Below are 230,686 nucleotides of genomic sequence, written 5' to 3' on the forward strand. Positions count from 1 at the left end.
TCTACTATGCAAAATTTGATATGGCAAAGTATAACGGTTACACATACGATAATGCAAGCGAGAGCGGTTTTGACATTATCTACAATCCAAGCATAGTTAAAAACTTACAGCTTCGTCTTCGTGCAAACTATGCAAACGACTTCAATGTAAATGCAGCAGGTGCAACTACAAGTTGGGATGAATATAGATTTATCGCTAACTATAATTTTTAAGGGAAAGTTTAATGGTAAATAATCTGAATGTACAAAAAAAGCTGGCACTTATAGCAATATCAACATTAATATCGGTGTTGGTTTTGAGTGCTTTGCTTCTTTTTAATGAAAAAGAGACCATGCTTGATGAAAAAAAGGCAAAGCTGGCAAATGTGGTTGAACTTAGTTATAGTTTAGTCGATGCAGAATACAAAGCTTTTAAATCAGGTCTTATTGATGAAACAACAGCAAAGCAAAATGCTATCAATGCTATAAAAAAACTAAGATACAACGGCACCGATTATATTTGGATAAATGATGATACGCTGCCTTATCCAAAAATGATAATGCACCCGACTGCTCCGGCTCTTGATGGGAAAGTCTTAGATGCCGACAAGTTTAACTGTGCTACACATCTTCAATATGGAATTAATAACAACGATATAATAGCAACTGACGGTAAGAAAAATCTTTTTCAATCTTTTGTTGAAGTCACAAATAAATCTAATTCAGGTTTTGTAACATACAATTGGACAAAACCGCTTGCAAACGGAGGAGTAACTACAGAAACTTACCCTAAGCTTTCGTATGTTAAAAAATTTAGCGAGTGGGGATTTGTAATAGGAAGCGGTGTCTATATAGATGATATTGAAGTACAATTTTATAAAAATGTAATGCATGCAGCTCTTTATATTTTAGTGATTATTGTTCTGCTCTCACTCCTTTTTATTACTGTTATGAATGATATTGTCCACAAAATAAACGGCTTTAAAGAGGGATTGCTCTCATTTTTTGCCTATTTAAGCAGAGAATCATCACAAGCAAATCTTATAAAAATAGATTCTCGTGATGAATTTGGAGATATGGCAAAACTGATTAATCTAAATATTGAAAAGACGCAAAGAGGGGTTGAAGAAGATAGAAGATTAATAGATGAAACCATAGCTGTTTTAGGTGAATTTGAGCAAGGTGATTTATGTCAAAGACTTGAGTTAAATGTTTCAAATCCTGCTTTAATGCAATTAAAAACCGTACTTAATAATATGGCTTCCAATCTTGAAAAAAATATAAGCAATGTGCTTATAATTTTAGAAGAGTATTCTAGTTATAACTATATGGGTAAAGTCGATGAGAATGGATTAAAAGAGCATATATTAAAACTGGCAACGGGTGTTAATACGCTTGGAGATGCCATAACACATATGCTTTTTGAGACGACTACCAACGGTCTTACTTTGGATGAGAGTTCGGATCTTTTACTCTCTCATGTTGACAAACTTCATAAAAGCTCCATAGATTCGGCACACTCCCTAGAAGAGACATCCGCTGCAATGCAAGAAGTAAGCATTTCAATTGATTCTATTTCACAAAAAACACAAGAAGTGGTTGTACAATCTTCAGAGATTAAAGCAGTCATAGGAATTATAAGTGACATAGCAGAACAGACAAATCTTTTAGCGCTCAATGCTGCCATAGAAGCTGCAAGAGCAGGCGAGCATGGAAGAGGATTTGCCGTTGTTGCGGATGAAGTAAGGAAACTTGCAGAACGAACTCAGAAGAGTTTAGGGGAGATAAATGCAAGCGCAAATCTACTGACACAATCAATAGACGAGATAGGCGATGCGATGTCTAAGCAAAACCATAACATTTCATATATGAGCCAAACGATTGCGGCAATAAGCGAGACTGTTCTTGGCAATACGACAATAGCCAATGAAACATATGATGTATCCTATGGCATTGATAAGATGGCAAAAGAGCTTATCGCCGATACAAGTGATAAAATATTTATCGGTAAAAATGAGTGTAGAAGCAGATTTGATTATCCAAAAACTAGTAATAATAAAAATTATATGCGGAAACAATCCGTATAAAAAGCTTGATTTATATTACGCACTTTTTTATAAAAGTGCGTAAATGTTAAGTTGTCGGCAAAGAGAATTTTTGAGTAACCAACTCTCCCTCATTATTGAAAAAAAGATAGTAAAGTTGATTTTTTTTAACACTTAAACCTGTCAAATATCTAAGTGCCAAATTTGCTTGAAGAGAGGCAATATGCATAACAATCGGAGCAGCAATTCCTGCAGGGGTTTGCAGAATGATTTTAAATGCATCTTTAAACGATGAGTGTTCAAAAAAACAGACCTGACCGTGAAACGCCTCTACGCTTCCATATATCCAAGGCAGATTTTTACTTTTGCAGTATTCATCTATCTCTGCGCGGGTAGGGAGGTTATCGGTCGCATCTATAATCAAATCAACGGTTATATTTTTTTTAGCAAACTCCTCAAAATCACACTCGTGAGAGACTGCTTTTACAAAAGGGCATCTCTGCTCAATCAGCAGTGCATTTAAAGTAGCTTTGTTTTTGCCCTCGTCTCCCACTTTAAAAGCGATTTGTCGGTGGATATTGTGGGTTGAAACTTCATCAAAATCAATCAGATGAATTTCGCCTATACCGCTGGCTCCAAGAGCAAAGGCAAGTGAACTGCCAAGTCCGCCTGCACCTATTATGGCTATTTTTTTGTTTTGAAGCAGGTTTTGAGTCTCTTCTCCCCAAAGCTGTATTTGACGATGAAAGTAGTTTATCATTGCAAGGTTCTTTTATGTATCATCTCTTTAAAACCCCAAGATTTTCTTGCTCGTATGATATCTGAGTGGCTCATATCTACAATCATAAGTTCCTCTTTATTGCCGAGATGTTCCAAGAGTTCACCGTTTGGAGAGGCTAAGAGTGAATCTCCGTAAAAACTCCAGCTGCACTCTTTATCTGCATATTCACCGATTCTGTTTGCTCTTAAAATATAGCAGTTGTGGGTAAATGCACGGGAGAGTATAAGCGCTTTCCATCTCTCATATGAATCAAAAGTCGATACGCTCGGAACTAAAATACAATCAACGCTCTTAGCAGATATTTGAGTAAACATCTCGTCAAAATGGAGTTCAAATCCGCTCATAATAGCAAATTTAAAACCGTCTACTTTGAACATTAGAGGCGCTTCGATTGCTTTTTGTTCATTTGCAAAAAATTTCTCTTCGTTCCAGTGCGGATAATTTATAAGAAGCTGCTGTTGATAGTAAGAGCAAGAAGTAGGAGAAAATTTTGCGATAGTTTTATAAATTTTGCCTTTTTTTACAATTACAAGAGGTGCTACAATTGTCATTTTGTAGCTATTTGCCAACTCTTTTAAAACTTTTATCTGATGATCTGCCTGCTCTTGTATCATACTCGCAGAGAGGGTTTGCAGCTCTTTAAAAAATGGATTTAGCGTATACTCTCCTAAAAGCAAAACTTTTACACCCTGTTTGTTTGCAATTCTGATATAGTTGTAGAGTTTTGTCGAACTCATTCCCTGTGAGCTGAGTTGAAGTACGGCCGCTCTCATTATTTGCCTTTTATCTCTGTAATTTTTATCTGTGCATCTTCTAGTATCTTTTGCGCTTTGCTAAGTTCGCTCATTCCCGTCTCATATGCTTTTACACTCTCATTTAGCGTGATTTCCGGATTCATCAGGGTTTCTAAAACTTTTTTTGCACTTTCCAGTTTTGATTCAAAGCCTTCGGCTTTTTCAGTAAAACTCTCAGTTTTTTTAGCCATTTAAAATATCCTTCACATAATTCTCAAATTTATCAACTTCAACCAAAAAAGCGTCATGTCCGTAATCGCTGTCTATATCGATGTATGTATGATTTTTGTTACCGATTTTAGTAAGCGTATCGCTTATCTCTTTCATTTCAATATTTTTAAAGAGTAAATCATTGCTAAAGCTCATTAGGTGCAACTCGCTGCTTACTTTTTGCAGAGCCTCGCTTAGTGAATCAAATCCGCGTGATAAATCATAAATATTTATAGCTTTTGTAATGTAGAGATAAGAGAGCGGGTCAAACCATTTTGTAAAGTTGTAACCGTTATACTCCAAAAACAGCTCCACTTGAAACTTGCCGAATAGCTCATAAAGTCCGTCCGTATTTTTGTACTCTCTGCCAAACTTGCTCTGCATTGACTCGGGTGATAAAAAGCTTATATATCCCGCCATTCGACCTACTGCCATACCTGAGAGCCCGTTTTGTTTAATTGTTTCACTCTCATAATAGCCCTCTTTAAAATCCGGGTCTTTTAGGATTGCTTCTTGCGATATTTTATTAAAAGCGATTGCCCAAGGCTGTGTTGCATGAGTCGTTGCCATAGAGATTATTTTTGATGCAAAATTCGGGTATGAAATGGCAAACTGAAGTGCTTGCATACCGCCCATTGAACCGCCGATAATCGCATATACATTATGTATGCCGAGTTTGTCAAAAAGAATTTTTTGAGCTTTTACCATATCTTTTACGGTAATGACGGGAAATTTGTAGCGATAAGGATTGTGATGCGGATATTGCGGGCTCATAGGACCCGTTGAACCAAAACAGCTGCCTATTACATTTGTACAGATTACAAAATATTTGTCCGTGTCCACCGCTTTGCCTGAACCGATAAAACTATCCCACCAACCGGCTTTTTTGTCATTTTCATATATTCCAGCGCAGTGATGAGAGCCTGTGAGTGCGTGGCAGATGACGATGACATTACTCTTCTCATCGTTAAGCTCGCCGTATGTCTCATAAGTTATATCATAAGGCTCTAAAATACGCCCGCTTTCTAAATAGAGCGGGTTTGTAAAATGCTCGGTATATGTTTTTAGGTTCAGTGACAACTTTTAGACTCTTTTTTAAAAATAGTATTGCAATTTTAGCGAAAATGGCTTAAGGACACCTCTAACTATTTGTTGTTTTTTATAACTTCCATCCGCTCATAATCTCCAATGCTTTATCATACTCCAACTCTTCTATCTCTTTCTTCCACTCTGCCAACTCGCTTGTATCTACAATTGCGGTTAAGTTTTTAAAAAGAGAATCTATTTTTTTAGATTCTAGTATATCGGATTTTGAAATTGTCTCTTTTGTATCGTAAAAGAGTTTTTTTAGTTCCTCATCATTTAGCTTCTCAAATAAAGTATCGCTCTCTTCATCCAAAACAACCTCTTTAAGTTTCTCTTGCGTATTCTCTAGCGCAACTTTTAATTTTTCTATGTCGCTCTTGGTTATCTCTTGCTTTAATTTGTATTTTGTATCTATATTTTGACAAATCTCATAGAGCAGATTTGCTCTTAGGTTACCGCTTAAGCCTTTAAGCGTATGAACAAGAGAAGGAGCGGTGTCGTTATTGTCCGATATAAGCGTTGTTATATCTTTAAATTTACTTCCGATTTCTTGCGAGAAATTTTTTAAAAGTTTATTTATTAACTCTTTTGAGCTGAAAATTTTCTCCAAATACTCCATATCAAGAATACCGTCTACCGTTTTTAGTGTTGATGGTGTATATTGGATTGTAAAATCAACTTGGCAAAATTTTGCAACCGTTTTATAAAGCTCGTTCATATCTATGGGTTTTCCTAAATGGTCATTCATACCTGCGTCCATAGCTTTTTGTTTATCCTCTATCATAGCCGCCGCCGTAAGCGCTATGATAGGTATCTCTTTATCACTCTCTCTAATGATTTTTGTCGCTTCATAGCCGCTCATAATCGGCATCTGCAGATCCATAAGAATCAGGTTATAGTGAGAAGGATTTGCAAAGTACTTCTCAACCGCCTCTTGCCCGTTATTTGCCATATCTACCTCTATGGATACACGGTTTAACATCATTGATGCAACTTCTTGATTTATTTGATTGTCTTCAACGAGTAGTACTTTTATGCCGTTAAAATTTGGAAGTTTTTCTCTCTCTTGTGGTATAGTTATATTAAAAGCAGCTCTATCCCAAGATGCTACTTCAAATTCCAGTTCAAAACTAAATGTCGTTCCTACGCCCACTTGGCTCTGCGCTCTTAATACGCCACCCATTGCTTCTATAATTCTTTTAGATATAGTAAGCCCAAGTCCAGTTCCGCCATATTTTCTTGTGGTTGATGTATCAGCTTGAGTAAATGGAGTAAATAGTTTTTTTAGCTGTTCTTCGCTGATACCTATTCCGCTATCCTTTACGATAAAGGAGATAATTGCTTTTTTTTCATTAAGCTTCTCTTTTAGCTCAATATCAAGTGATACGCCTCCGCTATGGGTGAATTTTATCGCATTGCTTATGAGGTTGGAGAGAACTTGAGTAATTCTAAGTTTATCGCCTATAATTACGGAGGGCGCATTATCTTTTAATTCACAATGCGTATTAAGAGATTTTTTTCTAGCACTCTCTAAAAACATAAATTTAAGCTGCTCCATAACATCTTCTATTTTAAAACTTTTGTGTTCCAATTCAAGTTTTCCCGCTTCTATCTTAGAATAATCAAGTATATCGTTTATGATTCCTAGAAGCATCTTTGAAGAGCTGTTTACCTTAAGGAGGAGATTTTTTTGTTTATCGTCAAGTTTTGTATCAAAGAGCAGTTCACTTAAACCTATAATGGCATTCATCGGAGTTCTTATCTCATGGCTCATATTTGCTAAAAATTGGCTCTTTGTCTTGTTGGCAAGTTCGGCTTTCTCTTTTGCCTCTTTGATAGCAATCTCTGCCTCTTTTAGTCCTGTTTGGTCAAACATATAGCCTCGTATAGAGGTTAGATTGTTTTTTTCATCTCTCATGAGGTGTGAAAAGTCATAAAACCATCTATAACTACCGTCTTTTAATCTTAATCTATAAGATTGCTCAAAGTTGTCTATTTTGTTTTCTATATAATAAGTAACTTCTTTAGAGATTCTCTCTATATCCTCAGGATGAATAAGATCTGCATATAAAAATGAGTCACTTTGCATCTCACCCCTTGAATAACCCAGAATATTTAAACAGTTTGACGATATATATTTTATAGGCCAATTTTGCGACGGATCCCACTCTACGGTCATAACAGGACCGCTTGAGAAGAGTTTTCTCTCCTCCTCAAGAGCGTTTAGTACCATTTTTTTCTCTGTAATATCCCTAAATACGACTATAGCTCCTCCGTCGTTTGTCGGGGATACCGTTAAATTGACAGCAAAAAATGAGCCGTCTTTTCTTATAAAATAGTCTTCAATCTCTTTAATTTGTCTATCTTGCATGATTAGATAGATAGGGCACTCTTTATGTGAGTAGAGTGAGTTATCCGGTTTATGATGATGAAAAAGGTCATGTTGATGTGTGCTTAAAATTTCCTCTTTTGTAAAACCGAGTAAATCAATAGCACTTTGATTTACAAAAGTGCACATTCCGTCTTTGTCGACGCCGTAAACTCCATCACCTATAGCGTCTATCATAGTGGCTCGCTGCATAATGGATTCACGCTCTTTTTGTGCTATTTTTGACTCTGTTTCTTGAAATTGTTTATAAGATTTTATGATATAGACAATATTTCCTAAAATGAGAAAAATAAAAATAACGCTAAAGACAAAAAGGATAAATATAACTTCTCTTTCTAACTCATTTTCATGTTTTTCTACGGTAGAGAGCAGCTCTTTTATTTTTTGTTGCAGCAGCATATATTTTTGTAGCGAGACTGCATCGGTCTCTTTTGCTTCGGCTGTTCTTTTTTCAAGTGAAATTGATGTGGCGATGACGGCATTTTTAAAAAAATCTATATAAATCTCTTTTAGCTCCTCTGTCGCAAAACCGTGAGTATTTAAAAGATTAAGAGTGTATAGAGCTTTTTTTGATGAGATTGCCGCCTCCGCCAAGTAGTCATCATTCCCGATATGAGCGCTTCTATAGAGGTTTGACGCAACCAAAACTATCTCTTTGTCAAACTGATTTACATAATTTCTATGCAGTAAAATATCTCTGTTTCCCTCATGTATAAAATCATAAGTTATAAACATAGCGATAAAAGAGATAATTAAGACAAATAGATTTGAGATTACGATTTTTTTACTTAGAGATATTTTCATCATCGTACTCTTATAAAAAGATTTTCTTCAACACTGTTTTGTCCGTACTCTTCAAGCATCCAATAGACAAATTTCTCCGCTTCTTTATTTGTCTTTAAAAAAACCAAGTTTAGTTCTCTTCTTATCGGATAGCTTTGATTTTTGATATTCTCTTTGGACGGCTTGACATTTTCAAGTGCTAAAATTTTTATAGGCAGACCGTGTTCCACAATAGCATTAGCAGACCCCGCAGATATGTAGCCGATGCTATTTGGAATTCCGCCGACCCAAACCATCATGTCGTTATTTGCTCCGGCTTCCCACGCCGAGGCATCTATCATCTTTGACTTGTCGCTGTTTTTTGGATTTTGAGGGTGAAAAAGACCGGTATATTTTTCAAAAACAGCTAGCGTTCCGCGGTCTAGCCTTTTTGAAAGCAGATGAATTTTCTCATTTTTGCCGTTAAATTTTTTCCAGTTTTTGACTTCTCCAGTGTAAATCTCTATTAAATCTTTTTTTGATATATTTTGAAGAGGATTGTCGCTGTTTACTAGAAAGGCTAAAGTGTCATAGCCGATTGTTACATGGGAGAGAAGGTTTTTTTCTTGCGGGGTTAAATCTCTGCTGACCATACCGATTTCTATCTTACCAGATAGAAGAGAGTCAACCGCATTTTGGCTACCGCCGCCGGATATGTTTAGTTTTATACCGCTCTCTTCTTTGTATTTTTGAGCAACTTGTTCAATAATAGGCTGTATAGTAGTGGCACCGACGCAGTTTAGTACCGTCTCACCAAATAAGAGACTAAAAGGCAGTAAAAAAACTAAAAAATATCTCATTTTTTATCCAATATATTTGTTTCTAACTACAAGTATTTTAAAATGTAATCACTTTATAATCGCTTTGAAGAGCATTTGTAAGCATCTCTCCCGTATGAGTTAGTTCAACTCCAAGTGCGCTTAATTGCTCCGACACACCGTAATCATCGCTGCAAACAACGCAAACATTAAACTTCACACCTGTTTGCATAACTGTTTTTACTCTCTCTTGAAGCTCTTCATTTTCGGCTAAAAGCTTAGCCGATGGTCCCCAAATCATGATAGTAGCCTCATCCCAGTAACCACGAGGAAGCATCACCGAACCGTATAAAAGTATAAGTTTTTTTGCTACCTCTTCATCGGCGCTTGACCATACTATAAGAAGTTTATTTTTCATTTTATGCCTCCAACGCTTGTTTCATATCGGCTATTAAATCTCTAATACTCTCTAATCCGCATGAGATGCGAATAAGACCTGACGGTACGCCGCAAGCTTTTAGCTCTTCATCGCTTAATTGCTGATGTGTAGTTGAAGCCGGATGAGTGATGATAGACTTGGAGTCGCCTATATTGACTACCAAAGAGTAGAGCTTTGCAGCATTTACTATTTTTGTCGCCTCTGCCAAAGTTGCAACTTCAAAGCTAAGAAGTCCGCTGCACGCACCGCCATCAAAATATTTTTGAGCATTTTTATAGTTTGCGTTGCTCTTTAATCCGGGATAGTTTACTTTTTTAACTTTTGGATGAGCTTCTAAAAACTCTGCAAGTGCGAGTGCGTTTTTGGAGTGTTCACGCATACGAAGAGAGAGAGTTTCCATCCCTTGGATAAATAGCCATGAATTAAACGGAGATAAAACGGCACCCAAATCTCTAGCAAGTGATAGTCTTGCTCTAAGAGTGTAGGGCGGTAGGTTTGTATCGACATATATAAGTCCGTGATAAGATGCATCGGGTTTGTTGAAATGCTCATAGCGTGGATTTGCGCGAAGCTTTTCAACCAAACCTTTTCTCTCGACTAAAATTCCTCCGATTGCAAGACCTTGACCTGTCGTGTATTTGCTTGCGCTATGAACTGTGATATCGGCTCCATGCTCAAACGGACGACACAAAATAGGAGTTGCAACAGTGTTGTCTACTACTGTAAGGATGCCGTATTTGTCGGCGATTTTAGTAATTGTCTCAATGTCTGCTACATCAATGCTTGGATTTGTAAGGGATTCAAAAAAGATAACTTTTGTTTTATCGTCTATGAGAGCTTCAAGTGATGCCATGTCATGAACATCAAAGTATCTTGCCTCAATGCCAAATCTCTTAAGTGTGTGAGTGTTTAGAGTCAAGCTTCCGCCGTAGAGCTGTTTTGCACAAACTATATTGTCACCCGCTTCGGCAGCATTTACGATAGCAAAAAAGATAGCGCTCATTCCGCTTGAAGTTGCAAGCGCAGCCTCACCGCCCTCAAGCATTGCAAATCTTTTTTCAAAAACATCCGTAGTCGGATTATTAAGACGAGTGTAGATATTTCCCAACTCTTTAAGCGAGAAGAGATCTGCGGCATGCTGTACATCGCGAAATTCATAAGCCGTTGTTTGATAAATAGGTACAACCATTGTCCCTTGCGAATCTTTTGTGTAGCCTGCATGAAGTGCTATCGTTTGTAAATCCATCTTTTGTTGCCTTTTTTAGTAATATTTTATCAAAAGATAACTAAAATTATTTTGTTAGACCTTTTGCCCACTCTTGCATGATTTGATGAATCTCCTCTCTTGGAGCTTCCATAAACTCTATCACAAACTTATCTTCAAATTCACAAATACCGATGCTTCTAGGTCGAACGGCTAAAACTTTCGTATTTGGAATTGAAGGTCCAAAGCAAAAAATTATATTTCTAGCATCCAGTATCCCATCCGCAATCTCGCCGTTTAACGCTTTTGTATGTGCGTAATGGTCAAAAAGAGCTATAAACTTTGCTACGGGATGTTTCTCAATTTTATCTTTAAAGTATGCAGCTACTTCATCCATACTTGAGACTCTCATCTCATCTTTTAACAGCTCTAGGCTGTAAATCGGGTATCTATCCATAAAAATTATTTTTTTCATTTTTTTCCTTTATATAATAAAATTAACTCTATTCCCCAATACAAATCTCTTTTTTTCTTATATGCACTATCGTTTGATAAGTTACGATAGATACTATAATAGTTACTACCGCCACCATTATATATGAAAAAATTAGCAAAGACATCTCTTTACTCTGGTTATACATAAGCATAGCGCTAATCGCCATTGCCGCAACAGGAAACACAAATGCCCACCAAGATATAAAAAACTTTATTTTTATAAAATTTTTGTACATAAATGCAACTAAAATCGTAAAAAACAGGGCTAAATTAAAAAGCATAAGAGCAAAAGTGTCAATTACTCCAAACATTTTAAAATATGCTATAAAACCGACAGCCGGAGGGGCAATCAGTATAAAAAAAGTAGGCATAAATTTAACAGCTATTTGGTTATGAAATATAATTCTATTTAAAATAATAGCGAATAAAATTATCCAAAAAAACATTCCGACGCTAAAAAAGTACATAAGCAGACCCAAATTTGCAAAGCCTACACCGCCGATGGGCACTAAAACATTGCCAACTATGGGTATAAACCACGCCGGATTTGAGTGGTCTAGCTGTTGATTTTGATTTATCCAAAAAGAGATAGTGTGCATTGTTAAGTAGAAGTGCAGGGCAGTTCCAAGATACCAAAATATTGCACTTACAAATGTAAAATTTTCTTTGTAAATGATAGAGAGCATTAGCATAGATATAGATACGGCGGCAAAAAAGTTGATTCTCACGGGATGTAAAAACTCATTCTTAACCGCCGTTTTGTACTTTGAAAACTTTCTTATGTAAACGGATGAAACAACGATAAAGACAATCGTAGTAACATACATAAGTACTTCGCCTATTATGGAGGGAAAATTAAGCCAAATAGCGGCTTTTTGATATGTAATCGTAAGCCCGCTCAAACCCATAACAACCGCATACATCATAATAGGAAAAAATTTAAGTCTGCTTTTTTCTTCCGCAATTTCCATATCAGCCTCTTATTATTAATAGTTATAATTTTTATAAATTTTACTATTTTCTATAATAAAAGTCAATAATTTTTATAATGAAAATCAATAATATACAGATTCTATTTGTATGGTACAATTTTAAAAATAAGATCGGAGGAGAAATTATGAAACCTATTCGTTTATTTGTAGCCGCTTTGATGGCAAGCAGCATTATACATGCAGGTGATATTGACGGGAATGCGGTGTTAGGCGGTGCACTCGGTGCTGCAGCAGGTTCGGCGGTAGGTTCTGCCGTCGGCGGAAGAGAAGGTGCAATTATAGGTGCAGGCGCCGGCGGTGTCGTTGGAGCGGCTATTGCAAGCGAAAGAACGCCAAGAAGAGATGATCGTGGAAGAGTCATCGAAAGAGAAAGAATTATTGTGCGAGATAGAGGTGATGATCCTAATGTACATTATGATCAGGGAAAACATAAGGGATATTACAAAAAGAAACATAAAAAGAAATATAAATATGAGCATGATCATGACCGCGACTATTATCGTGACTACGACCGTAATCGTGAACGATATTATGAACATGACCGCTCTCGCGGAAGAGATTGGTAAAATAATTTAACTTTGCGAACAAACTATAGATTGCTTCGTCGCTTAGCTCCTCGCAATGACGGTTATTGAGATTACCGCGCTTGTCATTACGAGCGAAGCGCGGTAATCTAATTTATATGTGGTAGTTTGGTGCTTCTTGCGTTATGATAACATCGTGAACATGACTCTCTTTTAGTCCCGCACTCGTTATCTCGACAAACTCTGCTTTATCCCAAAATGTAGGTATATCTTTGCTTCCGCAGTAACCCATAGATGAACGAAGTCCGCCCATCATTTGATGTACTATGCCGGCTATGCTTCCTCTAAAAGGCACACGACCCTCAATTCCCTCAGGTACAAGCTTATCTGCCGCCGTTCCTTCTTGGAAATATCTATCGTTTGACCCTTTTTGCATAGCACCGATACTTCCCATACCGCGGTATGATTTGTACTGGCGGCCTTGAAACATTATAGTCTCACCCGGTGATTCTTCAGTCCCTGCTAAAAGTGAACCTGCCATAATACAGCTTGCCCCTACTGCTAAAGCTTTTGCTATATCGCCAGAGTATTTAATCCCGCCGTCTGCTATAACAGGAACGCCATGTTTGCGTGCAGCATCAGCACACTCGGCAATAGCAGATATTTGAGGCACGCCGACACCGGCAACGATGCGTGTCGTACAAATAGAACCCGGTCCGATTCCTACTTTTACGCCGTCCGCACCGGCTTCAATAAGTGCTAGAGCTGCTTCAGCCGTTGCTATATTTCCTGCAATTACATCTACCGTTAAAGTTTTTTTAATCTCTTTAATCGTATCTATAATTCCTTTTGAGTGACCGTGCGCAGAGTCAAGAACCAAAACATCACAGCCTGCATCAACCAAAGCTTTTGCTCGGTCTAGTTGCCCGACACCGATAGCCGCACCTACTATAAGTCTGCCGAAATCATCTTTGTTTGAGTTTGGATACTCTATACGTTTTTTGATATCTTTTATCGTTACAAGACCTTTTAAAAATCCTTCATCATCTATAATAGGAAGTTTTTCAATCTTGTTTTTGTGCATAATGTCTGCTGCTTCGTCTAACGAAATCCCGCTTTTTGCAGTGATGAGAGGCATCTTTGTCATAACTTCATCCGCGCGTTTATTCATATCTTTTTGAAATCTCATGTCGCGATTTGTAAGAATTCCTAAAAGTTTATTGTGTGAATCTATTACGGGAACACCTGAGATTTTAAACTCATTCATAAGCTCGCTTGCGTCAGCCAATGTAGCTTCAGGGTAGACATAAATAGGATCTATGATTATACCGCTTTCGCTTTTTTTAACTTTTTTAACTTGTTTGCATTGAGTTTCGATATCCATGTTTTTATGGATAATCCCGACTCCTCCAAGTCTTGCCATAGCAATAGCGGCTTGATACTCCGTAACCGTATCCATTGCAGCAGAGACCATAGGGATTTTTAGTGAAATATTACGTGTTAATTTACTCTCAAGAGAGACCTCTTTAGGCAATACTTCAGAGTATTGAGGTACAAGCAGAACATCTTCAAATGTTAGGGCGCGTTTACGAATTTTCATGATAATCCTTTTAAGGGTAAAAGTTATAAATTCTTTGGATTATAGCCTTTTTGTGGTTAAAAAGAGGTAAAGCAATTTTTAATAGAGCTTTCTTTAAGAGATTAAGTAATAAAATCGAAATAGAAAAAGTGTATAATAGAGCAAAAATTGATATTAATTAGGGCTGTAAAATGGAATCAAGAGTACTGTTTGTATCCATAGAAATACCGATAATCATAACTAAAAATGATTTGGAAAAAGAGTTTCCGGGGCTTATTTTAACAACAATAGAAAAGTCGCTAGTAGGAGAGATTGCAAATGATAAGTTTATATTTACCACTTCCTTTGGAGTTATCACATTTTGCAATTTCAGTCATGATGAGATAAAGTCGTTTTTACAGAGACTTAAAATCAAAGAGGCGCCACACTATCAAACCGCACTTGTAAATCAAGACTACCCTATGATTATAGATGCTCTTTACGAAAAACCGCTTATAGATACTCACACCATAAAGTACAATAAATTTAACAAATCCGTAGCCTCCATAATTTCTCTTGCACTCTCTCAAAGCGTCGGACTTGAGATAAGAGAAAAATCACTTGAAAATAAGATGCAAGAGAGCAAAAAACTATACGAAAAGATAGAAAATATCAAAGCAAACGATAGAAAAAATCTTATGAGTTTTGCCGGTAGTATAGCAAAAGAGAGATTTGAGATACTTAGTCAGCTCTATTTGTTAGATAAGCCTGACATCGTTTGGGATGATATAGAACTTGAGTCGCTTTACAATCAACTTGCACTTCAACTTGAACTAAAGTCAAGATTTGAAGTCATAGAGTATAAAATATCGTTTTTAAAAGAGTCTGTAGAGTTTATAACGGATAGAGTAAACCAAAAGTCGAGTGAATTTTTGGAGTGGATTATCATCTGCTTAATCGTAATAGAGATACTTTTTTCAACTTATGAGTACATTATTAAGCCGAATTTTTAATTTTCATTTATTTTTCCGATAGCGCATGAGATGAAGCTTTTGGCTTTAAGTCCGCTCTTTGTAAATGTTCCTAACTCTTCGTCTTCAACGGGATAGCCGAGAGATCTTATTTTTTTGCGAAAACTGACCTCTGCTTCTTCGTCTTTTATCTCAAGTATGATAACTCTAGGCTCTTGCATCAAATTAACAGCAACCTCGCCAAATTCATCTTTTAAAGACTCTTTGATGGTATTTGCACATCCGCCGCATTTTACATTGAGTACTTTGAAACTTTTTTGCATAGTTGACCTTTTTTATAGTATCCGTCTATTTTTGATAATTGATAGCTCTCTCCAAACTAAGCGCTCCGTCAAAAAGTGTCTGCTCTTCGTACGCATTTGCTATTAACTGAAGTCCTATCGGCATACCTTCAGAGCTTTTTGAAACAGGTACAGAGATAGCAGGAAGTCCGGCAAGGTTTACGCTGATGGTGTAGAGGTCGCTTAAGTACATCTCCATCGGAGTTGATAGTTCTCCAAATTTGTTTGCGGTTGTCGGTGCAACTGGAGATAGTATCAAGTCTACATTTTCAAATATTTTTGAGTATTGGTCTTTAATGATGTGTCTAGTTTTTTGCGCTTTTACATAGTAAGCTTCATAGTATCCGCTTGAGAGTACAAAATTTCCAAGTAAAATACGGCGTTTTACTTCATCACCGAAACCTTGACTTCTTGTTTGAATGAAAGTGTCGTTTAGGTCTTTACCCGTAACTCTGTTTCCATAGCGTATGCCGTCATATCTTGCCAAGTTTGTCGTAGCTTCGGCAGTTGCCGTTATGTAGTAAGCCGAGATATCATACTTTGCGTCCATTAACTCAGCTTCTACTATCTCATGTCCGGCACTCTTTAGCGCATCTACTGCCAGTTCGTAAGCTTTTTTTACGTCTTCGCTTGCATTTTCTATATGCTTTGGAAGTACGGCAATTTTGAGTTTTCTTGAAGCGTCTAGTTTGTCGCTTACCTTGTCATCTCTGGCAGCACTTGTTGAATCTTTGTGGTCGTGTCCGCTGATAATGTCATACAAAATTGCCGCATCTTCTACGGTTTGCGTCATCGGTCCAATTTGGTCAAGTGATGAAGCGTAAGCTCCCAAACCGTAACGGCTAACTCTACCGTAAGTCGGTTTCATTCCGACAATTCCGCAAAAAGAAGCGGGCTGACGGATACTTCCGCCCGTGTCGCTCCCAAGTGCAGCAATGGCAAGACCAGCCGCAACTGCCGCCGCACTTCCGCCTGAACTTCCACCCGGAACGCAATCTTTGTTGTGGGGATTTAGAGTTTTGCCGTAAAAGCTTGACTCAGTCGTACTTCCCATAGCAAATTCGTCCATATTTGTTCTGCCAAACGGGCTGAGTCCGCTAGCTAACATTTTTTCTATAACAGTAGCATTGTAGGGAGCTATATAGCCTTGAAGTATGTTTGAAGCAGATGTTACCGACCAATCTTTTACCTGAATATTATCTTTTATAGCGATAGGCACACCCTCACCCATATTGTTAACATCTATATAAGCGTTTAAATCCGCGTTTGCTTCTATTTTTGCTTTTAACTCATTTTTAAAGTTTGCTAATTCATCTTTTGATAATTTTAATGCTTCTTTTAATGTAATCACTAGATTTCCTTTTGTTTTTTTACTGCTTTTACTGAAACTATTCCAACGGCAATGATGATAAATATCACAGCTACGGTAACTGCGATAAATGTAAAAGATACAGGTTCGGCAAAATTAGGCATCTAATACCTTTGAACATCTCTGGCAAGTTGACTCTTCATCTGCTGATTGGTACTTCCAACATCTTGGACATTTTGCGTCAGTTGCTTTTTGGATTACAAAAATGTCTCCATCAACCTCAAATTTTCCAAGTTCTTCAACTACATCCGCATGAGATATGCCTGAAACTACAAACCAATCTTCAGCGGCGGTTTTATCCATTTTAGCTATTTTGTCAGACTCCGTAATTATAACAAGCTCTAAAGTATTTTTTATAATTTTCTCTTTTTTAAGTCCGTCAACTATTTCAAAAAACTTCTCTCTTGCACTGTTCATATACGCAGCATCAAAAGTTGACTCAACCGACTCTATGCTCTCATGTACAAAGTCAAAAATATCTTCTCTCTCGCCTTTGATGATTGTAGGGAGATGCTCTACAATCTCATCTGCCGTGTATGTCAAAATCGGAGCGATTAGAGTCAGAAGCGATTTTGTCATAATAGCCATTGCGCTCTGGCTTGAGTTTCTTCTTTGGTCGTTTATCGCGTCACAGTAGAGGCTGTCTTTTGTGATGTCGATGTAGATACCGCTTAGTTCGTTTACTATAAAGTTGTTTAACATACTCATACCGTTAACGAAGTTGTAGTTGCTAAATGATTTATAAACATTGTCAAATACGGTTTTTGCTTCGCTAAGTATCCATTTGTCAAGCTCACCCATCTCATTGTAAGGAGTGATGGCTTTTAGGTCGTTTATATTTGCTAACATAATTCTAAAAGTGTTTCTTAGTTTACGGTAGTTTTCGGCACTCTGTTTTAGAATGTTTTGAGAGATTTTAAGATCTCCTTGATAGTCGCTTGACGCAACCCAAAGACGAAGAATTTCACTGCCGTACTCTTTTAAAACTGCATCAGGTGCGACGACATTGCCCTTTGACTTAGACATTTTCTCACCCTTTTCATCAACCGTGAAACCGTGAGTAAGAACCATTTTGTACGGTGCTTTGTGTTCAACTGCTGCACTTAAAAACATAGAAGACTGAAACCATCCGCGGTGCTGATCGCTTCCTTCAAGATATAAGTCTGCTTGATACTCTCCTGCATCATAATTGCGAGATTTTAAAACGCTATACCAAGTTGAACCGCTGTCAAACCACACATCAAGTATGTCCGTTACTTTTTCAAGCTCATCGGCTTTATATCCAGACCCTGGATACAAAAGCTCTTCTGTTGACATTGAGTACCACGCATCACTTCCGTGCATCTCAAAAATCATAGCGACAAAATTTAAGACTTTCTCATCAAGCAGAACTTCGCCGGTTGCTTTTACTCTGAAAAATGCTATCGGAACCCCCCAGTCTCTTTGTCTTGAGATACACCAGTCAGGGCGGTTTTCAACCATAGAACGAAGTCTGTTTTTACCGCTCTCTGGAAAGAAGAGAGTTTTTTCAACTTCACTAAGGGCTATCTCTCTTAGTGTTTTATCTTCACCTTTTGGAGTTCCGTCAACTGAGATAAACCACTGTTTTGTCGCTCTAAATATAAGAGGAGTGTGGCTTCTCCAACAGTGTGGATAGGAGTGTGTAAATTTACTTACTTTTAGTACGCTCTCACCCATCATCTCGATTAACTCATCGTTAGATTTAAAGATGTGGCGACCGACAAAGTTCTCACCGTTTGGAATTAGTCCTAAACCTACAACGCTCTCATCAAAGCATCCTGTTTCATCTACCGGCATAATAACTTCCAAATCATAAACAAGTCCGATACGGTAGTCATCCTCACCGTGCCCAGGAGCCGTATGTACACATCCGGTTCCGCTGTCCATAAGAACATGCTCTCCCAAAACGATGCGGGAAGTTCTGCCGTTTAGCGGGTTTAGGGCTAAAAGATTTTCAAACTCTTTAGCGTGAAAACTCTTTACGATCTCTCCGCTTAAAATATTTTGCTCTTTTAAAGAGTCCAAAAGCTCTTTTGCAACGATATATCCTGTTGTGGTAAGCACATACTCTTCATTTGGATTGATGGATATTCCCGTATTTGCAGGAATCGTCCAAGGTGTCGTTGTCCAGATAACAAGAGCCGCTCTATCCGTTATAGCGAGTTTTAATTTTGCATCATCGCTTAGTTCAAAAGCTACAAAAATAGAGTGTGACTCTTTATTTTCATACTCTACTTCTGCTTCGGCAAGAGCGGTTCTCTCAGCCCATGACCAAAATACGGGTTTGCTTCTCTCGATTAGAAGTCCCTTTTTAGCGACATTGCAAAGCGTACGGTAGATGTTTGCTTCAAAGTTAAAGTCCATAGTAACATAAGGATTTTCCCAATCGGCTACAATACCCAGCTTTTTAAACTCATCTCTTTGGATATCTACAAATTCAGCTGCATGAGCACGGCAAAGCTCTCTGATTTTTGCCGTCTCAAGCAGTTCTTTTTTCTGCTTTCCGCCGAGTTTCTTCTCAACTTGTTGTTCAATCGGCAGACCGTGGCAGTCCCAGCCCGGAGTAAAACGGACGGATTTACCGCTAAAATAGTTATGTTTTATAATGATATCTTTTAAAATTTTATTTAAGGCATGTCCGATGTGCGTGTGACCGTTTGCGTATGGAGGACCGTCATGAAGCGTAAAACTAGGCGCGCCTTTGCGATTACTCTTCATCTTCTCATATATTTTTTTCTCATCCCAAGAAGAGTATCGCTTAGGTTCGTTGTTTATGAGATTGCCTCTCATTTCAAATTTTGTAGTAGGTAAAAGCAGCGTGTCTTTGTAATCCATATGTATCCCAAATTGTATAAAATTTTTGCATTATATCCCTTAAGGGTTTAAAAGCTACTTTAAGGGCACATCTAAAAATCCTTAAATAGTGTTATAATAAGCAAAAATTATTTTTATTAAAGGCTATTTAGGATATGAAACTTCATCTTTTATTGATTGGCAATAAATTTATATATAACTCTCCTTTAAGAGAGTATGTAATAAGAAAAATTGAGCAAAAAACCGATTTTATAGATTCTATAACTTTCTTTAAAGAGAGTGACAATTCGTTGTTTTTATATTTAGAAAAAGAGCTTCATTTATCAAACAAGCATATTATAGTAACTACAAAACAGCACTTCTCTACCATAGGAAAACTAATCTGTACGGTTACAAGTGATAACCAAATCTTAAAAGATGATATGCTTATACCATCAAACAGCTCAGTATTTGAGAATAGAAGTTATCTTTTAGAGTATAAAGATTCCATCACAAATGTTTTACATGTAGATGAGATGGAGATGTTCCCTGAAATATTGCTAAGTTTTGAAGACTCTAAAGCTACACTGCACCTTTTTGAAGAGGATAGAGAGAGTGCAGTTGCCATGCTTACTCCGATTGCACAAATGTATGATGTAAAACTTGATATCGTAAATCTTGTCGATGGATGGTTAAGAGTTGACATAAGAAGCAAAAAGTATGGAAACATATCTAAGTTTATAACATCTACAAAGCAGCTATTGCCGAAAAAAATTATAGCAGCGTCAAATGTGGTAAGTTATATTATAGACAGATTATCTACATATAATAAAAAAATTGCTTTTGCAGAGAGCTGCACAGGTGGGCTTTTAACTTACTATTTTACAAGAAATAACGGTTCTTCAAAAATACTGGAGGGTTCGTTGGTAACTTACTCAAATACTCTAAAAGAGAATTGGCTTGGAGTAAATGCTGCTACGATTGAGAAGTACGGTGCGGTAAGCAGTGAAGTTGTTCAAGAAATGAGCGAGGGCGCTATGAATGTCAGCAGTGCGGATTATGCCATATCTATCAGCGGAGTTGCAGGCGAGGGCGGAGGAACTGAACATAAACCGGTAGGCACTGTTTACATAGGGGTAAGAAGTAAGAATGAGCATAAGGAAATTCGTTTAAATCTTAACGGAGATAGAAATTATATTCAACATCAAAGTGTACTTTTTGCCGTTAAAATGCTGCTTTTGATGGATAAAGAGATGTTTTTATAAATTTGTCCTATTTTGTCTTGACAATTAAAACCTATTTGCCTATAATTTCGTCCTCTAAACAAATAGAGGGTATGTCTTGTTAGCTCAGCCGGTAGAGCATCTCACTTTTAATGAGGTGGCCGATGGTTCGAATCCATCACAGGACACCAGTTTTTTATATGCGCGGTGGTAGTTCAGTTGGTTAGAATACCTGCCTGTCACGCAGGGGGTCGCGGGTTCGAGTCCCGTCCACCGCGCCACTTTTAGTTGATTTAAAAATGGGCGTTTAGCTCAGTTGGTAGAGCGCTACCCTTACAAGGTAGATGTCACAAGTTCGAGTCTTGTAATGCCCACCATTTTTTTGTCAAAACCTTTTGTTTAATGAAAGTGACCCTTTCGTCTAGTGGCCAAGGACACTATCACTTCATGGTAGGGACAGAGGTTCAAATCCTTTAGGGGTCGCCATAAATTGGTGTTATAAATGTAAAAATGGGCGTTTAGCTCAGTTGGTAGAGCGCTACCCTTACAAGGTAGATGTCACAAGTTCGAGTCTTGTAATGCCCACCATTTTTGTTTTATATGCACAAAGCTTTTGACTCACATACTTAAAGTATGCTTCGCCAAAACCTTAGCACATCTAAAATCAAAAACAAGTTTTTTGATAAATATTTCAATTAACAACTTCTTTTATATGCGCGGTGGTAGTTCAGTTGGTTAGAATACCTGCCTGTCACGCAGGGGGTCGCGGGTTCGAGTCCCGTCCACCGCGCCACTACATTTTTTAAATCCATAAAACATCCATTTTTTAAATCTTAAAAATCTTTTTTATAATTATTGTGCATTTTCTATTATTTTCTGCCTTTCTCTCGCATTTATGCGAGTAGCTTTAGGGGGTTATAAAAAGCTTTTTGTTCCTCGTCCGTCATACATATCTTTATATCTAAAAGTTATTAGGTTTTGCATAATGGCAAAAAGAATCATAAAGTTAATAAAACTGCTTCCCCCGTAACTAAACATGGGCAGCGGAACTCCAACGACGGGGGCGTATCCTATGGTCATAGAGACATTTACGCCCATATAGATAAAAATCATAAAGGATATTGAAATAGTTACGACTTTTATATAGTAATCATCGTTATAAATACTTAAGCTCATAAGGTGCAAAATAAGCATAATATATACGAATATGATTCCAAAAGCTCCTAAAAATCCGGTTCTCTCAACAAGAAAAGCAAAAATAAAATCACTCGTGGCGATAGGAAGAAATCTCATTTGTGTTTGTGTCGCATCCTCTTTTGATTTGCCTGTAAATCCGCCTGAACCGATTGCAATTATTGACTGTTGAACATGATAAGAGGGTTTTTCGCTAATAAAATCTTGAATTCTTGTTCTTTGATAATCGTGGAGTAAAAATTCATATGCTATCGGAGAAAAGAGTAAAACCGAACCGATAATGACTGCCCATATTTTCCAGTAAACACCGATAAAAAAAAGTACCCCGAAACCGATAAGAAGAAGAACTACCGCCGTACCTAAATCAGGCTCTTTTGCTATTAAAATAAACGGTAAGAGTATATAAAAACTGATTTTAAGAAACTCTTTTATTCTATAACCTTGCATTGGCGGAGGGCTTTTATTTATCAGGTATGCAAGCATTAAAATAAGAGCCGGTTTTACAAATTCCGAGGGTTGAATCGTGGCGTTTATAAAAGGGATATCTATCCATCTTTGTGCGCCTAATCTGGCATGACCAAAAAATTCAACTGCAAAAAGCAGTGCTACGCTTGTCCAGTAAATAAACGGAATAAGCCAGTTCATTCTTCGAATCGGGAGTAAAAAAATGGCTAAAAAAGTTAAAGCCGCAACTCCTACATAAGCTAGCTGTTTTTGAGCCAAGGCAGGTACAGCCTCGCTTATGAGCCAATTTGATGTAAGAACGAGAGGAATGATTAAAATAATAGAAAGGAAATCAAATTGTGCTAAAATACGTTTATCAATTCTCCACAAATTTGAAACTCCCTAAAAATTTAGAAATTGTATCATAAAGGTTAGAAATATGAATAAGATAGAAAGTTATATTTGTGATGATGCCCAGCGTCTTGATACATTTTTAGCAACACAAATCGGGCAAAGCCGCTCACAGATTGCACAACTGATTAAAAAAGAGTGTGTATATGTTGATGGAAAAATAGTTTCTCGCAGCGGAGTTAAACTAAAAGAGAACCAGATAGTCAAAGTCGAATTTCCTCCTGCAGAGACAAAACCGGCACTTGATATTGAATTTAACGTTGAGATACTTTATGAAGATGATGATGTTTTGGTCATAAATAAGCCAAGCGGACTTACGGTTCATCCTGCTCCAAGTGTAAAAGAGGCGACTCTGGTTGATTGGTTAAAGCACAAGGGAATCAGACTCTCTACTATAAGCGGTGAAGAGAGACACGGGATTGTTCATAGACTAGATAAAGGTACAAGCGGTAGTATGATAATAGCAAAAAACAATGAAGCGCATGAGTTTTTGTCTACACAGCTTCAAGATAAAAGCATGGGAAGATACTATTTGGCAGTTGTAAACCCGCCTCTTAAAGATGATTTGACGCAGATAGAATGTCCGATTGCCAGAAGTACGCATAATAGGCTTAAAATGGCATGTTTAGAACACGGCAAATATGCTAAGACGCTCTTTAAAACATTGGCATCGTCAAATGATGAGAAAAATCAGCTTTTAGCTTGTAAACTTTTTACAGGAAGAACACATCAAATCCGTGTTCATTTGGAGAGTATAAATCGTCATATCATCGGTGATCATATTTATGCCCAAAACCCTAAACTTGAGAATGCGGAACGAATTTTGCTACATGCGTACATGATATATTTTATTCATCCGACGAGTAAAGAGAAACTCTCGTTTGTGGCACTTCCCGATAGACAAATGATGGATTATTTAGATAAAAAATTTGATATGGAGCAGATAAATGAAGTTATTGACCCTAGTTACATTGTGCACGGCTTCGCTACTAATTCTTAGTGGCTGTAGTGTAAAACCGACACCGAAAAAAGATTCGACTATTGATGCATCGCTGCCTACCGTAGTTCTTACCAGAAACGGAACTATTGCAGATATGAATTCAATAGCTCTTGAATGGGAGCCTATAGACGATAAAAGAGTAGAGGGAGTTTATATCTATAAGGTTGAGCTAGATAAGAAAAACAGCGGTACAGACGAGTATTACGATACTGTAATCAGCCGTTTCTCTACTCACTATTTAGATACAAAAATAGAACCCGGTACAAGATACGGTTACTATTTTAAAACATATAGTGCTAGCGCTGAATCAAAAAAGAGTCAAATGACTACAATAACTTCACTTGCGCCTATGGAATCAGTATCGTGGATTCACGGTGCTCAGAATATGCCAAAAAGTGCAAAAATAATATGGCGTCCGCATATAAATGAAAAAGTAAAAGCATATGTACTTCAAAGAAGAACTTTGCAAGAGAGCGAGTGGGGCGATATTGCAACGGTTAACGGTAGACTTAACGCAGAATATATTGATAAAAATTTAAAAGATAATTTTACATATAAATATCGTGTTCGTGCATTAACATATGACGGTATGCTCTCAAAACCGAGTCAAGAAGTTACCGTTGTAACAAAAGAGTTGCCTGTTGAAGTAACACAGATATCGGCTTCAACAAATTTACCAAAAATGATAAAAGTTAACTGGCAGAGCGTTGAAGCCAAAGATTTTTTACTGTATAGAGTATATAGATCTCATAGTATTGACAGCGGATATGAAATGGTTGCCGATACGACAAAAAATTCATATGTAGATACTATTGATGAAGACGGCAAAGAGTATTTTTATAGAGTAAGCGTTTTTGATAAAGATAAATTAGAGAGTGTCAATAAAAATTATTCAGCACTCGGCAGAACATTGGTAAAACCGATTTCTCCTTCACTCAGTGAAGCAAGATTTGCTGATGGCAGAGTAAAACTCTCTTGGACTAACTCTGATCCTAGAGCAAAAAGTTATATAGTTCAAAAAGAGTATAAAAAAGGCTTCTTTGAGACAAAAATAGAAGATTTTGAAAATTTAACCTCTCTTGAATTTAGCGATTCAAACGTTGTTGCAGGAGGGACTTACTACTATAAGATATTTTCTGTTGATTCAAACGGTATAAAATCAAAACCGAGTGCAGAAGCTCTTATAAAAATAGAAGAGGGTGCAGCAGTTAAAAAGACGGCGCCTGTTAAAACAGAAAGAAGATTACAGCAATCTGTTCCCGCTCCTGCTACAGAGGTAGTTGATGAACCGGCAGTAAATGTAATTGTTCCGATAAAAGATTTTAATTAAAACGAGAATGAATGCCACACCTACACATAGCAGAGTTTAAAGAGATAGAGTTTCCATCACAAAATGATGGAGTCTCGTTTAATTTTATAGCGGAAAATGTAAACCAAAAGGAAGAGAAATTAATTTCCGTTACTGTTGATGAAGATGAGTTTTTTTTGTTGGTTAAAGATGAAGAGGGAAAAAAGCTGCTCAAAAGTGATAAGCTCACAAGACCTGCTTCCATCTACAATGTTCATAAAGCGCTTTTGTCGTATGCAAAAGCGTCCGATATGACTATACTCTCATCTAATGTCGTACAAAATCAAAAAAATATTCATCTTCAAGAAGTTAAAGCACTCAAAGACATAAATTATTTTGCAACAAACTTTCCTAAAGATAGAGAAGTTAGAATTGAAGTAGGTTTCGGTTCCGGAAGACATCTGCTTCATCAAGCATTAAACAATCCTGACATCCTTTTTATAGGTATAGAGATTCACTTTCCATCAATTGAGCAGGTTTTAAAACAGATAACTATTCAAAATCTTGATAATTTGCTTATTTTAAACTATGATGCAAGGCTTTTTATGGAGCTTGTCCCATCAAATATAGTTGGAAAAGTTTATGTTCATTTTCCGGTTCCATGGGATAAAAAACCGCATAGAAGAGTAATATCTACTACATTTTTAGAAGAAGCTAAACGAATTTTAAAAGTCGGCGGAACGCTGGAGCTTAGAACAGATAGCGAGAACTATTATGCTTACTCTTATGAGACATTTATAGCTTTTAATAAAACTACGCTTCACATCAACAAAAACAAAGATATTGCCGTTACAAGCAAGTATGAAGATAGATGGAAAAAAATGGAGAAAAATATTTATGATTTGACTATGATAAATGATGAAGAGTCTCCTGCGTTAAATTTAGACGGAGATTTTTCTTTTTTAGAAGTTAAACGCTCCAATGAGGAACTCTTAAAGCTTTATAAAGAGATAAAAAGATTTGATGGCGGATTTGTTAATTTTGAGAGAGCCTACACTTTAAAAGACGGGATTATGTTTCGTATGTCTATGGGCAGTTTTGATAGACCTGAGCACCTTTATGTCATCGTAAAGAGAGATAATATATTTTATTATCCTGCCTTACCGCTAAAATCAAAAAGCAATCTTAGTGCACATCAACTCTTAAGCAGGGCTCTTTATGAATAAGGTTATAATTGCTAAAGAGCTCTCTTTATCGTATTCAAACAATGAAACTATTATAAATAAGGCAAATTTTTCCATAAGTTCAGGCAGTTTTGTATTTATTACAGGAGCAAGCGGAAGCGGAAAATCAACACTTTTAAAATCTCTTTTTGGAGCATTAAAGCCTAAGCAGGGTTCTCTTGTAGTCGGCGGTGTGGAACTTAACGGTGTTTCGCGTTCAAAACTAAATTTATTAAGAAGACATATCGGAATCGTTTTTCAAGATTATAAACTCATAAAAGAGTGGACGATTGATAAAAACATTATGCTCCCGCTTCTTATTAACGGATATGTAAAGAGCGTTGCAAACGCTCAAGTGGATAAACTTTTAAAACACGTAAGATTAAATCATCAGTCCGGTAAATATCCGCTTGAACTCAGCGGCGGGGAGCAGCAAAGAGTGGCAATGGCTAGAGCCCTTTCCCATAATCCTATCTTAATTTTGGCAGACGAACCTACAGGTAATCTTGATGACTACTCATCGCAACTTATTTGGAATTTGCTTGAGGGTGCCAATAGTCAGTTAAAAACTACGGTTATAGTAGTAACGCATCATATTCCAAAAACTATAACTACGGATTATAAGCATTTTCATATTGAGTATGGGAGCATTAATGAAATCCGTTAAAAATCATCTCTCTCTTGTAATTGCGCTTTTGAGCATAATATTTTCAATGCAAGTCTTTCTTATAGTTGATCGTTCAATTGAAGCGTATAAGGTAAATCTTGCGAGCAGTTATTCTATTATAGCAGTTAGTAAAAAACAGATAAATAGCACTGATATTTTAAAGATAAATAAAATAATTTCACATGTACAAGAGTTATCGCCCGATTCTGTTATAAAAAGATTAAGCAGTGATATGAAAAATACAAATGTAGAGCTTTTAAAACTTACTTTACCGAAATTTTATAAGCTTACTCTTGCATATTATCCGACTCCGCAAGAAATTAAAGAGTTAAAAAGCAATTTATTTGAGAATAATTCAATAACAAAAGTAGAGGATTTTTCTCATACGCATGACACGACATATAAACTTCTGCTTTTATTTAAAAATGTTGTTTCGCTTTTTGCTCTTGTTGTAGTAGTGGTTACTGTTTTACTTATATTTAAAGAGCTTAGAATTTGGCAATACAAGCATAACGAGAGAATGACAATTATGGGACTTTTCGGTGCAGCCTTGTGGCTTCGTTCGGCAGTACTATTTAGACTTGCAATCGTTGATGCGCTTGTTGCAAGTTTTTTGGCTTTTGGAACCTTTTTATACCTCTCATTGCATCCTTGGGTAAAGGAACAGTTCGACAGCATAGGAATCAATATAGTTATCTTTAATCCTGTAGATGATTTTTTAGCAATTCTTGGAGTTGCTATATCTATCTCAATTATTTTAGCAACTCTAATAGTTTTAGGACATAAAGAAGAGGCATGAGTCGTTTACTGATAATATTTATATTGGCAAATTTTATTTTAGAAGCTAAAACAAGCGTTGATACTAAAATAGAAAAAACAAGTTCTGAGATTAGTTCTATCTCTAAAAGTCATGAAGATATAAATAAAAAAATGGATGAAACGGCAAAGGCAATTATATTTCAAGAAGAAGAGATCCAAAAACAACAAGGATATCTTAAAAAGTTAAAAGATGAACTTCAAGATAAAGAGAGTAGTTATGAAGAGAATGCTAAGGAGTTAAAAGGGCTAAAGAGTTCTCAAGATAAACTCAAATCAGATGGAAGCAAATTAGAAGAAGAGTTGGTTTTTACGATAGCTCAAAGTGTCTCTTTATCCATAATACTCGAAGCGGAGTATAGTGCTAACGAGGAGTCGCTTATCGAGTATGAAGTTCTTGAACTTATGCTCAAAGATGCCAAAAGTAAAATAAAAGGGTTAAATGAAAGTTTTCATAATAACTCTAAAAATATAGATATCCTAAATCAACAAGTAAGCTCCCTAGAAGTTGCGATAACAACTATCGATACAAAAAGAAAAGAGATTACCAAAACCCAAGAGGCAAACAAAGAGTCACTAAAAAATTTAAAAATTGCAAAAGATTCATATAAAAAAGAGCTTCAGGATATTTTAGGCAAGCAAGATTTGTTAAAGAAAACTTTGGCACAGTTAAATATTATTAAGGTAGACGAGATTAATAAAGCCAAGGAAGAGTCCGAAAGAGCACAAGCTTTTAGTGCTAAAGATAAAGTTTCAGACGACAATTTGCCTAAAGTAAAATCTGTCGGAAGCAGTTATCAAGCCGTAAAAACAAAAGAGTATAGCGGTGAAAAAACAATAGCACCGTTTGAGTCATATAAGATTACAAAAGCATACGGCAATTATACCGACCCGATTTACGGTATAAAAGTTTTTAATGAATCAATATCTTTAAAACCTACCGAAAAGGATGCAAAAGTAAAAACAGTCTTTAACGGTAAAGTAATATATGCCGATAAAACTCCGGTGTTGGATAATATAGTAATTGTCGAGCATGATGACGGTTTGCATACGATTTATGCAAATTTATCTCAAATTGCGCCTGATATAAGCAAGGGTAAAAGGGTAAAAAAAGGGTATACGATAGGTCGTGTCAATGATGAGTTAATCTTTGAAGTTACACAAAAATCTTTTCATATAAATCCTGTTAGATTGTTTCAGTAAATTTATTTTATTTTTTGAACTGTTTTAAAATTATTTTCGTTATAATTTATTCAAGGTTTGTCACAACTTGATTATCAAGGAAAAAACTATGGATACCAAAAGAGATTTTGATAATAATAGAAATAATTTGATGTATTATAATCAGATGCTCAGGGAGAGCGAAATCAAAAAAAATTCTAAGAGAAGGCACGATATCGCTTCAACTTCTTTTAGCTCCCAAGAAGTTGAGTTTAGTAACTATCTTTTAGCACCAAACGGCTATGAAGGCATTTTTTACACTATCTATTTTTTAACGATACCTTATGCCGTGGGTACCGTATTTCTGTTTTTCTTTATAGCCGATGCCAGTTACGGTAATTTTAAACTTTTAGATATGAGTTCATTTTTGATTGTCTGGTTAATGGGATATGAAATTGTTGCGACTTTACTGTTAATAGCCATTTTTTTATCATTTTTAAGACATGACGATAAATCTAAAAAAAAGCATAGACATCATAATCACCGTTAATTTTTGATATAATTTCAAAAAATTTTTTAGGTATGTAAAAATGAACTTTATTCAAACTCGCGGATGCGATAAAAACAAGCCCCAAAGCGTTACATTTTCAGAAGCTATTCTAAGTCCGATTGCCTCTTTTGGCGGTCTTTATATACCGGAGAGTTTACCGGTATTGGGTGAGGAGTTTTTAAACAAACATTTAAACTCTTCATATAAAGAGCTGGCTTCGGATATGTTAGGTCGTTTTGAGATTGATATTGAAAAAGGCGTAATAGATGAAGCGCTTGCTCTCTATGACAAGTTTGACAACCCATCAAATCCGGTACCTGTTGTAAAAGTAAAAGAGAATCTTTATGTAAGTGAACTCTATCACGGACCAACTCGCGCATTTAAAGATATGGCGCTTCAACCTTTTGGTGTTGTACTCTCTTCAATCGCACAAAAAAGAAACGAACACTATCTTATTTTAGCTGCAACAAGCGGTGATACCGGTCCGGCTGCGCTTGAGACTTTTAAAAATCGTGCGAATGTTCAAGTGGCATGTCTCTATCCCGATGGCGGAACAAGCGATGTTCAAAGACTTCAGATGGTTACGGAAGATGCAAAAAACTTAAAAGTTATCGGTATAAACGGTGTTTTTGATGATGCTCAAAATGCGCTAAAAAGACTTTTAGCTTCAAATGAATTTAAATCAGCATTAAAAGAAAAAAATATACTGCTCTCAGCTGCAAACTCTGTAAATTTTGGACGAATTATTTTTCAGATTATCTATCATATTCATAGTTATTTAGAGCTTGTTCGTCAAGATGCGGTAGCTATGGGAGAAAAAGTTTACTTAAATGTTCCAAGTGGTAATTTCGGAAATGCTCTTGGTGCTTACTATGCTTGGAAAATGGGACTGCCGGTTGAAAAAATTATTATTTCGTCAAATGAGAATAATGTTTTAACAAAGCTTATAAAAACTGGAAAATATGATTTAAGGGATTCTCATGTTGTGAGTACAACTTCGCCGGCAATGGATATTTTAAAATCCTCAAATGTCGAGAGAGTTCTTTATGATATGTTCGGGTATGAGAGAACTAGAGAGCTGATGGAGAGTTTAGAGAGTAAAAACTTTTATGAACTGAGTGCAGATGAGTTGGCACAACTTCAAAATAGTTTTGATGCTGATTTTTGTAACGGTGATGAGGGCAAAAAATATATTAAAGATACATTTTACAGCCACGGTTATTTGATGGATCCGCATACTGCTACATGTATGAAATCTTATGAAACTTGTTCAGATTCAGCGATAAAAACTATCGCATATTCGACTGCTGAGTGGACAAAATTTTCTCCTGTAATTGCAAATGCGTTAACAGGCGAAGTTGATGCACAGGATATAAAAGCTTTGGTTGCTATATCTAAAGAAGCGAAACTTGAAATCCCTGCTATGATAAAAGAGCTATTTTCTAAAGAGATAGTTCAAAAAAGTGTTATAGAAAAAGAAGATATAGAAAAAGAGATATTGAAGTTTTTATAAAAACTAGAGCTTATTTTTATATGCAACTTTCAATAGAGACTCTTTGTAAAAAAAATAGAGATGGTTTTGATGAGTTTTATGCCATTTATTCCATCTCTTTTCCTCTGAGTGAGCAGAAATCAAAAGAAGAACTTTTGAAAATGTTACATTCTCCTTGCTACACGATTTTTATCTCAAAAAACAATAATAAAACTACCGGCTTTTGTATCATTTTTCACTCTTTGCAGACTTCATTTTACCTTTTAGAGTATATGGCAGTCGATACAACCAAAAGAAGTTCAGGTATAGGTTCAAAGCTCTTTTCTTATGCCACTAGCCAAATATTTAGTAAAAACGGTATTAAACCTTTGCTTATTGAGATAGACTCATCTGAAGAAAAAAGTGATGAACATGCAATAAGAGAAAAAAGAGAGCAATTTTATAAAAAACTAGGATGCAGAAAAATTAACCCGTTTGATTATATTTTAGCAATAAAAAATGACAAAACAGCACCGCCTATGAAACTTTTAGTGTACCATACCAAGATGCAAAATGTTTTAAAACCGCAACTTCAAGAGTGGTTGGAAGATATCTATACGCTTGTTTACGGATGCGCTAGAGATGATGAACGCATAGATAAAATGCTTTATCATCTACCGCAAACTTTAAATTTTGAAGCTTATTAAAGTTCAGTCGCTCTTTTATAAGCTTTTTCGATAGCATTTATACATGAAGCTCTGACACTTCCATTCTCAAGAGCTCCATATCCCGCAGCGGTTGTTCCTCCGGGGCTCATTACGGCATCTTTTAGAAGTGCAGGGTGAATATCTTGTATAAGTTCGCCAAAGCCGCCAAAAAGACCGCGCATAGTCGCCATTGCATCGGCTCTTTTCATTCCTTGCTTAACAGCCCCGTCAGCCAGTGCCTCGGCGATAAGCGCTAAGTAGGCAGGCCCGCTTCCGGCAAGCGCCGTTGCGATATCAAGCTCTTTTTCGCTGCTCAGCCAAAGTGTCGTGCCTATTGTTCCCAGCAGCTCCTCTGCTTCACTCTTAAACGCCTCATCTCCGGTAAGCGTAGTCATAGATCTGCCCACACTTGCGGCCAAGTTTGGCATACATCTAACAACCGCATGCGGGTTTAGATACTGTTTTAATTTTTGCACCGCCGTTCCCGCAAGGACAGAGTAAATAACTCCTGCTCTTCCTTTTATTTTAGCGGCAACATCTTCAACATTTGCAGGCTTAACGCACAAAATAACTGCTTTACCTTCAATATTAAATCCATCTAATAGTGCTTTTTCTACTCTAGCGCCGAGTTCGTTTTCAAATTTATTAAGCTGTTCAAAACTTCTACCTACAACTTCGATTTTATAACTATTTTTTAAACCCTTAGCTATGCTAAGCGCCATATTTCCGTTTCCGATAAAAGTGATAGTTTTCATAAAGTACCTTAATTTTTTTTATGATAGTATAACATTTAACTGCCAACTTTTAGTGATTTAGGCATTGACTATACCTTTTTTTTAAAAACTCTAAACTCATCTTTCATTTTTTATATAATTAGATTTTTGGTAAACTATCGGTCTTAAAGGGTTAAAATGAGATACATTATAGATATGATAGATGATATGCGTGAGAATATACATAACTCCGAAGACTATACACTTTTGGCTATGCTTTTAAAAGAAGACGATTCAAAAAACTTTCAAAATGCAGGTGAAAAAGTTATTACATCTTTATACATTGACCATGACGCTAGAGAGTTACGACTAGGGTTTTTAGATGAAAATGTTACGACAAAAAATTTACTTAATTCGGTAAACTCTTTAGAAATGCAAGCTATGATGTATGAAGTAGTGCTAAAAATCTCAAATGAGCATACTCTTATGCCTATTATTGGGTTTGGTGAAAATCATGAACAAAAACAGTATATTTTTTTTGTGACGACCTGATTTGTATCAATTATACTTAAATATAATAGTTCTATTAAATTGTTCCAAAGCTGCCCAAAAATACACATAGCAAATTTTACTCTTTCTCAAGAGCTTCTAGAGCTTTTTTAGATTGAGACTTCTGCCACCCAGCCGAGTCATTATTATACGAACTCTGTTGAATATTAGAACAACCATTAACAATTAGCGTAAACAAAATAATCGTGCTGATATATATAATTTTCATATAGAACCTTACAAAAAGAGAGTTTTATGGACTATTTTACAATTAAAGTATATAAATCTCTATAAAATTTGATTGAGATAAGGTTTAAAATATATGACTGCCACTTTGTGGTAGTATAACATCATCAAAATAAATATTAATATATAGGGTAAAAAATGGAACAATTTTTAGCGGAGGCAAAGCATTCAAGCAGGGTTATGGGTACTATAAGCGGAGCAGAGAAAAATAGAATTTTAAGAGAGATGGCTAACTCTCTAAGAGCAAACAGTATGGATTTGCTTGAAGCCAATGCTCTTGATATGTTAGATGCAGATAAAAACTCTCTAAGCTCGGCTCTAAAAGATAGATTGCTTTTAGATGAGAAACGTATTAACGCTATGGCTGTGGCGGTTGAGGAGATAGCGGCACTTAAAGAGCCTGTCGGGCGCGTACTTGATGGTTGGGTGACGGAAGACGGGCTAAAAATCGAAAAAGTATCTATTCCTATCGGCGTTATAGGTATTATTTATGAATCTCGACCGAATGTTACAAGCGATACTGCCGCACTCTGTTTTAAAAGTTCAAATGTCTGTGTTTTAAAGGGGGGAAAAGAGGCTGAAAATTCAAATAGAGCCATAGCAAAAATACTCCAAAGTGTTTTAGAAAAAAACAATCTGCCAAAATCTTTAATCTCTCTAATTCCCGACTCTTCAAGAGAGGGAGTCGCAAAACTAATCAAGATGGATAAATATGTTGACTTGATTATTCCTCGCGGCGGAGAGGGGCTTATAAAGTATGTATGTGACAATGCAACGGTGAGTGTCGTTAAGCACGATAAAGGGCAGTGCCATACTTACATAGATAAAGACGCGAAACTTGATGATGCGATTAAAATTGCCATAAATGCAAAAGTGCAAAGACCGGGTGTTTGTAATGCAATGGAGACACTTTTGGTTGATAGCGCAATAGCAAAAAATGCACTCCCTCTTTTAAAAGCGGAATTTGATAAAGCACATACGGAGTTAAAAGGATGCATAAATACTCAAGCGATAATTGATGTAACGCTTGCTACCGAGAAGGATTATGACACCGAGTATCTGGCAAATATTTTAAATATAAGAGTAGTTGAGGGCGTAGAGGGCGCAATAGAGCATATAGTTAGATTTGGTTCGGGTCACTCAGAAGCGATTATTACCCAAAATATAACTTCGGCAGAGATGTTCTTAAATGCGATTGATGCGGCAGCCGTTTATGTAAATGCTTCAACTCGTTTTACCGACGGCGGAGCTTTTGGTTTCGGTGCAGAGGTCGGAATAAGCACAAATAAACTTCATGCCCGCGGACCGATGGGAATAGAGGGTTTGACTACTTATAAGTTTAAAATCTACGGAAGCGGACAAATTAGATAAAATAAGATGATTGTTGATACAAATCAACATCATCAATCTCTATATTAAATATAATTTAGTTACATAAATTAAAAGGAGTTTAAATGTCACTTATCCCTGTAGAGGCATCTAAGATAGATGTTGCCGGTGCAACCGTTGATTTTTTTAAATTAGAAAAAGATGGGCAAAGTACTTATTACTTTGACACGTCAAAATGCGGACCGCCGGAGCCAATGGTAAATGCGGTAAGCGGTTTAAAACTTATAAAGGGAACAGACGATAAACTGGTTATGATTAACCATAAAACTCCCGGTGGATTGTTTGCTAAATTGCAAGATGATATCTCGTATGAGATACAAGAGACACAAGAAGGCTTGGTAAAAGTAATTTTTTCAAGTAATAATTCTTCGTCTGCAGATACAAATCTTCAAAATATTAAACATTAGTAATTAAATGTTCTCTATTTCGCAAGATTTTGCACCACCGTTTAAACTCATCTCCCCATATTTTATCGCGGGGAGCATATTTTACTTCTTATCGGTTCTTTTTCTATTCTCTTTTTCCGTAGAAAATATCTCTGTATTAGATCAAAAGACACTAAGTTTTGTTCATCTCTTTTTACTTGGTTTTGTAATGATGACGATTTTTGGTGCGATGGCACAGTTGGTACCGGTTGTTTTAGAAGTAGGGCATTTCGGTGTTGAACTGTTTTATGCGATTTGGCCGCTTCTTGCCGTCGGAACAATGCTGATGGTATTAGGATTTTATAGCTATCCGATGCTGCTTCCCTTTGGCGGAGTAGTTGTTTTGATTGCTATGATGATATTTGTCATGGAGATATTTTTAACTATAAAAAAGGTTAAAAAGCTAAACCTTGTGATGAGCAGTATGCTTAGTGCAAATATATTTCTATTTTTTGGAATTATTTTTGGTCTTGTTATGGCACTCGGATATGCAGGGATGATAGATATAAATATAAATTCTTTGCTAAGAAGTCATGTCTTTTTGGTTATTGTCGGATATATAACAGTCACAATTATGGGGCTATCCGTTGTTTTGCTTCCTATGTTTGGACTCTCTCACGGTTTTTCTATGAAGCCCTTAGAGAGAGCTTTAAAGATTGTTTCTTTGGCGGTTTTACTGGTGGTACTTTCATCATTTATCGAGTTTAAACCTTTAGAGTATACCGGTTATATACTCGCTTCAGTCGGACTTTTTATATATTTTTATTTTATAAAAATCATATATAAAACAAGAGCTAGAAAAGAGATAGATATTTATGCAAAATCTCTTATTTTTTCATATTTTTCTTTGATAGCTTCACTGATTTTAGGACTTATGTATTTAGTTGTCGGTTATGAACCGCTGCTTTTAACTTCTGCTTGGATGATGTTTTTTGGCTTTTTCTCTTTTATTATAACTGGACATATTTATAAAATCATTCCGTTTCTTGTCTGGTTTGAGAGATTCTCCCCGCTTGTCGGAAAGCAAAAAGTTCCAATGCTGGCAGATATGCTGCCAAAAAAAAGCTCATCGGCGCAGTTTCTTTTTTGTGCCGTCGGTACCGTGATTATAGCTATTGCTATATTGTTGCAAAATGATATTTTTATAAAAGCAGGTGCTTCATTTTTGCTTATGGGTGCCTTGGCTTTTGTAAGAAATGTTTTTTATATGATAAATTATAAATAAAGGAGTTATAAAATGTACACAAAAGAGGAGCTATTTTTAGCTATTTCGACTGTAATAGACCCTGAGGTTGGTTTTAATCTTGTAGAGATGGGACTTATCTATGATGCATCATGTGATGATGAAGGAAATGCGTATGTAAAAATGACGCTTTCAACAAAAGCATGCCCTATGCATCAGCTGATTCAACAGTGGGTAAAAGAGGCTGTGAAAAAGATGGCAGGAATCAAGGAAGTAACAATTGATTTGGTATGGGAGCCGGAGTGGAATATCACCATGGCTGATGAGCATGTTAAAAAAGCACTAAACAGAGCTTAGCTCTTAGCTTGATACTCTTTTATTGCTTCACAAACTTGAGTTAGAGATCTTTTATATTTTTTCAAGTTGTTTATATACTCCATATCCGCAGGGTGGGCAATACTATCTTTTAAGTCAATAGCAATTTGGTGTAGGTTATCTGCACCGATATTTGCTGTTACTCCTGATATGTCTAGTAACATTTTATCTGCGCCGATACTATCTCCGCTATTTATCAGATCTTTAAGTCTATCTGCAGAGTCGGAGTATTTTGATATAAAATCATTTAGTATTTCAAGGTAAAAACTTTTATCATCTCCGCATATCTCCAATCCTTTATTGCTGTTAAATTCTGCAGTGATGTGAGACTCCATAGAATTATTTTTAACTTCATCCCCGCTTGTATAGATGTAAATAATATCGTAAAGATTATCCATCTTTAGGGGTTTTTCAAGATGTCCTTCCATTCCTGCATTTAACATATTTCTAATATCATCCGATGCCGTATCTCCGCTAAGAGCAACTACCGGTATATGGTCATACTTTGGATTTTTCCGAATAATTTTTGTAGCCTCAAAACCATCAATTATGGGCATATGGGCATCCATCAGTATTACTGAAAAATTAACATCTTTTTCTAAAATGTCTAATGCTTCTTGACCGTCATTTGCAATAGTTATATTTATACCGGAGTCTGATAGTAGAGAAGTTATTACTTTTTGATTTATTATATTATCTTCGGCAATTAAAATTTTTACATTTTTAAATGCTGTAAAATCATCTTTTGAGATTTTACCGTGAGGAAGAAGTTTGCGTTTTTTTCTATCTATTGTTTTGGTGATACTTACTTCTTCTAAAGGTTTAATCTCCTCTTTTACTTCTAATCTTTTATATTCAACTTTTTCAACAGTTTGAGCCTTGGATTCTTGTTTATCGCGAAACTCGATAAATTTCTTATTTTGTAATATTTTAAAAATAATATACAACACAATTAGAGTCAGAGCAACAGTTCCACCGATTAATTCTAAATAATTCATTTGTGTATCCTCTCATTTTTTTCTTTATCATACACTAATAAAAATTAAATTAATGTATAATATAATAAAAATATTATAGGCTTTGTATGCAAGATATTCCACATATTCCAGTTCTTTATAGGGAAGTTTTAGAAATTTTCAGTGATATAAAAAGCGGAGTTATTATCGACTGTACTATGGGATATGGCGGACACTCTTCGATGGTTCTTGAGGCAAATCCGTATATAAAACTAATTGCAATAGACCAAGATCAGAGTGCAATAGATTTTTCCACCAAAAGACTTGAACCTTATAAAGATAGAGTAGTTATTAAAAAAGGTCGTTTTTCGTCAGTGATTAAAGATATGTTAAAAGAGTATGACATTAAAGAGATTAAAGGTATTTTAGCCGATATCGGTGTTTCATCTCTTCAGCTTGATCAAAAAGATAGAGGCTTTTCTTTCTCAAGCGATAACCTTGATATGAGAATGGATAAAGAGGCTGCTCTTAGTGCGGCAACTGTAGTAAATGAGTATAGCACGCAGGAGTTAGAGAGAATACTTTTAGAATACGGCGAACTTAGAAACTATAAAAAAATAGCATCTTTTATCGTAAATAACCGCCCTTTTTCTTCCGCAAAAGAGTTAAGCGAAGCTACAAAACATTTGATGCCGATTGGTAAAAAAATTCATCCTTCAACACTTCTTATGCAGGCAATCAGGATAGAGGTAAATAATGAGCTTGGCGAGTTAGAGTCACTTTTAGATACAATAGAAGAGGCGAAGTTTCCAAATGCAAAAGTGGCTATTATCTCTTTTCATTCGTTAGAAGATAGAATCGTAAAAGATAGATTTAACAAGTGGAGAGAGAGCTGTATATGTCCGCAGGAGGCTATGAGATGTATATGCGGGGGTAATCATTCATACGGCAGAGTTTTAACAAAAAAACCTATAACGGCAAAAGAGGATGAGTTGAAACAAAATCCAAGAAGCAGAAGTGCTAAGATGAGAGTGTTTGAAACGGATAGCGGTAATGAGTGAAAAAATAGAGCTGTCGGAAAAGGTAAATATAACAATTACGAGTGAAAAAACAGAGTTGCTAAGTGAAGTTGATTTAATAATTACGAGTGAAAAAACAGAGCTGCTTAACGAAGTAAATTTAGTTTTAAACCCAAAAGAGAGTTTAGATTTAAATTATCTTATATATATTTTGCTTAGTATCATTTTTGTTTTGGTTGTGTTATTTCCAAAGATATATATTCAGCAGCAAATCTATTTTATGAGTAGAGATGTATCAAGATTAAAAGGGGAGTATGATACGCTAAAAGAGGAAAACAGGCTTATAAGAAGTTCGGTTGAATCTATACGATTTAAAAACCAAGTACTTGATACGCTTTTTTAAAAAGGATATTGAAATATCAGAAAAATATAAGGTGAGCTAAAGTATAATTCCGACCTGCAAACAGTGGGTTCTTAGCTCAGTTGGTTAGAGCCCCCCGCTCATAACGGGGTGGTCGAGTGTTCGAGTCACTCAGAACCCACCACTTACAAACTTCCTAAAATACGAACTTTCAAAGACTTCGCCAATTCTAATATCAAGTGCAATTTTCACCTAAAATTAACTAGCTAACTTTTTACTCATTTCACTGAAAAATACTTCATATGGAGTTTTATATCCAAGCACTTTTCTAGGTCTATGGTTAAGTCTATTCTGAATCATAAATTTAGTGTATAATGCAATTTACACATATCATAAAAAAGAGGGTATTGCTATGAAAAAATTAATTTTGCTAACAGCTTTTCCAATTTTAATCTTTGCATCATCTGCACAAGATATTGTTTCAAAAGTCTGTTCTGAATGTCACGGTTCAAAAATGAATGAAAGTTGTATGGGCGTATCTAAACTTCCAAATAGTTTATCGCAGCCGGAAATATTAGCTGCTTTAAAAGGTTATAAAGAAGGAAAAAGAAGCGAGTATAGTATGGGTAGTACAATGACTGAAAAAGTGTCAAATTTTAGCGATAGCGAACTTGAAGAATTATCAAAATATATACCGACTTTAAAATAAACTTGAATTTTAGTAAATAATTTACTAAATGTATTAAAAAACAGTTCTTAATTCTAAAACTTAGTTGTATTTAAATTTTCCGTATATTCTAATATGTTATTATACATTTTTAATTTTTTGAACGAGTGAAAATACATAAGAATGTATAAAAAGATGTAAAGGAGAATGGATGGGTAGAGCGTTTGAATATAGAAAAGCATCAAAATTAAAAAGATGGGGGGCAATGTCGACATTGTTTCCTAAATTGGGAAAAATAATTACTATGGCAGCAAAAGAGGGTGGGACGGACCCCGATATGAATGCCAAACTCCGTACGGCAATTCTTAATGCAAAAGCTGAAAATATGCCAAAAGACAATATTGAAGCGGCTATCAAAAGAGCAACTTCTAAAGATACGGCAAGTATGTTAGAGGTGAATTTTGAAGGAAAAGCTCCGCATGGAGTTCAAATTTTTATAGAGTGTATGACTGATAACAATACAAGAACCGTCGCAAATGTAAAAAATATACTTACTAAACATGGCGGAGAGATGCTTACAAAAGGTTCGTTAGAGTTTATGTTTGACAGAAAAGCGCTTTTTGAATTTCCGTTAAAGAGTGGTATGAATTTAGAAGAACTTGAATTGGAACTTATCGATGCAGGACTAGAAGAGATAGAATCTGAAGACGGTGTTGTTATGGTAACGGCGGATTTTACAAGTTTTGGTACGATTAACAGTGCTTTAGAAAATATGGGAATCGAAATTACAAAAGCTAACTTAGAAAGAATGCCAAATTCTCCTATTTCAATTACAGAACAGCAGCAAGCAGATATAGATAAGATTTTAAATAAGCTTGAAGATGATGAGGATGTTCAAAAAGTATTTACCAATATAGCATAACGGCAAACATATTTTTTAAACATACTAACTGATGTTACGTACTTTTAGTGCGTAAGGTCAAATACTAATAAACATAAGAAAGATAGAGTAAGTTTTACTCTACTACTTTCTTCCGTGAACTGCATTTCCCATATCCCACATAGGCAAGAAAATACCAAGAGCAAGTAAAAGAACCATAGAAGCAAGAATAAGCAACATAATAGGTTCAATCGCCTCTGCGAGCCCCTCAATAATTGCATCAAATCTCATTTTGTAGTACTCGGCAACTTTGCCTACCATGGTATCTAGTGTACCGCTATCCTCACCTGCACTAATCATTTGAATAATCATATTTTCAAATAGCCCCGTCTCTTGTAAGCCCTCATGTAAAGATGAACCTTTTTCAACAGCCATTCTTACAGAAGAGAGTCTCATTTTTAGGGGAAGACTATCTATCATCGAGATTGAAGTATCAAGTGCCTCTGCAATCGGAATTCCTGCTTTAATAAGCTCAGAAAATACAAGTGTAAAACGACTAAGTGTAGCAAACATAATAATATTTTTAATAAGATATGTTTTTAATAAAACTTGATGCCATCCATATCTAATGTCTTTATAGTTATTTATCAGATACTTAAAGATTGAAAATGATATAACTAAAACAGCGAGTACATACAATCCGTAATTATTAAATAGATGCTCTAATTTTAATAAAATTTGTGTTGGCAATGGCAGCTCAGCATGAAGTTCTTCAAAAATTGTCTTAAATTGAGGAACAACATAAGATATTAGAACAGTAAAAGCAATAGCCATAGCTATCATAACATTTCTCGGATATGCCATTGCTTTTTTAAACTTAACAACATTTGCACGAATTTCTTCAAGCATATCGGCAAGAGAGTAGAGCGCATCATCCAAATTACCGGTTTTTTCACCGAGTTGCACCATTGCAATTGCTAAATTGCCTAATTCAAAACGGAAATTTTCCATAGATTTTGAGAGGGAGTGTCCAGAGTTAATATCTTCTGCCAGTTTGCCAAAAACTAGTTTTAAATTTTCATCAGTAGTAGATTTTGCAATTTCGTTTAGCGAATCATAAATTGAAATACCGGCATTCGTCATAACGGCTAGCTGTCTAATAGAAGCTATAAGAGCATCCGGTTTTATCTTTCTTTTTTTAACATTGCTAAGCAAATCTACTTTAAATCTCCTCCACCTTGCCTCTAGCGGTTCTTCTCCCTCCGCAATTTTAATTATTATTCCCGAATGTTTTAGTTTCATAAGCTCATTGGCTTGTTTTCTATCATCGGCATATATCCCAACTTCTTCTTTTTTACCTTTAGAAAGTATAGTTGCTATAAAGTATTTCATTATTTTGCCACCCTTAAAATTTCTTCTAAACTTGTAATGCCGGCAAGAGCTTTGCTGATACCGTTTTCAAAGATTCCTACAAATCCATCTTCAATCGCCTGAGCATGTAGAGCTTGAACCGATGCATTTTTTGCAATTAGAGATGATATTTTTTCATTTACAACTAAAACTTCACAAATCATCTCTCTGCCCATATATCCGGTCTCATTACACTCTTTGCATCCTTTCCCAATATAAAATTTACTATCCTGAGGAACTAAATGTTTTAGCTCTTCAAGTGAAGAAATAGAAATTTTTTCCTCCGTTTTGCAATGTAAGCAAATCTTTCTAACAAGTCTTTGAGCTTGTATAGCAACTAAAGAACCGCTAATAAGATATGGAGCGACCCCCATATCTACCATACGAGTAACGGCGCTAATTGAGTCGTTTGTATGTAGCGTCGATATTACTAAGTGACCAGTTAGTGCGGCCTTTACTGCTATTTCCAGCGTTTCTGAATCACGAATTTCACCGATCATTATTTTATCAGGATCTTGTCTTAAAATAGATCTAAGTGCAGCAGCAAAAGTTAATCCGACTTTCGGATTTACTTGTACTTGTTGAATAAGATTCATTCTATATTCTACAGGATCTTCAACCGTAATAACCTTGTCTTCAACATTTCTAAGTTCATTTAAAGCACCGTAGAGCGTTGTTGTTTTACCGCTTCCAGTAGGACCGGTAACTAGTATGATACCGTAAGGAGTTTTAAGCGCCTTTAAAAATTTTTGATAACTCACGCTATCCATTCCAGCATCTTCAAGTTTAACAAGCGCTTTTTGTTTATCAAGCACCCTCATAACGACAGATTCGCCGTATAAGATCGGAAGCGTAGATATACGAAAATCAAACTCTTTAGAACCGACCAATGTCGAAAAACGCCCATCTTGAGGCTTTCTTTTCTCGGCGATATCAAGATTTGCAAGAAGTTTAAGCCTAGAAGCAAGCGGGGGATAAATATCTTTTTCAAAGATGAATATCTCAATAAGTTTTCCGTCAATACGAGTTCGAACAACACAATTTTTCTCTGTCGGTTCGATGTGAACATCGCTAGCACGGGCTTTAATGCAGGCATTTAAAATAACATCAATTAAAAGCAGGATAGAAGAAGCTTCTTGTTGTTCTTCTATTGAATTGATAGAGTTTAGCTCATCTCTGATTTTTTTTACTAAACCTTTTACGCTATCTTTTAGTTCTACTTTAAATAGATATGATTCAATCTGTTTTTTTGTTGCTACTGCTATTTTTATCGGTTTTTTTGGAAAAAGCCTTTGTACGGACTCTTGGGCTTCAATGTTTAGCGGATCGCAAAAAGCTACGGTAATACTTAACTCATCTTCAGATATTGGCAGGGCATTATATTTTTTTAGTTGAACAAGCGATACTTTTTCCGTAAGTCTATAGTCCATATCTATCGAATCTAAGTCAAGGAATGGAACATTTTGTTTTTGAGCTAATTTTAAGAGTACATCTTTTTCTTGGATATAGTCATAATTATTAATTATAGATAAATCATATTCACCGCTTTGTATTTTATCGACAATGAAGCGCACAAGTCTGTCCATTGTCATAAATCCGGATATGGTTATATCTCTTAGAATTAGATTTGTATCAAGACCTTTAGCAATTAATCTATCAACTTGACTCTTCATTATAGAGCCGTTTGCTAGTAAATCCGATGTTATCCTATCCATAATGTTTCCTACCAGTAAACATGTTTTTTAATGCTTACCGAATTATAAAATTCTTCGATAATCATTTTATCAATTTTATCATCTTTTATAAGATAAAGTTTATATTTTAGTTTATTATCGTTTTTATCTTCAAAAATATAGAAATCTTTTCGCTCCCCTTTTTTAAGCTTAGAATAGAGATCAAAAACTTTTGATAAAACATAATCCGTAGTCGGAAAATTTAAGGAGGATATATCATAATTATCCATTAGGGCGTGATATAGAAGTTTTTTTTGCATAAGTATAATAGAAAAATATGAAGCATTTGAGCGTGCTTCTTGTGAAAATTTCAACGTCGTAATCGGTACGGATAAACGATCTATGTGATCAACATTTAAACAGGAGAATGCATATAAAGATACATACTCTTCATCCTTTGAATAAGCAATAAAATTTTTAAAACCAAGTTCGCAGACATTTTCATACTCTTTTTTTTGGTAAAAATCAAGCATCTCCTGCTTTATATCTGCATATAAACTGATTGCAATTAGCGCTGCTAATAATATTTTCATTTAAATTTTCCTAATTGAATCTCATCAAGTAACTGTTTTGCTTGCGAAGATTGTGAATGACTGATATACTTTTTAAGAGTTTCTACTGCCATATCTTTTTTGTTCATTTTTACAAGTGATTTTGAAAATATAATCCAACTCTCTTCCATATTATTATTTATTTCATTTGTTGTTAAAGCATAATTGTAAGCTTTTTCGTATTCACCTAATTGATAATATCTTTTAGCGACAAAAAGGCTCAAGGCAGGGTTGTGATTGACATTAAATCTTTTTATAACGTCTTTAATATCATCTTCATCATTATTTTTTCTTTTTATATCAATACTATTTTTATTATCCGCTTTTGATACGGGTTCTAAACGTTCTTCTACTATTGTTGGCGGTGCAGGTACTACTACTTCTCGCTTATTTTGCGGCTGCACGGAAGTTTTTTTTACCTCTTGCACTACAACAGGTACTACTTCTTCTTGTTTTTTCTGAGCTTCTTGAATACTTTTTTTTACCTCTTTAGGTGGAGGTGTTTGTGACTTTATATTATTTATAAAATTCAGTGATGGAGAAAGTACAACTTTTTCTTCTGCTTTTTCTTCCGTTGGCGTAGTTTTGATATCTTCTTTAACAGCAGGTTCCTGCTTTGCTACTGTTTGTTGAGGTGTTGCAATATTCTTAGCAGCAGAATCTTGAGACGCTGCTAAAACATCATCTTTTTTAGCCATATCATTTTGAGGTGTTGGCTTTTCGATTTGTGGTACGGATTTTACAGTGCTTTCTTGTGTAATCAGTTGCTGTTGCGGCTGATGTTCAATTTTAGAATCAAAATCGTATAAAACAAAAAAAGCGATAGAAGCTGTAACAACTAGTGTACTTGCAGATATAGCAATATATGGTATTAATAACTTCTGTTTGTATTTTTTATGCCTAGTCTCTAAATCATAAATATCAAGCATTGATTAATCCTGTGTGAATTGCGGACATCTCTATAATTGTAGTTGAAATTTCGCTTCCTTTTATTTTGATTGGATTGTTTTCTTCGTAGTGCATATATATATCAAATAGTGAATACAGCAACTTGTTTGTGTTTCTGTAGTTCCCGTTTGTCAGTTTATGAATTAGATTTACTGATTTTTGAGTAAACATATTTGCGGTATCCAAGCAGTTTGCCTTCATCAGTTTTTTTTGAATATATATTTTTAGCTCTGAAGTTGAAGCATTGTCTAGTTTTATGCTTTCCCAAATTCTAGTTTGAAAATGTTCTTTTGCAATCAAGTCTTCTTTTTCTGTTTTATGAAGAGCAATTACAAATTTCACCTTTCTCGTATCTGAAAGGAGTCTAATCTTTTCCATCATTGTGGTAGAGTAGAGTTGTGCTTCATCCAAAAGTATAAGTGGAGTTGCCATCTCACCAAGTTCCGTATTTTCTACTACTTTCATAAATTGCGTAAAATTCAACTCACTATCGTATTTCATATTGTATAAATCTTGAGCGAGTGTTTTGAAAAATTCACTTTCGTCCAATATGGGTGTTTTATATAAATAAGCTTTTTGGGTAGATATAAGAGTCTGGTGCAATTTTGATAAAAACATGCTCTTACCCGTACCCGGCTTACCGTACAAGAGTATCATCTTTAGCGGCTTTTCAATCGAATTTTTCAAAGATTGATAGATGCTAGATACTCTTTCAAGCTGTATGTAATCATTAGCGTTTACGGTATCTAAAAAAACATCCCTTGAGTTTTCATAGATACTCGGTTTCAATTTTCCTCTTTTTTGCTATCTGTAGTAATCATAATCGCATCTTTAGCATTAAGCATAACTTTTTCAGAAAGACCTTGATAACCTAAATCTGATAAAGATAGGTCTTTTTTGTCTTTTCTAATAATGTGCGGTTCTATTACAATAACAAGCTCTTGAGTAATTTTTTGTTTATTCTCATATTTAAACAGATAGTTTAAAATAGGGATATCACCTAAAATAGGAACTTTATTTTTGTTTATATTATTACTTGTGTTAATTAATCCGCCTAAAATAATACGGTTTCCGTCTTTTACGGTTACAACAGACGATAGTTGGCGACGGCGAAGGTCAGGCGGCATAGTTCTATCTGCAGCTGCAACACTAGAAACATCTGATGTCGTTTCAGACAAAGAAGGGTTTATTTTTAGCGTAATGGTATTATCACCTGAAATTTCAGGAGTAATATCTAAAAGAACACCGGCAAAAACCGACTGAAGATCTTCACTTGTACTTTGCGTTCCGCTTGTTCCGGTTGCCAAAGTTTGTGTACTTATTATTTTATAAAAGTACTCCGTACCGGCAGTAATAAGCGCCGGTTGATTGTTTAATGTCAAAACTTTTGGATTTGAGATTGAAGTTACATCTCCTTGAGTTTTAAGAAATTTTATAACTTCGTTTAATTTCCCGCTAGCGCTCAGCTTTATAAGGTGAGAGTTTTCAGCAGCTCCGCCGCCCGCGATTGCCGTCGTAATCTTATCATCTTTAAATTCTGATACATTTTTATGAAACAGCTTATCAATACTCATATCTATATCTTGAAGTTTATATAGCTGAGACCAATCAACACCGGTAGTTTTACCGTCACTAAGAGTTACAGAGAGCAGTTGAACATCTATTAAAACTTGAAGTTGTACTTTGTCTTGAAGTTTTTTAAGATATTGTTCAAATCTCTCCATCTGTTTAACTGTTGCCGTAACAGTGATAATACCGGCATTTTTATTTATTATCGGAGCTTGTGCTTTGTATACATCTTGCGGTCTGTTTAAAACTTCTTGAAATTCCAAATCTAGCTGATGCCAAAATGCTACTTCATCTTTGCTGTCTATTTTCATGCCTGATTTACCTGCGGCTCCTCCGCCAAGCTCTTGAGAAGCAGTTGTAGTCGTTGTCGTTCCTGTTGTAGAAGTTGTTTTACCGGCTCCTTCTGAGGAGAGTGTTATGTTTGTCTTGGATTCACTTTTTCTTTGCGAAAGAATATAGTCAACATTAAACATTCTAGTTTCAAGATATGAGATTTTTAAAATGTTGTTTTCAAGAGTGTATGCAAGATTATTCTCTTTTAAGATAAGGTGAAAAACTTCATCTACAGTTAAGTTGTTTAGATTTGTTTTATTCAAATTACTGTTTAAGAACTCTTGAGCATCCGGATCGGTAACGATAATACTAAATTGACACACATCACTAAGTTGTTCTATGAAATCTATTATTTTAGTGTTTTTCGTTGAGCTAATGCTAAATAGTTCATAAGAACAATCGGCCGCAAAAGTATTGCTTGAAAGTAGAAACGCTAAAAGCGTTGAGTACATTGTTGTTTTTATAAGTTTCATGAATCTGCCCTACTTATTTTTGAATTTTAGAGTTGGTGTTTTACTATATGTTGATAAGATAAGCTCTTTATCACCTTTTTTTAGAGTTACGGTAGTTTTACTAATGTCAACTATCGTGTAACTGCTAACTTTATCACTTATTTTATACCAATTGCCGTCAATCATAGCCGAAGAATTAATGATTGTATTTAAGCTTAACTCATCTTTTTTGGTACCGCTTTTATCAGACTTGGAGGTATTGGAGTCGACACAAACCGGTTTTAAAGCGGGAGCTGCAATTTGCGGTGTAGCAGCAACCGCTCCCTCTTTTTTGTCGGCTCTACTCTTTTGCAAGAAAATAAAAGGATCCTCAATATTTAAAATCTCCACGCCTTTTCTCGGCGGTTTAATTGCTTCTATTTGTTGATCAACCCACTCCAGCTCACTAACAGCCAAGAGAGTAGTGCTTAGAAAAAGTGCAACCAGCGTTATTAATGTTGTTTTCATCGGTAAGTAATCCCCCAAACTGAAATGTTAATATCACTGTTTAGCGCATTTTGTGCTTTTATACTAAAGTCATGTATATCAACAACTAATTCACTCTGTTCCAGAGAGTTTATAAACTTAACGGTATCTAAATAATTACCTTTGACTTCAAGAGAAATATCTAAAACATGACCAAAAGCAGAGCTGTTATTCTCCGAATAGCTATTTGCAAAGTTAATTATATGAATATCGTGTTTTTTTGCATTTATGGATATAGAGTTAAGATATGCTCCCCATGCTTTTTCATCATAGATAAGTGAAGATATCGTTTCTATTTTGTTCTTTATATAGCTGTTTTTATTTTTTTGAACTACCAATTCAGCCTCAAAAGCCTTAATCTCTTGATCTAGTTTAGCCACTTTTGCTTCAGTGTTTACATTTAAGTAAATTTTATCTTCATTTATCTTTGCAGTAATATCGGTAACTTTTTTTCTTGCGTCGTTAAACTCGTTAAGAGACAAGTTATAAAACGGATAAGCTGCAGCAAAGAGAACTGCAGCCACCATGACATATATCATATAAATATCTTTTTGAGATTTTTCCTTAAAAAAATTATCGATTTTATGTAAGGTATTTTCTATCATCAGTTTGAAATTCATAATAGATTCACTTTCAACTCACCAAGGTATAGTTTCGTTTTCTCTTCATATGATATATCATCTATAGAGAAATGAAACTTTCCTTCATAAGTTTTTGTAAGATATTTAATCATATCTGTGATTTTTTTATCATCAGATGATGCCAATTTTAGACTCAACTCTTTCTTTGTACCACTTTTATTTGTCTTTTCTGCATATAAAGCTGATTCCAACTTTACATTGAATTTATTTAAATCTTTTGTAAGCATATGTATAAGATCTGCTTTCATCGGATAGTTAACTTTAACATCATGAATTTTTATAAGTGTATTTTTCTTTTCAACATACTCTTGTTCTTCATGTGCTACTAATTTTGAAACTCTATCTTTGTCTGCTTCTTTGCTTTTTAAGGTAGCTTCTCTTACTATTTTAGTGTTATGAAGAGTTCCATACTCATCTTCGAGAAGCTTGTATTGCAGTGATTGAGCATATGTAAGTGTCCAATAAGAAACCGGGTATGCAAAAGCAAGCACAAGTGAAGCAACGGCAAGTAAGATGGCACGACCGCTCTCTCTCTTCGCAAATTCAGGTGGACGGTGATAAGTCGTAAAGTTACAATCATAACCGTCTTTTTCTAAAATAGTAGCATAGACGTGCATAAGAGAATGAAGATGATCGATATGATTCTCTTTGTTTTCAAATCCGTAATCAAAATCGAAACTTCTGCTTCTGATGCTTAGCTCTACTTCCGCCATTTCATCTAGTTTAGTTGTGGTATGAAGTTGAGAATCTATAAATATACAATCTATCTTATCTATATTTAAAGCTCTTTTTACATATGTCAAAATATCATTGATATTTGCAAATATCTCTTTGTAGAGCTTGATTATGTGTGTTTTATAGTTGCTATCGGTAGTTTTTAAATCTTCGCGCGATAGAAAATTGATAAAATCTTCATATTCGACCATCTCACCGTATATTTCACAAAATCTCTCATGCATTTGCGGGAATGAATAATTTATAGACTTAGTATATATGAAGTTTTTTTCATTATAAATAGTAATAAAAGTGTCATTTTCCTGAAAATAGATGAAACAGTGAACACCGCTTTCTACTAAAATCTCTTTTGCGTAAAGTGATTTAAAAAGTAACGGCGAAGGTATGATGTAATCAATATATTTAACTTTTTCAATTGCATTTTTAAAAGTATCATCAACCGTTAAAGGATCAATTATAAATATATGAAAATTTCTGTTGTCTTCATCGAATTTATTGAAAGTTTCAACAAATTGCATCTGATACATTATGGCCTGATCAAGTCCAAGTTCTTCATATGCTTTATTGTAAATAGCATCATATAAATCATCTTCTGGAATATTTTTACTTATAGCAATATAGCTATTTATAAAACTTTTTGTATTCAGATAAGAGATTACATACTGCTCTTTAGAGTAGATTGGGGATGTTGTTTCATTTAAAAAATTTGAAACCGCATTTACATATGTGTTCTTGTATGGATTGATAGAAAGCACACTGGAGAAAGAGTGTTGTTCTTTTTTACTCATTTTTCATAATCCTATCTAAAATGAATTTTGGACATAAAACAAAATTCATCATTTTTGTAAAACTCAACCCTGTAAACTTTGTCGTGAGTATCAATTGCGTATCTTTTGTCGAAATCTTTAAGCTTTAAGCTTATACCGCTTTCGTCAATAGAATCTTTTGCTTTAAACCCAATTACATTTACACGATAACCATCTCGCTTAACAATATTAAAATCGTCATTTACAACAATATCTGAAGTTTTATTTAAAGAAACTTTATTTCCGTCAATAATAACATCAAATTTGTTTTGACTTTCACACAACTCTACCAATTCAAAGTATTGCGGAGTAAGTGAAGTGATTTTTTGGTTACCTACGTAAACAACAAAATTTTCACCCTCTTTAACAACGCTTCCCAGCGGATTAGAGAACTTAAATATATTACCCTTTGATTTTATCGGAATAAAGCTTAAAGATTTTTTTATATCAGTTAAATCGATAGATATATTGTCATTAATGGTTAAATTACCGTAATTTTTTAGTAATGCATCTATATTTTCTTCGGTTAAATCAAATTTTCTTGAAAAAGATATATTCATTATATTCATAAATTCTTCAATTGCCAAAAGATGATAAAATACTTTTTGAGATAAGGAGGGCAGATTTTTACTGCTCTCTATTGCAAAAGCCGGTTTATTGTTAGTAACGGCAAAATATGTAAGCGAGAGTTGCATCGCTTCATCATCAAATTTAGTATTAGTATTTTTTACATCGAAAGTATGATGCTCTTTGATTAGTTTTTTATTTATTCCATCTTTAACATTAAGAGCAATTTTGCTTAAATCACCAAACGGTTGGCTTTTGTTTAAGTCACATTGATCAATTACACATGTTTGACCCCAAGCATTTGCATTAAAAATACTTCCTTTATCTGTTTTTCTATAAAATCCGTTTCCGTCATGCAGATTTAAAACTAAAGATACATTTTTTTGGAGAATTATTTTTTTGACCTCTTGGATAACCTCTTTATCTTTATCCTTATCCTCAATAATAGAGAATTTTCTATTCATATCTCCATGAATACCTCTGGCATTTTTTTGGATACTCTCTTGATTTAGGTTCGGTACTATCCAGACATTTTTTGAATTTATCTTATAATGAGTTGCCAAAATTGAAGCGGAAAAGTACCCACCCGGTTCATCTCCGTGGATACCTCCAATAACAAGAAGTGTCGTATTTGAGTCACTGTTTTGTTTTTTAATTAATTGAACATCTGCATACAAAGAGATAAAAGAGATGCTCACTATAAAAAAAATTTTTATTAAAATCCGGTTCACAAAAAATACTTTTTATTTTTCTGTAAGAATACGAATCTTGTTACTTTTATCAAGTTCTACGATAAGTGTTTTATCGCCTTCAAATTTAAAGGTATCAGATTTATAAAACTCTTTAAAGTTAATTTGATAAATATTTGAAGTGTTAGGGTAGGGGAAAATATTTATATTATTAAAAACGATACTTTTTCTCTCATTCTTTTGAAAGATTCTAGCTTTATAGCTCTTAAAATCTTTGAAGTTCATCCCGTCATCTTTTACAAATTCATTTGAATAGAAGCTGAGATATCCGTTGATATCATCATATATCCAGTTATATCTCCATGCATATAGTTGTGCCAGTATAGTTGCTAATGCCTTTTTTGATACATCCTGCTTTACTTTTGTATCATTTATAATAAGTATAGTTTTTGAAATATCAATATTTCTATCCAAGCACTCGATACTTGAGTTATTAATCGCTATGCATCCTCTTGTAAAATCATCTCTTGATTGATTGGTTGGAAGTCCGTGGATCCATATACCATCGCCGTCTCTGCCTCTGTAAGAGTCATAAAGATTTGGATAAGATGTTACAAATGCCAAGGGACCGTAAAACGAATCTAGCTTAGTATTTTTAGAGAGTTTTTTAGTTATTTGATAAATTCCGATTGGAGTTTTTAAATCTCCCTCTTTTATTTTATCGCCTTTGTGTTTTCCGGTAAAAGCATCGTATGCTTTTTTATGTTTAAAGTCCTTATTTTTATCAAGCGAGTAGAGATCAAGCTTTGATTTTGACTTATCGCATGTAAGAATATTTGAATATGCTTCAATATAACCAAAAGTCGTATCTTTATTTTTTAAGATATCGTTCCAATACTCCTCTTTTGCCAACTCTTTGTCCATCTGCTTTTCAATATCTGCAATCCCGTTAATCCTATAGTTTGTGAGAATATTATCTGCAAAAATATTTGTTAAAATAAGTAGTAGTAGTATATATTTCATGAAGTGTAACCTATCTCTTGTAAATATGATTTATCTTTGCTCCATCCTTTTTTTACAACAACTTGTAAATCAAGATAGACTTTTTTACTGCTTAGAGCTTCTATCTTCTCTCTGGAGTATTTCCCTATTCTTTTAATCGCTTCGCCGCCGCGACCGATGATAATACCTTTTTGGGAATCTTTTTCTACAATGATAGTTGCTATAATTTTATCTATATTTTTCTCTTCATATATTTTATCAATAATAACATCAGATTCGTAAGGTATCTCATCACTTACATTTTGAAATATGCCTTCTCTTATAAATCCGGCATATATATCACGAACAAGTTCACTTGTTAAATCCTCGGGATCATAAAGAAACGGGGACTCTGGTAAAAGTTTTGATATCGTCTCGAGCAGATCTTTATGACCGACTTTTTTAGGTACCGCCATTGGAATAAGTGCTTCAAAGCCGTCTGAAAATTGATTGTACTGCGCTATTTTTTTAAAAAGTTTTTCTTGCGATACCTGATCTATTTTACTTAAAACTATTATGTGTTTAATTTTTGAACCGTTTAGTTTTAAAAATTTTTCATAGTTTTCAACGCTATCCGTAACGGGAGCCAAATAAACTATCAAATCACAATCACCCATAGCTTTAAGCGCTTCATCAAGCATAAATTGATTTAAAACTTTTTCTCTCTCATGCAATCCCGGAGTGTCGACAAAAATAATTTGAGTATTATCATGCATCACTATTGCATTTGATCTTTTTCTTGTTGCATTGGCTTTTTGGCTTACCATTGCGATATTTTCACCTAAGAGTGAATTCATAAGTGTACTTTTTCCTGCATTTGGACGGCCTATCAATGATACGAAGCCTGCTTTAGTCATATTTTTTTCCTATAAGATATATCTTGAGAGGTCATTGTTCTCAACAACAACATCAAGTTTTTCATGTACTAGCTCTGCGGTGACGACAAACTCTCTGTCCTTGTACTCATCCGCATTAAAACTTACATCTTCTAAAACTTTTTCAATTACGGTATGAAGTCTTCTGGCACCTATATCTTCCGTAATTTCATTTGCTCTATGAGTTAATTTTGCAATTGCTTTGATTGCTTCATCTTCAAATATCAGCTTCATTCCCTCTGTGCTTAAAAGGGCTTCATATTGATTTAGCAAAGAATTTTTTGTTTGAGTAAGTATTTTATATAGTGTATCTTCCGTTAAAGATTCAAGTTCAACTCTTAGCGGAAATCTGCCTTGAAGTTCGGGAATCAAATCGCTTGGTTTACATAAGTGAAATGCGCCTGCTGCAATAAAGAGAATATGGTCAGTATTTATAACGCCGTATTTTGTACTCACGCTGCTGCCCTCAACGATAGGAAGCAAGTCGCGCTGCACTCCCTCTTTGCTTGGGTCGTTTCTACCTTGAGATTTTTCGCTTATAGCGATTTTATCAATCTCGTCGAGAAAAATTATTCCGCCGTTCTCGGCTCGTCTTAATGCTTCGGCATGGATGTTTGTAGAGTCAAGAAGTTTTGCGCCGGCTTCAGTTCTTAAGATGGATTTTGCATCCCTCACCGTTACATCTTTTTTGTTATCCTCTTTGCTCATTTGAGAAAATACTTTAGAGAAAGATTCCTGAACTTTTGCCATTTCGGGAGGAAGATTTGTGTCGTTAAACTCTACATGTATCTTTTGTACTTCAAGCTGTATGATTTTATCGTCCATCTCACCTGAGAGAACTCTATCTTCCATCGCTTTTAAAAGTCTTTGATAATCATCTTTTTTAGATTCACTTGCACTCTCAGGAAGAGGCGGGAGAAGTTTTTCAACTATTTTGTTTAAGACATAGTTTTCTATTTTTTCTCTATTTTCTTCCTCTTTTTCAGCCTTGACTATAGTAATGGAAGCAACGACTAAATCTCTAATCATAGATTCGACATCACGACCGACAAAACCGACTTCAGTGTATTTGCTTGCTTCAACTTTGATAAAAGGAACTTTCATCATTTTTGCAAGTCTTCTTGAAATCTCTGTTTTACCGACGCCCGTTGAGCCTATCATAAGTATGTTTTTTGGTGTTATGTCGTTTTGAAGTTCTTGACTTAACTGCATTCTTCTGTATCTTGTTCTAAGAGCAAGAGCAATGGTCTTTTTGGCATTGTGTTGTGAAATAACATATTTGTCTAAGTACTCAACAATCTCTTTTGGCGTTAAATTCACTTACTGTCTCCATCTAATGTAAGAGTTTTGATGTTATGGTTGGTATATATACATAAATCGGCCGCTATGTGTAAACTCTCTTTTACAAGTTCTACTTCATCCAAAGAGGCATGTTTTTTTAGAGCGCGTGCCGCTGATATAGCAAAATTCCCGCCACTTCCTATTGAAGCAATTTCTCCGTCCTCGGGTTCAACCACATCGCCGTTTCCGGTAAGTATGAAAATATGCTCATTGTTTAAAACAATCATCATAGCTTCAAGACGGCGAAGCACTTTGTCTTTTCTCCAAGCTTTGGAAAATTCAACAACAGATTTTAAAATATCGCCTTTTTTTGCTACTAAAAAATCTTCAAACATATCAAAAAGGTTAAATGCATCTGCCGTACTTCCGGCAAAGCCGGCTAAAATTTTGCCGTTATAAAGCGTTCGAATCTTTGTGGCATTTCCTTTTAAAACGCTATTTCCAAAAGTGACTTGCCCGTCACCGCCGATTACAGCCTTATTTTTGCCTTTGTATGCGAGTATAGTAGTAGCGTCAAACATTATTCGCCTACAACATCCACATGTAAAACGGCATGAATTCCGTGACCTAGTTTTAGGTCTAGTTTATGTTCACCGACGCTCTTGATAGAGAGTTTGTCCGTAATATGCTTTTTGTCAATTTCAGTGTTATATTGCTCTAGCAGTGCATGAGCAACTTCATCTTTTGTTATCGAGCCGAATAAATGACCGTTTTGACCGAGTTTTTTTCTTATCAAGATTTTAGCTTTATCGAGTTTTGTTGCCAACTCTTTTAGAGATGCTATCTCTTTAGCCAAGTTCTCTGCCGCGATTCTCTCTTCTTCTTTATGCTGTGCTAAAATCTCAGTCGTTGCATGTTTAGCGAAACCTTTTGCAATGAGGAAATTTTGACCGTAACCATCTTTTACCTCTTTAACTTCGCCTGCTTTACCTAATGTTTTTACATCTTTAATTAATAATACTTTCATAAATATTTCCTTATCTTTCTATTTTTCCGCCATAGGAGACTATACCGTAAGATAAATTTCCGATTTTTGCATACCCCATATCTCGAAGGATTCTAGCACAGTGTGCACTGCGGCTTCCGACATGGCAATAAACAATTATATTTTCATCTTTTTTAAGTTTTGCATCCTCAAGTGCTGCAAAAAAACTGCTTGTCGGAACAAGTTTATCGGCACCTTTGATGTGACCCATCTGCCACTCCATATGCTCGCGGACATCTACAAGTTTAAAGTTGACCATACCTAGTTCTCTTGCTTCAAGAAGAGAGATCAGCTCATCGCTGTCTAGTTCTTTTTGATTTAGCAATATTTGTGCCTCATCTTTTGTTAAACCGCGAGAATGTGTATGAACTACCTCCTCGATGCCCATTTGCGCTTTTTTATTTGCTGCATACTCAGGAGTACAGTAAATCCCGCAATGACACACTCCCTCCTCGGGAATCTCTTTTTCGATTGCCGGTTTACATGGGCAGATTCTATCGTCAACGCTTTTTGGTTTGTTGTCTACAACTTCAACCATAAAACATGGGCAAAATCGTTTACCGTACATCATCTTGTTTCTGGCAAGACCCATCTGTACGCCTTCGTTTACCTCTGCTTGAGGATTATAAACCCAGCCAAACTGCTTATTTACTTTGTCTGTAAACTCTACTGTTTTTTGCATCTCCGCCTGAAACTCAGGCGAGTTGATATCTATCTTGATAATGCTCATGATACCTTCCTTTTAAGCGTTACTATTTTCTAGCTTTTCCCGCAATGATAAATCTTAGAGCATTGAGTTTGATGAAACCTTGAGCATCTTTTTGGTTATAGACTTCATCTTTTTCAAATGTACAGTATTCAGGATTGAAGAGTGTTTTTTTAGACTCTCTTCCGACTACGCTAACATTTCCTTTGTAGAGTTTAAGTCTAACACTGCCCTCTACATGCTCTTGTGTTTTATCTATTGCCGCTTGAAGCATCTCTCTCTCAGGGCTAAACCAGTATCCTTGATAGATGAGTTTTGCATATTTTGGCATAATCTCGTCTTTTGCATGTGCCGCTTCACGATCTAGTGTGATAGACTCAATCGCACGATGAGCTTTAATCATAATCGTTCCGCCCGGAGTTTCATAACATCCGCGGCTTTTCATACCGACATATCTGTTTTCAACGATATCGGCTCTTCCGATGCCGTGCTTGTTGCCGTATGTGTTGAGCGTTTCAAGAATTGTTGCGGGACTCATTGCTTCACCGTTTATAGCAATCGGGTCGCCGTTTTTGTACTCTATGGTGATGTATTCTGGAGCATCGGGAGCATTTTCTGGTGAAGTTGTCCAAAGCCACATAGACTCTTCAGGCTCTGCATTTGGATTTTCTAAATGAAGCCCTTCGTAAGAGATATGAAGAAGATTTGCATCCATAGAATATGGAGAAACTTTCGGGTTGCCGTTTTCGTCCATATGTTTTTGAGAGATTTCAATGCCATGCTCTTTTGCGTATTCTAGAAGCGACTCTCTTGAGTTTAAATCCCACTCTCTCCAAGGAGCTATTACAGTGATATCCGGATTGAGTGCTAAATATCCGAGTTCAAATCTTACTTGATCGTTTCCTTTGCCTGTTGCTCCGTGACTTACCGCATCTGCACCGACTTTTTTTGCTATTTCTATCTGTTTTTTTGCGATAAGCGGTCTTGCTATCGAAGTTCCAAGGAGGTACTCGCCCTCATAAATAGCGTTTGCGCGAAACATAGGAAATACATAATCTCTAACAAACTCTTCTTTGATATCTAAAATAAAAATATTTTCAGGTTTAATTCCCATTGCCAAAGCTTTTACTCTTGCAGGTTCTACCTCTTCGCCTTGCCCAAGATCGGCAGTAAAAGTTACAACTTCTGCATTATAAACATCTTGTAGCCATTTTAATATAATACTTGTATCAAGTCCGCCTGAATATGCTAAAACTACTTTTTTAACTTCTCTTTTCATAATAAAAATCCTCTTAAGCAAAATAATTGCGGCGATTCTACTATAAAATAGATTAAAAAGCGGTTAGTGAGATGATTTGACGGAGACTAAAAAGATTAAAAAATAGATTCAAAGGGTATTTAATTACCCTTTAGAATCAAATAGAATTCCCGTTACTTCTTGCATTTTTGGTAAGAAGTCGGCAGCTTGTTCTGCAGGAAATCTTCTTATCATTTTACTTGTCTCAGACTCTATAACTGAAACATAAAAAATATCCTGCTGATCTACGCCAAATTTTATATTTGTACTCATAGGAGCCAATGCCTTGTTTAGCTGTTCCACTAAATCTTGAACTTGCTCTTTAGAATCTATTTTAACTGAACCGCTTGTATTCTCTTTTTGCATCTCTTTAACCAAATCAACCTGCTTTGGCTGCTGAACCTGACTTTGAGCCTGCTCCGCTTGCGCTGATCTCATTTGAGTTTGTTGTTGCTTTGCAACATTTGCTATGCCATCCATGACTAACTCCTTTTGTAAAGAATATTATAATTAAACACCAAATCGACATAAGAAAAAATAACTTTAATAAAAAAGTAAATTTTTTACATTATTTTTATGATAACCTTGCATTTATGAATGAATATATAAATTTAATAAAATCAGAGCCTGTTTTTAGACGATTATCTGCCGTGCAGCTCATTGCGTATTTCGGTGCATGGTTTAGCAATATAGCTATCTATACGCTCCTTTTAGAGATGAAAGTTAGTGCTGAAGTGGTGGCATTTACTGCGATGCTTCATTTTCTCTCAGGCATCATCCAAGCACCTTTTTCAGGTTCTATCATAGACAACATGAAACCGAAAAAACTTATGCTGATTTTAATCACATTTGAGATATTTGCAACACTTTTTCTTATTTTTGTAAATGATATTTCCGATTTATGGCTTTTATATACTCTTATATTTATAAAAATGGCGGCTGCTAGTTTTTACTTTACGACCGAGATGTCGCTTTTGCCAAAACTTCTTAGCGGAGAGAAACTACAAAAAGCAAATGAGCTTCACTCGATAATATGGTCATTTTCATATACTTTAGGGATGGCACTTAGCGGATTTGTTGTTTTTTGGTTTGGAATAAAGGCCGCATTTATCCTTGATGCATCTATGTTTGTTATAGGTTTTTGGCTGCTTTATAGTTTAGATATAAAAGTGGATTTTATCAAAAGCCAAGAGAGTTTATTTCAGATGATGGGTGATACATTTAAGTATCTTAAAAAAACTCCGCATGCTATTCATTTGATGTTGATGCATGCTTTTGTGGGTCTTACGGCATTTGATGCTCTGGTTGCTTTAATGGTAGACAGATATTACGCTTCAATCATCGCAACATCGCTTGCACTTGGGCTTTTGCATGCTTCAAGGGCTGTTGGATTGGTTATCGGACCTATAATTATCGGCAAGTTTATTAATAACAAAAGATTGGTATATATTTTTATCTCTCAGGCATTAGCTATCTGGTTATGGGCTGTTTTGATGAGAGATTTTTATTTGTCGATATTTGCAAGTGTCATTGTGGGGCTTTTTACGACAACGCTCTGGTCATATACATATACGCTTCTTCAAAAAAATATTGATGCAAAATACTACGGCAGAATAGTGGCATATAACGATATGCTGTTTTTAAGCTCGGCTGCGTTTGTATCTTTTATGATTGGTTTTTTTGCTACCAATAATTACTCATTAGAGTTTATAACATTTTTGATAGGTTTAGGATTTGTTGTCGGCGGAGTCTATTTTCGTTGGATAATAAAAACGCAAACTATTCAAGATATAAAAAGCTGAGGTTGCTAGGAAAATATAGATTGCTTCGTCGTAAACTCCTCGCAATGACGGTTATTGTGGTGCGGCAATTTAATTATTAATGCAAAACCGCAAGAAGTCTTCTGCCTCGAAAGAGGCAAGCTTTAGTGCCACAGCGGCTAGCGTAGTTAAATGGGCTTTGCTCATTTAGCGTGTAAAAATAAGGAGAGATAAATGGCAGCAGGGATTTTTTTACTTTTAGACGATATCGCGATGTTAGCGGATGATGTTGCGGTTGCGAGTAAAGTTGCTACTCAAAAAACTGCAGCTATTTTAGGAGATGATTTAGCCGTAAATGCACAGAAAGCTACGGGATTTGACCAATCACGAGAGTTGGCGGTTATTTGGGCTATAACAAAAGGTTCACTAAAAAACAAGGCTATCATCTTGCCCATAGCATTTGTTTTAACGGCAATAGCTCCTAGTTTAATTACATTAATTCTTATCTTGGGTGCTCTGTTTCTTCTTTATGAGGGAGTTGAAAAGATAGAAGAGTATCTTTTTTATAAAAAGCATGAAGAGAAAAATGAAGAGTTGCTTCATTCAACTAAAGATACTATTTTAGAGATAGAAGAACAGAAGATAAAGTCAGCGATATTAACAGACTTTATACTCTCTATTGAGATAGTGGTTATCGCACTTTCTTCCGTTGCAACTCAACCTTTTACGGTTCAAGCTTCATCTACCGTAATCGTTTCACTAATAGCTACTTTTGGCGTTTACGGTTTTGTTGCTATGATTGTAAGGATGGATAATGTTGGTTTTTATTTGATAGAAAAAGGGCATGAAAAAAGCGGTAGTTTTCTCATAGATGCCATGCCGAAATTGATAAAAACTTTGGCATTAGTCGGAACATTTGCTATGATTTTAGTAGGCGGCGGCATACTTGCTCACAAAGTAGAGTTTTTTCATTATTACTTTATAGAGAGTGTTCCTGCAATTGTTAATGAACTGCTTATCGGTTTAGTCATGGGAGCTGTTGTATTGTTAGTTGTAAAGGTGGTTAAAAGATGATTTATAATTCGACGATAGGCGATATTGACCTAAGTAAAGTGGTTCGCCTCTATCCGGCTGCGGTTGTAGAGGTAGATGGAGATGTTGTTCAGATGAGTTTGGAGTGGGCAGATATGAATGCTCAAAGAGTAATGATAACGGCTTTTGTTTTAGTTTTTGATTTTACACAGCCCAGTGAGAAAGTGCGAGATAAAAAAGAGATCTATTTTAAGACGAAAGATGAGCTGTTTAAGGCGATGCAAGAGGTAGCACAATTTTTTCAAAACTAATTTCAAACGATACACGCAAAGTATTTTCTATTGCAATTCCCTCTGCACTTAAACATTTAGTAGACATTCTTCAGATACTAATCGATATGTTAATGGTCGGGACGGTGAGTATCTCGGCTCTTGCCGCAGTGGGTATGAGTATGCAGTTTATGATGATAATCAATGTGCTGATGACACTCTATGTTGTGGGCGGAAATGCTCTTATATCGAGATTTATCGGGCAGGGGAGGAAAAAAAGAGCTTCTGCGCTTTTGTATTCGCTTGGGATTTTTGCCGCTGTTTTATCGGTTTTTGTCACAATCGGCGGCTACTTTGGAAGCGAATATATCTACACTATGATGGGTGCACAGGCTGATGTTGTAGAGCAGGGTTCACTTTATTTTAAGATAATTTCACTCGGAATCGTAGTTATATTTATAGATACGCTTCTCTATAACGCACTCTCTGCCGCAGGAGATACAAAAAATTCACTCTATATCAAACTCGTATCATCGGCAATCAACGCTTTTTTAAATTATCTCTTTATTTTTGGTCACTTTGGTTTTGATGCTATGGGTATAGAAGGTGCAGCGTATGCGACGGTCATATCTTACTGTTTTAATGTCGTGGCGTACTATATACTTCTAAAAAAACCGCACTCTAAGCTAAATATTATCCCCATAATCAGAATCAAGGATTTGGTAAGAGCTTGGCATGTAGGGTGGAGTGCGGCACTTGATAGAGGAGTCTCAAGTGTTTCATTTCTCTTTTTTGTAGCAATAATAGCCGCATACGGAACAGCCGAACTTGCCGGCTATCAAGTGGGGCTTCGCATAGAGGGCATCGCTTTTATGCCCGGTTTTGGTTTTGCGATAGCCGCAACGGCGCTTGTGGGGCAGAGTTTGGGTGCAAAAGATAAAGAGAGAGCTTACAATATGGGCGTAATAAGCGGGCGAATCGCTTATATATTTATGGGAAGCGTGGGATTTGTTCTTATCCTTTTTCCTGAGTTTTTGGTAGGTTTTTTTACCAAAGATAAAGCGACGATTGCAGTTGCTTCATACTATCTTATACTTGTTGGACTCTCTCAAATACCGCTGGCAATAATGTTTGTCTATTCTGGTGCATTAAGAGGAGCAGGGGCTACAAAAACCACGCTTAAAGTCAATATTGTTTCATTATGGATTTTTAGAGTTATCCCATCTTACATAGCTTATAAAATGGGATATGGGATTATCGCTATTTTTGTCATAATGAACATAGAGACGCTTATAAAAGGTCTTATCTATGTTTACATCTATAAAAAAAGAGTTTGGTTAGATACTAAGGTTTAGTTTAATTTTTTGGACACATATAGATTGCTTCATCGCAAGCTCTTCGCAATGACGGTTATCGCAAGCTCTTTGCAGTGACGGTCATTGCGAGCCTATGAAAGAGGCGTGGCAATCTAATCTTAATTCAATTATATAATCTCATTTTGCTCTTCATCCAACTTATGAAAAACAATGCCCCTATTTTCTATCTTCATAATTTTGTCAAAATATGGAAGGATTCTATCGTCGTGCGTAACGGTGATGATGGCGACATTTTGCTCTATTGCGATTTTTTTAAGCATTTTTATAACGCTTATTGATCTCTGTGCATCAAGTGCGGCTGTCGGCTCATCCGCCAAGATAATCTCCGGATTGTTAGCTAATGCTCTTGCGATGGCAACCCTTTGGTTTTGTCCGCCTGAGAGCTGCGATGACATACTGTAGGCTTTGTCCGAAATTTCAAGATACTCTAAAAGCTCCATCGCTTTTTGTTTTGCCGCTTTTTCGCTTACTCCGTTTGTTTGCGGAAGAAGCGTTATATTTTCCATGATATTTAAAAAAGGTATAAGATAGTGAGATTGAAAGATAAAACCTATCTTTTCTCTACGGATACGGCGAGTGTCTTTTGCCGTCCATTTGTTATCGTAAACTTTCTCTTCGCCTAACCAGATCTCTCCGCTTGTAGGCTCTTGTACACATCCTATCATCATTAAAAGAGTAGTTTTACCCGCACCGCTTGGAGCGATAAGGGCTACAAGTTCGCCTTTTTTTATCTCAAATGAGGCATTTTCAATTACTTTTACGAGACTTTCATTTTTTCCAAAATTTTTAACCAGATTTTGAACTCTTATTGCACTCTCTTTACTCATCTCATCCTCCGATTGCCGCTGCGGGATCAGCGCTTATAACTTTTTTAACACCTACAAAAGAGGCTAAAATGGACGCGATGACAATTATGCCAAAGAGCATCCAAGCATCCGGAATCTCAAGTACGACTCGTTTTGGAAATTTGTCATAAGTTAAATGTGAAAAGATGTTTCCAAAGATAAAAGCAAAAACACCAAGAACCAGAGTTTCTTTTACAATCATTGAGACTATAAGGCTGTTTGGCAACCCCATCAGTTTCATAATGGAGATCTCTTTCATCTTCTCCAGCGTCATAGTGTAGATGATAAGCGCGATAATTATTGTTGAAACAACAACTAAAATAACAGTAAAAAGACCTATCTGTTTAGCAGATTTCTCAACTACATTTTTTGTAAGTATCTCTTTTTGCTGCTCTTTGGTATATACGCTTTTGTGCTGCCATTTTCTAATATTGCGTGCTACTTCATCTATATCGTAACCGCTTTTTACTCTTGCAACGATAGTATTGACCATATGAGATTCAGAGTTTTTCACCCCTCTTGCTTCATTGTTTTGTATCTCTTTGTTTGAGTACGAAAATTGCAGATCTTGTGCGTCTTTTAGGCTTATGAAGACTAGAGGATCACCGCTGTTTGACACTGTATTATGTGTGATGCCTACAACCGTGTAAAAATTTCGCCCAAGTTTGATTTTGTCGTCTAACCCAAAGCCTGTTTTGTCTGTTACAACAATTTCATAATGGTCACTTTTTAAATCCCGTCCGGCTATTATCCTTTTAGGATTTATCGGATTTATAGAGCCGAAAACATCGTATCCGACTGCAACAACACGAATAGGTTTCTCATAATGAGGAAGTTGGATATTTTGAAATGTTATAGCTTCGCTTTTATCTATGCCGTTCATTACATAAATGATGTTTTTAAAATCTTCATAAACTCTTGAAGATTCTGCAAAAGGTCCCATTGTGTTTTCTTGAACTATCCATAAATCTGCATTTATATCATCTAGTAAAACTTCAGCTTCAAGCATCAAACCGCGATAAACTCCAATCATGATGAGAACAATCCCAAGCAGCATTCCAACACCCATAGCCGTAACTATAAACTTGCCTAGAGTATGCTCGATATCTCTTTTTGCTAAATTTATCATCTAAATATCTTCATTCCATCGCTAAGAGGTTTGTTATTTATCGCAGGCATGAGCAACTCTGTATTTGCATCCAAGCCTGAAGCAACGGCTGCTTCTTCATCGTTTTGAGCCAAGATAGAGACAGTAATAAAATTGGCAGTTGTGTCATTTGCTGCCCAAACGCCTTTCTTACCCTCTTTTGTAACAACAAGGTTAAGAGGAATTTTTAAAACATTTTTATAGTTTGCTACTTCAATGTTAACTTCGGCTTGCTCGTTTATGTAAAATTGATTTGGAATAACATCAAAACCGATATTTACTTCTCTTTCTAGTGTTACGGCATTGCTCATGGCAACTACTCTTTGGAGAGTCCCAGCGATTTTTAAATCTGCTTGTGATCTAAGTTTTATAGTTGCTTTTTGCATAACTTTTACCTGATTTGCAAGTCTCTCGTCAATGTTTGCTTTAACCCATAGTGTTTTTGGGTCTACTATTTTAAAAATCACGGCTGAGGGCAGTACATACTGATTTTTCTCTGCTTCTTTTGCTATAACATAACCGTCAATCGGTGAGTAGATTTTTAGTCTGTCTAATTTAGCGCCTATGGCTTCTATGCTCTTTTGCAGTCGTGACTCTTCAGATTTTGCAGATGCTATTTTTGATTTTGAAGAGTTAATCTGTGCATTGATATTTTGCAAATCGCTTTTTGCTTTGTCATACTCTGCAAGGGATACAAACTTTTGCTCTAATAGTTTTTCATAACGGTTGTAAGTGGCTTGTGAAAGTACCTTTTGAGCCTCCAAACTTTCTAAGTTATCTTTTGCCGATGCGGCTTCATGAGAGGCTTTTTTTAGAGATAATTTTGCTTCATCAAGAAGCATAGGCGTATCAACAGGGTCTATACTAAGAAGAAGATCTCCTTTTTTTACCCACATCCCCTCGTCAAATAAAATCTCTTCTATCTTTCCGCCGCTTTGTGCCGTAATGGCATATATATTTTTTGCATCTACATTTCCTATACCGCGGATAGTTACATTTAAATCTCCGCTTGAGGGTTTAGTTACGGCGAATGTTGATTTTACGACATATACTTTGTTATAAAATATAACTCCGCCAAGCGCGATAAAAAGTGCAATTATTGTATATTTTAGCCATCTGTTCATTTCGTTTCTCCTTGTAGATACTCTAATCTATTTATGATTTTGTTTACGGCAAATTTTGCCTCTAGCAAGCCTAGTTCAGCTTGTAAATTTGTGGAAGTCGCATCTAAAATCTCAATGTAAGTAGACACTCCCTCTTTATATCTTGCTTCAACTACTTCTTTGGTAGCTTTTGAAGATTCTATCAAAGCCTCTTTTGCTTTAACGGTGTGTTTGTATCTATCCAAATCAATTATCAAACTTTGGGCTTCTTCTTCCAAGAGGAGTTTTTTTGAGTTGTATGCTTCTTTTGTTATCTCTTTTGATATACGGGCTTGTTCGGTTTGCGCCGAGATTCTTCCGCCGCTGTAAATCGGAACCTTAACACTGACTCCGACTAGTGATGTATCGTATTGGTTTATCGAATTTTGATGAGTGAATGAAGCTACCGCGTCAATGGAGCCGTAATTTTGCGCTTTTGTCGCATCATATACCAAGCCGTCTCTCTCTATCTCTTCTTTAAAGCTTTTTAGTAAAAAGTTTTTTGCGAGCATATCTTCAAGAAGAGATTTTTCATTTTGTATGTTTTGTGAAGCCGTGTTATCCACAAGCGCCGTGTCAAAATCAACTTTCTCTCCCATGTATAATGAAAGTGTCAACAGTGCTTTGTTTAAATCTGCTTTTGTTACTGCAAGGGCATCTTCGGCTACATAAAGTGCGCTTAATATACTTGTTGCATCCGCTTTGGTTTTTAATCCCTCTTTTACTAACGCTTCGGCTTGTTTGTAAAGTTCATTTTTTGTTTGCAAATCTTTTTGCCTAACCTCTAACGCTTTAGTTTGAAGAAGAGCCAAATTGTACTGATTTTTTACATTGTAAATCAGAATAGCCTTTGCATCGTCCAAAGAGAGATTGGCGATATTTTCATTTTTTTCATAAGCTTTTATGGTTGAAGTAGTTTTTGAAAAATCATATATTTTTTGATTGATTTGGGCATCTACTTGCCAATTATCATGGGTTATAGTCTTAAACTCGCCATTTTGCGGCAGGGCAAAAGTGTTGTGCGGATTGTATTGTGCACCGACATTTATCTGAGGCATATAGTCGGCTTTTGCAACATCCACTAAAGATTTGCTTTGTGCAACGCCCAAGGAGAGCTTTTTGATATCCGGATGGTTTTTGAGTGTTTTATCGATACACTCATCAACTGTAAGCGCCTCGGAACTTAGTACAAAAACAAAAATATATAAAAATATAGACTTCATCACATTAAAATCCTTTGTTTAAACAGAATAGATATTGTATAGAAAATTTGTGTAATTAATGTGGAGAAAGTGTGGCAATTTTAATTTTTAAGATTAAGATGGGTACAATCTTGTAAACGATAAAAAACAATTGAGTAAAATATAATGAATCTTCCAAGTCAAACCAAACGAAATACGCTGAGTTTAACTATAATCATATTGGTTTTATCATGGGTCGGTATATATCTTCTTTTAGAACAACAACTAAAAAAATCAATTCATGAAGAGTTTCAAAGAATATCAAACGGTACGGAAAATCTCTTTAAAATAAATGTTGAAAATAATAAAATAGAGCTAGGTTTTAAACTAGATAGAATAGTCGCGGCAGAGGGTTTGGCAAAAGCTATTGCAGAGAGTGATTATGAGCAGATAAATTTTATAGTTACTCCATATTATGAAAATTTGAAACTTACTCAAAAGGCAGTAAATATTCTCACTTTTCGTTCAATTGACGGTGTGACGCTTTTTCGTGCGCATAAACCGGAATATTTTGGGGACAAGTTAAATGAAAAAAGAGCATTAATACTAGATACGAACTCTCTTCATCGCTCATTTTGCGGCTTTGAAGTGGGTAACCTTGAGATGACATTCCGCATTACAAAACCGATTTTTTACAATAATATGTATGTCGGAAATGTTGAACTCGGAATCAGCCCTACAAATTTTTTACAAGAACTAGGTTCAATTTTTAAAACAGATATCGGTATTGCTGTGGATAAATCACAGCTTGCCGTTTTACTTGATAAAACAGCTACAAAAATAGATGATAAACTTATGCTTATAAGAGGTAATGAAAATTTAAAAAACTATTTTTTACAAAAAGATGACGCAGACCAAATCTCTTATAAAGTTGATATGAATATTCCTCTGCAAAATCACCTCTCTCAAACAATGGGCTATTTGGTTGTAGGCTTTGATATATCGAGTATTGTAAAAAAAGATACCGAGTTTATGCATCGTCTCTTTTTTATAATTGCAGTTATGATGCTGATTTTGGTTGTTGTGCTGCAGCAGGCTTTTAGTAAGATATTGAAATACTTCTCAAAACAGGTTTATATAGATCATCTAACTGGTTTGTTAAACAGACATGCGTTAAATGATGCTCTTTTTTCTAAGCAAAGCAAGGTACTTATTTTAAGCAATATCAAAGAGTTTAGTCTTTTAAATGAGCTTTATGGGGTGGATGCAGGGAATGAAATTCTCATAAATGTAGCAGAGATTTTTAGAAATTTTGCAGATGAAAATGGGTTTGATGCGTATAGAATCTCATCTGATGAGTTTGTACTCTTAAAAAAAGAAGATAGTTTTGATGAAGAGGGTTATTATAGGGTTGTGGAGAAGATTCAAAGCAAGATAAATTCGCTTAAAATATTGCTTCACGGTGTAGATGAAGCTATAGGCGTAGAGATATATTCAGGAATCGCATTTGACCACGCTCACTCTCTTGAAGATGCCCAAATGGCAATTAAAAAGGCAAAAAAAGAGTCTCTCTCTTGTATGACTTACTCAAAAAAAGTAGATACAAAAGAGCAGTCTCAAACGGTTATGAAGGTTAAGAGAACTATTAAGTATGCGCTTGAGCATAAAAATGTCCTCCCGTTTTTTCAGCCCATAACAGACAGAGGCGGAAAAATAGTTAAGTATGAAGCCTTGATGAGAATGGTTGAGTTTGACGGCGGCGAGAAGAGGGTTTTATATCCAAATGAGTTCTTAAGTATCGCTATGAATAGCGGCTTGTATATAAAAATGGCAAAAGATTTGTTAGAGGAGAGTTTGGCTTTTTTTGCAAAGAGAGAGGAAAAAGTTTCCGTAAACTTTTTACCGAATGATTTTTTCAACCAATCAATTATGGATGCGTTGATGAGCGGTATTGAGATGTTTGATTCGCCGGCTAGAATAGTAGTTGAGATAACCGAACAAGAGGGTGTAGAAAATTTTGGAAGATTGCTTAGAGTTGTCAAAAAACTAAGAGCGATGGGTGTTTTAATCGCAATAGACGATTTCGGCAGCGGATATGCAAACTATGTACACATTCTAGAAATCAAACCGGATTATCTAAAAATCGACGGTTCTCTTGTTAGAAATATTTTAACGGATACAAACTCAAAAATTTTAGTAAAAAGTATCATTCGATTTGCGCAAGAGTTAAATATCACTACCGTTGCCGAATATGTCGAAAACGAAGAGATATTTGAACTGCTTAAAGAGTACGGAGTGGATGAGTTCCAAGGCTACTATTTCGGTCGTCCGGTTGATTTGATAAATAAAAATTAACTTTTAACTTCATTCTAGCGAACTGTTGGTAAAAATTTAAAAAAGTTTTGGTTGAAGTAATTTAATAAGTTTAAGATAAAATTTCGGCATGAATTTAGAACAATATAAAAAAGCAGTAGAGCTTTTAAACCTCTACTCATATCATTACTATGTCTTGGATAATCCTATAACAACCGATGAGGTATACGACAAGCTCTATCACGAAGTTTTGGAGTATGAAGAGAGTCACGAAGACGATATTTTAGCCTTTTCTCCTACGCAAAGAGTCGGCGATATTATCTCGGAAGGGTTTTCAAAAGCCTCACATCTTAGCCGTATGTGGAGTTTAGAAGATGTTTTTGACAGTGAGGGCTTAGAAAAGTGGCTTACTAAAACATACAAATTAGATAAACATATAACATTTTACTGTGAGCCTAAGTATGACGGAGCAAGCTTAAACCTTATATATGAAAACGGTGAACTAACTCAAGCCATCACTCGCGGAGACGGGGTCGAGGGAGAGCTGATTACCCAAAATGTAAAGACTATCCGCTCAATTCCGCTCACAATAGCGCACAAAGATAAAATCGAAATTCGCGGCGAAGTCGTAATATATAAAGATGAATTTGCCAAAATAAATAAAGACCGAGTTTTAAGAGGCGAAGCAGTTTTTGCAAACCCGAGAAATGCTTCCGCAGGAAGTTTGCGTCAACTTGATTCTGCAATTACGGCTTCAAGAAATCTGGTTTTTTTACCTTACGGGGTCGGAGAAAACACTTTAGAGCATAAACTTTTAAGCCAAAAGATGGAGTATATCTACTCCCTTGGTTTTAAAAAGCCTCCGCTTCGCGGTGTATGCAAGGATTTTACAGAGATTGAAGCTATATATGAAGTTATGAAGAGAGATAGAGACAGCTACCCTATGATGCTTGACGGGATGGTGGTAAAAGTAGATGAAATCGCCTCACAGATAGATATGGGTTATACCGTTAAAAACCCCCGTTTCTCTGTTGCGTATAAATTTCCTGCAGTTGAGAAGATTACGACTATAAAAAAGATAATCCTTCAAGTAGGCAGAACGGGCGTGGTTACTCCGGTTGCTATTGTCGAACCGACAAACATCGACGGAGTCGTAGTTGAGAGAGCAACGCTTCATAATTTTGACGAGATTGATAGAAAAGATATCCGACTAAAAGATAAAGTGATAATACTTAGAAGCGGTGATGTCATACCGAAAATCATAAAAGTTTTAACTCACGAGAGAGACTCAAGTGAAGTTAAAGTGCAAAGACCTAAAAACTGTCCGGTTTGCCAAAGCGAGCTTTTAGATGAGGGTGTACTCTTAAAGTGTCAAAATCTTACATGTGAAGCAAGGGTTATAAACTCCATCATCTATTTTGCTTCAAAACCTTGTTTAAATATCGACGGTCTGGGCAATAAGATAGTTGAAGCGCTCTTTGATGCAGGCGTCGTAAAAAGTGTTCTTGATTTATTTGATTTAACTTTAGAAAAACTTTTAGCGCTAGAGGGTTTTAAAGAGAAAAAATCACAAAATCTGCTTGATTCACTTGAAAATGCAAAAGGGTGTGAATATTGGCGATTTATAAACTCCTTAGGGATTGAACATATAGGTGAAGTTGCATCTAAAACACTTAGTGCGCGTTTTGGAAGCGGTTTTATAGATGCCGCAAAAGATGAGATAATTGCGTTAGAGGGTTTTGGAGAGGAGATGGCGGAGTCCGTTTTGGAGTTTGTCAGAGTAAACAGAGATACGATTTTAAAACTGCAAAATATTTTGCGCCCGCTAGAACCAAAGCAAAGAGAAGAGGCAAGGGAAAATCCTTTTAAAGGTAAAAGCGTGGTGCTCACGGGAAGTATGAGCGAGTCAAGAGATGTTATAAAAGAGATGTTAGAGAGTTTGGGTGCAAAAGTTGTAAGTTCAGTTTCTAAAAAAACTGATTTTGTCATTTACGGCGAAGATGCGGGAAGTAAGTATGACAAAGCCATGAGTTTGGGTGTGGCGTGTTTAAGCGAAGAGGAGATGAGAGATGTTGCAAAGATTGGATAATTACCTAGTTGACGAGGGTTTGGCTACTAGCAGAAATAAAGCTCAAACTCTCATAAAAGATGGATTTGTTAGCGTAAACGGCGAGCAGATAATTAAGAGTTCTTTTGTCATAAAAGAGAGTGACAGAGTTGTCGTAAACGAGCATAAAGAGTTTGTATCTCGCGCGGCTTTTAAACTGAGCAGCTTTTTAGATGAGTTAGGGCTTGACCTAAAGGGCAGGGTGGCACTAGACATCGGCTCTTCAACAGGCGGTTTTACGCAGGTTTTACTTGAGAGCGGCGTAAAAGAGGTAAGTGCGGTTGATGTAGGGCGAGAACAACTGCATATAAGCTTAAAAAACGATGAGAGAGTCCACTCATACGAAGAGTGCGATATAAGAGATTTTAAGAGTGATAAAGAGTTTGACATAGTAGTAAGCGATGTGGCTTTTATATCGCTGCTGAATATTTTGGATGCCGTAGAAAGACTTTCAAAAAAAACTATAATTTTGCTTTTTAAACCGCAGTTTGAAGTAGGACGAGAAGCAAAAAGAGATAAAAATGGTGTGGTTACGGATGAAAAAGCCATCTTGCATGCTATGATAAAATTTGAAGATGCATGTGCTTTGTTAGGATGGAAGCTAGTTCTAAAATCCGCTTCAAAACTAACAGGCAAAGAGGGCAATCTGGAGTACTGCTACTGCTTTGAGAAGTAAAACAGGACATGACATCAAAGCAGGTTATGTAAGGATAAGATTATGATGCCTTTTAATTATCTGGGATTTGTTTTTAAACATTTCGGCTCACTTATATATCCTAAAGAAGTTTTGGAAGAACTCTGTATATTTTTAAAACCTTTTTCTCATCAAGAATCTGTTTTGGATGTCGGAGCAGGGACGGGTGTGCTTAGCGAATTTGCTTATAAATGCAATAATAAATTAAAATATGTAGCCGTAGATCCGGCAGAGGGCATGCTTAAATTTGCTTTACCTTTTATAGAAACATATGTTGCAAGTGCAGAAAAACTTCCTTTTAAAGATGATAGTTTTGATGTCGTGCTTATGGGAGAATCACTGCATCACTTTTATAATCCGAGTATTGCATTTCAAGAAGTAAAACGGGTTTTAAAAAAAGATGGAAAACTTTTTATTTATGATTTTGATGTGAGTACATTTCAAGGAAAAAGTATCTGTATGATGGAAAAACTCTTTGGGGAGCCTGCCCATTTTTATAAACCGAGTACATTAAAAGAGATACTTGAAGAACATGGCTTTTGCGTACATATCGTTAATCATAAGTGGCGATACACAGTGAGTGCTTCCCTATCTTGACTAACTTATCGTATTGTGATAATATGCTAATATGATAAAATCTTTTAAATGCAAGTATACGGAAGGACTTTTTGACGGTAAATATCAGAAGAAATTTTCTGTATCCGTTAATAATGTCGGAAAAAGAAAACTAGATATGTTAGAAGCCTCTTGCAGCCAAGAGGATTTAAAAGTTCCACCCTCTAATTGTTTTGAATACTTAAAAGGTAATTTGAAAGATTTTTGTAGCATTAGGATAAATGAGCAGTTTAGACTTATTTTTAGATTTGAAAATTCTAATGCCTATGATGTATATATTGATGATTATCACAAATAAAGGAGAATATAATGCAAGTAATTAGACCTAGTACTCATCCCGGTATTATTTTAAGAGAGGAGTTCGTTCTGCCGTTAAATCTAACTCAAGCCCAGTTGTCGCATGACTTAAATGTCGGTATTAAAACACTAAGTGAACTCTATAATGAAAAAAGAGGCATAACATCTTTGATGGCTCTAAAACTCTCAGAGTATTTCGGCACAACCCCGCAGTTTTGGTTAAATCTACAAAATAATTATGATTTATACAAAACTTATGAGAAAGAGAAAGAAAATATCCAAAGTATTGCTCATAGAGTTGCATAGATAAGGTAATAAAATGAGATTAAGCGAATTTGAAATTGAGACTATTAAAAAACATTTTAAATCTTTTTTTCCGCATGCCAAGCTTTATCTTTTTGGAAGTAGAGTAGATGAGAGTAAAAAGGGCGGAGATATAGACCTCTACATCGAAACTAAGAGTAATGAGTATAGTTATGCTAAACTTTTGGAGTTTAATTCATCTATTCAAAAAGATATAGGTGAGCAAAAAATAGATATAGTCGTAAATAAAATAGATAAAAATTTAGACAAACTCATATATCAAAATGCTAAAAAAACAGGAGTTTTTCTTGGATGAAGTAGAGTTGAAAATTAAAAGTGCTATTGATGAAGAGGAGAAACATTTTAAGAGATTTTTCAGTGCTTGTGAAAAATTAAAAACAAGTTTTCCTTTTAATGAAAAAACCTTAGAGGATGAAGAGAAAGTTGAACATCTTGATCAGATGACATGGAGATTTATAAAGATTCAAGATAGCATGGGTAGAAGGCTTATTCCTTATGTGGTGGAGTATAATTTTGACACGATTGACGGTTTGACTTTTAGAGACATGCTAAATAAACTTGAAAAACTAGAACTTTTAAATTCGCAAGAGTGGAATATTTTTAGAGTGCTTAGAAATGATATAACTCATGTTTATCCGGATGATGATAAGCTATTGGAGACTTTAAACGAGGTTTATTTAAAAAAAGATCTTTTGTATACAATTTATAAAAATTTGAGAAATTCAATATGAAAAACAGCACATCTATCGCAATCGGCGGTTTTGACGGAATGCATATCGGGCATCAGAGACTCTTTGGCGCATTAGATAAAAGCGGTACCATCGTTGTTATAGAGACTGGGTATGCAAATCTGACTCCAAAAAAAGAGCGCCAGAGGTTTTCGCACTATCCTATCGTCTATCTTGAGTTAGATTCTATTCGCCATTTAAGCGGAGAGGAATTTATACTTTTTTTAAAAGAGAAGTTCCCAAAACTAAAAAAAATAGTTGTCGGCTATGATTTTCACTTTGGAAAAAACAGAAAATACTCATTCAATGATTTAAAAAATCTTTTTGACGGAGAGGTTGTTGTTATAGATGAGGTGTCGCTTCACGGGGACTCTGTTCACTCTCATAAGATTAGGGCAAAGCTTCAAATCGGAGATATTAAAGGAGCCAACGCTTTTTTAGGGCATAATTACACTATTAGAGGAAATGTCGTCTCAGGTCAGGGAATAGGCAAAAAAGAGTTGGTTGCGACTATAAATATAGAAGCGGAAGATTTTTTGATGCCAAAAGAGGGTGTTTATGCAACGCTGACAAGAATTGACGATGAAGAGCATTTTCATCCGTCAGTCTCTTTTGTAGGTCATAGAGTGACTACGGATGGGAGTTTTGCGTTAGAGAGTCACATACTTGACGGTGAAGTTTTTTGTAAAGAGAGAGCTAGTATAAGTTTTGTCTCATTTATTAGAGAAAATCAAAAATTCGACTCAATCGCAGAGCTGAAAAAAGCGATAAAAAAAGATATATTAACCGCTTCAAAGGAGCTAAAATTTTTACAGATATAAAAGAGTTAGATAGAGAATATCTACAAAGCACGCAAGATATAAATTTTAAATTTTATCAAAACGAGAGAGATTTCGTAGTTGATGAAGTACCAAAGGAAGAGTTCTTAGGCAGGGGAAACTACCTGATTTTAAAGGTGCAAAAAGTTGAGCTTACGACTTGGGATATGATAGCCGTATTTGCAGAGTTGCTTGATGTTCCTGCCCAAAAGATAGGCTACGCAGGACTTAAAGATAAACATGCTACTACAACGCAGTATATCTCCGTAGAGTCAAAATATGAGCACGCGCTTAAGAATTTTCAACATAAGCAGATAAAAATTTTAGAGAAAATCAGACATTCGCACTCCATAAGAATGGGCGATTTAGCCGGAAACAGATTTAGTATAAACCTTTATGATGTCGATGTAATGGATGCGGGCAAAATAGAAAAAGTTGCCAGAAAAATAGCAAAAACGGGACTTCCAAACTACTTTGGATATCAGAGATTCGGACAAGATGCTTCTAGTATAGATCAAGCAAAAGAGATGATAAAAGGCGAGCTTTTTATCGAAGATGCAAAATTAAAGAGCTTTTTGATTTCTGTTTATCAGAGTTACTACTTTAATGAGTGGCTAAGAGAGAGGGTTATTTTGAGCAGAGAAAAAAATTCTTCTGAGTTTTTACTTTTAAGCGGTGATGTTTATGCAGCAAAAGACGCTAAACTCTCAACTTTAAAGTTGATTCCGACTAAAGAGTTTGCATCTAAAAAATTAGTACCGACTGGGCTTCTATGCGGTAGAGATACCTTTCGTGCAAAATATGATGCAAGAGAGATAGAAGAGAAGTATGATGATGAGTTTTTACAGGAGAAGGGGTATAGAAGAGAGGCTCTTATATACCCTAGCGACATTGATTGTAAGTTTGTTAAAAAAGAGACAATGTTAAATCTCTCTTTTACGCTTCCAAAAGGCTCTTATGCAACCGTATTTTTAGAAAGCATTGCAGGGAAAAACTATAGCGCAAAAGATGTAAAACAGGAAAAAAGCAGAAAAAATAGATAAAAAACTTTTTTTATTATAAAAGTTTAATCCAATTTTTACTATAATTGCGCAATTTATTTGAGACAGGGAGTACACCTATGGGTGAATTGTTCACATTTTTCGGTCTAATTTCTCACGAAAAGACTTTTATCTATATGACACACATGTTATTAGCTGCAGGTATCGCTTTAATGCTTGTTAAGATGGCTATGTCAAACTTGAAAATAGTTCCAACCGGAGCTCAAAATGTAATGGAAGCATATATTTCCGGTGTTCTTAAAATGGGAACGGATGTTATGGGGCAGGAAGCTGCTCGTCGTTATCTTCCTCTTGTCGCTACTATCGGTCTTTTTGTCGGTATCGCTAACTTAATCGGTGTTATCCCGGGGTTTGAAGCTCCTACTGCATTTTTAGAGTTTGCATTTACACTGGCTCTTTCAGTATTTATCTACTATAACTATGAGGGTATCCGTCGTCAAGGTGTAGTTAAGTACTTCAAACACTTTTTAGGACCTGTTTGGTGGTTATACTGGTTAATGTTCCCAATCGAGATAGTTTCTCACTTCTCTCGTTTAGTATCACTTAGCTTCCGTCTTTTTGGAAATGTTAAGGGTGACGATATGTTCTTGATGGTTATCTTGATGCTTGCTCCTTGGTTGCTTCCAATGATACCGTATGCATTATTAACATTTATGGCATTCTTACAAGCGTTTATATTTATGATGCTTACTTATGTTTACCTTGGTAGTGCAATAACTGTTGAAGAGCATCACTAAATAGTGATATTAATGCAAAAAGATAGATTCGAGAGGATTATAAGCTTTTTGCTTGGAGCATCATGGGCGATTGTCGTCTTTGGTGCTCTTATAACTTTCCAACTCTTCTTTTTTTTAGGTCTTTCCCTTGCTCTTTTTATCACAATAATCTTTATAGTTATCTCATTTTTTTTGATTTTAGCACTTGATGCTTTTAGAGTAAACAGAGAAAAGCTATATGAATCAAAAAAACAGACAGAGCTGCTAGAAAAAATCTACTCCAAACATACAAAATAGTTTTTATGAAAAAACAGTTTTCACTTCTCTTAACCATTGTTGCCGTAGTTTTATATTTTTTATCTCAAAGTGATATCCCTTTAGAAAAAGAAGATAATGTAAAACGAGATGAAAAGTATTATCAAACTAAAATGTGCAATGAGTTTGGTGGTAAGACGGAGTATATCTTATTTGATAAAACTAGAGTTGATTGTTTAACGGACGAATATGCCATTGAAGTTGATTTTGCCAAAAAGTGGGCAGAAGGAATCGGTCAATCGCTTTACTATGCAGAGATAACAAAGAAAAAACCTGCTATTGCGCTTATCGTAGGCGATGGCGATGAAAAATATCTAAATAGAGTTAAAACAGTTGCAGATAAATTTGATATAAAAATTATTGTTTTAGATAAGTAACTCCCCCACCTAACAACCTCTAACTGCCATGAAAAACTCCATATAGGTAAATCAAACACTAATCAAACACTCCTGCTTTATACTTTCGCCATAATTATTAGACCGCTATTACAATAAAAAAGGAAGTATATTATGAAGACTATGAGTATCAAAAAAAGGTTATTTCTGATTGTGGTTATTCCTGTAGCTATTATTTTAAGTTTTTCTATAAACGAAGTGTATTCAAGTATTCATGTCAAAGAGTCTCTATTTTTAGTAAAAGAGCGCATTTTAGAGGTTGAAGCAATTGCAGAATGTGTTCATTTCCTACAAATAGAAAGAGGTCAAAGTATAGGATTTCTTATTAATAAAGATAAAAAAAATAGAGATGCTTTAGAACAGACAAGAGTGAAGCTAAATAGTTCTATAGAGAAAATGAAAAAAATTTATGCCATAACAAACGGAGATAATTCTTGTTTAAATAGCCTTAGCGAGCTTACTCAAATAAGAGCATCTATTGATTCACTTTCTTTGGCTATATCTGATGTAGGAACATACTATACAAAAATTATTTTCTCATCCATTGATATCGTGAGTGCTATTCCTTTGACAATAGAGGATAGAGACGGCAGAAATATTATACAGGCATATTCACATCTTATTTCGGTAAAAGAGCAGCTTGGACAAATAAGAGCAAATCTTAATGAAGTATTTAGCAAAAACAGGCTCTCTTTTGATGCAATAATAAACCTTGGAGGGAGTATAAAAACAAAGGATGTAAACATTCGCAAATTTAAAATATCTGCTTCAAATGATTTGAAAAATATTTTTGAAACTCTCTATAATGGAGAAATAGTAGAGAAAGTAGATGCTATGATAGAAACGGCACTCACAAAAGACAAAGATGGGAATTTTAACATTGATGCAACCCTTTGGTTTGTAAATGCAACCGCTGCCATAGATCTTTTAAGAGAGGTAGAGATTAAGATTTTTGAACAGATATACAAAGATATTGATACAAAGATAGAACGCGCTTCACTTACTATTACGCTTTTATCTGTAGGTTTAAGTGTTGGAATTATAATTTTTGTATTATTTATATTATATTTTATTAAACTTTCTATAACAAAACCTATTGAAGAGTTTAAATCGACACTTTTAGATATAGGAAAGAATAAAAACTTAACCATAAAAGCAGACGAAAACGCTCCGCTGGAACTCTCTCAAATGGCAAACGGTTTTAATGCTCTTATAAAAACATTAAAAGAGCTTATAGAGACTTCAAAGCAGAGTTCAAGCGAAAACGCTTCCATCTCACATGAACTCTCTACAACGGCTATGGGAGTAGGAGAGAATGTCGAGAAGTCTGTTGTGGTGATAGATGAAGCTACCAAAAAAGCAAGCGAGATTAAAGATGAGATTCAAAGAGCAATTTATGAGGCGCAAAACAGTAAAAAAGATATCATCAGAGCAAATGAAAATCTAAATCGTGCTAGAGACGAAATAGTTAATCTTGCTGCTAAAGTTCAAAGCAGCGCACAGCTTGAAGTGGAGCTTTCACAAAGAATGCAAACACTCTCACATGATGCAAATGAGGTTAAGAGTGTTCTTGAAATTATCTCAGACATCGCAGACCAGACAAACCTGCTTGCACTTAACGCCGCAATCGAAGCAGCAAGAGCAGGCGAACACGGAAGAGGATTTGCAGTTGTTGCAGATGAAGTGCGTAAACTTGCGGAGAGAACTCAAAGAAGTCTTACGGAGATAAACGCAACCATAAATGTAATAGTCCAATCTATCGTAGATGTAAGCGGACAGATGAGTTCTAACTCAGATGATATTCAAGAGCTGGCAGATAGTGCCGCAGATGTTGAAGAGAAGATAAACGAGAGCGTATCGATAGTAAATGAAGCAGTTCGTGCAAGCGATAGAACGGTAAGCGACTTTGAAAAGACGGGAAGAAATGTAGAGTCCATAGTATCTCAGGTTTCTCAAATCAATGAAATATCTTCAAAAAATGCAAGAAATGTTGAAGAAATTGCAGCGGCAGCCGATCATCTAAACTCTATGACTGATGAACTGCATGCAAAGCTTGAGATTTTTAGGACATAAAAGTACTTATAAAGTAAGTATAAATAAATCAAACACTAATCAAACACTATTGTTTTATACTTCGCTTTTATTATTTTTTAATCAAAAGTTTTTCATGATAGATATTAAAAAATAGAAATAGAATATGTGATTATTGAGATTGGAAAAAATCATTTGAAAAATGAAATATTGGAATTTTTTGATGCAAATACAAAGCAGATAGAAGCACTTGTTTTTACTATAGAGATAAGGGATGCTTATACGCAGGGGCACTCTAAACGAGTGGCTCGGTATGCTGCACATCTTGCAAAATGGATGCAGATGGATGAGTATTTTATAAAAGCTATTTATGTGGTTGGAATGCTGCATGACTTGGGTAAGATAGGAATTCCCGATGAAATTTTACTAAAACCGAGTGCACTCACTGAGATAGAGTACAATCTTATCAAACTCCACAGTACGCTCTCGGAGAGAATTATCCAAAAACTAGAACTTTTCCCAGAGCTTCTCTTAGCAGTGCGCCATCACCATGAAAATTTTAACGGAAGCGGGTATCCTGATGGTTTGATAGAAGAAAATATCCCTTTGATGTCAAGGATGATTTGCATAGTGGATGTCTTTGATGCACTTACTACAAGAAGAGTTTATAGGGATTTGATGTCTATGGAGATGGCTATGGAGGTTATGGAAGAGGAGTTTAAAAAAGGGAAGTTTGACCCTAAGATTTATGCAATTTTTAAAAAAAACATCTCTAAAGTCGGAGTTTTGGATTTGGGTCATCTTTTGGAGTTTAACTACCCTGAGCTTGAGGAGAGACGCAACACTTTTTACTTTAAAAATCCTATTACAAACCTGCTGAACAAAACAGCACTATTGACCTTTTTAAGCAAGGGTGCAAACAAAAATGAGTCTGCATTTTTAGCAGAGATAAATATTAGCGGTTTTAGTGAATACAACAGAACATACGGACTATGCAGAGGAGATGAGCTGCTTAAAAAAATCGGAAATTTATTGACTAGAAAATTTGGAAATTCTCAAGAGTTTGAAATGCCGCTAAAGCACAAAATCTATATTTTTCATGGATATGCAGATAAGTTTTATCTTTTAGAATTTGGTTTTAGAGATGCTTACCTTAAGGCTAGATTGGACAAAGTTATTAAAAAAGCGCAGGAGGAGATAAATACTCCGCTTTACTACAAAGTGTTGCTTCATGGTGAAAAAATTCCTAGCAATATCCATAATAAAGTGGGTTATCTCCTATGAAACGCATCTTTAACTGTGCCATAACCAATCAAATTGAACTTCTATATGCAAAAACGAGTTTGAAAAATTTTTTAAAAAGCTACACTACGCCGGATACCCATTTTTTGGAGTTTGCAGTTATGGAGCTTGGTACAAATCTTATCAAGTATGCAAATGGAGGAGAGTTATGGTTTTTGCTTATTAATGAGAAACTTGCACTCGCTTCCGTTGATTTTGGAGTCGGTGCAGACGACATAGATACGATTGTGCAAAGAGGTTACTCTTCATCGGCTCAGGAGTCTTTGGGACTTGGTCTTTTCTCTTTGGTTTCTCATAAATCCTATGTTTTTGAGATAGCATCTTTTTCTAAAAAAAACAGTACCTCCATGGCGGGAAGCATTTTTGTGTTATATGAAAAACCCCACGATAAGAGCTCTTTTTGTTCTATGAGCCTCCCTCTTTACGATACGAGACACAATGGAGATTTTATCGTACAAAAGGGGAAGTATGTTTTTTTCGGAGACATTGCAGGACATGGCAAAAAGGCATTTTTGAGTGCATCTGAGATTATCAAACAGTTCTTTGAGAGTTCGATTGTCGAGGGTTATATTGACGACTATTTTCAAAAATTGCACTGCTTTATCATTGAAAATTCACTTCGCAGTTTTGTCGGAGCTTTAGTAGAGTTAAACCAAAACTTCTGGAAGATTTACGGTGTGGGAAATATATCTTTGGTAGTGAAACAAAAAGAGAGTTGTAGACTCAACTCATTTTCACAAGGGATAGTGGGAGAGACTTTTAACAATGTCTCCTCTTTTGAGTTTTTCAAAGAGGAATGCTCCATGGTTATCCTTATGACGGATGGAATAGATGCAAAAAAAGCTATAGAGATAGTACAAAAATTCGGCAATCTCTCAAAAGAGTCTTTAGCGATTGCGATAACCCATTTTGCAGGCATGCATGATGATAAAACGGTTGCTATATTTATTTAAACAGGAGAATGAAAATGAATCAAAAAATAAAAGAACAGTTACAAGATCTCATCAAAGTACACTCATCGGAGCTGATTGAAGAGTGGGTTAAGTTTTTTAGCGAGAGTGAAAAAGAGGTGCAAAGCCGCTACTACGATGACTTTTTAGGTTTTTTTGAGGAGTGTGTAGAAGAAAATTTAGATGTTAAAAGTGAATCGGCTCAAACAATGTCAATGTTTTTAGGTAAGTTATATGAGATACTCGGTGATGACTACTTTTTTAACTTTCAAGAGTCCGTATATACTTGCTATATGAAGTTTCCTCTCTTCGCTGTTTTAGATAAAAGAGATGAGTTTCATTATGAGATTGCAAAAATGCTTACGGCATTTTTCGAGTCAATGACTTCAAAGATGATTATAAAATTGCTGCATAAAAATCAGGAGCTTGTGCGTTCAACTAACTCTGAGCTTGAGGAGAGAGAAGCTCCCATGAGTGAGATATCCGAGGGTGTTTTAATGGTTACTCTTGTGGGAACGCTTGATTCAAACCGTATCTTAAAGATTATTGATAAGGTTTTAAAAAATTTAGAAAATGTAAATATTACGGATGTTATCATTGAGATAAATTCTATCTTTGATATCAACAGCGAAATAGCACAGCAGATTGTCAAGCTAAACAACGCCATCCATTTTATGGGTTCTCGCTCTTATATAAGTGGTGTAAATGCAAATATTGCCAAAAATCTCACTCATCTTGGGATTTCTTTGGGTGATGTAAAAACATACAGAACTACAAAGGAGGCTATAAAGAGCATTCAACTTTCTAAAAGGGTTGAGGCAAATGCTTGATTTTATAGCTGCAGGAGCGCTCTTTGATGCCTCTACAAAAAAGATATCGGAATCGACGCAAACTTTTAACTCTCTTTTTACAAAAGAGGTATCTCTAGATGAACTTCTAGCAAATCTTGAGATAGAAGCAACTTCTGATGATCTTCCATATGCGCAGTGGATGATGATTGGGGATGAGAACTATTTTTTTACTATAAGATTTTTGCAAAGTACGATAGCCGTGATTTTGTATCGTGATCCGCTTATCGAAGAGCTCTATGTAACACTGAAAAACGAATCTCTTTATGATTCTTTAACGGAAGGGCTGCATAAAAACCATGGAGAAGCGCGCATTTGTAATGAGTTAAAGCTCTATACAAGATACTCCGAAAATGCGTTTTGTGTTTTGATTTACGATATAGATTTTTTTAAAAAAGTAAATGATACTTACGGTCATTTGGCAGGTGATTTTATACTCAAAGAACTCTCTTTGAGAATTAAAACTATTTTAAGAGATACGGATGTGTTTGTTCGTTTCGGAGGAGAAGAGTTTTTGATACTTCTTCCTATGACAAAGATAGCAGGTGCTATGGTCATAGCAAAAAGGATTTTGAGTGTTGCTGCATCAGAACCATTTCTTTTTCAAAACTACAAAATAGATGTCACCATAAGCATAGGGATAACATCTCCACTTAAAAGCGACACTATAGCAACATTGATAGCAAGAGCAGATCAAGCGCTTTACAAAGCAAAAACAAACGGTCGCAATAGGATTGAGTATCTCTAGTGCAGATTTCAAAAACATAATTTTTTAATATTAAAGGAGACCTTTTTAACAATGTTCCATATTGACTTTAATAGAAAAATCTTTTGGGTTATTGCTATTCTTGTAGTTTTTTCCAATACTCTTCTTACTTACACAATGTATAAAAAAAATCAAGAAACGATTGAAGTTATGGCATTATCAAAAGCAGATAATCTTAAAAACTATTTTATTTCCATGAGAAATATATATCATCATCAATTTTTAAATAGCGGTCTAGATTTAAATGATACAACTATCGGATTCTTGCCTGCTCATGCTTCTACCCTTATAAGTGACAAGTTTGTTGAACTCTCCCGAGATGGAACAGCAATTAGAAATGTAACAGATAGAGCTAGAAACGAAAAAAACAAAGCAGATAAGTTTGAACTTGAAGCGATTGAATATTTTAAAAATAACCCACAAAAAATTATGCTTATGAAAAAAATAGAACAAAACGGAAGAAATTTTTTTAACTTTACCTCACCGCTCATTATAGAACCTTACTGTATCTTATGCCACGGGAAAAAAGAGGATACTTTGCCATCTATCCAAAAGATGTATGATAATGCTTATGACTATAAAGTAGGTGATATCCGCGGTGTTACAAGTGTAAAAATCCCTTCAGAAGAATTAACAAATGAAAGTATGCAAAGTTTTTATAGTATTGCGATTTTTAGCTGGATTACCACACTTTTTTTGCTAATCATTATCTACTATGCCATCAGAAAGCTTACTATTAAAGATGTTGAGCAGAAGATGCTCCTTCAAAGTGAAGTAAAGATAAAAACAGCCAATCTTGAAGAACAAAAAAATGAGTTAAAAATTGCCAACACAAAACAGCAATATCTACTCTCATTACTTAGAACTGTTGCCGATTGCAATCAGATTCTTATAACTGCAAAAAACATCAACGAACTCATACAAAATACAACCATATCTATGTACTCAAATACTTCATTTGCAAGTATTAAAATCTCAATTTTTGAAGATGGTAAACAGCGAGTAAAAAGCTCTGTAGGACTTGATGAGGAGATGGAGGTGCTGCCGCTAGAAGAGGATGTTTTTAAAAATAATCATAATCTATTTTTAAAAAGTTTTGACGACTCTATGCCGCAAGAGTGTTTGAAAAAAGTAAAAAGACACAACATTACAGAAGTGTATGCTCTTCCGCTTAGAAAAGAACACTATGCCAAAAAGGCTCTTGGAGCTATGGTAATATATTCTATTAAAGAAAATGGTTTCTCTATGGAAGAGAGAGATATGATAAATGAACTTGCTGGTGATATTGGTTTTGCAATCAACTCTTTGTATCAAAAAGATGCAATCAATCAGCTCTCCTATTATGATCAACTGACAAACCTTCCAAATCAAAATCTTTTTGAGCAGCATTTAAATCAAGCCTTTTTAAAAAGTAGTGCAAGTTTAAAATATGGTGCCGTTTTATTGTTGGATTTTGATGATTTTAAAAATGTAAATGATCTTATGGGCAAAGATATAGGTGATGAAGTTTTAAAAGAGATGGCAAACAGGCTTGTATCTAAAATAGATAAGACATCTATGATCTCAAGATTTGGAGGAGATAGATTTTTAATTTTAGTTGAAGATCTCTCAAGCGAGGAAAAAGAGTCTGCAATTATCTTAAAGCATATTGCACAAAAAATAGTAGCACTGGCAAAAGAGCCTTTTATCTTAGATAGCAAAACTTTTCATCTAACATGTAGCATAGGAATCGCTCTCTTTTTTGATCATAAAACTTCATTAAAGACAATTTTAAATCAAGTAGAACATGCTATGAGAGTTGCAAAAGAGAGTGGAAAAAATCTTATAAAATTCTATGATCAAGCACTTCAGGATATGACAAATTCAAGGTCTTTGATGTTACAGAATCTTAAAGAGGCGGTTTTAGAACATCAATTTGTTCTTTACTATCAAAAACAAGTTGATAGCAATGCAAATGTTATAGGTGTTGAAGCGCTTATAAGATGGCAACACCCTAACTTAGGATTTGTATCTCCAAGTGAGTTTATCCCTGTTGCAGAAGAGAATGATATTATAAAAGAGATTGGTGCTTATGTGCTAAATGAAGCTACAAATCTCATCGTAAAGTGGGCTAATGATGAGGTTAAAAAAGAGTGGAAAATCTCGGTAAATATCAGTCCAAAGCAGTTTAGAGATGAAAACTTTGTGGACAATATTAAAAATTTAATAATCTCAAAAAATATAGATTCAAAGAAGCTAAGAGTTGAGCTAACTGAGAGTGTTGCGATAGATAATCAAGAGAGTGTCATGCAAAAAATTAATGAATTAAATCGATTTGGTATTTCTATCTCGATTGATGATTTTGGAACTGGATATTCAAGTTTAAGATACCTTAAGCATCTGCATATTGATGAACTCAAAATAGATCAATCATTTGTCTTGGGATTAGGTAAGAACTCTTCAGACAAAACCATCATAAAAACTATTCTTACAATGGGAGAAGAGTTTGGTTTTGAGGTTATTGCAGAGGGCGTTGAGACAAAAGAGCAGTTTGAGGAGCTTAAAAATCTTGGGTGTAACTATTTTCAAGGATATCTGTTTGCTAAGCCTTGTCCCGAAAATGAGCTGTAAATCCAACTGTTGTATCAAACACTTCAAAGCTACAATTTTGTTTTATAACTATAAAATTTGAAGCTTAAAAAATATTGTAGTCATGGAAGAGAATAGCAGTTTACTTTTTGAGCTTTTAGATAAAATGGTAGAAGAGATAAATATGCAGATGTCGTTAAAAAAATGATAGTGACATTGCAAAATATATAAAATTTAAAACAGAAGGAATATCGCATTGGATTATTTAATACTTATCCTGCCTCTCTCTTTGTTGCCGGTTTTTTATTATAGAGATCTTTATAAAAAAGAGAAAAATCAGAGGCTAAATATTGCAAAAGATCTCGATATCTTAAGTAAACAACAAATCTTTTTTATAAAAAAAATGATTCATGAGATGAAAACGCCCCTAAGTGCCATAGAGTTACATCTTTCTATAATGGCAAAAGAGCATTGCTGTACAAAAAGTGTTGCCATGATAAAAAGTTCTACGCGTACGCTAGCAACGATTTATGATGATATTGCCTTTCATGCTGGAAAAGAGAAGATTTGTTATCCGGCGGAGTGGATAGAGCTGGAGGAGTTTGTTGCCGATAGAGTGCTTTACTTTGATGCGATGGCAACTATTAAAAATATTTTTTTAGATTTTCATGTGGAGAGTGATTTTTATATCTGCATGAGCAGAGTAGAGCTTCAAAGACTCATCGACAATACGCTCTCAAATGCCATAAAATACTCAAAAAAATCATCTGAAATAGTAGAAATTATCATCACAAATGATAATGAAGAGTTAAATCTTATCTTTAGAGATAAGGGTATCGGGATGAGTGAGGCAGAGGTTCAAAACCTTTTTAAAGAGTACTATAGAGTGAGCAACAATATTCAAGGACTCGGTCTTGGAATGAGCATCATCAAAGAGATTTGTGACGACTATGGTATTTCTATAAAGATTCAAAGTATTAAAAAAGAGGGAACTACTTTTATCTATAAGATTCCAAAAGAGATTGTTAAAAGAGAAGTGAAAAACAGAGGTGTAGTATGAAAGTTCTTCTTTTAGAAGATGATTTTAGCACCAACGCTGCCATAGTGCATGAGCTTGAAGCATTCGGGTTTATAGTTGATTCATGTTTGGATGGGGAGTGTGCTATGGATATGGTTCACCAAAAGCAGCACGATCTCTATGTGCTTGATATCAATGTTCCTAATTTTGACGGTTATGAAGTTTTAGAGTTTATTATAGAGAGATATCCAAATGCTCTGACTATTATGATCTCAACTCATATAGAGATTGAATATCTTAAAAAGGCTTTCATACTTGGAAGTAACGATTTTTTAAAAAAACCCTTTGAGATAGAGGAGCTTCTGCTTCGCATAAGAAATATCATGCGGCTGGCAAATCCTCAAGGAAATAAAGAAGTGATTGATTTGTCGCAAGGGTATACCTACTCGCTTCTTACCGGTGAGCTTCTTTATTATGATTTGTGCGTTAAACTGACAAAAAAAGAGTCTCTTTTGCTGCGTCTTTTGGTTCAAAATTTGGGTAATATCGTAAGTTTTGAGAATATAAAAAATTATGTTTGGGATAACGAGGAGGAGGTCTCTTTGATTACAGTTCGTTACTGGATTTGTGCGCTTATAAAAAAGTTAAAGAACGGGATGATTGTTAATGTGAGAGGCGATGGATACCGTTTAAGAAAATTATCACACTAATAAAGATTGGTAGCAAACAACCTGATTGCGACCGCCGCCTTTTGCTCTGTAGAGTGCTTTATCCGCGTTGTCTATAATTGATTGTGCACTATCTTGGTCTGTGCAGGTTGCTATACCAAAACTTGCTGTTTTTTTGCCTGCCGTAGTAAAATGAGACTCTTCAATTTTGCTTCTTAAATGTTCAGCCAAAGAGAGTGCTCCGTTTTGATCCGTTTGCGGGCAGACAATTATAAACTCTTCACCGCCCCATCTACCTACATAGTCGGTGTCTCTAATACTCTCTTTGAGAATATCTGCAAACTCTTTTAAAATCGAATCACCGACAAGATGACCGTGCGTGTCGTTGACAAGTTTGAAATAGTCTATATCGATTAAAATCACTGAACATGTATGGTCGTATCTCTTTTTCTTTTTAAGTTCAGTGTCAAGTATTTCATCGATTTTTACTCTATTGAAAACATTTGTAAGTCTATCCGTAATGTAAAGAGCATCTAGCTCTTTTTTTGCATCGGATAGCTCTTCATGGCTTTTATGAAGTTTATTAATAAATATATTTATTGATTTGACTATTTGACCAAGTTCATCATAAGAAACTATGCAGAGTCTCTTTTCAAAATCAACATCTCCTCTAGCTATCTCTTTTGAATCATCGACTATTCTTTTTATCTTATATTTTATATCTCTGTAAACTAAAAATATAATTAGAGTAGATATAAAAAACCATATAGAAAATATGAAGTTTCCGTTAAATAAGATAAAATTTGTATTACAGTAGAGAGAGTTGAAATTTTTTTCAATATCATTTTTTATTTGTAATTTTAAACTTTTAAATAAGCCGTCAATTTCATTATAATTTTGAACTAAAACTTTTGTATCATTTTCAATATTTGTATAGCATTGATTATTTTGTATTATTTTAGCAGAGACCTCTTTTACTGTTTGATAGTAGTTGTTAAAGGCGGTTATACTCTCTTTTATCTCTTTTTTATAGCTGCTGTCTATATATATGTTTAAATTTTCTCTTATTTTATCGGCATTTTTATTAGAATCATCTATCCATTCTACCTCTTTTGCAGATACTGCACTATTCATTTCGTTAACAATTTTTTCTAATAATAAAATATTATTAAATGAAATTTCTTGCAGCGGCATCAACTCATTGTTAACACTGTTTACGGATTGTTTCATCTCTAACATATTTAAAAATATAAAGATATAAAAAGGCAGGACTAAAATTAGACCAAACAGGGGAGCTAATAAAAATTTTTTAAGAATAGATAGAGAGTGGTAGCGAAAAACTATATTTCTAATAGTTTTTTTAATTTTCTTCATAGATAATTTTCCACTCATTTCTTAAGTCATTCTTATCTATATAAGCGATGGTGTTTGGAACTTGAAGTTTTTTTACAAGATCTTGCCAATCTAATCTTTTTGATATCGGTTTTCTGCCCGTAAAGACAAGTCTAGCCCAGTAGCTATTGTATTGGGATTCGCTTTTGGACAAAATATGATTGCAAAATTCATTATGTAGATTTTTATCATCCGATAAAATGGGTTCTACTTTTATGCTCTCAATTTTGTCTATTTTTGCCAGATAGATATATTGAATTATCTCTTTTGGGATATTGTTTAGTTGAGAATTTTTATTTGTTACGACTACTATTTGCGCATTTAAGAGGTGCATACCAAGCAGTAGTGAGAAAATGATTTTCATGCGCCAAACCCTCTCAAAATATAAAATCCAAAGCAAATGAGAAGACATTTAACTCTTGCGGCTTTTGCAGGGTGCTTAAGTGATAGCTTCCGTAGTCACCTTTTGGAACAACATGCTCATATTGAAATTTTATGTCAAAATGTTCATTTATATAATATTTCATCCCGATTGTTTCTGATGATTGTGCCAAATTTTGGGCACGAAGCAGAGCATCTAAGGCATATACGCCGGTATTTGCTTCGTAAGTTGCTACATCCATTTTACTTTTTGCGTATGTTGCAAAAGGAATTAGTTTATCAAAACTATATCCCAAAGTAGCGGAATAGCCGTGGACATTTGCAAAAAAACTAGGGATTTTTCTATGTCCGCATTCACCGGAAAATATAATATTGTTATAATCTAAAAAAAGTCCAAATCCCAAGTATTCAGATTTTTTGTCTTTAAATTCATACTTATCTGCCAACTCGTTTAATCCGTATGCACGCAAACCCCCAAAGAGTTGGTCTAGTGATAGGCTTGATGCGGTTATATCGGCATTTAGATATGTAACTCTTGCCTGCAGGGCAGTCGTGCCGAATGTCAAGTTTACTGCATATAAATCATTAACTTCTACATTTGCTTTTTGATTTAGTGAATGGATGGGAACCGTTAGATTTTCTTTTCCGTAGTTTGCCTGAAGTGTATAAAAATATTTATCTATGATGTTTGAATAGATTGCTTCGATACCGTTGTACGATGAGAAAGGAACTTGACCGTAAACTTCTACACTCTCTCTTATCATAAGGTTTGAGTAGCCTACATTCAGATTGTCTGAATTTTTATAATAAGGCGTTCTAATTCTGCCGACTTTAACGATAATGTTTTCGCCTGAATCATACTTCAGGTATCCCCAATCGATTTTTGCTTTTATTTCGTCGTTATAGTCGTTGTTTACTATGCCTTGAAGCAGCAGGGAAAATTTTTCATTGATGTTTAGCGTAGTCTGCAGACCGATTAAAGTATCGGTTTTAAAACTTAAATTACCTGATGAGCCATCTTTTTGAAAGATGTCTTTTCTATATATATAATTGCTATTATCGTTATATACACCGCCGATTGTTCCAAAAGTTTTTATATCAAACTCATTTGAATAAGCAGGTAAAGTCGACAATAAAAAAATAGTAATTTTATGTAAAATATTTTTGATTTTCATGGTCAATTATTATACAGCAAAACATGACTTTTGTATTATTTTTAATTATGTTTATGAAAGTTAAAAGCATAATTGGGTAAAATCTACTGTAATTTTATATTTTTTAAGGAACATTATGTTTGAAGTAGTTATCGGTCTGGAAGTTCATGTTCAATTAAACACAAAAACTAAACTCTTTTGCTCGTGCCCGACGAGTTTTAATCATAAACAAAATACAAATACATGCCCGACTTGTTTAGCACTGCCCGGGGCACTTCCTGTACTGAACAAAGAGGTGCTTCATAAGTCCGTAATGCTTGGAACCGCGATTGAGGCAACTATAAATCAAACATCATATTTTGATAGAAAAAGCTACTTTTATCCGGATAGTCCTTCGGCTTATCAGATTACTCAGCTTTACACGCCGGTAGTCGAGCACGGAAAACTACGCATAGACTTTGAGGACGCTACGCATAAAACTATTCGTATCAACCGTGCTCATATAGAAGCGGATGCCGGAAAAAACATACATGACGGTCCTATCTCTAAAGTTGACTTAAATCGTGCAGGAACACCGCTTTTAGAGATTGTAAGCGAACCTGATATGAGAAGTGCACAAGAGGCTATCCTTTATCTTAAAAAACTTCACTCAATTATACGCTACATTGATATCGGTGATGCAAATATGCAAGAGGGATCTTTCCGCGTCGATGTGAATGTCTCTATCCGTCCAAAGGGCGACGAGAAGCTCTATACTCGTGTAGAGATAAAAAATATTAACAGTTTTAGATTTATCCAAAAAGCCATAGAGCTTGAAGTTGAGAGACAGATTGAGGCTTGGGAAGACGGTGTTTACGATAAAGAGATAGTTCAAGAGACAAGACTTTTTGACCAAACTAAGCAAGAAACCCGCTCTATGCGTGGAAAAGAGGAAGCGGCGGATTATCGTTATTTTCCTGAACCTGACTTGTTAAAAGCAGTCGTAACGGATGAGATGATGCAGGAATTTTCAAAAATTCCTGAACTTCCTGATGAGAAGATGGCTCGTTTTGTAAAAGATTACGGCATGAGCGAATATAACGCGATGGTTGTTACTTCATCGGTTGAAATGGCGCACTTTTTTGAGGCTATGATGGAAGAGGGCATCAGTGCTAAAAATGCTCTTACATGGCTTACGGTTGAGTTGCAGGGCAGATTTAAAGGGGATGTAAATATTACAAATTCTCCCGTAGATGCCAAAACAATCGGATTTTTAGTAAAAAGAATCGAGGACGGCACTATAAGCGGAAAAGCGGCTAAAGAGGTTCTTGATTATCTGATGGATAAGGGTGGAGATGTAGATAGCGCAATCAATACGCTAGGGCTTAAACAAGTAAGCGACAGCGGAGCATTAGAGGCAATCTGCGATGCCGTCATTGCTGCAAACGGCGATAAAGTTGCAGAGTATAAAAGCGGAAAAGATAAGCTTTTCGGTTTCTTTGTCGGTCAAGTTATGAAAGAGTCTAAGGGTAGTGCTAACCCACAAACAGTAAATGACATTTTAAAAGAAAAGCTGGGGTAGATGAATTTTTTTACTCGCTGGGTTGTTGATTTTGCATATTTTTTAAACACATCGGAAGCTTATCAGCATAAAAAGCGATTTGTTTATGATATCTTAGAAAACGATAAATATCAATACAAAAGATATTTTGATATTTTTATGATAACGCTTATCTTTTTAAGCGTTGCAATTTTGATAGCTGAAGTTAAATCTGAGATGAATATATATCTAAAAATTTTAAATGTATATATTATCTCTTTCATTTTTTTTATCGAGTATTTGCTTCGGTTTTGGATAAGCAGCAGTGTTAGCGAAATTATTATAAATAAAAGCGAACATGCTACGGCACTTGGTAGGGAGTTTTATCTTTATCGAGCGTTAATAAACGCTATGAAAACAAAACTTATTTTTGTTTTTTCCTTTAAAGCAATAATAGATTTGCTTGCTATTTTACCTTTCTTCCATGAGCTGAGACTGCTTCGTCTATTTGTTCTTTTTAGAGTTTTTAAGTTATTTAGATACACAAAGAGCTTTCAAACTTTTACTTCGGTGCTTTCTACAAAAAAATTTGAATTTTTTATTTTATTGATGTTTTCATCAATAGTTATTTTTGTCTCATCGGTACTCATTTATGTAATGGAGGCGCATAATCCAAAATCACCGATAAATACACTTTTTGATGCCGTTTATTGGTCGGTAGTTACAATAGCAACTGTGGGATACGGCGATATCGTACCCGTGACGATGGAGGGTAGAACGGTTGCTATTTTTGTTATTATCGCAGGTGTTTCGCTTTTGGCTTTTACAACCTCAATCGTCGTCTCTGCTTTTACGGAAAAGCTAGATGAGATAAGAGAGATAAAAACGATTGACAATATTAGAAAACTTAAGCACTTTTATCTTATATGCGGATATCAGAATGTGGCTCAAGAGGTAGTTAAGAAATTAAAAGATTCAAAGATAAGCATTATCGTTTTAGATGAAGATATACATAGAATAGAGAACGCAAAAAAAGATGGACTTATTGCAGTAAATTATGATCCGGGAGATATAGAGAGCTATAAAAAGCTAGGTATTGATATAAATGTGCAAGTTAAGTCAATATTGTGTCTTAGAGAGAGTGATATAGAAAATGTATATACAACCTTAACGGTTAGATCAATAAGTAAAGATGTAAATATCATATCGCTGCTTATGGATGATGCAAATAGAAATAAACTTAAATTCGCCGGTGCAAATGAGATACTCTATCCAAAAGGTATAGTAGGAATGATCTCTAAAGAGTTGATAGGAAGACCTGTGGCTTTTGAAGTTATACATGCACTTAGAAATGATTACTACGGCGTAGATGTCGAAGAGATTTTAGTGGATGACAGAATGAGTCAAAATATACTATATGTAAGTGAGTTAAACAATTCCAAATTTAGAGTTATTTTGCTTGGAATATATAAAAAAGATACTAAAAGATTCTTTTTTAATCCGCTTGAGAGCACTCTTCTTGAGAGTGGGGATTATCTTCTGGCTATAGGAAATTCTGCTTTTATGAGAGAGTTTGAAAAACATTTACATAAGAAGATTAGAAAATGAAAAATAGAGCCGCTTTGATTTTCGGATATAACGATTATGCTTTGGAGATTGCTAAAAATGTTACATATGAGTATGAGAATGTTTACCTGTATAGTTTAAATAGTGAGCAAGATATTTTAAGAAACAGGTCTTGTTTTGAAGTAAAAAGTTTCGATTTAAGCGATAAGTGGGATGATTTGAATGAAAATATCGATATTGAAAATTCTATAGCATTTTGCGTTTTAGAAGATAGTGCAGAGAATATTTTTTTAACAATTTCGCTGAGGTCTTCATTTGTCAATCTAAATATCATAGCCCTCTCAAACAACAAGCAAACGGCAAACAAATTACAAATGGCGGGTGCAAACAAGGTTATACCTCTTGTTCAAACGACGGCAGAGATGATTTCAGAGATGTTGCAAAAACCTATTGTTAAAGATGTTTTTCATAAAATTTTATTTGAAAGCGGTGCGTTAAAAATTGCTCAAGTTAAGGTAAATGAGAGTAATTGTTATATAGGCAACTCTGTCTCGGACATAGATTGGAGTAAAAGATACGGCATCGTGGTTTTAGCAATCGTAAATGAAGATATGAGTAGCGAATTTATATATTCATCCAAAGTAAAGCATCATATAGTAAGTAAAGATGATATGTATATAGTTGTCGGATATGAGACGGATATAAAAGAGTTTGAAAAAATGACTGGGAGTACATGTGACTAAAGTAGGAGTAATCGGAGCCGGTAAATGGGGTTTGGCTTTGGCTTTTGCATTAAGCCAAAAATGTGAAGTTTATATAACTTCAAGAACGCCTAGAGATATAAAAAATTTTGTCTCTCTTGATGATATCTTAAAGTTAGAGTATTTGATTATTACCATTCCTGCGCAGGAAATATCTTTATGGCTTGAAGAAAATTTCAGATTTACGAATCAAAAAATTTTAGTAGCATCAAAAGGGATAGAAGCGACAACCGGAAAGTTTTTAAATGAGATATATGCTTCGTATATTCCTGATGAAAATATAGCATTTCTCTCAGGTCCGTCGTTTGCGGCAGAAGTTATGAAATCCCTGCCGACTGCACTAGTCGTTAATTCTAAAAATGAAGAGTTAAGCACTGAGTTTGCCTCATTTTTCCCCTCTTTTATAAAAACATATATATCAACCGATGTTGTAGGCGCGGAAGTTGCGGGGGCTTATAAAAATGTTATAGCTATTGCCGCAGGTATTTGTGAGGGTTTGGGTCTTGGTAAAAATGCCGCAGCTTCACTTATATCAAGAGGTTTAGTTGAGATGCAGAGATTTGGCAAAGTATACGGTGCAAAAGATGAGAGTTTTATAGGACTTAGCGGAGCAGGGGATCTCTTTTTAACCGCATCATCGACTATGAGCAGAAATTTTCGCGTCGGTTTGGGTATCGCAGAGGGGAAATCAAAAGAGCAAATAGTAAAAGAGATTGGAGAGGTTGCCGAGGGTATAGGAACTACTTACGCACTCTATGAAATTGCAAAGCAAAAAGAGTTGTATCTTCCCATTGCAAGAGAAGTATACAATATGCTAGAGGGGCTTGACCCGCGTGTAAGCTTAAGCAATTTTCTTGCAAATTGATAGCCAAAAAGCCGGCTATCGTAGTTTTAAAAAGATTTTTCTTCTATTATATATTCAGCAATTAGTTTAAGTTCGTCTTGTGTTACTTTACCCTTTTGTGAGGGCATAACGCCAAATAATTTTACGGTGTCTTTTGGAAACAGCATTTTATCTTCACTAGGACTGATTGCATAATCAATTATATATTTTATTTTGTCTTCTTTATTTTCATAGCTCTCTCTAGCTTTTCTAGTTATTGCCCAATAAGGCGGTGCTTTCATGTTTTTTAACTTCTCTGCAGATACTACCCCCATTAAATGGCATTCCCCGCACTTTTTAACAGCTAACTCTTCTGCATCCGTAGAGGCAAACAGCACTGTAAAAGAAGCAGCTAGCAGAGACAGACTTACTAATTTTTTCATGATAACACCTTTTTTTATAAAATAAGATAATCAAAATTATAACATATGTTTATTGCAATTGTATGAGTGTAAAAATTATAATTTAAGATTTTTTCATGGTTTTATTGCACCTTTTTAGCTAGAATTGCATCAAAAAAATAAGGCTTATAATGATAGTTCATATAGTTATGTTTAGGTTTAAGGATGAAAACAGAGGCGCAAATATTGAAGAAACTAAAAAGAGATTGAATTCTTTGGTTGATTTGGTTCCAACTCTAAAATCAATGGAGGTCGGCGTGAACTTTACGGTTGCAGATAGAGCGTTTGACCTCTCTTTATACTCTACATTTGATACAAAAGAGGATTTGGATGCTTACGCTATTCATCCTGAGCATTTAAAGGTTGTTGAATTTATAAAATCAGTAACTGCCGAGTCAAAAGTAGTTGATTATATTTTGTAGCAGATAAGGCTTTTGCATATCATAATTTTGATATGCAAAAAGGTACGCCGTTATGAGATTTTTATCTGGCAAACTCTACGGCTCTGCTCTCGCGAATAACATTGACTTTGATTTCACCCGGATATTGAACTTTATCTTCTATCTCTTTGGCTATCTCTTTTGCCATTAAAATGGCTTCATCATCGTTTATAAGTGATGCATTGACAATAACTCTTACTTCTCGTCCTGCATTAATAGCATAAGCTTGTTTAACGCCGATATGTTGTGATGCTATCTCTTCTATCTCCGTTACTCTTTTTAAGAAGCTCTCTAAAACTTCTCTTCTGGCTCCCGGTCTTGCCGCAGAGAGAGCGTCAGCGGCACAAACTGCGCCACACTCTATGGAGTTAATCTCTTCATAGCCGTGATGAGCGTAAATAGCATTTAAAACTATGCTATGCTCGTTATAGCGATTGCAAATAGCCGCACCTAAATCTACATGATTGCCTTCGCTGTCATGAGTAACCGCTTTGCCTATATCATGCAGTAGTCCGGCTCTTTTTGCAAGTCTAACATCTCCGCCCATTTCAGCAGTCATAATTCCGGCTAAATGAGCAACTTCAAGAGTATGAGCAAGAGCATTTTGTCCATAACTCGCACGATAACGAAGCTTGCCGATAAGCTTGATAAGTTCAGGATGCATAACACCTACATCTAAATCGGCTACTATCTCTTCACCCTCATTTAGCGTATTTGCTTCAAATTCATCACAAACTTTATTATAAATCTCTTCAATGCGAGCCGGTTGAATACGACCGTCTTCTATAAGCAACTCTATTGTTTTTGTTGCAATTGCACGCCTATAGAGATTAAAGCTGCTTACAAGAATCACATTCGGCGTATCGTCTATAATAATATCTACGCCCAAAAGAGTCTCAAGAGTTTTGATATTTCTGCCCTCTTTGCCGATTATGCGACCTTTTAGCTCATCATCGGAAAGATTTATAATATTTGTCAGTCTCTCGGCTGCAAATTCACCGGCATACCTGCTTGTGGCTTGAGCTAAAATATAATTTGCTCTTTTTTTAGCTTCATTTTTAGCTTCATTTTCATATTTTCTGACAATGTGAGCTATCTGCGCACGAGATTTCTCTTCTACTTTTTCCAGTAAAACAACTTTTGCTTCATCTTTCGTCATACCTGCACAATACTCAATTGCATTAAGTGCTTCGTCTATTTTCTCTTCATATCTCTTCTTAAGTGAGCTTAGAGACTTTTCATTTCTTTTTAAATCAACTTGTCTAGCTTTTAAAGTAGCAACTTCATCTTGAAGTTTTTTCTCTTCATTTTGTTTATAACGCTTAAAGCTTTGCTCTTTTCTCATAATATCATCTTCTCTTTGCAGAAGATCTATTCTAGCTTTTTCTTTTGCACTTTCATATAGTTTTGTAGCTTCTAACTCTATCTCTTGAGATTTGATATTAGCTTTATATAAAAGCAACTGTGCTTCATTTTCAATAGCACCTGCTTGAGCTTTGGCTTTTTCGACATAAATATCAAAATTAGCACTAGTTATTTTTTTAGAGATGAAAAATCCAATAAGTCCACTAACGACGGCTGCTGAGCCGCCGATTAGTACCTCATTTAGCATTTTACTTCCTCTTTATAGCCATATTTTTGTTTTGCACTTTAATATGCGGTGTGATAATTAAATCGCATGTGATGTCATAATCATCACAAATAAATTTTTTTGTAAAACAAAATTCTGATTGTATAAAAATTGTGTATGGTCTCTTTTTAAACTTTGCAAAGAAACGATCATACATCCCTTTTCCAAAACCAACTCTTTGTAAATTTCCATCTACACCGACTATCGGTACTATGGCTATATCTATTTTTTTAATTTTTCTTAAACTGTTTCCCGCTTCATAAATACCAAACTTTTTTTTCTTAAGCGGTAACCTAAATGGTACCATCTTAAAACTTTCGCCTTCCATAAACGGTACGAAAATATCATATTTTTTTCTGAGTATTTTAATCGGTTTTGCCGTATCTGCTTCAAAAGGCAAGGATGTATAAAAAAGTATCTTCTTATTTTTAAATTTTTTAAGTTCTCTAAGTAATAAAGAGCTTATTTTTGCATTTTTGTATATACGATTATGTTTTGGACTATTTTTAATTTTATCTAGACAATTTTGTCTAAAAATTGTTTTTGTAAGAGGCATATAAAATCTTTATGGTTATAATTTTGTTTATTTTACTCAAAAAACAGAAAACAAGGCAGGCAAATGTTTAAAAAATATATTTTACTTATATCGATATTATCGGCGATTTTATTTCAAGGTTGTTCAAATAACAAAGAAAAATCTAGCAGTAGCGCAAATGAGATGCTCTCTGGTCCCGAATATGTATTAACGGGTCTTGATAAAAAAGAGTATGTCGTAAAAAAAAGCGCCCAAGGCTTTGTTTTAGAAGGTGCAAAAGATAAAGTAGTTATTTTTGACATATTTGCAACTTGGTGTCCGCCTTGTCGTACAGCGGCTTCTCACTTAACTTCTCTTCAAGAGAAATATAAAGATAAACTTATAATTATCGGGATTACTATTGAAGATAAGGTAGAGAATGCAAAATTAGAAGAGTTTGCACAAAAGTATAAAGCAAAATATATTTTAGTAAATTCGGATCAGAACCGCCGTCTAAGCGATGCAATCGTAAAAGAGTTGAAACTAGGTGAGAGATATCCTATCCCTACTATGGCAATGTATAAAAACGGAACTCTCATAAATCATTATGTCGGTGCAACGCAAGAAGAGTTTGTAGACAGTGATATTAAAAACGCTTTGGGCAAATAGATGTTTGGATTTATAAAAAAATCGCTTAGTAAAACCGTAGAGGCTATAAAAGCGGTAGTTCCAAAAAAACAGCTATCATTTTCTAAAAGCGAGATTGAAGATATTTTACTCGAAGCCGATGTTGAGTATGAGTTAGTAGAGATTATTTTAAATGAGATTTATCAAAGCAAGGTTACTCGTGATATTCTTAGACCAAAACTGCTCGCTACGCTTGCGCATACAACTTACAAGGAACCGGAATTTACACCTCCGTTTGTTGAGTTGATTGTTGGAGTAAACGGTGCCGGAAAGACAACGACCATATCTAAACTTGCGCTAAAATATAAGAATGATGGTAAAAAAGTTATGCTTGGTGCAGGAGACACTTTTCGTGCCGCTGCCATAGAGCAACTTACTCTTTGGGCAAAAAAATTAGATATTCCCATAGTGGCTTCAAAGCAGGGTCACGATAGCTCGGCTGTTGCCTATGACACCATAGATTCTGCCAAGTCAAAAGGATTTGATAATGTCATTATTGATACTGCAGGAAGACTTCACACGCAAACAAATCTGGCAAATGAGCTAAAAAAAATCAACCGTATTTGCGATAAAGCTCATAACGGTGCACCTCATAGAACCATTCTTATTATTGACGGAACACAAGGAAACTCGGCGATTGCTCAAGCAAAAGCATTTCATGAGATGATAGGTATTGACGGGATTATTATTACAAAACTTGACGGCACTGCAAAAGGCGGAAGCATCTTTAGTATCGCTTATGCTCTTGGACTTCCTATTCTCTTTGTCGGAACAGGCGAAAAACCAGAAAATTTAACTCCGTTTGATAAGTATGAGTTTGTTGACGGTCTGCTTGATGCTATATTTGAAGAAGAGCATTAAGGTCACCTTTGCCATCGCTTTTGGGTACTGCTCATTTTAGTGCGTGACATTAAGTAAAATATGACAATTTGTCATATTTTACTATCTACAACACTATATTATATATAATCACTCAAATCCTTTTAAGAGGTTAAAAATATGTCCAAAAAAAAGATTCTTTTTGAGTGCCAACACTGCGGATTAACAACTCCTAGATGGATGGGTAAGTGTACAAATTGCGGAGCTTGGGACTCTTTTGTTGAGTTAAATGAGCATCAGCAGGAAGTTGCAAAACAGACAAAATCAACTTCAGGCTCATCTACAAAAGCACAAAGCATTAATGATATAAAAGAGGAAGAGATTTTTAGGTTTAGTTCCGGAAATATAGAGTTAGATATGGTGCTTGGCGGCGGAGTGGTTCCCGGTTCACTGACTCTGATCGGCGGAAGTCCGGGTGTAGGAAAATCAACTCTGCTTTTAAAAGTAGGCGGCGATATAGCTTCTAGCGGACAGAATGTTCTTTATGTAAGCGGCGAGGAGTCAAGCGGACAGATAAAACTTCGTGCAAATAGGCTAAAATCAAATCAAGATTCGCTTTATCTGCTTAGCGAAATAAGATTGGAGCAGGTTATTATTGAACTTGAACATCGTGCTTATGATTTTTTAATTATAGACTCAATCCAAACTATGTATTCTGAAAATATCTCATCGGCTCCCGGTTCCGTAACCCAAGTAAGACAGATTACATTTGAACTTATGAGAATTGCAAAAGAGAGAAACATTGCTATTTTCATTATAGGACATATCACAAAAGAGGGTTCAATCGCGGGTCCAAGGGTTTTGGAACATATGGTAGATACGGTTCTCTATTTTGAGGGCGATTCTTCGCAAGAGCTTAGAATACTTAGAGGTTTTAAAAATCGTTTCGGACCTACTAGTGAAATAGGTGTTTTTGAGATGAGAAGTGACGGTTTGGTATCTGCAACGGATGTTGCATCGAGATTTTTTAACCGCAACTCAGAACAATCAGGCTCGGCTTTGACTGTTATTATGGAAGGCTCTCGTCCAATAATACTTGAGGTTCAGGCACTTGTCTCAGAATCTCATACGGCAAATTCAAAAAGACAAGCTACAGGATTTGATACAAATAGACTTAATATGCTCTTGGCACTCTTAGAGAGAAAACTTGAAATTCCTTTATCCGGATATGATGTATTTATTAATATTACCGGAGGAATTAAAATAAGTGAAACATCTGCCGATTTAGCAGTTCTAGCGGCTATTATAAGTAGTTTTCGCAATCGTGCCATATCAAAACAGACTATTTTTATAGGTGAAGTTTCGCTGGTGGGAGATGTAAGGGAAGTTTTTGGAATGGATGCAAGGCTTAAAGAGGCTAGTATGCAAAATATTTCAAAAGCGCTTGTTTCAAAAAAACCGTTAGAAAAATCGGCTATTAAAATATTTGTAGTAGACGAAGTTACAAAACTTTTAGAGTGGTACTGATTTTTGAGATATTTAAATCTCTTTTATCGTATTAATAGTATAATCGCCCTATTTAAATATTTTTAAAGGAAACTGATAGATGGATGCCAAAGTAAGAAGTGAAGAGAAATTTGTTAAATTATCAATAGCGTATGAAGGAAAAGAGGAAGGTGAATTGGTCTGCTCTACGATTGATAAAATTGTTTCTAAGTATGATATAAAACCTGAAATGTATACTTGCAATCTATCCAATAAAAAAGATGTAGTCGTCATCGAGTATCATGATGATGTTGAACGCGAAGCGGGTGATATATTTGAAGAGATTATAAAAACTTTAAATATAACTATTTGTGATTGATTATTACAAAATAGTACTTATTAAATTTTGATATATTAATAAACCAAAATCAAGGAAGAATTATGTCTGAGAAAGAGACTAAAGAAGAAGCTGGTACAGAAAAGAAAAAATCCGGTAATACATTGATGTTAGTTATCATTGTTGTTTTATTGCTAATCATCATCGGTGGTGGATTGGTCGCATTTCTCTTATTGCATGGAGATGAAAAAGATGCTGCGGCACATGGTGCGGCTCCTCAGGCTCACGAAAAAGCTGCACCCGCACCTGCACCGGCGGCACATGCACCTGCACCGGCAAAAGCTAAAGGTGATGGAGATGAAATTGCTTCAAGAAAGTTAAGTGAAATTGGAGTTTTATATCCATTGGACACTTTTACCGTCAATTTAAAAAGTGATTCAGGGCGTCGTTATCTTAAGGCTACCGTTTCATTAGAATTAAAAGGTCCTGAGTTAAGTGTAGAGCTTGATAAAAAAACGGCAGTTATAAGAGATAGAATTATTAGAATTTTGACATCTAAGACATTAGAAGAGATTTCTTCTGCCAAAGGCAAACAAAAAGTAACTGAACAAATCGTTGAAGTTTTAAACTCTATGCTTGCTGATGGAAGTGTAAAAGGTATCTATTTTACAGAGTTTGTTATACAGTAGATGATTGGTATAGATCTTATAAAAACATCTCGTATGAGTCGCTTTATGGAGCGATTCGGAGATAAAGCCCTTTATAGATTTTTATCTAAAGATGAAGTGTCACTCGTTAAAAACTACAAAACAGCTTCCGGATTTTGGGCGGCAAAAGAGGCTTGTTCAAAAGCTCTTGGTGTCGGTATCGGTTCAGAGTGCAGCTTTCATGATATAGTTATATACAAAACAAAAAGCGGCGCACCGAAACTAAAATTATCAGAGAAGCTTTTAAATAACTTTAATATTTTAGATTTAAGCATCTCTATTACCCATGACGGCGAGTATGCGATAGCAGTAGTAGCTATAGAATCAGCCCCCGCCGACAAAATCCAACAACTCTAACTTGTCCATCTCTTTTAAAGAGTAAGTTGCCCAATTTCCTTGTTTGACTATCTCCATATTTACGGCTGCTGCCATTACCTTGCCTGTTAAACCCAACTCTTCTAAAAGATGCTCAAGGGTAATATTCTCGTTAAACTCTTTTGTTTCGCCGTTAATTATAAGTTTCATTCTTTCTCTTTTTATAAGTTTAAAATCTTGATTAAAGTTAGGTTGTTAATTATACAAATCCTCACTCTCGTTTATCTGTGAATCATCGTAAGGATCCATATGTATAAGAACGTGTACTTTTTTTTCTTTAAAAAGTTGTTTTAACTTTGCTTCTAACTTATCTGAAATCAGATGCGCGTCATATAGCGATATGCTGACATTAAAAACAATATGTACGGATATAAAAATATGCGAGCCTGACTCTCTTGTTTGTAGATGATGATAGTTTGTCGTCTCTTTTTGACTCTCAATAACATCCGTAATTTTTTTAATGTCACTTTCACAGAGTGCGGCATCAAGAAGCATCAGAATACCCTCTTTAATAATAGGTATTGCCGAGTAGATCATATATATGCCGATACCAATACCAAGAATTGAATCAATTAAATCTTCACCGGTTAATGAAACAAGACCAAGTGCTAAAAGAACCGCACCGTTTGAAAAGATATCGGTTTTATAGTGGAGCGCATCAGCTTTAATGACCATATTACCTGTTTTTTTAGCAACTTTGTTTAGGAACAGAACCAGTATAGATGTTATTAATATAGAAGCTAACATTACAAAAATAGATACACCCATAAATTCCATCTCTCGCGGATGGGCTATTTTTATAAGTGCTTCATAAAGTATAAAAAGTGCCGAGAGCGATATTATAGTGCCTTCTATAACCGCTGCTAGAGGTTCTATCTTACTTCTTCCATGGTGAAATTTATCATCAGGATCTTTTTCAGAATTATGCAGCGCAAAGTAGTTAAAAAGAGAGACTGTTAAATCGAGCAAGGAGTCTATGGCTGATGCTAAAACAGCGATAGAACCGCTTAAAATACCAACAGTCATTTTCATAATAACAAGCAGTGTAGCTACGGATGTAGATATTACGGTCGCTTTTTTTTCTAATCTCATTTTTAGTCCTGTATGTTTTAAGGTACAATTATAGTAAAATTAATATTAAAATTATAGATTATGGTAATTATGATGAATAGGGCGGTTGTGTAAATGAATTTACAAGAGTTGAGAAATCAAAGAGAGAAGTGGATGAGATGGAAAAATATAGCTCCGCTTAGAGAGGCACTTGATAGTTTACAAGACGGTTCTTGGGAAGTGAAACTCGGTGATGCCGTTACAATTAGCGGTGAGATTAATGACCCTTTATATGTAGAGAGTGTAGCTAGAATGATGATGCCTTGGAGAAAAGGTCCGTTTGAGCTTTTTGACACGTATATAGACTCCGAATGGAGAAGCAATATAAAATACAACCTTTTGCGAAAACATTTTAATTTAAAAGATAAAAGAGTTGCCGATATAGGATGTAACAACGGATACTATCTTTTTAGGATGCAAGAAGATTCTCCTAAATCCCTTGTCGGTTTTGATCCGTCGCCCTTATATAAAACACAATTTGATTTTATAAATCATTTTGTAAAGAGCGATATTGTTTATGAACTTTTGGGTGTTGAGCATTTGGAATTTTATGAGGAAAAGTTTGATACCATCTTTTGTTTGGGTGTTCTTTATCATAGAAGTGATCCCATCGGAATGTTAAAATCTCTTTATAAGGGGCTTGACAATGAGGGTGAAGTAATATTGGACACTTTTTATATTGATAGTGATGATGAGATGTGTTTGTGTCCCGAGTCGTCATACTCCAAGATACCCAATATCTATTTTGTACCGACTATAAAAGCTTTGAGAAATTGGTGTTTAAGAGCGGGGTTTGATAGTTTTGAGGTTTTAGAAACTTCTACTACGGATAGTAATGAGCAAAGAAAAACTTCTTGGATTGAGGGGCAGTCGCTAGAGGATTTTTTAGATAAAAACGACAATACTAAAACGGTTGAAGGTTATCCGGCACCTGCTAGAGTATATGTAAAATTGATTAAGGATAAGAGATAATGGGTAATGCAGAAGATCTTTTTGAAGATGATGAAGGGTTAGATATAGATGGATATAAAAACAAAGATGATGTTATATTAAAAACGCATGAGAGAATAAATCAAGATTTATGCGGAGAGATAGAGAAACTAGAAACAGGGTATATAGAATTAAAATTGGTAACAAATCATGACATGATTGCCGATTCTAAAAATCTGATACACGGCGGATTTATTTTCAGTGCCGCCGATTATGCCGCTATGGCTGCCGTTAATGAAAAAAATGTTGTTTTAGTGGCAAGTGACTGTCAGTTTTTATCACCAGTAAAATTTGGCGATATAGTAAACTTTGTCGCTAAAGTCCGTCATAAAGAGGGTAGAAAAAGAAATGTGCATGTAACGGGACATGTATTAGAGATAAAAGTTTTTGAGGGCGAGTTTAAAACTGTCGTAACTGATAGACATGTTTTAAAGTTAAGGTTGACCGATACGGAAGATGACGATGAATAGGTAATCATTAAAGATTTCCTATCCAATAATCACTATACTGTTGCTCCTGTCTGATAGTCGTAGTTCCTCCGTGCCCCGGATATATAGTTTTATCGTATGGAATTTTCTTAAATTGTTCAAGAGACTCTCTCATCTGCTTTGGAGAAGAGTATGGAAAATCTGTGCGCCCGATAGAGCGTTCAAAAATGAAATCACCGCTAAACATCGCATCTTCAATTTCTATCGTTGAACATCCGGGAGTGTGTCCGGGAAAGTGAGTAAATTTAACTTTAACTCCTCCAAAATCAAGCTCTTGATTGGGTTCCACTTCTACATCAGGTTTTGACGGCGGTAAATCTGGCATCCATGAGCTGCTTGAGAGTAACATTGTGTCCTCTTTTGGGGTGTAGAGCGGAATTTTTAGTTTCTCTTGTAATTCGGCATTGCTCCAAACATGGTCAAAATGACCGTGTGTATTTAAAATTGCAACCGGATTTTTAACATTATCCATAACCCATTTTGTAGCACCCATTCCCGGATCTATTATAAAATCTTTTCCATTAACCGTTACTATGTAGCAGTTTGTTTGATATTCACCCATAGGTTTTACTTTTATATTCATATGTAATGCTCTTTTTCGCAAAATTATAACATTGGTTACCAAAATTTGATATAATAATTTTTCTTATGCCCTTGGGCACTTCGAAGTTTCTCAAAGGTTTATGATGAAAAAGTATGAGCAAATAACAGAGTATTTGTGCTATTTTTTAAATGATGAAGTTCGCAAAACAGGATTGGGTAATGTTGTGCTTGGTCTGAGCGGCGGGATAGATTCTGCCGTTGTAGCCGTGCTCGCTCATAGAGTGTTTAAAGATAATCTCTTGTGCGTAAAAATGCCCTCACACTACTCTTCGCAAAATTCTCTTGATGATGCCGATGAGCTTTGTCGTGATTTTGGATTAAATGTCATCACGGCTTCAATTGAACCTATGCTAAGAGCTTATGAAGAGTTAAATCCCGATATGGATAATCTTAGACGCGGAAATATCTCTGCACGGCTTAGAATGGCTACTATTTTTGACATTTCGGCAAAACAGAGAGCTTTGGTTTTGGGTACCAGCAATAAAAGTGAATTGATGCTCGGTTACGGAACGCTTTACGGAGATTTGGCGAGTGCGTTAAACCCGATAGGCGATTTGTATAAGAGTGAAATTTATGAGTTGGCGGAGTATTTGGGTGTCTCAAAAGCTATTATAAAAAAAGCTCCTTCTGCCGATTTGTGGCATGGACAGAGCGATGAGGCTGATTTGGGGTATAGTTATGCCCGACTTGATGAAGCGCTTAAGCTTTATGTTGAAGAGAGACTCACTAAAGAAGATATAATTAAAAGAGGATGTGATAAAGATATGCTGGAAATGATTATAGAGCGGATTTTTCGCAATCAGTTTAAGAGAAAAATGCCGCTTATCGCAAAACTGACCTCAAGAACTATAAACCACGATTTTAACTATCCAAGAGATATAACACTATAAGGAGCAAGGGATGAAAATTGCATTTTGTAAATATGAAAGCAGCAGAGAGGCACACTCAAATGTTAGTGATGTTTTAGACGGTGAAGAGATAAATCAGGTAGCGGAGCTAGAAGAGGAGTTTGCCGCATATATCGGTGCAGATTATGCACAAGCTACTTCACATGGAACATCGGCGCTTCATTTGGCTATGTTAGCGCTTGATTTAAAACGCGGTGATAAAGTAGTTTGTTCCGTAAATGCACATCCGAATGTTCCCGAAGTCGTCCGCCACTTTGACGCAGAGCCTGTTTTTATAGATATAGATTCGCAAACTTACAATATAAATCTTGATAAACTAGAGGCATATCTGGAAGATAACAAGGCTAAAAAACTAAAAGCCGTTATTGTTACGCATATAGCAGGACAGTGTGTTGACTTGGATAGACTTTATAGAATGGCGACCATTTATGATGTAAAAATCGTAGAAGATGCGAGCGAAGCATTAGGGGCTACATACAAAGGTGACAAAATAGGCTCGACAGGAGCGGATATAACATGTTTTAACTTTTCGTCTCATCTGAAAAAAGATGTTTGTAACGGCGGTATGATTGTTTCAAACTCACAAGAGATTATGGAGCGTGCAAAACTTTTAAGTTCTCACGGAATGAAGAGAGACGAGGATTCTTTGGAGTACATATATGATGTAGTCGATATAGGGTTTGATTATTCGATGAGTCAGTTGGATGCGGCGTACATAAGAGCGCAAATTAAAGAGCAGGATAACAATCTTGTAAGAGTAAAAGAGATAGCTGAGATGTATAACAAAGCTCTTGCAGGAGTAAATCATATAACTATACCTAAGCCGATTAGCGATGAACATCCTTACTCTCTTTATATTATAAAAGTAGATAAAAATAGAGACTCTTTTGCACTGGAGCTAAAAAAACATGGTGTTGAGGTCGGAGTTCACTATATACCTCTTCACTTTTTATCGTACTATAAACACAAATATTCGCTAAAAGTAAATAATTTTCCGGTTGCGCTTACAACTTATCAGCAGGTAATGTCGCTTCCGATTTATCCTAGAATGCAAGATAAAGAAGTGCAGTATGTTATAGATAAAATCAAATCCGTAGCATCGACTAGGGTATAAGTTTATGTTAGATAATCTGCCGCTTTATGCGGCTAGCTTCAGTGCCAAAGCGGCTAGCGTAGCATTGACGGACTTGTTCGTTAATGCGTAAGATGGTAGTCTTTTGGGTTGAAGAGTATTTCTACAACCCAAATTTCGTTCAAAAAATTATCTCTCTTTTGCTTCTGCCTCTTAGTTTTATTTACTGTTTTATTATGTATATGCGATTTAAAAGCAAAAAACCGCAGGATTTCGGCGTTGATATCATCAGCATCGGAAATCTTAGTGTCGGAGGAAGCGGTAAAACGCCGCTTGTAACCGCTCTTGCATCAAGATATGAAAATGCGGCGGTAGTTCTTCGCGGATACGGACGAGAGAGCCGCGGACTTTTTGTGGTAAGTGACGGAGAAAAAATATTAATCGATGTAAGTACTAGCGGTGATGAGGCTATGATATACGCAAAAAAAGTGCCAAATGCCATAGTTATAGTAAGCGAAGATAGAAAAAAAGGTATTATAAAAGCCAAAGAGATGGGTGCAAAAATTATATTTTTAGATGACGCCTACTCAAAGCACGATATAAAAAAGCTTGACATTCTCATAGATGTACAAAGTAAAAATTCATCTTGTCTGCCATCAGGAGCTTTTAGGGAGAGACTTTGGAAAGAAAAAGAGGCTGTTGTCGTAAAAGAGGGGATTGATTTTAAAAGAGTAGTTGAACTTAAAAATAAAAGTGATAAAATGTCGCTTGTAACTGCCATAGCAAGACCGCAGCGCCTTGATGGTTATTTGCCTCAAGTTGTGAGTAAAAATTACTTTGAGGACCATCACTCGTTTACAAAAGATGAGATTTCCAAGATTATTCAAAGAGACAAGGCAAGCTCAATTTTGGTTACTTACAAAGATTTTGTAAAATTAGAGCAGTTTGATTTACCGCTTTCACTACTTGATTTACATGTGGAAGTTAATGAAAATATTTTTAAAATAATAGATAATTATAGAGGAAACAGTAATGCAAAAAAAGATTGAAACAGTTCAAACGCTTCTTGAAGCTCTGCCGTTTATAAAAGAGTTCAGAGGTGAAACGATAGTCATAAAATACGGCGGTTCGGCACAAGAGTCACCGCAGTTAAAAGAGAAGTTTGCCGAAGATATTCTGCTTATGTATCTTGTAGGCATTAAGCCGGTTATCGTTCACGGCGGAGGCAGACAGATAAACGAGATGTTAGATGCTCTAAAAATTGATACTAAATTTATAGACGGTCAGAGAGTCACTTCAAAAGAGGTTATGAGAATTGTCGAGATGGTACTTAGCGGAGAGATAAACAAAGAGATAGTATCACTCTTGAACTCTCATGGCGCAAAAGCGATAGGCATCAGCGGAAAAGATGCTCATTTTATCTCTGCAAAATCCAAAGACTTCGCAAAATGGGGACTTACGGGAAATATTACGGATGTAAAAGCTGAAGTTATCTCAAATTTGATAGCTGAAAAATTTATCCCTGTTATCGCACCAATTGCAGCAGGTTCAGAGATGGGACATCCGGGATTTAACATAAATGCGGATTTATGTGCTTCGTATGTTGCAAAAGCGATAGGTGCGAACAAAATCATATTTTTAACGGATACAGCCGGAGTTTTAAACAACAACAAAGAGCTCTTTAGCACGCTTACAAAAGCTGAAGTTGAAGCACTTAAGGCTGATGGAACTATCCACGGCGGAATGGTACCAAAAGTCGATGCTTGCCTTGAAGCAATCGAGGGCGGCGTGCAAAAAGCTCACATCATAGACGGCAGAATAGAACACTCGATGCTGCTAGAGCTTTTCACATCGGCAGGTATAGGAACGCAGATAGTTGTATAAATCTATATTTAGTTCTTTCTAGCCGTTTTATAAAAGAGTTTCTCGCTTGATAGCTCCTTTGGCATAGGTGTATCATTTAGAATATTTTCACCCAATATTTTTGCCAAGTATGGAGCGAGAACAAAACCTCTTGAGCCCAGAGCGTTGATGATGTAGAGATTAGGATAGTACTCTAACAGGTTCGGCGGGATTTTTGTGCCGTTTTTGATTGAGGGATATTTTTTTAAGCTCTCATTAAAGTTTACAACTTTGCCTATTACTGGAAAATAGCTCTTTATCGTCGCTCTTGCACCTCTGTAAATTTTTACGACTTCTAAATTTTCTAGTTTTATCAGCTCGTCTGCTTCCCTTAGGAGAGTTTCGATTTGTCCCTGCTCGCTATTTACATAAAAAGCACACTTGTCACACGAGGTAATGCACTCCATTTTTGCGGTGTCGTGTCTCTCTTTTGTGGCACCGATAGCAACCGTGCCGTCACTTTTGTTTGTTGAGATAGAGATGGATTTGTGTATGTTAAACGGCACTTTCGTTGTTGTTTTTACATCTATTTTAACCCCAAAAATCGGAGATATCTCTATGTATGGAGTTTGAACTAACGGTTTTATAACACCTTGAGCCAGTATGACGGTTTTTGCTTTGAAGTTTTCAAAAATATAAAATCCATCTTCAAAGATTAATTCGCTTACATCTTCTTTATAAAAATCACACTTTTCTATGAGTTTTTTGCAAATCTCATTTGGATTTAAAATAGCTGCATTTTCGTAAAAATACCCATCAATTTGGGTAAAGTTTTGCGATATCTCTTGCAGCTCTTTTGTATTTAGATATCTGCTTTTTATACTGTTAGATTGAAGTTTTTCACTCTCAAAGTTATTATTTGCAACTCTTAAAACACCTCTTTTGTTGAGCGCTTGGGGTGCAAACTCTTCATAAAATTTAAGGCTATACATAAGGGCGCTGTTTACAAAACTGTTATAGGGATTCTCTTTTCCCGGAAGCGGAGATAAAAACGCACCTGCAGCTCCGCTGCCGCCGCCGGCAATGCCCTCTTTATCTATAACAGCAATTTTTTTACCATTTTTTTGCAAGTAGTGGGCAATATTGCATCCGGCACTTCCGGCTCCGATAATTAAAAAGTCATATATTTTCATTTTGGAATTATAGAAAAATGTGACTTAATGTCAGGCGTTAAGACATTATTAGATTAGTGATGTTATAATCGCGTCATTATTAAAACTATAGGATATGAGATGTACGGACTATTTGAAGACGAAGACGATATATTTATGGGCTCGCCAAAGAGTAAATTAATGGATGTAATATTTAATGCAAATAACGACAGAGTAAGAGCCGAATTGCAAAATTTTATCGACAGAACGGCTGCTATGGAGCTTATGATGACAGAAAAATTCGGTGAAAATGTAGACAGAGATATTCAAAGATTTATGCTTTCAAGTAGAGATGAAGTTGATGAACATTCAAAAAGTCTCTATATCGAACTAATGGGTACTATACTTTCACAGAGCGAATAGTTGAAAATTTTTTTGCGACTGTTTCTTTTTTTAGCATTTAGTTTTAGTTTCATATTTGCAAGTGATGTAACAGAAACTAAGGAAATATTACTAAAAAAAGATGAGCAAAAGAAAATTCTTGTAAAATACGCAAATAAAGAGAAGTTATTTCAGTTTAGATGGACACTTTATAAAAACGGCGGACTTGTTGTTTTTAGGTCTTATGATAAGATAGTTGCCCAGAGTATGCTCTATTTAAGACATGAAAATCAAAGTTTTAGAGTAGAGTTGAAGACAAAAGGTGCAACTTTTCATAACGCACCGTATATATTGGTTAAATTTAAAGAGTTTAAAGAAGATTCAAAACAGGCTCTATTTGAGATTTTTTTGTTTGATGAAAAAGAGCAAATATACTTAGAAGAGTTAAAGAAATAAATTTCTTGCAATAAAACGAAGTTTTCTGCCTCAAAAGAGGCAGACTTTAGTGCCAAAGCGGCTAGCGTAGCAAAATGGGCTTTGCTCATTTTGCGTGTAAAAAGAGAGAATATGCAAAGAGTTGAGAGAGAGATTGAGAGATTAATTAAAGAGATAAATTATGATGAAGTAACTCGTCTTTTTGAGATGCTTCAAGGCGGAAAAAGGCTTCGCGCAAAACTAATTTTAAAGATAGCTCACTCTAGCGAAAAAGCTCCTCTGCTTGCTGCAATCGTTGAGCTTATTCACGGAGCAAGTCTGCTTCATGATGATGTAATAGATGAAGCTACGCTTAGACGCGGAGTGGCTTCGGTAAATGCAACGGATGGAAGCAAAACAGCCGTAATGCTTGGAGATATACTCTACTCAAAAGCATTTACGGAACTCGTTTCGTTTGAGAGAGATATCGCAAAAATAGTCGCATCTTCCGTTACCGCTCTTAGTAAGGGTGAAATGATGGATGTTAAGATGGCAGATGAGTTTAACGGTGATGAAGAGAAATATCTTGATATGTTGTACCTTAAAACTGCTACTTTAATTGAAGCGGCCGCAGAGTCTGCCGCTATTTTAGCAGGTAAAGATTCTGCATCCCATGCGTTATATGGAAAAAATCTCGGTCTCTCTTTTCAAATAATAGATGATATTTTAGATATCACAGCCGATGCGGCAACTCTTGGAAAGCCTGCTATGAACGATTTTGTAGAGGGTAAATGTACACTGCCTTACATCTATCTTTACAAAGTTTTAAATGACGATGATAAAAAAAAGTTAGTCAGCTTACATGCAAAAATGTTGGATGAGCAGGATGCTCTTTGGATTAAACAAAAAATGCAAGAGCATAAAACCATTGAAAAATCTTTTGAGTTGGCACAAAAACTCTCAAATGAGGCTATGAGCGTAATGAAAGATGATACCGAGCTGGTAAATATTTTACAAACTATGATAAAAAGAAGTTATTAATGCACTATTTAAACATAAGCTTTTCACATAAAAACTCAACTCTGGAAGTCAGAGAAAAGCTCTCTTACAAAGATGACGATGCTCTAAGGGCATGTCTTGCAAAATTAAACTCCGGTGAAGCAATCAACGAGTCCGTTTTAATATCTACATGCAATCGCATGGAGGTGCTTTGCAGCTGCAGCGATATAGCTCTGGCAACACAGCATATTTTTGAGATGCTAGCAGCAAGATCCGGAATCTCAATAGAAGAGCTTGAAGGAAGGGCGGACATATATGATGACAGCAGCGCAATCCATCACCTCTTTAGTGTTGCATCATCACTCGATTCAATGGTTATTGGTGAGACGCAAATTGCAGGACAATTAAGAGATGCTTTTAGATTTTCATATGACAATGGATTTTGTGGTCAAAAATTGGCTCGCGCAATGCACAATGCTTTTAAATGTGCCGCAAAAGTTAGAAATGCAACGGATATATCTTCAAAACCGGTCTCCATCGCCAGTGTTGCGGTTGCAAAACTAAAATCGGTTTTAGATAGCGTAGAGGGTAAAAAAGCGTTAGTTATAGGCGTAGGAGAGATGTCTGAGATAACGGCTAAACATCTTGCATCAAACGGTGCCGATGTTTATATCATGAACAGGACAAAATATAAAGCCCAAAAATTAGCCGATGAGTGCGGGGTAAAAGTTTTAGATTTTAGCGAGTTGCCAAATGCAGTTAATGAGTTTGAGATTCTTTTTACCGCAACTTCAGCACCAGAGCCTATAGTTACGGACGAGATTATAAAACAGTGTGATTTTGAGAGATATTGGTTTGATTTGGCACTCCCAAGAGATATAAACTATCATAAAGGTGAGAAGATAAATCTCTATGTAATTGATGATTTGAAAAATATCGTAGATGAAAATATGAGCTTGCGTGAAGACGGTGCAAGAAAAGCTCACGGTATTATCGGACGAAGTACGGTAGAATTTTTTGAATGGCTGGATACTCTAAATATTGAACCGATGATTAAAGAGATTTATCAAAAAGCTTACGAAGCGGCAAAGGTCGAGAGCGATAGAGTTATAAAAAACGGCTATATACCAAAAGAGTATGAAGCTCAAGTTCATAAGATGAGCCAGCAGGTTATGAAGAGGTTTTTACATGATATGACTTCAAAGATGCGCAGCGTTTCCGAAGAGTCAAAATCCGATATGGTAACGAGTGCTTTGCAGTTTTTAATAAAACAAGATAAAAATGACATGCCTGACAAATACAAATGTGAGCATGCCCTAAATATTTTAGAAGGAAGATAATGAGAAGAAGCAGAGCTTTTATACCTACGACAAAAGAGGCGCCATCAGATGCAACGCTGCCGTCGCACAAATTTTTACTTAGAGGCGGTTTTATAAATCAACAGGGCGCCGGACTTTATAATTTTATGCCCTTAGGCAAAATTGTACTGGAAAAAATTAGAGCTATCGTAAAAGAGGAATTAGACAGTGCCGGCTGCTTGGAAGTACAGCTTAGTTTTGTTACTCCGATCGGTTTGTGGGAGAGAAGCGGTCGCTGTGAAGCTATGGGAAAAGAGATGCTTCGCATAAAAGACAGACATGAAAACGAGTTCGTGCTAAGTCCTACAAATGAAGAAGCTATGGTGGAACTAGTAAAAAACAGAGTAACAAGCTATAAAGATTTGCCTCTGAATCTGTATCAGATAAATACAAAGTTTCGTGATGAAGCAAGACCTAGATACGGGCTTATGCGCGGTAGAGAGTTTTTAATGAAAGACGGATACTCTTTTCACTCTTGCCAAGAAGATATGGTAAGAGAGTTTCACCTTATGGAGGAGACTTATAAAAAGATTTTTACAAGACTCGGTCTTGATTTTAGAGTAGTCGAAGCAGACAGCGGAGCAATCGGCGGAACAGGAAGCAAAGAGTTTCATGTTTTGGCAAACAGCGGTGAAGATACTCTTGTAGTATGTGAAACTTGTGACTATGGTGCAAATATAGAGACAATATTTGAGAGTGAAGAGGAGATTGATGCACTAAAGGCAACATCTTATGAGGAGCTCTTAGAGTCAAAAATCTCTAAAAAATGTGAATGTGGAGCTGAGCTTCATTTTAGAAAAGGGATTGAAGTAGGGCATATCTTTCAATTAGGCACTAAATACTCATCTGCATTAGAAGCGCATTTCAATGATGAAAACGGCAGAGCAAAACCTTTTGAAATGGCAACATTCGGTATAGGCGTAAGCAGGCTTGTAGCAGCTATCATCGAGCAAAACCATGATGAAGAGGGATGTATCTGGACAAAAGCGACTGCTCCGTATGTGGTAAATATCATGATTTCAAATATAAAAGATGTAAATCAAGTTAATTTGGGCGAAGAGTTGTATGAGAAACTCAAAGCTTCAAATGTAGAGGTTATGCTTGATGATTCAAAAGAGAGATTCGGTTTTAAAATGAAAGATGCGGAGCTTATCGGGTTTCCATACACGATTATCATAGGCAAAGAGTTAGAAAACGGTTTAGTTCAAGTTTACGATAGAAAAACAAGAGAAAATATCTCGGTCGGTGCAGATACTATTTATAGTAAAATAATGGAATTGATTCAGTAATGATTTATTTTCTTATTTACCTATTTTTAGAGGTTATAATTTTTGTAAATATATCATCGGCGATAGGTGGATTGGCAACATTTTTTGAGATAATCATAAGTGCGTTTTTGGGATTAATCATATTGATTAATTTTAAAGCGACGCTTACAGAGAATCTCAGATCAGTCTCTTATAACTGTATTGATTTAAGGCAGTTTCAGAGTTTAAATTTATTTACGATTTTAGGAGCAATTTTACTGATTCTCCCGGGATTTTTAACGGATATTATAGGTATTTTGTTGCAGTTTAGCGTATTTACGACTATGCTTGTTAATCGTTATAATATAAAATCAAATAAGTGTAATACAAAATATGAAAAAAATAATAGAGAAAAGGATATAGATGTCATTGATGTTGAAATTATTAGCGACAACAGCACTTCTAAGTAGTTTATTGGCGGCGGCAGATAGCTCATATGAGCGTGTTGAGGAGTTTTTAGAAAAATCATTTAGTAATAACCAAAATATAAAGTCGATAAATATCAAGGTTACAAATAAAATCGCAGTAAAAGAACGCAGCGGTTGGAGTGCATATTTTGTTGAATTGGATGCAATATTGAAAAAAGACAATCGTCAAGTAGTCCAAAAAATGATTTGGTTCTCAGACGGTAAAGTCATAACTAAAGAGTTGTTTGACTTAGAGAGCGGCAAGGATATGGGTGATTTTGTTTCGCTGCCGTTTAAAAATGAGTATTACAATAAAGCAAATTTGGTTTGCGGAAATGAAAATGCAAAGCATAAAGTAGTGATTTTTTCTGATCCTCTCTGCCCGTTTTGTAGACAATTTGTTCCTGAAGCAATAGAGTATATGAAAAAAGAGCCTAATAAGTTTGCAGTCTATTATTACCACTTGCCTTTAGAATCTCTTCATCCATCTGCGGTTGAACTTATCAAGGCTGCAATAGCATTGGAGCTAAAAGGTGCAAAAGATGTTGTTTTAAACCTTTATAAAGTAAATGTAGATCCAAAAGAAAAGAGCAATGAGGTGATTTTAAAAGAGTTTAATAAAGTTATGAACTCTAATATTACTATGGCTGATTTAATCTCATCGGAAGTATTGAAACATTTCCAAAATGATTTAAAAGTAGCCGATGCGCTTATGGTAAACGGAACTCCTACCGTGTTTTTAGACGGAACGGTAGATAAAACAAAAATGAAATATAAAGAGGCAAAATAGATGAAAAAATTAATAATCGCAACAAGAGGTTCGCAACTCGCACTTTGGCAATCAAATCACATTAAGGCTGTTTTAGAGGAGCAAAATCCGGGTCTTGAGGTTGAACTCAATGTAATCATTACAACCGGAGATCGTATCCAAGATAAAGCATTGTCAAAAATCGGCGGTAAAGGTCTGTTTTTAAAAGAGCTTGAAGAGGCTATGCTAAGAGGCGAGGCTCAAATAGCTGTTCATTCACTTAAAGATGTTCCTACCGTAATGCCCGATGGTCTGCTTTTAGCGGCTATTACCGAGAGAGAAGACTCAAGAGATGCTCTTTTATCTGAAAAATATCCAAACATAGATGCTCTTCCAAAAGGTGCAGTAGTAGGTACATCTTCGCTTCGCCGTCGTATGCAGATAGAGAAGCTTCGTCCGGATTTGGTTATAAAAGATTTAAGAGGAAATGTTGACACAAGAATCAGAAAACTTAAAGAGGGTCAGTTTGATGCCGTTATTTTAGCTGCCGCAGGCATAAACAGACTATCGCTTTTAGATGCAGTAAAACATGTTTATCCGATATCTCTTGAAGAGATGGTTCCGTCAATGGGGCAGGGTGCGCTTGGTATTGAAGCCGTAAATGATGATGAAGTTTTAAAAATTGTTGCAGGACTTGAAGATGAGTACAGCAGAATCGAGACGACTATCGAGAGATCTTTTGTAGATGAGCTTGAGGGCGGCTGTCAGGTTCCAATCGGAGTAAATGCATCTGTTTTAGAAGATGGAAGCGTTAGTATCAAGGCAGTTTTAGGACTTCCGGACGGAACAGAGATGTTAAGTGATTCAAAAATAACATCTAAAAGAGATTACCAAAATATCGGTAGAGAGATGGCTGCAGAGTTTATTGCAAGAGGTGCTAAAGAGCTGCTTGCCCGTGCCGAAGCTATGATGGAAAATAAGTAGTTATGAAAAGAACTATTGAGTTACTCAAGAAAAATGATGAGTTGAGAGTAATTGATCAAGAATTGGATATTTATCTTGAAATTCCTCATTTAGCTTATGCAGAGGTAAAGAAAAAAGATGGCGGCAAAGCTCTTCTTTTTACAAATGTCGTAGATAAAAAAAGCGGCAAAAAATTTAGTGAGCCGGTTGCTATGAATCTTTTTGGTTCATATAAACGCTGTGAACTCCTCTTTGGCAGAACTATAGAATCTGTTGCCGATGAAATAACAAAGCTACTGCATTTGAAACCTCCTGTGGGTTTTTTAAATAAACTCTCAATGGCTAGTGAACTCTTCTCCCTAAAAAATATATTTCCAAAGAAACTAAGCAAGAGCGGAGCGTGTCAAGAAGTAAAATATTTGGATGAAAATGTAGACCTTTATAGACTTCCGGTTCTTACGACGTGGGAGCAAGACGGCGGTCCATTTATCACAATGGGACAAGTTTATACACAAAGCTTAGACGGCGAGATGGTAAATCTTGGTATGTACAGACTTCAAGTGTATGATAAAAATCATCTAGGAATGCACTGGCAGATTCATAAAGACTCTTCACACTTTTTTGACCAGTATCAAAAAGCGGGTAAAAAGATGCCTGTTAGCGTTGCAATCGGCGGAGATCCTCTCTACACATGGTGCGCAACTGCTCCTCTTCCTTATGGTGTCAATGAACTTTTAATGTATGGGCTTATAAAAAAACAGCCTGCAAAACTTGTAAAATCTTTAACGACTCCTCTTTATATTCCGCAAGATGTAGATTATGTTATTGAGGGTTGGGTCGATACCAGTGAGATGAGAATTGAGGGTCCTTTTGGAGATCATACGGGCTACTATACTTTAAGAGAGCCGTATCCGGTTATGGAAGTTAGCGCTATCACAATGAAAAAAAATCCTACTTTTTTAGCAACGGTTGTCGGTAAGCCCCCACTTGAAGATAAGTATATGGGTTGGGCGACCGGAAAGATATTTTTCCCGCTTTTAAAGACCACCGCACCGGATCTGCTTGATTATCATATGCCGGAGAATGCGGGTTTTCATAACTTAATTTTGGCAAAAATGCAGCCTTATTATAAAGGTCATGCAAAACAGTTTATGCACGCTTTTTGGGGTGCTGGGCAGATGAGTTTCGTTAAACACGCTATATTTTTAGATGAAAATGCTCCTAAGTTGGAAAACTATGAAACTCTAAGTGCTTATATACTTGATAGATTTACGCCGAAATCTCTTTTTGTAACCGAGGGAATTTTGGATGCACTAGACCATTCATCTGCCGAGAGTTTGGTGGGTGGAAAATTAGGAATCGATGTAACGTCAGCGCAAAAACAAGAGGCTCCTGAGCTTCTTGGGGATGAGGAGTTGCTATTAAGGGTTAAAGAGGCTATCCCAGAAGCTGTCAATCTGCATCAGTTTATGAGAAGAACTAAAAATCCTATAACGGTAATATCCGTAAATAAGATTAAAAATTTAAAAAATTGCTTCGAAGCTCTTGTGAAGTTAAGCCCGCATATCAGGATAGTTGTATTTGTAGATGATGCTAAAAATGATATATTTAATCCTTATATGTTAATCTGGAGAGTTACGAACAATATAGACGCGACAAGAGATCTTTTTGTATCAGGATTGATGGTCGGTGTGGACGGAACTAAGAAGAATGCCTTAGACGGTTTTACCAGAGAATGGCCCGATGATGTAGATTGTACGCAAAGCGTAGTAGACTCTTTAAAAAGTAAAGGTCTATGGGATTTAGAAGACAAACTGTACAAAAAGTATCAATTATAGCTATCTTGTTTTAAAATGTGTTATTTTTTATTCAATGTAAGGTAAATATAATAAAGTGTAATGTAGCATAAGTAAACACAAGGGGTTTCTTTATGGGTAAGTTTTTTATTTTTTCTTTATTTATGGTTGTTTTTGCTTTATCAAATGCAGATGCTGCATTGCATAAAGGGCAAAAAGAGTATTTGAAACAGTGTTCTAAATGTCATCCGGGCGGACAGACGTTTATCTCTAAAAAATATATTAGAGAGTGGGAACAGATTATGAAGAACAACGGTGAAGAGTTGGCGAAAGTACATTTAAGCAGCAGTGATGAAAAAGCTAAGCCTTCTCATGAATATTTTAAAAATAAAGAATCAAAAGATAATGCAGTCCATTTAATGCAATTTTTGATGGAGTACGCAAAAGATAGCGGTAAAGTTCCTGCTTGTAATTGAAAATACCTCTAAAAACTCTTAACACTATTTTAGATAGATAGAATAGTGTTGCTCTTATTTACGCTACTTTGTAAAATCACTTAATTTAGCTAAAATACCAAACTTTTTTAACAACTTATAAAATAAAATTAAGGAAATTATCATGGACAAAATGTGGTCGGGTCGTTTTTCTGCAAGCGCATCAAGCCTTTTGGATCAGTTTAACGCATCTATTATGTTTGATAGAAAACTTTATCGCGAAGATATTGAAGGCTCTCTTGCTCATGCTGCTATGCTTGCTAAACAAGGTATCTTGACGGCTGATGAACTCGCTCAAATAAGAGATGGGCTAAATCAAGTTAAAAATGAGATCGAGTCGGGTGAATTTGAATGGAAAATATCGGATGAAGACCTTCATATGGGGATTGAAAAACGCTTAACCGCTATTATTGGAGAAGCCGGAAAAAAACTTCATACGGCAAGAAGCAGAAATGATCAGGTTGCAGTAGATTTTCGCCGTTATGTTCTTCGTAAAAACTTAGAAATAGTTGACGCGCTTAAGCTTCTAATGAATGAGATACATGTCGTAGCAAGTAAACATACTCAAACGTTACTTCCCGGTATGACGCATCTTCAACATGCTCAACCGATTAATTTTGCTTTTCATTTAAGCGCATATTTGTCAATGTTTAAAAGAGATATTGAGAGATTTCTTAGTTCACATGCAAGAAATAACATCTCTCCTTTGGGATGTGCGGCGCTTGCAGGAACTCCGCATAAAATTGACAGAGATATGACGGCCGAACTTTTAGGCTTTAGCGGCGTAAGCGTAAACTGTTTAGATACGGTAAGCGATAGAGATTTTGCGTTAGAGATTTTATTCAATATTTCAACCATGATGATGCACATCTCCCGTTTGAGCGAAGAGTTGGTTATGTGGTCAAGCTATGAGTTTAGATTTATTGAGCTTAGCGATGAGTACTCAACAGGCTCGTCAATAATGCCTCAAAAGAAAAATCCCGATGTTCCCGAACTTCTTCGCGGCAAAACGGGGCGAGTTTACGGTTCATTAATGGGACTATTAACCGTTATGAAAGGTCTTCCTTTAGCTTACAATAAAGATACGCAAGAAGACAAAGAGGGTGTTTTTGATGCGGTTGAGACAGCTGAAATTTCATTAGAGATACTAAAAGAAGCTATTAAAACTATGCAGGTAAAAGCACACTATATGAAGAGTGCCTGCAAAATCGGACATTTAAGTGCTACCGATTTGGCAGATTATCTAGTTCAAAAGTGTGATATCCCTTTTAGAGAAGCTCATTTTATTACCGGAAAAGCGGTAGCTAAGAGTGAAGAGTTAAAAATTGATTTGAGTGATATCGAGCTAAAATATCTTCAAGAGATTGATAGTAGAATAGGCGAAGATGTTTTGGCGTTTTTATCGATTGAAAACTCTATGAATGCCAGAACTTCAGCAGGCGGAACATCAACCCAGAGAACTGAAGAACAGCTGGCGTATTTTAAAAATTTTTTAGTAAAAACTAATGCGGAGTTGTTTATATGAGAGTGACAATATCACACTTAAACGAGATGAAATTTGAGGCAAAAACAGATAAAAGCAGTTTTATTATTGATTGCCCTGTTATAACTCCGATAGAGTATTTTTTAGCGGGAATTATCTCATGCAGTGCAACAGATATGGTTATGATGCCTAAAAACCAAAATAAAACCGTTACAAATTTAGTAATTGACGGTGATGCAGTGAGAAATGATGATTTTCCTAAAAAGTTCAATACCTTGCATCTTGATTATAGATTTGATTCAGATGCCGATGATATAGTGGCTGCTAGATGGGTTATGGCTTCGTTAGAGACATACTGCTCGACGATTAATACTATCAGAGATTCCGTAGCCGTATCATATTCTGTGACTCATAACGGAAAAAAGATTAAAGAGAATGAAAAAATTATTTCAGGCGGCGGCTTAAAAATAGATATGGGAAAAATTGAGAGTTGCCCGTCATAGGGCAACTTTAAATCATACTCTTTGGGTCTGCGTCGCTTAAATGCGACCATGCTAGTTTTGCTCCGCCAAGCAGATGAAAATGGAGATGTTTTACCTCTTGCCCTCCGTCTTCTCCGATGTTTGTTATAACTCGATACCCGCTTTTGTCAATACCTAACTCTTTTGCAACATCTTGCATAAAAAGAGTCATATCTTTCATAATTTGAGGCGTTACTTCATTAAAACTATCTACATGAATTTTTGGAATAGCCAGTATATGTACGGGAGCTTTTGGATTTATATCGTGAAATGCCAAAAAATTCTCATTTTCTAATATAATATTTGAGGGTATTTCATTGTTAATTATTTTACAAAATATGCACATTATGCTTCCTTTTTTTATTTATTGTAGCATATAAAATGCTAAATGAAGCTATATATAAATTATATTTGACTATAATCCCTTTAAAATTTAAGAGGGAATTTCCCTCCAGTACGGGTGAGTCTATTGAAAGATTGGTATGACGCAATAAAAGAAGCACAAAGTGTTGATAAAATCGAAGAAATTCGTATATCCGTGTTTGGAAAAAAAGGTGTTTTGGCGGCAGAATTTGCTAGAATGAAAGAAGCACCGGATGAAGAAAAATCAAAAATTGCACAAGAGCTAAACATTCATAAAAATGCACTTATGAATGAATTAACTGCAAGAAAAATAGTTCTTCAAACATTAGAGCTGCAAGCGCATATGAAAGCACAAGCAGTTGATGTGACCATGTTTAGCTCCCATTCTGAAGCAGGTGCGCTGCATCCCGTGATGGAGACTATGGATAGAATAGTAGAATATTTTTCATCTATGAATTTTGCCGTAAGAACGGGAACGATGGTAGAAGATGATTTTAATAACTTTGAAGCTCTAAATCTTCCAAAATATCATCCTGCTCGCGATATGCAAGATACATTTTACTTTAAAGACGAGATGCTGCTTCGTACACACACATCGCCTGTTCAGATAAGAACAATGATGAGCACAAAGCCTCCTATCCGTATGATAGCGCCGGGAGCGGTTTTTAGAAGAGATTACGATATCACCCATACTCCTATGTTTCATCAAGTTGAGGGGCTTTTGGTTGATAAAGAGGGAAAGGTCTCTTTTGCAAATCTGAAGTTTATTTTAGAAGATTTTTTAAAGTACATGTTCGGTGATGTAAAAGTTCGTTTTCGTCCTAGTTTCTTTCCTTTTACGGAGCCTTCGGCAGAGGTAGATATCTCATGTGTATTTTGTAAAGGCGAAGGTTGCAGAGTTTGTTCTAAAACCGGATGGCTGGAAGTTTTAGGTTGCGGAATCGTAGATCCTAATGTCTTTAAAGCAGTAAAATATGAAAATGTGAGTGGATATGCTTTTGGTCTCGGTGTTGAGAGATTTGCAATGCTGATTCATCAGATAGGAGATCTTCGTTCGCTTTTTGAGGGAGATATTAAGTTGCTGGAGCAGTTTCGATGATAGTTACTAGAAGTTGGTTAAACGAGTGGATAGATTTAAACGGGGTATCTACGGATCAGTTGGCAAAAACATTTAACTCTATCGGTTTAGAGGTAGACAGTATCTCAACTTATAAAGTTCCTCAAAAAATAGTATTCGGTAGAGTCTTAGAGTGCGAAAAACATCCTGATGCCGATAAGCTGAATGTTTGTAAAGTAGATGTCGGAGATGCTGTTTTACAAATTGTTTGCGGTGCTTCAAATGTTAGAGCCGGACTTGATGTAGTTGTTGCAACCGTCGGTGCAGTTATGCCTGATGGAATGGTTATCAAACAAGCAAAACTTCGCGGCGTTGAGTCTGAGGGTATGATTTGTTCGGCTAAAGAGATAGGTTTGCCGGATTCAAAAGATGGAATAATGGAGCTTGATGGCAGTATCGGAAAATTCAAACTGGGTCAAGAAGTTTGTGAAAACCCGATATTTAGCGATGATGTCATAGAGATAGAGCTAACCGCTAATCGTGGTGACTGTTTAAGCATTAGAGGTATTGCAAGAGATTTGAGTGCAGCCTTTGATAGAGCGCTTAGAGAAAGAAATATAAAAGAGAGTGAAGAAAAAAGAGTCGGAATAGGGCGAATCTTGGCTCTTTCGCATGAAAATAATTTAAATGTAAATATTCGCTATAAAGCTGTGGATTTAAAAGAATTGAAATTGTCTTTTGTCGTTAAACTTAGACTTTTACAAATAGAAGAGAAAAAAGAGACTGATATAGAATCTGCTATAGCCTATGCAACACATAGCAGCGGAGTTGTTTTAAGAGCATATAACCATGGCTTTTTCTGTGCTAAAGATGAGATTTTGGCAAAAGCATCATTATGTCAGGATGAGAATGGCTTTGCATCAATAATGGCAAGAGAAAATAAGAAAGCTTCCACTATAGGAATAACTCAAGAAGATGCTTCTAAAGCAACTAGCGATGAGGGAATTGTCTTAATTGAAGCTAGCTATATTCCGCCGGATATTATCTCTAAAAAAATGCAAAGTAAAAAAATGGCTGCGGGTCATAGTTATTATAGAGCTTCAAGAGGAAGCGAGCCGGATTTAGATCAGGGTCTAAATTATTGTATCGATTTTATTGAATCAAACTCCGCTTCATCTGTTTTTGGCGGTACGATTGAACTTTACGATATGCACGAAGATAAAATCATAAGCGTTAGCAAAAAAGAGATTGATGAAATTGTCGGCGCTAATATCGATAAAGCTAAAATAACAAAAATATTGAAAAACTTAGGTTTTGAGACTACAAAATTATCAGCTGAAGATTTTGTTGTTTTAGTTCCGAAATTTAGACACGATATATCAAACAGACAAGATATAGCCGAAGAGATTGTTCGTTTAATCGGTATTGACAATATCCCTTCAAAACCTTTTACTTTTACTGAAGACAACAGACTCGGGGATGATTATTTTAGGTATAAAAAAAGACAGACATATAGACATAAAGCTGCCTATAGCGGATTTTTTGAGTCTGTCTCTTTTGTTTTTGACGATAAAAAAATTTTACAAGAGTATGGATTTGAAACCCTTGATGAGAGCAAAGAACTGCTTAATCCTATCGTAAATACGCTAGATACTCTAAGGTCTACACTCTTGAGTGGATTGCTTAGAGCTGCATCAAATAACTCTAAAAACGGATACTCGTCGGTAAAACTTTTTGAAATTGGTTCCGTATTTAGCTCACAAAGAGAGGAATCTTTGAAGATGGCAATGCTCTTTAGCGGAGATAGAGAGTCTCAAAGTTTGTCAAACTCCGGGAAACCTCTAAAAGTTGATTTTGGATTTTTTGCTCAAAAGGTTTCAAATATTATAGGAGAGTTTGAACTTCGTGAGTTTAAAACGAAACATTCGCTCTCACACCCATTTCAGTCTGCTGCCGTAGTAATGGAAGGTGAAGTAGTCGGAGAGCTTTTCCGTCTTCATCCAAATGTTGAAGATAGTTATGATTTAGGTATAACATATATGTGTGAGCTTGATTTTGAAAAACTGCCGAGCGGTTTAAAAACTGCAAAAAAAACCTCAAAATATCAGGCATCATATAGAGATTTGAGTATTGTAATGCCAAAAGAGATGAGTTATGAAAAAGTAAAGAGTGTGATTGAAGAGTCTGCAACACTAGAGCTTGTTCGTTTTTATCCGGTTGACAAATACAGTGATGAATCACTAGGTGAAAATATGAGTCTATCTATTCGTTTTGTTCTGCAGTCAAATGATAAAACACTTGAAGAAGAAGATATTACAAAAGCAATGGATTCTATCTTAAATGCACTTAATAATAAACTAGGAATTGGTATTAGATGAGCAGCGTAAAAGTTAGTAAAGCGGCAAAATTTTCACTTCGTATTTCTGAGATAGCACCGGATAAATCAATATCTCACAGATGTGCAATGTTTGCTATGCTAGCAGACGGAACAAGTGAGATAACTAACTTTTTAAGAGCGGAAGATACGCTAAATTCTCTACAAATTGTAAAAAATCTAGGTGCAACCGTAGAAGATGACGGTATGACTATCAAGATAAGTTCCGACGGGATAAAAGAGAGTAGTGAAATTTTAGATTGTGGAAATTCAGGAACGGGAATGAGGCTTTTTTGCGGACTTTTGAGTTCGGCAGAGGGACATTTTGTTTTAACGGGAGACGAATATCTTCGCCGTCGTCCTATGAAGCGGGTAACTGCTCCGCTTCGTGACATCGGTGCAAAGCTTGACGGCAGAAATAACGGTGATTTGGCACCGATTAGCATAAGGGGAGCATCTCTTAGAGCGTTTAATTATGAGAGCAAAATCGCTTCTGCACAAGTTAAGAGCGCTATGATTTTAGCGGCTCTTAGAGCTGATGGCGAATGTAGCTACAAGGAGCCTGAACTTAGCAGAGACCATACGGAGAGAATGTTAAAAGGTATGGGTGCGGAGATAGAAGTAGATGGTTTAACTACTAAAATAAAACCGATGAAAAAACTTCTCTCACCTCTAAAAATAAGAGTTCCAGCTGACCCTTCAAGTGCATTTTTCTTTGGAGTTGCAGCTGCTATAACTCCAAATTCCGATGTTGTTTTAGAGGGCGTTACGCTAAATCCGACACGCATTGAAGCATTTGAAGCACTGCGTAGAATGGGTGCTGATATAAGATATGAGACGACGGATAATAAGTATGAACCTATCGGGAATATACATGTAAAGTACTCTTTGCTTAAAGCTATAACGGTTGAAGATAATATATCTTGGCTTATTGACGAACTTCCGGCACTCTCTATCGCTTTTGCGTGCGCAGAGGGTGTAAGTGTGGTAAAAAATGCAGAGGAACTTAGGGTTAAAGAGAGCGATAGAATCTCAACCGTAGTAAACGGACTTAGAGCTTGCGGGATTGAAGTAGATGAAGTTCATGACGGTTATAGCGTAAAAGGCTCAGAACTTAAAGCCTCTACTATCAACAGCCATGGAGATCACAGAATAGCTATGAGTTTTATGATAGCGGGTCTTAAGTGTGGAATGGAAGTAGAGGATGTTGAGTGCGTAAATACCTCTTTTCCAAACTTTTTTGAACTTTTACAAAAAATTACAAAAATACAAACAGTATGAAAATTGAACTTGCCGAGAGTTACGGATTTTGTTTTGGGGTAAAGCGAGCTATAAAAATAGCAGAAGAGAATAAAAATTCTGCAACATACGGTCCGTTAATACATAACTCCAAAGAGATTGAGCGCTTAGAAAAAGATTTCAAAGTCGGTCTTACCGATGATCATAAAAGTTTTGCTTCAGGTGATAAAGCAGTAATCAGAACACACGGAATACCCAAAAATGAGTTAGCCGAGTTAAAGGCAAATAATGTAAATGTTGTAGATGCAACATGCCCCTATGTTACAAAACCGCAGCAAATTTGTCAGGAGATGAGTAAACAAGGGTATGAGATAATTATTTTCGGTGATGATGCTCATCCGGAGATTAAAGGCGTAAAAAGTTATGCCATGTACGGTGCGACGGTAGTTACATCACCAAAAGATCTTGAAAATCTAAAGTTAAAAGAGAAAATTGCTTTAGTTGCTCAAACAACAAGAAGAGTTGAAGATTATATGGAAATTGCAAACTATCTTATCCCAAGACATAAAGAAGTCAGGGTTTTTAACACGATATGTAATGCAACTTTTGAAAATCAAGAGGCTGTTAGAAAAATTTCTGCTAAAGCCGATATCATGATAATCGTAGGCGGAAAAAATTCTTCAAATACTAAAGAACTTTTTAAAATATCTTGTGATAATTGCAGGGACAGCTATCATATAGAAGATGAAAAAGAACTTGATTTTTCTTGGTTTGACAATAAAGAGTTTTGCGGTATTAGTGCGGGTGCTTCAACGCCTGATTGGATTATACAAAATGTTGTTAATGCAATCGAAAATAATTTAAAAAATTAAAAAATAATCTGCTTTTTATAGTTCTATTTCTGCATAAATTAATCAATAATTAGGTATAATCACGAAATTTTTATGTAACAGAGGATAGGTAATGGCGTTCGATAACGAATCATTTGAAGAAGAGAATTTTGCAGAAATGTTTGCTGCAAGCGAGAAGCAGCAAGAGACAAGTCGCATTGTAGAGGGTGAAATTGTTGAAATCCAAATGGATGAAAATAGAGCATTAGTAGGTGTTGGCGATAAACTAGAGGGTATTCTTAGTTTAGACGAAATCAGCGAAAATGGTAAATTGAAATTCAATGTTGGTGATAAAATCAAAGTAATGGTTACGGGATACTATAATGAGCGTCCTAAAATATCATATAAAAAAGTTTTAGAGCAACAAAAAACTATTGATTTTATTGATCAACACAAAGAAAACTTCGAAGATATAATTATTGATGGTGTTATTACTAAGAAAAATCGCGGCGGTTATGTAGTTGAAGCTGACGATGTGTCATTCTTTATGCCTCGTTCACTAGCTGCTTTTAAAGATAACGATGAAGTTGTCGGACGTAAAATCAAGGCTCAAGTAGTAAAGATAGATCCGGAACAAAATTCAATCGTTGTATCTCGCCGTAAACTTTTTAACGATGAGCGCAAAAAGAAAAAAGAGATTATTGACAAACTAATGGAAAATGATGCTCTTGTTGAGGGTACTATCAAAAAAATCACTAGCTACGGTATGTTTGTAGATGTAGGCGGGGTTGACGGTTTAGTACACTACAACGAAATCAGTTACAAAGGTCCTGTTAATCCTTCTAAGCTTTATAAAGAAGGTGACAGCGTAATGGTTAAAGCTATCTCTTACGATAAAGACAAAAGACACCTTTCATTATCTATTAAAGCTGTTCAATCTGATCCTTGGGCAGAAGTTGAAAGCGAGTTGGATGAGGGTGACACTATTACCGTAACCGTTTCAAATGTTGAAGCTTACGGCGTGTTTGTTGACCTAGGAAACGATATTGAAGGTTTCTTGCATATATCTGAAATTTCTTGGGACAAAAATGTTAAAAATCCTAGCGACTACTTAAAAGTCGGTCAAGAAATTGATGTAGAAGTAATTGAGATTAATCCAAAAACTCATAAACTTCGTGTTTCATTAAAAAGACTTTTACCAAAACCGTTTGATGAATTTATGAAAAATCACCATGAAGGTGATGTGATTTCAGGAACTGTTACATCTTTAACTGATTTTGGTGCATTCGTTCGTATTGACGGTGTTGAGGGTTTACTACACAATCAAGATATCTCTTGGGATAAAAATGTTAAGTGTAAAGACGTTTTAAAAGCAGGTGATAAAGTTGAAGTTAAGATTGCTAAAATCAATGCAGAAGATCAAAAAATATCATTAAACAGAAAAGCTCTTTTAGAGAGTCCGATAGATGCATTTGCAAAAGCTCACAAGTTAAATAGTGTTGTAACCGGAACGATTCGTGATATTAAAGATTTCGGTGTATTTGTATCTTTAGGAGAAGGTGTTGACGCACTTATCCGTGATGAAGATCTTGCTCCGTTAGAAAAAAGCGATTTAGCAGTAGGTCAAAAAATAGAAGCTGCAATCGCAGTCGTAGATACTCGCCGTGATCGTATTCGTCTATCTGTTAAAAAATTAGATTATATAAAAAGCCAAGCAATGCTTGAAGAGATTAATGATAATCACTCACACTCTTTAGGTGATTTAATTAAAGACAAATTTAAGTAAAAATTGTGCGAAAGATTCTAAAATGGCTTACCCCACTTATTGCGGTGGGAGTGGCTATTTTTATCGTTATTTTTCTTATTTCAATTAACTCAAACGAGACTTCTTTTAAATTAGCCCCTCTTGAGCATAAGAGTGAAACTGCTGTAAAAGAGCCTGAAAAAATTTGGTTAGACCATTTTTCAAAAACTGAAAAATCTGGATATTTTTATCCGGTAAATGAAGTTTTGATTCAAGTTGATTTAAATGAGAAAATAGCAAACAGTACCGTATACAAACTCTCAGCTCCACTGTTGGATCCATATCAGCTCTTCTGCTTAAAAGAGGAACTAAAACGACATCAATTAGAATATTATCTTAAAAAAGATAAGAGTGGAACGGAGTTGCTCATTTACTCAAAAGACAGAGATAAGTTAAACTCTCTTGTTGAAGTGTTAAAAAATTATCAAATTTCAGCCAATGTCGGGCTATACAAAGAGGATATATAATGCAAAAACATACCATAGTAGTTTGTGACCATATACATGAAGCCGGTTTAGAGATGCTTCGCAATGACGAAAGCATAAATTTTATAATGGCAGCCGATGAAGATAAGGTAAAACTTTTAGATATTATCGAAAAAGCTGATGTTGCGATTACGAGAAGTTCAACAGATGTTGATGATAAGTTTATTGCGCATGCTAAAAATATGAAAGCAATAGTTCGTGCAGGTGTCGGTGTTGACAATGTCGATATTCCGGGATGTTCAAAAGAGGGGATAATCGTAATGAATGTCCCGACTGCAAATACTATTGCTGCGGTTGAACTTACGATGGCGCATATGCTCTCTTGTATGAGAATGTTTCCATATTCACACAACCACTTAAAAGAGCAAAGAGTCTGGAAAAGAGAAGATTGGTACGGATATGAGTTAAAGGGTAAAAAACTCGGAGTAATCGGTTTTGGTAACATCGGGAGCCGCGTAGCAAAAAGAGCTCAATCATTTGAGATGGATATAGTTGCTTACGACCCGTATATCAATCCGTCAAAAGTTACCGACCTCAATATGGTTTACACTAAAAATTTTGAAGATATTTTAGCGTGCGATATTATTACTATTCATACGCCTAAAAATAAAGAGACTGTAAATATAATTAATAGTGCAGAGATTGCCAAGATGAAAGACGGCGTGGTTCTAATCAACTGTGCAAGAGGCGGTCTTTATAACGAAGAAGCACTATATACAGGTTTAAAAAGCGGTAAAATTCGTTTTGCAGGTATTGATGTTTTTGTAAAAGAGCCGGCAACAAACAATCCGCTTCTTGATCTTGATAATGTTACGGTTTCTCCTCATTTAGGGGCAAATACTTATGAATCTCAATACAATATCGGAGTTCAAGCTGCAGCAAATGCTATAGCTGCAGCAAAAGGTATATCATATGCACATGCTATGAATCTGCCTATAGATGAGAGTAAAATACCGTCTTTTGTTAAACCGTTTTTAGAGATGGGACAAAAAATCGGTTTCTTAGAGTCTCAGCTTAATAAATCTCAAATTGTTGCTATAAAAGTTAGCGGACAAGGCGAGATAGCTAAATATGTAGATTCGCTTGCTACTTTTGTAGCGGTTGGCGCAATGAGCCAAATCAGCGACGATACGATTAACTATGTAAATGCTGATTTTATAGCAAAAGAGAAGGGTATTAAAATAGAGTTTGAAGCTCTAAACGACTCATCTGTTTATAAAAATTTAATCACTATAAAGTTGACTACCGCAGAGGGTGGAACTACAACGATTAGTGCTACAATTTTTGATGATAATGTTTTTAGAATTGTTTCAATCGATGGATTTGATATAGAAGTTGCGATTAAAGGCGATATGATAATACTTAAAAATCAAGATGTTCCGGGTGTTATCGGAAATATCGGTACGACTTTAGCAAAACATAATGTAAATATTGCCGATTTCTCATTAGCTAGAAATGATAAAAAACAAGCGCTTGCAGTTATCTTGGTTGATAGCATTATAAGTGATGCTACTCTAAGCGAACTTCTAAAAATTGATGCTTGTTCAAGCGTTCAGTACGCTAGACTTTAAGACTGCATAAACTGGATTCTGGGTCAAGCCCAGAATGACGAAATTATACTATTTTCGTCACCCTGAATTCAATTCAGAGTCTAATATAAATTCTTTCCTACTTTAAATCAAAATGTCTTTTTAAATCCGCATTATATAGAAGTATAGGAACGACTATCAACGATGCAACGACTGCTGCAATCGTTCCAAATATAAGAGCAACTCCAAGACCGCCAAATACTGCATCTCCTGCTAAAAGTGTTGAAGCCAGTATTATTGCCGCAGCAGTTAAGAAAATAGGTTTTGCACGCGTTGCCGTTGCATAAGCGATAGCTTCGGCTTTATTCATTTTGCCGTCTCTCATTAAAGAGGCCGTAAAGTCTATCAAAAGAAGCGAATTTCTTGAACTTATCCCTATAAGGGCGATAAAGCCTATAAGCGAAGTAGCCGTTAAGAAGAATGTATCAGTGCTAAAGAGATTCATAATCCAGTGCCCTACAATGACACCTATAATCGATAAAAACGAACCTAAAAGTATAATTCCGCTTAGCGTATAGCTTTTATAGTATATTACCATTAGTAAAAATATAAGAACTAAAGCAGCTATAAATGCCGCACCTAACTCGACAAAAGTATCAAGCGTTACTTTCATCTCTCCATCCCAAATTAACTTATATACATCTTTAGAATTTTTATCGGTAAGCATAAGGTTGAATAGCCCGATTTTTTCAATATTATATCTGTCGCTAAATGTGTTTAAGATTATATTTCTTGCCTCCATAAGAGGGTAAACTTGTGAAACCATATCGGTCTCAGCCATGATATTTGTCATTTTATGCAGATTTTTGCTCATAATCATAGGATTTGATTTTTTAGGCACTATTTTTACCAGTTCCGTAATGGATGTCATCATTCCTGTATGACTCATAAGTTTTAATGATGAGAGTTTTGCTTTTATTGCATTTATATCTTTTGATGAAAATTTCTTAGATTCATGGCTTAAAGATAGATATATAGGGATTTGATCATTAACTACATCGGAGTTTTTAACTGCAATCTGCATACCCTCAAACGCTAAGTAGAGTATGTCGTTTAACTGCTTTACATCTACGCCGGATAGTGCAACTTTGATGCTGTCTACTTCAACTTCAAATTTGTCGTAAATCTCATCTTGCATAACTTCTATATCTACTAAACCTTTAGTATTTTTAAATACACCCTCAACTCTAGATGATAATTCTCTCATACCGTCTATATTGTCTCCATATACTTCTGCTACTATTGCTGCTAAAACAGGAGGTCCTGCAGGCGGTTCTACAAATGAGATTGTTGTTTTATCATGTAGCGAAGCACACTTTTGTACAATGTCTGGTCTCATTCTTTGTACCATTAAGTATGAGGGCTCTTTTCTATGATGTTTTTTTGATAGATTTACTACCATTTCGGCTACATTTTCGGAATTTTTAAAGTGGGAACCTTTAATGAGCCCCGCAAAATCAAGAGGTGCTCCCATGCCTAAAAATACCTCAAAATCTTCGACTTCTTTCTCTTTTTTGATAAACTCTGCCACACACTCCGTCACTTCTTTTGTCTGCTCTATTGAGCTTCCTTCGGCTAATGTCGTATAAATTGTAAAAGTATCGTTGTTTTTTCCCGGCAGCATTTTTGCTAAAACCATCTTGCTTGGAGCTATCATAAGTACCGATAAAACAAAGGCAGCAAAAGTTGCCCCAAGAATTAGATTTCTCTTGGCAGGACTTTGGATACCGTTATAAACGGCATTTTGAAATTTTTTAAACATTAATGTTTCTCCTTGTCATGGAAATCCGGTCTTTTTAACATTCTGGCTGCTAGATACGGTGTAAAAATGTACGCGACAAAAAGTGAAGCGATAAGAGCAACAGGGACATTCGCCGGAATCGGTTTCATAAACTGCCCCATCATCTGCCCGACAAAAGCCATAGGTATCATAGTCATAATAATCGCTAAAGTTGCGATATTTGTAGGCGGTCCAATTTCATCCGTTGCTTCAACCATAATATCATCCACGCTTTTGTTCGCAGACTCTTTTGAATGGAAATGTCTATGGATATTTTCAATTACGATAATTGCCGCATCGACTAAAAGCCCGAGTGAGAGCAAAAATGCAAAGAGAGTTATACGATTTATGGTCTGTCCGGTTAGATAAGCGACAAAAAGCGTAATTGCAAGAATTGCCGGAACCGTAAATGTAACGATAAGAGACTCTCTCCAGCCAAGAACTAAAACAAGCAGTATTGCAATAATTACGATAGATAAAAGAAGATGATAAACCAACTCATTAACGGCTTCATTTGCCCTCTCACCGTCATTTCTAGTAATAGCATAGTTAATTCCGTTGTTATGCAGATACTCTTTATAACTTTCAAGCTCCGTTTTAACGGCATTTGCTATAACTACCGCATTTGTACCTTGAAGCTTTGATACGGTAAGTGTTACCTGATTTTGCAGAGGTGAAAAACTTCCGCTTTCATCTTTTTTGCTAATCGTTGCCGATTTAAAGTTTTGTATATCGTGCGAGTACGCAATTTTTGCAACTTGTTTTAAGTAAATCGGTGAACCCATATACTGCGCAACTATAATATTGCCGATATCATCCGCACTCTCTATCGCATTTTTAACACCGAGCATAATTATCTCATTATCTTTAGTTCTGTTTTTAACGGCGGGAACACTGTATGAGAGTGATTGAACGCCTTGGACTATTTGACCCATGGATATATTGTAACCTGAGAGTTTGTTTAAGTCTACTTCAACATTAAATTGATGTTTGTTTCCGCCTTTTAATTCGGTTACCGCAACATTTTGCAGTCCGTTTATGCGGTGTTGTATATCTTTGACTTTATCATAGAGTTCTGTTTTGCTCATATTTTCGTCTTTAGAGTAAAACGCAACGGAGACGACGGGAATATCTACATCAATGTCAAGAGGCTTGATGATCGGATTCATGGCTCCTTTTGGAAATATGTCGTAATTTTGCATAATCTTGTCATAAACTTTAAGGTTGGAGTCCTCTTTTTTCTCTCCGATGAAAAATGCCGCATTGACGATTCCTACATTATCCATCGCCATAGACGAGATATTTTCTACACCTTTTACCTCTTTTAGTTTTCTCTCTAACGGTTTTACTATTACTTTTTCAATCTCTGCGGCACTGGCTCCCGGAAGTGCAACTATGACTGTCGATCCGCTTACTACCATTTGAGGATTCTCTTCTCGCGGCATAATGCTTAGAGCTAGATAGCCGATGGAGAGTAAAAACACACCAAGAACAATAGTAAGGGGATTTCTTAAAAAACCTGCTGCCAGCTTTCCTGCAATATCTGTCGGTTTATAACTATTCATGCTTTAAACCTTACTCAATTACAACGGTAGCATACATACCCGGATAGATTGAGCTATATACATTTTTAAATGAAATTTTTATCTTAAACGAGTGTGTCATCGGATTTGAGCTAGGTATGATAGCGCTTATTGTTCCTGTCGTATTTATATTTTGTGAAGGTATATTGATGACTACTTTTTTCCCCTCTTTTATGAGATTTAAATTATCCTCTGAGATTTCGGCAGATATTTTTAGGTTTGTTAAATCTGACAGTTCAAGTGCAGGCATTCCCGGCATTGCCATTTCACCGACATTTATATTTTTACTTACGATTACACCGTCATTTGGTGCCGTAATATTTAAGTAGCGGTACTGATTTTTTACTTCCAGTAATCTAGTCTCTGCTTGAGCAACCTGTTTTTTTGCAATATCTATCATATTTGCTAAATTTTGCTCATTAAGAGAGAGGTTTTCTACTTCAAACTTTGAAACCATATCTTTTTCAAGCAATCTTTTATGTCGCTCAAGGTTTAGTTTGACATTTGAATATTGATTTTGATACATTTGAAGAGATAACTGAGCCTGTGAAATCCCCAATTCAACTTGAGTAAGGGCAGAATCAATCTCCTTAGAGTCAATCGTATAGAGTAAATCACCTTTTTTTACAAAATCACCCTCAGAGACTTTTACATTTGTAACAAATCCCATAAAACGGCTTGTTATCATTTTTCTATTGTCGCTTATCACCGTACCCGATAGCGTTATGTTTTGTGCCATTAGCGAAGCTGTTAAAGCCAAAAGTGTTAATATTTTTTTCATTGTTTTTCTCCGTTTGCTAGTTTTTCCAGTGCGAAAATTCTCTCATTTCGCTTGTTTATGGTTTGTTGCAGTTGTAAAATCTTTTGAATCTGCTCAGATTGTTTTATAATGACATCGCTCATTGAAGATAGCTTCTCTCTATATCTTGCTTCATAGTTGTTATATATCTCATCAGCAAGAGTAAGCTCTTTTTTTAGAGACTCGATATCCTTATTAAGGCTATCTATCTCAGTTCTAATCTTTTGTGTTTGAAGTTCGATTCCGCTGTTTGCGAGTTCAACTTGAGTCTTTGTTTTTATATACTCAAGCCGTGATTTTTCAACATTCGCATTGTCGATACCGCCGTTAAATATATTCCAAGTAACTCTTGCTCCGAGTGTATATGATTTATGATCGTTTGCATCGCCTAAAAATTTATCATCGGCGGTTGCAATCTCTGCAAAAGCTCCAACCATCGGATAATACGAAGACTCTGCTACATTTATCATGCTTTTTTTCACAGCCAGTCCGCTGTTCGCTTTTTGAATATCTAAGTTGTTGTTAAGTATCTCGCTGTTTGAAACTAAGGGCATTGTTATCTCAAGAGAAGGCGTTTGAATCGATGTTACTTTTTGATTTAGTAAAAAACTTATATAGTGGTAAAGCAGCTCTTTGTTTGATTCCATTTGGGAGATAAGTCTCTCTACATTGCCTTTTTTTGCTTTAACTTCCAGCAAGTCGATTTTTTTTGCATAGCCGACTTCAATCATCTCTTTCGTCATAGCTTCTAAAGTGTTTATATTTTTTAATATGACATTTAAGTTTGAGATGGAATCCTCAAGCAGAGCCATATCATAAAAACTTTTTCTAGTTTCATATATTTTTTCATTGATAACTTGAGATTTTTCTAATTTTTTTATTTTTGTAACGGAGTTCATAATATCTTCATAGCTTGATATCTTAAAGCCTGTAAAAAGCGGGACTTCATACTTTAGTTTGCTTTGAAAATATTTTCTATCCTCCGGATAATTTAGGTTATGCGGCGGAGTAGTATAATTGGGACTTCCCGCCATATAATTATCCATAAACTCTTTGGCTCCGAAATCTCCGAAATTTGCTTCACGTGAGCTTAGTTTAAAACCAAAGACATTGCCGGCATCGTTTGAAGTTGCAAAATCTTGGATGAAATCCAGTTTCCCATAATGATTGCCCGAAGCGCTTTTAGCATCTCTAAGTGCAGCTTCTATATCGGTTTGGGCACTTTTTATCTCTAAGTTTTGGGATTTTAATATCTCTATGGCTTTTTCTAAATCAATAGAATCCGCGGCACTAAGTGATGGGATATTTAGATATAAACTTATAAATATAAAAATAAATATATTTTTCATAACTATCCTTATGTAAGATTAAATTATCTCTAATTATAACAACTATTTTGTTTTATTATATTTAAAAATAAAAATTTTTTACAAGAAAGATTTAAGAAAAATATTAAGATATTTTTGGTTGAATTTATTTACCATATCCGGATCGCGCATCATCATTTTTAAAGCGTTAAAAGTGGTGTAGTTTTGTCTGTGCGGTCTGTTATTGGTCAATGCGTCAAAAACATCGCATATAGCTAAAATAGAAGCAAAATTGCTTATCTCATCACCCGTCAATTGATTTGGATAGCCGCTTCCGTCAAACCTCTCGTGATGGTGCATAACCGCATTTATGATGTACGGATCATGAATTTTGTTTTGATTTAATATGTCTACGCTGTATTGGCTGTGTTTTTGTATCAACTTCATCTCTTCTTGAGTTAGTTGAGCCTCTTTTTGGATGATAGCTTCGTCTATTTTTTTTAAACCGACATCATGCAGCAGTGCAGCTACGCCTATTTTAAGCAGATCATCATCATTAAATTTAAGCATATTGGCAAGTGAAAGAGCATACATAGCTACATGCAGGGAGTGGCTATATAGCACATGGTCATTTTCAAAATATGGCATCGTATTTTTTAAAAATTTTTCATCATATTTTATTAGGTAGATGATTGATTTTATAATTAGCTCAACGCACTCTAAATGTATTATATTATCTTTGTTTGTTGCGTAAATATCAAAGAGCTGCTCACTGATTTTATAAAGAATCATGACCCTTTTTTGAGGATTATCCCTATTGTGCCTGATATAATGCTTTAAACTTTCGCAAGACAGTATCTGTTTATCTTCATCTTTTTTAGATATATATAAACTTTCCTGATTTTTAAGTTTAGTGTATAAGCTCTCGGATATTAAAGTTCCCGCCTCTATGATAATGACGAAATCATCATCTTTTTTGATAAAAATATCAAATGGGGCGACACAGTCTATCTTTAAAAGATTTATGTCTAACACTATATAAGAGTTTGAATAATTTAATTTTGTTTTTATGACTTTCATTGTCAGAATTATAACAAAATTTTTTTTTATAAATCTGTTACTAAAGAATTATTTTGCTAAAATATTTTTTTAAACAAAGGTTTGTGATGCAGAGCGTAGTCGATTCTCTTAGAAAAAAAGGGAAGATTTATAAAAAGATGCTAGAAATTGCGCCAAAAGAGCTTGGCGTGAGAAACAGAATAAAGATATATAAAGCCACTGATATAGCGGGCTATTTTTACTCCATTTTTGCAGTGAGCCAAAAAAGTAAACTGCTTATGAAAGATGTGCATAAATTTGAAGAGATATATGCAAAACTTGCTCTTTTTTGCGGACACAATTTTAAATATAAGATTATCTTTATAGACGCGCCGCTATGCTCAAAAGCCAAAGAGGCTCTAATGCAGCAGGGTTGGAAAATTCAATAATGCTTTTGTGTGACATCGGAAATACCACATATCATTTTTTTGACGGGGATAAAGAGTATAGAAAAGATGTTAAACTTTTTAATCCATCATTCGTTAAAGATGAAGTTTTTTATATCTGTGTAAATCCGCAATTAAAAGAGGTTCTAAAATCTCTTAAAAATTGGGTAGATTTATCTGCTTATGTGGGTATCTCAAACTACTATGAAACCATGGGTATTGATAGAATTGCGGCATGCGAAGCGATAGAGAGCGGAGTGATTGTCGATGCGGGAAGTGCGATAACCGTCGATATAGTAAAAAAGGGCAAATTTGAGGGCGGTTTTATCTATCCCGGAGCAAAAGCAATGGGTGAATGTTACAAAAGTATATCGAGCGTACTTGCTTACTCATTTAACTTTGAGGTGGATTTGGGTAAAATGCCGAAAAATTCCTGTGATGCCATAAGCTATGGATACTTAAAATTGTTGCACAATGAAGTAAAATCATACGATATGGATATATACTTGACGGGCGGAGATGCCCAAAAGTTTGCAAAAATATTTCCTGATGCATATGTGGATGAGATGTTGATATTTAAAGGAATGAAAAATATTATGAAAAAGGTCGGTATATGCTAAGCGTTGCACTTCCAAAAGGTCGTATTGCGAAAGAGACACTAGAGATTTTTGAGACAATTTTCGGTGAGGGTTTTGCGTTTGACGATAGAAAACTCATTTTAGAGACGCCGAAGTTTCGTTTTTTACTTGTTAGAAATCAAGATGTTGCAACTTATGTATTTCATCAAGCTGCAGACATAGGCGTAGTAGGTCTTGATACGCTAGAAGAGCAGGGTTTGGATGTAATCCGTCTGCTAGATCTCAAACGCGGTATATGTAAAGTATCTATCGGTATGAAAAAAGGCGAAAAGTTTGACCTTGATAAACCGGAGATTAAAGTAGCGACAAAGATGGTAAACATCACTAAACGCTACTTTGAAGAGCGCGCGGTATCAGTTGATATCATCAAACTTTACGGTTCTATCGAGCTGGCTCCGCTTATCGGTCTTGCCGATATGATAGTAGATGTAGTTGAGACGGGTGCGACTATGAAGCAAAATGGTTTGGAAGTAGTTCAAGATATGATGACATCTTCAACCTACCTAATCGCTAACAAAAACAGTTATATTGCCAAAAAAGATGAAGTTTTAGATATATATGAGAAGATAAACGCCGTAATCAAAGCAGAGAAAAAATCATAATGACAAATCTAGACCTTTACGCAAAAGCCGAGCATCTCTTAGGCATTGAAGAGGCTACCGAAGCGCTTTACGACTTGTACCGCTCAGAGCTTGAAGAGTATAAAATTAAAACACTTTTAGACATCGGTTGCGGTCGCGGCGGTTTTATGCACAGAATGATAAGCGACGGTGTTGCATGTAAAGGGATTGACCTTAGCGCAGTTATGGTTGCGGAGTGCAGGGAGCAGGGTCTTGATGCCGAGTGTGTCGATGTAAGCCAAGTTGGCGGTAAATATGACGCCGTTGTAGCTATTTTTGATGTGCTTAACTTTTTAAATCAAGACGAACTTTTAAAATTTTTGGATGCGGTTTCACAAAGACTAAACGATGACGGGATTTTTATAGCAGACATAAATACTCTTTACGGCTTTAGCGATGTGGCTGAGGGTACAATGAGCAGTGAAAACGAGAAAGAGTTTTTGGTTGTCGATGCGGTGTTTGAAAATGATGAACTCCATACCAAGTTTACTCTTTTTGAAAAAAACAGAGACTGCAGTTACACAAAGTATCAAGATACGATAGTCCAATATTTTCATAAGGTTAAAACTTTTGAAAAGCTCTCTACTTTAAAACTTATAGATAAACAGACTTTTTCGCTTTACGATACCAAAGACAAGACTCTGCTTATCTTTAAAAAAAGAGTTCTTGCATAACAAAGTTATGCAAGAAGTTTTCTGCCCCGAAAGAGGCAAGCTTTAGTACCATAGCGGTTAGCGTAGCCAAAGGAATTACTTCCTTTGGCGTTTTAAATTAATGTGATTAAACACCGCTAAGAAGTATTTGGGTGATTTCCGAACTCGCACCGAGTCTCATAGGCGGTCCCCAAAATCCCGTTCCTTTGTTTATGTAAATCTGTAAATTTTCATTATGCCTGTGCAGTCCGTTTACATAAGGCTGTTGAAGTCCTACTAAAAGTTTAAACGGGTAGAGCTGCCCTCCGTGTGTATGTCCGCTTAACATCAAATCAACTCCGCTTGTTACCTCTTTGATGAATTTTGGTTGATGAGCTAAAAGTATGGTCGGCGACTCTTTTTTTCCAAGGAGTGCTTTTGGCAAATCGGGTATATGTGTTTTGGTTCTATACCCAAATAAATCATAAACTCCAGCTAAATTAAAACCGCTGCCGTCCTCTCCTATGTAGACATTTTCATTTTCCAAAACTCTTATACCCAAATCTTTTACGGCACTTATGATTTTTTCTATTTCATGGAAATAGTCATGATTTCCGACTATATAGTATGTGCCGAACTTTGAGCTTATATTTGTCAACTCATCCAATACATCTTTTGCATTTAAAACATCCACATCTATCAAGTCACCTGTTATAACGACGATATCGGGATTAAGAGCGTTTACTTTTTGCACGATATCTTTTATAAATGACGCATCTATCAGACCGCCGATGTGCAGATCGCTTATTTGAATAATCTTATACGGCTCTTTTAGGTTTTTAATTTTGATGTCTATACTCTCAACATTTATAAACCTAGCCTCATATAAAGAGCGAATACTAAGGGTTGACGCAACCGCCAACGATGAGATATCTAGGGATTTTTTTAAAAATTTTCTTCTTGATTCTATTACGGGTGCAAATGAGAGTAAAACTATTGAAATATCGTAAATAACTGCGGTGCAAAAGAGTAAGAATAGTATTCCGATAGGGATTGAGAAGAGAAAATAGAGCCAGTTTGGAATATTTACATAATACCTTGCAAGCATATAGCATACAATCCCGATGAGATTTGCAAAGAGAAAAATGTGAAAATAGTGTTTAGCTTTGTCGGAAATATCCAATTTTTTTATAAGTCGCTTAGATATGTACATATTTAGTAAGATAAAGACGCCCAAAAAGGCGCTAAAAAAGAGTATGTAATTCATAAGGCAAAGTATATTAGTAAAAAGAAAACGGTATGGTAAATCAATACCAAAGTACTATTTACTTATAGATTTGCATATGTTAATATTTTTGCATAATTAAATTTGGAGGTGTGAAATGGCTACTGGAAAAGTTATAGGGCAGATACAAGTTGCGCAAGGTAACGTGAAAGTTGTGAGTGTTGACGGTCTTGTTCGTGAGCCGAGTTATGATGGTTTTGTGTATGAAAACGAGCAAATCATAAGTGACGACCCGACTGCTTTATTTCAAATAAAGTTTTTGGCACTTCCTGAAGCGTCGGCATATGACGGTGCTTTTAGAATTTTAGCGGATGGTTCCGTTATTCACGGGAGAGATGCGATTGATAGCGTAGCAAGTGATGAGAGTTTGGTAAATATTTTAAAAGCGGCAGCGAGCGGGGATGTTGAAAATATAAAAACAGCGGCCGGTACGGATATCGGAGATTTAGAAACGGCAGCCGGTGAAGAGGGTGTGGTAGGAAGTTCTTCATTTACTGAAACCGATATAGTAGCAGAGTCAAGCGTGCTTGGCTTTAGCAGAGGAGCAAACGGTGCACTTGGGTTTGGGATAACTGATTTTGGCGGTAGAGCAGCTCCTGATTTTGCGCATACACCGCCGGCTATCTCATCTCCTAATGTTGTAGTTTATGATGAAAACGGTACGCAACCGGTTATACAGGTTACAGCAACTGGTGAGAGTGCTATTACTTATAGTATCGGCGGTTTGGATAGCGATAAGTTTAGCATTGATTCGGGTACGGGCCTTTTAACTTTTAACAACTCTCCAGACTATGAAAATCCGCAAGATTTAAGCGGGGATAATGAATATAATATATATGTAACTGCAACTGATACAAGTGGGTATTACACGACTCAACTCCTTTCAGTTTCAGTTAACAATGTTAATGAAGCGCCGACTGCTATGAATGATACCGTTGATGCAGTTGAGGATACCGTACTTAGCTCAACGATTGATTTGGATGCTAACGACACGGATGTAGACGGTAGTGCGTTAAGTGTTATAGCAGGTACATATGCAACTGCACAAGGCGGAACTTTAGTTGTAGCAGCTGATGGCTCTTACACTTACACTCCGGCAGCTAATTTTCACGGAGTAGATACTGTAAACTATACGGTTACGGACGGAGAGTTTAGCGATGTAGGTACATTGACGATTAATGTAGCTTCCGTAAATGATGCGCCTGTTGCAGTCGATGATGCTGTTAGTGCGGTAGAAGATACGGTGCTTAGTTCTGTAATTGAGTTGGATGCTAACGATTATGATGTTGACGGTGATGCCCTAAGCGTTGTAGCAGGCACATTTGCAACGGCAAACGGTGGGCAGTTGGTTCTCGCATCCGACGGTAGTTACACATATACACCTGCAGCTAATTTCAACGGCGTTGATAGTGTTAATTATACTGTTACGGATGGAGAACTTACCGATGTCGGTACATTGACTATTAATGTAGCTGCAGTGGATGATATAGTTACACCGCCGGCGAATAGTGCACCTGTTGCAAATGTAGATTTAGGAACGGTGGCAGAGGATGGAAGCGTTGTAGTTGATATTTTGGCAAACGATACGGACTTAGACGGAACTATTGATCCTACAACCGTAGTTATTACTACAAATCCGACAAACGGTAGCATAAGTGTAGATGCACTAACAGGTGCAGTTACATATACGCCAAATGCAGATTATAATGGATCTGATAGTTTTGCTTATACGGTTCAAGATAATGAGGGGGCTATTTCATCTCCTGCGACTGTAAGTTTAACCGTTACTCCAGTAAATGATGCTCCAGTAGCAGTAGATGATTCCGTTACTACGCAAGAGGATACTGTACTTAGTTCTGTAATTGATTTAGATGCTAATGATACAGATTTAGACGGTGATGCCCTAAGTGTTGTAGCAGGTACATTTGAGACAGTTCAAGGTGGGGAGATAGTTATAGCAGCTGATGGCTCGTATACTTATACTCCGCCTACTAACTTTAACGGAGAGGATAGTGTTGATTATACAGTAACGGATGGAGAACTTACAGATGTAGGTACACTGACAATTAATGTGGTTTCTGTAAACGATGCTCCTGTCGCAGTCGATGATGAAGTTAATGCAGTGGAAGATACTATATTTACTTCGACAATTGATTTGGATGCAAATGATACGGATGTGAGCGGTGATGCTCTAAGCGTTATACCGGGCACATTTGTAACTGCGCAAGGCGGCGAGATAGTTATAGCATCAGACGGTTCGTATACCTACACTCCGCCGACCAATTTTAACGGAATAGATAGTGTTAACTATACGGTTACTGACGGTGCTTTAACCGATGAAGGTACATTAACGATTAATGTAGCTCCTGCAAATGATGCACCTGTTGCAAATGTAGATTCAGGAACAGCGGCAGAGGATGGAAGCGTTGTAATTGATGTAGTAGCAAATGATACTGATTTAGACGGGACAATTGATCCTACAACCGTAACTATTACTACAGATCCGACAAACGGTATTGTAAGCGTAAACACAATAACTGGTGAAGTAACATATACGCCAAATGCAAATTATGTTGGAGCTGATAGCTTTGCTTATACGGTTCAAGATAACGAGGGAGCTGTTTCATCTCCTGCGACTGTAAGTTTAAATGTAACTTCTGTAAACGATGCACCTGTTGCGAATGACGATACTGCGGAGACACAAGAAGATACGGCAATAACTCTAACTGCATCAGATGTTTTAAGTAACGATACAGACGCAGATGGAGGAGTATTGACAATCACCGGAGTAAGTAATGCAGTAAACGGAAGTGTCGTGCTTAATCCTAATGGAACAATAACATTTACACCTGCTAGTAATTATCACGGTGACGGTGCGTCATTTGATTATACTATTACTGACGGGCAGGGTGGAACTAGTACGGCTACAGCTACGGTAAATGTAACGGTTAGTTCGGTGGATGATACAACAACGCTTACAATTAATGCGGGTACGGTTACTGAAGATAGTTCGGTAGCGGGTGATGCGGTTGCAACATTTAGCGTTAGTGATATGGATGAAACTCCGTCAGTAGGTTTTACAAGCGGAACAAATACAAACGGTTACTATGGTATCAGCGGAAATAATATCATACTTACGCCTGCCGGTGAAGCATTTTTGGATGGAGGAGGGACCCTTCCTGCTATAAGTTTAACGACATCTGGAACTTCGACAGATATATCGGCAACTGCTACGCCGACTACAATTTTGGCAGCAGACCCGTTAGTTGTTTATTCTGAATTAGGTACTGTCGGAAATCCTCTGTTTAATTTAGCAGACTTTGAACTGGGCGATGATCCGGATTTTGTAAACGGTGTATCTAAAAGTTATAGTTCGAACGGTTTAGTTATAACATCTGATACTCCTCTTAATTTCAATCCTGGTCATGGACTAGGTGTTGATACTCCTACTGATAATACAGGTAGTGAGGCTATTAATATAGATGGAAGATATGGTGAAGAATTGAGTATTGATTTACCGAGTGCTGTATTTGCATTAAATATTGATTTAAAGCTTACAGGTGGGGATTTAGTAGGTATTAAATTATATAACGAAAGCGGTGTAGAGATAACGACAGGAATAAGTTTTGAAAAAGGCAACGGTACACCGTTAACATTAACATCAGGTGGATATATTAATGGCGGTGACTTGAAGAACGGCGGTGATACTATCAGAATAATAAGTGATGTTAAATTTGATGCAATGGATATTAAAGATGCGAATGGCTCCGGTAGTCAAGATGGATTTACATTGGTAAATATTTATGATCCGATGTCTATTTCAGGTTTTTATACATATGAATACAATATGGATTTGAATCTACAAGAGTCTAATGAGGCTGTGCAAAGCGTAACTGTAAGCGGTTTTGATCCTAGTATAGTTACTAAACTTGTATTTACATATGATGATGGTACTCATGATGAGTTTTCTTCAGATTCTACAGGAACAATAACTATTACAGATTCTAGTTTACTTGCTCTTCTTTCAAATGGTGATGATGGAGATGTGGTTATTACAATAGCTTCACAAAATGAAATAGCGGATGGTTTTCAACCGATATTTGATGCCGTTACTGTAGAAACAAGTGACCCAAGTTTAGCGGTTTCACATACGATTTTAGGCGGAACTGCCGGCGATGTTTTAACAGGTGGAGAGGGTAATGATTATATTGAAGGTCGCGACGGAAATGATACGATAAACGGTAGTGCAGGAAACGATACAATAAACGGCGGTGCCGGAGCAGATACGGTATACGGCGGTGCAGGCAATGACACGATAGTTTACGATATCGCAGATATCGAAATAGACGGAGGAGCGGGAACAGATACGCTAGTAGCAAATTCAGGGGCTGTTAATCTTTCTAATATCTCTAATATAAATATTATTCAGTTGGGCTCAGGTGCAACGGTAGTCGGCAGCGGAGTTGATGGAATTAATCCTAGTGATGTCATAAATGCAACGGATGACGGTACGCTGATAATCCAATCCGTTGATAATGTTTCTAATCAAGTTAATGTAGATACAACTTTATTTGCTGAGGTTGGAAATATAATTATTGACGGTATTGAGTATGCTCAATATACCGGTGCCGGAGCAACGCTATTAATAGAAGAGACTATTACGGTAGATTGAAGATTAATATCTTAACTTGCAGCCAAAATCGGTTGCAAGTTAACTTCTTCTGTCTGCTACTTAAACTTTAACGCTAAAGAGATTCTGTCCGTTACATTCGCTTTTTCAAAGATATGATGGATATGTCCTTTGACGGTTGAGAGTGCAATCTTTTCTCTTTGTGAAATCTCTTTATTGCTAAGTCCGTTAGCGACCATAAGAGCTATACTTTTCTCTTTTTCAGTTAAAAATGACATAAACTCCGGTTCATCTATATTTTTGTTTTGCATATATTTGTTAACGATAAAGTAGGTTAAATCGGCAAAAAGCCAGTTGTGACCATCTTCGACGGCTTGGAGCATTTTTAGTAAATTTTCTTTGTTTATATAAGAATTTTCATACCCTTTTATACCGCTGCCAAGCAGAGTTGATGCATGGTGAAGTTCCGGTACTGCATTAAAAAGCAAAACAGTAGCATGAGGGTACTCTTTTAACTTTTGCAGTGCATCCTCGATATGCGAAATACTCATCTCATCAAACATGACGATAATTTTTGCACTATGTTTTTTTAGATAATGAGTCAGTTCATCAAACTCCTCAATGACTACGGGTTTATATGAATTTTTTAAAGCACTTTCCCAATGTTTTTTGATAGAGGACATATTTGTAAATAGCACAATCTTTTTCATAGTTACCTTTCGCTTAGTACATTTTCCCTTGCACGGAGTATCGGTTTTAGAACATAGTCCAACACTGTTTTTTTGCCGGTTATGATATCAACATCCGCCGTCATACCGACCATAATGTTAAGTTTTTTCTCTTCGCTGCCTAAGTAATTTTTATCAGTCTTTATACGAACAAGATAGTAATTTTGTCTGCTGACTTCATCATAAATCGTATCGGCGCTTATATGTGTAACTGTTCCATGTATTGAGCCGTATATGGCAAAGTCATAAGCAGAAAATTTTACAATGCCACGTTGCCCCGGAAATAAAAAAGCGATATCTGCAGGTTTGATTTTTGCTTCGACAAGCAGGTTGTCTTGAGTTGGAACTACTTCGATAATATTCATCCCCGGTTTTACAACACCCCCTACCGTATTTACCAATAACTGTTTTATTGTTCCGTCTACGGGAGATCGGACAAATGTGCGTTTCACCTTGTCTTCTCTGGCTATATTGGCACTCTCGATTCGCGACATTTCAGCTTTTGCTTCGTTGAACTTCTCTTTGGCAATATTGCGGAATTTGAAATCAAGTTCCATAATATTGTTTTTTTGTTCCTCTATAATAGAAGTAAGACGAGGAATAGAGAGTTTCGTTGATTTCATTTGACCCTCAATGGCGCTTGCTTCTCTTTGAAGTTTTAAGTACTCTACTTCGGCTACGATACCCTTGTCAACTAGCGGTTTATTTAGCTGCAGCTCTTTTAAAATTAGTTCATAACTTTTATCAAGGTTAGCTAGTCTTGCCTGAGCTTCTTTAAGTTCATCTCTTTTTTGTTCTAAACGGCGCTCATAAATGAGTATACTGTTTTCTAACTGCTCTTTATTGCTAAGATATAAAGACTCTTCATATTTAATAAGTTCCGGTGAACTTTTTCTAACTGTTTCACTAGCTTTAAAAGGGCTGCCTGTCGATTCGGCTAAAAGTCGAATAGTTTTTGCTTGAAGTTCGTTATAGCGGAGTTGACTCTCTATGAAATTACTTACAAAACCCGTATCGTCAATTTTTATAAGAATATCGCCTTTTTTTACCGCTTCTCCGTCTTCAACAAGAATTTCACTAACAATCCCGCCTTCAAGATTTTGTATGACTTGAACTTGATTGGAAGGAATCACCTTGCCTTGACCACGTGTAAGTGCGTCAATTTCGGCATTGTGTGCCCAGAAAATAAGCCAAATAATAAAAAAGGCACTAATCCATAACATAATCTTAGTACCGAGTGAGCTGTTCATCAGCATTGCGGCACTCACGGAGTTCATATACTCTAAATCTTCACTGTTTTTTATACGAAGATTTTTAATATCTTTTTTTCTATAAGAGTACTCTTCAAATTTATCTTCAAGACCCATTAATTACTCTTTCTCGGTGTTTGTAATTGTTTAACTACATCATCATGCGCACCGTCTAAAATGACTTTGCCTCTGTCTAGTAAAATCAGTCTTTGCGTCAGTGCCAACAAGATATTTTTATGTGATATCAAAAGCATTGTATGATCTTTTTTATAATCATTTAGAGCTCGGATGAAGTGACTTTCATGCGTGCTATCCATAGAGTTAGTAGGTTCATCAAGCAGAATAATCGGTGCTTGATGTATAAAAGCCCGTGCAATAGATATGGACTGTTTTTGTCCTCCCGAGAGTCCGTCGCCTCTTTCACCGATAGGCATGTCGTACCCCATCGGATGTATATCAACAAAGTCATTTACTCCGCTTAATTTAGCTACACTTAAAATATCCTCATCGCTTGCACCCGGAGAGCGTAAGACGATATTCTCTTTTAGCGTCCCTTGAAACAGTATGATATCCTGAGGCACATATGAGATATTTTGTCTCAAATCAGCCGGATCAATCTGTTTTATGTCAATACCGTCAATTAAGATAGAACCCTCCGTCGGTTCATAAAGACCGAGGACAAGTTTTTCGATAGTGGTTTTTCCTGAACCGTTGGTGCCTATGATGCCGACAGACTCTCCCGGATTGATAATAAAACTTACATTGTCCAAGATTTTATTGTCAGTATTTGGATAGATAAAACTTACATGTCTAAACTCTATCTTGCCTTTAAAAGAGGGGCGCTGAACAAAATTTTTCGCCTCTTCGCGTTCAACTGCGAGTTTCATAATGTTGTTAATAGCATCATATGCCGTTTTTGTTTGTTGAAAATTTGCAATTAGTGCTGCAACTTGACCAAGAGGGGCTAGCATTCTTGAACCCAGCATAACGACTGCTATCAATCCGCCCATAGTTAGAGATTTTTCACCTATCGCATAAACTCCGCCGATAACAAGAGCTACCGAGTTTAACTGAATTATAAAATTGACAAATGTTGAGATAGAGTTGGATAAAATTTTAGATCTTAGACCTTTTTGTGCAACATCGCCTGTAGCTTCTTCCCATTTCCACTGATACTGTCCGCTAATTCCTAAAGCCTTAATAGTCTCTAATGCGGTTAAAGATTCGATTAAAACAGAGTTCTTATGAGCGGATGCTTCATAAGTGCTCTGAACGCTGTGTCTCATCGGTTTTTCAATAATTACGCTGTAGATAATAATAACCAACGCGCTCATTATAGGAATGGCTATAAGCCAACCGCCTATGATATATGTTATAAATAAAAAGATAATCGTAAAAGGCAAATCAATAATAGTTGCAATTGATGAGGAGGTAAAAAAACCTCTTATAGAGTCAAAATCTTTTAAATTGCTAGCAAAAGAGCCGACAGAGCGTGGTTTTGAGGCTATTTTTAGATTAAGTACATGTTCATATATCATTGATGACATAATGACATCGCTTTTTTTGGCGGCATTTTCAAGAAAATAGGAGCGAAGAAATTTTAAAACTATATCAAATATATAGATGACGATAATACCCGTAGCAAATACCCATAGCGTATCCGTTGCATTGTTGGGAACAACTCTGTCATATACATTTAAGGTAAAAATAGGGGTTGCCATAACAAAAAGATTTATTAAAAATGAAGCAACAACCACATCTATATAGACGCCTGAAAAGTAGCTAAGCGTTCCCCAAAACCAGTGATGATTTTCGTGTTTTAATAGACGGTTGTGGGTATCTTTGTACTCATGATTGTGTTTAAGTAAAAATGCGAAATTAATATATTCATCTTCTAAAAATTCTGTTTTGACCCAATTTTCACCCTCATCGACTTCAGGGAGTATGATTTTTGCATATTTTCTATCAGGACTTATTTCCGTTAAGATGCAAGCTTTTTGGCTCTCTTTATCGCCTTTTAAAACTAATATGACAGGTAAAAGCAGAGGAGATATATCTTTAAATGAGTAATTTACTAACTTAGAGCTAAATCCTGCACGCTGCGCCGCTCTGTGAAAAGCGGATTTTGAGTCTTTAGAGTCTAGTGAAAAAAGTTCAGGAGTAGTTCTTCCCGGAGGAACCGGCAGATCGGCAACTAATGCCTCTGCGCTGTATGGACGATTGTAGAGCTTGGTAAAAATTACCAAGCACTCCAATAATGGATTCTCAACCTCGTTATTCAACACCGACACCCATCTCTTCTAATATTTTGCCGCTATAAGATAAAATCTGATAGTAAGCGATTAAGCGATCATATTCAGCCGTAGTTTTGCGATTTTTTGCACTATTGTACTCAAGTTCTATATTTAAAAGGTCAATGATGCTTCTTCTTCCAAGTTCATGCTCTTTTTGATAATCTGCTACCGTCTCGCCGCTTGATTTTATAGTATTGTCCAAATGAACCAACTGCTCTTTAGTAGATTCAAATGTTTGCCATGCGATTTCAGTATATGCCTGAATATAGCGTTTTGCATCTGCAAGTGTGCTGTTTTTGTTAAGTAGTCTGTGTTGGTTTGCTTGTTTGTTTGCAGAATCTGCAAAACCGTTAAATAGGTTATATTTTACAACTAAAAGAGCGTTATACCCGGAGTCTTCCTCAAATAAGCTTGGATTTGGGTTAGTTATATCGGTAGAGACACCGTGTACATTTTTGTTCCAGTAAGATTCTGCTTTAATATCAACTCTCGGATAATAAGGCGCATCAGCACGTTTAAGAGCGGCAGTTGCAACTTGAATATCCGCTTGTGAAACATGTATTTTTGGGTTGTTTTGCATAGCAATTTTAACTAAAGTATCCAAATCATTAGCAGGAACATTGCCGATTTTCGGTTTTTCTAAATCTTTTGCAGTTATATTGCCAGGCAATATACGCTCAAAGCTAGATATCGCATTAACATAATTTTGTTCCGCCAAATATTGGATACTTAGAGCGTTCTCATAACGAGCAAGAGTCTGTTTATAATCAGAACTGCGTCCGACTCCGGCTTTTACTTTCTCGTCTATCTGAGAGAGATATTTTTTATGTACTGCTACATTCTCTTTAGAGATTTGAAACAACTCATAAGTTCTGAGTACCTCTATGTAGTATGTGGCAGTTGCCAAAGCCAACTCGTTTGCACTCTCTTTAACGGTATCGCTGGCAGATAAAATAAGCGCTTTTTGCTGCTTAACTCCATACTCTGTATCAAAACCGGCAAAGAGGTTTTGCGTTAATGTAGCAGAAGCGTCTTGTCGCGTTAAATTTTCGCGTTCTCTGCCGTTATTTATAGTTCTTGTTACTTCAGGACCTACCGAGTAAGAGAGATCTAGAGACGGTAAATAACCTGCCTTTGCACGATCTAGCAATTCTCTTTGTGTATTGCGATCCTCTTTTTTCATTTCAATCTGAGGGTGCGTTTGAACTGATTTCTGAACCGCGTCGGTAATTGACATTGCGCTTACAAGCATCGGTATTAAAACCACTGATAATATCGTTAACTGTTTCATCTGATATCCTTTTATAATATACTACTTGACGAGTATACTACTGAAAATATTAAGTAATTCTTAATTTTAATTATCCGCAGCACTTCTTATATTTTTTGCCGCTTCCGCATGGACAAGCTATATTGCGCTCTATTTTTGAGTTTAAAAGCAGACCGCCTTTGTAAAGCCACATACCGTCCTCTTTTACAAAATTGCTTTTTTCATGTTGAACTTTTATGCCCTCTGCATCTCTATAGTAGGCTTTAAACTCGACCATAGCATCTTTTGCTTGCAATACCTCAAGATTTAGCCAGATAACACTTTTGGCATACTCTTTTATAAGTTCTATGTCATCTTCGTAACGATTCTCTTTTACCGTAGTTTTTACTATATATTCGCCGTCGCCTAAAACATAAGCGCTATATCTGCTTCTCATAAGCTGCTTTGGAGTGGATGGTTTTGATTTGTTGCTTAGATACGCTTCGCAGCATTCGCTAAACTCTTTTTTACTATTGCAATAACAGTGCATAAAACTCCTTAATTTATAAAATTATATACAATCCATGTAGTTAAAAATGATAGAATGATTCCATAACCTACGATGGCAGAGCTTAACCGTGGTGCAAGACCTGCCATAGAAGCAACTGCCGCCGCTGTTATCATCGGTGCCATTGCCGCTTCCATAATGGAGATAAGAGCCGCTTTAGAGTTCCATGAAAAGAGATAGCATATAGAGATGGCTATAATCGGTGCTAAGATAAGCTTAATGCCAAGAGCAACTCCAAAAGGTTTTAAATCCTCCGATGGAAGTCTGAATTTGAGTTGGAGCCCTACAGCAACAAGCGCAAGCGGAATAATAGTGCCGGCAAGAGAAGCAAGTACACTTTCTACTATGGGATGAAAAGATGTACCTATAAAAAAGAGCGCAACAAGTAGAGCTAAAAAGGGCGGGAATGTCGCTATTTTTATAGAGAGGGCTTTTATATTTATTTTTTGTGAACTAGAGTAGTAGACCGATATAAATGTTCCATAGGTAGAGAGTGCGATGAATGAGCCAAGTTGATCATATATCATAACATATCCGAGTGCTTCTTCTCCAAAGTATGCTTGAATTATAGGAATACCAAGATACGAGGTGTTTCCCAAAACTGCTACAAGCATCAAAGAACCTGTAACTTCTCTTGAAAATGTAAGCAGTTTTGAGAGATAAAAAATAGCTAAAGCACTTATGCTCATAACAACCCAAGCTATAAAAGCAGGGATGATTACATCATAAGAGAGGCTAAGTTTGGGAACTTTGAGAAGTACCATCGCAGGAGCCGAGATATAGAGGATAAATTGGTTTAAAATAAGAGGCGTATCTTTTGGAAAAACATTCATTTTGTTTATAATATATCCGATAAAAATAGCTACAAATATAAGTGCGAAATTTTCCATAATTAACTTTGTGTTTTTGATTGGAAGTATATAATCTTTTTTTTAAACTTTGATAGGGGATAGTTCATGAGTAAAACATTTAATGAAGCGATGGATTTTAGACATGCATGCAAGATTTTTGATGAAGCAAAAAAAATATCAGATGAAGATATGAGAGAGATACTTGAAGCAGGGCGAAAATCTCCATCTTCTTTTGGTATGGAGCCGTGGAAATTTTTAGTTATCACAAATGAAGAACTAAAAGCAAAATTAAGACCTTTTTGCTGGGATCAGATTCAAATCACCTCATGCTCTCATTTAGTAGTTATTCTTGCTGCGATTGAGAGTGCAAAACCCGAATCAGGCAAACCGCTTGCTATGCTCTCAAGAAGAGGAATGAGCCAAGAGAAGTTGGATTTTTATATCAATTTATATAAAAGCCATTTAGAAAAAACTCTAAGCAGTGATGAAAATATATTTTGCTGGAGTGCGCGCCAAACTTATATAGCGGCTGCAAATATGATGACATGCGCGGCAATGTTTGGGATAGATAGCTGTGCCATAGAGGGATTTGAAAAAGAGAGAGTTGAGGAGATTTTAGAACTTGATACTAAAAAATATCAATTATCATTAGTGCTTCCTTTCGGGTATAGAGTAAAAGAGCAGCCAAAGCAGTTGAGACTTGGCTTTAACGATGTGGTTGAGTTTATTAATTAATATCTAAATTTCGCGATGATAGGGTTATGGTCTGAAATTTTTTTACTATCTATTACTTCTGCGTAGGTTACATCCAACTCTCTGTAAAAGATATAATCAATAGAGTTTGTAAAAACTTTTTTTAGATTCGATTCATCGCTAAACTCTACTTTTTTTAAGCCTAAATCGTCTGCAAACCCTTTTAAATACTGCACTCTTTTTAGATTCCAAGTATTAAAATCACCCGCGACTATCATCGCTCCGTAATGAGATTTGATAATCAAATGTATATAATCCAGCTCATTTTTAAAATCACTGTTGCGTACAAAGTTTATAGCGTGGAGATTGACTATAAGAAGCGTTTTGTTGTTTGAAAACTTATGATGCGTAATGAGTGAGATTTTATGGGTTGCGTAGCTAAACTCCTGCTTTTTTGTAAGCAAAGAGAGCTCATTTTCGCAAGATGCCCTAAAAGCGCTCAAAACCCCGAAAATATGTTTTTTCGTCTCAATATTCGGTGATAAAATATATGAGTAGTCATGTAAATATAGCTCATTCGATAGACTTTTTTTAACCTCTTGAAGAAGTAAAATATCCAAATCGTAGTTTTGTATAAGAGTGTCTATAAATTTTTTATATGAGTTGTTTAGCGTGAGTTTTGCAACATTCCAACACAAGATACTAAATTCGTTCTTGAGTACTTCCTCTTGATGTTTGAGCAATTTTATAAGACAATTCGGTTTAAACATAATTAAAGCTGCGGCGCTAATATTCGCATCATATTTTCAAAAACTCTTTTCATACCAGATACCCTTTTTGTTCCAAAAGAGGAGTTGGATATTAATCCCTTAGTCCACTTCTCTATCTCCTTAATGACCTTGGCGGAGTAAACAAAAGTAGCAACTTCATAGTTTAAAAATAGGCTTCTGTTGTCAAAATTTACACTTCCGAGTACAACGCAACTGCTATCAAAAAGTATAGCTTTGGCATGGAGCATCGAGCCGTTATAGAGATAGATTTTTATGCCGGCTTCTTCAAGTTCTCTCATGTAAGAACTTCTAACAAGATTTACTATGATGTGATTAGCCTCTTTTGGCGTGATAAGCTTAACATCAACACCTTTGTGATGTGCAATAATAAGTGCTTGAATAAGCGCATTATTGGGTATAAAGTAAGGAGTGATTATGAAAATTTTCTCTTTTGCGCCGTATATAGCAGATAAAAGCACTTCATAAAGAGTATCTTTATTCATGTCGGGACCTGAGGGAACAACCTGTAAAAAAATATCGCCTTGAATCTCTTTATCGTATTGTTTAAACTCTAATTTCTCTTGTGAAGCATAAAACCAATCTGAAGCAAATATCTCAAAAAATTGCTCTACCGAGGAGCCCTCTATGAGAAACATAATATCTTCCCATCTCTTTTTGCCGTACGCTTCTCCTAGATACTCATTTGAGAGGTTCGCCCCGCCGCTTAAAACTTTTTCATTGTCAAAAATATAGATTTTTCTATGGTTTCTAAGATTTATATAGTTTCTAAATGGCATTTCAAATAGCGGCATAAAAAATTCAACTTTTGCACCCGCATCTCTTAACTCTTTAAGTCTGTGTTGAAGTAGATATAGAGTAATGGAGCCTAAAGAGTCAATCAATATTTTTATCTCAACTCCCTCTTTTGCTTTTTTTACGAGGGCTTTTAAAATCTCTTTTGTAACTGTGTCATACTCAAAAATATAGACGCTTAGATAGATGGATTTTTTTGCATCGTTGATACAATTCAAGAGTTCATTATATGTTTGCGCCGCATTAAAAAGAAGTTTAAACTCTCTGTTTTTTGAAGCATCTGCAATCCCGTAATCTCTTAAAACTCTATCTATGCTGTTTTGTATGTTATTGTTCGTTGTTCGATTTTTAAGAATTAAGTTACTTTTTTTGTATCTATTTTTTCTCTTTCTTGAACCGATAATGAAGTACAGAGGCATTGAAATATACGGAACAAGAACGATGGATAGAAGCCAAGCGATGATACTGCTTGGAGTTCGTCTGTGATAAAGCATATGGATAAGTACAAGCAGTGTCAAAAGGGCGCCGAATATTACTAAACTATAATAAAAGAATATATCGGTCAAGTTGTTATTTATCTGCTCGTTCATCCGAAAATTATATCATCTTTGTTTTAAATTTCTTTAAGTATAATTACAAAAAAAATTAAAGGTAATTTACATGTCAACATATATTTTCGGTCATACAAATCCAGACTCCGATTCTATCGTTGGAGCTATATCTCTAGCTTATCTTAAAAATCAACTCGGCGAAGATTGTGTTGCTACTCGTCAAGGCGATATCTCTCCTGAGACGGAGTTTATACTTAACAAGTTCGGTGTAGGTGCGCCTGAGCTTAAAACTTCTTATGCGGGTGAAAAAGTTTATTTGGTTGATTTTTCAGACCTTGCCCAAGCTCCAAAAGATATTAAAGAAGCGACTATTTTAGGAATAGTAGACCATCATAAGCTAGGCGATATTACGACTGATACTCCGCTTGAGTGCTGGATACGCCCTATCGGTTGTTCAAATACGGTTATAAAAGAGATGTTTGACCATTATAAAATTGAGATTCCAAAAGATATAGCAGGGATGATGATGTGTACGATTTTAAGCGACACGGTAATTTTCAAATCCCCGACTTGTACAAAAGCCGACACAAAAGCTGTAAAAGAGCTCTCAGAGATTTGCGGTATAGTGGATTATAAAGCGCTTGCAATGGAGATGTTTATAGCAAAATCGGCAGTAGAGGGTGCAAGTGCAAGAAACTTAAATACAAGAGATTATAAAGCTTTTGATATGAACGGCACTAAAGTAGGAGTAGGGCAACTTGAGATGGTTGATATCTCCGTGCTTGAGAATAGAATCGATGATCTTTTTGCCGATATGAAACTGATGAAAGAAGAGGACGGACTTCATACTATCGTGATACTCTTAACTGACATCATGAAAGAGGGATCGCAACTTTTGGCTCTAAGCGATGATATAAGCAAAGTCGAAGCTGCATTTAGTGTAAAACTTCAAAATAATCAAGCATGGCTAGACGGTGTACTTAGCCGTAAAAAACAGGTCATCCCGTTTCTTCAACCGCAGTTTTAATTTTTCAAAATAATAAGTGCGGCTTTTAGCGCATTTATTAAAAAAATTACACTTAAACTGTTGTTGTTGAATTTTTTTAATTTACCCTTTATTACTGTTATGATAACATCACTTTTATTTCTGTAAAAGAGCCTTAATTGCGCGGTTTGTCATAGCAAGATTATATTTAAAAGTGTTTATTTATATGATTTTATTAAATTAAAAAAATTAAAGGGTTTAGTAATGAGGGTTATTCTTTTAAGTGCGCTACTTTTTTTTCTATTTTTGGGGTGTAGTGCAATAGTAAAAGCAAACAATAGTCTTCCGCCTCCTTATGTAGATGTTGACGGATCTGCTCAGGTTAAAAAAAATACAAAAATAACATTATTGCCGTTGAATAATTATACCGATACATCCCAAGCCGGTATGAGAGCATCAAATATTATAGAAGGTTTACTGTTAAGCAAAGGATATATAATAAAGAGTCATATTTCAATCGATAAATATGATTTACAAAAAGCTATCGAATTGGCAAGGCAGGACGGTTCAGACTATCTAATGTACGGCGGTGTTAGCGAGTGGAGATATAAGACGGGAATAGACGGAGAGGCTGCCGTTAGCATACAATGTGCGTTAGTTGATATAAAAACATCTTTAGTCGTATGGAGCTCTATAGGTTCAAACAGCGGTTGGGCGAGTAGTTCTATTGGTGAAACGGCGCAAAATTTGATAAAATCAATGCTTTTTAATTAGTAAAAATATATGAAAATCGTTCATAAGCGAATTAAAGAAAAAACAAAATTAGCCGCAATAACTAAAAAATTGCACGATTACGCTTATTTTGAAACGATAGTCATAGTTTCTTTATATTTAGTCGTAGGATATATTATAGATTCCAACGATATCTGCATGACAGCCGGCAACATACCTTATATGTTGATTCTATTGGCTGTTATTACCCTGTTCCACGGTTTTGAAAGCGGTATGATTGCTACCGGCATTTTAGCTTCCGCAATGTGGTATTTTTACCCTGTATTTTTGTATGTTGATTTTTTAATCTCTTTGATGATGACATTAATATTTAGTGAATTCCACTATTATTGGACAAAACGCATAAGAGAAGCACAGACTAATTCACAATATTATGAGATAAAATTAAATGAACTCTCAAAAGCATTTTATACGCTAAAAACATCTCATGATCAGTTAGAAAAAAATTATGTAATCAAGCCTATGAGTTTGCGGCATTCTATTAGAATTATAAAAGAATCAAATATCATTCAAGAAGATAAATATGAAAATTTTCTAAAGCTTTTAGAGACATCGTATAATGTCTCTATTGCAACAATAGTTTATAAACAAGATATAGGCGATAACTTTAAAATTATCTCTAAAACCGTTGATACGATAGAAGATATCAATTTTAAGGATTTATTGATTATAGATGCGTTAGAAAAACGCAAACCTGTCTACATAAGTGACGAAGCAACCAAAAAAAGTAAATATATTGCCGTAATACCGGCTCTTTATATGGAAGAAATTGTAGGCTTGCTGCTTATTGAAAAAATGCCTTTCATGTCTTTTAACAAGGAAAATTTGACATCGGTATCAATCCTGTTTGAATATTTTTCAAATGAGATGCGCAAGCAAAAAATATTGATAGAACACACCGATTTAGGCGTTATAACCGATGATGAATTTAGATTTGAGTACTTTCGTTTATATGATTTGTATAAACATTATAGAATTGATTCTATATCGTTTGTTTTTAAAATAAAAGACCCTTTGCTTGTTGAGAGATTGTACACTACAACCCAAAAATTATTGCGTTCTCTTGATATTGTAACATTGGTTAAGCAAGAAAAATATCAGTATGTCGTTTTATTGTTTCCTTTTGCAGATAAAGCTTCTGCGTTTGGTTTTATGAATCGTCTTTTAAATAGACTCGGCGATGTTAAAGAAAAAGATTTTGAATATATGACATTTGATTTTTCAAAAATGAATTTATTGGAAAAATATTTAAATGTACGATATGTTGAATAATAATTTACTGTTTTATGATGAATATATCAAAATATTTTATATTTTTCATATAATTATTACTACTATCATCAGTCTTATTTCGGCTAGATATATGCAAAAAAGGTTTTTTGATTCTAAAAAAAGAGCTTTTATCTTTATGTTTCTTTTTAATATATCTTTACCTGTAATAGGATATTTTTTCTCTTATTGGATATCTTATTATTTAAAAAATGTTAAGTATGAGGATGTATTAGATAATGTACATGTTATAGATCTTGATGAGTTTGAAAACTATTTTATAAATGTAGAACGTGCTTTTGGAGAGAGTTCTATGTATGAGCTTATGCAAAATGACTATGCATCTACATCTTTAAAAATCAAAGCACTTGTTTCTATGTCGGATAATATTTCACAAAAAAATATAAATATTATAAAATATACGCTATCTAGTAATAATGATGAGGTTAGACTATTTAGTTTTGCAATCATAGATAAAATTGAAAGAGGAATTAACGGTAAGATACATCAAAATCTTGAAAAATTTAAACAAGAGAGTGATGAAAAAAGAAAAGCATTGATAGCAAAAGAACTTGCAGCACTCTATTGGGAGATGATTTATTATGAACTTTCAGAGAGCTCTTTAAAAGATTATTATTTAAGTGAAGTCTTAAAATATATAAAATTTGCCGCTCTTAGCTATCCGTATGATTTGAAATTAAATCTGATGCTGGGAAGAGTTTATATGTTACAGAAAAATTATGACAGGGCGGCAACGGAGTTTTCCTATATATGTGAGATGAATCTAGAAGAAAATCAATTTGTTGGACCTTACCTGGCGGAGATAAATTTTAATGCAGGCAATTACAGAACTGCAAAATCAATAATATCCGAATTAAACAGTTTGCAGTTAAATAGTACGCTATATCCGATTTTTGAACAGTGGAGAGCCTAGTGGGCAGATATATAAGACAAAGTAAAGATGTCGATGTAATGCTTTTGGCAGAGGGAACTTATCCATATATCAGAGGCGGCGTTTCATCTTGGATAGCTCAACTTCTAGCCGGATTGCCGGATATAAGATTCGGAATTTGCTTTGTAGGTTCTCAAGAGAGTGAATACGGTGAAATGAGATATGAACTCCCTGATAATTTGGTTCATTTAGAAGTTCATTATATGTTTGGAGATGATAATCCGCCGGTTAAAAAAATAAAAGCAGATAAAAAAAGTTTTGAAGCTCTTAGAGAGCTTCACAAATCATTTTCACAAAAAAATGCCGATATTCCGGATATGATGAAAGATATAAATTTTTATATGAGAGATGTGACTTTTGAACATTTTTTATATTCAGATCTCTCTTGGGAGTTCTTAAATGAAAGTTATATGAAAAATTGCCCTGACATCCCTTTTATAGACTATTTTTGGACGTTGAGAAATATACACAGACCGATTTGGATACTTGCTAAAATTGTTCAGAACTTTCCGTCTATAAAACTTTTTCACTCCCCCTCAACAGGGTATGCCGGTTTTTTAGGAGCATTAGGCTCATATACTAAAAATGTTCCGTATATTTTGACTGAGCACGGAATTTATACAAGAGAGAGAAAAATAGATATGTTGACTGCCGACTGGGTCAGTTTTAAGAAATCACCTCTTTTAAAACAGCCCGAAGAGTTTAACTATATTAAAAAAATGTGGGTAAATTTCTTTGAAAAAATAGGAGAGTTTTCATATAAAAGAGCAAATACGATTTTGTCCTTATATCCAGGAGCACAAAAGATTCAAATTGCATTCGGTGCGGATGAATCCAAAACAAAAGTTATTCCAAACGGGGTTGATGTTGACGGATTAAATGCAACTATGGTTAAAAGACAAAATCCTCCTAAGCCGATTATTACGCTTATAGGTCGTGTAGTTTCTATTAAAGATATTAAAACTTTTATTCGTGCTATTAGAATAACTCTAAATGAAATTCCCGATGTTGAAGCTTGGGTAGTCGGTCCGACGGATGAAGATCCGGAATATTTTGCCGAGTGTGAATATATGGTCGAATCTTTAGGTTTAAAAAACAATATGAAGTTTTTAGGATTTCAAAATATTAAAAATATTCTTCCGCAATCTGCGCTTCAAACGTTAACATCCATAAGCGAGGGTATGCCGCTTGTCATACTAGAGGGTTATGCTGCCGGAGTTCCGTGTGTTGCGACTGACGTCGGTAGTTGTAGGGATTTAATATACGGCGGTTTGGATGATGAAGATATAGCACTCGGTGCTGCCGGTGCTATAACCAATATTGCAAACCCGTCCGAATTGGCAAAACAGTATATCCATTTTTTATCAGACTATGATGCTTGGAAGAGGGCTCAGGAAGTTGCTTTGTTAAGAGTAGAAAAATATTACAGACAAGAGATGTTTTTAAAACAATATAATGATATATATTTAAAAGCTATGGACGGTAAATTGTAATGGCCGGAATAGGTTTTGAGCTTCGCAGAATTTTAAAAAAAGATAGATTGTTATCTCTTGCTAAAGTTTATAGTTACTCTGCAGTTCTTAGTTCAGGACCTTGGGTTATATCTATCGTAGCTATTATTTTAGTCGGATTTGTAAATATTTCAACTATGGGCGCGATGAGTCAAGCCGCTAAATTTCAAATAGTTATAACTTATGCTATAGCTTTAGCTTCCAGTCTTGTAGTTACGGGGGTATTGCAGCTCCCTTTTACCAGATATGTGGCTGATTTGATATTTGAGAAGAGAGAAGATGAAGTTCTTCCGTCATATTTCGGTGCAATTTTTCTCTCATGGTTAATCGGTCTGCCATTTGTTATTCCTTTGGTTTTTTATATATTTGATACACAAAATCTTCTGTTTTTAATTGGAGTAATATCAATATTTTTAATTTTATGCGGAGTTTGGATATCTAGTATATTAGCTGCCAGTTTAAAATATTATATCGGTGTAGTATGGGCATATTTTGCTTCTTATGCTTTTATTGTTTTGTTCTCATATCTTTTTGGTGATAGTATAGAAGCTTTGATGTTTATATTTTTTATAGGAAATTCAATACTATTCGTAATCTTGATGACGCTTATTATCAAATCATACAATTCGTCAATATTTATGAAGATAGATTTCTTTTTTGCCCCAAATTTTTACTGGTCTTTAGGTATCGCGGGACTTGCTTATAATCTAGGTGCATGGGTAGATAAATTTATATTTTGGTATCATCCTTTAACAGGAAATGCAGTTATTGGAAAACTAAATGCATCGGTTGTCTACGATATACCGATATTTTTAGCCTATCTATCTATACTTCCCGGTATGGCAATTTTCTTTTATCGTTTAGAAGCCGATTTCGCAGAGAAGTACGAATTATATTATGATTCCGTAAGAAACGGCGGAACATTGGATACCATTAGAAGATATAGAAATGATATGGTTGATGTGATTCGCCATGCAATACGTGAAATTATTATGATACAGGGTGTTTTAAATATTTTGCTGTTTTTGACGGCTCCGTCTATATTTAAAGTATTAAATATTCCACAGTTATATTTGGGATTGTTATATATTTTAACAATCGGAGCAATGCTTCAGGTTAGTTTTATGTCAGTCTTAGCGATACTTTATTATCTTGATAGAAAATTGGTGGCCATGTGGCTTTGTATAGCCTTTTTTGTTTCAAACGGAGTTTTGACTTATATATCTATCGATATGGGGCCTGCTATGTTTGGGTACGGTTATGCTTCGTCTTTATTGTTGGTTTTTACTGCCAGTGTTATAGTTATTAGAAATGAGATGAATAGGTTGGATTATGAAACATTTATGCTGCAGTAAATTTTTATTTATTTTATTTGTTATTGTTACTTCTTTAAGCGGATCACTTAAGGACAAAAGCGAAATTGTTTTTTATGCAGATTATATATCATATCCAACGATAGGGATTCACGACTACATAATAGTTCAGCCTCAAAATATAGATACAAATACGCACGGTTTTTCTATTTACAAAGATAAAATGTATGCTTATGTAAGCATATTGGAAGTAAATAAAGATACTAAAGAGTATAAAAAAATAGATCCAAAATGGATTATAGGAGAAAATAGCAGCTGGAATAGCGCGGTTTTAGATATTAGAAATAAAGATTATCAAAAATTTTTATTTGAAGAAATAATAGAAATAAAAATAAAAGAGGGGCATATAAACTTTTTTTTCGATACGCTTGACTCTTATCAAATGTATGCAAAAACTACTGAGCAATCAAAAGAGTATGAAGATGCTTTGGTTGAGTTTATAAGCACTTTTCATAAAAAATTTCCGCATTCCAAGCTTGTTATAAATCGCGGATTTGAGATTATCGAGAGGGTTCATAAATTTGTTGAAGCGGTTTTATTTGAATCTTATCATTATGGTATAAATTCTAAGGATTTAACATATAAAAAAGTCTCTTTGGAAGATAAAAAGTGGTTAGATTCTTATATCGATAAAATCAAATCTTACGGTTTGGATTTAATAGCGGTAGATTATTTGCCTCAAAATGAATCTGACAAGATAGATGAGTCTATAAACATTATAAAATCAAGAGGAATGATTCCGTATGTATCAATTCCTAAATTGGATATTTACGGAAAATCTTCTAAAAATGCTCTAAAGAGAGAGATTTTGTTTCTTATAGATGAGGGTAAAAAAGATAGAAGTGTTTTGGGATCGCATATGTACGGTGCACTTCCTTTGGAGTATCTGGGGTATATACAAGAACTATATGAGATAAACCAAGGATTGCCGAAGATTGAAAATATGGGACATTATGCCGGTGTAGTAGTATGGCTGGAGCAGCCGTATAAAGATCCAAAAAGTTTGACAAAATGGGTAACCAAGCTTCATTCGCTAGGAATAAAGGTTGTGTTTATCGATAATTTCGGTACTTTTATAAAGAGTACGGCTTTGGACTCTTTGGGTATTGAAACCATAGATGCAGAAGAGAGTATCTCGGATAAAAAAACTATAATATTTAAAGATGATATGATTGGTTATGAAGTACAGCCGCCTCTGTCTATAGGTGATAGATATTTAAAACCAAGAGATTCAAAACCACTGATTATTTATGAAGATGAACATAAAAAACAATCGGTTCATGCGGCGATAACCCCGTGGGGCGGCTATGCTTTAGATGAAGTTGCTATAATAGAGATCAATAAAGAAAATCTTTGGGTTATTAACCCTTTTGAATTTTTTCGACAAGCTTTGAGATTAAAACCTTTGGCAGTTCCCGATACGACTACGCAGAATGCAAACCGTTTATTGTTTTCGCATATAGACGGCGATGGAATTATGAATAGAGCAGAGTGGAATCCTGAACTGTTTTCAGGTGATATAATTTTAGAAAATATTTTAAAAGTGTATAAAATTCCACATACCGTATCTGTAATAGGTGCCGAGATAAATCCGGAGGGACTTTATCCCGATATTTCGCAAAAGATGATAAATATAGCAAAGCGGATTTATAGTTTGGATAATGTCGAAGGAGCTACACATACATATACGCATCCGTTTTCTTGGGGTAAAATAGTAGACGGAAATCTTGATGAAGAGTATAGACTGAAAGTGAAAAATTATAAATTTTCATTGGAGAGAGAGTTTAAAGTATCCCTAGATGATATAAGCACAAAGCTGCAACCGCCAAATAAACCGCGTGCGAATATTGTTTTTTGGAGCGGTTCGTGCGACCCTAGAGAGGATGTTTTAAAATATATATATAAAAATAGGTTTTTAAATATAAACGGCGGCTATACAACGATAACAAATACATCTCCATGGCTTTCAAATGTAGCGCCGATCGGTTTAAAAAGAGGAGATTATTATCAAATTTATACAGGCGCTCAAAATGAAAATGTATATACTAATAACTGGCTTGAATCTTTTTGGGGATTTAAAAAAGTCGTACAGACATTTAAGTTAACCGATACTCCAAAAAGGCTTAAACCGATAGATATCTATTATCATCTATATTCCGGTTCAAAAAGAGCTTCTTTAAATGCTCTAAAGTATGTTTTTGATTGGGCATTGGAGCAGGATGTTTTTCCTATATTTACATCTGAGTATATTTATAACGCGATGGATTATTATGTCGTATCCATAGCAAATGAGTCGGATGAATGGCTTGTTGAGGGAACTAAATCATTAAAAACTCTTCGTTTTGAAAAACCTGATTTGAGTGTTGATATAAAAAATTCTAAAGGGGTTGTCGGATTTAAAACCATCCAAAACAGAACATATATACACCTAGATGAAAGTCAAAAACAACTTTTAACTTTAAAAGAAAATGCGGTAAATAAAAAAGCTTATCTCATAGATGCGAATGCTAAAGTAACCAACTACACCACAAGCGATAAAGAACAGATATTTTCGTTTAGCGGTCACACAGATTTAAAGCTTAGTTTTTATCTTCCAAGCAACTGTACACTCAAATCATCTTCGCAAGCTCTAACAAAAAAGGATAAAAATAAGATATCTTTAGAGTATAAAAATATAAATAAAGTAAATATAAATGTCACATGTCAATGAAGATAGACTTCAAGTAGCAACATATAAAGAGATAGCTATCGTATTTGCTACATTTGTTGTTATTTTATTTTTTTTATATCCAAAAGAGTTGATAAAAGATCAAATATTACGAGAAGACTCCAACTATGATTTGAGCATGCTCTATCTAAAAAATATGTTAAAGCATGACCCTAAAAATGAGTCATTGATGTTGACATTGGCTAAGGTGGGTTTACAATCCGGTAAAAAGGATATCTCGTTGAGATTGGTTGAGTTATTGCACTCAAGCAGTGATGAAAAAATAAAAAAAGAGGCATATACATTGGGTTATACTCTGCATAAAGAAAATTATTATCTAGTTGATACCCAAGAACAAAAAGAACAAATTATTAAAAAACTAAAAAGTATATTTTTAAATATAGTCGAAGACAATCTTTATGATGTACAAGATTTGGATATATGGTACGAAGAGGCCATTTTTTTGAACGACTATTTAAGTGCACATAATCTATTGTTAAAAAAATTAAAACAAAACGATAATGATATACAATCACTAGAGCGTATTTATTACCTTTTAAATAAAATGGGTAAAGACTCATTGCCGTATCTGCAACAATTGCAAAAAAAAGACAAAGCCAATGCGTTAAAATGGATAATGGCCGAATACTATCTTCTGATGGATAAGCAAAAGTATACTGAGGCAGAAATACTTTTGAAAAAACACTCTTTAAATTCAGACTCTTTTGTAAAAGAGCTGGCACATTTTTACAACTATACTAAACAATACGGCAAGGCTTCCCAAGCTTATATAGAGATTTATAATAAATCAAAAGATAAAGAATATCTTATAAAGGCTATAGAGTCTCTACAAGCTGGAAATTATTTAAAAGAATCGGTAGAATTGGCTCAAAAATATGAAAACTTTTATATAAACGATAAAGAATTTAGAATTTTTTTGTTAAAAGTTTATTTGGCAGGCGGAGATGTAAAGCTGGCGTCAAAATTGGCTAAAAAAATAATGGACTTAGAAAAATGAAAATATATATTTTAATATTTTTAAGTCTTATTTTTTTATTTGCCGATGATATTGCCAAAAGTGCTAAAGTTGATGTAAACAACTCATTTGTTGATAAAAAGGATGAAGAATTAAGATTGCTTTTGCAGGTATTTTTATATGACAATGACATTGAAAATGCCTATAAAGCCGCTAAACTAGGTTATAAAAGAGATCCGAACTCTATATATTGGAATCAGAAAATGGCCGAAACATCTAAATGGAGCGGGCGCAATAATGAAGCTATAAAATATATGTTTTTTATATATGAGAAAACTAAAGATCAAGAGGTTAAACAAAATCTTATTAATTACGGGCTGCAAACTTATCAATATGAGAGTATTGAAGATTTGGTAGTCTCTAATGCTTTGAGTAAACCGACAAAAGAGAATATAGACTTAATGGAATTTGTCTATTCTGAGATAGGATTTCCTGAAAAATCGGCAGCTATTTTAGAAGCAGAGTATAACAAAGAGAGTTCAAAGATTGACTATTTGTCGCGTGCGCTTCGGATATATACGGATATCGGTGATTTAACAAATGCTTCAAGAATCGTTAATATTTTAGAAAAAAATAAGCTCTATACAAAAGAGACTGCTATACAAATAACTTACTTTTACTATACGCAAAAAAATATGGATTTAGCGTATGAAAAACTGCTGATAGCTAAAAAATTTATTGATGATGAAGATATAAAGTATTTGCAGTTGTTGAGTGATCTTGGATGGTATATGCAAGATTATTCAAATGGTGCAGAAGTTATCAAAAAACTGATGTCATTAGACAATGCCCGCATAGTTGATTATGAGAGGGTTATTCAGTTTTACCAAGGTAAGGATTTAGATTTTGTTTTAAAAGCATGTAAAGAAGCTTATAAAAAACATCAGGCATCCTATCTTTTTTATTACTATGCAAACAATGCGGTAAAATTAAATCGCTATGATGATTTAAAAGATTTTATGACAGAGATAGACAATGATGACACGTATATAAAAAATGAAGCACTTTACTGGGTGATAAAAGCTCAAGTTTTTAAATATTATAAAGATTTAGAGATGTCTAAAAGTGCTTTAAAAGTAGCGCAAAGTTTAGATTTGGGTAATTTAAATATGAAATTGACGCTTTTTTGGTTTTATATAGAAAATCATTTTGACGAAGAGTTAAAAACTGTTTTAAAAGATCTTGAAGAGACTCAAAATATAAGTGATGAGTATTATATGCCTATGGCATCTGCATATTTTTATTTGCAAGATATCGACAGAGCGTCATACTATTTACAACAGCTTACAGATACAAATCATTACAGTGTAAATAGTTTGGATTTTAAGTTTTTAAAAGCATATATATATAAAGCTCAAAACGATGAAGACTCTTTTAATAGTAGCATAAAAACTATTTTAAAAGAGTTGGAGGAAAACGGCAGAGGAGATAGCTCGCTATTAAAAAACGATACATACTTAAATAGATATCTTCGTGCTTCTTTATATACATTGAGTGCAGATGAATTTCAAAAAAAACTTTTTGAATCAAAAGAGTATCTATTAAAGAAAAATTATGATGAAATTTCTTACTCTTTTGCAATAGATAACGGTGCATACGAAGATAGTGGTTTGATATATCAAAATATTCAAAATAAAGAGATATGGCATAGATTTAACAATGCCGTGATTTTCCAAAATCGCAGTGAAATTGAAGATATGCTAGAACTTTATCTAGCAAGTTTACCAGTTGATGATGCATCTTCAGAAGCAAAAAAAGATGGTCAAATAGCGCTCTCTCAGACATTAGCTTATGATAGTTTAGATAAAAACAGTTATTCAGAAAATAGCTATATTCAACATCTCTCTTTATCAAAAGATTATGCGAATAAGTTTGATGCAAAATTCTCGCATTATAAAAGAGACGAGCTTTTGCAAAAATCTTTACAACTGAATAACAAAATTTATATATTAAACGGTTGGTATCTCTTTAATGAAGTTGATTATGTAAAAAACTCAATCTTAGATGAAAATCTTTTTAACCAAATCCCAAAAGATACGATAAAAGCCGGTATGGAACTAAGAAAGATTTATGACAAAGTTTATTTTGATTTCGGTTTGGCTTATCATGAATCTATGAAAAATTATTTATCATATAAAATAGATGCTTCTTATCAGATGAGTAAAAATTTAAAAACAGATATCTCTTATGAAAAAAATAAAGAAGCCAAAGAGAGTATCGGACTGCTGCTTGGCGGTAAAAAAACTTCATACGATTTTAAAATTAATTGGAATGTACTAAACTCTACTTCGTTAAATATTCTATACGAATTAAACGATTATAGCTCACAAGATGATGTGGAATTAACAAAAGGCAGTTATGCTCGTATATCGGCTAGTAAAGCATATAGACTTGGATATCCTGATATATCTGTTGAAGCCTTTTATGATTACGGCGCTTACTCGGCAGGCAGTAACTCCTTAAATGGCACAATAGATATGTTGTATAAAAAACCCACTTTAGCCGTGCCGAAAGATTTTTATAACATAGGAGCAGTTTTTAATTACGGTATGGTAAATAGTAACTCATATACAAGGGTTTGGAGACCTTTCTTTTCATTTAGTCCTTACTATAACGGTCAATCAAACTCATTTAATTTTGGATTTGACGGGGGGATGGGCGGAAAAATATTTAATCAAGATCATCTAGTTTTTGGTTTAAATTACTCAGAATCCGTAAATGGAGTTTCCGCTAAGGCTATGGAATTTTATATAAAGTATCATTTTTTATATGCTAAATAAAAGTTAAGGGTGTGCTTTAGTTGTATCCGTTTGGATTTTTTGATTGCCAGCGCCAAGCGTCTTCACACATTTCGTCAATTCCTTTAGCAGCGCTCCAATCTATAATCTTTTTTGCAAAACTAGCATCTGCAAAACATTTAGCAACATCACCGGATCTCCTCGGAGCAAATTTATAAGGAACTTTTTTTCCTGAAGCTTTTTCAAAAGCTTTTACCATATCTAAAACAGAGTAGCCGCAACCCGTACCTAGATTGACTACTAAAATCTCTTTTATATCATCTAGCTTTTTTAAAGCTTTTACATGTCCTAGTGAGAGATCCACTACATGTATATAATCTCTAACGCCTGTTCCGTCGTGAGTGTCGTAATCATCACCGAAAACGCTCAAAAACTCTCTTTTTCCTATGGCGGTTTGAGATATAAAAGGCATAAGATTGTTTGGGATACCGCGCGGATCTTCTCCGATTAATCCTGATTCATGCGCTCCGATAGGATTAAAATACCTAAGTATTGCTATTTTATAACTATTGTCGGATGCGAAAAGATCATGCAAAATCTCTTCTATAAAAAGCTTGGTCTTACCGTAAGGATTGGTAGCGCTAAGTGGAAAATCCTCTTTTATAGGGGTTGTATGCGGAATTCCGTAAACGGTCGCTGATGAGCTAAATATAATTTTTTTACATCCAAACTCTTGCATAACCTGACATAATGCTATAGTTCCGTTTACATTGTTATCGTAGTAATCAAGCGGTTTTTGTATAGACTCGCCGACGGCTTTAAGACCTGCAAAATGAATGACTGCATCAATACTGTAGTTTTTGAAAACTTTTCGCAGATCCGACTTTTTTCTTATGTCGCCGTGGCACAAGTTAATAGTGGCAGAAGTGATTTTTTCAACTCTTTTTATACTCTCTTCTGAAGAGTTGGAAAAATTATCAAAAACTACAACTTCATAACCGGCTTTTATAAGTTCTACACATGTGTGTGAGCCGATATATCCTGCTCCGCCGGTTACCAAAATCATTATTCTTTCCTAAAAATAAAATATAACCAAATTGTACTTTTATATTAATATGAATGTGCTTAACGGGCTCCTGAAATTGTGCTTTTTAGAGGCTTCAATTGCTTCCAACGCAAAAAATGTTCCAACTCTTACATTCTTTTCAGTTTCAATACTCTACAATACAAAAAACATTATATTGCGGGTGTAAATGAGAATAGATAAATTTTTAAATTCTGTAAATATTACAAAGAGACGCTCAGTGTCACAAGATATGATAGCAAGCGGCGTTGTGCTTATAAACGGCATAGTTGCAAAGGCTAGCAAAAATGTTGAAGTCGGCTCAATTATTACGATTAACTATCTTGAATCTTCAAAAAAATATAAAGTTCTTAAAATTCCAACCGCAAAATCAACACCGAAGAGTTTGCAAAGTGAGTATTTTGAGGAGATTTTATGAGTTATGAAGAGGCAAAAAAATCTTTTACTTCTCTCTTTAATCATGAAATGAACGATGATGAGATGAGAGAATTTTTATTGAGCGTGAAGCTTGACGAAAATACTCCTGTTCAAACCATTGCCGCCGCTGCCGAGGTTATGCGCTCCTACGCGATTCCTCTTCCTATATCTGATGATTTGCGCTTAAGAGCAATAGATATCGTAGGGACGGGCGGAGATAAAATAGGGAGTTTTAATATCTCTTCTACGGTAGCGATTCTTGGGGCATCTTGCGGGAGTGTGGTTGCAAAGCATGGAAGCCGTTCTGTTACTTCAAAATCGGGGAGTGCGGATATGTTTGAAGAACTAGGCATCAGGCTTGATTTGAACATACAAAATAGTGCCAGACTTTTAGAAGAGACGGGGTTTACTTTTATGTTTGCGGCAAATCACCACCCTGCTATGAAGTTTATTATGCCTGTTAGAAAAACGATACCCGATAAGACGATATTTAATATTTTAGGACCTCTTACAAATCCTGCGGGGGTGAAAAAATCTCTTCTTGGAGTTTTTAACAAATCATTCGTTGCCAAAATGGCGGAGGCGTTAAAGATAAACGGTGCAACTTCCGCAATGGTCGTAAGTTCGGCAGAGGGGATGGATGAGATAAGTATAAGCGATATTACTTACGCATCAAGGCTTAAAGACGGCATGGTAAACGAGTTTATAGTCGACCCGCAAGAGCATGGCATAAAAAGAGCCCCTCTAAGTGCGATTGTCGGCGGTGACGGAAGAGAAAACGCACTCATATTACATAATATTTTTGATAGTAAATCAACGGATGCACAAAGAGATATCGTACTTATAAATTGCGCCTCTGCTTTAATGGTTGATGGTTTGGCAAGAGACATTCAAGACGGATTGGAGATGGCAAGAGAGGCGATTGAGAGCAAAAAAGCCAAAGAGAAGCTAAAACAAATAATAGAGATATCGAATAAACTATGAAAAAAACCTTTTTGCTTGGATTGGACGAAATAGATATTTTGGCAGAGTGGATTGCTAAAAATTTCACAAACGGCGTAATTGTTTTGCGTGGAGATTTGGCGGCAGGAAAGACAACCTTAGTAAAAAAAACGGTTAAGTTTTTAGGAGTTGAGGAGGAAGTGACTTCGCCTACATTTTCGCTTCAGCACCGCTACGGGGATAGGGTTTTTCATTACGATATGTACAATCACGGACTTGATCATTTTATCTCTTTGGGGATGCTTGAGGAGTTGGAGAAGGACGGGCTTCATTTTGTGGAGTGGGGTGATGACGAGTTGGTTAAAATTTTAAATTCAGCCTCAATTGAGACTATGACGATAGATATAAAAAAAATTTCCGATAACAAAAGAGAGTATGAAGTATGCACACACTAAAAGCGGTAGATTTAAAGAAGAAGATAAAAGATTTAGAGATAGTAAAAGGGATGAGTCTTGAAGTTAAAAGCGGTGAGGTTGTAGGACTTTTAGGACCAAACGGAGCAGGCAAGACAACTACATTTTATATGATTTGCGGACTTGTTGAAGCAAGCGGGGGAGAGGTTTTTTTTGATGATGAAAATCTATCCGGTATGCCTCTGCACGAAAGAGCATTAAAAGGTATCGGTTATCTTCCTCAAGAGGCTTCGATATTTAAGGATTTGAGCGTTGAGGATAATCTTCTCATCGCCGCAGAGGTAAAAATAAAAGATAAAAAAGCTCAAGAAAAGAGGATTTTAGAACTGCTTGATATGTTCAACATAGAGCCGATCCGCTATCGCAAAGGAGTAAGTCTAAGCGGCGGAGAGCGTCGCCGTGTCGAGATTGCCCGTGCTTTGGTGAATGAGCCGAAATTTTTACTTCTTGACGAGCCTTTTGCAGGAGTCGACCCCATAGCGGTTATGGATATTCAAACGGTTATAAAACAGCTTGTCTCTTACGGAATCGGCGTACTTATTACAGACCATAATGTTCGTGAGACTTTAGATGTTTGCGACAGGGCTTATGTTATAAAATCAGGCTCTCTTTTAGCTAGCGGTACAAGCAAAGAGATAGGGCAAAATGCCGATGTTCGCAAGCACTATTTAGGCGAGGAGTTTAAGCTCTAAGGCTTAAAAAATATGGGAGCACTCAAGCAGACGCAGAGCGTAGAAAATAAGCACAAACTTTCAAATACTTTGCGTAATTGGCTGCCGATTTTGCACTCTAGCTTGAGTGATTTGAGCGAAGCGATGTCCCCGTTTGTTGAGGCAAATCCGCTTGTAGAAGTGACTTCCGGATTTGAAGAGAGTTTTGAGAAGTTTATTCCAAAAAAAATCATAAGCAACTCCGTGAGCAACACAAGAACAGAACAGATAGAAGCGCTGACAATTGCAAGCCGTTCACTCTACGATGTTTTGGATGAACAGATAGAAGCTCCGCTTTTTCCGACTCCGCTCTCACAAAAAATCGCCTCTTTCGTAGTAGCAAATCTTGATGAAAACGGCTACTATGAGGGTGATAGCGAAGCTTTTTGTATTAAAGAAAATATTGACATCTCGGAATTTGAAAAAATTCGTCTAAGATTTGCATATATAGAGCCTGTCGGAATCGCTGCAAAAAATCTCTCGGAATCATTTTTGTTTCAGCTGGATAGCTCGGATGTAAGTGATGAGGCGTATCCGCTGGCTCTAAAAGTTATAAAAGATATAGAAAATATTTATGCCTACTCGGATGAGAAAAATTTTGCTGAAGTTATGCGAGTTCTGGGCACTTTTAAAAATCCTCCCGCCATCGAATACTTAGAAGAGTCATCTCAAGTAATCCCTGATTTGATGATTTACTTTAATGATGATGAATCCATAGAGGTAAAACTCAACGATGCTTACTATCCAACCATAAATATCGATACAAACTACGGTGTTGAACATGATTATGTGTCTCAAAAAATCAAAGAGGCAAAAGGTTTAGTCGATGCTCTTGATATGAGAAAAGCAACGCTTTATAAAGTGGGGTTGATGATAGTCGAGTATCAGTATGAGTTTTTTACCGGCGGAGCGATTATGCCCCTTACGCTTAAGACTTTAGCCGATGAGTTTGGACATAACCCATCAACCATATCAAGAGCCATAGCAAACAAATACATAGCCTGCAACAGAGGCGTATACGCCATGAAAGATTTTTTTACAACTGCTATTGATGAAGATGTCTCAAACGCTGCCATAAAAGAGTTTGTTGTAAATCTGGTCAAAAACGAAAATAGAAAAAAACCGCTAAGCGACATGAAACTTTTAGAGTTAATCCAAGATAAATTCAAAGTCCAAATGGTAAGACGCACTATCGCAAAGTATAGAAAACAGCTAAACATAGCAGGTTCAAGCGAGAGGAAAAAGCTTTATCATTTACATTAAAAAAAGAGGTGTTGTATGTTGCGTTATATGATAGTGGTCGTTTTTTTAATTGGTTTGTTATCTCCATTGATGGCTAAAGATACAGATACAAAGTTGGGATGTGTCGGAATTGATAAATTAAAAAGTTCCGTTACCCCTGTTGATTTGGCTGTTGGGGTGATGGAGTGTATAAAAAATGATAAATATAGAGAAGGTGTAGAGATGTATATGTTGTTTGGTGCTTATGGACAATTTGATACTCGAAGAGTTATTGATACATCTGCACATCAAGCTATACCTGCGCTAAAGATGTATATTTCCAATACGGTAACTGAAGCAAAAAGAGAAAAATGGTTACAAGCGGTAGATACTGTTGTAGATGATAAAAATATAGGTAAACTATGTACTAAAATAAAACAAATCGGTATGCCTTCGTATTATCCGGAATATATGATAGCGCATGGACTTCAAGCATTTAATGGTGGAGGCAAGAGTGGAGTATATGCCGATTTTCATGCAAAAGAGACTTGGGAAGGTATACTTGAAGGATATGTGCGTTGCAAATAAAAAAACTACTTGACGCAGAAGTTGCCAAACGCAACTGTGAAGGCGAAGTTTGCGAAGAGCGGCTAGACCCGATAATGGTTGCACACCGTTACTATGACCCGACCATCTCGCTTATATGCGCTTTTTTTGCATACGGAAATGTAAAGCAGATAGTGAAATTTTTAAACTCGCTTGATTTTTCGCTTCTGCAAAAAAGCGACGATGAGATAAGAGAGGGTTTAAAAAACCACTACTATCGATTTCAAAAAAGCGAGGACGTTATAGCTCTTTTTATCGCTCTAAAACGCCTAAACGAAAAAACAACGCTTGAAGAGGTTTTTAAGAGAGGTTATCTTAAAAACAGAAGCGTTATAGAGGGTATAAACTCTCTTATAAAAACTTTGCAGGAGATTTATCCGCACTCAACCATGGGATATAACTTTTTAATCTCTCAAGTAACCTTAAAAACAAAGGGAGCAGGGGCGCTTAAGCGATGGATGATGTACTTGCGCTGGATGGTAAGAAGTGACAATATCGACATGGGTTTATGGAACGGAGTCCATAAGTGCGACCTCATCATTCCGCTTGATACTCACACTTTTAATGTCTCTAAAAAGCTTGGACTACTTGGCAGAAAAAGCTATGATTTAGAAGCCGCAATTGAGCTGACATCTAAGCTCAAAGAGTTTGATGAACAAGACCCTTTGAAATATGACTTTGCACTCTACCGCATTGGGCAAGAGAAGCTTTTGGTATAATTAATCAGAGAGTTAAATTAGTTAACGAATACCTTCAGCAAAACTGCTGCCCAAGTTATTACAAATACAAAAATGCTTAAAAAAACGACGGTGCTTCCGACATCTTTGGCACGACCCGCCATGTGATGATGATCTAGCGTAACTAAGTCGACTACTCTCTCTATAGCACTGTTAATAGCCTCTGCTATTAGCATACCCATAAGTGATGTAAACATCAAAATTTTATAGACTAAAGTCGTGTCTATAAATATAATAACCGGCAGTAAAATCATGGTTAAAATAAGCTCAATTTTAAAAGATGTTTCTGTTTGAACTAAATCTTTTAATCCATTTAGCGCATAACTCGTGTTTTTGAAAAAATTATATTTCGGTTGATTTCTCAATTGGTTGTTTCCTTTTTTTATTTATTGATGTTACGCACAAATAGGAGCAAAGCCCCTATTTGTGGCAGGGACACTTCTGCCCCTTGCAACCCCCTAAAGCTACCAGCAAATGCGGGAGAGTAGAGGTTTTTACGCACTTTCAGTGCGTAAGGTCAATTATTTATACAGTTTTTTTTCATATAAATGGTCTAATGTTATAATAAAAGCCAATGCATCTTTTTCTAACTCTTTATCATCATCAATAGGAGTTAAATGGTTGTCTTTATCCAAATATGTAGCCGGATTTTTGTAAATAAATGTAGACGGCTTTTTATTTGGACTAATAACCGTAACTTTGTCATCTACTCTTAGGGCATACGATGTATGAAACTGCATAAGCGAAATGTTTTGTTTTTTATCGCTAAATATAGAGTGCCCCATTATAGGATATGTTAAATCTAAACCTATTAAATCAAGTGCTGTAGCAAGTACATCCGGCTGAGTTGCAATTTTATCATAAATTAGAGGTTTAATATCTGCTCCGAGTATAAGTGCCGGTATATGAAACATATCTACGGGAACTAAATCATTACCGTAAACTCTTACATTATGGTCTGCAACTATAACAAAAACGGTATCTTTGTAGTAAGGCTCTTTTTTTGCAAGTTCAATAAGTTTACCGATAGCATGGTCTGCATATTTAACGGCATTTTTAACATTGTTAGCAGGCACATCTTTTAGTAGTTCGATTTTTTCGTAAGGAAACTCAAACGGAGAGTGATTTGACTGCGAAAACATAACAGTGGCAAATTTCTGATTTTTGGCATGCATTTTTTTGAACTCTTCATTTGCCTTCTCAACTAGATCTCCATCACAAACTCCCCATGGAGCTACAAATGTTGGATTTTCAAAGCAAGGCTGATCTATGATTTCATCAAATCCGTTGCCAAGATACCAACTTCGCATATTGTCAAACCTGCTTTCTCCACCATACATAAAAGTTGTATGATAATTAAATGGCTTTAGTGCTGATGCAATTGTAAAGAAGTCGCTTTGAGATTTGTTTCTTTTTAATACTCCCTCACCCGGAACGGCATAGTTTCCTGCGGAGACTCCGGCAAGTCCTCGAATGCTTCTTGTGCCGTTTGAGTATAAATCTTTAAATAAAATACCCTCTTGGCTTAATTTATTTAAATTTGGCGTTATCCCCTTTTCTCCGCCGACGGATTCTACAAACTGATAACCTAAGCTCTCTTGTACAAAAATAACAAGATTTTTTGGTTTATCCGTTTTAAAATGACTCTCTTCAACTCTTGTAAGAGGGAGAGCATCATCTATATTTTGAATATTTAATCTTTTTCTAACACGTTCAAGCGCTTCTTTAGTATCCATTTTTCCATACTGCGCTATCATCTTTTGGCTGCCGTTTCTTGTATTGTCATATACGGCATAAACAATATTATAAATAGAATTTTTTGTTATCTCATTTACCATTCTGTTTGTGGTGTACATTGCATCGGACGTGTTGGCAGGTCTATGTCCGAATGAGGAGCGCACACCGATAAAGAGCAGTAATAACAGCGGTATAAACAGAAGCAAGCGTTTTTTATAACTTGTTTCAAACATTTCGATAACACTATCTTTAACATATTTTAAATAGAGATAGATAAAAGTGCCTATCATACTAAAAGCTACAAAGAGCTCTAGTTTGTAATCGGCAAATATCATAGAAAAAACTTCTCTCGGATAGACTAGATACTCTACAAAAAGGTAGTTAGGTCGTACATCGTACTGGGCAATAAACGGGAAAGTTGCATTTTCTATGTAAATAATTATTGATAAAATTACTAAAAAGTAGTATTTTAGAAATTTATTTATAAAATATTTAAACTTAGAGGGACTTAGAGTTAAAAGAATTAGCGGTATAAGCAGAAAAACAGATGCAGTTATGGTATCCATTCTTAGCCCATAAATAAAAGTCAACCAATAATCTACACCGCTATCTTTGAAATTATCAAAATAGAGTATAAACAGTAGCAATCTACCGATAAAAAATAGAGACACCATATATAGATAATATTTAAGCAGGTGTTTGAACATGTGGATTTTTGCCTCGCTGATGTATTTTAAATTTGAATTTAATATTAATGAAACTATATAATAAAATTAAAAATCTATAGTAACAACAATATAAGTTGGTTATAATTACTAAAAAAAGCAAGGGATGTTTATGGAGTGCGAATTTCCGACAATTAATTCTAACAAGCAAGAAATACAAGAAATTTTTAATATTACTAAAACTATAGCTATCTTAGGTCTCTCACCGGATGAGAGCAAAGCAAGTCACAGAGTAGCAAAATATCTTCAAGAACAAGGCTTTAAAATAGTTCCGATTTATCCGAAAGAGGAGACGATTCTTGGAGAAAAGGTATATCGCTCACTTTTAGAAATCCCTTTTGAAATCGATATGGTAGATATATTTAGAAAACCGGATGCTCTTCATATGGTTGCCGATGCTTGTATACAAAGAGGCGATGTAAAAGTTTTTTGGGCTCAAAAAGAGATAGTAAATAATGAAGCGGCTAAGAAAGCAAAAGATGCAGGTATGATGGTAGTTCAAAATATGTGTACGATGGTAGAACATCGTGCTTTATAAAAAGGGTTTTTATTGTTAGATATACATAAAATTTACGAAGCAAGAGAGAGAATAAAAGGCATCGTAGTAGATACGCCGCTCTCTTATGCACCGTACTTAAGTCATCTAAGCGGGTGTGAAGCCTACTTAAAGAAAGAGAATCTTCAAGTTACGGGCGCTTTTAAGATAAGAGGCGCATATAATAAAATCGCAACTCTAAGCGATGTGCAAAGAGCGTGCGGAGTTATAGCTGCCAGTGCCGGAAATCACGCTCAGGGAGTCGCACTCTCTGCTTCAAAATTTGGGATAAAAGCCGTGATAGTTATGCCGGAGTCTACGCCTCTTACAAAAGTCAACGGTGTAAAGCATTACGGAGCAGAGGTAATACTTGCAGGAGCAAACTACGATGAGGCGTATGCTTATGCCCTAAAATACGGCAAAAAAAACTCTTTGACTTTCGTTCATCCGTTTGAAGACGATGAGGTTATGGCTGGTCAGGGAACTTTAGCGCTTGATATACTAGATAGCTGTAAAGATTTAGATGCCGTAATAGTTCCCGTCGGAGGCGGCGGACTCATTTGTGGTATGGCGTGTGCCTTTAAGAGTATAAATCCAAATATTGAGGTAATAGGCGTTAGCGCAAAAGGCGCTCCGGCGCTTAAAAACTCATTTGATTTAAAAACGCCTGTTGACAGTTTAAGTGTTAGAACGATTGCGGACGGGATCGCCGTTCGTGATACTTCGCCGATAACATTAAACTATATGCTTAGTAGTGTAGATAAGTTTATAAGCGTGGATGATGAAGAGATAGCAAGTGCGATTTTATTTCTGCTAGAGAAGCAAAAACTTGTCGTAGAGGGTGCCGGAGCTGTTGGTGTTGCCGCACTTTTACACAATAAGCTTGAACACTTAAAAGGTAAAAAAGTAGCGGTCGTTCTAAGCGGCGGAAATATGGATGTAACGCTTTTATCCGTCATAATAGAAAAAGGTTTGTTAAAATCCGGCAGAAAGATGAAACTTACGGTAACACTAATCGACAAACCCGGTTCATTGATGCGTTTTACAGAGATACTTCAGCAGCTAAATGCAAATATAGTTCATATAGCCTATGACAGAACCTCTATTTCGCTTGACTACGGCGATGCAAATGTAACAGTGCATGTAGAGACGAAGGGCGAAGAGCATCAAAGAGCTATTTACAAGGTGCTAAAAGAAGAAAATTATATAAGAGATTAAACAAACTATGAATCCGACAAAAAAAAGTAATTTTGATGAAGCGATTGTTTATACGCAAATTTTAAACGCTAGATTGCTTTTAGTGGTCGATGCCCTTACGACTTTACGACTTTTAAATATAAATAGTCTTGAAGTAGAAAATGAATTTAAAATTGCCAATCTCCATATTGCATACTCGACAAAAGTTATCTCCTTTACTTCAAATGCAAGATACTTTGCTATGATAAGCCAAGACACCAAAGAATCAAGACTTTATGAAACAAAAAGCAAAAAAATTATTGCTACGGTAAGCAGACACTTAGGTGGAGCCTCTTGTATCGGAATTGATCCAAAAGATAGATATATGTTTTCATGCGGTGATGACGGAATAACATTCGGAGTAGATATTAAGAACGGACAACTTGCATTTACTCTTCCAAGACATAAAGACACTCTTCTTGATATAGCTTTTAGCGATAACGGTAAATGGGTTGCAACTGCTAGTTATGATAAAAATATATTTTTATCTGATTTAAGTACGATGACGCTGGCAGCTAAATTAAAAGCCCATTCGGCTCCCGTGATGAAATTACAATTTTTAAGTGATAACAGACTCTTTAGTATAGATAAAAACGGCGGTGCAGTTATATGGAATCTAAATAATTTTAAAGTAATTACCAGACTTAAAAACGTACATGACGATGTTACCGCGATTGTGGTCGGCGATGTTGATATGTTTCTTTTCTTGGGCACAAAACTCGGATATGTTTTAGTTTATGATTTAACTACCTATGAGCAAATTTCAAGAAAATATATAAAACTTGATAATGCGATTACAGCTTTAAATTTTAATGAAACGGATAAAGAGCTTATCGTTGCAACTGATCGTGGAGAGCTATTTTTTTACGATATATTTAACGGTGAAGATCAGTTTGATGAGTTGTTAAAGCAGAAAAAATATAAGTTGATGCATAGCCATATAGAAAAAAATCCGCTATTAAATTATACGAAAGCTTCTAAAATTTTTGCAGTTTTATGGGAAAAAACGGTGCAAAAAGCAAAAGAACTTCTTGAAAACAGCGAAAAAGACAAAGCCATAGAAGTTTTTAAAAATTTTATGGAAATTCCGTCTAAAAAACAGTTTGCGCAAAAACTTATTCAAGAATATGCGGAGTATGATAAATTTTTACATTTTGTAAAAAACAGAAAAATTGCTTTGGCTTATGCTATTACAAATATTCACCCCCTATATAAAGAGACGAAAATTTACAAATCTATGGAGTTAGAGTGGGAAAAATCATTCGAACTGGCAAAAAAATATTTTCTTGATCCAAAACTAAGTCATAAAGTTCAAGAAATTTTAGCTCCATATAGAGGAATAAGCGATAAAACAAAACTTATTCAAGAGCTCACCTTAAATGGGCAGGTTTATAAAAGATTTAGGGATGCAGTAGTACAAAAAGATTTTAAGTTGTCGTTTGAACTTGTTAAACAAAACCCATTTTTAAAAGAGTATTCCGAGTACAAAGCTTTGATGAAATATTCCGATACTCTTTATATGAAAGCTCAAGTTTTACTGGGTAACGGCGATACTCACGCAGCGATAAAAATCTTTCGTATTTTACTAGATTTTGAAGATTTTAAGGATGAAGCAAAAGAGAGTATAGTTCGTATTGAAAATAGGCAAAAGTTTTTTAATGCTATAAAAGAAGAAGATATAGTTTTAGCTTACAATCTTTTAGATGAATTTTCCGATTTACAAGAGAGCCAAGAGGGTAAGGAGCTTCAAATGCTTTGGGAGAGTGATCTGCTAAAAGCCAATGAGTCCGCTTTTTGTGCAGATATACTTGGGATAAAAATCGTTTTAGATAAATATATGAAAATAAAGTCAAAAAATATTGCAATCGCTAATGTTTTGTCAAGATATTACATAACGCAGCTTGAGAACGCTCTTAAAGAAAATATAGATCAAAAAATTATAGAAAACGGTATTAAAAACTATATTTTATATTATGGATTGACGGAAGAAATTGAATTTTTCTTTGATGATTTTAAAGTACGATATCCTGATTCAAAATTAAATATAAAATCGCAAATAGAGGGTTCTTTAAGCAGTTGGAGACCTTCAATGATAGTTAAATCCATATTAGATTAAAATTTTTAACTTGTAATATAGTTCATTTTTTATATAATTAGCGAATTTTTTACGATAGGAGACTTTTCATGCAGATAAGTGGCGCGCAGATGGTCATTGAAGCTTTAATTGCAGAGGGTGTAGATACCGTCTTTGGCTACCCCGGCGGAGCAATTATGAATGTCTATGATGAGATTTATAAGCAAAATAGTTTTCACCATATTTTAACTAGACATGAACAAGCTGCCGTACATGCTGCCGAGGGTTACTCAAAAGCAAGCGGAAAAGTCGGTGTTGCCCTCATTACAAGCGGTCCGGGGTTTACAAATGCAGTTACGGGACTAGCTGATGCTTATATGGACTCAATTCCGTTAGTCGTTATAAGCGGGCAGGTTCCTATGAGCCTCATCGGAACGGATGCATTTCAAGAGATAGATGCCGTCGGGATTAGCCGTTCTTGTACGAAACACAACTACCTTGTAACGGATGCTTCGGATTTACCGCGCATACTAAAAGAGGCGTTTTATATAGCAGCAAGCGGTCGTCCCGGTCCGGTTCATGTGGATATCCCAAAAGATGTAACTGCTCAAATTGCCGAGTTTGACTACTCGATTGAGTTAAATCTTGAAACTTATAAACCGCATGTAAAGGGCAACCCTCGTCAAATTAAAAAAGCGATGGAAGCGATTGCTAAAGCAAAAAGACCTATTTTTTATTTAGGCGGCGGTATTGTAAACTCGAATGCGGCTTATGAAGTTAGAGATTTGGTTCATGCTACGGGTATTCCTGCGGTTGAGACATTTATGGCTAGAGGCGTCTTAAGTCATGATGATGATTTGCTAATCTCTATGCTCGGTATGCACGGTTCATACGCTGCAAATATGGCTATGAGCGAGACGGATTTGGTTATCGGCTTGGGTGCCAGATTTGACGACCGCGTAACGGGAAAACTCTCCGAGTTTGCAAAAAATGCAGGCGTTATACATGTAGATATAGATCCGGCTAGTATCTCAAAGCTTGTAAAGGCCGATTTTCCGATTGTCGGCGATGTTAAAAATGTCGTAAAAGAGATGTTGGAATCAGTATCGTTAATCAATCCGACAAAGTATGAAGCTTGGAGAGAGACTATAAGAAATTTTGAGGAGCTTCATCCGTTAACTTATCATGAAGACAGTGACAGATTGAAACCTCAATGGGTTATACAAAGAGTGGGTGAGTTGTTAGGCGACGGTGCAAATATCTCTACGGATGTAGGGCAGCATCAGATGTGGACGGCACAATTTTATCCGTTTACCCGCCCTCGCCAGTGGATAAGCTCCGGCGGTCTTGGAACAATGGGATTTGGTTTTCCGGCGGCTATGGGTGTAAAAGTAGCTTCACCCGATAAGATAAGTATAAACTTTACGGGAGACGGTTCTATTTTGATGAATTGTCAGGAGTTAATGACTGCGGTTGAGAAAAAAATACCGGTAATTAACATCATACTAAACAATAACTATCTTGGAATGGTTCGTCAGTGGCAAACACTTTTTTACAACAAAAGACATAGCCAAACAGATCTAAGCGTTCAACCTGATTTCGTAAAACTTGCAGAGGCATTCGGCGGTATCGGATATAGAGTCCATACGAAAGAGGAGTTTGATGCGGCACTAAGAGATGCTGTAGAGAAAAACATAGTTACTTTTATAGAAGTTATTGTAGAGAGATTAGAAAATGTTATGCCTATGGTACCTGCGGGCGGATCACTGTTTAATATGATGCTATTAGAGAAAAAGGAGAAAAAATAATGCAAGATGAAAGTGCAAGAAGAGTTATCTCTGTAATCGTCGTAAATGAAGCAAGCGTGCTCTCTCGTATTACGGATCTTTTTTCGGGTCGCGGTTACAATATCACATCTTTGACTGTTGCTCCGATTCCAGATAGTAGATATTCAAGGCTTACGATAGTAACTTCGGGCTCTATTAGAGTGATAGAACAGATAACGAAACAGCTTCATAAGCTAATACCTGTTTTAAAAGTTTACGAGCATGCCGATTTGGTTGAAAAAGAGATGGCTTTAATGAAGTTTCCTATATCTGAAAACATCACTGATATCGCTACTTTATGTGCAGCTTACAACGGTAAAATCGTTAATGTGGGAGATAATGTATTTATAGCAATGGTTGCAGACGAGCCAAAGAGAGTTGAAAACCTACTCAAAATAATTAGCAAGTACAATCCAAAAGAGATTGTAAGAAGCGGTGCCGTAGCACTAGAGAGATAAAGAAAGTGCTATTTAGCGATGTTGCTTCGCATCTAAAACTACAATATTTCGGTGAAGATTTAGAGATAGACTCCATGAATGAGCTAGATTTATCTTCACCCTCACAGCTGACTTTTGCAGTTCATAAAAAATATGCTTCCAAATTATTATCTTCAAGGGCAAAAGCATATCTCATAACCGATACTTTAGTGGAGTTTCTTCCAAAAGACTCCTCGTACATAGTTTGTGACGATGTATCAATCTCAATGGCTTATGCAACAAAACTCTTTTACAAAAAACCCATAGAACCGCAACTTCCGCAAGCCGTAGTAGGTAAAAACAGTTATATAGACACTATGGCAAAGGTGGAAAACGGTGTTATTATAGGTTCAAATGTAACCGTTATGGCCGGTGCATATATCGGTACAAATACGGTTATAAATGATAATACGATTATTTATCCGAATGTAACTGTTTATAGAGACTGCATTATAGGAAGAGATTGCATTATTCATGCAGGAACGGTTGTCGGAGGCGATGGATTTGGCTTTTCTCATACAAAAGAGGGCGAGCATATCAAAATATACCAAAACGGAAATGTCATCATAGAAGATAGCGTAGAGATTGGTGCAAACTGTGCAATAGACAGGGCAGTTTTTAACTCCACTATAATCAGAAAAGGGACAAAGATAGACAACTTTATTCATATTGCACATAACTGCGATATCGGTGAGCATTGTATCTTTGTAGCGCAAACAGGGGTAGGCGGTTCGACTAAACTGGGTCGCAACTGTGTCGTAAGCGGACAGAGTGCTTTTAGCGACCATATAGATATAGCGCCGTTTTCTACTTTTACAGCCAGAAGCGGTGTTACAAAAAGCATCTTAGAGAGCGGAGGGGTTTACAGCGGTTATCCGCTTATGAATCATAGAGATTGGAAAAGGCTTCAAGCAAGGATAGGGAAGTTACAGGAGTAAAATGATGGATTTAAGAGAGTGTGCGAAAATAATAAACAGTGATTTTATGGGTGAGAGTTTTGAAGTAACAAAGATGAATACTTTAAGAGATGCCTCAAAGAGTGAGATATCTTTTGTTGCAAACTCAAAATATATAAAAGATATTCAAAATTCAAATGCCGGCGCTATAATAGTCGATAAACAGACAAAAGAGTTTGTTCCTGAGGGTTGTATTGCTTTAGTGGTTGAGAGTCCTTACTGGGAGATGGCAACGCTCTCAAAATATTTCGCTCCGCCTATTGAAGATGCTACTCTTGCCAAACCTCAAATAGGCGAAGGCACGATTGTCTCACCAAAAGCCGAGATTGCAAAAGGTGCGGTAATCGGCAAAAATTGTACGATTATGGCGCATGTTTACATCGGTGCAAATACCCAAATCGGCGATAACACGATACTATACCCGAGCGTAACTATCTACAGAGATTGCAGAATCGGGAGTGATTGCATCATCCATGCAAATACTACAATCGGAAGTGACGGTTTTGGTTTTGCGACAAATAGACTCGGTGAGCATAGAAAAATTTATCAAAACGGCAATGTCGTAGTAGAAGATAATGTTGAAATAGGCAGTTCAACTACGATAGACAGAGCCGTTTTTGGAACAACGCTCATAAAACACGGCGTTAGAATCGACAATCTTGTTCAAGTCGGACATAACTGTGTCATCGGAGAACACTCCGTTCTTGTCGCTCAAGCAGGAATTTCAGGTTCGACTACGATGGGAAGAAATGTAGTTATGGGCGGGCAGAGTGCTACTGCAGGTCATTTAAGCATAGCTCCTTTTACGACTATGGCCGCTAGAAGCGGAGTGACAAAGAGTATCAATCAAAGCGGATTGACATTTGCGGGATTTCCTTTGGTCGAACACAAAATATGGCTTAAACTTCAGGCAAAAATTGCTAGACTAATCAAATAAAAAAAAGAGGTGGTTTTGTATGCCAAAAACAATTTTGCTAAAGGGAACTAAAAAAGGCGTTATTTCCGTAATTAAAATAGATGAGCCTTACGGTAAGGGCAGTCATAGTGTTGCGAGCATAGGAGTGTCTTTAGTCGGAGATGAGAATGAACCGGAGTGGAAAGTTCATATTCCGTTGGAAAATTTAGATGAAGTTATAGAGGCTCTTAAGGAGTTAAAATAGACTTCTTGCAGTTTTGCAAGAAATTTTTTGCCTAGAATAGGGCGTTTTTGAATGGAGTGTAGTTGAAAAAGAAGCTATTTCTCTTTTTTTTGTTTTCTACACTTCTTTTTGCCCAAAATACTTTGCTTTTTTTTGGCGGAAACAGAGCACTGACATCAAGAGAACTTTATGACGCACTAGAGATTCATAAGCCGCGTTTTTATGAGTTTTATGCCGATAAGCCTTCCATCGAATTAAAAGATATCGAGTTAATTAAAGAGACCCTCAAAAATTACTACAAATCCAGAGGTTTTTATCACGCAGAGATACTTCATATAAATAATGAAAACAGCATCACAATCATCATTGAAGAAAATGACCCGATTATCGTAAAGAGCGTAGCCAAAACATCAAGCTTAGATATCGGTAAAAAAATACCCTTTAAAGAGGGCGATATATTTGACGCAAATAAATTTACTCAGAGTAAAAAAGATATAAAACTTCTATATGCAAATAACCATTTCTGCGATATTTCTATAAATGCAAAAGCATGGGTTGATATAGAGCAAAACAGCGCTTATCTGACATACGATGTATTGCAAAACGAGAGGTGTCATTTTGGAAAAATAGATGTAAAGCCGACTGAAAATATTGATGCAGATATATTAAAATCTATATTATATATAAAAGAAGGCGAATTATTTACAACAGATAAGATAACAAAAAGTTATGAAAGTATCTATGGATACGAGGGTGTCTCAAAAGCTATAATAGATACAAATACGGATAAAAACGGCAGTGTCAATGTTACTTTAAGTGTATTTGAAAATGAAAAATCGATTCGCACCCAAGCAGGAGCAGGTGTTAGCAGTGATGAGGGAGCTATGCTTTTACTAGGAGCAAAGCACAGAAATTTTTTAGGCAATCTAAAAACAATCGGGATTGAAACGAGATTGACTCAAATCAAGCAGACAATTAAAACTAATTTTGATATGCCTCTTTTAAACAAAAATTTTACCGGTTTTGAAGTCGGATACGAGAATGAAGAATTTACGACTTTTAAAGAAAACAGAATTTCGGCAAATATTTTTTTAAAGCAAAATTTTTTACCTCATACATTTAAGGAGAGTCTGGTTTTTGATAAATCCAGAACATACGATAGCAACGATGAAACGCTGTTTCCTAAGAGTTCTCTATTTTTAGTATCTCCAAAACTTGAGTGGAATTATGATACGAGAGATAAGATACTAGAAGCAACAAGCGGATATTTTGTAAATTCTCAGATTATGGGTTCGTTAAAAAGCAGTGTCTCGGATGCGTCTTATTATAAGTTTAAATTAAACGGCGGATATATTTTCCCCATAGATGATTATATTTTTGGATTAAAGGCGACTTTCGGCTCACTCGGTGTAAGTGACGGGTATATCCCCTCATCTTATCGTTTTTTTGCCGGCGGAATGTACAGCAATCGCGCCTACGGTTATAGAAAACTCGGTCCGACAAATAGCCAAAACGACCCAATCGGTTCGGATTCTATTTTAGAAGCGACTGCCGAGATGAGATTTGACATTTACGGCAGTTTAAGAGGAGTCCTCTTTAGCGATAATACATATTTGGGAAACGGCAGCGTACCGAGTTATGACAACGGATATTATAGTGCAGGTTTCGGACTTCGCTATAAAACCCCGATTGGACCGATTGCTATAGATTTTGGTTTTGATATAGCAGACCCGACAAAACAGTACGCTATTCATTTTCATATCGGAGAGCTGTTTTGATAAAAAAAATCTATCTTTTTTTTTCAAATATATTAAAATCTCTGATTTTTTTAGCAGCGGTAGGATTTTTTATTCTATTTCAAGAGGATATCGCCGTATATTTGGCAAAACAGCAGCTAGAGGAGTACTCTATCGAGTATAAATCTATCGAGGGCAGACTCTTTGACGGAGTTGTAGTAAAAGAGTTGAAATATAAAGATATCGTAAAAATAGACGAACTAAAAATCAATTATAATTTTCTTATGCTTCTAACACCGACTCCAAGGTTAAAATCTCTCAGTGCCGAGGGGGTTTATGTGGACGCCGACAAGGCTTTAAAGCTATCAAGCACTCAAACTACGCCGTTAATCTTTGCTCTAAACATCTCAAATATTGATTTAAAAAATGGGAAAGTTAGATATAAAGAGGAGCTTTACTCTTTTGATTTAATCGGTTCTGATTTGAGTATCAGAGATAAAATAGACTTTGAAAATATTGTGCTAGATTTAAATACATCCTATGGTAAAGCATTTATAGAGGGCAATATTAAAGCAAATCATCTAAGAGGTAAATCTGTTCTTTTAGTAGATAAAAAGATAGAAGAGAGGTATCTTGGTTTTTTGGCATATACACCGAAAAAATTGGATGTAGATTTGGATATATCTACTACAAAGATGAATCTAAAAACATCGATAAAAAAAATAACACACAAAGAGATAGAAAATCTTGAGTTAAATAGTGCGGATATAAATCTGATTTATAATTTTAAAGATGATTTTTTAACCATATTTGCGAACTATAAGGCTTTTTATGAAAATTTAGAAGCTTTTGTAAAGCAAGAGAGCTTGGTTAGATTTGATGCAAAATATGAGTCAAAACTAAAAGTTGATTTTATAAAAGATGGTTTTGATTTGCCTTTTAAAGATTTTGTCATGAAGATAAAAACAGATAAAAACGGCAGTAAAATTGATTTTGCTGCACAAGATATCAGTATAAAAGTAGATACGCGAGATTATAAAAAATTTTTATTTTACGCAGATACAAAGTATGCAAATTTTGACGGCAAGTTTGAGGTAGATAAAAACCTTTCAAGCTTACATTCCGAGGTCTATCCAAAAAAAGATATGCCCTATTTTAATGAACTTAAACTTGAAAAAATCCCTAAATTCAACCTTTTTGTATCCAAAAATAGAGATGAGATTAGAGCCGACTTATCTACAAACCTAATTTCTTTAACGCTTCAAAAAGGCAATACAAACGACATAAAAGGTATAGCAAAAATAGGCTCAAGCAGGTTTGATATTGTCGGAAATTTGGATAAAAAATTATTTCAAGTAGATTCAAATATAGAGTCGTTAAATGCTCTATTTCGTGAGCTTGATTTAAAACTTTATGATAAAAATATACTTTTTGATGCAAAAGTCAAAGCAAACATGGTCATCTCTTATAAAAACGAGCTTGAAATAACCGCAAGGCTGGATTTGCCTTGGTATACATTAAAACTGAATTCTCAAAGTTCATATACAAATAAGGATGCTTTTTTTGAATTTTTTTATAAAAATAGTGAGGTTACTCTTCAAAGATATAAAGTTGAGATACTAAATTATAAGATACATTCAGATAAGCCGTCAAAAGTTGTTATAGATAAAAACGGCGATATAGCACTTAGAGAATTTTGGATTTATGACAATCTACTCTTAAGCGGGTTGGTAAAACTCTCAGATATGAGCGCAGATATTAACATCAAGAGTGATAATTTTCATTATGAGACAAAAGATGTAAATGTTACTTTAAAGATGGATTTGCAGGCTACTTTAGATAGTACGGGCAGAGAGAAAATCGAGGGCGATATAACTATCTTGGGCGGAAGCGTAATGTATGCTTTGCAAAAAGAGTTTTCTATGGGTGATGAAGATATTATAATCATACAAGATATAAAAAAAGAGGATAACAAAGAGAGTAAAAAAGAGAATAGAGAGCTTAACATTCGCATAAATTCATTAAAACCGATGAGTTATAAGGTAAAAGATGTGGATGTTACTTTTACTCCTGATTTAACGCTCTATCAAGAAGCAGGCGCGCAGATGAAGTTGCTAGGAATGATAACCATTCATAAAGGAAAGGTTATTTTACGCGATAAAATTTTTGAGTTTGATGAGAGCGAGATCTACTTTTACGATGAAAAATATACAAACCCATACTTAAATTTAAATCTGCATTACCATACGCTTGACTATGTAGACATAGGCATTTTTATAACAAACAGGGTCGATTCACCGGTAATACTTTTCTCTTCAAATCCGCAAATGAGCCAAGAAGATATAATGTCGTATATCCTATTTGGCGGCAGCGCCTCATCCGTTTTCGACTCAAGCGGCAAGAGTTCCAAAACGGCATTAAGCAGTGCGCTTCTTGGAGCAGGCTTAAAAGAGCTGCTAAACAAATCAACAAATTTAAAGATAGATACTCTAAATATTTTGACAAATGATAACGGTACGCTTGGATATGAGATAGGAACCAGATTTAACAAAAGAATCCGTATTGTTTATAAAAATAATGAAATTTCAACACTAATACTTCAATACGGCATAAATAAATCAGTACGAATAGATGTCGAAGTAAAAGAGACAGGGCAGGGAGTTACTATATACTATATGAAAGATTTTAAATCTCCGCAATGGGGAGATTTAAAAAAATAAGTTTTAAAGTTCTTTTATAAACTCTTCGATTCGTTTAATACCCGTGCGGATACTCTCTATATCGGTAGCAAAGCTGAATCTTGCATATCCTTCGCTTCCAAAGCCTACACCCGGAACTAAAGCTACGCCTTTTTTCTCTAAAAGTTCCTTACAAAACTTCATAGAGTCGTTAGAAACTTTTTTGATATTGATAAAGAGGTAAAAAGCGCCGTCTGGTTTATAAACACTAAGCCCGTCAATAGCATTTATAAGTTTTACGGCTTCATCGCGGCGTTCTTTAAATGCTACTCTCATCTTCTCTATATCCGCATCTGCATCACCGTTTAAACCGACAATCGCAGCTTTTTGAGTAATAGAATTGATATTTGAAGTGCTTTGACTTTGAAGTTTTTTAGTTGCTTGGATAATCTCCGTATTGTGAGCAGCCATATAACCGAATCTCCAACCCGTCATAGCAACCGATTTACTAAGACCGTTAATGGTTATAGTTCTTTTATACATATCTTCACTAACAGCCGCAGCAGATGTAAACTCACCGTCGTAGATAAGTTTTTCATACATCTCATCGCTTGCAACGATAACATCTGTTCCTTCTAAAACTTTACCGAGTGCGGTTAGTTCCGCTTTTGAGTAAACAGAGCCTGTCGGATTTGACGGGCTTGTAAGAACTATCATCTTTGTTTTTGGAGTAAGAGCATTTTTTAACTGTTCTGGAGTGATTTTAAATGAACTCTCGTCATTCGTTTCAATCTCTACAACAGTTCCGCCGTAGTATAGAACAAGTTCAGGATAAGTAACCCAGTAAGGAGAAGGGATGATTACTTCATCGCCTTTTTGGATTGTTGCCGCAAAAAGATTAAACAAAGAGTGCTTTGCACCGTTGTTTGTGATAATCTGATTTGGAGCGTAAGTTAAGCCGTTATCTCTTTTGAGTTTATTTGCTATGGCAGCTTTGAGCGCAGGAATACCGTCTACGGGTGTGTATTTTGTAAAACCTTCATTTATAGCCGCAATTGCAGCATCTTTTATAACTTGTGGGGTGTCAAAATCAGGTTCACCCGCAGAAAAGCTTAGTATATCTTTGCCCTGAGCTTTTAGCTCGCCCGCGAGTGTTGAGATTGCAATTGTAATTGATTCAGATAGTGTATTTACGCGATCTGTTAGCATTAGTAACCCTTTTTCTTTTAAATTTATCACGCTAAATGAGCAAAAGCCCATTTAGCTACGCTAGCCGCTATGGCACTAAAGCTTGCCACATAATGTGGCAGAGAACTTCTTGTAAAACAGCAAGAAATTTATTTGGCGAATTATACTAAAAAAAATTTAATTTTTCATTGCTCTAATGAATGATTCGTAAATATTTTCAAGTTCTAAATCTTGTTCAAGAAGTTCTTTGTTGTCCTCGACTAAAATATGCTCTAAAACCGCAACGCGTTTTAGTAGATATTCAAACATCTCTTTATTGATGTCAGGGAGTAGGTTGTGCATTAACGGCTCTTTACATCTTCCTTTTTCTATCACATGAGCAGGAATACCGATAGCCGTAGCGTTGTTTGGAACAGGTTTTACTACAACGGAATTTGCGCCTATTTTTGCATATTCGCCGATAACTATATTTCCTAAAACCTTTGCTCCCGCGCCGATAACGGCACCTTTTTTGATAGTCGGATGTCGTTTTCCTTGCGTTAGAGAAACACCGCCTAGAGTAACGCCTTGATAGATTAAAACATCATCTTCTATGATTGCGGTTTGTCCTATTACGACACCCGTTCCGTGATCTATAAAGACTCTTTTGCCGATTACGGCTCCGGGGTGAATGTCTATGTTTGTAATAATCTGGTTTAGTCCCATGATAATTCTAGCTAAACTTTTAAAGTTAGCCATATAGAGTCTGTGCGCTACTCTGTACCAAGCAACAGCCCAGACACCGGGGTAATTAAATAAAAAATCAAATTTAGAGTTAAGGGCTGGATCATTGTTATAAGCATTTAAAAAATCTTCTTTGATTTCAGCAAAAAGTCCCAAACTAAACTCCTAATTGGTAGTTCTTAAATAACCGTTTTGTTGTAAAAACAGTTCTAATTTTGCAAGTGTATCACTTTTTTCTTTTTCTGAAATAAACTTTGAATTTGACAAATCATTTTTCAGCTTAGTATGTAAAATTTTTGAATCATACCCGATGGAGTCCAAAATATCTAAAATACTTTTTGATTCAACGGCATTTTTTACTTCGTACGAGTGTTCGTCTATAGTAATCGTGTATTCGCTGGGATGAGTAAATAGGTTATGATTCATTCCAAGCGTTTCTTGATATGCGCCGACATTGAAAAAACCTAAAAAATACTCCTCTTCATCGAGATTTACATCATGTAAGTAGAGAGGTTTATCGGGATTAAAGCCTATCTCTCCGTCGCTGTCGCATGTAATATCCCATAATGATGCAGCTCTTAGAGGTGTTGAGTTTAGATGATGCAGAGGCATAACGGGAAAATGCTGATTTAAACCCCAGTAATCAGGCAAGCTTTGAAAGATAGATGCATTGATTAGGTATCTTTCTTGAAGTTTTACCTGTAGCTGTGCAAGTTCATCGGTCGGGTTTGCGGATTTTAGATAAAGCGCTCTTTTTATGATATTGTGAACTAAAATTTCGGCATTTGAGCGGTCTTGCAGGTCAATATAACCTAAATCAAAGAGGGTAAGAACGGACTCCATGTGGTCAAGCGCATCGTGAAGATACTCTATACAGTTTGTATTGTTGAGTAGTCTGTTTAGTTCAACCAACTCTTCGATAAGAGGTGGGTTTACCGTTTTAAAGTTGAGAAGTTTTTCTTGATAATCTTGTGTAAAAAGTTCCAAAACAGGCGTAATTAAAACGGCGTGCGAAGCAACGATAAATCTTCCCGATTCCGTAAAAATATTCGGATGAGAAACATTTTTAGCGTTCATAATTTCGCCGAGCAGGAAAACGACGCTGCTTGAAAACTCGTCAATGGAGTAGTTGCGTGAGTTAAGATGCGCATGTTGATTGTACTCTACTGCCAAACCGCCGCCGATATTGATATTGTCTAAGCTTGTAGCGCCCATTTTTTTAAGTTCAGCGTAGATGTTTCCTGCTTCACGCAGAGCTTTTTTCAGAGGTGCGATATCCGACATTTGAGAACCGATATGAAAGTGAATCATACTCAAATGCTGTAATAAATCCGCCTCTCTAAGAAGCGTAATAGCTTCTATAATCTCCGTAGATGTCAGACCGAATTTTGCATCCATACCGCCGCTTTTTGCCCAGATACCGCTTCCCGTGCTGTGAAGTCTTACCCTAATTCCGATATTTGGTACTTTTAAATCGCACTCTTTGGCAACTTCTATGATGGTTTCAAGCTCACCTAAACCCTCAATCGTAATTGTGATATTGTGTCCGCTTTGAGCCGCTATAAAGCCTAAAGTTATCATCTCTTTATCTTTAAAACCGTTAACGGTGATATTTGCGCCGATTGGAGTTTTGCTCATTGCTAAAATCAGCTCCGCTTTAGAACCGGCTTCTAAACCGTAGTTGTATTGTGCTCCTTGAGATGTGACGGCTTCTACGGCGTGCGGAAATTGATTTACTTTGAGCGGGAAAACGGCGTTAAATTTACCTTTATAGTTATTTTGCTGTATCGCTTTGTCAAAATAGTTGTATAGAGTTCTGATTTGAGCTTTTATTAGATGCGGAAATCTAAGTAAAATAGGACCTCTCACATCATCTGAACGAATGTCTTCAACGATTTGAAGCAAGGATGGCATACACTTGTAGTTTAACCTAATTTGACCGTTTTCAATTATAAAATTATTATTAGACCAAATATCAAGACCGAAATTATTCATTAAAACTCCTCTAAAGTCACCGTTTTTTCTGTTTTATCTTTTAGATTTTTTACCCAAATAGTACCGCTTGCAATCTCGTTAGAACCGATTACGGCACAATATTTTGCATTGACTTTGTCTGCGGCTTTGAGATGATTTTTAAGATTTTTTGTTTTGTAGTCTATTGCAACGACATCAGTTTTTCTCTTATTATGTGCAATTTTAACAATCATATCTATCGCTTCGTCATCAAGCGCACCGATATAGTAGCCATCTTTTTTTACTTCAGGCATTACTATAAGTTCCATCAGCCTCTCAATCCCCATAGCAAAGCCGACGGCAGGAGTAGCTCTACCGTCTAAAAACTCAACAAGTCTATCATATCTTCCACCGCCTGCTATCGCGTTTTGGCTTCCGATGTTATCGCTTACAAACTCAAATGCGGTTTTGGAGTAGTAGTCAAGCCCGCGGACAAGATTCGTATTAACTTCATATTCTATATTATTATCTTCTAAAATCTTTTTAAGAGTGTTGAAATCATTGCCGCAATCAGAACATAGATGATTTATAAGTTTCGGAGCACCTATGTATAGTTCTTGGCATGAGCCGTTTTTGCAATCAAGCACTCTAATCGGGTTGGTGTCTACTCTGCGAACGCAATCTTCGCAAATCCCGCCTTCGCACTTTCTCACAAATGCAACAAGCTCCTCACGATAATTAGGCATACAGTCGTTACAGCCGAGTGAATTAAGCTGAAGTCTGTACCCGATGCCGAGCTCTTTTAGTATATCGCTTACCATCATAATCATGGAAGCATCTTCATAGACGCTATCAACGCCGAAACTCTCGACTCCAAACTGATGAAACTGTCTTAAGCGACCTTTTTGCGGTCTTTCGTATCTAAACATAGCTCCGTGGTAAAAAAAGCGGTGTATTCCGCCTGCACGGTCAAGTTTTTTCTGTATAAATGCACGAACTACTCCCGCAGTTCCTTCAGGGCGCAAACAAACATCGTTTTCGCCTTTATCGATAAACTGATACATCTCTTTGCCGACAATATCACTTGATTCGCCGACTGAGCGTTTAAAAAGAGCAGTTTCTTCCAAAAGAGGGGTCTCGATAAAATGAAAACCGTATCTTTGAGCAATTTTTGTAGCAGCGCTTATGAAATATGTAAATCTCTCATAATCATCACTTAAAATATCATTCATCCCTCTTAACGAATTAATCATTGACTTCCTTTATATCCGGTATTGTTTTTTAAGTTTGAAAGAATACCATTTTTACCTTTATATTCTATTTTAGAGGATTAAATTAATTTTAATAATAGAATCTTATACTTAGGTTTGATAGTAAATTTTAACAAATGAGGATACTAAGATGATAGAGTTACCGAAACTGCCTTTTGCCGAGAATGAACTTGAGCCTTTCCTTTCAGCACAGACACTGCAGTACCATTACGGCAAACATCACGCTGCTTATGTAAATAAGTTAAATGAGCTTATCAAAGGGACGGAGTTTGATAAGATGTCTCTCTCTTCCATTATCCGTGATTCGGAGGGAGCTGTTTTTAACAATGCGGCACAGGTTTTTAACCATACTTTTTATTGGAATTGTTTGAGTGGCTCCAAATCTGCTCCTAGCGGAAAATTTTTACTCAAAATAAATAATGATTTTGGTTCTTTAGAAGCCCTAAAGGAGGAGTTTATAAAAGCCGGAACAACGCTTTTTGGATCAGGTTGGGTATGGTTGGTTAGAGAGCCTAAAGGGCAATTGATGATTAAACAGACGGCAAATGCACATACTCCCCTCTCTTCCAATCTTATACCTCTGTTTGTATGTGATGTATGGGAACATGCCTATTATATTGACTATAGAAATCTGCGCTTAAAATATTTAGAAGAGTTTTGGAATCATATTAATTGGGATTTTGCTACAAAAGCATTTGAAAAAACAGATAATGAGATTTTTATAGGAATAGAGCCTTGCAACGATATTCATGATTCTTTTTGCCAAATACTAGATGATATTCAAAATCAAGATAGAGTTACTAGCTAAAAAGTAACGCTCTAGTACCAGTAAGTCGGGTAGTGTCTCTTGGTATTGTTTGATATGTTATTTACAATAAGCGCTATTATAAGCATCATTGTAACTCCGAGAGCTATCGGTGAGAGCGGGTAAATCCAACCGAGTGATTGGATTTTCTCACTTCCTATGACATATATAAGCGCAGTAGCACCTCCGGGAGGATGCATGGTTATAGTTAAATGCATTACTAAAACGGAGAGTGCAACGCTAAGTGCACATAAAAGTTCTAAACTTAGTAAATTTCCAAAACTTTTTACCAAAAATACTGAGACTATGGCAGATAAGACATGCCCTCCGATTAGGTTTCTTGGTTGAGAAAAAGGTACTTCCGGCGCTCCGTAGATTAAAACTGCAGAAGCACCGAAAGAGCCTAGAAGAAAAAAACTATCTTGCGTTGAAAATGAGTTGCTAAAAATTGACATAACATATATGCCTACAAACGATCCGACTACCGACCACAAGATTTTACTTGCGGGTTTTCTAGCCGGTCTGGCACCTTTTGACATCATTCTTTGAAGATATTTTTTCGGCAACTTTTTTCCTCATAAAAATTTGCCATATAGTAAGTGTTTTTTTAATAATATTTATTGATATATGTCAACAATCAAATAAAGTAAATATTTAAACCAATTAAATATTGATACTATTTAATATTTCTTTGGTTATATCATCTATGCTTTTTGTTGCATCAATGGTGATTAGTTCCAAATTTAGGAGTTTTGCAGCCTCTATAACGGCATCTTGAATACCTAAAAGATACTCTACGCCTCTTAGTTCAATGCCGTCTAATTTTTTTTGAGAGAGTCTAAACTCAAGCTCCCCTTTTGTTAGATAAAGCAGAAAAATCTTTGACGGGTAGATACCGTTTGTCGCAAAATTATTTAAAGATACCAAATCTTTTTTGTCTATTTCGCCTTGAACCAAAGCATAAGCGACACCGCTTACGGCACTTCTGTCAGAGATGATGAGTTTATCTAAATTCGGCTCTACAATCTCTTTTATATGTTCGGCGCGGTCAGCTAAAAAGAGTAAAAATTCAGCTTTTTTGCTCTTTGTTTTAGCGCTTAAAACTATCTCCCTTATCTCTTTGCCGACCTCGGTGCCACCCGGTTCTTTTGTGATAAGGGCATCTTTAAAATGTTCTGTGAGTTTTGCTATCTGAGTGCTTTTTCCCGCAGTGTCAATTCCCTCTATTGCAATGTACATGATTTCATATTTCCTATAATATTTTGAACCTCTTTTGGCAAGAGATGTTCGGTTTTGGCGTTGAATTTTAGAAGATTTCTAACTATTGAAGAGCTAATAAATGCATGTTGGAGTTTTGGCATAAGATAAACAGTCTCAATCGTATCGTCTAGCGAATTGTTTAAGTACCCGAGTTGAAGTTCATACTCAAAGTCGCTGACGGCCCTTAAACCGCGAATCAAAACTGTAGCATTATGAGTACGCGCAAGTTCAACCGTAAGATTGTCAAAACCCACAACCGTTACATTTTTTAGATTTTTTACGGCTTCTCTTACCATCTCGATTCGCTCATCAAGCGTAAACATCGGTTTTTTGTCTGCCGAATCGGCAACTGCGACTATAACTTCATCAAAAAGCCTTAGAGCTCTCTCGATTATGTCAAAATGCCCGTTTGTGATTGGGTCAAAAGTTCCCGGATAGAGTGCTGTTTTTTTCATTATTCCCATCTTTTATAAAGGTTATTTTCGATTCCAAGCAAGTCAAACCATTTGCCTATGATAAAATTTTCCATCTCATCTAAACTCTGTTGCTCTGAGTAGTATGCCATAACAGGAGGGGCGATTATTACCCCTAGAGTTGCTAATTTATGCATATTCTCTAAGGCAATGGCGGAAAACGGCATTTCTCTCGGAGCAAGAATGAGTTTTTTATGCTCTTTTATCATAACGCTTGCACATCTTGTAACTAGATTATCGGCGATACCGCATGCTATTTTTGCAAGAGTATTCATGCTGCACGGTGCAATAATCATAGCATCGACTCCGAAAGAGCCTGAAGAGATACTTGCGGAGATATCGTCATTGTCATGGAGTGTTACACCCGTCTCTTTATCTAAAACTATTTGTGAATTTTTTGTCATGATGAAGTGTTTTTCTATCTCTTTTGGGAGCAGTCTAACTGCCTTTACTCCAAGATTTACACCGCTTGCACCGCTTGATGCCACTACTATTTTACGATTTTTCACTCTAACTCCGCCTTGTTATTGCCGGTAACTCTTGCTTTTAAAGTTTTTCCGTTGCTGTTTTGAACTTTTATTATATCATCTACTTTGGCATCTTGAAGCGCTTTTGCACTAAATACGATATCCATACCGTCTTTTGACATGGTTACGTTAATCATAGAATCTCTCTTGATTACATGAAGCAGTTCAATATCGTTATATGTTAAAATCGTATCTTTTGGAATATGTCGTTTTGCCTGAATGGAGCTGTTATCTATATTTTGGATTGGTTTAGCTCTAAATTTATCTAAAACAACACTCTTCTTTATGTAATTTTGAGGTGAAATGGAAGTCTCTTTTTTGATAATATCCGAGCTGATGTAAACCATGACGGTTGCTTTTATAAGGTAGTTAAAAAATATCTTCTTATTTTCAGCCGTTTTGATATTTATAATGCCGTTTTTTGATAAAAAATCACGACTCTCTATATTCACGATATAATCTTTTGGCAGGGCAGTTATATGTCCTCTTGGCTCTATTGAAATATTTTGAATATCTATGGTTTCATAGTTTTTTTCATAATACTCTTTTAGTTTCAACTTAAGCAGTGATATATCAATAGGACTTTTTAAAATAAAATTTATATAGCTTTTTTTAGAGTGATAGTTTTTATATCCGTGATCACTCAATAGCTTCATTAAATCTTTAGTTTTAATCTTCTGCGTATTAGAGTTTTTATCTATTGATAAAATAGTAAAATCGTTTTTTGTATCTTTTGTAATTACTGAGGAACTGATTGTCCTGTTGTCAACATAGTAGGTATCTTCTATTTCTGTATTTGCATGTAGATTTAAGTAGATAAGAACAAAAATAAGAAGTTTAAAAAGCATGAAAACAAAGAGTCCAATCTAAATAATTTTCTTATTTTAACATATTATGGAATTTAAATGTGTGTTATACTTTCGGATTAAAAAAAAAGGATATTTCGATGAAACAAATTCTATCTGCTATATTTTTAGTTCTACTCTTTTCAGGATGTGTAGAAAAAAAGAATGTTTTGTATATTGACAACCAAAGTTTGTGTTCAGAGCCGATGGCGACACTTTATTTAAAAGATATTGATATAAAAAATAGTGCAAAAACATTCAATATTGCTCCCGATGAAATAAGAAGCGCTCTTATTAGTTCATTAAAAGAGACGAACTGTTTTAGAGTTTTTTCATTTAACAAAAACAGAACTTTAGAGTCTGATAACGAGTATATACTTAACGCTAAAGTCACTCTTAATCAAGAAGAGCAAGTAGTTGAAAAAAATATCTTTAAAAAAGAGGAAAAAGAGCTTATATCTATGGCAATAGTGCTTCAAGCATATAACGAAAGTAAAAAAGTAAATGCAACCGCAAAAAGCGAACTTTTAACGGATAAATCAAAAATTTTAGGTTTTAAAAACGAGAGAGATGTTTCTGGAGATAGTCAAACGGTTATGCAAAATGCAACCAGAAAAGCTTCTCTTGCACTTACGGACGGATTTATAAAACTTCAAGGAAAATAATTAAGAGGAAGTTCCCAAAGCGGAACTCTTCATTTGTACTTAATACGTGGTACCAGTGGGCGGACTCGAACCGCCACATATTTCTATACCTGATTTTGAATCAGGCGTGTCTACCATTTCACCACACTGGCTTGAAGCGAAATAATAGTGACTTATTGCTTAAATATAAGTTAGATGTGTCGGTTATGTATAAATATTTTTTGCCGATATAGTTAAAATGGAACTTATGTTGCTTTGTGTAGTTATTATGAAACAGAGTTTTTATAAAGTTGGAGGTGTGATATGAGAATTTCAAATAGCATGTATTACGATAGTGTATATGGTAGTAATAGTCAAACGCTAAATAAAGAGCTTTTTGATGTAAATAAGCAAATCTCATCCGGATTGAAGATTCAGTATGCACATGAAGATGTAAGAACATTTACTGAAACAATGAGACATGATAACGAGATAGCAACGCTTGAACAGAGTAAAAAAAGTTCAGAAAACGGGTATAAAATCTCAAACCAGACAGATACTATTTTAAATGATTTTGAAACATCATTAGATAGAATGAAAACACTTCTTATTCAATCTGCTAACGGCACGCAAAACAACACATCTTTGGATGCTGTTGCAAAAGAGTTGAGAAGCGTAGAAAGCCATTTAAAAAATTTAGCAAATAGTTCTATAAACGGACAGTATCTTTTCTCAGGATCTGCAATCAATACAAAACCGATTACAAGTGATGGAAAATATGTCGGAAATAGCGGTATTCTTGAGTCTTTTACGGGTGCAGGCACTACTCAACAGTACAATATAAGCGGATCCGAATTCTTTTTGGGAGAAGAAGGCGATCAAAAAAGAGAGATAACTGCAAATGTGGTACAGCATAGCCTAACTGCAAAATACCCACAGCTTAAAGGTAAAAATCTTACTGATGGTACCGATGAGATGATTAGCTCAAACAGTACAATTCGTGATTTGATGGGTGATATTGATGATGGAGTAGATGGTGTAAATGCAAAACATCACTTCTATATCAGAGGAACTTCAAGTGACGGAACCTCTTTTAATGAACAAATATCTATGAAAGATAATGAGAGTGTAGGAGAGCTTTTGACTAAAATAGGTGAGGCGTACGGAAACACTCCAAATCTAAAAGTTGCAGATGTTAGTTTAAACAGCTATGGGCAAATTGTTGTAGAAGATAAAATGAAAGGTTCTAGTAAAATAGAATTTCATATGGTTGCAGCGACTGATTTTGGTTATAGCGGGTTTCCGACAATAGATAAAGCAGATATAAACAATGCTTCTGCTTATGGCGTAACAGAGCTTGGAAATATAGAAAATCTCATAAGCGGTGAGAACGATTTTGATAAAATCATAAAAGGGACTAGTTCTGCTGCGAATTCAAATCTTTATGTGAAAAATTTCGTTAGTTCAGATTTTACTCCTGCCACAGAGTTTGAAAATAAGCTTGTAAGCGCACAGTTTTCCATGAGTGCCGCCGTAGCAGGCGGTGAAACACTGTCTGTGAAGATAGGCGATAAATACGGCTCAATAACTACATATACACAAGCCTTTGTTGTGGATGCCGCAACGACTTATGATAACTTAAAAAATCAGATTGAATCTTCCGGTAATTTTAGCGTAAGCGTAATTGGAGATACTATTAGGCTGGATACGACATCAAAAGGTATGGCAAAGGGTGTTTTTATAGATACTAATCTATCAAATAGCAATCCATTGGTTGCAGTAAGTACAAATACATCAGAAAAAGCAATTTTATCTGATATGAAAAATACATTTTACGATAATACACAATTTAGCAAAGATGGCTCAAAACTCTCTTCAAATGTCTCTCAAATTATAAAAGAGACAAATGCTTTTGCAACTCCCTCAACTAAACTTTCGGAGGTTGCAGATCTCTCAAAAGGAACAGCAGACTCGTTAGACGGTACAACTTTTTCTTTCTCCGGTAAAAATATAGACGGCATAGCATTTGATGCAGAGATAAAGTTAAAAAATACGGCAAACGGCGGCTCTACATTTTCTCTTGACGGCGGAGTTACGAACTACACTATTTTTAATATGAAAAATCCAAGAACTGCGGTTAATGCCGATGATATGACATATCAACAGCTTATGGATGTTATGAATATGGTAACAACAGCTCATATCCCAAGCTCTACAAATGGAGATACGGATTATGATAATGCGGTACAAGATTCAAATTTATCAGGTAATACGCATTTAACATATGATGGAAAAATAGAATTTAAAGATAAAAACTCTACATATACAAAAGCCGAGATAGCTATTCATGATAAAAATAGTGGAAATTTTTCAACTCTTTCAGCGCCTTCAGTTATGACTTTTAACTCAAATAATGCCATAACCGTTCGTGATCCAAAGACAGATTTTTTTAAAACAATAGATGAAATAATTAAATCAGTTGAAGAGGGCAAAATATATTCGGATGCAGACAATGGCAATGCGAGAACTTTAGGAATTCAAAATGGTATAAAAATGATTGATGATTTAAATAATCATGTAGCCAAAATTCATTCAAAAACCGGTGCTCAGTCAAATTCCCTTGATGAATCAATACAAAGAACCGAGCTGTTAAAAATAAGCGCTATTACACTTCGTTCATCTGTAATAGATACAGATTTGGCTGAGGCTTCAATGAAACTTTCTCAAGTAAAACTTAACTACGAAGCAATGCTTTCAGCGACGGCTAAGATTTCACAATTAAGTTTGGTTAACTACCTCTAATATATTTTAAAAATCCTTTATAAAGCATTTTTTGTTATACTTCATTTTTATTATGCCAAAGGGCTCTTTTCCTTTGGTTACATCGGTTGAAATTGATTTTTTTAGAGTAAAAAGGGAAGTTATAGTTTGAGAGATACTATATTTATAATAAGTTTTGGTTTATTAGCTTATCTTGGATTTGCTACGATCTTTGGCGATATGGCTTTGATGGGCAGCTACGGCGCCGTCTTTGCATCATACAATCATAGATTTTTCGGTTATGTGTCATATATCTATATATTTGCTTTTATGATTCCGTTATACTTTTTTTATAAAAACAATAGATTAGGCATAGAAAAAATTGAGCTGGCAATAGCTTCTTTTTTGATATTTTTTTCCTCTCTTCTAGCTCAAGCTATGATTATAAAAGATGATTTACGGGGCGAAGTAGGAGCCGGTTTTGCAGATTTTTTATCTCCCTTTATCGGAACATTCGGGCTTTGGACATTTTGGTTAATTATAACTTCAATCTCTATAGTAATTATTTTTGACAAAAGCGCTCATGAAATAGTGGATATTTTTTTAAAAAACATAAAAGATATCTTTTCAAATAGTAATTTTTTTGCTCCCAAAGAGATAAAAAAACCTATTAAAAGTAAAAATATTGTAGAAAAAAATATAGAAAAAACCGTAGAGCAAAATAGCGGTAAAACTGTTAAAGAAGATAAAAAAGCAGAGCCTGTTTTTGAAGAGGAAGATAACCAAATCGATACGCCTGCATATCTCAGAAGAGAAGAGTCTCCTAAGTCCGAACCTTCAAAAAAAACGGCTCAACACAATATTTTAGAGCTTGTCCATGAGATAAAAGAGCAAAAAAATGCCATAGTCGTCGATGAGCTTGAGGAAAATGCAAAACTGCTTGCTTCCATAGAAAAGGGTGCGGTTGAAAAGCCGAAAAACTTTACTCTGCCATCTGTTGATTTTTTACAAAAACCAAATGCCAAAGCTCACAGTGTCGATGAGAGCGAGCTTGACGGCAAGATAAAATTTCTTATAGAAAAATTGGCACACTTTAAGATAGACGGGGATGTCGTGCGAACTTATGCCGGACCCGTTGTTTCAACCTTTGAGTTTAAACCTGCCGCGAATGTAAAAGTTTCTCGCATTTTAAATCTTCAAGATGATTTGGCTATGGCTCTTAGTGCAGAGACTATCCGTATTCAAGCTCCGATTCCGGGAAAAGATGTAGTCGGAATAGAGATACCAAACGAGAAGATTGATACGATTTACTTAAGAGAGCTGCTTGACAGTGCTATTTTTAAGGAGTCCTCTTCTCCTTTGACTATTGTTTTGGGTAAAGATATTGTCGGTAAACCCTTTATAACCGACCTTAAAAAGCTTCCGCATCTTCTAATCGCAGGAACGACGGGAAGCGGGAAAAGCGTCGGTATAAATGCTATGATACTCTCGCTTTTATATAAAAATTCACCCGATCAGCTTAGACTTCTTATGATTGACCCCAAAATGCTTGAATTTTCTATCTATAATGATATTCCGCATCTGCTAACCCCGGTGATTACAAAGGCAAAACAGGCAATTGTAGCACTTAACAATATGGTTTATGAGATGGAGCGTCGATACTCTCTTATGAGTGAAAATAGAACAAAAAATATAGAGAGCTACAATGAAAAGGTTAAAAAAGAGAGTGGTGAGCATCTTCCTTACATTGTCGTTATCATAGATGAGTTGGCGGACTTGATGATGACGAGCGGAAAAGATGTTGAGTACTCCATCGCAAGGCTTGCGCAGATGGCAAGAGCATCTGGAATTCACTTGGTTGTAGCAACTCAGCGACCTTCCGTTGATGTCGTTACAGGACTCATTAAAGCAAACCTTCCGTCTCGTATCTCATATAGAGTAGGGCAAAAAGTAGATTCTAAAATCATACTAGACCAACAAGGTGCAGAGTCGCTTCTTGGCAAAGGCGATATGCTATTTACTCCTCCGGGATCAACAGGACTTGTTCGTCTTCACGCGCCTTGGAGTACGGAAGAGGAGATAGAAAAAATCGTCAACTTCATCAAATCGCAAAGAGCGCCAAATTATGATAAGCGTTTTTTAATTGAAGAGAGCGAAAACAGCTACTCATCTTCAGGCGATACATACGAAGAGCTTGATCCTCTTTTTGATGAGGCAAAAAATGTTATCTTAACGGATAGAAAAACATCTATCTCCTATCTTCAAAGAAAACTCCAAATCGGCTATAACAAATCTGCAAGGCTTATTGAACAGTTGGAAAATGAGGGTATCTTATCTTCTCCAAATTCAAAAGGTATCCGCGATATTCTCTGATGGCGGTACCGTACTTTATTTTTACAAAATTTTCTAACTCATTTAGCGTATATGTAAAAAATTTAGAAGAGTTATCGGTAGAACAGATACAAAACATAGAAGCTTTTGTTAGAGCAAGAAAAGGTATCTTTGATTTTAGCTCATACACATTTGTAATCCAAAAAAGATTAGAGTTTAGCGAATTTATATCATTAATTGAAAACAGTTTTATTGATTCGGTATGCCAAGAGAAGAGTTTGAATGTGCAGCAAAGAGAGAGGGTTGAATTTGGAAAATATAGAGGGATGCTCTATTGTGATATTCCAGACTCATATCTGTTGTGGCTAAAAAGTAACTATATGGGAAAAGATAGAGATACGATAGAAGCCGAATTGAAATTTAGAGAACTGTAATAATATTATTAAATGAAAGAATGTATAAATTGACAAGTTTTTAGATATGCCTATATTTTAAGCTAAAAGCTTCTATACTTAATCGAATATAAAAATGTGCACTAAAATGGAGAAATTCATAGTATGCTGTATAAAATGAAAGAAGCTGATTGGCGTAGAATTTTCGATAATGCGCCAGACCCGATTTTTCTGCATGATAAAGACTTTCGTCTCATCCTTGCCAACCGTGCATATTTCGAGTGTGCGGGCAAAACTGAGAAAGAATCAATTGGAAAGCCGTATTGGGAAGTTTTTCCCAAAGGTTCAGGACCGATGGAGGCGTGTTTACATGCCATGGATAGGCTATGTAGCGAAGAGGAAGAAGAGAAAATTCATCTTCCGGAGGGGAGGACATTTCTTTCCCGCAGTGTTTGCATTACAGACGAAACGGGAAACTATTTCTATAGCCTCCATAACCTAACGGATATAACTTTTATGACGCAAGCACAGGAGCATATCGAACAACTCAGCCGCCTGTACCATACCATTTCTCTCGGCAACCAAGCGCTTGTGCGTGCCAACGATGAAGTCTCACTTGCACAGGCAATGTGCGATGCATTGACTGATTATGGAGGCTACCGCACCGCGTGGGTAGGACTCAAGGGGGGATGATGCGAAGAAATTGATTCACCCATTGGCGGCAAGAGGGATTGAGATCAGTCAACTTAGAGAGCTGGAGTTTACATGGGAGGATAATGAGCGCGGTCAAGCGCCTACGGGAACTTGCATTCGCAGTGGAAAACCTGTTCGCCGCCATAATCTTCCTGATGAAATACCGAAGTATCTTCTTCCGATTACCTTGGAGTTAGGAGTTGTCGAGTCGTTGTCTATCCCGCTCATTGTTGCCGAAAAAATAATTGGTGCGATTACTGTCAGTATTTCGGGGCATAACCTGCTTGGCGAGAAAGAGGAAGCTCTGCTAATGGAGATGGCTGGCGATCTTGCCTTTGGTATCAGTAAAATGCGTGATAACAGGGAGCGTATCGACATTCTTGAAAAGCTTGAGGGAAGCTTGGACAATGCCGTTGCCGCCATAGCCGCTACGGTGGAGATGAGGGACCCATATACGGCAGGGCATCAGAGAAGAGTTGCAAAGCTTGCCGCCGCAATCGCATCGGAAATGGGACTCCCGACCAAACAGATTGAGGGTATTCGCATTGCCGGTATAGTTCATGATATCGGCAAAATCCATGTTCCCGCAGAAATCCTCTCTAATCCCTCAAAGCTTACCGATGCGGAGTTTTCCATTATAAAAACCCACCCTCAAGCAGGCTATGATATTCTCCATACGATTGATTTTCCTTGGCCTGTTGCACAGATGATTCTTCAGCATCATGAAAAGATGGACGGTTCAGGATATCCAAACGGACTAAAAGGGGAAGATATTTTGATTGAAGCCAGAATCCTTTGTATAGCTGATGTCATTGAAGCGATGGCCTCCCACCGTCCATACCGACCGGGTTTTGGGATTTTTCCGGCTCTGCAGGAGATTTCACGCAATAAAGGGCGGTTGTATGATCAGGATGTCGTTAGAGCCGTAATGACGCTGTTTTTGGACAAAGGATACGAGCTTTAAGAATAGACTTATTTTTAGATTGCTTCACTTCGTTCGCAATGACGGTCATGTGCCAAGGAGGAACGACGAAGCAATCTAAGTTATGAAATACCATAAGACAATATGTTACCAAAATAAACACTTTTTAAATAAAACAGATAGCTTGTGTTTACTTTTGTAACATATATGTTTTACTGTTTACATATTTAGTTATAATCTTTCTAAATTTTAAAAACAGGAATAACGATGGCATTTATTGAAGAGTATAAAGCGCATATTGCGCAAAGAGAAACACTAGGTGTTCCACCATTACCGCTCTCTGCTGAGCAGACTGTTGCATTGGTTGAGATGATTAAAGCAGGTGCGGGCGACATGAATGAAAATGTTGCACTTCTTACAAATCGTGTTTCACCGGGCGTCGATGATGCCGCATATGTAAAAGCTGCATTTTTAAATGATGTTGCGTCAGAAAAAATCAGTGTAGCTGCTATTTCTGCTTCTACCGCCGTAAAAATGATGGGTATGATGCTTGGCGGCTACAATGTTAAACCGATTATTAACGCATTGACATCTAGCAACAAAGAAGTAGTTGAGGCTGCAAAAGAGGCTTTAAAACATACTTTGCTTGTTTATGATGCATTTAACGATGTTGAAGAGTTATACAAAGCCGGTAATGCTGCTGCTATTGAAGTTATGAACTCGTGGGCAAACGCTGAATGGTTTACATCAAAACCATCCCTTCCTGAAGCAATGACGCTGACAGTGTTTAAAGTTGCGGGTGAGACAAATACTGATGATTTATCTCCGGCTTCAGAAGCTTTTACTCGTTCAGATATTCCGCTTCATGCAAACTCTATGCTGGTTGCAAAGATGGATGACCCTATGGGCACTATCAAAAAACTAAAAGAAAAAGGTCACCCGATTGCTTATGTAGGTGATGTCGTAGGAACGGGAAGTTCGAGAAAATCAGGTGTAAACTCTGTTCAGTGGCATATGGGCGAAGATATAGACGGTGTTCCGAATAAACGCACGGGCGGTGTAGTTCTTGGCGGAATTATCGCTCCTATTTTCTTTGCTACTTGTGAAGATTCAGGTGCACTGCCGTTAGAACTTGATGTTACAAATATGGAGATGGGCGATGTTATCACGGTCTATCCATATAAAGGTGAGGCTCACAAAGACGGCAAGTGTATCGCTACATTTAAGCTAAACCCAAACACAATCGTTGATGAAGTTCGTGCAGGCGGGCGTATTCCGCTTATCATCGGACGCGGGTTAACTGCAAAAGCAAGAGGCGTTTTAGGTCTTGGCACAAGCGATATTTTCTTAACTCCGGAGCAACCTGCAGATAGCGGCAAAGGTTATACGCTAGCTCAAAAAATGGTAGGAAAAGCTTGCGGTATGACAGGTGTTCGCCCAAATATGTATGTTGAGCCTGTAACTTCAACTGTAGGAAGTCAAGATACAACAGGTCCTATGACAAGAGATGAGATAGTTGAACTTGCTGCACTTGGTTTTAGTGCAGATATGGTTATGCAGTCATTCTGTCACACGGCGGCGTATCCTAAACCGTCAGATGTTAAGATGCACCACACGCTTCCTGAATTTATATCTAAGCGTTCAGGCGTTGCACTTCGTCCGGGTGACGGAGTTATCCACTCATGGTTAAATCGTTTAGTTTTACCTGATACGGTCGGAACAGGTGCAGATAGTCATACTCGCTTCCCGATAGGTATCTCTTTTCCGGGCGGTTCAGGTATCGTTGCGTTTGCGGCAGTTACGGGAAGTATGCCTCTTACTATGCCTGAGTCGGTTCTTGTAAGATTTAGCGGAGAGCTTCAACCGGGTATCACTCTTCGTGATTTGGTAAATGCAATTCCTCATCAAGCAATCAAAGACGGGCTTTTAACAGTTCCTAAAAAAGACAAGAAAAATGTTTTCAACGGCCGCATTTTAGAGATTGAAGGTTTACCGACGCTTAAGTGTGAACAAGCTTTTGAGCTTTCAGACGCGTCTGCTGAGAGAAGTGCTGCTGCATGTACCGTTAAGTTAGATAAAGAACCTGTAATCGAGTATATCAAATCAAATGTTGTTTTACTTGAGCAGATGATTGTAGCAGGATATGAAGATAAACGAACACTACAACGCCGTATAGACAAAATGAACGAGTGGTTGGCAAATCCTACTCTTATGGAAGCGGATAAAGATGCAGAGTATGCAGCGATTATCGAGATTGATTTAAACAAAATCACTGAGCCGATTTTAGCTTGTCCGAATGATCCGGATGATGTAGCGACACTATCTGAGGTTTTAGCAAGCAACCGCCCGACAAAAATAGATGAAGTATTTGTCGGTTCATGTATGACAAATATCGGTCACTACCGCGCACTCGGTGAAGTTTTAAGAGGCGAGGGTGCCGTTCCGACAAGACTATGGATTTGTCCGCCGACAAGAATGGATGAAAAACAACTTATAGAAGAGGGTTACTACGCTGTATTTGGATCTTCGGGTGCAAGAACTGAGATTCCGGGATGTTCACTCTGTATGGGAAATCAAGCGCGCGTTGCTGATGGTGCCGTTGTATTTTCAACTTCAACTCGTAACTTTGATAACCGTTTAGGTAAAGATACTAAAGTCTATTTAGGTTCTGCCGAACTTGCTGCCGTATGTGCAAAACTAGGTCGCCTACCGACTGCTGCGGAGTATAACGAGATAGTTCCTAAGAAGATAGCAGGCAAAGAGGCTAGTATCTACAAATATCTAAACTTCAATCTTATAAAAGATTATAAACTATAAACTTCGTGCATAATTTAGATTGCTTCGTCATACTTTCTCGCAATGTTCATTGCGGACGAAGTGAAGCAATCTAGCTCTTCCTCATCAATTTCGTTAATCACAACTTTTGTTATATTGTTATTATTTTATTTTCTTTTGCTAGAATATCTAAAAAATTAAATTTTTAGGTTAAGCAGAGATGGAAAAAATATATAAATTTGCCGTATTGGTTCTATTTTTAATCGGTGGCACCCTCTTTTTATTTAATAATTTCGTAACTAACTACAATCAAGAGATTGAAAAAACGAAAAATAAGATTGACGGAGTTGAATTTGCACATAAACTTCAAAAATTTATACTAAAACTTCAAAAATTAAGAGGTTATAGCCAGTTTGATGAGATATCTCTAAATCAATTGGACTGGGATGTTATAGTAAATAATACTCAATTGATTAAGTCTGATGTTAAAAAAGATATACTGGAAATTAAACAATTCAACAAGCTTTATCCTGTGCTTTACGATAATGATTACGGCTACATAATAGATGAGATTGAAAACTTAATACAGAGTCATCAAGAGGATAAAACCATCTTGTATCAAAAATATACATACGAGATAGAGCAGTTAAAAGAGAAGATGTACTATCTGGGATTTAAATCTAAACTGTTATTGGAATCTGAGGGCGATAAATATTTTTTAATCGAAATTATGCTTAAGCACTTGCCAAATGCCATAGAAGTTGTAGGTAAAATCAGAGCTAAAACCACTAAAGCTATCTTGGAAAATGTCACGGATGCGGAATTAAAATATTCAATCCAAAGCAACTGTTTGCTTTGCGAGGAGCATACAAAACAGATATATAAAACCATCAACGAGATAAACGACGACATAGAAAAAACAAGGCTTCTCTCTCTGCTTGACAATATTAACAATGAAACTAAAAAAATGCAGGAGTTTGTTAAAAAAACCGTCGTTTCGGAACATATAAGCATGAATGCGCTCGAATTTTTTACATTGTCGACGAATGTAATCGATAAAATGTTTGCGCTTTACGGCACAAATGCAGAATTTTTAAATCAAAAATTAAATAAAAAATTAAATGAGTTGGAAGAGACAAAACTTTACGGCATAATCATAGGAGCAGCTGTTTTTCTCTTTATAGTCGTAACTATTATTTCGATGGTAAGAGGTTATATGCTCTATACCCGCAGTGAAAAAAAGATAAAAAACAATCTAACATCGATTATAGAGCTTAAAAACGATTTGGAGAAGTGTAAAACAATCGCGGAGTTGTCATCTAGCGCACTCTACTTTTTTGCTAAAAAATTCAATATTGTCCAAGGCGCAATATATCTATTTAATGAAGAGAACAATAAACTCTATCTTGCATCATCTTATGCTACGAATGAAATGAAACCGATTATTGAACTAGGAGAGGGTCTAATCGGAGAAGCTGCCGCGCAGATGCGACATCTTCATACGCATATAAGCGATGAGAAAACAAGAAGTTTCAGTATAGAATCTATTGTTATAGAGCCTACGAATGTATGCACGGTTCCGCTAATTAGCTATGAAAAAATATTCGGTGTTTTGCAGCTAGGGCTTATCAAAGAGAATGCAATAGTTCATAATGATGATTTTAACTATTTTATAGATATGATTATCGGATTTTTGCGGGATGCAAAATATTCGGAGATAAATAAAAAATATATAGAACTTATAGATAAGCATGTAATCACATCAAAAACAAATACAAAAGGCATTATTACGGATGTGAGTGACGCATTTACAAGAATTACAGGATATTCAAAAGATGAAGTTATAGGCAAGTCGCACTCCATCGTTTCGCATCCCGATACGCCAAAAGAGCTCTATAAAAAGATGTGGGAGATTATTCTTAGCGGAAAAATATATAAGGGAGAGTTTAAAAATCTCAATAAAAACGGTGAAGAGTATTGGATCGAGAGCACCATCACCCCACAAATGGACAAATATAACAATATTTTGGGATATTCGGCAATAATTCATGATATAACTGATAAAAAGAGAATAGAAGAGTACTCTATTACCGATGCTCTAACAGGACTATACAATAGACGATTTTATAATTCAAATTTCGATAAAGAGTATAAAATATCTAAACGAGAAAATAAAAATCTGGTTTTGCTTATTATAGATATAGACTATTTTAAACAATTTAACGATAAATACGGGCATCAAAGAGGCGATGAAGTATTAAAAGCGGTATCTTTAGCTATGAAATCAATCTTTAAACGGGCAAATGATTATGTTTATCGCTTAGGCGGCGAAGAGTTCGCAGTATCGTTTTATACAAATAACCAAAAAGATGCACTTGATAGGGCAGAGGCTCTTCGTAAAAATATACAAGAGCTTAAAATAGAGCATAGCGGCAGTAGTGTTTCAAAATATATTTCTATATCCGTAGGGCTGACTTGTATCACAAAAGAGTGTATAAGAGAGGCAGACGAGATATATAGAATTACGGATGAGACGCTATATAGAGCTAAAAACAACGGGCGAAACAGGGTTGAAGTGACTTCCTTTAATCCCTGATTATATCAAAATTTAGAGGAAAAACCGGTGTAAAAACGGCTTTATTGACAGTCTGATTTTGCTTTTGATTTTTAAAACTTATTTTGACTCTGTTTTCAAATTCGTCTAAATAAGATATTGACTCTATGAAAGAGCCGTTTTTAGTTATCGTAAATTTTGAATTTTTGTAGTTTGCAAGATATTTATTTTCTTCAATTTTTTTAGCATTTGATATTATTTTAAAAAAATCAAAATTTGACTCTAATGTTTTAACAATAACCTGTTCTATTTCCGGTTCAACAATCGTTACTTCAAAATTATTTATAAATACATCTTTTTTTACAGGCTTTATGTAGCTCCATTTTGCATTTTGCGGTTTTAGTGCAACTATGTGACCGCTATAAACCAATGTTTTATTTTTATCATCCGTAATGCTTTGCGTAAAATCTGCTTCAAATGAAGTAATGCCGTCTAGTGATGCAAATAGCTCTAAACTTATTAAAATTGCTAAAAAAAAGTGTTTCACTTTTATCCTTTTTATTTGATTATAAACGCTAATCGGAACAAGTCCCGCTTAGCTGTGCTTGCAGCACGGGCACTAAAGCTTGACACTTTCGTGTCAGAGGATTATAAACGCTAATCGGAACAAGTCCCGCTTAGCTGTGCTTGCAGCACGGGCACTAAAGCTTGACACTTTCGTGTCAGAACGAAATTATATCAAAGCAACTATTTACATATTGTTTAGTATTAAGATTTAAAAAAAGCATTTTATAATTTTTGAGCGTCCTTTATGCAAAGTATAATTATATGAATGGTATAATAAAGAGAAATTCAATGACGGGTGTGTTTGATTCACCCCTCTACAAATAAGGTTGCGGATGCTAGAAGCATTAATTGGTAAGATTTTCGGTACTTCAAACGATCGTGAATTAAAAAAATATTATAAAATTGTTAATAAAATAAATGCATTGGAAAGTAAGTATAAAGCTCTTAACGATGATGAATTAAAAGCTGCTTTTGCAGAAATTAAAGAGAGCGTTTTATCAGGAGAGAAGAGTTTAGATGATGTTTTAGTAGACTCTTTTGCGATAACAAGAGAAGCTAGCGTAAGAACTCTAAATATGAGACATTTCGATGTTCAGCTTATCGGAGGGATTGTTTTACATGAGGGCAGAATCGCTGAAATGAAAACAGGCGAGGGTAAGACGCTGGTAGCAACTTTACCGATTATTCTTAATGCAATCAGCGGCAAAGGTGTACACCTTGTAACGGTCAATGACTACTTGGCTTCAAGAGACGGAAACGAGATGCGCCCGCTCTATGAATTTTTAGGATTTAGCGTAGGTGTTATCTTGGAAAATATGCATGATTCTTCTTTAAAAAGAGAAGTGTATAACGCCGATATAACTTATGGAACAAATAACGAATTTGGGTTTGATTATTTAAGAGACAATATGAGCTATTCTCGTGAGCAGATGGTTCAAAGAGGTCACAATTTCGTTATAGTCGATGAAGTCGACAGTATTTTAATAGATGAAGCTAGAACCCCGTTAATCATCTCAGGACCGACAAACAGAACTCTTAGAGATTTTAATGATGCAAATTCAATCGCATTAAAACTGGTAAAAGATGAACATTTCAGCGTTGATGAAAAAGACAGAACTGTTCTGCTAACTGAAGACGGTATCACAAAAGCAGAAGAGCTGTTTAAGGTTGAAAATCTTTATAGTCCCGAAAATGCTTCACTTTCGCATATCCTTGATCAGGCGTTAAAAGCAAACTATCTTTTTGAGAGAGATGTTGATTATGTAGTAAACGACGGCGAGGTAGTAATCGTAGATGAGTTTACGGGTCGTCTGAGTGAAGGTCGTCGTTTCTCTGAGGGTCTGCACCAAGCGCTTGAAGCTAAAGAGGGTGTTGATATCAAAGAAGAGACACAAACTTTGGCAGATATCACATTTCAAAACTATTTTAGAATGTATGACAAACTAGCAGGTATGACGGGAACTGCTCAAACTGAAGCATCTGAATTTGCTCAGATATACTCTCTTGATGTTATTTCAATACCTACAAATATACCTATTTCCAGAAAAGATTTAAATGACTTAATCTATAAAACGGAAAAAGAGAAATTTGAAGCTGTTATCAATACCATAAAAAATCTCTCAAAAACAGGTCAGCCGGTTCTAATAGGTACCGCTTCTATTGAAAAATCAGAGATATTGCATGAAGTGTTAAAAAAAGAAAAAATTGCTCATACGGTTTTAAATGCTAAAAATCATGCGCAAGAGGGTGAAATAATTAAAAATGCGGGTGTCAAAGGTGCCGTGACGATTGCTACGAATATGGCTGGTCGCGGTGTTGATATTAAAGTAAATGATGAAGTTAAAGCACTTGGGGGACTCTACATTGTAGGGACTGAGCGACATGAAAATAGACGAATCGACAATCAGCTTCGCGGGCGAAGCGGGCGTCAAGGCGATGCGGGTACGACACAGTTTTATCTCTCGTTGGAGGATAATCTTCTTCGAATTTTCGGAAGCGATAAGATTAAAAGTATTATGGAGAGACTCGGTGTTGAAGACGGTGAATATATAGAGTCGAAAATGGTTACCCGCGCGGTTGAAAAAGCTCAGAAAAAAGTTGAAAATATGCACTATGAGGGCAGAAAACAGATTGTTGAGTATGATGATGTTGCAAATGAGCAGAGAAAAATTGTTTATAAATTTAGAAATCAGCTTCTTGATTCAGAATTTGATATCTCATCGAAAATTAATGAATTAAGAGTTGATTATATAGAACATATTTTAAACGGTTGTGATATTTTTGACGGCGGAGCAAAAGAGGATTTCAATTTGGAAAAAGTTTTCAAATTGCTTCATGAGGAGATTGGCGTAGAACTTAATATGGAAGATTTCTCTTCATTTGAGTATAGAGAACTCTTAGACGCCGTGATACAAAGTGTTAAAAAATCTTATGATGATAAGATGAGCGTGCTAAATGATGATATCTGCAGCGAGATTGAGAGAGAACTTTACCTAAAAGAGCTTGATAGCGCATGGAGAGAGCATCTTTATGCAATGGATAATATGAAAACAGGTATCAGACTAAGAGCTTATAACCAAAAAGACCCTCTTGTCGAGTATAAAAAAGAGAGTTTCAATCTTTTTACGGAACTTATCTCAGATATTAAATTTAACACTATAAAAACTCTTCAAATCATTAGATTTAGAGTTGAAGATCCGCAGGAAGAAGCAAAAAGAGTTGCAGAGCAGTTAGATATACAGAGAAAAATTAACGAGGCGGCAATTCAGTTTAACCTTTATAATAATGAAGAGAACAGCGTAGAAAAGAAAGTCTCCAGAAACGATCTTTGCCCATGTGGAAGCGGTAAAAAGTATAAGCTCTGTTGTGGTAAAAGCGGTCCGAAAAAAGGTGTGTTTGCCTCTTGAAAACATCAATAGTTCCATATTTAGTAAAACGATTTTTACGGTTTGATAATGAGCAGCCGTTTATATTTCTCTCTGCACTTTTGGCATTTTTAGGCATTTCACTCGGTGTTATGGTACTTTTGATTGCCATGGCGCTAATGAACGGTTTTGATAATGAGTTCAAAAAGAAATTAACTATAATGAACTATCCGTTAACCATTATTCCTAAGTTTTACGGTTCTGTTAATGAAGAGTTACTCTCAAATCTAAAGTCAAAGTTTCCAAATCTCAGCTTTAGCCCCTATGTCCAATCAGCTATTATGGCTAGGAGCGGTTCAAAACTAGAGGGCGGCTATATCTTCGGTGTTGATTTTAAGAGTGAAGCCAAAGTAAACAGCGTTTTAAAAGAGGCTATAAAGGATAGCACCTTTGATAAATTTGATGTATTGGTCGGTAAAGCATTAAAAGATGAATTTAATCTTTATGAGGGTGATAAATTGATGTATATATTTACTCATGTAGAGCCGGGAGGAATGTCTGTTACTCCAAAAATCAAAAGATTTAATGTTAGTACTTTTTTTGAGTCGGGACTCTCCGCTTATGACAAAGCTTATAATTATACGACTCTTTCGTCGCTTCAAGCGATTATGAATTTGCCGAGCGATCAATATAGCGGAATACATATCTACTCAAACAATCCGCAGGTCGATATACTGAAGATTAAAGAAATTCTTCCGCAAAGCGTGACTATAAAAGGGTGGTGGGAAGAGAATGTAAACTTTTTTGCGGCTTTAGAGTTGGAAAAAGCTTCTCTTTTTATCGTATTAATGCTGATAATACTCATTGCAGCCATAAATATAATATCTTCACTTCTAATGACAGTAATGAATAGAAGAAGCGAAATAGCACTTCTACTATCTCTTGGCGCAACATCTGCAGAGATTAAAAAAGTATTTCTATACTTGGGTATAGTCATCGGTGTTAGCGGTATTTTGGCAGGAATAGTTCTTGGTATGAGCGGTTTATGGGTACTTAGTACATTTGACATAGTTCATCTGCCAAAAGATGTCTATCCGACATCTACTCTGCCGCTTGATTTGAGTGTTAAAGATTTCCTTCTTATCGTTTTTGGAGCATTTGTAATCGTCGTCGTCTCTTCATTTTATCCGGCAAAAAAAGCAAGTGAAGTTGACATTTTAACAGTTCTTAGAAATGAGTAGAAAAAGTTTATTTCTTTTCTTCTTTTTCTTCTTCGCTGTTAAATAGTTGAAACGGATACATAAGCGCTCTTTTGATTATATTAAACGGTGCTGCTGCAATATCTTTGGTTATTTGAGTATTAACATCAGGATTCTCGAGAGTGCCGCTAAGTTTTAGAGTAGTTGAGAGATTTTCTTTGCCTAGCAAGATATGACCTATTAGCGGTATTTTTGAAATTGAGCTGCCCAAACCTGTCTTTAAATTTAGATCCATATTTATGTTGTTGTTTTTTATGCTTGCCTCTCCAACGCCTACGATTTCAATCTCTTTTGAGTTAAGGTGAAGATTATTTATTTTATATATGTCATCTTTAAATTTAAAATTAAGATATGCATTTTTTGCAGCTATTCCGTTTTGGTTGTATCCGGGAAGAGAAAATGTGACAAGTGATGGAACGGTATTTACGAATGCCAAAATATTATTTAAAATCTTATAATCAAGAATAGTGGTATCTTTTACATAAAGAACACCGTTGTACTCTTTGGTTGAACCGTTGATATAAAACTCTAAAGAGCCGCCTTTAAACTTCGAGAGAGCAAACAACTCTCCCATAAACTCATCATCAAAATTTTCTCCGTATAGATGCAGTATATCATCTCTTAATTTTAAGAAAGCTTTTCCGTTTTTATGCGTAAGTTCGGCATTTAAATCTTCGTCAATATATTTAAAACTAATAGTATCTGATACTATATGTCTGTTTTCGCTTAGGCGTATATATGAGTTTTTTGCTTCAAAATAGATGTCGCTGCTGTTTTTTGTCTCTTGCGTGTTATTTCTATCGGCAGAAAAATTTAACACTTCATCTAAATTTATTCCGATACCGTCTGCTTTAATTTTTATATCTTTTTTTATCTCTACGGCTATTAAATCATTAATTTTAAAACTCGTCTCTTTGGTTTTACCGTTAAACTCACCGTTTATGGCGTAACTCTCAACAGGCTTATTTTTTGTTGCAAGAATTTTATATTTGTGATTGGTATTTAGTAAAAATTTCATACTCTCTTCATCGCTTTTTTTCTGCAGTATAAAATTTCCGTTTGTTATGCCATACTCTTTTAGAATATTTGAGTATTTGGCTATTTTATCGATAGAATTTAGAGTTACTTTCCACTCGTCATTACTAAATAAATACTCAAAATCAAGCTCTTTTGAACTGATTGAAGTTTTATTGTTTTTATTTCCGACTAAAAGTCGTATATTTTCATCGGTTTTTAAAATTTCGCCGAAGCTATCATTTCTAAACTCTAAATTTTGAAGATTTATCACTCCCTTGGAATTTGCCAAATTGTACTCACTGCTTATTTCTGATTTTAAAATATCTTCAAAATTTAAAAATAGATTTTTAACTTGAATTATGTCCGGTGTAATATTTGCCGTTAGATTTTCAAGGGTTAATTTTTTATCTTCAATCTTCAATTTAATCTCTTTTTTTGAAGAGAGTGTCAGCTTGTTAGTATCGTATGCAAGGCTAAAAGAGGGTATTAATTTGTCTAACGATATATCAAGATAGTTAAACTTTAGCAAATCAATGTCAAAATCTGCTTTTTTGGAATTAAAAAATATATCTCCCGCTACGACTGCCGATAAGAGATTTGGAACTTCTACTAAAGTTTGCGGGATAGTCGCACTAAGTTCTTTTATATCAAATGGTATCTGCATAGTATCTATATATAGAGTTTGTTCTTTAAATCTCCACATGGATTTGTCAATAGTGAGATAATCCTGTTTAGGCGATATACTATAAGTTGCAACTAACGGCTCTTTGTTTTTTAGGAGTGTTAAGCTATTTTCTTTTGAGTCTATGGTGTCAAATCTAAAAGTCAATTTACCTTCAGACTCTTTAGCATTAAAATCCAAATCTACATGCGAAGCGGCAATATCGCTATATTTTGCAGCCATATTGTTTACTTTTACATCGTAATTTTTTAAAAATACATGTGCATCAAATATATCTATATCTAAGCCTAAATAATTTATTTGAGCCTCTTTTGCATAAAAATCTCCTACAGCCTCGACGCCTAAAGTAATTAGGTTTATATCGAGTGTCAAATTTGTATCTACTTCGCCTCTGTTTTGAATAAACGGCAGTTTGATTTTATATCTATCAAGCAGGCTAAGGAGTTCTTTATTTACTTTACCTTTAAAAAGAAGGTAGAGCGTTAAGAGTTCCTCTTTTTTTGAAAAATCAATTTTTAACCAGCTTTTATCTAAAAAGAAGTTATATGAGTAGGCATTTTGCGGTCTTATATAGAGTACGCCCTCTTTAAACTCTAAATCTGTCTTTGTCGTGCGAACCGAATCTACTTTTTTATCGTATGTGTAGGTTAAGTCATTCGCTACTGCTTTTGCATATAGATTTAAGTATGCTTTGTCAAGATTTTCATATTCAATCCAACCGTAGAGTTCATTTAGCGAGAGACTTGACATCTCTATCGCGTCATATATCCAGTATTTAACATCAGGGTGGACATCAAACAGATCTACGATTTGTCTTGTATCTTTTATATTTTCGTTTGACTCTACCTTGTATGATAGTTTTTTTGTATCGCCGTAAGCTAATAAATTGAGTTTTGTATCATTATGTATAGTTATGTTTAATGTCGTTGTGAATTTTAACTTCTCTTTTATATCAAAGGAAATATTTCCATCAATAGTTACATCTTTTTTAATTGCTTTTAGCTCATCAATTTTTAGAGTAAGCAGACCTTTCTCCAAAAGAAGCGAACTGTTTAAGATAAAATCCGGCGAAGATATATGTAAAAGCCCTTTCTCGTCGTCCGTGTACCGAATTACACAATCCGTATCGTTTAGTGACATTTTCTCAATGATTATTTCTTTAAACCAAACCGTAAAGGGGAGCGTACTATTTATTATTTTAATGATTTTTTCGTACTCTATCTCAGAATCATCTCTCTTTTTTTCTTTTGCAAAATGAAGTTCTTTAGCAACTACGCTTATTTTTTCATCCCATTTAATGTATAATTTCTCAACTTTAACATTTTGAAATGATATATTGTCTATATATATTCCGTTTTGTAAAAGTATAAATGATGCAAAGAGTATTAAAAATATGAAAGAAAAAATACTGACGAGTATAAATTGGATTTTTGATATTGCACTAATAATTATGTTGTCGTTCATCTACTACCTAAATAAGCCTATTGATTCCCCCAAGATTATATATATTTCCAAAGGTTCTATTAGTAAGATTATAACACAAATGCAAAATAATAATTATGATGTAAGTAAAATTGATGCGCTATTATTGAGAGTAATCGGCTCTCCTCAAAGCGGATGGATAAATATTGGGTCTACTTGTAACACAAGAGGAGATTTTTTATACAAGCTTGTAACTGCAAAAGCGGCTTTGCAAAATATTACATTAATACCCGGTGAGACAACTTATATATTTTTAGATCAGTTGGCAGAGGAGCTTAAGTTAAACAGAAATATACTTCAGAGCGAATATGAGCTACAGTCACAATACCCTGAAGGTGTGTTTGTTCCTGATACATACAGTATACCGATTGGTATAAGTGAGAAGCTAGTCATTAAAATTTTATTAAACGAATCATTATCAAATATGAAAAAATTATCAATGAAAGCTTTTGGAATATACAATGAGAAAAAATGGTTACAAATCGTAACAATCGCGTCTATTATTCAAAAGGAATCTGCAAATATAGAAGAGATGCCGCTTGTGAGTTCTGTTATTTATAACAGACTTAAACTAGGTATGAAACTTCAGATGGACGGAACTCTAAATTATGGCAAATATTCACACATTAAAGTCACTTCAACAAGGATAAAAGAGGACACTTCAATCTATAATACATACCTGCACAGCGGTATTCCTGAGTTTCCGGTATGCAATGTAAGTATTGAAGCGATAAAGGCTGCAATATTTCCGGCAAATACAGATTATCTCTATTTTGTAAAATCAAAGAACGGAACGCATGAATTTACGCGTAACTATTCTACACATTTAACCAATATAATGCGTGCTACCAAATGAAACATATTTAAAATAAAACTAGATAGTTGAGTAATCTAATCACATATTGTTTGTCTTAAGTGGTAAGATACACCTTGTAAGTTTTTATCAAAGTGTACTCTTTGAGTAAAAAACAAAATATTAACCAAGGATGAAAGATGTCAAAAATTATTTGGTCAAAAATAGATGAAGCACCGGCTTTAGCAACATATTCGCTTTTACCGATAGTAAAAGCTTTTACAAAAAACGCAGGCGTAGATGTAGAGTTGAGTGACATATCACTTTCAGGCAGAGTTATTGCTACATTTTCTGATGTATTAAAACCGGAGCAAAAACAAAATGATGCTCTTGGCGAACTTGGTGAAATGGTACAAGACCCAGAGTGTAATATTATAAAACTACCAAATATTTCAGCTTCGATTCCACAGCTAAAAGCTTGTATCGCTGAACTTAAATCTCAGGGATATGATCTTCCTGAATATCCAGAAGATGCTAAAACCGATGAAGAAAAAGCGATTAAGGAGAAATATTCTACTTGTTTAGGAAGTGCTGTTAATCCGGTTCTTCGTGAGGGAAATTCAGATAGAAGAGCTGCTGCTGCGGTTAAAAACTTTGCTAAGAAAAATCCGCATAAGTTAAGAGCATTTAGTGAAAACTCAAAAGCTTATGTTTCTCATATGTCAAGCAATGATTTTTATGAAAATGAGCAATCAGTTATCAAAAGCGGTAACTCAAAAGTTATGATTAACTTAAACGGTAAATGTTTAAAAGAGATAAATGCAGTAGATAGCGAAATCTTAGACGGTACATTTATGTCGGCAAAAGCTCTTAGAGCATTTTTTCAAGAGACATTAGATGAAGCAAAAGCTAAAGATGTTCTTTGGTCATTGCACCTAAAAGCAACTATGATGAAAATCTCTGACCCTATTATGTTCGGTCATGCTGTTGAAGTGTTTTTCAAAGATGTTTTCGCAAAATATGCAGCGGAGCTTAAAGAGATTGGTTACAGCTCAACTTTAGGTTTAGGTGATTTGTACAAAAAACTTACAAAATTACCAGAAGCAAAAAGAGTAGAGATTGAAGCGGCTATCATGGCAACTTACAAAACTCAGCCGAATATGGCGATGGTTGATTCGGACAAAGGTATTACAAATCTACACGCTTCAAACGACATTATCATCGATGCTTCTATGCCGGTTGTAGTTCGTGACGGCGGAAAAATGTGGAATGCCGAGGGTAAAGTTCAAGAGTGTGTTTCTGTAATTCCGGATAGAACTTATGCAACTTTTTATGAAGAGATAGTTAATGATTGTGTTAAAAACGGTCAATTTGATGTAACAACTATGGGTAATGTTGCAAATGTCGGTTTAATGGCGCAAAAAGCAGAAGAGTACGGTTCTCACCCTACAACTTTTGAGATTTCAGAAGATGGTATCGTTGAAGTTGTTGACGCAGACGGCACAGTTTTAATGAGCCACAATGTAGAAAAAGGCGATATTTGGAGAATGAGCAGAGCTAAAGATGCTGCTATTAAAGACTGGATAAAACTTTCTCATGAGAGAGGTGTTTTAACAGGAAGTCCGGTTATTTTCTGGCTAGATACATTTAGACCGCATGATGCAAATCTAATCAAAAAACTAATGGATTATTTACCTGCTCATTTGGCAAAAACTCCGATTGAATATGAGATTTTAGCTCCAAAACAAGCTATGAGATATAGTTTGAGAAGAGTTAGAGCAGGGCTTGATACTATTTCTGCAACAGGAAATGTTTTAAGAGACTATTTAACAGACCTTTTCCCAATCTTAGAGCTTGGAACTTCTGCAAAAATGTTATCAATCGTTCCACTTCTATCAGGTGGCGGTGTATTTGAAACAGGTGCAGGCGGATCGGCTCCAAAACATGTTGAGCAGTTTGTTAACGAAGGACACTTAAGATGGGATTCTTTAGGAGAGTTCTTAGCACTTGCAGAGTCACTAAGATTTATTGCTCAAAAACATAACTCAAAAGAGTTAGAAGCTGTAACAGAAGCTCTTGATGTTGCAAACGCAGGTTATTTGGATAATAATAAAGCGCCTGGAAGAAGTGCAGGAGAGCCTGACAATAAAGCTTCTCACTTCTTTGTAGCACAGTATTGGGCAGAGGCTCTGGCAAACCAAACTAAAGCACCGGCTCTTGCGGCTAAATTTGCTCCTGTAGCAAAAGCGCTTAAAGAGAATGAAGCTAAGATTATGGAAGAGTTAATGGCTGTTGAGGGTAAAGCTCAAGATATCGGCGGATACTATAGACCGGATGATTTAAAAGCTGACAAAGCGATGAGACCGTCTGCAACGCTTAATACAATTATTGATAGCATTTAATATCATTAGATAGACAGAGAAAAAAAGCTCTGTCTATTTTTTTCTTTTTTTTATGAAACTGTTTAGTTTTATAAAAAAGGCAAAAAAATGTCTTTACGCGTAGTGTTTTAGAAATATACTAAACTCATTTGTGATAGCATATGTTTTAAGTGTATTTGAGTGATGCATTACAATTTTATCTCAAGGAGTCTATATGAATCAAGGAAAAAGAGTAGGAATAGTAGGTGCCGGAAATGTAGGCGCAACGGTAGCATACTCTTTAGCAATGCTTGGTTCTTGTCATGAAATAATTCTTCGTGATAACAAGATTGATGTTGCTAAAGGTAAAGCGCTTGATATGAGTCAGGCTGCTGCAGCTGTTAGAAGTCATACGGTAGTTAGTGTGGCTGAGGATATGTCAGATTTAACTAATTGTGATGTTGTGGTTGTAACTGCAGGAAGTCCGAGACTTCCGGGTATGAGTCGTGATGATCTGCTTATGATTAACGCAAAGATTACAAAAGAAGTTATAGAAGGTATCGCGAAATACTCTCCTGATGCAATTATAATTATGGTCTCAAATCCGTTAGATGCTATGACGTATGTGGCACTTAGAGAGAGCGGTTTTGAGAGAAGCCGCATTATCGGGATGGCAGGGGTATTAGATAGTGCTAGAATGGCTAGTTTTATTCAAGAAAAACTTGGCTACGGCGGCGGTCAAATTCGTGCTTCGGTTATGGGAGGACATGGTGATGATATGGTTCCGCTTCCGCGCTATTCGACTGTTGCAGGTGTTCCTTTAACAAATCTTTTAACTGCTAATGAAATTGATGAAATTGTTATGCGTACAAGAAACGGCGGAGCAGAGATTGTAGGACATCTTAAAACAGGTTCGGCATATTATGCACCTGCAAGATCTACGACTATAATGGTTGAAGCGATACTTAAAGATACGAAACAGATTCATCCGTGCGCGGTTTTTTTAGAAGGTGAGTACGGTCACTCTGATGTGGTTTCAGGCGTACCGGTTATGCTAGGCGCAAACGGAGCAGAAAAGATTATAGAAATATCTCTTGACGAATCTGAAAAGAAGATGTTTGAAGGCTCTTGTAACTCTGTTAGAGCTTTAATTGACACGCTAAATAAAAATAATTTTTTTGATAAAGGAGAGTGAGTTGCGTACGCGTATAGAAAAAGATACAATGGGTGAGATTGCAGTTCCGTTTGATGCTTATTGGGCTGCTCAAACTCAAAGATCAATAGAGAATTTTGCAATCGGTGAAGAGAAAATGCCATACGAGATAACAAGAGCATTTTCATATCTCAAAAAAGCAGTTGCTATCGTAAACAAGGATTTAGGCAAACTAGATGCTAAAAAAGCAGATGCTATCGCACAGGCTTGTGATGATATGCTATCTGGAAAACTAGATGGCGAATACCCTCTTGTTGTCTGGCAAACAGGTTCGGGCACGCAATCAAATATGAACAACAATGAAGTTCTGGCAAATCGTGCTACCGAGATTCTCGGCGGTGATTTTAGAGTAGAGAAGTTAATTCATGCAAATGATGATGTAAATAAATCTCAAAGCTCAAACGACACATATCCGACGGCTCTTCATGTAGCGGCAGTTATTGCGGTAGAGACTCGTGTTTTGCCTGCTATTGCTAAACTTAAAGCAACGCTGATTGAGAAGTCACAAAAGTTCGACCATATCGTTAAAATCGGACGAACGCACCTGCAAGATGCTACACCTTTAACTCTTGGTCAAGAGATTAGCGGCTGGGTTGAGATGCTAAACAAATGTGAAAAAATGGCAAAAGATTCTCTTGAAGCCGTTCGTGAGCTTGCACTCGGCGGAACTGCGGTTGGAACGGGACTTAATGCCCATCCTGAGCTTGGAGAGAGAGTAGCTTGTAAACTAACAGAGCTTACGGGACATGATTTTGTAACTGCACCGAATAAGTTTCATGCGCTAACTTCTCATGATGCTTTAGTTTATGCACACGGTGCTCTAAAAGCACTCTCGGCAGATATGATGAAGATAGCAAACGATGTTCGCTGGTTGGCTTCTGGTCCTAGATGTGGAATAGGTGAGATTACTATCCCTGAAAATGAGCCGGGCTCTTCAATTATGCCTGGTAAAGTAAACCCAACGCAATCTGAAGCAGTAACTATGGTTACATGTCAAGTTATGGGGAATGACACGACAATCGGTTTTGCGGCAAGTCAGGGAAATTTTCAACTAAATGTATTTAAACCTGTAATTGCGTACAACTTTTTACAATCATGTCGTTTGCTAGCAGATTCTATTGTTTCATTTAATGATAATTGTGCTGTCGGAATAGAGCCGGTTGAAGACAAAATAGATTTTTATCTAAACAATTCACTTATGCTTGTGACTGCACTTAACCCTTATATAGGTTATGAAAATGCGGCAAAAATAGCAAAAACTGCGCATAAAAACGGTTCAACTCTAAAGGAAACAGCGATAGAACTTGGTCTGCTGAGTGCCGAAGAGTTTGATAAATATGTAATACCACAAGATATGATCTCGCCAAAAGCATAAAATAAGTTCTCTGCCTCGTAAGAGGCTGGCTTTTCTAAAGAAACTTCGTTTTGTGCCACAGCGGCAAGCGTAGTAAAATGGGCTTTGCTCATTTTGCGTGTAATTAAATTAAAAAAAAGGAAAAATTGAATGAATATACATGAATATCAAGCAAAGCAAATTTTTGCTAAGTACGGTGTACCGACACCAAAAGGTCTGATGGCTGAGAGTGTAGAGCAGGCAGTTGAAAATGCGAAAGTATTAGGCGGTCCTATCTGGGTTGTTAAAGCTCAAATCCATGCAGGCGGTCGTGGACTAGGCGGTGGTGTTAAACTTGCTCGCTCAATTGAAGAAGTTGAAAAACTTTCTCGTGAAATTCTTGGAATGACTTTGGTTACTCACCAAACAGGACCAGAGGGTAAACTTGTTCAAAAACTCTACATCGAAGACGGTGCAGACATCAAAGATGAGTTGTATCTTGGTGTTGTTCTTGACCGCGCAAAAGAGATGCCTGTAATCATGGCTTCTACAGAGGGCGGTATGGCAATAGAAGATGTTGCACATGACACTCCTGAGAAGATTATCAAAATCGCAGTAGATCCTGCTATCGGTTTTCAAGGTTTTCATGGAAGAGAGCTTGTTTTTGGTTTAGGTATAACTGACCCAAATGAGCAAAAAAAACTTATAAGCTTTGCTTCAAAACTATATAAATTATATATGGAAAATGATGCGGAGATGATAGAGATTAACCCTCTTGTAAAAACTGGAAGCGGTGAATTTTTAGCGCTTGACGGAAAAATGGGATTTGATGATTCTGCACTCGGTCGTCATCCTGACATCGAAGCGATGAGAGATATAAGCGAAGAGGATGCTGACGAGAGAGAAGCAGGAGAATACGGACTTAGCTATGTATCGCTTGATGGTGAAATCGGTTGTATGGTAAACGGAGCAGGGCTTGCAATGGGTACTATGGATACAATCAACTATATGGGCGGAACTCCTGCAAACTTCCTTGATGTCGGCGGAAAAGCAAATGCTGAGACTGTTGCAAAAGGTTTTGAGATAATTCTTAAAAATCCTAAAGTAAAAGCAATATTTGTAAATATATTCGGTGGAATCGTAAGATGTGACCGTATTGCAAACGGTATCTTAGAAGCTACAAAACTTGTAGATGTTCATGTACCTGTAATCGTGCGTCTTGACGGTACAAATGCGCCGGAAGCCGCAGAGATTTTAAGAAATGCAAATATTGCAAATGTTATAGCAGCTACAGACTTGGCTGATGGTGCTGCAAAAGCAGTAGCAGCTGCAAAACAAGCTAAGTAAGGAGGGGATTTATGAGTATATTAGTAAATAAAGACACAAAAGTAATCGTTCAAGGTTTTACGGGAAAAGAGGGTTCTTTTCACGCTGAGCAGTGTTTGGCATACGGAACAAAGATAGTCGGCGGTGTTACGCCAAACAAGGGCGGAACTGAGCATTTAGGTCAACCTGTATTTAATACCGTAAAAGAGGCTGTACAAACTACAGGTGCAACCGTTTCTATGATATTTGTTCCGCCTGCATTCGTTGCAGATGCTGTTATGGAAGCTGCTGATGCAGGAATTGAACTTGCGGTTATCATTACTGAGGGTGCACCGGTAAGAGATATGCAGGCTGCTAAAGCTTATGCAGTTAAACACAATATGAAAACAATCGGACCAAACTGCCCGGGTATCATTACTGCAGAGGAGTGTAAAATCGGGATTATGCCGGGTATGATTTTCAAAAAAGGAAATGTAGGACTTATCTCAAAATCCGGAACTCTTACTTATGAGGGTGCCAACCAAGTTTGCAGAGAAGGTTTTGGTATTTCAACTGCTGTAGGTATCGGCGGCGACCCAATTATCGGTCTTTCATATAAACAACTTCTTCCGATGTTTGAGGCAGACCCTGATACACACGCAATCGTTATGATTGGTGAAATCGGCGGAGATCTTGAGATCCAAGCGGCAGCATATATAAAAGAACATATTACAAAACCTGTTGTTGCTTTTATTGCAGGTCAAACTGCACCTAAAGGTAAAAGAATGGGTCATGCAGGGGCTATTATAAGCGGCGGGGCAGGGACTGCAGCTGAGAAAATGGCGGCGCTTGAAGCAGCCGGCGTAAAAGTTGTCGTGTCACCGTCTGAAATAGGTAAGGCTATAGCCGAAGTTTTAAAAAAGTAGATTTTACTGTGTGTGAGCCTCAATAAGTAACATATTTGTTATTTATTAGGCGCCAATAGCACAATTTAGAGCGATATTAATAAAAATTAGTTAATCTGTTTGTGAAAAAGAGATTTGGCATAGTGGATATTGTTACTTTTAGTAACTAGTAGTATTTTTTAACTTAAAATTAAAAATAGGAGAATAAATGAGTAAGTTTAAAACTCAAAATCCAGGTAACCAACCTGTATGGGTTAACACAAACAACTGTAAAGCGTGTGATATCTGTGTTTCAGTATGTCCGGCCGGCGTACTTGGAATGATATATGATAACAGATCTACGCTTGGTGCTATGATATCTGTTCAGCATCCGGAAGCTTGTATCGGTTGTATGGAATGTGAATTGTCATGTCCTGATTTTGCTATATACGTAGCGGATAAAAAAGATTTTAAATTTGCAAAACTAACTGACGAGTCAAAAGAGAGACAAGTAGCAGTTATTGCAAATAATTATATGTCACTTAGTGAAAAAGGAGTTAAATAATGGCAAGAGAAGTAATCGGAAACGGTAATGAACTAGCTGCAGAAGCTGCTATTGATGCCGGTGCTAGATTTTTTAGTGGTTATCCAATCACTCCATCATCTGAAGTAATGCACGTTGCATCTGACCTTTTACCTGAGGTTGGCGGAAAATTTATTCAAATGGAAGATGAAATAGCGGGTATCTGTGCTGCACTCGGTGCTTCAATGAGCGGCGTAAAATCTTTTACTGCAACTTCAGGACCGGGAATCTCACTTAAAGCTGAACAAATCGGTTTAGGTTTTATTGCAGAGATTCCTTTGGTTATCGTAAATGTTATGCGTGGGGGTCCATCAACCGGTCTTCCGACTCGTGTTTCTCAAGCAGATATCGGTCAAGCGCAGTATCCGACCCATGGGGACTATGCTTCTATTACTTTATGTGCAGGTAGTTTAACTGAGTGTTATACACAAACTGTTCGTGCATTTAACTTAGCTGAAAAATATATGACTCCGGTATTTATACTTTTAGATGAAACAATCGGTCATATGCATGGTAAAGCTGTACTTCCTGATCTTGAAGAAGTTAAAGCTAGCATAGTTAATCGTGCAACTTTTGACGGTGCGCCGGCAGATTATAAACCGTATGATGTCCCTATGAATAAGCCGGCTGTATTAAACCCTATGTTCAAAGGTTACAAGTACCACATTACAGGACTTCACCATGGACACGAAGGTTTCCCGACAGAAGATGCTGTTCAATGTGAGTTTAATATTGAGCGTTTAGTTGGTAAAATCAACACGGTAGCTGCAGAAAATGACGGTCTTGATGATTTACCTGATTATGAAGAGTATATGTTAGATGATGCGGAAGTTTGTATTATAGCTTACGGCTCAATCGGACTTGGAGCTTATGAAGCAGTAAATAAACTTCGTGAACAAGGTGTAAAAGCCGGTATGTTTAGACCTATACTACTTTGGCCGTCACCTGCAAAAAGAATTGCTGAAATCGGTGCAAAATTTAAAGATAAAATCTTTATTACAGAGCTTAATATGGGTCAGTACTCTAAAGAGATTGAAAGAGTTATCAAAAGAAATGATTTTACTACACTATTAAAAGCAAACGGTCGCCCTATAGCACCTGCTGAGATGGTAGCAAAAGTTAAGGAGATGATGTAATGGCATTCAATTATGATAAATATTTACGTGTAAATAAGATGCCGACACTTTGGTGTTGGGGTTGTGGTGATGGTGTTATCTTAAAATCGACTATCCGCGCTATTGAAAAAATGGGTTGGGATATGGATACGGAAGTTTGTGTCGTATCAGGTATCGGATGTTCAGGTCGTTTTAGTTCATATGTAAACTGTAACACGGTTCACACTACTCACGGTCGTACTATGGCTTATGCTACTGGAATTAAACTTGCAAATCCGCAAATTAACGTAATCGTTGTAGCAGGTGACGGCGACAGTCTTGCAATTGGTGGAAATCACACGATTCACGCATGTCGTAGAAACATAAACTTAAATTTTATTCTTATCAATAACTTTATTTACGGTCTTACAAATTCACAGATTTCTCCAACTACTCCTCAGGGTATGTGGTGTGTATCTGCACAAAACGGTAACATTGACCCGACTTTCAATGCTGCAAACTTGGCTATTGGAGCAGGGGCTACATTTGTTGCGCGTGAAACCGTAAATGATCCTAAAAAACTTGAAAAAATGTTAGTTAAAGGTTTTGAACATAGAGGTTATAGCTTTATGGAAGTACTTTCTAACTGTCATATTAACCTTGGTCGTAAAAACAAGATGGCAAATGCTATGGAAAATCTTAGCTGGATTGATAGTATTACTGTATCAAAGAAAAAATGGGATGAACTTCCACCTGAAGAGCAGATGAATAAACTCGCAACCGGTATTTTAAGAGAAGTAGTACAACCTGAATACACTGATATGTACGAAGAGGTAATCAAAGCTGCTCAAGGCAAGCGCGGTAAAATCACACAAGCTGATTTTGCGAAAAAGATATAGGGAGCCTGATATGAGAAGTTCTTTAAGATTTACCGGTGTTGGTGGTCAAGGTGTTTTACTTGCAGGTGAGATTATGGCAGCTTGCAAAATTAAAGATGGCGGTTACGGTTTAAAAACTGCAACATATACATCACAAGTTCGTGGCGGTGCAACAGTTGTTGATATAACATTGGATGACAATGAAATTCGTTACCCATATGCAAATGAGGGTGAAATTGATTTTATGCTCTCAGTTGCAAATGTATCATATCAACA

The 230,686-nt window shown here is 35.8% G+C and carries 215 protein-coding genes, 8 tRNA genes and 2 pseudogenes (1 of these 225 cut by a window edge); 145 read left to right on the forward strand and 80 right to left on the reverse strand.

Annotation, left to right across the window (positions count from 1 at the left end):
- The 3 genes and pseudogenes from PHQ93_RS01835 to PHQ93_RS01845 form a co-directional block, all read left to right on the forward strand.
- Positions 1-212 (forward strand): annotated as a pseudogene (locus tag PHQ93_RS01835) (porin); the annotation flags it as partial.
- Positions 213-331: 119 nt separating this feature from the next.
- Positions 332-859: pseudogene (locus PHQ93_RS01840) on the forward strand (cache domain-containing protein); the annotation flags it as partial.
- A 663-nt stretch (positions 860-1,522) separates the two neighbouring features.
- Positions 1,523-2,065: a methyl-accepting chemotaxis protein gene (locus tag PHQ93_RS01845; RefSeq protein WP_299940818.1), complete on the forward strand. Its 543-nt coding sequence runs from the start codon at positions 1,523-1,525 to the stop codon at positions 2,063-2,065.
- Between the two features lie 46 nt (positions 2,066-2,111).
- Here the strand turns inward: PHQ93_RS01845 and PHQ93_RS01850 are convergent, their stop codons facing one another.
- The 10 genes from PHQ93_RS01850 to PHQ93_RS01895 form a co-directional block, all read right to left on the reverse strand.
- A complete protein-coding gene (locus PHQ93_RS01850; protein ID WP_299940133.1) occupies positions 2,112-2,783 on the reverse strand; it encodes a ThiF family adenylyltransferase in 672 nt (223 codons plus the stop codon).
- Entirely contained in the window at positions 2,780-3,577 is a 798-nt protein-coding gene (locus PHQ93_RS01855; RefSeq protein WP_299940136.1) for a carbon-nitrogen hydrolase family protein, read from the reverse strand. Before PHQ93_RS01855 ends, PHQ93_RS01850 begins: the two co-directional genes overlap by 4 nt.
- Entirely contained in the window at positions 3,577-3,789 is a 213-nt protein-coding gene (xseB, locus tag PHQ93_RS01860; protein ID WP_299940138.1) for an exodeoxyribonuclease VII small subunit, read from the reverse strand. The genes PHQ93_RS01855 and xseB overlap by 1 nt, the downstream gene beginning before the upstream one ends.
- Complete coding sequence (locus PHQ93_RS01865; RefSeq protein WP_299940140.1) at positions 3,782-4,888, reverse strand: homoserine O-acetyltransferase; 1,107 nt, start codon at positions 4,886-4,888, stop codon at positions 3,782-3,784. The genes xseB and PHQ93_RS01865 overlap by 8 nt, the downstream gene beginning before the upstream one ends.
- Before the next feature lie 79 nt (positions 4,889-4,967).
- Positions 4,968-8,087, reverse strand: coding sequence for an ATP-binding protein (locus PHQ93_RS01870; RefSeq protein ID WP_299940142.1), 3,120 nt, complete (start codon positions 8,085-8,087; stop codon positions 4,968-4,970).
- Positions 8,087-8,905 (reverse strand): substrate-binding domain-containing protein, encoded by an 819-nt coding sequence (locus tag PHQ93_RS01875; protein WP_299940144.1) that lies wholly within the window; start codon positions 8,903-8,905, stop codon positions 8,087-8,089. The genes PHQ93_RS01870 and PHQ93_RS01875 overlap by 1 nt, the downstream gene beginning before the upstream one ends.
- 37 nt (positions 8,906-8,942) lie before the next feature.
- On the reverse strand, positions 8,943-9,281 hold the full coding sequence (locus PHQ93_RS01880; protein WP_299940147.1) for a DsrE family protein: 339 nt from the start codon (positions 9,279-9,281) through the stop codon (positions 8,943-8,945).
- A gap of 1 nt (position 9,282) precedes the next feature.
- A complete protein-coding gene (locus PHQ93_RS01885; protein WP_299940150.1) occupies positions 9,283-10,548 on the reverse strand; it encodes an O-acetylhomoserine aminocarboxypropyltransferase/cysteine synthase family protein in 1,266 nt (421 codons plus the stop codon).
- 46 nt (positions 10,549-10,594) lie between these two features.
- On the reverse strand, positions 10,595-10,981 hold the full coding sequence (locus PHQ93_RS01890) for a DUF6858 family protein (protein WP_299940152.1): 387 nt from the start codon (positions 10,979-10,981) through the stop codon (positions 10,595-10,597).
- A 28-nt stretch (positions 10,982-11,009) separates the two neighbouring features.
- Positions 11,010-11,972 (reverse strand): SLAC1 anion channel family protein, encoded by a 963-nt coding sequence (locus PHQ93_RS01895; RefSeq protein ID WP_299940154.1) that lies wholly within the window; start codon positions 11,970-11,972, stop codon positions 11,010-11,012.
- A 146-nt stretch (positions 11,973-12,118) separates the two neighbouring features.
- Between PHQ93_RS01895 and PHQ93_RS01900 the strand changes: the two genes are divergently transcribed.
- Positions 12,119-12,559 (forward strand): glycine zipper domain-containing protein, encoded by a 441-nt coding sequence (locus PHQ93_RS01900; RefSeq protein ID WP_299940157.1) that lies wholly within the window; start codon positions 12,119-12,121, stop codon positions 12,557-12,559.
- Between the two features lie 112 nt (positions 12,560-12,671).
- Here the strand turns inward: PHQ93_RS01900 and guaB are convergent, their stop codons facing one another.
- Positions 12,672-14,117 (reverse strand): IMP dehydrogenase, encoded by a 1,446-nt coding sequence (gene guaB, locus PHQ93_RS01905; protein WP_299940160.1) that lies wholly within the window; start codon positions 14,115-14,117, stop codon positions 12,672-12,674.
- A 170-nt stretch (positions 14,118-14,287) separates the two neighbouring features.
- Here guaB and PHQ93_RS01910 point away from each other — a divergent pair, with 170 nt between their 5' ends.
- Positions 14,288-15,088 (forward strand): RMD1 family protein, encoded by an 801-nt coding sequence (locus PHQ93_RS01910; RefSeq protein ID WP_299940163.1) that lies wholly within the window; start codon positions 14,288-14,290, stop codon positions 15,086-15,088.
- Here PHQ93_RS01910 and PHQ93_RS01915 read toward each other — a convergent pair.
- The 4 genes from PHQ93_RS01915 to ileS are packed head-to-tail and all read right to left on the reverse strand — an operon-like array spanning position 15,085 to position 19,612.
- Positions 15,085-15,369 carry a heavy-metal-associated domain-containing protein gene (locus tag PHQ93_RS01915; RefSeq protein WP_299940165.1) on the reverse strand — a complete coding sequence of 95 codons (285 nt, stop codon included), beginning with the start codon at positions 15,367-15,369 and terminating at the stop codon, positions 15,085-15,087. The two genes, PHQ93_RS01910 and PHQ93_RS01915, sit on opposite strands and share 4 nt — an antisense overlap.
- 25 nt (positions 15,370-15,394) lie before the next feature.
- On the reverse strand, positions 15,395-16,738 hold the full coding sequence (gene gatA, locus PHQ93_RS01920; protein ID WP_299940168.1) for an Asp-tRNA(Asn)/Glu-tRNA(Gln) amidotransferase subunit GatA: 1,344 nt from the start codon (positions 16,736-16,738) through the stop codon (positions 15,395-15,397).
- Complete coding sequence (locus tag PHQ93_RS01925; RefSeq protein ID WP_299940171.1) at positions 16,738-16,860, reverse strand: hypothetical protein; 123 nt, start codon at positions 16,858-16,860, stop codon at positions 16,738-16,740. Before PHQ93_RS01925 ends, gatA begins: the two co-directional genes overlap by 1 nt.
- Positions 16,853-19,612, reverse strand: coding sequence for an isoleucine--tRNA ligase (ileS, locus tag PHQ93_RS01930; protein ID WP_299940174.1), 2,760 nt, complete (start codon positions 19,610-19,612; stop codon positions 16,853-16,855). The genes PHQ93_RS01925 and ileS overlap by 8 nt, the downstream gene beginning before the upstream one ends.
- Positions 19,613-19,746: 134 nt before the next feature.
- Here ileS and PHQ93_RS01935 point away from each other — a divergent pair, with 134 nt between their 5' ends.
- The 7 genes from PHQ93_RS01935 (at position 19,747) to PHQ93_RS01965 (ending at position 21,586) form a co-directional block, all read left to right on the forward strand.
- Complete coding sequence (locus PHQ93_RS01935) at positions 19,747-20,835, forward strand: CinA family protein (RefSeq protein ID WP_299940177.1); 1,089 nt, start codon at positions 19,747-19,749, stop codon at positions 20,833-20,835.
- A 73-nt stretch (positions 20,836-20,908) separates the two neighbouring features.
- Positions 20,909-20,984, forward strand: a tRNA-Lys gene (locus tag PHQ93_RS01940).
- Between the two features lie 13 nt (positions 20,985-20,997).
- Positions 20,998-21,074: transfer RNA gene (locus PHQ93_RS01945), tRNA-Asp, on the forward strand.
- A 20-nt stretch (positions 21,075-21,094) separates the two neighbouring features.
- A tRNA-Val gene (locus PHQ93_RS01950) sits at positions 21,095-21,170 on the forward strand.
- Between the two features lie 33 nt (positions 21,171-21,203).
- Positions 21,204-21,279 (forward strand) — tRNA-Glu (locus PHQ93_RS01955).
- 26 nt (positions 21,280-21,305) lie between these two features.
- Positions 21,306-21,381: transfer RNA gene (locus PHQ93_RS01960), tRNA-Val, on the forward strand.
- Between the two features lie 128 nt (positions 21,382-21,509).
- Positions 21,510-21,586: transfer RNA gene (locus PHQ93_RS01965), tRNA-Asp, on the forward strand.
- 122 nt (positions 21,587-21,708) lie between these two features.
- Here the strand turns inward: PHQ93_RS01965 and PHQ93_RS01970 are convergent.
- A complete protein-coding gene (locus tag PHQ93_RS01970) occupies positions 21,709-22,821 on the reverse strand; it encodes an FtsW/RodA/SpoVE family cell cycle protein (protein ID WP_299940179.1) in 1,113 nt (370 codons plus the stop codon).
- Positions 22,822-22,870: 49 nt separating this feature from the next.
- On the opposite strand from PHQ93_RS01970, the gene PHQ93_RS01975 reads away from it, so the two are divergent.
- The 9 genes from PHQ93_RS01975 to PHQ93_RS02015 all read left to right on the forward strand — a co-directional run bounded on the left by PHQ93_RS01975 (position 22,871) and on the right by PHQ93_RS02015 (position 31,725).
- Positions 22,871-23,842 carry an RluA family pseudouridine synthase gene (locus PHQ93_RS01975; protein ID WP_299940182.1) on the forward strand — a complete coding sequence of 324 codons (972 nt, stop codon included), beginning with the start codon at positions 22,871-22,873 and terminating at the stop codon, positions 23,840-23,842.
- The gene (locus tag PHQ93_RS01980) at positions 23,790-25,172 is read left to right on the forward strand and encodes a hypothetical protein (protein ID WP_299940184.1); all 1,383 of its coding nucleotides are present in this window, start codon (positions 23,790-23,792) and stop codon (positions 25,170-25,172) included. Before PHQ93_RS01975 ends, PHQ93_RS01980 begins: the two co-directional genes overlap by 53 nt.
- Positions 25,173-25,183: 11 nt before the next feature.
- Positions 25,184-26,356: a tRNA (guanosine(46)-N7)-methyltransferase TrmB gene (trmB, locus tag PHQ93_RS01985; protein ID WP_299940187.1), complete on the forward strand. Its 1,173-nt coding sequence runs from the start codon at positions 25,184-25,186 to the stop codon at positions 26,354-26,356.
- Positions 26,349-27,020, forward strand: a complete 672-nt coding sequence (locus PHQ93_RS01990) for a cell division ATP-binding protein FtsE (protein ID WP_299940189.1) — start codon at positions 26,349-26,351, stop codon at positions 27,018-27,020. Before trmB ends, PHQ93_RS01990 begins: the two co-directional genes overlap by 8 nt.
- A complete protein-coding gene (locus PHQ93_RS01995; RefSeq protein ID WP_299940191.1) occupies positions 27,007-27,819 on the forward strand; it encodes a cell division protein FtsX in 813 nt (270 codons plus the stop codon). Before PHQ93_RS01990 ends, PHQ93_RS01995 begins: the two co-directional genes overlap by 14 nt.
- Complete coding sequence (locus PHQ93_RS02000; RefSeq protein WP_299940194.1) at positions 27,816-29,039, forward strand: peptidoglycan DD-metalloendopeptidase family protein; 1,224 nt, start codon at positions 27,816-27,818, stop codon at positions 29,037-29,039. Before PHQ93_RS01995 ends, PHQ93_RS02000 begins: the two co-directional genes overlap by 4 nt.
- 88 nt (positions 29,040-29,127) lie before the next feature.
- Complete coding sequence (locus PHQ93_RS02005) at positions 29,128-29,547, forward strand: hypothetical protein (RefSeq protein ID WP_299940197.1); 420 nt, start codon at positions 29,128-29,130, stop codon at positions 29,545-29,547.
- 40 nt (positions 29,548-29,587) lie between these two features.
- Positions 29,588-31,060 carry a threonine synthase gene (gene thrC, locus PHQ93_RS02010; RefSeq protein ID WP_299940200.1) on the forward strand — a complete coding sequence of 491 codons (1,473 nt, stop codon included), beginning with the start codon at positions 29,588-29,590 and terminating at the stop codon, positions 31,058-31,060.
- A gap of 20 nt (positions 31,061-31,080) precedes the next feature.
- Positions 31,081-31,725: a GNAT family N-acetyltransferase gene (locus tag PHQ93_RS02015; protein WP_299940202.1), complete on the forward strand. Its 645-nt coding sequence runs from the start codon at positions 31,081-31,083 to the stop codon at positions 31,723-31,725.
- On the opposite strand, the gene PHQ93_RS02020 is transcribed toward PHQ93_RS02015, so the two are convergent.
- Entirely contained in the window at positions 31,722-32,480 is a 759-nt protein-coding gene (locus PHQ93_RS02020; protein WP_299940205.1) for a pyrroline-5-carboxylate reductase, read from the reverse strand. The genes PHQ93_RS02015 and PHQ93_RS02020 overlap by 4 nt on opposite strands.
- A gap of 156 nt (positions 32,481-32,636) precedes the next feature.
- Here PHQ93_RS02020 and PHQ93_RS02025 point away from each other — a divergent pair, with 156 nt between their 5' ends.
- From PHQ93_RS02025 to PHQ93_RS02045, 5 genes are all read left to right on the forward strand, one after another.
- Positions 32,637-32,990, forward strand: coding sequence for a hypothetical protein (locus tag PHQ93_RS02025; RefSeq protein ID WP_299940208.1), 354 nt, complete (start codon positions 32,637-32,639; stop codon positions 32,988-32,990).
- 381 nt (positions 32,991-33,371) lie between these two features.
- Positions 33,372-34,604, forward strand: coding sequence for a glutamate-5-semialdehyde dehydrogenase (locus PHQ93_RS02030; protein WP_299940211.1), 1,233 nt, complete (start codon positions 33,372-33,374; stop codon positions 34,602-34,604).
- Between the two features lie 83 nt (positions 34,605-34,687).
- Entirely contained in the window at positions 34,688-35,029 is a 342-nt protein-coding gene (locus PHQ93_RS02035; protein WP_299940214.1) for a hypothetical protein, read from the forward strand.
- A 7-nt stretch (positions 35,030-35,036) separates the two neighbouring features.
- On the forward strand, positions 35,037-36,272 hold the full coding sequence (locus PHQ93_RS02040; RefSeq protein WP_299940216.1) for a hypothetical protein: 1,236 nt from the start codon (positions 35,037-35,039) through the stop codon (positions 36,270-36,272).
- Between the two features lie 12 nt (positions 36,273-36,284).
- Complete coding sequence (locus PHQ93_RS02045; RefSeq protein WP_299940219.1) at positions 36,285-36,587, forward strand: iron-sulfur cluster assembly protein; 303 nt, start codon at positions 36,285-36,287, stop codon at positions 36,585-36,587.
- Here PHQ93_RS02045 and PHQ93_RS02050 read toward each other — a convergent pair.
- Positions 36,584-37,603 (reverse strand): hybrid sensor histidine kinase/response regulator, encoded by a 1,020-nt coding sequence (locus PHQ93_RS02050; protein ID WP_299940222.1) that lies wholly within the window; start codon positions 37,601-37,603, stop codon positions 36,584-36,586. The two genes, PHQ93_RS02045 and PHQ93_RS02050, sit on opposite strands and share 4 nt — an antisense overlap.
- 86 nt (positions 37,604-37,689) lie before the next feature.
- On the opposite strand from PHQ93_RS02050, the gene rsmH reads away from it, so the two are divergent.
- The 5 genes from rsmH to PHQ93_RS02075 all read left to right on the forward strand — a co-directional run bounded on the left by rsmH (position 37,690) and on the right by PHQ93_RS02075 (position 40,530).
- Entirely contained in the window at positions 37,690-38,622 is a 933-nt protein-coding gene (gene rsmH / locus PHQ93_RS02055; protein WP_299940224.1) for a 16S rRNA (cytosine(1402)-N(4))-methyltransferase RsmH, read from the forward strand.
- Positions 38,615-38,983, forward strand: coding sequence for a hypothetical protein (locus tag PHQ93_RS02060; RefSeq protein WP_299940227.1), 369 nt, complete (start codon positions 38,615-38,617; stop codon positions 38,981-38,983). Before rsmH ends, PHQ93_RS02060 begins: the two co-directional genes overlap by 8 nt.
- Positions 38,984-39,048: 65 nt before the next feature.
- A tRNA-Ile gene (locus PHQ93_RS02065) sits at positions 39,049-39,125 on the forward strand.
- Positions 39,126-39,308: 183 nt separating this feature from the next.
- Positions 39,309-39,650 carry a c-type cytochrome gene (locus PHQ93_RS02070; RefSeq protein ID WP_299940230.1) on the forward strand — a complete coding sequence of 114 codons (342 nt, stop codon included), beginning with the start codon at positions 39,309-39,311 and terminating at the stop codon, positions 39,648-39,650.
- Between the two features lie 169 nt (positions 39,651-39,819).
- Positions 39,820-40,530, forward strand: coding sequence for a YebC/PmpR family DNA-binding transcriptional regulator (locus PHQ93_RS02075; protein WP_299940232.1), 711 nt, complete (start codon positions 39,820-39,822; stop codon positions 40,528-40,530).
- Between the two features lie 102 nt (positions 40,531-40,632).
- Here the strand turns inward: PHQ93_RS02075 and PHQ93_RS02080 are convergent, their stop codons facing one another.
- The 18 genes from PHQ93_RS02080 to PHQ93_RS02165 form a co-directional block, all read right to left on the reverse strand.
- The gene (locus PHQ93_RS02080; protein WP_299940234.1) at positions 40,633-41,880 is read right to left on the reverse strand and encodes a type II secretion system F family protein; all 1,248 of its coding nucleotides are present in this window, start codon (positions 41,878-41,880) and stop codon (positions 40,633-40,635) included.
- Positions 41,880-43,613 (reverse strand): GspE/PulE family protein, encoded by a 1,734-nt coding sequence (locus PHQ93_RS02085; protein WP_299940237.1) that lies wholly within the window; start codon positions 43,611-43,613, stop codon positions 41,880-41,882. Before PHQ93_RS02085 ends, PHQ93_RS02080 begins: the two co-directional genes overlap by 1 nt.
- 8 nt (positions 43,614-43,621) lie before the next feature.
- Complete coding sequence (locus PHQ93_RS02090; protein WP_299940239.1) at positions 43,622-44,164, reverse strand: hypothetical protein; 543 nt, start codon at positions 44,162-44,164, stop codon at positions 43,622-43,624.
- Positions 44,161-45,111 carry a CDC27 family protein gene (locus PHQ93_RS02095; RefSeq protein ID WP_299940244.1) on the reverse strand — a complete coding sequence of 317 codons (951 nt, stop codon included), beginning with the start codon at positions 45,109-45,111 and terminating at the stop codon, positions 44,161-44,163. Before PHQ93_RS02095 ends, PHQ93_RS02090 begins: the two co-directional genes overlap by 4 nt.
- The gene (locus PHQ93_RS02100) at positions 45,104-45,919 is read right to left on the reverse strand and encodes an ATP-binding protein (protein WP_299940249.1); all 816 of its coding nucleotides are present in this window, start codon (positions 45,917-45,919) and stop codon (positions 45,104-45,106) included. The genes PHQ93_RS02095 and PHQ93_RS02100 overlap by 8 nt, the downstream gene beginning before the upstream one ends.
- Entirely contained in the window at positions 45,916-47,505 is a 1,590-nt protein-coding gene (gene mshL, locus PHQ93_RS02105) for a pilus (MSHA type) biogenesis protein MshL (protein ID WP_299940252.1), read from the reverse strand. The genes PHQ93_RS02100 and mshL overlap by 4 nt, the downstream gene beginning before the upstream one ends.
- 9 nt (positions 47,506-47,514) lie before the next feature.
- Positions 47,515-47,991: a hypothetical protein gene (locus tag PHQ93_RS02110; RefSeq protein WP_299940255.1), complete on the reverse strand. Its 477-nt coding sequence runs from the start codon at positions 47,989-47,991 to the stop codon at positions 47,515-47,517.
- Positions 47,988-48,629: a type 4a pilus biogenesis protein PilO gene (gene pilO / locus PHQ93_RS02115; protein ID WP_299940257.1), complete on the reverse strand. Its 642-nt coding sequence runs from the start codon at positions 48,627-48,629 to the stop codon at positions 47,988-47,990. The genes PHQ93_RS02110 and pilO overlap by 4 nt, the downstream gene beginning before the upstream one ends.
- Entirely contained in the window at positions 48,626-50,173 is a 1,548-nt protein-coding gene (locus PHQ93_RS02120; RefSeq protein ID WP_299940259.1) for a hypothetical protein, read from the reverse strand. The genes pilO and PHQ93_RS02120 overlap by 4 nt, the downstream gene beginning before the upstream one ends.
- Before the next feature lie 11 nt (positions 50,174-50,184).
- Positions 50,185-51,489 carry a M99 family carboxypeptidase catalytic domain-containing protein gene (locus tag PHQ93_RS02125; RefSeq protein WP_299940262.1) on the reverse strand — a complete coding sequence of 435 codons (1,305 nt, stop codon included), beginning with the start codon at positions 51,487-51,489 and terminating at the stop codon, positions 50,185-50,187.
- Between the two features lie 12 nt (positions 51,490-51,501).
- The gene (locus PHQ93_RS02130) at positions 51,502-52,470 is read right to left on the reverse strand and encodes a L,D-transpeptidase family protein (protein WP_299940264.1); all 969 of its coding nucleotides are present in this window, start codon (positions 52,468-52,470) and stop codon (positions 51,502-51,504) included.
- Positions 52,467-53,345 (reverse strand): GTPase Era, encoded by an 879-nt coding sequence (gene era / locus PHQ93_RS02135; RefSeq protein WP_299940266.1) that lies wholly within the window; start codon positions 53,343-53,345, stop codon positions 52,467-52,469. Before era ends, PHQ93_RS02130 begins: the two co-directional genes overlap by 4 nt.
- Positions 53,346-53,354: 9 nt before the next feature.
- A complete protein-coding gene (hslU, locus tag PHQ93_RS02140; protein ID WP_299940269.1) occupies positions 53,355-54,683 on the reverse strand; it encodes an HslU--HslV peptidase ATPase subunit in 1,329 nt (442 codons plus the stop codon).
- Positions 54,680-55,225, reverse strand: a complete 546-nt coding sequence (gene hslV / locus PHQ93_RS02145; protein ID WP_299940272.1) for an ATP-dependent protease subunit HslV — start codon at positions 55,223-55,225, stop codon at positions 54,680-54,682. The genes hslU and hslV overlap by 4 nt, the downstream gene beginning before the upstream one ends.
- Positions 55,225-55,671, reverse strand: a complete 447-nt coding sequence (gene rplI, locus PHQ93_RS02150) for a 50S ribosomal protein L9 (RefSeq protein WP_299940274.1) — start codon at positions 55,669-55,671, stop codon at positions 55,225-55,227. Before rplI ends, hslV begins: the two co-directional genes overlap by 1 nt.
- Before the next feature lie 10 nt (positions 55,672-55,681).
- On the reverse strand, positions 55,682-56,419 hold the full coding sequence (locus PHQ93_RS02155; RefSeq protein ID WP_299940276.1) for a ferredoxin-thioredoxin reductase catalytic domain-containing protein: 738 nt from the start codon (positions 56,417-56,419) through the stop codon (positions 55,682-55,684).
- Positions 56,420-56,441: 22 nt separating this feature from the next.
- Positions 56,442-57,677 (reverse strand): argininosuccinate synthase, encoded by a 1,236-nt coding sequence (locus PHQ93_RS02160; protein ID WP_299940820.1) that lies wholly within the window; start codon positions 57,675-57,677, stop codon positions 56,442-56,444.
- A gap of 120 nt (positions 57,678-57,797) precedes the next feature.
- Positions 57,798-58,172, reverse strand: a complete 375-nt coding sequence (locus tag PHQ93_RS02165; protein WP_299940278.1) for a flagellar protein FlaG — start codon at positions 58,170-58,172, stop codon at positions 57,798-57,800.
- Positions 58,173-58,285: 113 nt separating this feature from the next.
- Here PHQ93_RS02165 and PHQ93_RS02170 point away from each other — a divergent pair, with 113 nt between their 5' ends.
- From PHQ93_RS02170 to PHQ93_RS02185, 4 genes are all read left to right on the forward strand, one after another.
- Positions 58,286-59,494, forward strand: a complete 1,209-nt coding sequence (locus PHQ93_RS02170) for an MFS transporter (protein WP_299940281.1) — start codon at positions 58,286-58,288, stop codon at positions 59,492-59,494.
- Between the two features lie 192 nt (positions 59,495-59,686).
- The gene (locus tag PHQ93_RS02175) at positions 59,687-60,526 is read left to right on the forward strand and encodes a DUF808 domain-containing protein (protein ID WP_299940283.1); all 840 of its coding nucleotides are present in this window, start codon (positions 59,687-59,689) and stop codon (positions 60,524-60,526) included.
- Entirely contained in the window at positions 60,523-60,795 is a 273-nt protein-coding gene (locus PHQ93_RS02180; RefSeq protein ID WP_299940285.1) for a hypothetical protein, read from the forward strand. The genes PHQ93_RS02175 and PHQ93_RS02180 overlap by 4 nt, the downstream gene beginning before the upstream one ends.
- Entirely contained in the window at positions 60,795-62,108 is a 1,314-nt protein-coding gene (locus tag PHQ93_RS02185) for an MATE family efflux transporter (protein ID WP_367278363.1), read from the forward strand. Before PHQ93_RS02180 ends, PHQ93_RS02185 begins: the two co-directional genes overlap by 1 nt.
- A gap of 128 nt (positions 62,109-62,236) precedes the next feature.
- Here PHQ93_RS02185 and PHQ93_RS02190 read toward each other — a convergent pair whose 3' ends face one another.
- Genes PHQ93_RS02190 through PHQ93_RS02205 form a run of 4 tightly spaced genes read right to left on the reverse strand, consistent with a single transcriptional unit; the run spans position 62,237 to position 66,486 of the window.
- Positions 62,237-62,956: an ABC transporter ATP-binding protein gene (locus PHQ93_RS02190; protein WP_299940288.1), complete on the reverse strand. Its 720-nt coding sequence runs from the start codon at positions 62,954-62,956 to the stop codon at positions 62,237-62,239.
- A 1-nt stretch (position 62,957) separates the two neighbouring features.
- Complete coding sequence (locus PHQ93_RS02195) at positions 62,958-64,103, reverse strand: ABC transporter permease (RefSeq protein WP_299940291.1); 1,146 nt, start codon at positions 64,101-64,103, stop codon at positions 62,958-62,960.
- Positions 64,100-65,245 (reverse strand): efflux RND transporter periplasmic adaptor subunit, encoded by a 1,146-nt coding sequence (locus PHQ93_RS02200; protein WP_299940294.1) that lies wholly within the window; start codon positions 65,243-65,245, stop codon positions 64,100-64,102. Before PHQ93_RS02200 ends, PHQ93_RS02195 begins: the two co-directional genes overlap by 4 nt.
- The gene (locus tag PHQ93_RS02205; protein WP_299940296.1) at positions 65,242-66,486 is read right to left on the reverse strand and encodes a TolC family protein; all 1,245 of its coding nucleotides are present in this window, start codon (positions 66,484-66,486) and stop codon (positions 65,242-65,244) included. The genes PHQ93_RS02200 and PHQ93_RS02205 overlap by 4 nt, the downstream gene beginning before the upstream one ends.
- A 144-nt stretch (positions 66,487-66,630) precedes the next feature.
- On the opposite strand from PHQ93_RS02205, the gene PHQ93_RS02210 reads away from it, so the two are divergent.
- The 21 genes from PHQ93_RS02210 to PHQ93_RS02310 all read left to right on the forward strand — a co-directional run bounded on the left by PHQ93_RS02210 (position 66,631) and on the right by PHQ93_RS02310 (position 87,020).
- Positions 66,631-68,799 carry an EAL domain-containing protein gene (locus tag PHQ93_RS02210; RefSeq protein WP_299940298.1) on the forward strand — a complete coding sequence of 723 codons (2,169 nt, stop codon included), beginning with the start codon at positions 66,631-66,633 and terminating at the stop codon, positions 68,797-68,799.
- A gap of 88 nt (positions 68,800-68,887) precedes the next feature.
- Positions 68,888-70,846 (forward strand): NAD-dependent DNA ligase LigA, encoded by a 1,959-nt coding sequence (ligA, locus tag PHQ93_RS02215; protein WP_299940300.1) that lies wholly within the window; start codon positions 68,888-68,890, stop codon positions 70,844-70,846.
- Entirely contained in the window at positions 70,827-71,540 is a 714-nt protein-coding gene (locus PHQ93_RS02220) for a TlyA family RNA methyltransferase (protein WP_299940302.1), read from the forward strand. The genes ligA and PHQ93_RS02220 overlap by 20 nt, the downstream gene beginning before the upstream one ends.
- Positions 71,541-71,582: 42 nt before the next feature.
- A complete protein-coding gene (locus tag PHQ93_RS02225) occupies positions 71,583-72,155 on the forward strand; it encodes a class I SAM-dependent methyltransferase (RefSeq protein WP_299940305.1) in 573 nt (190 codons plus the stop codon).
- A 31-nt stretch (positions 72,156-72,186) separates the two neighbouring features.
- On the forward strand, positions 72,187-72,471 hold the full coding sequence (locus PHQ93_RS02230) for a type II toxin-antitoxin system RelE/ParE family toxin (RefSeq protein WP_299940307.1): 285 nt from the start codon (positions 72,187-72,189) through the stop codon (positions 72,469-72,471).
- Positions 72,472-72,482: 11 nt separating this feature from the next.
- Positions 72,483-72,776, forward strand: a complete 294-nt coding sequence (locus PHQ93_RS02235; protein ID WP_299940310.1) for a HigA family addiction module antitoxin — start codon at positions 72,483-72,485, stop codon at positions 72,774-72,776.
- A 13-nt stretch (positions 72,777-72,789) separates the two neighbouring features.
- Positions 72,790-73,089, forward strand: a complete 300-nt coding sequence (locus tag PHQ93_RS02240) for a nucleotidyltransferase domain-containing protein (protein WP_299940312.1) — start codon at positions 72,790-72,792, stop codon at positions 73,087-73,089.
- A complete protein-coding gene (locus tag PHQ93_RS02245; protein ID WP_299940314.1) occupies positions 73,058-73,525 on the forward strand; it encodes a hypothetical protein in 468 nt (155 codons plus the stop codon). Before PHQ93_RS02240 ends, PHQ93_RS02245 begins: the two co-directional genes overlap by 32 nt.
- Positions 73,522-74,343 (forward strand): bifunctional riboflavin kinase/FAD synthetase, encoded by an 822-nt coding sequence (locus PHQ93_RS02250; RefSeq protein ID WP_299940316.1) that lies wholly within the window; start codon positions 73,522-73,524, stop codon positions 74,341-74,343. Before PHQ93_RS02245 ends, PHQ93_RS02250 begins: the two co-directional genes overlap by 4 nt.
- A complete protein-coding gene (locus PHQ93_RS02255) occupies positions 74,340-75,383 on the forward strand; it encodes a tRNA pseudouridine(13) synthase TruD (RefSeq protein ID WP_299940824.1) in 1,044 nt (347 codons plus the stop codon). Before PHQ93_RS02250 ends, PHQ93_RS02255 begins: the two co-directional genes overlap by 4 nt.
- Positions 75,384-75,460: 77 nt before the next feature.
- On the forward strand, positions 75,461-76,138 hold the full coding sequence (locus tag PHQ93_RS02260) for a F0F1 ATP synthase subunit A (RefSeq protein ID WP_299916208.1): 678 nt from the start codon (positions 75,461-75,463) through the stop codon (positions 76,136-76,138).
- Positions 76,139-76,150: 12 nt separating this feature from the next.
- Positions 76,151-76,414: a hypothetical protein gene (locus PHQ93_RS02265; RefSeq protein WP_299940318.1), complete on the forward strand. Its 264-nt coding sequence runs from the start codon at positions 76,151-76,153 to the stop codon at positions 76,412-76,414.
- A 5-nt stretch (positions 76,415-76,419) separates the two neighbouring features.
- Positions 76,420-76,809: a hypothetical protein gene (locus PHQ93_RS02270; RefSeq protein WP_299940320.1), complete on the forward strand. Its 390-nt coding sequence runs from the start codon at positions 76,420-76,422 to the stop codon at positions 76,807-76,809.
- A gap of 132 nt (positions 76,810-76,941) precedes the next feature.
- Entirely contained in the window at positions 76,942-78,900 is a 1,959-nt protein-coding gene (locus PHQ93_RS02275; RefSeq protein WP_299940321.1) for a methyl-accepting chemotaxis protein, read from the forward strand.
- 126 nt (positions 78,901-79,026) lie between these two features.
- Positions 79,027-80,142: an HD domain-containing phosphohydrolase gene (locus tag PHQ93_RS02280; protein WP_299940322.1), complete on the forward strand. Its 1,116-nt coding sequence runs from the start codon at positions 79,027-79,029 to the stop codon at positions 80,140-80,142.
- Entirely contained in the window at positions 80,139-81,113 is a 975-nt protein-coding gene (locus tag PHQ93_RS02285; protein ID WP_299940324.1) for a hypothetical protein, read from the forward strand. Before PHQ93_RS02280 ends, PHQ93_RS02285 begins: the two co-directional genes overlap by 4 nt.
- 14 nt (positions 81,114-81,127) lie before the next feature.
- A complete protein-coding gene (locus PHQ93_RS02290; protein ID WP_299940327.1) occupies positions 81,128-81,940 on the forward strand; it encodes an STAS domain-containing protein in 813 nt (270 codons plus the stop codon).
- Complete coding sequence (locus PHQ93_RS02295) at positions 81,933-82,706, forward strand: GGDEF domain-containing protein (RefSeq protein ID WP_299940330.1); 774 nt, start codon at positions 81,933-81,935, stop codon at positions 82,704-82,706. Before PHQ93_RS02290 ends, PHQ93_RS02295 begins: the two co-directional genes overlap by 8 nt.
- Positions 82,707-82,757: 51 nt before the next feature.
- On the forward strand, positions 82,758-85,334 hold the full coding sequence (locus PHQ93_RS02300) for an EAL domain-containing protein (protein WP_299940333.1): 2,577 nt from the start codon (positions 82,758-82,760) through the stop codon (positions 85,332-85,334).
- A 214-nt stretch (positions 85,335-85,548) separates the two neighbouring features.
- On the forward strand, positions 85,549-86,352 hold the full coding sequence (locus PHQ93_RS02305; RefSeq protein WP_299940335.1) for a HAMP domain-containing sensor histidine kinase: 804 nt from the start codon (positions 85,549-85,551) through the stop codon (positions 86,350-86,352).
- On the forward strand, positions 86,349-87,020 hold the full coding sequence (locus tag PHQ93_RS02310) for a response regulator transcription factor (protein ID WP_299940337.1): 672 nt from the start codon (positions 86,349-86,351) through the stop codon (positions 87,018-87,020). The genes PHQ93_RS02305 and PHQ93_RS02310 overlap by 4 nt, the downstream gene beginning before the upstream one ends.
- On the opposite strand, the gene PHQ93_RS02315 is transcribed toward PHQ93_RS02310, so the two are convergent.
- From PHQ93_RS02315 to PHQ93_RS02325, 3 genes are read right to left on the reverse strand one after another with little or no spacing between them, the layout of a single operon-like run.
- A complete protein-coding gene (locus PHQ93_RS02315; protein ID WP_299940339.1) occupies positions 87,012-88,352 on the reverse strand; it encodes a sensor domain-containing diguanylate cyclase in 1,341 nt (446 codons plus the stop codon). The two genes, PHQ93_RS02310 and PHQ93_RS02315, sit on opposite strands and share 9 nt — an antisense overlap.
- Positions 88,339-88,734 (reverse strand): hypothetical protein, encoded by a 396-nt coding sequence (locus PHQ93_RS02320; protein WP_299940343.1) that lies wholly within the window; start codon positions 88,732-88,734, stop codon positions 88,339-88,341. The genes PHQ93_RS02315 and PHQ93_RS02320 overlap by 14 nt, the downstream gene beginning before the upstream one ends.
- A gap of 13 nt (positions 88,735-88,747) precedes the next feature.
- The gene (locus PHQ93_RS02325) at positions 88,748-89,926 is read right to left on the reverse strand and encodes a hypothetical protein (RefSeq protein ID WP_299940346.1); all 1,179 of its coding nucleotides are present in this window, start codon (positions 89,924-89,926) and stop codon (positions 88,748-88,750) included.
- A gap of 115 nt (positions 89,927-90,041) precedes the next feature.
- On the opposite strand from PHQ93_RS02325, the gene gatB reads away from it, so the two are divergent.
- From gatB to PHQ93_RS02345, 4 genes are read left to right on the forward strand one after another with little or no spacing between them, the layout of a single operon-like run.
- Positions 90,042-91,466: an Asp-tRNA(Asn)/Glu-tRNA(Gln) amidotransferase subunit GatB gene (gatB, locus tag PHQ93_RS02330; protein ID WP_299940348.1), complete on the forward strand. Its 1,425-nt coding sequence runs from the start codon at positions 90,042-90,044 to the stop codon at positions 91,464-91,466.
- Positions 91,467-93,032, forward strand: coding sequence for an ion transporter (locus PHQ93_RS02335; protein WP_299940350.1), 1,566 nt, complete (start codon positions 91,467-91,469; stop codon positions 93,030-93,032).
- Positions 93,029-93,733, forward strand: coding sequence for an NAD-binding protein (locus PHQ93_RS02340; protein ID WP_299940353.1), 705 nt, complete (start codon positions 93,029-93,031; stop codon positions 93,731-93,733). Before PHQ93_RS02335 ends, PHQ93_RS02340 begins: the two co-directional genes overlap by 4 nt.
- Complete coding sequence (locus PHQ93_RS02345) at positions 93,726-94,616, forward strand: NAD(P)H-dependent glycerol-3-phosphate dehydrogenase (protein WP_299940356.1); 891 nt, start codon at positions 93,726-93,728, stop codon at positions 94,614-94,616. Before PHQ93_RS02340 ends, PHQ93_RS02345 begins: the two co-directional genes overlap by 8 nt.
- Positions 94,617-94,642: 26 nt before the next feature.
- On the opposite strand, the gene PHQ93_RS02350 is transcribed toward PHQ93_RS02345, so the two are convergent.
- The gene (locus PHQ93_RS02350; RefSeq protein ID WP_299940359.1) at positions 94,643-95,017 is read right to left on the reverse strand and encodes a cytochrome c; all 375 of its coding nucleotides are present in this window, start codon (positions 95,015-95,017) and stop codon (positions 94,643-94,645) included.
- Between the two features lie 149 nt (positions 95,018-95,166).
- On the opposite strand from PHQ93_RS02350, the gene PHQ93_RS02355 reads away from it, so the two are divergent.
- The gene (locus PHQ93_RS02355) at positions 95,167-95,457 is read left to right on the forward strand and encodes a Dabb family protein (protein WP_299940361.1); all 291 of its coding nucleotides are present in this window, start codon (positions 95,167-95,169) and stop codon (positions 95,455-95,457) included.
- A gap of 61 nt (positions 95,458-95,518) precedes the next feature.
- Here PHQ93_RS02355 and rny read toward each other — a convergent pair whose 3' ends face one another.
- Both rny and PHQ93_RS02365 read right to left on the reverse strand, forming a co-directional pair.
- Positions 95,519-97,087 carry a ribonuclease Y gene (gene rny / locus PHQ93_RS02360; RefSeq protein ID WP_299940364.1) on the reverse strand — a complete coding sequence of 523 codons (1,569 nt, stop codon included), beginning with the start codon at positions 97,085-97,087 and terminating at the stop codon, positions 95,519-95,521.
- A gap of 1 nt (position 97,088) precedes the next feature.
- Positions 97,089-97,661: a 5-formyltetrahydrofolate cyclo-ligase gene (locus tag PHQ93_RS02365; RefSeq protein WP_299940367.1), complete on the reverse strand. Its 573-nt coding sequence runs from the start codon at positions 97,659-97,661 to the stop codon at positions 97,089-97,091.
- 63 nt (positions 97,662-97,724) lie between these two features.
- On the opposite strand from PHQ93_RS02365, the gene PHQ93_RS02370 reads away from it, so the two are divergent.
- From PHQ93_RS02370 to acpS, 6 genes are all read left to right on the forward strand, one after another.
- Positions 97,725-98,288, forward strand: coding sequence for a TlpA disulfide reductase family protein (locus tag PHQ93_RS02370; RefSeq protein WP_299940368.1), 564 nt, complete (start codon positions 97,725-97,727; stop codon positions 98,286-98,288).
- Complete coding sequence (ftsY, locus tag PHQ93_RS02375; protein ID WP_299940371.1) at positions 98,289-99,167, forward strand: signal recognition particle-docking protein FtsY; 879 nt, start codon at positions 98,289-98,291, stop codon at positions 99,165-99,167.
- Between the two features lie 138 nt (positions 99,168-99,305).
- Positions 99,306-100,652: a DNA repair protein RadA gene (gene radA, locus PHQ93_RS02380; protein ID WP_299940375.1), complete on the forward strand. Its 1,347-nt coding sequence runs from the start codon at positions 99,306-99,308 to the stop codon at positions 100,650-100,652.
- A gap of 79 nt (positions 100,653-100,731) precedes the next feature.
- Entirely contained in the window at positions 100,732-100,989 is a 258-nt protein-coding gene (locus tag PHQ93_RS02385; RefSeq protein WP_299940385.1) for a hypothetical protein, read from the forward strand.
- A gap of 62 nt (positions 100,990-101,051) precedes the next feature.
- On the forward strand, positions 101,052-101,636 hold the full coding sequence (gene fliL, locus PHQ93_RS02390) for a flagellar basal body-associated protein FliL (RefSeq protein ID WP_299940387.1): 585 nt from the start codon (positions 101,052-101,054) through the stop codon (positions 101,634-101,636).
- Positions 101,637-102,011, forward strand: a complete 375-nt coding sequence (gene acpS, locus PHQ93_RS02395) for a holo-ACP synthase (RefSeq protein WP_299940389.1) — start codon at positions 101,637-101,639, stop codon at positions 102,009-102,011.
- On the opposite strand, the gene thiS is transcribed toward acpS, so the two are convergent.
- Both thiS and PHQ93_RS02405 read right to left on the reverse strand, forming a co-directional pair.
- Entirely contained in the window at positions 101,979-102,179 is a 201-nt protein-coding gene (gene thiS / locus PHQ93_RS02400) for a sulfur carrier protein ThiS (protein WP_299940391.1), read from the reverse strand. The two genes, acpS and thiS, sit on opposite strands and share 33 nt — an antisense overlap.
- 45 nt (positions 102,180-102,224) lie before the next feature.
- Complete coding sequence (locus PHQ93_RS02405; protein WP_299940394.1) at positions 102,225-103,121, reverse strand: cation diffusion facilitator family transporter; 897 nt, start codon at positions 103,119-103,121, stop codon at positions 102,225-102,227.
- A gap of 93 nt (positions 103,122-103,214) precedes the next feature.
- Between PHQ93_RS02405 and cmoB the strand changes: the two genes are divergently transcribed.
- Together cmoB and PHQ93_RS02415 are read left to right on the forward strand one after the other, a co-directional pair.
- Positions 103,215-104,111: a tRNA 5-methoxyuridine(34)/uridine 5-oxyacetic acid(34) synthase CmoB gene (gene cmoB, locus PHQ93_RS02410; RefSeq protein WP_299940396.1), complete on the forward strand. Its 897-nt coding sequence runs from the start codon at positions 103,215-103,217 to the stop codon at positions 104,109-104,111.
- A complete protein-coding gene (locus PHQ93_RS02415; protein ID WP_299940398.1) occupies positions 104,111-104,599 on the forward strand; it encodes a hotdog domain-containing protein in 489 nt (162 codons plus the stop codon). The genes cmoB and PHQ93_RS02415 overlap by 1 nt, the downstream gene beginning before the upstream one ends.
- A gap of 7 nt (positions 104,600-104,606) precedes the next feature.
- On the opposite strand, the gene PHQ93_RS02420 is transcribed toward PHQ93_RS02415, so the two are convergent.
- Positions 104,607-105,200: an MBL fold metallo-hydrolase gene (locus tag PHQ93_RS02420; RefSeq protein WP_299940401.1), complete on the reverse strand. Its 594-nt coding sequence runs from the start codon at positions 105,198-105,200 to the stop codon at positions 104,607-104,609.
- 100 nt (positions 105,201-105,300) lie between these two features.
- Here PHQ93_RS02420 and PHQ93_RS02425 point away from each other — a divergent pair, with 100 nt between their 5' ends.
- The 4 genes from PHQ93_RS02425 (at position 105,301) to argB (ending at position 109,084) form a co-directional block, all read left to right on the forward strand.
- Positions 105,301-106,110, forward strand: a complete 810-nt coding sequence (locus PHQ93_RS02425; RefSeq protein ID WP_299940403.1) for an NAD+ synthase — start codon at positions 105,301-105,303, stop codon at positions 106,108-106,110.
- Positions 106,111-106,120: 10 nt separating this feature from the next.
- Positions 106,121-107,242 (forward strand): DegT/DnrJ/EryC1/StrS aminotransferase family protein, encoded by a 1,122-nt coding sequence (locus PHQ93_RS02430; protein ID WP_299940404.1) that lies wholly within the window; start codon positions 106,121-106,123, stop codon positions 107,240-107,242.
- Positions 107,243-107,325: 83 nt separating this feature from the next.
- Positions 107,326-108,249 carry a tetraacyldisaccharide 4'-kinase gene (locus PHQ93_RS02435; protein WP_299940406.1) on the forward strand — a complete coding sequence of 308 codons (924 nt, stop codon included), beginning with the start codon at positions 107,326-107,328 and terminating at the stop codon, positions 108,247-108,249.
- Entirely contained in the window at positions 108,233-109,084 is an 852-nt protein-coding gene (gene argB / locus PHQ93_RS02440) for an acetylglutamate kinase (RefSeq protein ID WP_299940409.1), read from the forward strand. Before PHQ93_RS02435 ends, argB begins: the two co-directional genes overlap by 17 nt.
- Positions 109,085-109,092: 8 nt before the next feature.
- Here argB and PHQ93_RS02445 read toward each other — a convergent pair whose 3' ends face one another.
- Positions 109,093-110,235: an FAD-dependent oxidoreductase gene (locus tag PHQ93_RS02445; protein ID WP_299940412.1), complete on the reverse strand. Its 1,143-nt coding sequence runs from the start codon at positions 110,233-110,235 to the stop codon at positions 109,093-109,095.
- A gap of 99 nt (positions 110,236-110,334) precedes the next feature.
- On the opposite strand from PHQ93_RS02445, the gene PHQ93_RS02450 reads away from it, so the two are divergent.
- The 12 genes from PHQ93_RS02450 (at position 110,335) to PHQ93_RS02505 (ending at position 121,046) form a co-directional block, all read left to right on the forward strand.
- The gene (locus PHQ93_RS02450; RefSeq protein WP_299940415.1) at positions 110,335-110,616 is read left to right on the forward strand and encodes a DUF2018 family protein; all 282 of its coding nucleotides are present in this window, start codon (positions 110,335-110,337) and stop codon (positions 110,614-110,616) included.
- Positions 110,617-111,030: a hypothetical protein gene (locus PHQ93_RS02455; RefSeq protein ID WP_299940417.1), complete on the forward strand. Its 414-nt coding sequence runs from the start codon at positions 110,617-110,619 to the stop codon at positions 111,028-111,030.
- Between the two features lie 111 nt (positions 111,031-111,141).
- Positions 111,142-112,029, forward strand: coding sequence for a polyprenyl synthetase family protein (locus PHQ93_RS02460; RefSeq protein ID WP_299940418.1), 888 nt, complete (start codon positions 111,142-111,144; stop codon positions 112,027-112,029).
- Entirely contained in the window at positions 112,029-113,327 is a 1,299-nt protein-coding gene (hemA, locus tag PHQ93_RS02465; protein WP_299940421.1) for a glutamyl-tRNA reductase, read from the forward strand. The genes PHQ93_RS02460 and hemA overlap by 1 nt, the downstream gene beginning before the upstream one ends.
- Positions 113,327-114,634, forward strand: coding sequence for a proline--tRNA ligase (gene proS / locus PHQ93_RS02470; RefSeq protein ID WP_299940423.1), 1,308 nt, complete (start codon positions 113,327-113,329; stop codon positions 114,632-114,634). The genes hemA and proS overlap by 1 nt, the downstream gene beginning before the upstream one ends.
- Positions 114,634-115,062, forward strand: a complete 429-nt coding sequence (locus tag PHQ93_RS02475) for an FxsA family protein (RefSeq protein WP_299940425.1) — start codon at positions 114,634-114,636, stop codon at positions 115,060-115,062. The genes proS and PHQ93_RS02475 overlap by 1 nt, the downstream gene beginning before the upstream one ends.
- Positions 115,016-115,849 carry a thioredoxin domain-containing protein gene (locus PHQ93_RS02480; RefSeq protein WP_299940428.1) on the forward strand — a complete coding sequence of 278 codons (834 nt, stop codon included), beginning with the start codon at positions 115,016-115,018 and terminating at the stop codon, positions 115,847-115,849. Before PHQ93_RS02475 ends, PHQ93_RS02480 begins: the two co-directional genes overlap by 47 nt.
- Positions 115,850-116,791 (forward strand): hydroxymethylbilane synthase, encoded by a 942-nt coding sequence (gene hemC / locus PHQ93_RS02485; protein ID WP_299940430.1) that lies wholly within the window; start codon positions 115,850-115,852, stop codon positions 116,789-116,791. It begins immediately after the preceding gene.
- 2 nt (positions 116,792-116,793) lie between these two features.
- Positions 116,794-118,608 carry a menaquinone biosynthesis decarboxylase gene (locus PHQ93_RS02490; RefSeq protein WP_299940433.1) on the forward strand — a complete coding sequence of 605 codons (1,815 nt, stop codon included), beginning with the start codon at positions 116,794-116,796 and terminating at the stop codon, positions 118,606-118,608.
- A gap of 92 nt (positions 118,609-118,700) precedes the next feature.
- Positions 118,701-119,042 carry a cytochrome C gene (locus tag PHQ93_RS02495; RefSeq protein WP_299940436.1) on the forward strand — a complete coding sequence of 114 codons (342 nt, stop codon included), beginning with the start codon at positions 118,701-118,703 and terminating at the stop codon, positions 119,040-119,042.
- A 142-nt stretch (positions 119,043-119,184) separates the two neighbouring features.
- Complete coding sequence (argH, locus tag PHQ93_RS02500; RefSeq protein ID WP_299940438.1) at positions 119,185-120,585, forward strand: argininosuccinate lyase; 1,401 nt, start codon at positions 119,185-119,187, stop codon at positions 120,583-120,585.
- Positions 120,582-121,046 (forward strand): OsmC family protein, encoded by a 465-nt coding sequence (locus tag PHQ93_RS02505; protein ID WP_299940440.1) that lies wholly within the window; start codon positions 120,582-120,584, stop codon positions 121,044-121,046. The genes argH and PHQ93_RS02505 overlap by 4 nt, the downstream gene beginning before the upstream one ends.
- A gap of 7 nt (positions 121,047-121,053) precedes the next feature.
- Here PHQ93_RS02505 and PHQ93_RS02510 read toward each other — a convergent pair whose 3' ends face one another.
- Positions 121,054-121,410: a histidine triad nucleotide-binding protein gene (locus tag PHQ93_RS02510; protein ID WP_299940443.1), complete on the reverse strand. Its 357-nt coding sequence runs from the start codon at positions 121,408-121,410 to the stop codon at positions 121,054-121,056.
- Between the two features lie 123 nt (positions 121,411-121,533).
- Between PHQ93_RS02510 and pheS the strand changes: the two genes are divergently transcribed.
- From pheS to serA, 7 genes are all read left to right on the forward strand, one after another.
- The gene (gene pheS / locus PHQ93_RS02515; protein WP_299940446.1) at positions 121,534-122,526 is read left to right on the forward strand and encodes a phenylalanine--tRNA ligase subunit alpha; all 993 of its coding nucleotides are present in this window, start codon (positions 121,534-121,536) and stop codon (positions 122,524-122,526) included.
- Positions 122,523-124,862: a phenylalanine--tRNA ligase subunit beta gene (gene pheT, locus PHQ93_RS02520; protein ID WP_299940448.1), complete on the forward strand. Its 2,340-nt coding sequence runs from the start codon at positions 122,523-122,525 to the stop codon at positions 124,860-124,862. Before pheS ends, pheT begins: the two co-directional genes overlap by 4 nt.
- Positions 124,859-126,139, forward strand: a complete 1,281-nt coding sequence (gene aroA / locus PHQ93_RS02525) for a 3-phosphoshikimate 1-carboxyvinyltransferase (RefSeq protein WP_299940450.1) — start codon at positions 124,859-124,861, stop codon at positions 126,137-126,139. Before pheT ends, aroA begins: the two co-directional genes overlap by 4 nt.
- On the forward strand, positions 126,136-126,969 hold the full coding sequence (locus PHQ93_RS02530; RefSeq protein ID WP_299940452.1) for a 4-hydroxy-3-methylbut-2-enyl diphosphate reductase: 834 nt from the start codon (positions 126,136-126,138) through the stop codon (positions 126,967-126,969). The genes aroA and PHQ93_RS02530 overlap by 4 nt, the downstream gene beginning before the upstream one ends.
- Positions 126,970-127,060: 91 nt before the next feature.
- Positions 127,061-128,713, forward strand: a complete 1,653-nt coding sequence (locus PHQ93_RS02535; RefSeq protein WP_299940454.1) for a 30S ribosomal protein S1 — start codon at positions 127,061-127,063, stop codon at positions 128,711-128,713.
- 5 nt (positions 128,714-128,718) lie between these two features.
- Positions 128,719-129,198: a hypothetical protein gene (locus tag PHQ93_RS02540; RefSeq protein ID WP_299914096.1), complete on the forward strand. Its 480-nt coding sequence runs from the start codon at positions 128,719-128,721 to the stop codon at positions 129,196-129,198.
- Entirely contained in the window at positions 129,198-130,787 is a 1,590-nt protein-coding gene (gene serA, locus PHQ93_RS02545; RefSeq protein ID WP_299940457.1) for a phosphoglycerate dehydrogenase, read from the forward strand. Before PHQ93_RS02540 ends, serA begins: the two co-directional genes overlap by 1 nt.
- Positions 130,788-130,884: 97 nt before the next feature.
- Here the strand turns inward: serA and PHQ93_RS02550 are convergent, their stop codons facing one another.
- The 5 genes from PHQ93_RS02550 to PHQ93_RS02570 all read right to left on the reverse strand — a co-directional run bounded on the left by PHQ93_RS02550 (position 130,885) and on the right by PHQ93_RS02570 (position 137,354).
- Positions 130,885-132,567 (reverse strand): efflux RND transporter permease subunit, encoded by a 1,683-nt coding sequence (locus PHQ93_RS02550; protein WP_299940459.1) that lies wholly within the window; start codon positions 132,565-132,567, stop codon positions 130,885-130,887.
- Positions 132,567-134,150, reverse strand: coding sequence for an efflux RND transporter permease subunit (locus PHQ93_RS02555; RefSeq protein WP_299940461.1), 1,584 nt, complete (start codon positions 134,148-134,150; stop codon positions 132,567-132,569). The genes PHQ93_RS02550 and PHQ93_RS02555 overlap by 1 nt, the downstream gene beginning before the upstream one ends.
- A gap of 10 nt (positions 134,151-134,160) precedes the next feature.
- Positions 134,161-134,949, reverse strand: coding sequence for an efflux RND transporter periplasmic adaptor subunit (locus PHQ93_RS02560; RefSeq protein ID WP_299940464.1), 789 nt, complete (start codon positions 134,947-134,949; stop codon positions 134,161-134,163).
- Complete coding sequence (locus tag PHQ93_RS02565; protein WP_299940466.1) at positions 134,946-136,316, reverse strand: TolC family protein; 1,371 nt, start codon at positions 136,314-136,316, stop codon at positions 134,946-134,948. Before PHQ93_RS02565 ends, PHQ93_RS02560 begins: the two co-directional genes overlap by 4 nt.
- A gap of 78 nt (positions 136,317-136,394) precedes the next feature.
- A complete protein-coding gene (locus PHQ93_RS02570) occupies positions 136,395-137,354 on the reverse strand; it encodes an HD domain-containing phosphohydrolase (RefSeq protein ID WP_299940468.1) in 960 nt (319 codons plus the stop codon).
- Between the two features lie 86 nt (positions 137,355-137,440).
- Here PHQ93_RS02570 and PHQ93_RS02575 point away from each other — a divergent pair, with 86 nt between their 5' ends.
- Genes PHQ93_RS02575 through PHQ93_RS02590 form a run of 4 tightly spaced genes read left to right on the forward strand, consistent with a single transcriptional unit; the run spans position 137,441 to position 139,690 of the window.
- Positions 137,441-137,761 carry a hypothetical protein gene (locus tag PHQ93_RS02575; RefSeq protein WP_299940471.1) on the forward strand — a complete coding sequence of 107 codons (321 nt, stop codon included), beginning with the start codon at positions 137,441-137,443 and terminating at the stop codon, positions 137,759-137,761.
- Entirely contained in the window at positions 137,746-138,378 is a 633-nt protein-coding gene (locus tag PHQ93_RS02580) for a type III pantothenate kinase (protein WP_299940481.1), read from the forward strand. The genes PHQ93_RS02575 and PHQ93_RS02580 overlap by 16 nt, the downstream gene beginning before the upstream one ends.
- On the forward strand, positions 138,372-138,998 hold the full coding sequence (gene hisG / locus PHQ93_RS02585) for an ATP phosphoribosyltransferase (RefSeq protein WP_299940482.1): 627 nt from the start codon (positions 138,372-138,374) through the stop codon (positions 138,996-138,998). Before PHQ93_RS02580 ends, hisG begins: the two co-directional genes overlap by 7 nt.
- Entirely contained in the window at positions 138,998-139,690 is a 693-nt protein-coding gene (locus PHQ93_RS02590) for a class I SAM-dependent methyltransferase (protein ID WP_299940484.1), read from the forward strand. The genes hisG and PHQ93_RS02590 overlap by 1 nt, the downstream gene beginning before the upstream one ends.
- 106 nt (positions 139,691-139,796) lie before the next feature.
- On the opposite strand, the gene PHQ93_RS02595 is transcribed toward PHQ93_RS02590, so the two are convergent.
- Positions 139,797-140,915, reverse strand: coding sequence for a metallophosphoesterase (locus PHQ93_RS02595; protein ID WP_299940487.1), 1,119 nt, complete (start codon positions 140,913-140,915; stop codon positions 139,797-139,799).
- Between the two features lie 115 nt (positions 140,916-141,030).
- Between PHQ93_RS02595 and PHQ93_RS02600 the strand changes: the two genes are divergently transcribed.
- Positions 141,031-145,605 carry a tandem-95 repeat protein gene (locus PHQ93_RS02600; RefSeq protein WP_299940490.1) on the forward strand — a complete coding sequence of 1,525 codons (4,575 nt, stop codon included), beginning with the start codon at positions 141,031-141,033 and terminating at the stop codon, positions 145,603-145,605.
- Between the two features lie 56 nt (positions 145,606-145,661).
- Here PHQ93_RS02600 and PHQ93_RS02605 read toward each other — a convergent pair whose 3' ends face one another.
- The 6 genes from PHQ93_RS02605 to PHQ93_RS02630 form a co-directional block, all read right to left on the reverse strand.
- Complete coding sequence (locus PHQ93_RS02605; protein ID WP_299940493.1) at positions 145,662-146,273, reverse strand: response regulator transcription factor; 612 nt, start codon at positions 146,271-146,273, stop codon at positions 145,662-145,664.
- A gap of 2 nt (positions 146,274-146,275) precedes the next feature.
- Positions 146,276-147,658, reverse strand: a complete 1,383-nt coding sequence (locus PHQ93_RS02610) for an HlyD family type I secretion periplasmic adaptor subunit (protein ID WP_299940496.1) — start codon at positions 147,656-147,658, stop codon at positions 146,276-146,278.
- Positions 147,658-149,826, reverse strand: a complete 2,169-nt coding sequence (locus tag PHQ93_RS02615; RefSeq protein ID WP_299940498.1) for a type I secretion system permease/ATPase — start codon at positions 149,824-149,826, stop codon at positions 147,658-147,660. Before PHQ93_RS02615 ends, PHQ93_RS02610 begins: the two co-directional genes overlap by 1 nt.
- Complete coding sequence (locus PHQ93_RS02620) at positions 149,816-151,126, reverse strand: TolC family outer membrane protein (protein WP_299940501.1); 1,311 nt, start codon at positions 151,124-151,126, stop codon at positions 149,816-149,818. Before PHQ93_RS02620 ends, PHQ93_RS02615 begins: the two co-directional genes overlap by 11 nt.
- Positions 151,127-151,196: 70 nt before the next feature.
- A complete protein-coding gene (locus PHQ93_RS02625) occupies positions 151,197-151,634 on the reverse strand; it encodes a YchJ family protein (RefSeq protein ID WP_299940504.1) in 438 nt (145 codons plus the stop codon).
- A gap of 8 nt (positions 151,635-151,642) precedes the next feature.
- Entirely contained in the window at positions 151,643-152,542 is a 900-nt protein-coding gene (locus tag PHQ93_RS02630) for an AEC family transporter (RefSeq protein ID WP_299940506.1), read from the reverse strand.
- Positions 152,543-152,608: 66 nt separating this feature from the next.
- On the opposite strand from PHQ93_RS02630, the gene PHQ93_RS02635 reads away from it, so the two are divergent.
- Positions 152,609-153,238 (forward strand): NAD(P)H-dependent oxidoreductase, encoded by a 630-nt coding sequence (locus tag PHQ93_RS02635; protein ID WP_299940509.1) that lies wholly within the window; start codon positions 152,609-152,611, stop codon positions 153,236-153,238.
- Here PHQ93_RS02635 and PHQ93_RS02640 read toward each other — a convergent pair.
- Together PHQ93_RS02640 and cls are read right to left on the reverse strand one after the other, a co-directional pair.
- The gene (locus PHQ93_RS02640; protein ID WP_299940512.1) at positions 153,235-153,966 is read right to left on the reverse strand and encodes an endonuclease/exonuclease/phosphatase family protein; all 732 of its coding nucleotides are present in this window, start codon (positions 153,964-153,966) and stop codon (positions 153,235-153,237) included. The two genes, PHQ93_RS02635 and PHQ93_RS02640, sit on opposite strands and share 4 nt — an antisense overlap.
- 2 nt (positions 153,967-153,968) lie before the next feature.
- Positions 153,969-155,369, reverse strand: coding sequence for a cardiolipin synthase (cls, locus tag PHQ93_RS02645; RefSeq protein WP_299940515.1), 1,401 nt, complete (start codon positions 155,367-155,369; stop codon positions 153,969-153,971).
- 70 nt (positions 155,370-155,439) lie between these two features.
- Here cls and PHQ93_RS02650 point away from each other — a divergent pair, with 70 nt between their 5' ends.
- The 9 genes from PHQ93_RS02650 (at position 155,440) to PHQ93_RS02690 (ending at position 168,735) form a co-directional block, all read left to right on the forward strand.
- Positions 155,440-156,357, forward strand: a complete 918-nt coding sequence (locus PHQ93_RS02650) for a manganese-dependent inorganic pyrophosphatase (RefSeq protein ID WP_299940517.1) — start codon at positions 155,440-155,442, stop codon at positions 156,355-156,357.
- 222 nt (positions 156,358-156,579) lie between these two features.
- Positions 156,580-157,089 (forward strand): hypothetical protein, encoded by a 510-nt coding sequence (locus PHQ93_RS02655; RefSeq protein WP_299940519.1) that lies wholly within the window; start codon positions 156,580-156,582, stop codon positions 157,087-157,089.
- A gap of 9 nt (positions 157,090-157,098) precedes the next feature.
- Positions 157,099-158,379 carry a PelD GGDEF domain-containing protein gene (locus PHQ93_RS02660; protein WP_299940521.1) on the forward strand — a complete coding sequence of 427 codons (1,281 nt, stop codon included), beginning with the start codon at positions 157,099-157,101 and terminating at the stop codon, positions 158,377-158,379.
- Entirely contained in the window at positions 158,360-159,310 is a 951-nt protein-coding gene (locus PHQ93_RS02665) for a hypothetical protein (protein ID WP_299940524.1), read from the forward strand. The genes PHQ93_RS02660 and PHQ93_RS02665 overlap by 20 nt, the downstream gene beginning before the upstream one ends.
- On the forward strand, positions 159,310-160,821 hold the full coding sequence (gene pelF / locus PHQ93_RS02670) for a GT4 family glycosyltransferase PelF (protein ID WP_299940527.1): 1,512 nt from the start codon (positions 159,310-159,312) through the stop codon (positions 160,819-160,821). The genes PHQ93_RS02665 and pelF overlap by 1 nt, the downstream gene beginning before the upstream one ends.
- Positions 160,821-162,194, forward strand: a complete 1,374-nt coding sequence (gene pelG, locus PHQ93_RS02675; RefSeq protein ID WP_299940530.1) for an exopolysaccharide Pel transporter PelG — start codon at positions 160,821-160,823, stop codon at positions 162,192-162,194. Before pelF ends, pelG begins: the two co-directional genes overlap by 1 nt.
- Entirely contained in the window at positions 162,172-164,922 is a 2,751-nt protein-coding gene (locus PHQ93_RS02680; protein WP_299940533.1) for an endo alpha-1,4 polygalactosaminidase, read from the forward strand. Before pelG ends, PHQ93_RS02680 begins: the two co-directional genes overlap by 23 nt.
- Positions 164,906-165,937: a hypothetical protein gene (locus tag PHQ93_RS02685; protein ID WP_299940536.1), complete on the forward strand. Its 1,032-nt coding sequence runs from the start codon at positions 164,906-164,908 to the stop codon at positions 165,935-165,937. Before PHQ93_RS02680 ends, PHQ93_RS02685 begins: the two co-directional genes overlap by 17 nt.
- Entirely contained in the window at positions 165,934-168,735 is a 2,802-nt protein-coding gene (locus tag PHQ93_RS02690) for a tetratricopeptide repeat protein (RefSeq protein ID WP_299940538.1), read from the forward strand. The genes PHQ93_RS02685 and PHQ93_RS02690 overlap by 4 nt, the downstream gene beginning before the upstream one ends.
- Positions 168,736-168,751: 16 nt before the next feature.
- On the opposite strand, the gene galE is transcribed toward PHQ93_RS02690, so the two are convergent.
- Positions 168,752-169,762, reverse strand: coding sequence for a UDP-glucose 4-epimerase GalE (gene galE / locus PHQ93_RS02695; RefSeq protein WP_299940826.1), 1,011 nt, complete (start codon positions 169,760-169,762; stop codon positions 168,752-168,754).
- A 184-nt stretch (positions 169,763-169,946) separates the two neighbouring features.
- On the opposite strand from galE, the gene PHQ93_RS02700 reads away from it, so the two are divergent.
- From PHQ93_RS02700 to PHQ93_RS02730, 7 genes are read left to right on the forward strand one after another with little or no spacing between them, the layout of a single operon-like run.
- Positions 169,947-170,195 (forward strand): RNA-binding S4 domain-containing protein, encoded by a 249-nt coding sequence (locus PHQ93_RS02700; RefSeq protein ID WP_299940540.1) that lies wholly within the window; start codon positions 169,947-169,949, stop codon positions 170,193-170,195.
- On the forward strand, positions 170,192-171,178 hold the full coding sequence (gene trpD / locus PHQ93_RS02705) for an anthranilate phosphoribosyltransferase (RefSeq protein WP_299940542.1): 987 nt from the start codon (positions 170,192-170,194) through the stop codon (positions 171,176-171,178). Before PHQ93_RS02700 ends, trpD begins: the two co-directional genes overlap by 4 nt.
- Positions 171,175-171,591, forward strand: a complete 417-nt coding sequence (gene tsaE, locus PHQ93_RS02710; protein ID WP_299940544.1) for a tRNA (adenosine(37)-N6)-threonylcarbamoyltransferase complex ATPase subunit type 1 TsaE — start codon at positions 171,175-171,177, stop codon at positions 171,589-171,591. The genes trpD and tsaE overlap by 4 nt, the downstream gene beginning before the upstream one ends.
- Positions 171,579-172,301 carry an LPS export ABC transporter ATP-binding protein gene (gene lptB, locus PHQ93_RS02715; RefSeq protein WP_299940546.1) on the forward strand — a complete coding sequence of 241 codons (723 nt, stop codon included), beginning with the start codon at positions 171,579-171,581 and terminating at the stop codon, positions 172,299-172,301. Before tsaE ends, lptB begins: the two co-directional genes overlap by 13 nt.
- Before the next feature lie 12 nt (positions 172,302-172,313).
- The gene (locus PHQ93_RS02720; RefSeq protein WP_299940547.1) at positions 172,314-173,582 is read left to right on the forward strand and encodes an RNA polymerase factor sigma-54; all 1,269 of its coding nucleotides are present in this window, start codon (positions 172,314-172,316) and stop codon (positions 173,580-173,582) included.
- A 15-nt stretch (positions 173,583-173,597) separates the two neighbouring features.
- Positions 173,598-174,128: a hypothetical protein gene (locus tag PHQ93_RS02725; RefSeq protein WP_299940549.1), complete on the forward strand. Its 531-nt coding sequence runs from the start codon at positions 173,598-173,600 to the stop codon at positions 174,126-174,128.
- On the forward strand, positions 174,119-174,865 hold the full coding sequence (locus PHQ93_RS02730) for a TIGR02757 family protein (protein WP_299940550.1): 747 nt from the start codon (positions 174,119-174,121) through the stop codon (positions 174,863-174,865). Before PHQ93_RS02725 ends, PHQ93_RS02730 begins: the two co-directional genes overlap by 10 nt.
- Before the next feature lie 17 nt (positions 174,866-174,882).
- Here PHQ93_RS02730 and PHQ93_RS02735 read toward each other — a convergent pair whose 3' ends face one another.
- Positions 174,883-175,248 carry a diacylglycerol kinase gene (locus PHQ93_RS02735; RefSeq protein ID WP_299940551.1) on the reverse strand — a complete coding sequence of 122 codons (366 nt, stop codon included), beginning with the start codon at positions 175,246-175,248 and terminating at the stop codon, positions 174,883-174,885.
- Positions 175,249-175,404: 156 nt separating this feature from the next.
- Positions 175,405-177,294, reverse strand: a complete 1,890-nt coding sequence (locus PHQ93_RS02740; RefSeq protein ID WP_299940553.1) for an LTA synthase family protein — start codon at positions 177,292-177,294, stop codon at positions 175,405-175,407.
- Between the two features lie 163 nt (positions 177,295-177,457).
- Here PHQ93_RS02740 and PHQ93_RS02745 point away from each other — a divergent pair, with 163 nt between their 5' ends.
- The 10 genes from PHQ93_RS02745 (at position 177,458) to PHQ93_RS02790 (ending at position 190,043) form a co-directional block, all read left to right on the forward strand.
- On the forward strand, positions 177,458-177,883 hold the full coding sequence (locus PHQ93_RS02745) for a CoA-binding protein (RefSeq protein ID WP_299940555.1): 426 nt from the start codon (positions 177,458-177,460) through the stop codon (positions 177,881-177,883).
- 12 nt (positions 177,884-177,895) lie between these two features.
- Positions 177,896-179,098, forward strand: a complete 1,203-nt coding sequence (gene ilvA, locus PHQ93_RS02750; RefSeq protein ID WP_299940557.1) for a threonine ammonia-lyase — start codon at positions 177,896-177,898, stop codon at positions 179,096-179,098.
- Positions 179,099-179,105: 7 nt separating this feature from the next.
- Entirely contained in the window at positions 179,106-181,232 is a 2,127-nt protein-coding gene (locus tag PHQ93_RS02755; RefSeq protein ID WP_299940560.1) for a hypothetical protein, read from the forward strand.
- Positions 181,233-181,300: 68 nt separating this feature from the next.
- Entirely contained in the window at positions 181,301-182,998 is a 1,698-nt protein-coding gene (locus PHQ93_RS02760; protein WP_299940562.1) for an acetolactate synthase large subunit, read from the forward strand.
- The gene (gene ilvN, locus PHQ93_RS02765) at positions 182,998-183,474 is read left to right on the forward strand and encodes an acetolactate synthase small subunit (protein ID WP_299940564.1); all 477 of its coding nucleotides are present in this window, start codon (positions 182,998-183,000) and stop codon (positions 183,472-183,474) included. The genes PHQ93_RS02760 and ilvN overlap by 1 nt, the downstream gene beginning before the upstream one ends.
- A gap of 5 nt (positions 183,475-183,479) precedes the next feature.
- The gene (gene lpxD, locus PHQ93_RS02770; RefSeq protein WP_299940565.1) at positions 183,480-184,430 is read left to right on the forward strand and encodes a UDP-3-O-(3-hydroxymyristoyl)glucosamine N-acyltransferase; all 951 of its coding nucleotides are present in this window, start codon (positions 183,480-183,482) and stop codon (positions 184,428-184,430) included.
- A 4-nt stretch (positions 184,431-184,434) separates the two neighbouring features.
- Positions 184,435-185,385, forward strand: a complete 951-nt coding sequence (gene lpxD, locus PHQ93_RS02775) for a UDP-3-O-(3-hydroxymyristoyl)glucosamine N-acyltransferase (protein ID WP_299940828.1) — start codon at positions 184,435-184,437, stop codon at positions 185,383-185,385.
- 19 nt (positions 185,386-185,404) lie between these two features.
- Entirely contained in the window at positions 185,405-185,608 is a 204-nt protein-coding gene (locus tag PHQ93_RS02780; protein ID WP_299940567.1) for a hypothetical protein, read from the forward strand.
- Positions 185,609-185,670: 62 nt separating this feature from the next.
- Positions 185,671-187,365 carry an autotransporter assembly complex family protein gene (locus PHQ93_RS02785; protein WP_299940569.1) on the forward strand — a complete coding sequence of 565 codons (1,695 nt, stop codon included), beginning with the start codon at positions 185,671-185,673 and terminating at the stop codon, positions 187,363-187,365.
- Positions 187,362-190,043: a translocation/assembly module TamB domain-containing protein gene (locus PHQ93_RS02790; protein WP_299940571.1), complete on the forward strand. Its 2,682-nt coding sequence runs from the start codon at positions 187,362-187,364 to the stop codon at positions 190,041-190,043. The genes PHQ93_RS02785 and PHQ93_RS02790 overlap by 4 nt, the downstream gene beginning before the upstream one ends.
- A 3-nt stretch (positions 190,044-190,046) precedes the next feature.
- On the opposite strand, the gene PHQ93_RS02795 is transcribed toward PHQ93_RS02790, so the two are convergent.
- The 4 genes from PHQ93_RS02795 to hisS form a co-directional block, all read right to left on the reverse strand.
- On the reverse strand, positions 190,047-191,210 hold the full coding sequence (locus PHQ93_RS02795; RefSeq protein ID WP_299940573.1) for a pyridoxal phosphate-dependent aminotransferase: 1,164 nt from the start codon (positions 191,208-191,210) through the stop codon (positions 190,047-190,049).
- A 156-nt stretch (positions 191,211-191,366) separates the two neighbouring features.
- On the reverse strand, positions 191,367-192,068 hold the full coding sequence (gene cysE / locus PHQ93_RS02800; protein WP_299914191.1) for a serine O-acetyltransferase: 702 nt from the start codon (positions 192,066-192,068) through the stop codon (positions 191,367-191,369).
- 9 nt (positions 192,069-192,077) lie between these two features.
- Entirely contained in the window at positions 192,078-193,907 is a 1,830-nt protein-coding gene (gene speA, locus PHQ93_RS02805; RefSeq protein WP_299940575.1) for a biosynthetic arginine decarboxylase, read from the reverse strand.
- Entirely contained in the window at positions 193,907-195,118 is a 1,212-nt protein-coding gene (gene hisS, locus PHQ93_RS02810; protein WP_299940577.1) for a histidine--tRNA ligase, read from the reverse strand. Before hisS ends, speA begins: the two co-directional genes overlap by 1 nt.
- Before the next feature lie 148 nt (positions 195,119-195,266).
- On the opposite strand from hisS, the gene PHQ93_RS02815 reads away from it, so the two are divergent.
- Complete coding sequence (locus PHQ93_RS02815) at positions 195,267-195,944, forward strand: superoxide dismutase (protein WP_299940579.1); 678 nt, start codon at positions 195,267-195,269, stop codon at positions 195,942-195,944.
- Positions 195,945-195,955: 11 nt separating this feature from the next.
- Here the strand turns inward: PHQ93_RS02815 and PHQ93_RS02820 are convergent, their stop codons facing one another.
- The 5 genes from PHQ93_RS02820 to flgA all read right to left on the reverse strand — a co-directional run bounded on the left by PHQ93_RS02820 (position 195,956) and on the right by flgA (position 199,049).
- Positions 195,956-196,507, reverse strand: a complete 552-nt coding sequence (locus PHQ93_RS02820) for an HPP family protein (protein WP_299940581.1) — start codon at positions 196,505-196,507, stop codon at positions 195,956-195,958.
- A gap of 97 nt (positions 196,508-196,604) precedes the next feature.
- Positions 196,605-197,180 (reverse strand): dTMP kinase, encoded by a 576-nt coding sequence (gene tmk / locus PHQ93_RS02825; protein WP_299940584.1) that lies wholly within the window; start codon positions 197,178-197,180, stop codon positions 196,605-196,607.
- Positions 197,165-197,656 (reverse strand): pantetheine-phosphate adenylyltransferase, encoded by a 492-nt coding sequence (coaD, locus tag PHQ93_RS02830; RefSeq protein WP_299940587.1) that lies wholly within the window; start codon positions 197,654-197,656, stop codon positions 197,165-197,167. Before coaD ends, tmk begins: the two co-directional genes overlap by 16 nt.
- Entirely contained in the window at positions 197,656-198,183 is a 528-nt protein-coding gene (locus tag PHQ93_RS02835; protein ID WP_299940590.1) for a UbiX family flavin prenyltransferase, read from the reverse strand. Before PHQ93_RS02835 ends, coaD begins: the two co-directional genes overlap by 1 nt.
- Positions 198,180-199,049, reverse strand: a complete 870-nt coding sequence (flgA, locus tag PHQ93_RS02840; RefSeq protein ID WP_299940593.1) for a flagellar basal body P-ring formation chaperone FlgA — start codon at positions 199,047-199,049, stop codon at positions 198,180-198,182. The genes PHQ93_RS02835 and flgA overlap by 4 nt, the downstream gene beginning before the upstream one ends.
- Positions 199,050-199,147: 98 nt before the next feature.
- Between flgA and PHQ93_RS02845 the strand changes: the two genes are divergently transcribed.
- Positions 199,148-199,711: a hypothetical protein gene (locus PHQ93_RS02845; protein WP_299940595.1), complete on the forward strand. Its 564-nt coding sequence runs from the start codon at positions 199,148-199,150 to the stop codon at positions 199,709-199,711.
- 47 nt (positions 199,712-199,758) lie between these two features.
- On the opposite strand, the gene PHQ93_RS02850 is transcribed toward PHQ93_RS02845, so the two are convergent.
- Positions 199,759-199,842, reverse strand: a tRNA-Leu gene (locus PHQ93_RS02850).
- A 151-nt stretch (positions 199,843-199,993) separates the two neighbouring features.
- On the opposite strand from PHQ93_RS02850, the gene PHQ93_RS02855 reads away from it, so the two are divergent.
- From PHQ93_RS02855 to PHQ93_RS02885, 7 genes are all read left to right on the forward strand, one after another.
- Complete coding sequence (locus tag PHQ93_RS02855; RefSeq protein ID WP_299940597.1) at positions 199,994-202,471, forward strand: flagellin; 2,478 nt, start codon at positions 199,994-199,996, stop codon at positions 202,469-202,471.
- Between the two features lie 126 nt (positions 202,472-202,597).
- Positions 202,598-204,802, forward strand: a complete 2,205-nt coding sequence (locus tag PHQ93_RS02860) for a DNA translocase FtsK (protein WP_299940600.1) — start codon at positions 202,598-202,600, stop codon at positions 204,800-204,802.
- Positions 204,802-205,194, forward strand: coding sequence for a DUF3820 family protein (locus tag PHQ93_RS02865; RefSeq protein ID WP_299940603.1), 393 nt, complete (start codon positions 204,802-204,804; stop codon positions 205,192-205,194). The genes PHQ93_RS02860 and PHQ93_RS02865 overlap by 1 nt, the downstream gene beginning before the upstream one ends.
- A gap of 135 nt (positions 205,195-205,329) precedes the next feature.
- Positions 205,330-205,845, forward strand: a complete 516-nt coding sequence (locus PHQ93_RS02870) for a PAS domain-containing protein (RefSeq protein ID WP_299940606.1) — start codon at positions 205,330-205,332, stop codon at positions 205,843-205,845.
- A 22-nt stretch (positions 205,846-205,867) separates the two neighbouring features.
- Positions 205,868-206,809 carry an HD domain-containing phosphohydrolase gene (locus tag PHQ93_RS02875; protein WP_299940831.1) on the forward strand — a complete coding sequence of 314 codons (942 nt, stop codon included), beginning with the start codon at positions 205,868-205,870 and terminating at the stop codon, positions 206,807-206,809.
- Positions 206,810-207,034: 225 nt separating this feature from the next.
- Complete coding sequence (gene acnB / locus PHQ93_RS02880; protein WP_299940608.1) at positions 207,035-209,584, forward strand: bifunctional aconitate hydratase 2/2-methylisocitrate dehydratase; 2,550 nt, start codon at positions 207,035-207,037, stop codon at positions 209,582-209,584.
- A 178-nt stretch (positions 209,585-209,762) separates the two neighbouring features.
- Positions 209,763-212,138, forward strand: a complete 2,376-nt coding sequence (locus PHQ93_RS02885) for a diguanylate cyclase (RefSeq protein WP_299940611.1) — start codon at positions 209,763-209,765, stop codon at positions 212,136-212,138.
- On the opposite strand, the gene lolA is transcribed toward PHQ93_RS02885, so the two are convergent.
- On the reverse strand, positions 212,128-212,643 hold the full coding sequence (gene lolA, locus PHQ93_RS02890; RefSeq protein ID WP_299940614.1) for a LolA-like outer membrane lipoprotein chaperone: 516 nt from the start codon (positions 212,641-212,643) through the stop codon (positions 212,128-212,130). The genes PHQ93_RS02885 and lolA overlap by 11 nt on opposite strands.
- 352 nt (positions 212,644-212,995) lie before the next feature.
- On the opposite strand from lolA, the gene secA reads away from it, so the two are divergent.
- Both secA and PHQ93_RS02900 read left to right on the forward strand, forming a co-directional pair.
- Positions 212,996-215,569 (forward strand): preprotein translocase subunit SecA, encoded by a 2,574-nt coding sequence (gene secA / locus PHQ93_RS02895; protein WP_299940617.1) that lies wholly within the window; start codon positions 212,996-212,998, stop codon positions 215,567-215,569.
- Positions 215,566-216,768, forward strand: a complete 1,203-nt coding sequence (locus PHQ93_RS02900; protein WP_299940620.1) for an ABC transporter permease — start codon at positions 215,566-215,568, stop codon at positions 216,766-216,768. Before secA ends, PHQ93_RS02900 begins: the two co-directional genes overlap by 4 nt.
- A 7-nt stretch (positions 216,769-216,775) precedes the next feature.
- Here PHQ93_RS02900 and PHQ93_RS02905 read toward each other — a convergent pair whose 3' ends face one another.
- Complete coding sequence (locus PHQ93_RS02905) at positions 216,776-219,949, reverse strand: AsmA-like C-terminal domain-containing protein (RefSeq protein ID WP_299940623.1); 3,174 nt, start codon at positions 219,947-219,949, stop codon at positions 216,776-216,778.
- Here PHQ93_RS02905 and mltG point away from each other — a divergent pair.
- From mltG to PHQ93_RS02955, 10 genes are all read left to right on the forward strand, one after another.
- Entirely contained in the window at positions 219,936-220,823 is an 888-nt protein-coding gene (gene mltG / locus PHQ93_RS02910; protein ID WP_367278359.1) for an endolytic transglycosylase MltG, read from the forward strand. The two genes, PHQ93_RS02905 and mltG, sit on opposite strands and share 14 nt — an antisense overlap.
- A 137-nt stretch (positions 220,824-220,960) precedes the next feature.
- Positions 220,961-223,162 (forward strand): NADP-dependent isocitrate dehydrogenase, encoded by a 2,202-nt coding sequence (locus PHQ93_RS02915; RefSeq protein ID WP_299940627.1) that lies wholly within the window; start codon positions 220,961-220,963, stop codon positions 223,160-223,162.
- Between the two features lie 193 nt (positions 223,163-223,355).
- The gene (mdh, locus tag PHQ93_RS02920; protein ID WP_299940630.1) at positions 223,356-224,315 is read left to right on the forward strand and encodes a malate dehydrogenase; all 960 of its coding nucleotides are present in this window, start codon (positions 223,356-223,358) and stop codon (positions 224,313-224,315) included.
- 1 nt (position 224,316) lies between these two features.
- Positions 224,317-225,708: a class II fumarate hydratase gene (gene fumC, locus PHQ93_RS02925; protein WP_299940632.1), complete on the forward strand. Its 1,392-nt coding sequence runs from the start codon at positions 224,317-224,319 to the stop codon at positions 225,706-225,708.
- 129 nt (positions 225,709-225,837) lie between these two features.
- Positions 225,838-227,013 carry an ADP-forming succinate--CoA ligase subunit beta gene (sucC, locus tag PHQ93_RS02930; protein WP_299940635.1) on the forward strand — a complete coding sequence of 392 codons (1,176 nt, stop codon included), beginning with the start codon at positions 225,838-225,840 and terminating at the stop codon, positions 227,011-227,013.
- 11 nt (positions 227,014-227,024) lie between these two features.
- Positions 227,025-227,897 (forward strand): succinate--CoA ligase subunit alpha, encoded by an 873-nt coding sequence (gene sucD / locus PHQ93_RS02935; RefSeq protein WP_299940638.1) that lies wholly within the window; start codon positions 227,025-227,027, stop codon positions 227,895-227,897.
- A gap of 187 nt (positions 227,898-228,084) precedes the next feature.
- Positions 228,085-228,420 carry a 4Fe-4S dicluster domain-containing protein gene (locus PHQ93_RS02940; protein ID WP_299914255.1) on the forward strand — a complete coding sequence of 112 codons (336 nt, stop codon included), beginning with the start codon at positions 228,085-228,087 and terminating at the stop codon, positions 228,418-228,420.
- On the forward strand, positions 228,420-229,574 hold the full coding sequence (locus PHQ93_RS02945; RefSeq protein ID WP_299940641.1) for a 2-oxoglutarate synthase subunit alpha: 1,155 nt from the start codon (positions 228,420-228,422) through the stop codon (positions 229,572-229,574). Before PHQ93_RS02940 ends, PHQ93_RS02945 begins: the two co-directional genes overlap by 1 nt.
- Positions 229,574-230,431, forward strand: a complete 858-nt coding sequence (locus PHQ93_RS02950; protein WP_299940646.1) for a 2-oxoglutarate ferredoxin oxidoreductase subunit beta — start codon at positions 229,574-229,576, stop codon at positions 230,429-230,431. The genes PHQ93_RS02945 and PHQ93_RS02950 overlap by 1 nt, the downstream gene beginning before the upstream one ends.
- Positions 230,432-230,441: 10 nt before the next feature.
- Positions 230,442-230,686: the 5' portion of a 2-oxoacid:acceptor oxidoreductase family protein gene (locus PHQ93_RS02955; protein WP_299940648.1), read on the forward strand. The gene runs 310 nt beyond the window's last position; only the first 245 of its 555 coding nucleotides appear in the window; the start codon lies at positions 230,442-230,444; the stop codon falls past the right edge of the window.

Origin of the sequence: Sulfurimonas sp., assembly GCF_028714975.1 — a bacterium.
Classification (GTDB): domain Bacteria; phylum Campylobacterota; class Campylobacteria; order Campylobacterales; family Sulfurimonadaceae; genus Sulfurimonas.

What these genes read in the sequence shown, in the direction of transcription:
- PHQ93_RS01845 (WP_299940818.1), top strand. Translation starts at nt 1,523, where the DNA reads ATGCAAGAAGTAAGCATTTCAATTGATTCTATTTCACAAAAAACACAA.
- PHQ93_RS01850 (WP_299940133.1), bottom strand. Translation starts at nt 2,783, where the DNA reads ATGATAAACTACTTTCATCGTCAAATACAGCTTTGGGGAGAAGAGACT.
- PHQ93_RS01855 (WP_299940136.1), bottom strand. Translation starts at nt 3,577, where the DNA reads ATGAGAGCGGCCGTACTTCAACTCAGCTCACAGGGAATGAGTTCGACA.
- xseB (WP_299940138.1), bottom strand. Translation starts at nt 3,789, where the DNA reads ATGGCTAAAAAAACTGAGAGTTTTACTGAAAAAGCCGAAGGCTTTGAA.
- PHQ93_RS01870 (WP_299940142.1), bottom strand. Translation starts at nt 8,087, where the DNA reads ATGAAAATATCTCTAAGTAAAAAAATCGTAATCTCAAATCTATTTGTC.
- PHQ93_RS01875 (WP_299940144.1), bottom strand. Translation starts at nt 8,905, where the DNA reads ATGAGATATTTTTTAGTTTTTTTACTGCCTTTTAGTCTCTTATTTGGT.
- PHQ93_RS01880 (WP_299940147.1), bottom strand. Translation starts at nt 9,281, where the DNA reads ATGAAAAATAAACTTCTTATAGTATGGTCAAGCGCCGATGAAGAGGTA.
- PHQ93_RS01885 (WP_299940150.1), bottom strand. Translation starts at nt 10,548, where the DNA reads ATGGATTTACAAACGATAGCACTTCATGCAGGCTACACAAAAGATTCG.
- PHQ93_RS01890 (WP_299940152.1), bottom strand. Translation starts at nt 10,981, where the DNA reads ATGAAAAAAATAATTTTTATGGATAGATACCCGATTTACAGCCTAGAG.
- PHQ93_RS01895 (WP_299940154.1), bottom strand. Translation starts at nt 11,972, where the DNA reads ATGGAAATTGCGGAAGAAAAAAGCAGACTTAAATTTTTTCCTATTATG.
- PHQ93_RS01900 (WP_299940157.1), top strand. Translation starts at nt 12,119, where the DNA reads ATGAAACCTATTCGTTTATTTGTAGCCGCTTTGATGGCAAGCAGCATT.
- guaB (WP_299940160.1), bottom strand. Translation starts at nt 14,117, where the DNA reads ATGAAAATTCGTAAACGCGCCCTAACATTTGAAGATGTTCTGCTTGTA.
- PHQ93_RS01910 (WP_299940163.1), top strand. Translation starts at nt 14,288, where the DNA reads ATGGAATCAAGAGTACTGTTTGTATCCATAGAAATACCGATAATCATA.
- PHQ93_RS01915 (WP_299940165.1), bottom strand. Translation starts at nt 15,369, where the DNA reads ATGCAAAAAAGTTTCAAAGTACTCAATGTAAAATGCGGCGGATGTGCA.
- PHQ93_RS01925 (WP_299940171.1), bottom strand. Translation starts at nt 16,860, where the DNA reads ATGCCTAATTTTGCCGAACCTGTATCTTTTACATTTATCGCAGTTACC.
- ileS (WP_299940174.1), bottom strand. Translation starts at nt 19,612, where the DNA reads ATGGATTACAAAGACACGCTGCTTTTACCTACTACAAAATTTGAAATG.
- PHQ93_RS01935 (WP_299940177.1), top strand. Translation starts at nt 19,747, where the DNA reads ATGAAACTTCATCTTTTATTGATTGGCAATAAATTTATATATAACTCT.
- PHQ93_RS01975 (WP_299940182.1), top strand. Translation starts at nt 22,871, where the DNA reads ATGAATAAGATAGAAAGTTATATTTGTGATGATGCCCAGCGTCTTGAT.
- PHQ93_RS01980 (WP_299940184.1), top strand. Translation starts at nt 23,790, where the DNA reads ATGAAGTTATTGACCCTAGTTACATTGTGCACGGCTTCGCTACTAATT.
- trmB (WP_299940187.1), top strand. Translation starts at nt 25,184, where the DNA reads ATGCCACACCTACACATAGCAGAGTTTAAAGAGATAGAGTTTCCATCA.
- PHQ93_RS01990 (WP_299940189.1), top strand. Translation starts at nt 26,349, where the DNA reads ATGAATAAGGTTATAATTGCTAAAGAGCTCTCTTTATCGTATTCAAAC.
- PHQ93_RS01995 (WP_299940191.1), top strand. Translation starts at nt 27,007, where the DNA reads ATGAAATCCGTTAAAAATCATCTCTCTCTTGTAATTGCGCTTTTGAGC.
- PHQ93_RS02000 (WP_299940194.1), top strand. Translation starts at nt 27,816, where the DNA reads ATGAGTCGTTTACTGATAATATTTATATTGGCAAATTTTATTTTAGAA.
- PHQ93_RS02005 (WP_299940197.1), top strand. Translation starts at nt 29,128, where the DNA reads ATGGATACCAAAAGAGATTTTGATAATAATAGAAATAATTTGATGTAT.
- thrC (WP_299940200.1), top strand. Translation starts at nt 29,588, where the DNA reads ATGAACTTTATTCAAACTCGCGGATGCGATAAAAACAAGCCCCAAAGC.
- PHQ93_RS02015 (WP_299940202.1), top strand. Translation starts at nt 31,081, where the DNA reads ATGCAACTTTCAATAGAGACTCTTTGTAAAAAAAATAGAGATGGTTTT.
- PHQ93_RS02020 (WP_299940205.1), bottom strand. Translation starts at nt 32,480, where the DNA reads ATGAAAACTATCACTTTTATCGGAAACGGAAATATGGCGCTTAGCATA.
- PHQ93_RS02025 (WP_299940208.1), top strand. Translation starts at nt 32,637, where the DNA reads ATGAGATACATTATAGATATGATAGATGATATGCGTGAGAATATACAT.
- PHQ93_RS02030 (WP_299940211.1), top strand. Translation starts at nt 33,372, where the DNA reads ATGGAACAATTTTTAGCGGAGGCAAAGCATTCAAGCAGGGTTATGGGT.
- PHQ93_RS02035 (WP_299940214.1), top strand. Translation starts at nt 34,688, where the DNA reads ATGTCACTTATCCCTGTAGAGGCATCTAAGATAGATGTTGCCGGTGCA.
- PHQ93_RS02040 (WP_299940216.1), top strand. Translation starts at nt 35,037, where the DNA reads ATGTTCTCTATTTCGCAAGATTTTGCACCACCGTTTAAACTCATCTCC.
- PHQ93_RS02045 (WP_299940219.1), top strand. Translation starts at nt 36,285, where the DNA reads ATGTACACAAAAGAGGAGCTATTTTTAGCTATTTCGACTGTAATAGAC.
- PHQ93_RS02050 (WP_299940222.1), bottom strand. Translation starts at nt 37,603, where the DNA reads ATGAATTATTTAGAATTAATCGGTGGAACTGTTGCTCTGACTCTAATT.
- rsmH (WP_299940224.1), top strand. Translation starts at nt 37,690, where the DNA reads ATGCAAGATATTCCACATATTCCAGTTCTTTATAGGGAAGTTTTAGAA.
- PHQ93_RS02060 (WP_299940227.1), top strand. Translation starts at nt 38,615, where the DNA reads ATGAGTGAAAAAATAGAGCTGTCGGAAAAGGTAAATATAACAATTACG.
- PHQ93_RS02075 (WP_299940232.1), top strand. Translation starts at nt 39,820, where the DNA reads ATGGGTAGAGCGTTTGAATATAGAAAAGCATCAAAATTAAAAAGATGG.
- PHQ93_RS02080 (WP_299940234.1), bottom strand. Translation starts at nt 41,880, where the DNA reads ATGAAATACTTTATAGCAACTATACTTTCTAAAGGTAAAAAAGAAGAA.
- PHQ93_RS02085 (WP_299940237.1), bottom strand. Translation starts at nt 43,613, where the DNA reads ATGGATAGGATAACATCGGATTTACTAGCAAACGGCTCTATAATGAAG.
- PHQ93_RS02090 (WP_299940239.1), bottom strand. Translation starts at nt 44,164, where the DNA reads ATGAAAATATTATTAGCAGCGCTAATTGCAATCAGTTTATATGCAGAT.
- PHQ93_RS02095 (WP_299940244.1), bottom strand. Translation starts at nt 45,111, where the DNA reads ATGCTTGATATTTATGATTTAGAGACTAGGCATAAAAAATACAAACAG.
- mshL (WP_299940252.1), bottom strand. Translation starts at nt 47,505, where the DNA reads ATGAAACTTATAAAAACAACAATGTACTCAACGCTTTTAGCGTTTCTA.
- PHQ93_RS02110 (WP_299940255.1), bottom strand. Translation starts at nt 47,991, where the DNA reads ATGAAAACAACATTAATAACGCTGGTTGCACTTTTTCTAAGCACTACT.
- pilO (WP_299940257.1), bottom strand. Translation starts at nt 48,629, where the DNA reads ATGAATTTCAAACTGATGATAGAAAATACCTTACATAAAATCGATAAT.
- PHQ93_RS02120 (WP_299940259.1), bottom strand. Translation starts at nt 50,173, where the DNA reads ATGAGTAAAAAAGAACAACACTCTTTCTCCAGTGTGCTTTCTATCAAT.
- PHQ93_RS02130 (WP_299940264.1), bottom strand. Translation starts at nt 52,470, where the DNA reads ATGAAATATATACTACTACTACTTATTTTAACAAATATTTTTGCAGAT.
- era (WP_299940266.1), bottom strand. Translation starts at nt 53,345, where the DNA reads ATGACTAAAGCAGGCTTCGTATCATTGATAGGCCGTCCAAATGCAGGA.
- hslV (WP_299940272.1), bottom strand. Translation starts at nt 55,225, where the DNA reads ATGTTTGACGCTACTACTATACTCGCATACAAAGGCAAAAATAAGGCT.
- rplI (WP_299940274.1), bottom strand. Translation starts at nt 55,671, where the DNA reads ATGAAAGTATTATTAATTAAAGATGTAAAAACATTAGGTAAAGCAGGC.
- PHQ93_RS02155 (WP_299940276.1), bottom strand. Translation starts at nt 56,419, where the DNA reads ATGAGCATTATCAAGATAGATATCAACTCGCCTGAGTTTCAGGCGGAG.
- PHQ93_RS02165 (WP_299940278.1), bottom strand. Translation starts at nt 58,172, where the DNA reads ATGGATGGCATAGCAAATGTTGCAAAGCAACAACAAACTCAAATGAGA.
- PHQ93_RS02170 (WP_299940281.1), top strand. Translation starts at nt 58,286, where the DNA reads ATGAATGAATATATAAATTTAATAAAATCAGAGCCTGTTTTTAGACGA.
- PHQ93_RS02175 (WP_299940283.1), top strand. Translation starts at nt 59,687, where the DNA reads ATGGCAGCAGGGATTTTTTTACTTTTAGACGATATCGCGATGTTAGCG.
- PHQ93_RS02180 (WP_299940285.1), top strand. Translation starts at nt 60,523, where the DNA reads ATGATTTATAATTCGACGATAGGCGATATTGACCTAAGTAAAGTGGTT.
- PHQ93_RS02190 (WP_299940288.1), bottom strand. Translation starts at nt 62,956, where the DNA reads ATGAGTAAAGAGAGTGCAATAAGAGTTCAAAATCTGGTTAAAAATTTT.
- PHQ93_RS02195 (WP_299940291.1), bottom strand. Translation starts at nt 64,103, where the DNA reads ATGATAAATTTAGCAAAAAGAGATATCGAGCATACTCTAGGCAAGTTT.
- PHQ93_RS02200 (WP_299940294.1), bottom strand. Translation starts at nt 65,245, where the DNA reads ATGAACAGATGGCTAAAATATACAATAATTGCACTTTTTATCGCGCTT.
- PHQ93_RS02205 (WP_299940296.1), bottom strand. Translation starts at nt 66,486, where the DNA reads ATGAAGTCTATATTTTTATATATTTTTGTTTTTGTACTAAGTTCCGAG.
- PHQ93_RS02210 (WP_299940298.1), top strand. Translation starts at nt 66,631, where the DNA reads ATGAATCTTCCAAGTCAAACCAAACGAAATACGCTGAGTTTAACTATA.
- ligA (WP_299940300.1), top strand. Translation starts at nt 68,888, where the DNA reads ATGAATTTAGAACAATATAAAAAAGCAGTAGAGCTTTTAAACCTCTAC.
- PHQ93_RS02220 (WP_299940302.1), top strand. Translation starts at nt 70,827, where the DNA reads ATGTTGCAAAGATTGGATAATTACCTAGTTGACGAGGGTTTGGCTACT.
- PHQ93_RS02225 (WP_299940305.1), top strand. Translation starts at nt 71,583, where the DNA reads ATGATGCCTTTTAATTATCTGGGATTTGTTTTTAAACATTTCGGCTCA.
- PHQ93_RS02230 (WP_299940307.1), top strand. Translation starts at nt 72,187, where the DNA reads ATGATAAAATCTTTTAAATGCAAGTATACGGAAGGACTTTTTGACGGT.
- PHQ93_RS02235 (WP_299940310.1), top strand. Translation starts at nt 72,483, where the DNA reads ATGCAAGTAATTAGACCTAGTACTCATCCCGGTATTATTTTAAGAGAG.
- PHQ93_RS02240 (WP_299940312.1), top strand. Translation starts at nt 72,790, where the DNA reads ATGAGATTAAGCGAATTTGAAATTGAGACTATTAAAAAACATTTTAAA.
- PHQ93_RS02245 (WP_299940314.1), top strand. Translation starts at nt 73,058, where the DNA reads ATGCTAAAAAAACAGGAGTTTTTCTTGGATGAAGTAGAGTTGAAAATT.
- PHQ93_RS02250 (WP_299940316.1), top strand. Translation starts at nt 73,522, where the DNA reads ATGAAAAACAGCACATCTATCGCAATCGGCGGTTTTGACGGAATGCAT.
- PHQ93_RS02260 (WP_299916208.1), top strand. Translation starts at nt 75,461, where the DNA reads ATGGGTGAATTGTTCACATTTTTCGGTCTAATTTCTCACGAAAAGACT.
- PHQ93_RS02265 (WP_299940318.1), top strand. Translation starts at nt 76,151, where the DNA reads ATGCAAAAAGATAGATTCGAGAGGATTATAAGCTTTTTGCTTGGAGCA.
- PHQ93_RS02270 (WP_299940320.1), top strand. Translation starts at nt 76,420, where the DNA reads ATGAAAAAACAGTTTTCACTTCTCTTAACCATTGTTGCCGTAGTTTTA.
- PHQ93_RS02275 (WP_299940321.1), top strand. Translation starts at nt 76,942, where the DNA reads ATGAAGACTATGAGTATCAAAAAAAGGTTATTTCTGATTGTGGTTATT.
- PHQ93_RS02285 (WP_299940324.1), top strand. Translation starts at nt 80,139, where the DNA reads ATGAAACGCATCTTTAACTGTGCCATAACCAATCAAATTGAACTTCTA.
- PHQ93_RS02290 (WP_299940327.1), top strand. Translation starts at nt 81,128, where the DNA reads ATGAATCAAAAAATAAAAGAACAGTTACAAGATCTCATCAAAGTACAC.
- PHQ93_RS02295 (WP_299940330.1), top strand. Translation starts at nt 81,933, where the DNA reads ATGCTTGATTTTATAGCTGCAGGAGCGCTCTTTGATGCCTCTACAAAA.
- PHQ93_RS02300 (WP_299940333.1), top strand. Translation starts at nt 82,758, where the DNA reads ATGTTCCATATTGACTTTAATAGAAAAATCTTTTGGGTTATTGCTATT.
- PHQ93_RS02310 (WP_299940337.1), top strand. Translation starts at nt 86,349, where the DNA reads ATGAAAGTTCTTCTTTTAGAAGATGATTTTAGCACCAACGCTGCCATA.
- PHQ93_RS02315 (WP_299940339.1), bottom strand. Translation starts at nt 88,352, where the DNA reads ATGAAGAAAATTAAAAAAACTATTAGAAATATAGTTTTTCGCTACCAC.
- PHQ93_RS02320 (WP_299940343.1), bottom strand. Translation starts at nt 88,734, where the DNA reads ATGAAAATCATTTTCTCACTACTGCTTGGTATGCACCTCTTAAATGCG.
- PHQ93_RS02325 (WP_299940346.1), bottom strand. Translation starts at nt 89,926, where the DNA reads ATGAAAATCAAAAATATTTTACATAAAATTACTATTTTTTTATTGTCG.
- gatB (WP_299940348.1), top strand. Translation starts at nt 90,042, where the DNA reads ATGTTTGAAGTAGTTATCGGTCTGGAAGTTCATGTTCAATTAAACACA.
- PHQ93_RS02335 (WP_299940350.1), top strand. Translation starts at nt 91,467, where the DNA reads ATGAATTTTTTTACTCGCTGGGTTGTTGATTTTGCATATTTTTTAAAC.
- PHQ93_RS02340 (WP_299940353.1), top strand. Translation starts at nt 93,029, where the DNA reads ATGAAAAATAGAGCCGCTTTGATTTTCGGATATAACGATTATGCTTTG.
- PHQ93_RS02350 (WP_299940359.1), bottom strand. Translation starts at nt 95,017, where the DNA reads ATGAAAAAATTAGTAAGTCTGTCTCTGCTAGCTGCTTCTTTTACAGTG.
- PHQ93_RS02355 (WP_299940361.1), top strand. Translation starts at nt 95,167, where the DNA reads ATGATAGTTCATATAGTTATGTTTAGGTTTAAGGATGAAAACAGAGGC.
- rny (WP_299940364.1), bottom strand. Translation starts at nt 97,087, where the DNA reads ATGCTAAATGAGGTACTAATCGGCGGCTCAGCAGCCGTCGTTAGTGGA.
- PHQ93_RS02365 (WP_299940367.1), bottom strand. Translation starts at nt 97,661, where the DNA reads ATGCCTCTTACAAAAACAATTTTTAGACAAAATTGTCTAGATAAAATT.
- PHQ93_RS02370 (WP_299940368.1), top strand. Translation starts at nt 97,725, where the DNA reads ATGTTTAAAAAATATATTTTACTTATATCGATATTATCGGCGATTTTA.
- ftsY (WP_299940371.1), top strand. Translation starts at nt 98,289, where the DNA reads ATGTTTGGATTTATAAAAAAATCGCTTAGTAAAACCGTAGAGGCTATA.
- radA (WP_299940375.1), top strand. Translation starts at nt 99,306, where the DNA reads ATGTCCAAAAAAAAGATTCTTTTTGAGTGCCAACACTGCGGATTAACA.
- PHQ93_RS02385 (WP_299940385.1), top strand. Translation starts at nt 100,732, where the DNA reads ATGGATGCCAAAGTAAGAAGTGAAGAGAAATTTGTTAAATTATCAATA.
- fliL (WP_299940387.1), top strand. Translation starts at nt 101,052, where the DNA reads ATGTCTGAGAAAGAGACTAAAGAAGAAGCTGGTACAGAAAAGAAAAAA.
- acpS (WP_299940389.1), top strand. Translation starts at nt 101,637, where the DNA reads ATGATTGGTATAGATCTTATAAAAACATCTCGTATGAGTCGCTTTATG.
- thiS (WP_299940391.1), bottom strand. Translation starts at nt 102,179, where the DNA reads ATGAAACTTATAATTAACGGCGAAACAAAAGAGTTTAACGAGAATATT.
- PHQ93_RS02405 (WP_299940394.1), bottom strand. Translation starts at nt 103,121, where the DNA reads ATGAGATTAGAAAAAAAAGCGACCGTAATATCTACATCCGTAGCTACA.
- cmoB (WP_299940396.1), top strand. Translation starts at nt 103,215, where the DNA reads ATGAATTTACAAGAGTTGAGAAATCAAAGAGAGAAGTGGATGAGATGG.
- PHQ93_RS02415 (WP_299940398.1), top strand. Translation starts at nt 104,111, where the DNA reads ATGGGTAATGCAGAAGATCTTTTTGAAGATGATGAAGGGTTAGATATA.
- PHQ93_RS02420 (WP_299940401.1), bottom strand. Translation starts at nt 105,200, where the DNA reads ATGAATATAAAAGTAAAACCTATGGGTGAATATCAAACAAACTGCTAC.
- PHQ93_RS02425 (WP_299940403.1), top strand. Translation starts at nt 105,301, where the DNA reads ATGATGAAAAAGTATGAGCAAATAACAGAGTATTTGTGCTATTTTTTA.
- PHQ93_RS02430 (WP_299940404.1), top strand. Translation starts at nt 106,121, where the DNA reads ATGAAAATTGCATTTTGTAAATATGAAAGCAGCAGAGAGGCACACTCA.
- PHQ93_RS02435 (WP_299940406.1), top strand. Translation starts at nt 107,326, where the DNA reads ATGCGTAAGATGGTAGTCTTTTGGGTTGAAGAGTATTTCTACAACCCA.
- argB (WP_299940409.1), top strand. Translation starts at nt 108,233, where the DNA reads ATGCAAAAAAAGATTGAAACAGTTCAAACGCTTCTTGAAGCTCTGCCG.
- PHQ93_RS02445 (WP_299940412.1), bottom strand. Translation starts at nt 110,235, where the DNA reads ATGAAAATATATGACTTTTTAATTATCGGAGCCGGAAGTGCCGGATGC.
- PHQ93_RS02450 (WP_299940415.1), top strand. Translation starts at nt 110,335, where the DNA reads ATGTACGGACTATTTGAAGACGAAGACGATATATTTATGGGCTCGCCA.
- PHQ93_RS02460 (WP_299940418.1), top strand. Translation starts at nt 111,142, where the DNA reads ATGCAAAGAGTTGAGAGAGAGATTGAGAGATTAATTAAAGAGATAAAT.
- hemA (WP_299940421.1), top strand. Translation starts at nt 112,029, where the DNA reads ATGCACTATTTAAACATAAGCTTTTCACATAAAAACTCAACTCTGGAA.
- proS (WP_299940423.1), top strand. Translation starts at nt 113,327, where the DNA reads ATGAGAAGAAGCAGAGCTTTTATACCTACGACAAAAGAGGCGCCATCA.
- PHQ93_RS02475 (WP_299940425.1), top strand. Translation starts at nt 114,634, where the DNA reads ATGATTTATTTTCTTATTTACCTATTTTTAGAGGTTATAATTTTTGTA.
- PHQ93_RS02480 (WP_299940428.1), top strand. Translation starts at nt 115,016, where the DNA reads ATGTCATTGATGTTGAAATTATTAGCGACAACAGCACTTCTAAGTAGT.
- hemC (WP_299940430.1), top strand. Translation starts at nt 115,850, where the DNA reads ATGAAAAAATTAATAATCGCAACAAGAGGTTCGCAACTCGCACTTTGG.
- PHQ93_RS02490 (WP_299940433.1), top strand. Translation starts at nt 116,794, where the DNA reads ATGAAAAGAACTATTGAGTTACTCAAGAAAAATGATGAGTTGAGAGTA.
- PHQ93_RS02495 (WP_299940436.1), top strand. Translation starts at nt 118,701, where the DNA reads ATGGGTAAGTTTTTTATTTTTTCTTTATTTATGGTTGTTTTTGCTTTA.
- argH (WP_299940438.1), top strand. Translation starts at nt 119,185, where the DNA reads ATGGACAAAATGTGGTCGGGTCGTTTTTCTGCAAGCGCATCAAGCCTT.
- PHQ93_RS02505 (WP_299940440.1), top strand. Translation starts at nt 120,582, where the DNA reads ATGAGAGTGACAATATCACACTTAAACGAGATGAAATTTGAGGCAAAA.
- PHQ93_RS02510 (WP_299940443.1), bottom strand. Translation starts at nt 121,410, where the DNA reads ATGTGCATATTTTGTAAAATAATTAACAATGAAATACCCTCAAATATT.
- pheT (WP_299940448.1), top strand. Translation starts at nt 122,523, where the DNA reads ATGATAGTTACTAGAAGTTGGTTAAACGAGTGGATAGATTTAAACGGG.
- aroA (WP_299940450.1), top strand. Translation starts at nt 124,859, where the DNA reads ATGAGCAGCGTAAAAGTTAGTAAAGCGGCAAAATTTTCACTTCGTATT.
- PHQ93_RS02530 (WP_299940452.1), top strand. Translation starts at nt 126,136, where the DNA reads ATGAAAATTGAACTTGCCGAGAGTTACGGATTTTGTTTTGGGGTAAAG.
- PHQ93_RS02535 (WP_299940454.1), top strand. Translation starts at nt 127,061, where the DNA reads ATGGCGTTCGATAACGAATCATTTGAAGAAGAGAATTTTGCAGAAATG.
- serA (WP_299940457.1), top strand. Translation starts at nt 129,198, where the DNA reads ATGCAAAAACATACCATAGTAGTTTGTGACCATATACATGAAGCCGGT.
- PHQ93_RS02550 (WP_299940459.1), bottom strand. Translation starts at nt 132,567, where the DNA reads ATGTTTAAAAAATTTCAAAATGCCGTTTATAACGGTATCCAAAGTCCT.
- PHQ93_RS02555 (WP_299940461.1), bottom strand. Translation starts at nt 134,150, where the DNA reads ATGAATAGTTATAAACCGACAGATATTGCAGGAAAGCTGGCAGCAGGT.
- PHQ93_RS02560 (WP_299940464.1), bottom strand. Translation starts at nt 134,949, where the DNA reads ATGAAAAAAATATTAACACTTTTGGCTTTAACAGCTTCGCTAATGGCA.
- PHQ93_RS02565 (WP_299940466.1), bottom strand. Translation starts at nt 136,316, where the DNA reads ATGAAAAATATATTTATTTTTATATTTATAAGTTTATATCTAAATATC.
- PHQ93_RS02570 (WP_299940468.1), bottom strand. Translation starts at nt 137,354, where the DNA reads ATGAAAGTCATAAAAACAAAATTAAATTATTCAAACTCTTATATAGTG.
- PHQ93_RS02575 (WP_299940471.1), top strand. Translation starts at nt 137,441, where the DNA reads ATGCAGAGCGTAGTCGATTCTCTTAGAAAAAAAGGGAAGATTTATAAA.
- hisG (WP_299940482.1), top strand. Translation starts at nt 138,372, where the DNA reads ATGCTAAGCGTTGCACTTCCAAAAGGTCGTATTGCGAAAGAGACACTA.
- PHQ93_RS02590 (WP_299940484.1), top strand. Translation starts at nt 138,998, where the DNA reads ATGACAAATCTAGACCTTTACGCAAAAGCCGAGCATCTCTTAGGCATT.
- PHQ93_RS02595 (WP_299940487.1), bottom strand. Translation starts at nt 140,915, where the DNA reads ATGAATTACATACTCTTTTTTAGCGCCTTTTTGGGCGTCTTTATCTTA.
- PHQ93_RS02600 (WP_299940490.1), top strand. Translation starts at nt 141,031, where the DNA reads ATGGCTACTGGAAAAGTTATAGGGCAGATACAAGTTGCGCAAGGTAAC.
- PHQ93_RS02605 (WP_299940493.1), bottom strand. Translation starts at nt 146,273, where the DNA reads ATGAAAAAGATTGTGCTATTTACAAATATGTCCTCTATCAAAAAACAT.
- PHQ93_RS02610 (WP_299940496.1), bottom strand. Translation starts at nt 147,658, where the DNA reads ATGGGTCTTGAAGATAAATTTGAAGAGTACTCTTATAGAAAAAAAGAT.
- PHQ93_RS02620 (WP_299940501.1), bottom strand. Translation starts at nt 151,126, where the DNA reads ATGAAACAGTTAACGATATTATCAGTGGTTTTAATACCGATGCTTGTA.
- PHQ93_RS02625 (WP_299940504.1), bottom strand. Translation starts at nt 151,634, where the DNA reads ATGCACTGTTATTGCAATAGTAAAAAAGAGTTTAGCGAATGCTGCGAA.
- PHQ93_RS02630 (WP_299940506.1), bottom strand. Translation starts at nt 152,542, where the DNA reads ATGGAAAATTTCGCACTTATATTTGTAGCTATTTTTATCGGATATATT.
- PHQ93_RS02635 (WP_299940509.1), top strand. Translation starts at nt 152,609, where the DNA reads ATGAGTAAAACATTTAATGAAGCGATGGATTTTAGACATGCATGCAAG.
- PHQ93_RS02640 (WP_299940512.1), bottom strand. Translation starts at nt 153,966, where the DNA reads ATGTTTAAACCGAATTGTCTTATAAAATTGCTCAAACATCAAGAGGAA.
- cls (WP_299940515.1), bottom strand. Translation starts at nt 155,369, where the DNA reads ATGAACGAGCAGATAAATAACAACTTGACCGATATATTCTTTTATTAT.
- PHQ93_RS02650 (WP_299940517.1), top strand. Translation starts at nt 155,440, where the DNA reads ATGTCAACATATATTTTCGGTCATACAAATCCAGACTCCGATTCTATC.
- PHQ93_RS02655 (WP_299940519.1), top strand. Translation starts at nt 156,580, where the DNA reads ATGAGGGTTATTCTTTTAAGTGCGCTACTTTTTTTTCTATTTTTGGGG.
- PHQ93_RS02660 (WP_299940521.1), top strand. Translation starts at nt 157,099, where the DNA reads ATGAAAATCGTTCATAAGCGAATTAAAGAAAAAACAAAATTAGCCGCA.
- PHQ93_RS02665 (WP_299940524.1), top strand. Translation starts at nt 158,360, where the DNA reads ATGTACGATATGTTGAATAATAATTTACTGTTTTATGATGAATATATC.
- pelG (WP_299940530.1), top strand. Translation starts at nt 160,821, where the DNA reads ATGGCCGGAATAGGTTTTGAGCTTCGCAGAATTTTAAAAAAAGATAGA.
- PHQ93_RS02680 (WP_299940533.1), top strand. Translation starts at nt 162,172, where the DNA reads ATGAAACATTTATGCTGCAGTAAATTTTTATTTATTTTATTTGTTATT.
- PHQ93_RS02685 (WP_299940536.1), top strand. Translation starts at nt 164,906, where the DNA reads ATGTCACATGTCAATGAAGATAGACTTCAAGTAGCAACATATAAAGAG.
- PHQ93_RS02690 (WP_299940538.1), top strand. Translation starts at nt 165,934, where the DNA reads ATGAAAATATATATTTTAATATTTTTAAGTCTTATTTTTTTATTTGCC.
- PHQ93_RS02700 (WP_299940540.1), top strand. Translation starts at nt 169,947, where the DNA reads ATGAGAATAGATAAATTTTTAAATTCTGTAAATATTACAAAGAGACGC.
- trpD (WP_299940542.1), top strand. Translation starts at nt 170,192, where the DNA reads ATGAGTTATGAAGAGGCAAAAAAATCTTTTACTTCTCTCTTTAATCAT.
- tsaE (WP_299940544.1), top strand. Translation starts at nt 171,175, where the DNA reads ATGAAAAAAACCTTTTTGCTTGGATTGGACGAAATAGATATTTTGGCA.
- lptB (WP_299940546.1), top strand. Translation starts at nt 171,579, where the DNA reads ATGCACACACTAAAAGCGGTAGATTTAAAGAAGAAGATAAAAGATTTA.
- PHQ93_RS02720 (WP_299940547.1), top strand. Translation starts at nt 172,314, where the DNA reads ATGGGAGCACTCAAGCAGACGCAGAGCGTAGAAAATAAGCACAAACTT.
- PHQ93_RS02725 (WP_299940549.1), top strand. Translation starts at nt 173,598, where the DNA reads ATGTTGCGTTATATGATAGTGGTCGTTTTTTTAATTGGTTTGTTATCT.
- PHQ93_RS02740 (WP_299940553.1), bottom strand. Translation starts at nt 177,294, where the DNA reads ATGGTGTCTCTATTTTTTATCGGTAGATTGCTACTGTTTATACTCTAT.
- PHQ93_RS02745 (WP_299940555.1), top strand. Translation starts at nt 177,458, where the DNA reads ATGGAGTGCGAATTTCCGACAATTAATTCTAACAAGCAAGAAATACAA.
- PHQ93_RS02755 (WP_299940560.1), top strand. Translation starts at nt 179,106, where the DNA reads ATGAATCCGACAAAAAAAAGTAATTTTGATGAAGCGATTGTTTATACG.
- PHQ93_RS02760 (WP_299940562.1), top strand. Translation starts at nt 181,301, where the DNA reads ATGCAGATAAGTGGCGCGCAGATGGTCATTGAAGCTTTAATTGCAGAG.
- ilvN (WP_299940564.1), top strand. Translation starts at nt 182,998, where the DNA reads ATGCAAGATGAAAGTGCAAGAAGAGTTATCTCTGTAATCGTCGTAAAT.
- lpxD (WP_299940828.1), top strand. Translation starts at nt 184,435, where the DNA reads ATGGATTTAAGAGAGTGTGCGAAAATAATAAACAGTGATTTTATGGGT.
- PHQ93_RS02780 (WP_299940567.1), top strand. Translation starts at nt 185,405, where the DNA reads ATGCCAAAAACAATTTTGCTAAAGGGAACTAAAAAAGGCGTTATTTCC.
- PHQ93_RS02795 (WP_299940573.1), bottom strand. Translation starts at nt 191,210, where the DNA reads ATGCTAACAGATCGCGTAAATACACTATCTGAATCAATTACAATTGCA.
- speA (WP_299940575.1), bottom strand. Translation starts at nt 193,907, where the DNA reads ATGAATAATTTCGGTCTTGATATTTGGTCTAATAATAATTTTATAATT.
- hisS (WP_299940577.1), bottom strand. Translation starts at nt 195,118, where the DNA reads ATGATTAATTCGTTAAGAGGGATGAATGATATTTTAAGTGATGATTAT.
- PHQ93_RS02815 (WP_299940579.1), top strand. Translation starts at nt 195,267, where the DNA reads ATGATAGAGTTACCGAAACTGCCTTTTGCCGAGAATGAACTTGAGCCT.
- tmk (WP_299940584.1), bottom strand. Translation starts at nt 197,180, where the DNA reads ATGTACATTGCAATAGAGGGAATTGACACTGCGGGAAAAAGCACTCAG.
- coaD (WP_299940587.1), bottom strand. Translation starts at nt 197,656, where the DNA reads ATGAAAAAAACAGCACTCTATCCGGGAACTTTTGACCCAATCACAAAC.
- flgA (WP_299940593.1), bottom strand. Translation starts at nt 199,049, where the DNA reads ATGCTTTTTAAACTTCTTATTTTTGTTCTTATCTACTTAAATCTACAT.
- PHQ93_RS02845 (WP_299940595.1), top strand. Translation starts at nt 199,148, where the DNA reads ATGAAACAAATTCTATCTGCTATATTTTTAGTTCTACTCTTTTCAGGA.
- PHQ93_RS02855 (WP_299940597.1), top strand. Translation starts at nt 199,994, where the DNA reads ATGAGAATTTCAAATAGCATGTATTACGATAGTGTATATGGTAGTAAT.
- PHQ93_RS02865 (WP_299940603.1), top strand. Translation starts at nt 204,802, where the DNA reads ATGGCGGTACCGTACTTTATTTTTACAAAATTTTCTAACTCATTTAGC.
- PHQ93_RS02870 (WP_299940606.1), top strand. Translation starts at nt 205,330, where the DNA reads ATGAAAGAAGCTGATTGGCGTAGAATTTTCGATAATGCGCCAGACCCG.
- acnB (WP_299940608.1), top strand. Translation starts at nt 207,035, where the DNA reads ATGGCATTTATTGAAGAGTATAAAGCGCATATTGCGCAAAGAGAAACA.
- PHQ93_RS02885 (WP_299940611.1), top strand. Translation starts at nt 209,763, where the DNA reads ATGGAAAAAATATATAAATTTGCCGTATTGGTTCTATTTTTAATCGGT.
- secA (WP_299940617.1), top strand. Translation starts at nt 212,996, where the DNA reads ATGCTAGAAGCATTAATTGGTAAGATTTTCGGTACTTCAAACGATCGT.
- mltG (WP_367278359.1), top strand. Translation starts at nt 219,936, where the DNA reads ATGTTGTCGTTCATCTACTACCTAAATAAGCCTATTGATTCCCCCAAG.
- PHQ93_RS02905 (WP_299940623.1), bottom strand. Translation starts at nt 219,949, where the DNA reads ATGAACGACAACATAATTATTAGTGCAATATCAAAAATCCAATTTATA.
- PHQ93_RS02915 (WP_299940627.1), top strand. Translation starts at nt 220,961, where the DNA reads ATGTCAAAAATTATTTGGTCAAAAATAGATGAAGCACCGGCTTTAGCA.
- mdh (WP_299940630.1), top strand. Translation starts at nt 223,356, where the DNA reads ATGAATCAAGGAAAAAGAGTAGGAATAGTAGGTGCCGGAAATGTAGGC.
- sucC (WP_299940635.1), top strand. Translation starts at nt 225,838, where the DNA reads ATGAATATACATGAATATCAAGCAAAGCAAATTTTTGCTAAGTACGGT.
- sucD (WP_299940638.1), top strand. Translation starts at nt 227,025, where the DNA reads ATGAGTATATTAGTAAATAAAGACACAAAAGTAATCGTTCAAGGTTTT.
- PHQ93_RS02940 (WP_299914255.1), top strand. Translation starts at nt 228,085, where the DNA reads ATGAGTAAGTTTAAAACTCAAAATCCAGGTAACCAACCTGTATGGGTT.
- PHQ93_RS02945 (WP_299940641.1), top strand. Translation starts at nt 228,420, where the DNA reads ATGGCAAGAGAAGTAATCGGAAACGGTAATGAACTAGCTGCAGAAGCT.
- PHQ93_RS02950 (WP_299940646.1), top strand. Translation starts at nt 229,574, where the DNA reads ATGGCATTCAATTATGATAAATATTTACGTGTAAATAAGATGCCGACA.